This window comes from Streptomyces sp. NPDC037083, from assembly GCF_055606485.1.
The window spans coordinates 627,323-845,857 of the sequence record NZ_JBVJSQ010000003.1; the positions used below are offsets into that span (position 1 = coordinate 627,323).

Below are 218,535 nucleotides of genomic sequence, written 5' to 3' on the forward strand. Positions count from 1 at the left end.
TCGGCAAGGCGGCCCTGGAACGCCGCAGGGCCGACGTGCGGCGCAAGCTGACCTGCCTCACCGTCGAGGACCCGCGGTCGGTGGTGATGGGCAAGGAGCCCGTGTACGACGGCGAGCGCGCCGTCGGCTACGTCACCAGCGCGGCCTACGGCTACACGATCGGCAAGGGCATCGCCTACGCCTGGCTGCCGGCCGAGCTCGCCGCGCCCGGCACCACCCTGCACATCGGCTATTTCGACCGACGCGTCGAGGCGGTCGTGGCCGAGGAGCCCCTGTTCGACCCGACGATGTCCCGTCTGCGTGGCTAGGGCCTCTCCTACAGGCCGCGAGAGGAACGCGAACTCCGTATGAACGCGCTGAACACCCCCCTGGCGGAGCTGGACCCCGAGGTCCACGCAGCCCTCCGCGCCGAACTGCACCGTCAGCAGTCCACCCTCGAGATGATCGCCTCCGAGAACTTCGCGCCGTCCGCCGTGCTGGAGGCCCAGGGCTCGGTCCTCACCAACAAGTACGCCGAGGGCTACCCCGGCCGTCGCTACTACGGCGGCTGTGAACACGTCGACGTCACCGAACGCCTCGCCATCGAGCGGGCGAAGGCCCTGTTCGGGGCCGGCTTCGCCAACGTCCAGCCGCACTCGGGCGCCCAGGCCAACACCGCCGTCTTCTTCGCGCTGCTCCAGCCGGGGGACACGGTCCTCGGCCTCGACCTCGCGCACGGCGGACACCTCACCCACGGCATGCGCATCAACTACAGCGGCAGGATGCTGAACGTCGTGCCCTACCACGTGTCCGAGGCGGACAACCTCGTCGACATGGACGAGGTCGAGCGGCTCGCCAAGGAACACCGCCCCAAGATGATCATCGCGGGCTGGTCGGCGTACCCGAGGCAGCTGGACTTCGCCGCCTTCCGCCGCATCGCCGACGACGTCGGCGCGCTGCTCATGGTCGACATGGCGCACTTCGCGGGCCTGGTCGCGGCCGGCCTGCACCCCAACCCCGTCCCGCACGCCCACGTCACGACCACGACGACCCACAAGACGCTCGGCGGCCCGCGCGGCGGAGTCGTCCTCACCAACGAGGCCGACCTCGCCAAGAAGATCAACTCGGCGGTGTTCCCTGGCATGCAGGGCGGCCCGCTGGAGCACGTCATCGCCGCGAAGGCGGTGGCGTTCAAGGTGGCGGCCTCACCGGAGTTCGCGGAACGCCAGGCCCGTACGCTGGCCGGCTCCCGCATCCTCGCCGAACGCCTCGTACGGCCCGACGCGGCCGCGGCCGGAGTGAAGGTGCTGACCGGCGGCACGGACGTCCACCTCGTCCTGGTCGACCTGCGCCACTCGGAGCTGGACGGCCGGCAGGCCGAGGACCTGCTGCACGGGATCGGCATCACCGTCAACCGCAACGCCGTCCCCTTCGACCCGCGCCCGCCCATGGTCACCTCGGGCCTGCGCATCGGCACCCCGGCCCTGGCCACCCGGGGCTTCACCGAGGAGGACTTCACCGAGGTCGCCGACGTCATCGCGCTGTCGCTCCAGCCGGAGCCCGACGTCGCCGCCCTGCGCGCCCGCACGGAGGCGCTGGCCGCGAAGCACCCGCTCTACCCGCACCTGTCACAGGCAGAAGCAGAAGCCGGAGACGCCCGATGAGCCCCCGCACCCCCGGCGCCGAGCTCCCCGAACACCCCGACTGGCTGTGGCGCACCCCGGAGCCGAAGCGCAGTTACGACGTCGTCATCGTCGGCGGCGGCGGACACGGCCTCGCGACCGCCCACTACCTGGCCAAGAACCACGGCATCACCAACGTGGCCGTGCTGGAGAAGGGCTGGCTGGCGGGCGGCAACATGGCCCGCAACACCACGATCATCCGCTCGAACTACCTGTGGGACGAGAGCGCCGGCATCTACGAACACGCCCTCAAGCTGTGGGAGGGGCTGGCCGACGAGCTCGACTATCCGATCCTCTTCTCCCAGCGGGGCGTGCTGAACCTCGCCCACAGCCTCCAGGACGTCCGCGACAGCGTCCGCCGCGTGGAGGCGAACCGCCTGAACGGCGTGGACGCCGAGTGGCTCGACGCCGAGCAGGTGAAAGAAGTCTGCCCCATCGTCAACATCTCCCCGGACGTGCGGTATCCGGTCCTCGGCGCCACCTACCAGCCGCGCGCCGGCATCGCCAAGCACGACCACGTGGCCTGGGGCCTGGCCCGCTCCGCCGACGCGGCGGGCATCGACATCATCCAGAACTGCGAGGTCACGGGTCTCGACGTGGTCGGCGGCCGGGTGGTGGGGGTGCGTACCAGCCTCGGCCCGATCGCCGCGGGCCGGGTGGCGCTGTGCTCGGCGGGCCACACCTCGGTCCTCGCCGCCATGGCGGGCATCGAACTCCCGCTGCAGAGCCACCCGTTGCAGGCACTGGTCTCCGAACTGCTGGAGCCCGTGCACCCCACCGTGGTGATGTCCAACGCGGTCCACGTGTACGTCAGCCAGGCGCACAAGGGCGAGCTGGTGATGGGCGCGGGCATCGACGCCTACAACTCCTACACCCAGCGCGGCGCGTTCCACATCATCGAAGAGCAGATGGCGGCCGCCCTGGAGCTCTTCCCCGTCTTCGCCCGTGCCCACGTACTGCGCACCTGGGGCGGCATCGTCGACGTCAGCCCCGACGCCTCGCCGATCATCGGACTCACCCCGGTGGACAACCTCTACCTCAACTGCGGCTGGGGCACGGGCGGTTTCAAGGCCACCCCGGGCGTCGGCTGGGTCTACGCCCACACGATCGCCCACGACACCCCGCACGCCCTCAACGCCCCCTTCTCGCTCGACCGTTTCACCACCGGCGCGCTCGTCGACGAGCACGGCGCGGCCGCGGTGGCCCACTAGGGAGCCGAACCATGCTGCTCATCCCCTGCCCGTGGTGCGGGCCCCGCGACGAGGCCGAGTTCCGCTACGGCGGCCAGGCACACGTGCCCCACCCGGAGAACTCCGCGGCTCTGACCGACGAGGAGTGGGCCCGCTACCTGTTCTTCCGCGACAACCCCAAGGGCCCGTTCGCCGAACGCTGGAGCCACGCGGCGGGCTGCCGCCGCTGGTTCAACGCCGTGCGGGACACCTCGACGAACGAGATCCTGGCCGTGTACCGGGCGGGGGAGGAGCGTCCGGCCACGACGGGGCTGAGCGCCGCCGCCGCGGAGCGTCCGGCCGCCTCCCAGCCGCGCTCGGCGTCCACGGCCCGTCCGGCGTTCGAGGACGGGGCCCTTCGGACCGACGGCGGGTCCGGGGGCGCGGCACCCGGGAGCGGGGGCGCAGGGGCGGCAGCCCCTGGCGAGGGGACGGGCAGGCGCGGCGGGAGCGAGACCCAGCCGTTCCGCCACCCCACCCGCGGCCGAATCCACCGCGACACCCCCCTCACCTTCACCTTCGACGGCACCGAATACGAGGGCTACCGAGGCGACACCCTGGCCTCCGCCCTCCTCGCCAACGGCGTCGTCCAGGCCGGCACCAGCATCAAACTGGGCCGCCCGCGCGGCATCTTCTCCGCCGGCGTGGAGGAGCCCAACGCGGTCGTGCAGATCGAGGCCCCCTTCCCCGAACCGATGCTCCCCGCGACGACCGTGGAGCTGTACGACGGCCTGGTCGCCACCAGCCTCCCCGGCCAGGGCCGCCTCGCCACCGCACCGGACCCCGCCCGTTACGACGCCGTACACGCCCACTGCGACCTGCTGATCGTCGGCGCGGGCCCGGCCGGACTCGCGGCAGCGGCGGCGGCCGCACGCACCGGCGCACGCGTCATCGTGGCCGACGACCAGCCGGAGCCCGGCGGCAGCCTGCTCGGCACGGGCGAACACCTCGCCTGGGTCCAGGAGGTGACCGCGTGCCTCGAAGCCGCCCCCGAGGTACGCGTCCTGCGCCGCACCACCGTCTTCGGCTATTACGACGACAACCATCTCCTGGCCGTCGAGCGCCGCACCAACCACCTCGGCGCCGAGGCCCCGGCCCACGTCTCCCGCGAACGCGTCTGGCGCGTCCGAGCCCGCCGCGTCGTCCTCGCCACCGGCGCCCACGAACGTTCGCTGGCCTTCGCCGACAACGACCGCCCCGGGGTGATGCTGGCCGCCTCCGCCCGCTCCTACGTCAACCGCCACGGCGTCCTGCCCGGCCGCCGCGCGGTGGTCTTCACCACCAACGACAGCGCGTACGCCGCCGCCCTCGACCTCGACGCGGCAGGCGTGGACGTGACGGCGATCGTCGACACCCGTCCGGAGCCGGGGGAGTGGGCGGACCGCGCCCGTGCCGCCGGCATCGACGTGCTGCCCGGCCACGCCGTCACCGGCACGCGGGGCGAGGCGCGCCTGACCGCCGTGAGCGTCGCCCCGTACGGCGAGACCGTGGGACGGCGCGAGTTCACCGCCGATCTGCTGCTGGTCTCCGGCGGCTGGAACCCCGTGGCGCACCTGTTCAGCCAGGCGGGCGGCAGGCTCCGCCACGACGAGGCACTGGGCACCTTCGTCCCCGACTCCTGCCGTCAGGCCGTCGAGGTCGCGGGCGGCGCGAACGGCGTGTTCGACCTGCCCCAGGTCCTCGCCCAGGGCGCGGCCGCCGGAGCGGTCGCGACAGAGGGCGAGGGGTGCACCGGCGAGGCGCCCCGCCTCCCGCGGACGACGGCGCAGCCGCGACCGACGCCGCCCATGCAGGTCTTCACCGTCCCCGGAAGGGAAGGCGCGCCCCGGTTCGTCGACCTCCAACGGGACGTCACCGTCGACGACCTGGCCCGGGCGGCCGGCGCCGGCATGCGCTCGGTGGAGCACACCAAGCGGTACACCACGGCCGGCACGGCCAACGACCAGGGCAAGACCTCCGGCGTCCTGGCGAGCGGTGTGGTCGCCGAGCTGCTCGGCGTGGACGTCTCCGCCCTCGGCACCACCACCTTCCGTCCCCCCTACACCCCAGTCTCCTTCGCCGCTCTCGCCGGCCGCCACCGAGGCGCCCTGCACGACCCCGTGCGCACGACGGCCCTGCACGACTGGCATGTCGCGCACGGCGCCCTGTTCGAGAACGTGGGCCAGTGGAAGCGCCCCTGGTACTACCCGCGAAGCGGCGAGGACATGGAGGCGGCCGTGCTGCGCGAGTGCGCCGCGGCCCGCGAGGGCGTCGCCTTCATGGACGCCTCCACCCTCGGCAAGATCGACGTACAGGGCCCGGACGCGGCCGTCTTCCTCGACCTGCTCTACACCAACATGATGAGCACCCTGAAGGTCGGCATGATCCGCTACGGCGTGATGTGCCGCCCGGACGGCATGATCTTCGACGACGGCACGGTCATCCGCCTCGACCGGGACCGGTTCCTGGTCACCACCACCACGGGCAACGCGGCCGCCGTGCTGGACTGGATGGAGGAGTGGCTCCAGACGGAGTGGCCCGACCTGCGCGTCCACTGCACGTCCGTGACCGAACAGTGGGCCACCGTCGCCCTCGTCGGTCCGAGGTCCCGCGAGGTCCTCGGCCCGCTCGCCCCCCGACTGGCCGTGTCCAACGACGACTTCCCCTTCATGGCCTGGCGCGAGACGACCGTCGCCGGCGTCGACGCCCGCGTCTGCCGGATCAGCTTCTCCGGCGAACTCGCCTACGAGATCAACGTGTCGCCGTGGCAGGCGCTCACCCTCTGGGAGGCGCTGAACGAGGCCGGCGCCCCCTACGGCATCACCCCGTACGGCACCGAGACGATGCACGTCCTGCGCGCCGAGAAGGGCTATCCGATCATCGGCCAGGACACCGACGGCACCGTCACCCCCCAGGACCTCGGCATGAGCTGGGCCGTGTCGAAGAAGAAGCCCGACTTCATCGGCAAACGCTCCTTCGCCCGTGCCGACACGGTCCGTCCCGACCGCAAGCACCTGGTGGGCCTGGTCCCGGAGGACCCGGGCGCACTCCTCCCGGAGGGCGCCCACCTGGTCGCCGACAGTGTGCTGCCCGCCCCTCCCGTGCCGATGCTCGGACATGTCACCTCCAGCTACCGCAGCGCGGTCCTCGGCCGGACCTTCGCCCTCGCACTGGTCAAGGGCGGCCGCGAACGCATCGGGGAACGGCTGTACGCCCCCGTCGGCGACCGGATGGTCCCGGTGACCGTCGCCAGCCCCGTCCTCTACGACCCCGAGGGAGCCCGCCGCGATGGCTGACACCGCCCCCAGCGCTCCGCTTCGCAGCCCCCTGGCCCATGCCGCCGACCGCCTGGCCGCCGCCACCCGCTCCTCCCGGGGCGCGGTCCGCCTGGCCGAACTGCCCTTCCTGGCCCACATCGGCGTCCGCCTCGACCCCAAGGGCGCGGCGGCGGACGAGGTCGGGCTCGCACTGGGGCTGCAACTGCCTCTCGAGCCCAACACCGTCGTACGCGCCGGGGAGTTGTTCGCGCTGTGGCTCGGCCCGGACGAATGGCTCGTCGTGGGACCGCCCGGCCGCCAGGGAGACCTGGAGAACCGGATCCGGTCCGTGGGCGGCGACGACCACGTGTCCGTCACCGACGTCTCCGCGCAGCGCACCACCCTGCTGGTGTCCGGCCCCCGTGCCCGCGATCTGCTGGCCCACGGATGCCCGCTCGATCTCCACCCGTACGCCTTCGGCGCCGGACGCTGCGCCCAGACGACGCTGGCCCGCACCCAGGTCGTCCTGGTCGCCCGGGAGGCTCCCGGGTCGGGCTTCTGGGTGCTGGTCCGCTCGTCCTTCGCCGGGTACTTGACGGACTGGCTGCTGGACGCGGCGACCGAATACACGTGAGCGCCCGCGCCCTCCCCTCGGCCCTCGCCCAAGCGGGCGGACGGCCCTCTCGAAGGCCACCGGGGCCGCAGGCAGGCGGGCGGGCGCGGGGGCGCCGTTCCCGCCGGGATCCGGTGCGTCGACGTCCGCCGGGGTCAGGCCCCGCTTCCCCGGAGGCCGACGCGCACCAGATCGACCACCTCGTCCTCGGCGAGCCCGAGGGCGTGTGCCTCGGCCACGAGTGAGCGCACCCGTTCCAGGAGCCGGGCGCGGGCCGGGGTGCCGGCGAGCACCACGGCGCCGCGCCCGCGCCGCAGCTCGATCAGCCCTTCGTCACGCAGCCGCTGGTAGCCGCGCAGCACGGTGTGCAGGTTGACGCCGAGGGATTCCGCGAGCGCGCGGGCGGGGGGCAGCCGCTCGCCCGGGGCCACCTCGCCGTCGGCGATGGCTCGCCGTACCCGTGCGGCGATCTGGTCGCCGAGGGGCACGTGCGAGCCGGGATCGACGCGGATCAGCACGTCAGCGCCCCTTTCGCCGGGCGATCAGGGTGTTGAGCAGGGCGGCCGCGGTGGCCGCGTCGTCCACCGTCACGGCGAACTCCCGTCCGCTCGCCCGGCGCACGACGAGTGCCGGTCCGGAGCGCAGGATCACCCCCGAGGCGCCGGGGCGGATGCGGTATCCCCATCCGCCGAAGTCGCCGAGGGCGTCGATCTGCCGGTGCGTGGCGCCGGTCATGGTCTCCAGCGGCACACGGATCCGGGGCCAGGGAAGCCGCCCCGGCGTCACCGTCAGTCCCCGCCGGCCGACGGTGACGTACAGACGGGTGAAGCAGAGGCAGGGCACGCCGCCCACCAGGAGCGCGGCGGCGGATGCGGGTCCGGTGAACGGGAGCAGCGCGAGGGCGGCGGCGGTCAGCAGCAGGCCCAGCGCACCGAGGGGCCAGGAACCGGTGGCGTGCGCCCAGGCGGCGAGTTCGCCCTCGGCGAGACCGAGGCGCGGGTCGTGCGCGGCCGAAGTGACCGGGTCGCGGGACGGAAGGGCGCGGGCGATCAGCAGTCCCGCCCCGGCGCACGCCGACGCCACCAGCAGCGCGACCGCCAGGTGCCACGGCGGGAGCCGGACGGTGGAGGCGTCGTCGTGTGCGCCGACGTTGACCAGTTGCACCGAGACGAACAGCGCGCCCAGGAGCCCGGCGACCGCGTACGCGGCTGCGGCCGCGACGAGCCGGAAGCTCCGGTTGGCCGCCCGCGTCAGCAGGACGGCCGTGATCCCTGCGAACCCGGTGAGCAGCGCCGTGACCGTCGCGACGAAGACGCCCTGCCCGGTGAATCCGTCGGCTTGTCCGGTGAGCGTGAAGTGGGTCGCCATCCGGTCGGGCAGGTGGGGGCGCACCACCGCGTACAGGCCGGTGTCGACGGTCAGAGCGACGAGGCACGGGAGGACGGCGAGGAGCGGGCCGTGGGCGGAGCGCTTCATCCGAACTCCCGCCAGTTGGGATTGTTTGCGTCATAGTAGAACAATGGCGGGGTCCCGGTCGACGGCCCGTGAGCGGAAGGTGCGGCGGTATGCGTCCGGAGGCACGCCGACCGTGCGGCCGAAGTGCCGGCGCAGCGTCGTCGCGGTGCCCATTCCGGTGGCCGTCGCGATGGCGTCGACGGTGTCGTCGGTGGTCTCCAGCAACTCCTGTGCGTGGCGGATCCGTTGGGTGAGCAGCCACTGCAGCGGGGTGGTGCCGGTCACCGACCTGAAGTGGCGGCCCAGGTGCCGCGAGCTCATCCGGGCCCGGCGGGCCATGTCCTCCACGGTGAGCGGTTGGTCCAGCCGCCGGAGCACCCAGGGGAAGAGCTCGGCCAGCGGATGGTTGTCCGGGGCGGGGACCGGGGTGTTCACGAACTGGGCCTGGCCGCCGTCCCGGTGCGGCGGGACGACCAGACGCCGGGCGAGCGTGTTGGCGACGGACGAACCGTGGTCGAGGCGGACGAGATGCAGGCACAGGTCCATGGCGGCGGCCTTGCCCGCGGAGGTGAGCACGCTGCCGTCGTCCACGTAGAGGACGTCCGGGTCCACCGTCACCGCGGTGTGACGCGCGGCCAGTTCCTCGGCGTGCGCCCAGTGCGTGGTCGCGCGCCGGCCGTCCAGCAGACCGGCGGCGGCCAGGACGAAGGCGCCCGTGCACAGGGAGGCCACGCGTGCGCCCGCCTCGTGGGCGGCGCGGACCGCGTCGACCAGCTCGCCCGGCGGCTCCCGGTCGACGTCGGCCCAGCCCGGCACGATCACGGTGTCGGCGCGCGCGAGCCGCTCGAGCCCGTGGTCGGGCTCCAGCCGGAAGCGGCCGAGCCGCACGGCGCGCGGTCCGCAGAGCGAGAAGCGGTACCAGGGATCCGCCACGCCGCTCATGTCGGCGCCGAACACCTCGCAGGCCAGGGTCAGTTCGAAGGGCAGCATGCCGTCGGTGACGGCCAGCGCGACGGTGGTCATGTCCGGAATTGTATGGGGCATGGCGTTCCCGACCGTCGCGGCGGAGCGCGGCCCTTGGCCAGGATGTCCGTGACGGATCACGGCGCAGCATGCGAGGGCGGGGGAGAACCCATGGGATCGGGCCAGACGGTGGCGGTGTTCGGCGCGTACGGGCACACCGGGCGGTTCGTGGTGGCGGAGCTGGAGGCGCGGGGGTTCGTCCCGGTCCTCACCGGCCGGGACGCCGCCAAGCTGAAGCAACTGGCCCACGAGACCGAGCGGGAGGCGCGGACGGCGTCGGTGGACGACCCCGCCTCGCTGGACCGCGCGCTGGCCGGCGCGGGGGCCGTGATCAACTGCGCCGGGCCCTTCGCCACGACGGCCGCCCCCGTGATCGAGGCGGCCCTGCGGGCGGGGATCCCGTATCTGGACGTGGCGGCCGAGATCGAGGCCAACCTCGACACCTTCGCGCACTTCGCCGACCGGGCCCGGGAGGCGGGAGCACTGATCGTCCCGGCGATGGCCTTCTTCGGCGGGTTCGGCGATCTGCTGGTGACCGCGGCGATGGGTGGGTGGACCACGGCCGACGAGGCGCACATCGCCTACGGACTGAGCGGCTGGCATCCCACCGCCGGTACGCGCACGGCGGGCGCGGTCTCCCGCCGCCGGCGCGACGGCCGGCGCATCCGCTTCACCGGCGGGCGGCTGGAACACCGGCACGATGCCGCACCGACCCTTCAGTGGCCCTTCCCCGACCCGATGGGGCCCCGTCCCGTCATCGCGGAGTTCACGATGGCCGACGTCGTGACCGTGCCCAGCCACCTGCCCATCCCCGAGGTGCGCACCTACATGACGCTGGAGGCCGCCCGGGACATCTCCGCCCCGGACACCCCGACGCCGGTCGCGGTCGACGAGCGCGGGCGCTCCGATCAGACCTTCCTCGTCGACGTCGTCGTGCGCTCGGGCGACGACGAGCGGCGCGCCGTGGCCCGCGGCCGGGACATCTACGCCGTCACCGCGCCCCTCGTGGTGGAAGCGCTCGAGCGTGTCCTCACCGGACGCACCCACGCGGTCGGCGTCGCCTCCGCGGGAAGCGTCTTCGACGCGCCGGACTTCCTGCGCGCTCTGTCCCCGCACATCACCGTGGAACTGCGTCCGTAGCCGCGACGCGGCAGGGGCCGTCCCGGGCGAGCACGGCCATGCCCGTCAGGAGGTCGGCGCCGGCGCCTTTGCGAAGACCTGGCCCGGCTCCGACGCGGCCACTTCGGCTCCGACCCGGGCGGCGGTCTCGCGCAGCCAGATGTGGGCCGCGTCGTGGGTGTGGACCGGGTGCCACCACAGTGCTTCCTGGACCGGCACCACCTCGTAGGGCGGCCGCATCATCCGTACGGCGGCCACCCCGTGCAGCCGCTCGGCGAGACGCTGCTGCACCAGGGCGATCCGGCGGGTGCCGGCGACCAGGAAGGGCAGGGCCTGGAAGCTGTTGACGGAGACCTCGACGCGGGGCTCGATGCCGAGCATGCTCAGCTGGCGGGCGGCCGGGGCGTCGTAGGTGCGCTGGTAGGTGACCCACGGCAGGCGCGCCAGGTCGTCCATCTCCAGCCGGTCGCCGACCTCGTCGTTGGTCTCGGCGACGAGAAAGACCCAGCGGTCGGTGAACAGCTCGACGGTGGGGAAGCCGCCGATGATGCCGTGCGGCATCAGCAGCCCGTCGACGGTGCTGAGCAGCGTCGCGGTGTCCTCCGTGACGTCGGCCGAGGTCCCCTGGAAGCGCAGCCGCACGCCCGGCGCCTCGGCGTGCACGGTCCGGGCGAGTTCGGCGCCGAACACGGTGACGGCATAGTCCGACGCGAGCAGGGTGAACTCGTGCTCCTCGCTGCCCGCGATGAAGTCGGCTCTGCTGCTGAAGACGCGTTCCAGCAGGTCACAGGCGGTAGCGGTGCGGTCGAGCAGAGCCCGGCCGAGGGCTGTCAACTCGTACTGGCCGCCGACGCGGGCGAGCAGGTCGTCGTCGAAGTGACGGCGCAGGCGGCCCAGGGCAGCGCTCATCGCGGGCTGGCTGAGCCCGACCCGCTGTCCCGCGCGGGTCACGTTGCGTTCCTCCAGCAGGGCCCGCAGGGACAGGACGAGATTGAGATCGAGGCCGGACAGGTGCACAACGCCTCCAGGAGAGGGGCCGCCTCGCCTACTGGTATTCACGAGGCTGATGATCGACATCCGAAGAATCTATTTCCCAGATTGAGCGGGGGAGGCCAGATTAGTCGCACCGCAATCTGGAGGACATTCCCGTGAAACCCGCAGACCTTGCCACGTCCTTCTCCGGACCCTTCGCCCTCGCCACCCTCTCCGCGCCTGACCAGGCTTCTTTCCCCGCACTCGTGACTCCCGAGGAACGTGCGTTGGATCTTCGCACGGCACTCGGCGACCCGGCCCTGACCACTCGGGGGATCTTCGAGCGGTGGGACGCGGTCCTGCCCCGCCTTCGAGAGCTCGCGGTGAGCGCGGACGCCGACTGGCAGCCGCTCGCGCCACTGCGCGTGCACGCTCCCGTCGAGCCGCGTCAGGTCTTCCAGTCCGGCGCCAACTACCGGCAGCACGTGATCGATCTCGAAATGGCCCACCGCGCGCCGGACGATCCGCGTCCGGCCGAGGAGGCCCGGGCCGAGATCGCCGCGATCATGGACCGCAGGGCGGCCGAGGACCTGCCGTACGTGTTCATCGGCCTGCCGAGCGCCGTCACCGGCCCGTACGACGACGTCGTCCTTCCCGCCTGGGCGCAACAGCCAGACTGGGAGCTGGAGTTGGCCGCAGTGATCTCCAGGCCCGCGCACCGGGTCTCCGTGGAGCAGGCCCTGGACCACATCGCCGGCTACACGATCGCCAACGACCTCACCGACCGCGCCACCGTCTTCCGCCGGGACATGAAGGCCATCGGCACCGACTGGCTGCGCAGCAAGAACGCCCCCGGCTTCACACCGCTCGGCCCGTGGATCGTGCCCGCCGACTCGATCGCCGACCCGGGCGACCTGCGGGTCACGCTGAAACTGAACGGCGAGACCATGCAGGACGAGTCCACCAAGGACATGCTCTTCGGCCTCGCCCGACTGGTGTCGTACGCCTCGCAGACCGCCCGACTGCTCCCCGGCGACCTGGTGTTGACGGGCTCCCCGGCCGGCAACGGCATGCACTGGGGGCGACTGCTGCGGGACGGCGACGTCATGGACGGGTCGATCACCGGCCTCGGCGCGCAGCGCACCCGATGTGTCGGGGAGGCGCCCCGATGACCCTCGACCGCACCGACCCCGAGGGCGCGATCGCCGAGGCCGCCAAGTCCTGCTCCAACTGGGGGCGTTGGGGCCAGGACGACGTGCTCGGCACACTGAACTTCCTCGACGAGGCCAAGCGTCGCGAGGGCGCCGCACTCGTACGGCGCGGCGCCGGGTTCTCGCTGTCGCAGCGATTCGACATGGAAGGCCCGCAGAAGGGCTGGCGGCGCCGCACCAACCCCGTCCACACCATGCTCGACACCGGTACGGACGCGGTGCTGGGCAACCAGGGCTTCCCGCACGGCTTCGGCGGCGCCGACGACGTGATCGCGATGCCCCTGCAGTGCTCGACGCAGTGGGACGGACTCGGGCACATCTTCGACCACGGCAGGGCGTGGAACGGACGGCCCGCCGAGAAGGTCGTCACCTCCGAGGGCGACCTCGTCACCGGCATCGAGCACATGGCCCCGTACGTCGCCGGGCGCGGAGTCCTCCTCGACGTCGGCCGCGTGATCGGTGACGAAGGCGAGCTGCCGGACGGCTTCGCGATCACCGAGGAACACCTGGCCGCGACCGCCCGGGCGCACCAGGTCGTCGTCGGCCGCGGCGACATCGTCGTCGTACGCACCGGACGACTTACGCGCACCCGCCGCGAGGGCTGGGGCGGCTACGCGGGCGGCGACTCGCCCGGGCTGTCGTTCACCACGGCCGGCTGGCTGCACCGCACCGAGATCGCCGCGATCGCCACCGACACCTGGGGCTTCGAGGTGCGGCCGAACGAGTTCGACGGCGCCTTCCAGCCGCTCCACCAGGTCGCCATCCCCAACATGGGCCTGCTCATCGGCGAGATGTGGGACCCCGACGCGCTCGCCGCCGACTGCGCGGCGGACGGCGTGTACGACTTCTGGCTCACCGCCGCGCCCCTGCCCATCACCGGGGCCGTCGGCTCCCCGGTCAACCCGATCGCCGTCAAGTGACCGGCGGAACAAAGGAGTTCCCCATGACCCCAGCACCGCGAAGAGCCCTCGTCGTCGGCGGCGGCGCCTCCGGCAACGCCGTGACGATCCTGCTGTGCCGGGCCGGCGTCGACGTGGACCTGATCGAGGCCAAGCCCGACTGGAACGCCACCACCGGCTCCGGCATCACCCTCCAGGGCAACGCGCTGCGCGTCCTGCGCGAACTCGGCGTCTGGGAAAAGGTGGAGGCCTCCGGGTTCGCCTTCGGGGAACTGGGCGTGACGACCCCCGACGGGACCGTCCTGCACGTCCAGCACGACACGCGCACCGGCGGCGACGACCTCCCGGCCACCATCGGCATGCAGCGCCCCCGGCTCCAGCAGATCCTCATCGACGCGGTGCGCGCCTCGGGGGCCACGGTCCGCCTGGGCACCACCGCCGAGGCGCTGGACCAGGACCCAGACGGCGTCTCGGTACGCTTCAGCGACGGCACGACAGGCCGCTACGACCTGGTGATAGGCGCCGACGGCCTCAACTCCGCCACCCGCGCCGCGATCGGCGTCGCCGACAAACCCGAGCCCACCGGCATGGCCATCTGGCGCACCCCCGCGCCGCGCCCCGCGGCCGTCACGCGCACGGACCTCGCCTACGGCGGCCCGTCGTACATCGCCGGATACTGCCCGACCAGTGAGAGCACCATCTACGCCTATCTGGTCGAGGCCTGCCGCGACCGGGCCTCCATCCCGCGGGAGTCGTACGCGGACGAGATGCGCGGCCTGGCGCGGGCGTACGGAGGCGTCTGGCCCGAGATCGCCGAGCACATCACCGATCCGGCGAAGGTCAACTACACCTGGTTCGACAGGCTGCTGGTCGAGGGCTCCTGGCACCGCGGCCGGATCGTGCTGATCGGCGACGCCGCGCACTGCTGCCCGCCCACCCTCGCCCAGGGCGCGGCGATGTCCCTGGAGGACGCCTCCGTGCTGGCCGGTATGCTCACCACGGCCCGCGCCGAAGGTCGGGACTGGGACGGCGAGCTGCTCCAGGCCTTCTACGAGCGCCGCATCCCGCGGGTGCGCTCCGTCGTCGAGGCGTCGGTGCAGCTCGGGCAGTGGCAGATGGACGGCATGCGCGACGCCGACGTCCCCGGGCTGATCGCCCGCACCCTGAACCCTCTGCGGGACCTGCCGTGACCGCCCCGACGATCGACGTCCACGCGCACGTCCTGCTCCCCGAGGTCGACGCCCTGGTGGCCGGCCACCCCGGCCTGGCCGAGGCCCGGGCGCTGGACGCCCGCCGCAACGGACCCGCGGCCCTGGCCGTCAACGGCCCCATGGTGCGCGAGCGCATCCCGAGGCTGACCGACGTCGCCGTACGGCTGGCCGCGATGGACGCGCAGGGCGTGGACGTCCAGCTGGTCAGCCCGTCCCCCTCGCACTACCACTACTGGGCGGACGAGGAGACGGCCGAGAAGGCCCACCGACTGGCCAACGAGGCGACGGCCGCACACTGCGCGCAGGCGCCCGACCGGCTGCGCGGTCTCGGACTCGTCCCGCTGCAACACCCGCGGCAGGCGGTACGCGCCCTCGAACACGCCCTGGGACAGGGCCTGTCGGGCGTCGAGATCTCCAGTCACGCACCCGGCAGGGAACTGTCCGACCCGGACTACGAGCCCTTCTGGGCCCGCGCCGAGGAGACCGGCGCGATCCTCTTCCTGCACCCGTTCGGCTGCACCCTCGACGAGCGCCTGGACCGGTGGTACCTGTCCAACACCGTCGGCCAGCCCACCGAGAACGCCGTCGCACTGTCCCATCTGATCTTCTCCGGGGTGCTGGACCGCCATCCGGAGCTGAGGATCGTCGCCGCGCACGGCGGCGGCTACCTCCCCACCCACATCGGCCGTTCCGACCATGCCTGGCAGACCCGCTCCGACGCGGGCGCCGGCTGCGCGCACCTGCCCAGCAGCTATCTCCGACGGATCTGGTTCGACTCGCTCGTCCACGACCCCCACGTCCTGCGGGAGCTGGTCCGCACGGTCGGTCCCGGCCGGGTGCTGCTCGGTTCCGACTACCCCTTCGACATGGGCGCCGAGGACCCCGTCGGGGCGCTGCGCGCAGCCCGGCTGCCCGAATCGGACTTCCACGCCGTACGAGGCGGCAATGCCGCCGCCCTCCTGCTGAAGGACTGAGATCATGCGTCTGCTCACCCATCTGCGGCACGTCGACCTCGCCGTGCCCGACTACGACAAGCAGCTCGACTTCTATGCGGGCGTCTGGGGCCTGACCAAGGTCGCCGAAGACTCCGGCGTCTCCTTCCTGGCAGCCGAGGGAAGCCCCGAACAGTACGTCGTCCGGCTGCGCAAGTCCGACGAGAAGCGGCTGGACCTCGTGTCGTACGGCGCCGCCTGCGCCGCGGACGTGGACACGCTCGCCGAGCAACTCCTCGCCGGGGGAGTGCGGCTGGTCTCCCAGCCGGGCAAGGTGGAGACACCCGGCGGGGGTTACGGCTTCCGCTTCTTCGACGTCGACGGACGCACCGTCGAGGTCTCCGCCGACGTCGAGGCACGCCGGCACCGCAGGATCGAGGAGAAGGAGTCGATCCCGGTCAAGCTGTCGCACGTCGTCCTCAACTCGCCGGATCTGAACCGGACCCGGGAGTGGTACGAGCGCCACCTCGGCTTCCGCCTCTCCGACACGCTCATGCATCCGCGCATGGGCGAGGCGATGCACTTCATGCGGATCAGCAACCAGCACCACTCCATGGCCATAGCCCAGGGCCCGCACACCTCCCTGCACCACGTCTCCTTCGAGATGCGCGGCCTCGACGAGTACATGCGCGGCTCCGGCCGGGTCATCAGGGCGGGCTACACGAAGCTCTGGGGCCCGGGCCGGCACACGGCGGGCGACAACACCTTCACCTACTTCCTGGACCCGCACGGCAACACGGTCGAGTACACGACCGAGTTGGAGCTGCTGGACGAGGACACCTGGCACCCCCACGTCTACGACTTCTCGCAGCCCGAGATCGCCGACCAGTGGGGCACGGCCAACCCGATGAACGAGCTGGTCGCCAAGGAGTCGTTCAACGACGTCGACCGCGGCTGTTTCGTGGCCCCGCCGGTCTGATCCCCAGCACTCCGGGGGCGCGGCGGCCCGGTCACCGCCCTGACTCCCCTCGCCGCGTCCCCGGACCCTTCACCGTCCCCGACCCTCGTCGGAGCCTGGAGCAGCGCATGCGTCTCGCCGCCTACGAACATCAGCAACAACGCCGTGTGGCCGTCGTCGAGGAGGACGGCACCCTGTATCCGCTTCCGGGCCTGCGCTCGCTCACGGAGCTGATCCGCTCCGGCGGCGGCCTCGCGGCACTGCTCGACGCCGGCGCCGCCGCCCTCGACGTCCCGGCCGGCCCCCACGCGTCCGAGGTGCGGCTGCTGCCGCCGCTGGAGCCGCCCACCGTGCGGGACTTCGTCACCTTCGAGGAACACGTCGAGGGTGTACGCCGGTCCGTGGACGGCGCCGGCGGGGTGCCCGAAGCCTGGTACGACGCCCCGACCTTCTACTTCACCAACCCCTACGCGGTCATCGGCGCCCACGACGTCGTCCCCGTGCCACCGGGCAGTGGCGTCCTCGACTTCGAGCTGGAGGTCGCCGCCGTCATCGGCGCCGAGGGCCGCGACCTCACCCCCGAGCGGGCCCGGGAGCACATCCTCGGCTACACGATCTTCAACGACTGGTCCGCGCGTGATCTCCAGTCCCGTGAGATGCAGGTCCGCCTCGGCCCGTGCAAGGGCAAGGACACGGCCGCCACCCTGGGCCCCCACCTGGTGACCGCCGACGAACTGGAGAAGTACCGCGACGCGGACGGCTTCCTGCGGCTCGCCCTCACCGCGTCGGTGAACGGCGAGGTCGTCGGCGAGGACCTGCTGTCCAACATGAGCTGGACCTTCGAGGAGATGGTCGCCTATGCCTCGCGCGGCACGCTCGTCCGCCCCGGTGACGTCCTCGGCTCGGGCACCTGCGGCAACGGCGGCTGCCTCGCCGAACTGTGGGGCGTGCGGGGCCGCCAGGACCCGCCGCCGCTGAAGCCGGGCGACACCGTGACCCTCACGGTCGAAGGCATCGGAACCGTCTCCAACACCGTGGTGGCCGGGGCCGATCCGGTCCCGGTGCCGCCGGCCCGCCGACGCACCCGGGAGCGCCCGTGACCGGCCTGCACCCCAAGAGGCTGCTCGGCAGGGTCGTCGTGGTCACCGGCGCCGCCCGCGGCCAGGGCGCCGCCGAGGCCGAGGCCCTGACCCGCGAGGGCGCCCGCGTCATCGCCACCGACGTGGAACCCCGGGGCGGCTGCCGGCTCCTCGACGTCACCAGCGACCAGGAGTGGGCCGAACTCGCCGCGGAATTGCGGGAGTCGTACGGCGCGGTCCACGGCCTGGTCAACAACGCGGGCGTCACCTGGCGCGCCCGTGTCGGCGACGTACGCCCCGACGACTTCGCCCGCGTCCACGCCGTCAACGTCACGGGCCCGCTGCTCGGCATCCAGCACCTCGCCCCGCTGATGCCGCCCGGTTCCTCCATCGTCAACGTCGGCTCCACCGCCGCGCTCACCGGGCACTATCCGGTCGCGTACACGGCCAGCAAATGGGCGCTGCGCGGTGTGTCGAAGGCGGCGGCCACGGAGCTCGGCCCGTGTGGCATCCGCGTGAACACCGTCCACCCCGGCTTCATCGAGACCGGGATGACGGCCTCCGCGGCGTCCGCCTTCCGCGAGGCGAACATCCGCGAGACCCCGCTCGGCCGCACCGGCACGGTCGACGAGATCGCCCCCCTGGTGGTCTTTCTCCTCTCCGACGACGCCTCCTTCATCACCGGCGCCGAGATCCCCGTGGACGGCGGCCTCACCGCGCACGGCGGGGTCAAGTCCGTCTCGGACGCGCTGCGCGCGCAGAGCGCGTGAGCGGCCCGGCAGGGGAGAACCCGATGCGCATGAACTCCGGCTGGAAGGAACCTTCGTGAACAAAGTCAGCGCGAGCGCCGAGGACGCGGTCGCCGACGTCTTCGACGGCGCGTCGCTCGCCGTCGGCGGCTTCGGTCTCAGCGGCGTGCCGGAGACCCTGATCCGGGCCCTGTACGACCAGGGCGCGAGCGGCCTGAAGGTCGTGTCGAACAACTGCGGGGTGGACGGACGGGGCCTCGGCGTGCTGCTGGCCGCCGGGCGCATCGCCCGGGTGACCGGCTCGTACGTCGGGGAGAACAAGGAGTTCGCCCGTCAGTACCTGTCCGGCGAACTGGAGGTGGAGCTGGTCCCGCAGGGCACGCTCGCCGAACGTCTGCGCGCGGGCGGCGCCGGCATTCCCGCGTTCTTCACGCCGGCGGGCGTGGGGACGCAGGTGGCCAGCGGCGGCCTGCCCTGGCGGTACGCCTCCGGGGGGCCGCAGGGCGGGGGAGACTCGGTCGTCGTCGCCTCGCCGCCCAAGGAGATCCGGGAGTTCGCCGGCCGCCCGCACGTCCTGGAGCACGGCATCACCACCGACTTCGCCCTGGTACGGGCCTGGCGCGGCGACCGCCACGGCAATCTGGTGTTCCGCCGGGCCGCCGCCAACTTCAACCCGCCGGCCGCGACAGCCGGCCGGATCACCGTCGCCGAGGTCGAAGAGCTCGTGGAACCAGGCGAGTTGAGGCCGGAAGAGGTCCATCTGCCCGGCGTCTTCGTCCAGCGGATCGTGGCACTCACCTCGGCCCAGGCCGCCGACAAGCCGATCGAGAAGAGGACCGTACGCGTATGAGCACCGCGATCCCCACGCGGGTCGGCTGGACCCGTGACCAGATGGCCGCCCGGGCCGCCGCCGAGCTCACCGACGGCTCCTACGTCAACCTCGGCATCGGCCTGCCCACCCTGATCCCCGGCCACCTCCCGCCGGGCGTGCACGTCGTCCTGCACTCGGAGAACGGCATCCTCGGCACCGGCCCCTACCCCACCGAGGACGAGGTGGACCCCGACCTGATCAACGCCGGAAAGGAGACCGTCACCGTGCTGCCGGGGGCGTCCTTCTTCGACTCGGCCCTGTCCTTCGGCATGATCCGCGGCGGTCACATCGACACGGCGGTGCTCGGCGCCCTGCAGGTCTCGGAGAACGGCGACCTGGCCAACTGGATGGTCCCCGGCAGGATGGTCAAGGGAATGGGCGGCGCGATGGACCTGGTCCACGGCGCCCGCCGGGTGATCGTGCTGATGGAGCACACGGCCAGGGACGGGACCCCGAAGATCCTGCGGGAGTGCACCCTGCCGCTCACCGGCGAACGGTGCGTCCACCGCGTCGTCACCGACCTCGGCGTCCTCGACGTGACGCCCGAAGGGCTCGTCCTGCTGGAGACCGCGCCGGGCGTCACCCTCGATGAGATCACGGCGAGGACCGCCGCCCCACTGCGCGACGGCACCCGAAAATAGTAGCCATGTACATAGTAGCCATGTAATGTATGTGGGGTGAGTCGAACAGCGGCCCGAAACGAGAAGGAGCAGCCATGACCACCCTCGCACCCACGGTGAACGGCCGGGTCATCGCTCTGGCGCACTACGCCGCGCGTGCCCTCCTGGAGGGCGTGCTGACCCGCCACGGCGTCACGTTCCACCAGAGCGTGGCGCTGCGGGCCGTCACGCTCGCGGGCGGCTCCGTCGACCGCGACGCACTCGTCGTCGACGTCACCGGCTCTCTGAAGATCGACCCGTCGGCCGTGCGCGCCGTCGTCCAGGAGCTGACGTCCGCGCACCTGCTGGAGGAGGACCCCGCGCAGGCGTCCCGGCTGCGATTCACGGACGCCGGACGGGAGTTGGTCGAGACCACCGGCGCCGAGAGCGCCCGGATCTCCGCCCGGCTGTACGCCGGCGTCCCGGCCGAGGACCTGGAGGCCGCGGGCCGTGTGCTGACCCTGGTCACGGAGCGGGCGAACGCCGAGCTGGCCCGCGCCTGAGGCTCCGCCGCGCCCCGTCGCGCCGCGTACGGCCCTCTCAGACGGGGTACGCGTGGGTCTGCGTCGCCTTCACCGCCGCCCAGACCTCCGCGCCCGGGTGCAGATCGAGTTCGGCGGCGGCCACCGTCGTCAGGTCCGCCGCGAGAGGGAGCTCCCCGGCGAGGTCGGCGCGGACCTGGTCGCCATGGGTCTCCAGACCCGCGACCTCGCAGCGCCACAGATTGCGGGCGCTGACGCCCGTCGGACGGTACCGGTGGAGCGTGACCGCACTCGGCGCGAACGCCACGAAGACCGGGCCGGACAGGACTTCGGTGGTGGTGATGGACGGGCCCGCGTCCAGGCGGACCCGGTGCCCGTCGGCCTCGCCCCGGTACAGGTTCAGCCCGACCAACTGGGCGATGTAGTCCGTACGGGGACGGCGGGCGATGTCGGCCGGGGCGCCCTCCTGGACCACCCGGCCGTGCTCGACGACGACCAGACGGTCGGCCAGTACCATCGCGTCCAGCGGGTCGTGCGTGACCAGGACGGCGACGGCCTCGAACTCGGCCAGATGGCGGCGGAGTTGGGCGCGCACGTCCAGACGGGTGCGGGCGTCCAGCGCCGCGAGGGGCTCGTCGAGCAGGAGCAGCCGGGGGCGCGTGGCCAGCGCCCGGGCCAGCGCGACGCGCTGCGCCTGCCCGCCGGACAGCTTGCGCGGCTTGGCGCCGGCGTGATCCGCCAGACCCAGGCGTTCCAGCCACTCGGCGGCCCGCGCCCGGGCCTGCGCCTTCGTCGCACCCTGGCAGCGCGGCCCGAAGGCCACGTTGTCCAGGGCGGTCAGGTGCGGGAAGAGCAGATAGTCCTGGAAGACGACGCCGACCGGGCGGGCCTCCGGGGCAGTGCCCTCCAGCGCCCTGCCGTCCAGCCGCAGACGGCCGCCGGTGAGCGGTGTCAGCCCGGCGAGCGCCCGCAGCGCGGTGGTCTTCCCGGCGCCGTTCGGGCCGAGCAGGGCGACGACCTCGCCCGGCGCGACGCGAAGCGGCACGTCGAGACGGAAGGCACCGCGCTCGACCACCAGATGGGCGTCGAGGCCCTCCGCGAGGGCCTCGCGGCGGCTGTCGGAGCCGGCGGCACGGGGCGCGATCGTCCTGCGGTCCTCCACCTGCTGTCATCCCCCTGCTGTCATCCAACGGTCGCGCAGACCGGCCAGCACCGCGACGGACACGGCCAGCAGGACCAGGCTCAGGGCCATGGCCGCCTCCGGGTCGCTCTGCAGGGCCAGGTACACGGCCAGCGGCATGGTCTGGGTACGGCCCGGGAAGTTGCCCGCGAAGGTGATCGTGGCGCCGAACTCCCCGAGCGCCCGGGCCCACGCCAGTACCGCGCCGGCCGCGATGCCCGGTGCGATCAGCGGAAGGGTGATCCGGCGGAACGCGGTGAAGCGGGAGGCGCCGAGCGTGGCGGCGGCCTCTTCGTAGCGCGGGTCGGCCGCGCGCAGCGTGCCCTCGACGCTGATGACGAGGAACGGCATGGCGACGAACGCCTCGGCGACCACGACCCCGGCGGTGGTGAAGGGGAGTGTGATCCCGAACCAGGAGTCCAGCCATCTGCCCACCACGCCGTTGCGGCCGAGCGCCATCAGCAGGGCCACACCCCCGACGACCGGCGGCAGCACCAGCGGCAGGGTGACGAGGGCCCGCACGAGACCGCGTCCGGGGAACTCGACCCGGGCCAGCAGCCAGGCCAGGGGCACGCCCACGACCAGACTCACCGCGGTCGCCGCGGTGGCGCAGACCAGGGACAGCTGGAGCGCCTGCCACACCTCGGCGCTGGTCAACTGCTCGGGCAGGCTGCGCCACGGGGCCCGGACGAGCAGGGCGACGAGCGGCACGATCAAGAACGCCAGGCCGATCAGCGCGGGCAGCAGCAGGGGCAGCGGCGCGCCTCGGCCCCCGCCGCCCGTCCGGGCGCGCCGACGACGCGGCGCGCTCCGATCGGTGTCGGTGGCGGCGGCGGACTTGTCGAGTGGGGTCACGGCTCGAGGAACCCGGCCTCGGTCAGGACCTTCCGGCCCTCGGGCGACCGCACCAGCGCGATGAACGCCTCGGCGGCCTCGGCGTTGTCGGTGTCCTTGAGCCGGACGATCGGGTACTCGTTGACGGCGTCGGCGGACTCGGGGAACTCCACGCCCTCCACCTTGTCACCCGCGGCCCGCACATCGGTCCTGTAGACGACGGCCGCGTCGGCCTCCTTCAGCTCGACCTTCGTCAGGGCCGCCTTGACGTCCTGCTCGTAGGAGACGGGCGTGAGCTTGAGCGCGCCGGCGTCGAGCGCCTTCTGCGCGGCGGCGCCGCACGGCACCTGCTGGTCGCACAGGACCACCTTCAGGCCGGACTTGGCGAGGTCCTCGAGAGAGGCGATCTTGTGGGGGTTGCCCGGCAGGGTGGCGATCTCGAGCTGGTTGCGGACGAAGGTGGCGGGCGTGCCGGAGGCGTCGCCGGCGTCGGTGACGATCTTCATCGTCTTGGGGCTGGCCGAGGCGAACACGTCCGCCGGCGCACCGCCGGTGATGCTCGCGGCGAGCGAGTCGCTGCCGCCGAAGCTGAACGTGATCCTGGTGCCGGGGTGGGCCTTCTCGAACTCCTTGCCCAGCGTCGTGAAGCTCTCCTTGAGGGAGGCCGCGGCGAACACGGTCACCGTGCCGGACAGCTTGCCCGACGACGAGGCGGACGCGGACGAGGAGGAGTCCGACGCCTTCGGCGAGGAGCCGTCCGACGACGAGCAGGCGCCCAGGGCCAGCAGCGCGGCAACTCCCGCACCGGCTGCCCGCAGGGTCCGCCGGGTCCGGCGGGTCCGGCGGGTCCCGGGGGTCCGGCACGCGGTACGGGTCATCACTGGTCCACTCCCTCTTCGGTCCTGACGGACACGGCGCCTGTGGTCCTGGCGGACCCTCTGCGGTCTCTCGGCGACCACGTGGGTCGACATGGGCACGGCAATCACCGTGCGCCGCGACGATGATACTGCCGCACATGCGAGGGAAAATCTCCAGTCGCATCGCACAAGCCCGCAAGATGATCGATCTGCATGGCATGTGCGTTCGCACGGGGCGTCGGGTGCCGGCGCGAGATCGGCTCAAGCTCGGTGCGACTGCGACTGCGACTGCGACTGCGACTGCGACTGCGAGGACGAGGGCGAAGGCGAGGGTGAGGACGAGGGCGAGGGCGATGGGGGTGCGGGGGCGAGTGGCGTGCGGGGGCAGCCGGCGGCCGTGCGACCGGTGCCGGCCGCCGCTCCCCTCGCGCTCTCAGGCCCGGTCGATGTGCACGTTCGTCGCCTTCACCCGCGCCGTGGCCTCCACGCCCACCTCCAGGCCCAGCTCCTCCACCGCCTCCCGCGTCAGCAGCGACACCAGCCGGTGCGGGCCCGCCTGGATCTCCACCTGGGCCGCGACATCGCCGAGCTTGACGGCCGTCACGATGCCGGGGAAGGCGTTGCGGACGGAGGTGTGGGGGGCGTCCTCGCCGGCGGCGTCGCTCGCGGCCAGCTCCACGGAGAAGGCGGCCAGATCCCGGCCGTCGATGAGGCGCCGTCCGCCCTCGTCCCGATGAGTGGCCACCCGGCCGGCGTCGGCCCACCGCCGTGCGGTGTCGGGGCTCACGCCGAGGAGCCGCGCCGCCTGGCCGATCGTGTAGGACTGCATGGGCGCCAAGATAGTGCGATCGACGCCGGGCCGCGGCACCGGGCGTTGTCAGTGGTGGCAGGCAGGATGTCGGACATGACGACACCAGGTGCAGTGATTGCGGACGCCGTTGCCTACGCGCAGGCGGTCGAGGACGCGGTGAAGGCGTCGGCCGCCTACTACGAGTCCGGCACGTCGGTGCTGGACGACGACTCCTACGACCGGCTGGTCCGCGCCATCGCCGCATGGGAGGCCGACCACCCCGACCACGTACTGGCCGACTCCCCGACCGGGAAGGTGGCGGGCGGCGCGGTGGAGGGCGACGTCCCGCACACGGCGGCGATGCTCAGCCTGGACAACGTGTTCTCACCGGAGGAGTTCACGGCCTGGACCGTCTCGCTGGCCCGCCGCACAGGCCGGGAGACGGAGCGCTACAGCGTGGAACCGAAGCTGGACGGTCTGGCGATCGCGGCCCGCTACACCCGCGGCCGCCTGACACGCCTGATCACCCGGGGCGACGGGACGGCCGGGGAGGACGTCTCGCACGCGATCGGCACGATCGAGGGCCTGCCGGACGAGCTGGCGGAGCCGGTCACCGTGGAGGTGCGCGGCGAAGTCCTCATGACGACCGGCCAGTTCGAGCACGCCAACGAGGTGCGCACCGCACACGGCGGAGCGCCGTTCGCGAACCCGCGCAACGCCGCGGCGGGCACCCTGCGGGCGAAGGAACGCGCCTACACCGTGCCCATGACGTTCTTCGGCTACGGGCTGCTGCCGCTGGCCGACACCGAGCCCGCGCTGGCCGAGGCGCTGGGGGAGTGCGCGCACAGCGACCTGATGACCCGGGCGGCCGCCTACGGCGTGAACACCACGGCCACCACCGCGGTGCCCGGCATCACCGCCGGCACCGTCGAGGAGGTCCTGGACCGCGTGGCGCAGATCGCCGCCCTGCGCCCTTCGCTGCCCTTCGGGATCGACGGGATCGTCGTCAAGGCGGACCTGGCCGCGGACCAGCGGGCCGCCGGATCGGGTTCGCGGGCCCCGCGCTGGGCGATCGCCTTCAAGCTGCGTGCCGTGGAGAAGATCACCCGGCTGCTGGCGGTGGAGTGGAACGTCGGCCGCACCGGCATCATCGCCCCCCGGGCCGTCCTGGAGCCGGTGGAGATCGACGGCTCCACCATCACCTACGCGACGCTCCACAACCCGGCCGACATCACCCGCCGTGACCTGCGCCTGGGCGACCGGGTCATGGTGTACCGCGCCGGCGACGTCATCCCCCGCGTCGAGGCCCCCGTGGCCCACCTGCGCACCGGCGACGAGCAGCCGATCGTCTTCCCCGAGACGTGCCCGCGCTGCGGGTCGGGCATAGACACCGGCGAACAGCGCTGGAGATGCGAGAGCGGCCGCAACTGCCACCTCGTCGCCTCCCTCTCCTATGCCGCCGGACGGGACCAGCTCGACATCGAAGGCCTCGGCCACACCCGCGTCGTGCAGCTCGTCGAAGCCGGTCTGGTCGCGGACCTCGCCGACCTGTTCACCCTCACCCGCGACCAGCTCCTGGGCCTCGAGCGGATGGGGGAGACCAGCACCGACAAACTGCTCGCCGCGCTCGCCACGGCGAAGGAACAGCCGCTGTCGAGAGTGCTCTGCGCGCTCGGCGTCCGGGGCACGGGACGGTCCATGTCCCGCCGGATCGCCCGCCACTTCGCCACGATGGACCAGCTGCGCGCCGCCGACGCCGAGGCGATCCGGCAGGTCGAGGGCATCGGCACCGAGAAGGCTCGCTCCATCGTCGCCGAACTCGCCGAGCTCGCCCCGCTGATCGACAAACTGGCCGCGGCCGGAGTGAACATGACCGAGCCCGGCGCCACTGCGCCCAGCCCGCGCGCGGCCGCCGCGGACGGCGACGCCGAGGCGGCGGGCGACGGTCCGGAAGCCGGGGACGGCGTGGGCGGCCCGCTGGCCGGGATGACCGTGGTCGTCACCGGCGCGATGACCGGGGCGCTGGAGAAGCTCAGCCGCAACCAGATGAACGAGCTCATCGAGCGCGCCGGCGGCCGTTCCTCGTCGAGCGTGTCGAAGAAGACGACCCTGGTCGTGGCCGGAGAGGGGGCCGGTGCCAAGCGCGCCAAGGCCGAGACCCTCGGCATCCGCCTCGCCGCCCCCGACGAGTTCGCCGCCCTGGTCGCCGACCACCTCCCCACGGAAGCCGCCGTCCAGCAGTAGGACGGGGGCAGGGGGCAGTGGGCAGGGGCAGGGGGATCTACCCCCGCCGCCGCCCTCGTGGCCCCCTGGCCCGGTGACCGAGGCCCGGTGACCGGATCATCGGCTCAGGGGGCCCACCGCGTCAGCGGCTCACCGGGTCACCGGGTCAGCGACAGGGCGGCGGCGGTGACCGAGGTGAGGCACGCGACGACGGCCAGGGCGCACCCCACACAGCGCAGACGCAGTTCTCGGTAGCGCTGCTCGTACTCGGCACGCAGTGAACGACACCGGGCCGCGATCCTTTCCAGGTCCTGCTGGGCGTGGTGGAGGCTGTCGGTGACGTATCGCTGTTCGACGTCGGCGCGTTGGGAACTGGTCAGCCAGTCCATGGGCTGGACGAAGGTGCGCGCACGTTCCTCGGCCACCGCGATGGTGGCCTGCCACAGGAGATACCCCTCCACTTCGTCACCGAGACCGGCTGTCGTGGCTCCCTGCCTCGCCACCTCGCTCATCGCTGCCTCCGTCGCGTCTTCAGCGGATCCCGTGGGCCTCGGCCTCTGCCATGGCGATGTCGGGGTGGTGCAGGTCGAACGCCGGGGATTCGGAACGGATGCGCGGCAGGGTGGTGAAGTTGTGGCGCGGCGGCGGGCAGGAGGTGGCCCACTCCAGGGAGCGGCCGAAGCCCCACGGGTCGTCGACGCCGACCGGCTTGCCGTACCTGCCCGTCCGCCACACGTTGTAGAGGAACGGCAGCATCGACAGGCCGAGGAGGAACGAGCTGATCGTCGAGATCATGTTCAGGCCGGTGAACCCGTCGGCGGCCAGGTAGTCGGCGTACCGACGCGGCATGCCCTCGGCGCCCAGCCAGTGCTGGACCAGGAAGGTGCCGTGGAAACCCACGAACAACGTCCAGAAGGTGACCTTGCCCAGGCGCTCGTCCAGCATCCGGCCGGTGAATTTGGGCCACCAGAAGTGGAAGCCGGCGAACATCGCGAACACCACGGTGCCGAACACGACGTAGTGGAAGTGCGCCACCACGAAGTACGAGTCCGACACGTGGAAGTCCATCGGCGGCGAGGCCAGGATGATGCCGGTCAGACCACCGAAGAGGAACGTGACGAGAAACCCCGTCGCCCACAGCATCGGCGTCTCGAAGGACAGCGAGCCCTTCCACATCGTTCCGATCCAGTTGAAGAACTTCACGCCGGTCGGGACGGCGATGAGGAACGTCATGAAGGAGAAGAACGGCAGCAGCACCCCGCCGGTGACGAACATGTGGTGGGCCCACACCGTCACGGACAGACCGGCGATGGAGATCGTCGCGGCCACGAGACCCATGTATCCGAAGATCGGCTTGCGCGAGAAGACCGGGATGACCTCGGTGACGATGCCGAAGAACGGCAGGGCGATGATGTACACCTCTGGATGGCCGAAGAACCAGAAGAGGTGCTGCCACAGCAGTGCGCCGCCGTTCGCGGGATCGAAGATGTGGGCGCCGAACTTGCGGTCCGCCTCCAGGGCGAACAGCGCGGCGGCCAGGACCGGGAAGGCGAAGAGGACGAGCACCGCCGTCAGCAGCACGTTCCAGGTGAAGATCGGCATGCGGAACATCGTCATGCCGGGTGCGCGCATGCAGATGATCGTGGTGATGAAGTTGACCGCGCCGAGGATGGTGCCGAAACCGGAGAAGGCCAGACCCATGATCCACAGATCGCCGCCCAGGCCAGGGCTGTGGATGGCGTCCGACAGCGGGGTGTAGGCGAACCAGCCGAAGTCGGCCGCCCCCTGCGGGGTGAGGAAGCCGCCGACGGCGATCGACGAGCCGAACAGGTACAGCCAGTAGGCGAACATGTTCAGGCGGGGGAAGGCCACGTCCGGAGCGCCGATCTGCAGCGGCATGATCCAGTTCGTGAAGCCGGCGAACAACGGCGTCGCGAACATCAGCAGCATGACCGTGCCGTGCATCGTGAACGCCTGGTTGTACTGCTCGGGCGAGACGATCTGCAGACCGGGCCGGGCCAGCTCGGCGCGCATGAGCAGCGCCATGACGCCGCCGATCAGGAAGAACACGAAGGACGTGGTCAGGTACAACGTGCCGATGGTCTTGTGGTCGGTGGTGGTCAGCCACGTCACCACGACTTTGCCGGGCTGTCTGCCCCTGACCGGCACCTCGCTGTCATAGGCGGCGGCAGCAGATCGCTCCGGGTCGTTCAGAATCGTCACAGCCGTTTTTCTCCCGATGTTCGCGGTCCGTCCGCCGCCCGTGTGTGCATCACGGTCATCCTCGCGACCGCCGGTGGTCCGTGTGGCCCAGCGCGGCCGACACACGCCCGAACGGGCGGTTGTCGCACACGAGTGGAGTAGCCGGCCACGGCATGTCGTCCGTTCCCGGCCGTCGATGCCCTGTGCCGGAGCGGGTCGGCGACGCCGACGCGGATCCGGCCGGTGGCCGTTCTCGCGGGTTCACGGCCGCGCGGGGTCGCCCCGTTGATCCACATCAGGAATGGGTAGACGGGGCGACATGGCTGACGTCGTACAGGCTGGACTGTGGGGGCTGGTGGCGGGCTCGGCGCTGCTGTTCGGAGCCGCGCTGGGGTACGGGCTGCGGGTGCCGCAGAAGGTGATAGCCACGGTGATGGCCTTCGGCGCCGGTGTGCTGCTCTCGGCGGTGTCCTTCGAGCTGGTCGGGGAGGCGTACGAGGAGGCGGGCCTGACTCCCGCGGCCGTCGGCACACTCGTCGGGGCGCTGGCCTACACCGGGGGCAATGTGTGGCTGGCCCGGCACGGCGCCCGGCACCGCAAGCGCTCGGGGCACGAGCGGTCGGCGGCGCAGCCCTCGGAGGCCGAGCAGGGCGGCTCCGGGACGGCGCTCGCGCTCGGCGCTCTGCTCGACGGGGTGCCGGAGTCCGCGGTCATCGGCGTCAGCCTGTTGAACGGCGGCGCGGTCAGCCTGGTGACGGTGGCCGCGGTCTTCATCAGCAACGTCCCCGAAGGGCTGTCCAGCTCGGCGGGGATGAAGAGGGCCGGCCGCACCAAGGGGTACGTCTTCGGCGTCTGGGCGGCGATCGCCGCGGCCGGCACGGTTTCGGCCGTCCTCGGTTACACGGTGGTCGGTTCGTTCTCGCCCGCCGTGATCGCCGCGGTGACCGCGGTGGCGGCCGGGGCGATCCTCGCCATGATCGCCGACACGATGATCCCCGAAGCGTTCAACGACGCCCACCTGGCGATCGGGCTGATCACGGTGTGCGGCTTCCTCGTCTCATTCGCCCTCTCCCACGCGTGAACCAACACGTCGGGGTGGGCGCGTCGTCTGCCGCTCGGCTCGCGCCGGCGCCGCTTCAGGGGGTGCCCTGCTCCCCCTTGAGGGAATCCCGGAGCCGCCGCAGCTCGTCCGCCGGCCGTCCCAGGCCGTTCAGCTGCAGCCGGGCCGCCTCGGTGCGGGCGTCGCGATGGACCCGGTACGCCAGGTCCGCCGACTGACGCACCATCCACTGGTCGTAGGCGAGCAGCCGCCCCGCGTACGCCTGGGCCTCCATGAGGCCGACGTCGGTGAGCGGCAGCTCCAGCAGCCGGGCCCGCAGACGCAGGAGGGCCGAGCTCGCCTCGCCGCAGGCCCGTGCGGTCGGGCCCGGCACCGGGCCGGGCTCACCACACGCGGCCACCGCCGCGTCGGCGAGTGGCTGGGCGGCCACCGCCTCCTCCAGCACCGTGAGCAGTGCCTGCAGCTGGGCGGGGCGCGGCGGACGGGCCGGAGCGGGGCGCCGACCGAGCAGGCGCTCGAGGAGACGGACGCCGCGCTGCCGTTGGCCCCGGCCGGAAGGGGCCAACGACGGGGCGGGGGCGGCGCGGGGTGAGGTCATCACTCCTCCTGGTGGCACCGCTGCGGGTCAGGGGCGGCGAGCACCTGCGCGTTTTCGGGGAGCCCGTCACCGGGCCACCTGACGAAGCAGGGTGTGCGCTCCTCCAGTGTGCCCCGCTCCGCGGCCGACAGGCGTGGCGCGGCTACGGCCTTTCCCGTGCGGCCGCGCTGCGACGGCGGCCACCGGGCTCAGGACGTCCGGCCGTCAGGTCGCCCCAGGACTCGTCGCACCCTCCGGGGACGTCCGGTCGAAACGGATCTCCAGACCGGGCCAGAACGAGCGCCACGCCTCCGCGTCGCGCGGACTCGGCAGCCCCGGCGCGCCGAGGGACGCGACCGGCAGGAACCTGACCAGCGTTCCGGTCGTTCCGTCCGCTTCGACAGGGGTCAGGCCGGTCACGGGCACGCCGTGTTCATAGCGCTGGGTCCAGGCGCCGTTGAGGCGGCGGTTGGTGTGGATCAGCCACGCACTGAGTGCCGCCACGACCGACATCCCGCGGCGCGGGTGGCCGTCCGGCAGCAGCTCGGTGCCCGGGGAGTCGAAGAAGCGCAGGTCCTTCGTCGCCATGACCGGCTTCTTCACGACCTTGCCGCGCTCGTCCACGCGGGTGTCGGTGCCTCGCCCGTCGTCGGCGACGGTCACCGAGCCGTCGGGGTGCTCGGTGACCACGCAGTGTCCCCCGCCCCGGGCCGCGGCCTCGTCCGCGGCGTAGGCGACGACCTCGAGCACGAGGTGCAGCGGACCGCCGGCAGCGAACGTCGCCGGATCCCGGCGAATGCGGGAGAGGTGGTCCAGGTCCACGGCGCCGGCCCAGTCGTGGGTGGTGTTGCGCCAGGTGGCCTTCGATCCGTCCACCGGTCCTCCGTCTCTCCGCCGTGTCGCCGTCCCATTCTGTCCGACGCCCTCGGCACGGTCGCGAGCCGGTGCGCCCGCCACGTCGGCCACCTCGGATGGCGCTGGGGAACGGCGCCACCCCCTGCCGGCCTGGCACCGCTGACACGGCCGGGCGCGGTCAACCGGACGTCGCCGTCCCCCCGGGAGCCGTCGTCCCGGCGGGAGTCGGCTCGTAGGCGCTGATCGTGTACAGGGCTTCGTCGTCGATGGAGTTCTCGTCCCAGTCCAGGGTGATCCGCACGGGGCGCCCGTCGGCGGCGTAGTCCGCTGCGGCCGTGTGCGCGTCCTCGCTGCGGGCCTGCTCCAGTGTCTTCAACAGCTTTCCGATGGTGGGCACTTCGCCGTGCAGATCCCGCGCCTGCCGCCGGCTGTCCACGTCGAGTCCCGTCACCCTCGCCACCTTGCCGTCGCGGACCTCCACCCGGAACGTCCCGGCCAGGACCTGAGTGGTCGACGTCAACGTGTAGGAGTACGAGGCGGGTTCCTCCCAGGTGCTCTTGGACCCGCCTGCTCCCACGGTCTCCGCGGATCCCGCGGACGGCGAGGAGCCGCAGGCCGCGGTCGCGGACACAACGGCGCACAGCAGCGTGGCCGTGGCCACGCGTCGGGAACGGGAAGGGCCGGCGGTCATGGTGACTCCCTCGGGTCGGTTGCCACTGTGACGCCGGGCGACTCGCGAACGTTCACGGCAGCACGCGGTTCGGCCCCTTCGGCGGGCGCCTCGCGTCGGCGCCTCGGGGGGGCAGGAGCCGCCCCGAGGCACCGACGTCGGGCGTCAGTTCCCGCCGGAGGAGGCGGCAGCCCGTCGCTTGACCAGCCACCATGCCCCGCCGCCGAGCACGAGCAGGGCGACGACGATCACACCGGCCAGGGCGCCGGAGGACATGCCGTCGTCCTCGTCGGCCGCCGTGTCACCGGCGGCAGGTGCGGCGTCCGACTCGCTCGCGGCGGCGGAAGGAGTGGGCGCGGCCGAACCGGGCGTCGCACTGTTCGTCGCCGTCGGGCTCGGGCTGACCGGCTTGGCGCCCGGGGCCGCGGCCTTCAGCTTCAGAAGCGGCGCGGGCTGCTCGGGCTCCTTGCCGTCGGTGGGCAGTTCGATCCAGCGGGAGACCTCTCCGTCGCTGTAGGTCTCGACGGTCTTGAACGCGACTTCCTTCGCGTCCGGCAGCTGCCGGACCCTGATCCTGTGCTCGGCGTCGACCCCGGCCTTCAGAGCCGGGCCGGCGAGGGTGTAGCCGTCCGCGGCAGCCGTCAGTTTCCAGCCCTTGGGGGCGTCTTCGAGCGTGATGTCGGCGGCGGTGATGCCCTCGGGCAGGACGACGCGCAGCGCGGTGAAGCCCGCGGTGTCGGACTCGGCCTCGGAGACGAAGCTCAGGGTGACGTTCTCGGCCAGGGCCTGGGGCTTGTCGGCCTCGACCTCCGCGTGCGCGGCGGCGGGGGCGGCCAGGGCGAGCGTGGCCGTCACCGCGACGGCGCAGGCGACGACGAGACGACGGCCGGCGCGCGCCGTCGGTCGGGTGGATGCGGGCGTCGGTCGGGTGGACGCGGGCAGGGGCGTGGACACAGGGGAACTCCTTGTTGACGGGGGAAGAAGACGGCCCCGCGCACACCGGGGCCGGTGAAGGGCTGGAGGTGCTCCCGTCGCGGTGGGCCCCTGCGCACCACCGCGTGCTCCAGTACTCCTTCCCGTCCCCGGGCCGCCACCCCATCGGTGACGCCGGCCCGACGGCGCGGCGACCGGGGCGGCGCCCCGTCCGCGTCGGCGACCGCCCGTGGCAGCACATGGGCCAGAGCGGCCGCGGCGGCCCCGGCGAGAGTGCGGAGCGTGCCGAGCGCCGCCGCCATCCGGACGTCCGCCCGGTGCAGCAGCCAGCCCACCGCCAGAGCGGCGGCGGTGTGGACCGTGATCATCGCCGCTCCGGCGTGATGCCAGGAGTGGCCGTCCCCGGTGGCGGCGGCCGGCTGCCCGGCGTGCCCCGGGTGCCCGGCCAGGGCCGTCGAGGCGTCGCCGTCCGCATACGACAGCGCGAGGTGCAGCACCCCTTGCATCGCCAGGGTGACCCCGGGGGTCGTGACCGGCGCGTAGCCGCGGCGCGCGAGCGGCCAGACCGTCGAGAACTGGGCCACGAGCAACACGGCCAGCAGCCGCCACGGCACCTGGCCCTCGGCGACCGTGAGGTGCCCGAAGGCCGCGAGCACGGTGCCGGCCACTGCGAACAGACCGGCCCGCGCGCATGCTCCCGCGTGGCCGGCCGGGCCCCCTCCGGCACGCGTCTCGCGCCTGTTCACGTGATCAGGTGGCACGGTCGCCCATCGTCCTGTTTCCGCCCTCAAGGCTGTGTCGCGACCTGCCACGGAACTGGGATCACTGAAGAATGCGGGTCGGGGTAGTCGGATCCGGCAAGGTTCCCTCGTACGAAAGTGATGCCTTTCCCATGGCTGAGACACGAGACGTCGTTGAACTCATTCTCCAGGATCACCGGAGAATGGAGGATCTCTTTCGTCTGATGCGCAGTGTGGAGGCCGACCGGGCAGCCGCGCTGCGGGAGTTCGCCGATCTGCTGATCGCGCACGCTCTGGCGGAGGAGGCGAAGGTGTACCCCGCCCTCAAGCGCTACAAGAAGATCGAGGACGAAGAGGTCGAGCACGGTGAGGAGGAGCACGAGGAGGGCAACAAGGCGCTCCTCGAGCTTCTGGAGGTCGACGACGTCGGCTCCGAGGAGTGGGACGAGAAGCTGGAAGAGCTCGTGCAGGCCGTCAGCCATCATGCCGACGAGGAGGAGCGCACCATCCTCAACGGGGCGCGCGAGAACGTCGCCATGGAGCGTCGGGAGGAGCTGGGCGGGGAGTTCCTGGCGGAGCGGGAGCGTCAGCTGAAGGAAGGGTGCGGGGCCGTGGAGAACGTGCGCCGGATCGTCCGCTCCTGACCGCCTTCGCGACGGAAGCCCGCCTCCCGACGCGTGGGACGGGCTTTTGCCGTGGGGCGCGGGTCAGCTCCGGGTGGGCGTCCGCAGGGCGAGGAGGGCGACGTCGTCGTCATTGGCGGCGGGCCGGACCCGGCGCAGCAGCTGGTCGGTGAAGGAAGCCAGACGGCGGTGGGCGAGGGCGGCGGCGTGCCGGCGCAGTCGGTGCAGGCCCTCGTCGAGGGAGTGGCCGAGTTCCTCGATCAGACCGTCGGTGTACAGCAGGAGCGTGGATCCGGGCGGCAGCAGGACGGTGGCGTCGGTGCGGGGCCTGCGGGCTCCCGTGCCCAGGAGGATGCCGTGGCCGCCGGTGAGGTACTCGGCCAGTCCGTCGTGGCTGATCAACAGCGGCGGCGGGTGACCTGCGTTGGTCCACGACAGCTTCCAGTGCCCGTCGTCGACCTCTTCGATCCGGGCGAGGATCAGGGTGGCCATGGCGACGTCGGTGATGTGCGTGACCGCCTCGTCGAGGAGGTCGACGATCCGGCTGGGCGGCTCGTGCAGGGCCCAGGCGTAGGCACGGAGCATGTTGCGCACCTGTGCCATGCCGGCCGCGGCCTCCAGGTCGTGGCCGACGACGTCGCCGACGGCCAGCGCGGTGGCGCCGTCGGACAGGGAGAAGGCGTCGTACCAGTCGCCTCCCACCTGCGAGGCATCGGGCGCGGGCAGGTAGCGGACGGCCATCTGCAGGCCGGGCACGCGCGGCATCTGGGGCAGCAGGTGGTTCTGCATGGTCTCGGCGACCTTGCGCTGGCGCTGGTAGAGGCGCGCGTTGTCCAGCGCGAGTCCGGCGCGACGGGCGATGTCCTCGATCAGCGGGAGATCGACGGTGCTGTAGTCGCCCGGCTGCTTCGCGCGGCCCAGGGTCAGGGCCCCGAGGACCGCCCGGGTGCTGCGGATGGGGGCGATGGCCGCGGAGTGGATGCCCGTGGCGTCGAACAGGCGGCGCTGTTCGACCGCGATGCCGGAGTCCGGCGGACCCTGGTAGGTCTGCGGGCCGGCCAGTGTCGAAGCGACCCCGCGCAGGGCCCTGGACAGGGGCATCGGGGATTCCTCCGGAATCGGCGGCATCGGCCCCTGGAGTTCGTCGTGATGCACCAGGGCGCCGCCGTCCGCTTCGACGACGACGGTCCGCCACACCTCGTCGCGTTCGGTGATCAGGTCGACGACGGCCCAGTCCGCGAGCCGGGGCACGACCAGGCCCACCAGCCTGCGCAGTGCTTCCTCGACGTCGAGGGTGGCGGTCAGCTGGGTGGTGGTCGCGGCCAGCAGCGCGAGCCGTTCGAGTTCCGGCAGCAGCGTCGCCGACGGTTCCCGTCGCAGGTCGGCTTCCGGCGGGCGTCGCGCGTGGAAGAGGACGAGCGTGCCGCGTTCCCCGTCACCCGCGTCGAAGGGGGTTATGAGCCACGAGATGTGCAGCAGGGAACCGTCCCGGCGTGCGAAGTAGTCCTCCTCGGCCTGAGCGGTGCGTCCGGCGTGGAACGCCTGCCGCATGCGGCACTGGGTCCTCGGCAGGGGCTGGCCGTGGGAGTCCCGGTGCAGCAGGTCGTGCGCGTCATGGCCGAGGAGATCCCCGGCGGCCCGGTCCAGGGACTGTTCGGCACGGGAGTTGACGGCGATGAGGCGGCCCTGCTCGTCGACGACATAGGCGCCGGTCTTGATGGCTTCCAATGCCGCGGTGAGCGCCGGAACGGGGCCTGCCGGGGGCCGTTTGCCGTGGGTGTCCGAATGCTCCGTTCCTTCCATGCCCTGATCTCCCTGGTCGGCTGGAGGCACGCCGCTGAGCGGTGCCCGCTTTCCCGACTGCCCCAGCGCCCGGAAACGAAGCGCCGGGGTGGGACGAGCCCGTACCGGTCGGGCCGGGACCTGCCACGGGCCCGGGGCCGGGCGTGACATTGCACGTTCAACTGTCCTGCCGAGCGTCGGTTCGGGTTCCCGTGCCATCGGCTCGGGGGCCCGAGTCGTCCCCGGTTCACCGAGCCGGTCCTGCGCGGCGGTCCTGCGCCCCCGCCGGCGACGCGGGTGATCACACCGGGTCGGTAGAACCTCCCCCGCCTGGGCAGACGCAACTTGATCTTCGTTGATGTCCCAGGGGAGGAATCATCACCATGGCCGTACCCGCACGTGTCCCACGCACCGCGCGCCGCTCCCGCCGGTTCGAACTCCGGTCGACGGCCCTGTACTTCGCCCTGCTCGCGGTGCTCCTCACGGTGGTGGGGACGGCAGCCCGTACCGCGACGGCCGCTGCCGTGCACCGTCCCGCCTGGGCCGTCGCGCTCGTCCTCGTGGGCGCCGGCGTCGTCGTGGCGGGCCGTCGCGGAAGGCGGCGGACATCGGCGGCGAAGATCGCCCGCCGCGCCGCAGAAGCTCTGGACGAGGCCACCCGGACGGCGGTCGAAGCGCTCGACACGCCGACCCCCGCTCCGGCCGCCGCCCCGGTCGCGGCGGGGACCTGGCCCGGCGACGGTCACCTCGGCACACCGGGCACGGAGCGCACCGTCGCCCTCCTCGACCCCGTGGACGACGTGTCCGCGGACACCGAGGAGATCGCCTACGAGGCGCTGGACCCGGACGAGTTCGAGCAGGCGATAGCCGAGCTGTGCCGTCGGGACGGCTGCCTCGACGTGGACGTCGTGGGCGGGGCCGGCGACCTGGGCGCCGACGTCGTGGCGCGGACGCCGGACGGGCGCTCGGTCGTCATCCAGTGCAAGCGGTACTGCGACGCCAACCGAGTCGGCTCCCAGGACATGCAGCGGTTCGGCGGCACGTGCTTCACCGTGCACGAGGCCGACGTCGCCGTCGTCGTCACCACCAGCGACTTCACCGCTCCCGCGGTCGAGTACGCCGAGCAGTGCGGCATCGTGTGCGTCGACGGCCAGGACCTCCTGCGCTGGCAGCACGGCGTGGGGCCGCGGCCTTGGGAGCCGGAGTTCGTCGCCGGCTGAGCCGGGTGAGCAGCGCGTGGGCGGTGTCGGATCCGCGTCGGGCACCCGGCGTCACGAGCTGCCCACGGCCAGCCCCGAGCCCGCGAGCCGGACCCGGATGCCGTCCTTCTCCACACGGACGGACCGCAGCCGCACGTCGCCCTGTTTCGGCTCCGGCAGCTCGAAGGCCAGCGACAGCCGGTCGGCGAGGGCCGGGCGGGTGACCCGGGACAGGGCGTCGAGGAGCTCCGGGTCCAGGCCCAGGCGGCGGAGCACCTCGGGATGGTCCAGGGCCAGGTCGACGAGGTTGAGGCTCTGGGCCTGGCGGGCGAAGCGCGGGGAGCCGCTCAGCTCGGCCAGCTTGCCGTCGTCGCTCAGGGCCTCCCGCACGGCCGTCTCGGGCACCCCCATGCGCCGCACGATCGCCGGGACCGAGAGCAGCGCCTTGGCCTTGCGGGTCTCCCGGGCGAGGTCGGCGGACGCCTTCGGCGTCAGGTGCAGGCCCTCCGAGGCGCGCGTGCCGGGTCGGTAGGTGGCCAGCTCCCCGATGTCCAGGCGTATGCCGCCGATCTCCGTGGCGACGCCCCGCTCGCCCTGGCGGTGGATCGTGGCCTCGGCGCGCAGGCGCAGGTCGTGTCCGGCGACCGGCAGGGTGCCGCGGGCCCGGACCCGGTCACGGCCCTCACCCGTGAACACCACCTGGGAGGCGCCGAGTTCGCGGTTGAGGTCGGCGAAGGACAGCAGGACGTCGCCGTCGAGCCGGGGGACACGGGCTCCGCGCACGGAGGTGAGCCCGTCGGCGTCCAGCCGGATGTCGTGCGCGGTGGCCGACACCTTCGCCAGCGACACCCGGTCGGCCGCGACGTCCGGCACGGTCACCCGCACCGAGTCCAGCCGCTTGCCGGCGAGTTGGGTGAGGAAGGGGAAGCCGCCGATCTCCACCTCGGGAGCGGCGGCAAGGCCCAGCTGGTCCTTGAGGGCGTCCGCGGACCTGTGTTCGGCGTACAGCAGCGCCCAGCGGTCGCCGAGGGCGACGAAGGCGGCGAGAACGGCCAGGCCCACCACGGCCTTCACCGCGAGCGGCAGTCCGGCGAAACGGCCCTTCCGGCGCCGGCCGCCGCGGCGATGGACGGGCGGGGTCCACTCCGGTTCCTGTTCCCGCTCGGTCCACTGCTCGCCGGCGCCGTCGCCGGGGAACTCCTCCAGGGGGCCGTCGTCCAGCGGGCCGTCGTCCAGGGCGCCGAGCTCCTCGTACGGGTTGCGGGACGTCATGGAGCTGTCGTGGGAACGGAGATGCGGGTCTGTGCGGTGGGGGGTGCGCATCGACTCATCCGAACACGCGCACCACCCCCGCCCGCAACTCGAACCCCAGGTGTGCGACCTACTTCACGATCGTGATCAGTTCGCCCACCGGCGACGCGATCGGAGACGGGATCCGTGACGCGAGCGGAGACGAGATCCGTTACGGGCCGAGGAGTTGGCCGTCACGTCATTGAATTGGTGGCCTCAGGGGCGCTCGAAAAGAGGTCGTACGCGGCCTCGGTGGCGCCCTGGACACCCGAGGGAGACGGTTCGCGGTCCCTGGGCCGATGCCCTCCCGGCAGGCCTCCACCCGCCCGCTCGCGCCCTCGACGAAACCCCTCTGACCTGGTGTTTTAGTGGATTCCTCGTAGGCTGTGGAGATCTGTTGGACGCCTGTGGGAGGGGTCTTCATGAAGGGGCGGGGCATGCAGTACGACGCTGCCGACATCGAGGTGCTGGAGGGCCTGGAAGCCGTTCGGAAACGGCCCGGGATGTGGGTCGGATCGACCAGTGAACGCGGCCCGCTGCACATGGTGTTCGCGGTCGTCGCCCGGGCGGTGAACGCGGTTCTGGCGGCGGGCGGCGGCTGCGTCGACGTCACACTCACGCGCGACGGCGGCGTACGAGTGGCGGACGACGGGCCGGGGATTCCCTTCGAGGGTGCCGAGGACTCCGTTCGCCCGGGCCTCGAAGCGCTGTTGACGAGCCTCTACGGGGGCGTGCCGGGACCCGCCGGCCGGCATGTCGCGGCCGTGAGCCAGTTCGACGTGACACTCGCCGTCGTGAACGCCCTGTCGAGCCGGCTGACGGCCGAGACGCGGTGCGAGGGGGAGCGCCGGGTCCAGGAGCATGCCCGAGGGGTCGCTCTCGCCCCGCCCGTCGCCGTGGGGCCCGCGGCGGGGAGCGGGACGACCGTCGCCTTCCTGCCCGACGCCGAGATCTTCGAGACGACGCGGTGTTCGTTCTCCGCGTTGGCGGAGCGCTGCCGGCAACTGGCCTTCCTCAACCGGGGGCTGGCGATCTCGGTGACCGAGGAACGCCCCGCCGGAGGAGCCCGGGAGGTGCGGTACCGGTTCCCGGACGGCGTACGGGACTTCGTGGCGGCCCTCGACGCGGAGGCCGGGTCGCTCCTGAGCCCGGAGGTCATCGGCTTCGAGCGGGACGACGCGCGGATGTCGGGGACGATGGAGGTGGCCCTGCTGTGGGGCGGCTGCCGCGGGGAGGGCGTGCGGGGCTTCGCCAACGGCCTCCGCACTCCCCAGGGCGGCACGCACGTGGACGGCTTCCGTGACGGGGTGGCGGCCGCGGTCACCGCGTACGCGCGCGGGCGGGGGCTGTTGACGGCGGCCGACCCCGGTCCCGGAGCCGACCGGATCGACGAGGCCCTCACGGCGGTCGTCTCGGTGAAACTCGACCGTCCCGAGTTCCTCGGCCCCATCCGCGGGCTGCTCGGCGGCGCCGACGTGCGCGCCTGCGTCGGAGAGGCCGTCCGGGAACATCTCGGCGACTGGTTCGAGGCGCAGCCGGAAAGGGCCGCGCAGGCCGTCGACGAGCTCGTCCGGGACCCTCACCGGGACTGAACGGAAGCGAACGCCCGGGTGCGGGCCGGCCTCCGGAAGCTGCCCCGCACCAGGTTGCGAGCCGTGTGTCGCGCCCCGCTTCCCGCGGCCGGACGTGGGAGCGGCGGCGTGTCCGCGGTCACTGCGTGAGTGATGAGAAAGCGGGCAGCAGAGTCCTTACGCACAGAAAGCACCTAGCGCCTCACTCTGCGCGCAGGTCACTCCACGCAAGACGGGTAAGGAACAGCAGTGGCTGACGTACTGACCGACGGGCAGCCCGAACCGCCGCGGTCCGGGCCGATCGAGATCGCCGGTCTGCCGGCACAGGTCCGTCAGGACCTGGCGCGCAGGCTGAGGCGCACCAAGCGTCCCTTCCGCGACGAGGACGTGCAGGTCGTCGAGCCGCCACTGCTCCGGCGCGCGGTCGGCGCCTCGGCGCTCGGCAACTGCATGGAGTGGTTCGACTTCGGCGTCTACAGCTACCTCGCCGCCACCATCGGGAAAGTGTTCTTCCCCGGAGCGTCGCCCGCCGCGCAGGTGATCTCGTCCTTCGCCACCTTCGCGGCCGCGTTCGTCGTACGCCCGCTCGGCGGCCTTGTCTTCGGGCCGCTCGGCGACCGCCTCGGCCGGCAGAAGGTACTCGCCACCACCATGATCATGATGGCGGTCGGCACCTTCGCCATCGGTCTCATCCCCAGTTACGCCACGATCGGCATCGCCGCGCCGATCCTGCTGCTGCTCGCCCGCATGGTGCAGGGTTTCTCCACCGGCGGCGAGTACGGCGGCGCCACGACCTTCGTCGCCGAGTACTCGCCCGACCGTCGCCGGGGGTTCCTCTCCAGCTGGCTCGACTTCGGCACCTTCGTCGGCTACGCGCTGGGCTCCGCCCTCGTCACCACGTTGAACCTCGCCCTCAGCGACGCGCAGATGTTGTCGTGGGGCTGGCGCATCCCGTTCCTGATCGCCGGACCGCTCGGAGTCATCGGTCTCTACATGCGTCTCAAGCTCGAGGAGTCGCCGGCCTTCCAGCAGCAGCTCGACGAGCACGAGCAGAGCCTCGCCAAGGAGTCGGCGGGCACCGAGTTCAGGACCATCGTCAAGGACCACTGGCGCGCCCTGCTCATCTGCATGGGACTGGTCCTGCTCTACAACGTCACCAACTACATGGTCACGGGCTTCCTGCCGACCTATCAGACCGAGACCCTCGGACGCTCCAGCAGTTCCGCGGACGTGCTCGTGCTCGTGGGCATGGTGTGGATCGTGCTGCTGATCACCTTCCTCGGCCGGCTCAGCGACCACGTCGGCCGGCGCCCCCTCTACGGATACGCGGCGGCGGGCATGATCCTGCTCGCCGTGCCCTCCTTCCTGCTGATCAAGATGGACGGCACCTGGCCGCCGATCCTCGGCGTGCTGATCCTGTCCACCCTGCTCGCGTGCTTCGCCGCGCCGAGCGCCGCGACGCTGCCCGCGCTGTTCCCCACGGCCGTCCGCTACGCCGCCATGGGCATCGGCTTCAACTTCGCGGTGGCCGCGTTCGGCGGTACCACCCCGCTGGTCACGGAGGCGCTGGTCAGCGTCACCGGAAACGACATGGTGCCCGCGTTCTACCTCATGGCGGCCGGCGCCATCGGGCTGCTCACCGTCCGCTTCCTGCCCGAGAGCGCCCAGGTGTCCCTCAACGGCTCCCAGCCGATGGTGGGATCGAAGAAGGAGCGACGCGAACTGATCGCCACCTCACAGGAGTTGTACCGGGTCGGCCGGGAGACGTCCGGCCGCCGCTGATCCCGGCGCGGGAAGGCGCAGCCCCCTCCCGCGCAGGAGCTCAGGGCCGCAGGGCGTCGCACCGCAGGACGTCGAGGTCGGCGGTGCGGACGACCGACCAGCCCGCGGTGAGGATTTCGGCTTCGGCGGCGGTGATGCCCAGCCCCTTGAGGGTGTCGCCGTCCCCGCGCCGGCCGGCGATCTCGGCGACGACCCAGAAGCACCCGCCGGGCGCCAGGAGCCGGCGCACACGGTCGAGGAAGGCGGGCTTGTCGTCCATCCACCGGTAGACCAGGCGGCAGGTGACGGCCGCGTACGACGGGTCCGGCAAGGCGTCGAGGTCGGTGGTGGTGATGTCCGCGCATCGCCAGGTCGGTCCGGCGCCGGGGGCGATGTCCTGGGCGGCGGCGAGGGCGACGGCGCTGGGCGCGCAGTCGAGGCCGGTCGTGCGGTAGCCGAGCCCGTGGTGCAGGTGGCGGGCCAGGGCGCCGTCACCGCTGCCGATGTCGAGAGCGGGGCGCCCCTCGCCGGGGCCGAGGTGCTCGGCCAGCAGTGCGAACTCGGCGTCGGCGAGCCGACGGTAGCGGCGGCCGCCCGACCACAGCGGCTCCCAGTAGGTCTGCGGAGAGCTGGTCACGGGCGTCCTTCCCGGGGCGGCGTCGCGGTCCTGTCGCGGGCGCCAACGGTACGCGGGCGAGCTCAGGGCGTGCTCGAGGTCGTCAACAGCGTCGGAGCCGTTCTCCACGGACGGGCCCCTCGAGCCGTCCGGGCCACGTCGGGCCGTGCGCGGGCGGGGCGAGGGCCGGCCGAGGGCCGACGTGGGCCGCCCAGGCGCGCCGAACGGACCGCGGCGCCTCGCCGGCAGGCGGCCTGCCTTCGACTTCGACGTCACGGAGCCCGCGGAACTCGTCGACCACCTGCGTGAGCCGGCGGGCCGCTACGCCCGCTCGACTCCGCCCGCCCGCGGTCCGGGCTGCCTGACGGTCATCTGGTCGCTCAACTTGATCGATGGACTAAGTCGATATAATCCCTTCATGGCTCACGTTTCCGCGGCTGAACGCCGCCCCCAGCTGATCAAAGCGGCCATCGACCTCATGACCAGGGAGGGTGTCGCCGCCGGAAGCACCCGGGCCATCGCGGCCGAGCTCGGCGTGGCCCAGGCCACCGTGCACTACACCTTCGGCACGAAGGAGGGGCTGTACCGCGCCGTCATGGAGAAGCTCACCGCGGAGCTGATCTCGCAGGTCGAGCAGGCGACTCCCGAGACGGGGGGATTCGAGGCGACCGTCGAGACCCTGGCGGGCGCGCTGTGGCACACCGTGCGCGAGCAGCCGGCGAGCCACCAGTTGCTGACGGAACTGACGATGTTCGCCTTGCGCACCCCTTCTCTCACCGAGGCACTGCAAGGTCACTACCGTGACGTGACCGAGGTCGCGGCGAGGGTGGTGTCCGAGGCGGCCGAGCGAACGGGACAGACGCTCGCCCAGCCCCCGAAGACCCTTGCCCGCCACTTCCTCGCCGGATTCGACGGACTCGTGGTGCAGCACCTGTCGCTGCCCGACGAAGAGGCCGAGCAGATCTGCCTGCGAGCCCTCGTCTCCGCCGTGGTGGCGCTCGCCGACGGCCGGCTCGACCCCACCGCTGTCGGCGTCAAGGCGGGCTGAGCGCGAGGCCGGCCCGCCTTGACGTCGACAGGAGCCGGAGTGATTCCGCCGCCCGCCCCGGCCGGCGTCCCGGCAGAGGCCGGTGGCCCGGCGGAGCCGGGCGGGACGGCGGAGGCGGTGGGACGGCGGTGGTGGCGGGGCGGCGGCGCTCACCGCTGCCGGGGCGCGGTGGGCCGCCGGTGTGTCACACGGCGAGGATCTGCCACTGCTGCCGGGTCGCCCGGCTGTACGTCAGCTGCTGGACGGCGGCGCCCTTGGCGGTCGAGGCTCCGGCGACGTCGAGCGACAGTCCGCTGAGGCGGTTGGTGAGGCAGTAGTGGCCGTCACCGGTGGGCGTCACGGCCCAGTGCTGCTGGAAAACGCTGTCGTCCGACCAGATGCCCACCTTTCCGCCGTCTGCGCGCGAGAGGCCGGCCACCTCCAGGAGTTTGCCGCTGCTGACGCTCTTGATCTTGTAGTAGCCGTCGCCGGTGGCGGTGAACGTCCACTTCTGGTTGGCCTGGTTCTGCCAGGGCCACTGGATGACGTCGGTGCCGTTGGCGGTGTCGTTCCGGCTCACGTCGGCCACCTGGCCGCTGTTGCGGTTGACCAGTCGGTAGACGGTTCCGTTGCCCGGCAGGACCTGCGACACCAGCACGGGCCTGGCGGACCTGCCGCCGATCCGGACGTTGCCCACGTTGGCGTATCCGCCGGTGGCGGCGGTGGCCTGGATCCGCACGAACCCGACGTTCCTCGCGCTCCACTCGGCGACCTTGGTGACATGGCCGCCGGCCCAGGTACCGGCGGCGACCTGGGTGAAGACCGTGCCGTCGGTGCTGGTCGAGACGGTGTACGAAGTGATGTCGCCGTCGGTGGAGTTGTTGCGGTTCCACTGCTTGGGCAGGTACTCGAGGGTGGAGACGTTGCTCCACACCCCGCCCAGGTCGATCGTGATCGAGTGCGGCAGGGACGGGGACAGTCCCCAGGTCGACCAGCAGGTCTCGAAGCCCTTGTCGCTCAGCCCGTCGATCGCGTTCATCGGGCCCTCGCCGGTATGGAATCCGGTGGCGTAAGCACTGACGGGGGTCACGGGGTGCTCGGCCCGTGGCATCTGCGTCGGCAGCGGCGCCCGGGAACCGTCGGGGCTCCACGCCGCCCCGACTTCGGCGAGCCGCGCCACGACGTTGGCGTCCAGCCTGCCGTTGCGGTTGGGCGGGCAGTTGAGGATGAAGGAGGTGTACTTCGGTTCCAGATCCGCCAGGTGGGACAGGACCGACGCCTTGCTCATCAGGCTCTCGGTCGGTGTGGACGGATGCCAGAACCAGCCGTTGCTGATCGTCTGCCCCTGCATGGAGGCGTAGGTGTTCCCGGCCGGCGAGGTGATGCCCAGCGGCTCCTCGAAATAGATCGCGTCGCCGAGGAACGGTACCGACAGCCCGCCGTGGTCGATCATGACGATGTCCGGCTGGAGCGACTTCACGTGCTCGCGGATCCGCTGGTAGGAGACGGCCTGCTGGCCCATCTGCCACGCGTAGCCGTCGGTGACGAACATGTCGATCGTGCCGTAGCCGGTGAGCAGTTCGGTGATCTGGTTCAGCATGTAGGTCAGGTCGCGGGGCTCGATCACCTGGTCGGCTGCGACGCCGTGCCGGGTGTCGTACGCCTGCACGCTGTAGCTGCGGTCCCATATCGAGAAGTACAGGCCCACCTTCAGGCCCCTGGCCCGGAAGGCGTCGACGTACTGGGCGACGATGTCCTGCCGATAGGGGCTGTTGGCGACGTTGTAGTCGTTGTACGCGGTGGGCCAGAGGCAGAAGCCGTCGTGGTGCTTGGTCGTCAGCACGCCATAGCTCATCTTCGCCGCCGCGGCGGCGGCCGCCCATTGAGCGCAGTCCACGGCCGTGGGGGCGAACAGGGCGGGGTTCTGGTTCGGGGCGGCCCACTCCTCGTTGGTGAACGTCCCCATGTTGAAGTGGTTGAACATGCCGAACCGCATGTTCACCAGGTTGCTCAGACCGGTCTGGGAGTCGGCCGCCGCCTCGGACGCCAGGCCCGAGAAGGGGGGCGCGACGGGCAGCACCGTCGCGGCGGCAGCGGCGCCGGCGGCCCCGAGCAGCGTGCGGCGGGACAGGTTTCCTGACGGCATGCACTCACTCCCAGCTCGGTGGTCTCGGCGCCGCGGGCCCGCTTCCAGGGAGCCGGATGTTTCCGGCCGGGTGGAACGTGACAGGGCATGCCCGCCGAGTGCACAGGACACGGCCCCCGCACTCACGGGTCTGGGGCGCCAGATGTTACGCACGAAGTTCCGGTATGCAACACCGGGATGTCAACAGTGTGGAGGGATGAAATGCCAAGTACGGACGGCCCTTTGACCGATATAGGGGGTATCACGCCTCGGATTTCTGGTCAGACATGGCATGTCTGCTTTCGCCGTCGTGTCCGAAGGCCGGTCGGTAGCGGTCGCCCCGGCACATTGGGCCCTGCGCCGGCGGAGGCCGTGGCGCGCGGCCGCTGAGGTCCGGTCCGTGGCCGCGCGGGTCAGTTCCCGCCGCGCCGCGGGTGCATACGTTTCCTCCAACGCCCGTGAAACGGGACGAACGAGGAGGCAGGCCCGTGAAGGAAAGCCAGTTGGACACGTGTGTGGTCGGGGCGGGCCCCGCCGGGCTGGCGGTCGCCAGGGCCCTGGTGGAGCGGGGCCTGCCGTACACACACCTGGAGCGGCACACCGGTCCCGGCGGCATCTGGGACATCGACAATCCCGGCAGCCCCATGTACGAGTCGGCCCACTTCATCTCGAGCCGGACCCTGTCGGGATTCGGCGGATTCCCGATGCCCGACCACTACGCGGACTACCCGCCCCACCGGCAGATCCTGTCGTACCTGCGGTCCTTCGCCGACGCCTACGGGCTGACCGGGCGCATCGAGTTCGGCGTCGAGGTCGAGGACGTCGAGAAGAACGCGGACGGCACCTGGACGGTCACCCGGGCCGACGGGCGAAGGAGCGTGCACGGGCAGGTCGTCGTGTGCACAGGCTCGCAGTGGCACCCCAACATCCCCGAACTGCCGGGTGAGTTCAGCGGGGAGGTCCGGCACACCGTCGGCTACCGCAGCGCGGAGGAACTGCGGGGCAGGCGGGTCCTGGTCGTGGGCGCGGGCAACTCGGGCTGCGACATCGCGTGCGACGCGGCCCGCAGCGCGGACCACGCGGTGATCAGCATGCGACGCGGCTACTGGTTCATTCCCAAGCATCTGTTCGGCCGGCCGGTGGACACCCTCGCCGACAGCGGGCCGCACCTGCCGATGTGGCTGGCGCAGAGGATCTTCGGCGCCCTCCTGCGGGTGGTCAACGGCGACCCCGCGCGGCTGGGCCTGCCGAAGCCGGACCACAGACTGTTCGAGACCCACCCGGCCGTCAACTCGCTGCTCATCCACCACCTCCAGCACGGCGACATCACCGCCAGGCCCGGGATCGCCCGCACCGAGGGCAGGACCGTGCACTTCACCGACGGCACGAGCGACGACTTCGATCTCGTCCTGCTGGCCACGGGCTATGTGCACAGGGTGCCGGTCGCCCAGCGGTACTTCGGCGAGGAGCAGCACCCGGACCTGTACCTGTCGGCTTTCTCACGCGAGCACGAGGGCTTGTTCGGCATCGGCTTCGTGGAGACCAACTCCGGCGCCTACCAGCTCTTCGACATGCAGGCGCAGCTGATCGCCGGGTACCTCTCCGACACACGGCACCGACTGCCGAACGCGGAGCGGTTCGCCCGGATGATCCGCGCCGACCGGCCCGACCTCTCCGGCGGGCTGAAGTTCGTCGACTCTCCCCGGCACACCGGCTACGTCGACAGCGCGGCCTTCGTGAGGTACCTGGGCAAGGTCGCGGCGGCGATGGGCTGGCGGACCGAGGGCCGGCCTCCGCAGGCACGGTCCCTGGGCCGGACGGGGGCGGCGGTATGAAGGGGTTCGACTTCACCGGCAAGATCATGCTGGTCACCGGCGGCGCGGGCGGCATCGGCAGCGCGCTGTGCCGTCGCTTCGCCTCCGGCGGCGCGCGTTGCGTCGTGGTCGACATCGACGGGACGCGCGCCGAGAAGGTGGCCGCGGACCTTCCGGGCGCCGGGCACACCGGCGTCGGCTGCGACCTGACGGACCGTGCCCAGGTGGAGCGGCTGTTCGAGGCGGTCGCGGAGGAACACGGCCGTCTCGACGTGCTCGTCAACAACGTGGGCATGACCAGCGCGGAACGCTTCGACGTCCGCAGCGTCGAGAGCATCGAGCGGGAGATCGCCCTGAACCTGACCTCACCGCTGGTCGCGACCCGGATCGCTGTGCCCCTTCTCCGGGCCTCCGGGGACGCGAGAGTGGTCACCACGGTCTCCCTCGGCGGGATCTTCCCGCTGGGCGAGACCCCGATCTACACCGCCTCCAAGTTCGGGTTGCGGGGCGCGATGCTGGCCATCGGGCTCGACCTGAGGAGCAAGGGCATTCTGGCCGGGTCGGTGCTGCCGTCGGCGACCGACACCCGGATGCTGCGTCAGGAGGCCGTGGACGGGGGAAACTCCCTGCAGTTCCAGGATCCGCCCCAGCAGCCCGAAGACGTCGTCGCGGCCGTGGTGAGCCTGCTGGACAGGCCTCGGCTGGAGGCCTACCCCAAGCCGGGCGAGTCCCGTCTGGTGCGCTTGGCGATGCTCACGCCGAACCTGCTGCCCCGTGCCTTCCCGCTGTTCCGCAAGCGCGGTGAGCGCGGCATGGCGCGCTATCTGCAGGAGCTCCGCCGACGCGGACTGGCCCGCCGGACCGACGGGCGCTGGGAACTGGTGGAGGACGCGTGACCGCGAACGGGATGCTGCACGTCGTCAACCCCGCCACCGGCGAGGCGATCACCACCCTGCCCGCCGCGAGCGCCGAGGACGTCGCCAAGGCCGCCGAGCGGGCCCGGCAGGTCCACGACACCGGCGTGTGGTCGCGGCTGCCGCCCCGGGAGCGCGGCGCGGTGCTGCTGCGGCTGGCCGGCCTGATGGAACGCGACGCCGAGATCCTCGCCCGGCTGGACAGCGAGGACGCGGGCAAGCCGATCACGGAGTGCCGTACGGGCGACGTACCGGGCGCCATCGAGTCGGTCCGCTGGTTCGCGGAGGCGGCCGACAAGGTCTTCGGCCGGGTCGCGCCGGGCGGCCCGGACGGTCTCGGGCTCATGAGCCGCGAACCGGTCGGGGTCGGCGCGGCGATCCTGCCGTGGAACTACCCGCTGGCCATGACCGCGTGGAAGGTCGGGCCGGCCCTGGCCGCGGGCAACTGTCTGCTGGTCAAACCGGCGGAGGCGACCCCGCGCTCGGCCCTCCACCTGGCCGCGCTCGCCGCGGAGGCCGGCCTGCCCGACGGGGTGCTCACGGTGCTGCCCGGGTACGGCGCGGAGGCCGGGGCGGCCCTGGCCAGCGACCCCCTGGTGGGGGCGCTCTCCTTCACCGGGTCCACCACGACGGGCCGCCGCATCCTCAAGGACGCGGCCGAGAGCAACTTCAAGCGCGTGTCGCTGGAGATGGGCGGCAAGAGCCCGCAGGTGCTGATGGCCGACGCGCTCTCCTTCGGCGACGAGCTCATCGGCGACATGATCGAGGCCGCGTTCCTGACCATGGGACAGAACTGCACGGCCGGCTCCCGGATCCTCGCGCACCGCAGTATCGCGGAGGAGGTCCTCGAGCGGTTCACGGCCGCGGCGCGAGACCTCGTCATCGGTGACCCGGCGGACCCGCGCACCCGGATGGGGCCGCTCATCGACCGCGCAGCCTTCGACCGGGTGTCCGGAGCCGTGGAGGCCGCGCGGTCCGGCGGAGCGCAGATCCACACCGGGGGACTGCCCCATGGGCTGCCTCCGCGGGGCGCCTACTACCCGCCCACCGTGATCACCCGGGCCCCCGACGGCAGCGACGTCCTCACCAGGGAGCTGTTCGGCCCGGTCGTCACCGTCCAGACCTTCGCCTCCGAGGACGAGGCGATACGCCGGGCGAACGCCACCGAGTACGGGCTCGCCGCCTCGGTCTGGACCCGCGACCTCGACACCGCGCTGCGGCTGGCCCACGGCATCGAGGCAGGCGTGGTCTCCGTCAACGCCTACAGCGAGGGTGACATCACCACGCCGTTCGGCGGCTGGAAGCAGTCGGGATTCGGCGGCGTGGAGAAGTCCACCGACGCCTTCGGACAGTGGACCCGGGAGAAGACGATCTGGATCCGCACCCGCTGACCCGGGCCGGCGACCGGCCGGCGCGACGTCCGGCAGATCACGGCGTGCGCCCCGCCGCCCGCAGCATCCGCGCCCGCAGCTGCACGGGGGAGGCGCCGTGCCAGCGGCGCACCGCGCGGCGCAGTGCTCGCTCGTCGGAGAACCCTGCCCGGCGGGCGATGTCGCGCAGTGTCAGTTCCGGGCGGAGCAACAGCTGTTCGACGCGTTCCCGGCGCACTCCCTCGACGAGTGCCTCGTAGGTCGTGCCGCAGTCGGCCAGCCGACGGCGCAGCGTCCGCTCGCTCGTCGCGTGCCGCCGCGCCTGCTCACTGAACGACGGCACCGCCGGCAGGCCCTGCGCGACGGAGATCTCCAGCACCTCCAGCAGATCCTGCTGGTCCCGGCGGGAAGCCATCTGCGCGTCGAGCGTCTCCAGCGTCGACGCGTAGCTCACCGGATCACGTCCGGGCATCCGGGTGCGGGCCCACTCGGGGTCGATGACCATGCGGTTGGCGGGGGCGGAGAAGCGGACCGGACAGCGGAACAGGTCTTCGTACGAGCCGTCGTGCGCGCCCCGGTACGGGCCTTCGGCCGGACCGGGCCGGCGGGGCGGGGGGAAGGAGAACTCCACCGCCCTCGGCGCGAAACCGGGACCGACGGCCAGCCGGGAGAGGGTGACCACGGCGGCGAACGCCTCCTCGCCCAGGAAGGATGCCACGGCCGGGTCGATGGCGGGATCGGGAAGATCGGCGCGCAGCTCGAAGGCGTCGTCCTCCTCGCTCGCCCCGGCCGACCACACCACCATCGTCCCGGACAGGTTCTGGTACTTCACCCCGGTCTCGATGGCGTGCCGCAGTGTGTCACCGGCCATCAGGGCGAAGCCGACCAGTCCCCATGCGGTCAGGTGCTGCGCCGCGCCGACCCGCAGCCCCAGGCGCTCGTCGCCGGTGAGCTCCAGCGCACGGCGGATCACCGCGCTGCCCTGCCGGTACGACACCCGCAGGGCGGCGGAGCGCATGACCGTCTCGTCGAGTCCCATCTGCCGCAGCAGGGGGCGCAGATCGACACCGAGGTCGTCGGCGACCACGACGAGATAGCGCAGGATGTTCGGCTGAATCGTCGCCGACGTGCTGCGGCTGGTCCCGGAAGGCTCTGCCGCGCCGGGGGCAGGGGACATCGCACTCACCTTCTCCTCGGACGGACACCGTGTGCACTGTCCGTCGCCGCTCACCTGCAACTGCCGCCCGGCCAGGGCGAATCCGGGTTCGCCCGTCAGCGGGCGGTGGTCGAGTTCTCCGAGCGGAGCAACCGGTCGAGGTTGGTCATGGAGGCGCGCATCGCGGCCCGCATCCCCGGCTCCTGGACGCGGTTCAGCAGGTCGCCCAGTGGCCCCAGCCCGATGGCGTACTCGACCTGGTAGACCATCTCCGTGGTCTCCCGGCCGTCCTCGCTCTGCGACGGCCGGAACTCGAAGACGCTGGTCACGTTCTGGAGCGGGGCGAATCCGGTGCCGGTGTCGACGCGGCGCTTGAAGGGCTCGATCTCCCTGACCGTCCAGACCGAGTCGGTCTTCAGGGGGCCGAGCGTGCGGTTGCGTTCGGCGTAGGTCCTGCCCACGGTGGCGACGCCGTGGTGGTCGGTGACCTCGATCGCTCCGGCGACCCACTCGGCGTACCGGTCGGTGCGGGAGACGACGTCCCAGACGCGTCCGACGGGTGCGTTGACGACGGCCTGCTCGGTGACCACGTACGTGTTCATCGCGGTGTTGCCTTTCTCGGAGTCTGTTGTCGGTGTCTTCGTCTGTCGGTGTCTTCGGCGGTGCTCGTGGTGGTCAGTCCCGGCCCAGGACTTCGGCGGCGGTGTGCCGGCCGGAGCGGACGGCGCCGTCCATGAAGCCGTTCCAGTACGGGGAGAACTCGGCGCCCGCCCAGTGCACACGGGCGAAGGGCCGGCCCATCCACGGTCCGAAGTCGCCGAGCACGCCGGGGGCGGCGACGGAGGTGGGGCCGCCCTGGGTCCACTGCTCGGCGGTCCAGTCCTGCTCGACGTAGTCGACGGTGTCGAAGGCCCGGTCCCCGACGACCTGGGCGAAGGAGCGCAGCACCGCCCCGCGGCGCTCGGCGGCCGGGCGGTGGGCCCACTTGCGCCATTCCCGGCCGCCGAGGAAGCCCATGAGGACGCCCGGCCCGCCGTCGGGCGGGGTGTTGTCGAACATCTCGCGGATGGGGGAGCCGCCGCGCAGCAGGCCCATGCCGGACAGGCCGTCCTCGCGCCAGAACGGCTTGTCGTAGACGGCGACGCACTTCATGAGGGTGCCGAACGGCAGCCGCTGGTAGAGCTGGTCCTGCTGGGGCGGCAGCAGCGGATCCCACACGATCCGCGCGGCGAGCAGCGGCGGGACGGCGACGATCACGCGGTCGGCCCGCCAGTCCCCGGTGTCGGAGACGACGGTGACGCCGGTGGAGTCCTGGCTGATGCGCCGTACCGGGGCGGACAGGTGGACACGGCCGTCGAGTTCCTCGGCCAGCCGCTGGGCGACGAGCTGCGAGCCTCCGACGAACCGGCTGTCCTGGGCGCCGCCGGTGGTGCGGGTGCCGCGTTCCATGGTGCCGGGGTGGGTCTCGTCGCCGAAGGTGGCGACGTACCAGAGGCTGAACAGTGCGGACGCGTCGCGCGCCTCGCCGCCGTAGGCCGAGTTGAGGAAGAGGCTGATCATGTCGACGGCGTCGCCGGTGATCTCGGCCTTGCGCAGCCAGGTCTCGTAGGTCATGGCGTCGAGTTCACGGGCGCGCGGGGCCCGCCACGGGGCCGTCGGGTCCACGGTGGCGGCCTCCTTGGCGATGCGCGCCAGGGCGATGCCCATGTCCGGCAGGGCGAGCAGGTCCGGCGGGGTGTGGCCGGAGAAGCGCTTGGCCTTGCCGTCGCGGACGTAGACGGTCTCGCCGGGGACGGCCGCCCGGTAGGTGTCCACACCGACCTCCTTGGCCAGCGCCAGGATGTGGTCCTGCGTGGGGCCGACGAACTGCCCCCCGATCTCGGTGACCTGGCCGTCGCCGAGATCGTGGTTCAGCAGCCGGCCGCCGACCCGGTCACGGGCCTCCAGGACGGCCACGGACTTGCCCGCCGCGACGAGCTCCCGTGCCGCGGTCAGACCGGCCAGCCCCGCCCCGATCACCACGGCGTCCGCCCTGCGGCTCTGACGTGCCGTGATGACGTCCGCGGTCCGCGTGCTGCTCATGATCACTCCTGCCCTCGGTGGTGTTGCGTGCTCCTCACCCTACAGATGACATTGTCAGTCGACAAGGTCGATAGGTCGGGTCGATTGATCTGGTCGATTGACTTGAATGAAACCCCTGATCAGGGCAGATATGTAGGGCGGAGTGAGCCAAGTAATAGGCCCGACGAGTTCACTTGACTTGAGCACCTGATAAAGTCAGATGACCGCAGCGGCTCCGACAGCCGCTGCGGCTTTCGACCGCGGCGTCGGGCCACCCCCCGTGCCCGCAACCGCTCGGCCGCGCGAGTCGCCCGATCCCGGTGCGCCCGTGTCGCCCGCGTCCGCGTCCGCGTCGAGACGACCGCGAATCCCCTCACCCACTTCTGGGAGTCAGTCATGGCTGTCCTGCTCCATCGGCTGGGCCGCGGCGCCTACCGTCACCGCAAGCTGGTGCTCGGCATCTGGCTCGTGGTGCTGGCCGCGCTCGTCACGTGCGTCGGCGTCTTCGGCGGCAAGCTCGACGACCGCTTCACCGTGCCGGGGACCGAGTCGCAGCGGGCGCTCGACACGCTCGGCAGGACACTGCCCGAGGCGTCCGGAGCCGGGGCCCAGATCGTCTTCGTCGCCCCCGAGGGCCATCGCGTCACCGAGCGGCCCTACCGGGCGGTCATCGCCGAAGCCGAGTCGGCGGCCGCGAAGGCGCCCCAGGTCAGTACCGTCATCGGCCCGGACGCCTCCGGCGCCGTCTCGGCCGACCGGACCACCGCGATCGTGCAGGTGCAGTACGACGCGCAGCGCGCCGAGGTGCGCGCCTCGTCGCTGGACGCGATCGAGCAGGCTGCCGAAGCGGCACAGCGCAGCGGGCTCAGGACCCATGTGGGCGGCAGCGTCTTCGGCGGCAACGGCGTCCACATCGGCCCGTCGGAGATCATCGGCGTCGCCGTCGCCCTGCTCGTCCTCGTCGTCACCTTCGGCTCGCTGCTCGCCGCCGGCATGTCGCTCCTGCCCGCGCTGATCGGGGTGGCCGTGGGGCTGACCGGGCTGCTGGCCCTCGCCCCGGCGGTCAGCGTCTCCTCCACGGCCGTCACTCTCGCACTGATGCTGGGTCTGGCCGTCGGCATCGACTACGTGCTGTTCATCCTCTCGCGCCACCGTCGGCAGCTCGCTCGCGGCATGGACCCGCAGGAGTCCGTGGCGCTGGCCAACGGCACGGCCGGCAGTGCGGTGGTCTTCGCCGGCAGCACCGTGATCATCGCCCTGGCCGCGCTCGGAGTCATCGGCATCCCGTTCCTGACCACGATGGGCCTCGGGGCCGCCGGGGCCGTCCTCGTCGCCGTCCTGGCCGCGATCACCCTGCTCCCGGCCGTCGCCGGATTCGCCGGGGCCCGGCTGGCCCCCAGGCCCGGCAGCAAGGCGGCCCGGCGAGCCGTCGACCCCGACGGATCCACCGCGAAGCCCACTCTGGGCGCGCGCTGGGTGAAGGCGGCCGTCGCCAAGCCGTTGCTGACCGTCCTGGCCGTCGTGGGCCTCCTCACCGTGCTCGCCCTGCCGGCGGCAGATCTGCGTCTCGCCCTGCCGGACAACGGCTCGGCGCCGGTCGCCTCCACCGAGCGCAAGGCGTACGACGTGGTCGGCGACAAGTTCGGCGCCGGCTTCAACGGCCCGCTCCTGGTGCTGACCGAGACCGGCCGCGGATCCGGCGCACAGGCGGGTGCTCGGGCGGCACAAAAGCTGCGGGACCTGAAGGGAGTCAAGGCGGTGCTGCCGCCCCAGCCCACCCGCGACCCCGCACGGACCGTCATCCAGGTCGTCCCCGAGACCGGTCCCGACAGTCCCCGCACCGACAGGCTCGTCCGCGACATCCGTGCCGCGGCGCCGGGCATCCGCGAGACCACCGGAGCCTCCGTCGCGGTCACCGGCACCACCGCCGTCAACATCGACGTCTCCAACCGGCTCAGCGACTCCCTGCTGCCGTTCATGGCCATCGTCGTCGGCCTCAGCCTGATCCTGCTCACCATGGTGTTCCGCTCGCTGGTCATCCCCCTCAAGGCCGCGTTCGGCTTCCTGCTGTCGGTGGCCGCCTCGCTCGGCACGGTCGTCGCCCTGTTCCAGTGGGGCTGGCTGGCGGACGCCTTCGGCCTGGCCCACACCGGTCCCGTGGTGAGTTTCCTTCCGGTGATCCTGATCGGCGTGCTGTTCGGGCTCGCCATGGACTACGAGGTGTTCCTGGTCTCGGGGATGCGGGAGGAATGGGTCCACACCGGCAGGGCGCGCCGGTCCGTGATCGAGGGCGCGCGGCACAGCGTGCGGGTCGTCACCGCGGCGGCACTGATCATGTTCACCGTCTTCGCCGGGTTCTTCCCCCTCGACGACGCCCTGATCAAGCCCATCGCCTTCGCACTGGCCGCCGGTGTGGCCATCGACGCCTTCGCCGTGCGCATGACCCTCGTGCCGGCGGTCCTCGCCCTGGCCGGCCGGCACGCGTGGTGGCTCCCCGCCTGGCTGGGCCGTGTCCTGCCCGATCTCGACGTCGAGGGCACCGGTCTCCGGAAAGCCCACGCGGCGGAGGCGACCTGCGAGGCCGAGGGCACGCGTGCCCAGGAGGCCCATGAGAGGGAGTCCAGGGGGACCGAACGGGTCCGCTGACCGGCGCGCACCCCGCGGGACCTCCCGTCGGGCCCCGGCTCGAGGGCACTGCCTCCGGCCGGGGCTCCGGTTCGTCCCGCCGTCGGAGGACCGCCACGGCGCTCGACCCGGTGCTCGGCCCGGTTCTCGACCCGTTCTCGGCCCGGCGCCGGCCGCGGCGGACGCCGTGTTCGCCGTCGCCGCCCTCAACCGGACCGCAATATACCTCCGAGGTCTCCTCGCGCCCTATGGAGCCGCAGGGGCGTGAACGGGGACTTTCGGAATTCTCCACTCCGGCGCTGGACACGAGGTGCCCCTGTGGCTGTTAATACATCCGATGTCCGTGGGAGCGTGAGCTCGGCCGGACACGAGCCGCCGTATTCCGCCGTTGCGCGGTGTCGCGAACAAGCAGTCACCGACACCTTGTGTCCTTCACCTTCCAGGAGCCGCACGATGTCCTCCGCTCCCCTCAGCAGGCGTTCCCTCATCAAGGCCGCAGCTCTCGCCGGCGGTACCGTGGCGTTCGGTCTGCCGCAGGCCCTGTGGCCCACCACGGCCGAGGCCTACACCGTCGACGCGAAGCTGGACTGGTGGTACCAGGCCCGGTTCGGGATGTTCATCCACTTCGGGTCCTACTCCTACTACGGCAAGGGCGAGTGGGAGTTCAGCCAGAACAACTGGACCAAGTCCGACTGGCAGAACAATGTGAGCAAGCCGTTCAACCCGTCGACCTTCAACGCCGCCCAGATCGCCGAACTGGCCAAGAACGCCGGCATGAAGTACCTCGTGATCACGGCCAAGCACCACGAGGGCTACGCGATGTGGGACTCCGACGTCGCGGGCTTCAAGGACACCACCGGGACCAAGCAGTACAACCTCCACGACTACGGCAACTTCCAGCCCGACCTGCTGGCCCAGTTGAAGACCGAGTGCACCAACCGGGGCATCAAGTTCGGGCTCTACTACTCGATCATGGACTGGAACCACCCCTCGCAGACCTGTCGTCCCGGCAACTGGGACTCGACCATCGACCCGGCGGCCCGCGCCGGCTACATCAACGACATGAAGGGCCAACTGCAGGAACTGCTGGACCGCTACGACCCGGCCATCCTGTGGTTCGACGGCGACTGGTGCGACTGGTGGGCCAAGTCCGACGGTCAGGACTTGTACAACTGGCTGATGCAGAAGAAGCCCGGTCTTGTCATCAACGAGCGTGTCAAGCGTGATCAGGGCCTCGGTGACTTCATCACCCCGGAGCAGACCGTTCCCGCCGAGCCGATGGACCGGCCGTGGGAGACCTGCGCCACCATGAACGGCAACTGGGGCTACACCGACTGGGCGGAGGGCCTCTACCGCCCCGTCAAGGACATCATCCGGGAGATGGTCACCGTCATCTCCCGGGACGGCAACTACCTGCTCAACATCGGCCCCAAGGGCGACGGCTCCATGACGCCCGGATCCGTGACCGTCCTGAACGGCCTGGCCTCGTGGATGGCCACCCACAGCGACAGCGTCCACGGCACCAGCGGCAGCCCCTTCGCCACCGAGCCGTCCTGGGGCAAGATCACCAAGAAGAACGGCAAGCTCTTCGCCCACGTGTTCAACTGGCCCACGGGCGGCACCCTGCAGATCCCGGCGGTGTACAACACGATCAACCGCGTGTACCTGATGAACAACCCCGGCACCAACCTCAACTACTGGGTCAGTGGCGGGCAGATCAACGTCAGCGTGCCGGGCACGGCGCCCAACGCGAACGACTCCGTGGTCTGTGTGGAGGTCAACGGCATGCCGGCCGTCCTGGCAGGCGGCGTCTACCGGCTGATCTGCGCCCAGAGCGGCAAGGCTCTCGACAACGCCAACATCGGCAACGAGGGCAGCCCGATCATCCAGTGGACCGCCAACGGCGGCTCGCCGCAGCAGTGGACGGTCACCGACCTGGGCCACGGCTACTACAAGCTGGTCTGCGTCCGCAGTGGCAAGGCCCTCGACGACAACAACAGCACCTCCGACAGCGCAGTGATGGTGCAGCGGTCCGACAACGGCAGTCGTCAGCAGCAGTGGGCCGTCACCGCGCTGGGCAACGGCGCGTTCCGGCTCATCAACCGACACAGCGGAAAGGCGCTGGACAACGCCAACAACAGCGCGGACAACACCCAGGTCATCCAGTGGACCCCCAACGGCGGCTCCCCGCAGCAGTGGAACATGACCAAGATCGGCTGAGCGGCCCCCGGGGCGGCGGGCCCATGCCCCGCCGCCCCGGCCCGTGCCGCCCGGCGAGGGGGCGCGGACGTGGCCGCGCCCCCGGCCGGCGCCCCCATCCGGCTGCGGACGTCCCGGGATCCGACCCACAGGAAAATACGCGGCAACCTTTTCGCCTCCGGCGGCCACTGAGCAGTGCAAGACCGACACGCTCTTCCGAACGGATGGACATGCAAGAAACACGCCAGGCCGCGCGGCGTCGCAGGCGCAGACGCGGGCTGATGGTGGGCACCACTGCGGGGCTGGCCGTCACCGGTCTTCTCGTCTGCCTGGCCATGACGATGCAACCCGACCGCAAGGAGGACGCGGGGCAGGCTCCGGCCACGGCCGTGGCCAACTCCCAGGAGACGCTCCCGCCGGCGTCGCCGCCCAGGAAGCCCTCCTCGGCCTCCCCGTCTGCCGCCTCCGCGACCCCGTCGGCCACCGCCACGACCTCCAAGGCCTCGGCGACACCGTCGGCGTCGCCGTCGTCGTCGCCGGCCTCCCCGAAGAAGGCTCCCGCCACGGCGTCCCTGGCCGTCCGCGTCCGGCCCAAGGTCACCTACCAGGGGGTCGCCACGGTCTATCAGGCCGGGGTGGGGGACGGCGCCTGCTCGTACGGACCGAGCAGCGACATGATGATCGCGGCGATGAACACCACCGACTACGAGACGTCCAAGGCCTGCGGAGCGTACGTGTTCGTCCGCGCGGCGAACGGAGCGACCGTGACGGTGCGGATCACCAACGAATGCCCGCTGCCCTGTGCGCCCGGGCAACTCGACCTCAGCGAACAGGCCTTCGCCAAACTGGCCCCCACCTCGACCGGCCGGCTCGCGATCACCTGGCGTCTGCTGAGCCCCAGCACGTCCGACACGATCTCGATCCGCTACAAGACCGGCTCCAACCCCTACTGGTGCGCGATCCAGGCCATCGGCCACCGCAACCCGCTCGCCCGGCTGGAGGTCCGCACCGGCAGCGGCTGGCGCCAACTCACCCGCACCGCCTACAACTACTTCCTCTCTCCCGACGGCGGCGGGTGCGGCGGCGCGATCAGGCTCACCGACATCTACGGAGAACGGCTCACCGTCAACGGGACGGCCCTGCGTCCGGAAGCGGTGCAGCCGACGCGGGTCCAGTTCGCACGGCACTGACCCCGCCACCGGCAGCGGCCCCCTCCGCACCAGCCGTCGACCGGGCTCGACCGGGAACGAAGCCCGGTTCGAGCCCGGCGTCGGCTTCGACGAAGGGGGGCAACGCTGTGGAGCGGGGGAGCAGCCGTGCGGCCTCCGGGGGCTCGCCGGCCGGCGCGAGTCGTCGGCGCGAGTGGCCGGGCGAGCCCCCGGAGGGTGACCATGCGTCACGCGGTGCTGCAGGCCGTGCCGTTCAGGCTGAAGCCGGAGGGCTTGGCGAAGGCGCCGCTCAAGGAGCCCTGGAACCCGAAGGACACCTGGCCGCCGGCCGCGATCTCACCGTTGTGGGACACATTGCTCGCCGTCACGGCCCCGGACGACGCGGACAGGTTCGCGTTCCAGGCATTGGTGATCTGCTGCCCGGACGGCAGGGTGAACGCGAGCTTCCAGCCGCTGACGGAGGAGGAGCCGGTGTTGGCGACGGTGACGTCGGCGGTGAAGCCGCCCTGCCAGACGTTCGTCCCGTAGGTCACCTTGCAGGCCGTGGAGCCGCCGGGGTTGCCGGGGTTGCCCGGGTCACTGGAGGAGCCCTTGTTGACGGTGGAGGAGAACGAGTTCACGGCGAGGCCGGCGCCGTTCTGCCAGGGCTCGAAACCCGCCTGCACACTCGTCAGGTACCAGCTGTTCTGCGCCAGTCCGCGGGAGACGGCCTGCCGGGCGAAGTCCATGACGTCGAAGTTCCAGCTGCTGATCGCCGACGGCGCCACGAACGACAGCACGTCGTTCTGGCCGTTGTTGCCGGACCACACCTGCCAGTCGCGCCCGGCCACACTGGCGTTGCCCACCGGGGACCCCACGGGCTGCACCGAACCGACCTTGTTGAACCAGATCATGATCTCGGTCCGGTTCACGCCGTCGGTGCGGGGCGTGGGGTCGAGCCAGATGTCGTACGCGGCGTCGTACGCCCCGTCGTTCACGTAGCCGTACGAGATGCCCGTGGGCGCGGAGGAGATGCTCCGGAGCTGGGCGGGGAGGTTCGTGCCGGGCGAACAGTTGGTGTAGTGGCAGCCGTTGTACACGGACGGGTAGGACTTCGGGGCGCCGTTGGTGGGCACGGACCCGTCGGCCTGGGTGATCCTGAATCCCGAGTCGGTGACGGCGATGCACTGGGTGGCGCTGGTGCCCCAACGGTTGTTCTGGACGACGTAGCGGCCCTGGATGGTCGTCGAACCGAAGGGCTGGCAGATCGTGGTGTCGGCCTGCGCCGCCGACGCCGTGGTCAAGAGCGCGGCGAGTGAGACGAGCGAGGTGAGCAGCGCGCCGAGCAGGCCACGCGCACGGTGGGCATGGTGGGGTGATGGACGCATGCGGATCCTCTTCAGAGGGTGGGGGGGAAACGGAAGGTTCCCGCAACCTTGTGAATGGGAGCGCTCCCAAAAGTGGGTTCGGCAGGGACTGTAGGGACGGTTCAACTCCCTGACAAGACTGCGGACATGAAGCCGCCCCACCGATTTCGCGGACGCAGGTCGGACGCAGGCCGGACGCAGGGCCGGACGAGGGCGACGAGGCATGGCGCGCCGGTTCGGGGCAGCGCTCCCCCGGGCGGGTCGGTCGGCCCGGTCAGGTCGACTCGCGCACCACCAGCTCCGTACGGAGGATGACGTGACGCCAGGCGACGGCCCCCTCCTCCATCTCCTCCAGGAGCAGCCGGACCATGGCGCGCCCGATGTCCTCGATCGGCTGCCGCACCGTGGTCAGTCGCGGTTCGGTCCGCTGAGCCAGCGGAAAGTCGTCGAAGCCGATCACGGCGACGTCCTCGGGCACCCGGCGCCCGGCGGCGCGCAGCGCTTCCAGGGCTCCCGCGGCCGTGGTGTCCGAGGCGGCGAGGACGCCGTCGATGTCCGGGTACCGTTCGAGGAGTTCGGCCATCGCGTGGCGTCCGCTCTCCGCCGTGAAGTCGCTCTCGGCGACCCGGGTCGGCTCGTGGTCCAGGCCCGCCAGCGCCAGGGCCTCCTCGTAGCCGCGCAAACGGCACTGGGCCGCGTACAGGTCGAGCGGCCCGGTGATGGTCGCTATCACTCTGCGGCCCTGGCGCAGAAGGTGGGAGACGGCACTGCGGGCCCCGCCGATGTTGTCCGCGTCGACATAGCTGACGTACTCCTCGCCCGAGCGGCGCCCGAGCAGCACGGTCGGCAGCCGGGCGTCGGCGAGCATGTCCGGCAGCGGATCGCCGGCGTGCACGGACATCAGCAGGACTCCGTCGACCCGGCCACCGCGCGCGTACTCGAGGAAGCGCTGCCGCTCGGCGTCCGAGCGGACCAGGGTCAGCATCAGCTGGATCCCGGTGTCCGTCAGGGCGTCACCGAGCGAGCGGACGATCTCGGAGAAGAAGGGCTCGGCGAACAGCCGCCAGTCCGGCTCCGTCATGACCAGCGCGACGGCGTCGGCGCGCCGCCCGGCCAGCGAGCGGGCCGCGAGGTTGGGCACGTAACCCAGTTCCTCGATGGCTCGCTGTACAGCGCGACGGGTCGACTCCTTCACGCCCGCCGCGTTGTTGATGACGCGGGAGACCGTGCCCCTTCCCACCCGCGCGTGGGCGGCCACCTCCTCCAGCGTCGGTGTCTCCGGGCGTCGTCTGCCCATGGCCACCTCCCCCACGAGATCACCGATCTTACCGGCCGGAGGCGGGAGAGCACATGCCTTCACCAGGGGCACAGGATCGGGGGAGCGCTCTGAGCGCACTGATTTGGGAGCGCTCCCGTCCCGAGTAGGGGGGTATGGGTGTCCGTCGCCGATGGTCGAGGGTGGAAAACGCTTGCCCCGGTTGTGGCGCCTCCTGTTTGCGTAGGGGAATCGCGTGCGAGGACCGGGCGGCCCCCGTGGGAGTGGGGGCCGCCCGGCTGGGTGGCCCCGTCGTCAGGTGACGGGGCCGCGTACACGGAGCGCCGGCGGGGACTATTCGAGGAGTTCCGCGTACGAGCCCATGGCCAGGGCGATGTCCGCCTGGGCCCAGAACCGGTGGTACGTGAAGACGGGCGCGGCGCCGCCCTTCAGGTAGGCCTCGATCTTCGACCAGGCCGGGTCGTTCTTGTAGAAGGACCGGATCGAGGAGAACGTCGAGGACGAGTTGATGGTGTCGCCGTTCGGCATCTTGCCGCTCCAGCCGCTCGGCACGTAGACCGTGTCGTTGAACCGGCTGTAGTCGGTGCGGGTCTCCGGAACAGCGACACCGAGGCTGTCCTGGTAGTTGCCCCACATGCCGTCCAGCAGCGCCTTCGCCGTCGACTTCGCCTTCGCGTCACCGGACTTGGCGGCGTAGTACGTCAGGGTCTTGGCGTACGCGGCGGCCACGCCGACGTCGTTGGTGTAGTCGGCCACGGTCACGTGGAGTCCGCTGTTGGCGCCGGGACTCGACGCGTTCCAGGTGTCGGGCTGGCCCGACCACTGGAGCGTGGAGGGGATCTGGTAGCTGCCGTCCGGGTTGATCGTGGTCTTGGACAGCGCCCACTTGACCCACTTGTCGAGGATCGCCTTCGCGGAAGCGTTCCCCGTCTGCTGGTAGTACTCGGCGACCCGCTCCATCGACCACGCCTGGAAGCCGAACCACTGGTTGGACGGCGGGTCGTGGTAGACGGGCTGCTGGTCGTAGTACATGCCGTAGAACGTCGACTTCCCGGCCGGCGGGGTCGCGTAGCGGCCCGCCCAGCTGTTGGTCGAGCCGCCGGCGATGGCGCCCTCGTCCGCCTGCAGCCAGCGGTAGAACTCCAGCTGCCGCTGGAGCGACTTGCCCCAGTCGGCGGCACCGGTCGACGACTTGGGCTTCAGGTCGGCGTCGGCGCTGAGCGCGTACGCGGCGAGCGGGTTCTGGTAGCCGCTGTGGGCGTAGCTGGAGCCGATGCGCCAGGCCCAGCCCCCGCTGGTGTCGTTGGAGCCGCCCCAGGCGTAGTACCAGGACAACAGGTAGTGCGAGGAGTCCTTGCCGGTGCCGGCCGCGCAGGCGGTCGGACCGACGCAGTTGCCGATCTTCTTGAAGTACTTGTCGTACATGGCGTAGCGCAGGTAGTCGCCCATCTTGGCGGCCTTGGCGATCGTGCCCGAGACGGCCGAGCCCTTGCCCTGCTGCTTCGCCCATGTCTCGGCCCAGTAGGCGGCCTGCACCGCACGCGCGTCGGCGTCCGGGGCGGTGGTGTACTTCCACTGCTTGGCGTACGACTTGTCCCCGGTGAACAGGTCCAGGTAGCCGTTCTTGCCGCCGTACTTGAAGGCGTCGCAGGTCGGCTGCGGAACCGTCTCCCACACCGATTCCTGCGGGCCGCGCTGGAAGGTGTTGAGGTACGACGGACCGGTGGCCGTCGGTCCGGCCTCGCACTTGCCGCCCGGCGTGTTGCCGAAGCCGTAGGTGTTGTCGACGTCCTGGATCCAGTGCATGCCGTACACGTCGTCCGTGTTGTACGTCGACTTCAACTCACCGGCGAGCGGGTCCGAACCGACGGGCACGGACGAGTCGAGCGCGGTCGGATACTGGTCCGGCGTGTCCTCCTCGGGCCCGTAGGTGGCCGGCTTGGACGCGTTGTAGAACGAGTTGGTCGGCTGGTCGGCGTGGGTGGGGATCATGTACTTCTCCATGATGTCCCAGGCGCCGTTGAACTTGTTCCAGTCGCCGGTGATCTTCCCGTACATGGCCTGGAGCCAGAGGAGGTAGCTGTACGCCTCCGACGTGGTCTCGTGGCCGTGGTCCGGGGCCTCGACGATCAGTGTCTCGACCGAGTGGTAGGGGATGCCCTCGGGGGAGAAGTAGCCGTTCGCGGGGTTGGTGATCTTGCCGTAGAGCTCGAGGAACCGGGCGTCGTACCCCTTGGCCGCGGCGATCTGGGTGACCGTCACCGTCGCCTTGCCGTGCCCGGCGGCCGTCGACTCGAAGGTCGCCGCCCCCGTGCCGGAGGAGTCCGCCGTGACGGTCACCTTCTGCGGGTTGCTCCAGTTCGACGGGGTGAAGAGGAGCGACGCCCCGCCGGTCACGGACAGCCCCGTGTTGCCGCCGGTCCGGGCGGTCGTCACCGTCACGTCGGCCGACGGCTGGGTCGAGAGCTTCACGTCGTACGTCGCCGACTTGCCCTGCTGGACGGCGAGTTGGCTGGTCGAGGCCACCACGGCGGGACCGGCGGCGACCGTGATGCCGACCGGGGTGGACTCCGCCGACGCGCCCAGGCTGTCGTACGCCTTGGCCAGCAGGGAATGACTGCCCACGGTCAAACCAGAGGCGGAGAGCGTGTAGGGCGCGCTCGTGTCCGTGCCCAGCAGCGTGGTGTCGTCGTAGAACTCCACCTTGCTGACGCTCGCGCCGTCCGCGGCCGCGGCGGTCGCCGCGAGCGGCACCGCGTCACCCCGCGAGTAGACCGCGCCGGCGGCCGGGCTGGTCAGTACGGTGATCGGCGGCTGGTGGGCGCCGACGCAGCTGGTGCCGTTGACCGCGAAGCCGGTCGGGGCGGCGTTGCTGCCGCTGTAGCTGAACTGCGCTCCCGCCGAGACGGCGCCGCCGGGGGCGATGGTTGCGTTGTACGGGGCGTTCTTGACGGTGATGGCCTGACCGGCCTGGGACCAGACGCCGTTCCACCCGTTCGAGAGCTTCTGGTTGCCGGTGTAGCCGTAGGTCAGGGTCCAGCCGTCGATCGCGGCGGTGCCGCGGTTGGTGATGGTGAGGTCGGCGGTGAAGCCGGAACCCCAGTCGTTGGTCTTGTAGTCGACGCTGCACTGCACGGTCGCCGCGTTCGCGGTGGTCGTGCCGGTGGCGAGCATCGACAGCGGTAGGGCGAACGCGGCGGCGACGGCGGTCCACACCCGCCGTACGGTCCTGCGTTTGCGTCCGGGATCCATGTGCTGTTCCTCCTTGCGTCACGCGACTCACGGAGAGATGCCAAGGCCTGAATCCAGTGGGAGCGCTCCCATCGTGGGGATGAAGGCGTGCGCGGTCAAGATGTTCGGAGTTCAAAGTTCGAACTGGGCCGACGGGAGCGAAAATTTCGCAAGGGCACTATGAAACCCCGGCAGTTGGCGCTAACTTCCTCCTCACCAGTGGGAGCGGTTCCATCAGTCGACGCGTCCGTAGCGACGCGCCAAACTGCAAGGACTCGCTCATGCGACACCCCCCGCATTCAGTACTTTTAGTCAGCGACGGTCCGGACGCGCTCGTCCCGAGCGCGGCCCTGTCGGTGTTCTCGGCCCGGGGAACCACGGCCGCGTGCACCGTGGGACACACCGTCACCAGCCAGTGGCACAGCGGCTTCCAGGGCTTCGAGCCGGTCGACGACCGTGACGCCGACGAGCAATTCCGCACCATCGACATCCGGACCCCACGGGACGGCGTGCACCGTGGACGCGCCTCTGGCGGTCGCGCCCGTCGGCACGGGCAGGGAGCACGCCCCGTCCAGCTGCGCTTCGGCGGCCGGCGTTGCGAGACACCACCAGGCTCCCGTGAGTACCCGCTCGCGGAGCACCCGGACCGGGCGACCTCCAGCGCCACGGAGCTCGTGACGTGCCGACCCGGCTGCGGCGCCTCGGGCCGGACCCCGTACGAGGGCGCTGGTGAGCGCGCTCGCGCCGACGCCGTACGCGGCGCCGTGAGTCGTGCCGTACGCGCCATCGTGAGCCGTGCCGTACGCGGCGGCGTGCCGAAGAGGGGGGCGCACCCTGTCGTCGGCCGCGGCGTGAAGCGGTTCGAGGACCGCGAGCCGTCCTGTCCGGCCGGCCCGGGATCGCGCGGCACCGCTCCTCCGGTCCGTCCCTGAACTCAGCCTGCGGCGGCCCAGCCACCGCTCAGTGCGTCGGGCTGCGCGACTTCCGCGCGCCCTCCGTTCGCAAGGCCCCATCGAGAGAAGGAAACCCGCACTCATGAGTTACACCAGGACATCGCTGCTCACCGCCCTGGCGCTGGTCGCCGGGACGACGGGGACGGCACTGCTCGTCGGCCAGGCCGGCGCCGCCACCTCGGCCATCCCCTGCGCCGTCGACTACAAGGTGCAGAGCCAGTGGGACACCGGCTTCACCGCCGCGGTGACCATCACCAACAACGGTGCCGCCAAGTCCGGTTGGACGCTGAAGTGGTCGTATGGCGGCAACCAGAAGGTCACCAATCTCTGGAACGGGAAGGTCACCCAGAACGGCGCCGACGTCAGCGTCGCCAACGAGAGCTACAACGGCGGTCTCGGCAGCGGCGGCTCGGTCAGCTTCGGCTTCAACGGCTCCTACAGCGGCACGAACGGCGTGCCCGCCACGTTCACGCTCGACGGCGTCACCTGCAACGTCGACAGCGGTGGCAGCACCGGCGGGAGTACGGGTGGCAGCACCGGCGGGAGTACGGGCGGTAGCACCGGCGGGAGTACGGGTGGCGGCACCGGAGGAAGCACGGGTGGCAATGACGGCGGTGGCAACGGAAACCGCGCCAACAACCCCTACACCGGCGCCAAGGTGTACGTGAACCCCGAGTGGTCCGCCAAGGCCGCCGCCGAGCCGGGCGGCAGCGCCATCGCCAACCAGCCCACCGCCGTCTGGCTCGACCGGATCGTCGCCATCAACGGCGTCAACGGCGGCATGGGACTGCGCGCCCACCTCGACGAGGCGCTGAAGCAGAAGGGCTCCGGCGACCTCGTCGTCCAGATCGTCATCTACGACCTGCCCGGCCGTGACTGCGCCGCCCTCGCCTCCAACGGCGAGCTGGGGCCCAACGACCTCGACAAGTACAAGTCCCAGTACATCGACCCCATCGCATCGATCCTGTCCGAGTCCAAGTACGCGGGCCTGCGGATCGCCACCGTCATCGAGCCCGACTCGCTGCCCAACCTGGTCACCAACGCCGGCGGCACCGCCACGACCACCGACGCCTGTGTCGCCATGAAGGCCAACGGCAACTACGAGAAGGGCGTCTCCTACGCCCTGGACAAGCTGGGCGCCATCCCGAACGTCTACAACTACATCGACGCCGGCCACCACGGCTGGCTCGGCTGGGACAGCAACCTCGGTCCCGCGGTGCAGGAGTTCGCCAAGGTCGCGACGTCGAACGGCGCGAGCGTGAGCGACGTGGCCGGCTTCATCGTCAACACCGCGAACTACAGCCCCACCAAGGAGCCGTACCTCAAGGTCACCGACACGGTGAACGGTCAGACCGTACGTCAGTCGAAGTGGGTGGACTGGAACCAGTACGTGGACGAGCAGTCCTTCGCCCAGGCTATGCGTGACAAGCTCGTCGCGGCCGGATTCGAGTCCGGACTCGGCATGCTGATCGACACCTCGCGCAACGGCTGGGGCGGCTCCGCCCGGCCCACCGGTCCCGGAGCGCAGACCACCGTGGACGGCTACGTCGACGCCAGCCGTATCGACCGGCGGATCCACGCCGGCAACTGGTGCAACCAGAGCGGCGCGGGCATCGGCGAACGGCCGACCGCGGCTCCGGCCGCCGGCATCGACGCCTACGTGTGGGTCAAGCCGCCGGGGGAGTCGGACGGCAACAGCGCCGCCATTCCCAACGACGAGGGCAAGGGCTTCGACCGGATGTGCGACCCGACGTACGGCGGCAACCCCCGCAACGGCAACAACCCCACGGGCGCGCTGCCGAACTCGCCGCTGGCCGGACGCTGGTTCTCGGCCCAGTTCCAGCAGTTGGTGAAGAACGCGTACCCGCCGCTGTCATGACCTGTCGACTCGGTGGATGACCGCCGGGATCCGTCCCTCGGCACTGCCGAGGGACGGATCCCGGCGGATCCCGCACTCCATGTCGGGTGCGGCCCCGGGGCGGCCTGGGCTGTCACGCCTGATTCCCATCGGATCCCCACTGGTCCCCACTGGTTCCCACTGGTCCTCATCGGTTCTCTCGTGTGATGTGAGCGACTTTATCGGGCAACGAAATCGGCTGACATTGTCAAGTGACAACGTCGGTCGTATGGTTGAACCGATAACAGTCGGAGCGGAATGGGAAGGCACGCTCATGACCGATGCGACCCTGCGGGGAACGGAGCCGATCCCCCAGCGCCCGGGCCCGCCCCTGGTGGGCCATGCACTGCACGTCGCACTGGAGGACACGACCGATCCGGTCATCGGCGGCCCCGCCGAACGACACGGCTTACAGCCCATGAAGGTGCTCGACTCCTACGAACTGGTCGACCTGGAGCAAGAGTTCGCCCGGTCCAGGCGCTTCCTCAGACTGCGCCTCCCCGCGGGCGTCACCTACCGCACCGGCGACTGCCTCGCCGTGCTCCCGAGCAACCCGGACGACCTCGTCCGGCGCGTGGCCGACCGCTTCGGCCTCGGCCTGGACCGCGCCGTCCGGCTGCACGACCCCCGCCGCCACGCCCTGCCGGCCGACAGTCCACCGACCCTGCGCCGCCTGCTGACCGACTTCGTGGAGCTGCAGGATCCGGCCACCCGCGAACAGGTCGCGGTGCTCGCCGAGCACACCGTCAGCCTGCCCGAGAAGCGTCCCCTGGCGGAACTCGCCTCGGCCGACCCGGAGACGTTCCGCGAGCAGGTGACCGCCGTCGGACACAGCGTCCTGGACCTGCTGGAGCGCCACCGGGCCTGCGAGCTGCCGTTCGAGGCATTCCTGGAACTGCTGCCGGTGCTGCGCCCGCGCCAGTACTCGATCTCCTCGTCCGCCGAGGCCGCCCCCGGTGAGGTCGACCTGATGGTGGCGCTGCTCGCCGCGCCCCACCGCTCCGGCAGGGGTCTGTTCCGCGGCATCGGCTCGCACCACCTGCGGACCAGGACGGCCGGCGACACCGTCCAGGCACGGGTGCTGCCCTGCCGCGAGGTCTTCCGTCTGCCGGCGGACGACTCCGCGCCGGTGATCCTGGTCGGCGTGGGCACCGGCCTGGCCCCCTTCCGCGGGGCCGTCCTCGACCGCCACCACGCCAAGTCGACCGGCACCCTGCTGTGTTACTTCGGTTGCGAGCATCCCGACGTCGACTACCTGCACCGCGAGGAGTTGGAGGCGGCCGAGGCCGCAGGAGCCGTCAGCATGCGGCCCGCGTTCTCCCGCGCGCCCCAGGACGGTGTCCGTTACGTCCAGGACCGCATCGCCAAGGAGAGCGACGAGATCTGGGCCGCGCTGGAAGCCGGCGGGCGCGTCTACATCTGCGACGACGGGCGCCGCATGGCTCCCGCCGTGCGGGAAGCGTTCATGGCCGTCTACCGCAGGTACACGGGCGCCGAGGACGACGAGGCCGGTGCCTGGCTGAACGCCCTGAACGAGTCCGGCTACTACGTCGAGAACGTCTGGCCCGGCTGACCACCCTCCTCGACGGCGCCGGAGCCCGGGCGGGGGCGGGCGCGGTGCGTGTGCGGGGCATGTACGGGCGGCGCGGGGCTGTGCGGGTGGCGCGGGTGGGATCAGCCCGCGACGACCGCCATCCGGTCGCTGATCTCGCCGGCCGTGGCCAGGACCTTCTGGGCGATCTCCGTCTCCGCCTCCGGGTACACCCGGGAGGCGAGAGCGGCCACGCTCACCGCCGCGACCACCCGCTTGTTCTCGTCCCGGATCGGCGCGGCGATGCCCACCACGTCGGGGTCGAGTTCGCCGCGGGTGACCGAGTAACCGATGCGGCGGATCCGCCCGAGGCGTTCCATCAGGGCGTCGACGTCGGTGAGGGTGGCCGGTGTGAACCGGCGCAGCTCGGCGGCTTCCAGCAGTCCGCGGCTCTCGTCCTCCGGGCTCCAGGCGAGCAGGACCAGGGCGGAGGCGCCGGCGTTGATCGGCAGGGCGCTGCCCCGCTCGTAGGAGATGCGTACCGCTCGGGCGCTCTCCGCGCGGTCCACGCACACCACCAGGTCCCCGGCCCGCCGGGTCAGCAGCACGGTCTCGTGGACGTCCTCGGCGAGCGCCCCCATCGACGGCAGCGCCACCTCGGAGAGGCCGTAGCTGCGGCGGGCCAGACGGGCCACCTCCAGCACACGCAGGCCGAGCCGGAAGCCTCCGCCCGGGGCCTCTTCGAGGAAGCGGCCGGCCACGAGGCTCTGCAGGTAGCGGTAGGCGGTGGAGCGCGCGACGCCGAGACGCTCGGCCACGGCGGTTCCCGAGACGACGAGCTGGGTGTCGTCGAACATCGTCAGAATGTCCAGTGCCCGGTCGGCCGTGGAGTTGCGGTCGCGGTAGCTGGAGGACGTGTTTCCTGACACGCGAGACACTCTAGCGGGTGGGCGCGAGCCGGTGGAGGCCGCCGGTCGTCACGTGCGCCGTCACTCGGAGTCGAGGGCGAAACGGTCCGTGCCCAGCACCGTGAGCAGGGCGAGTTTCTCGTGGCTCACCGTGCCCGGGGTGGCGGTGAAGACGAGGAGTGACTGCCTCTGGTCCGGCTCGAGCAGGAGTTGACAGCACAGGTCCAGGCGTCCGACCTGCGGATGGACGAACCGTTTGGTCTCGCTCCACCGCAGGCCCACCTCGTGACGCTCCCACAGCCGGGCGAACTCGCCGCTGACGCGCAGCAGGAGGTCCGCCAGGTTCGCCGCGGGGGAGCCGGGGCCCGTCCCGGGTGACAGCCGCGCGCAGCAGCGCGGCGTCGGTCCGGATGTTGTCGTCGTGGTCCTCGGGGTGGGAGGGCTCACGGGCGGCCGGATCGGTGAACCACCGGTACGTCGCGCTGCGGGCGTTGCCGCTGTAGCGGGTCTGTTCGCCGAGCAGTGTCACCGCGGACGGCGTCTGCAGCAACGTCTCGCCCAGGGGGCCCCTCACCCGCGCGGTGGTTCCGGCCAGGCCGTCCATGACCCGCGTCAGCCCGGGGCTCACGTGCTGGAGCCACAGTCCACGGCAGGCCGTGCGGTGGCCGGCGAGCAGGAACAGGTGATCGCGCTCGTCCGAACGTCGTCAACCGGTTGACGTTCCTCACCAACGACCCGGAGCGCGGAGCGCTCTCGCTAGCTCTACGCCGCGACCCAGGACGTCCCCGGCGACTCCTATGTCGGGCCGGACGGCCTGGGCGGCTTCCGGGGCTTTCCGGCCGTCCGCCGACAGGGCAGGGCGGGCCTGGACGCGGCCCTGGCCGGCCGGCTGTGGGACAGGACCGCCGACCTCGTCGGTCCGTCCTTCGCCGTTCGTGACGCGCCCGCGGACATGAGGCCGCGGCGAACTCCAAAGCACGGCGGCGCCCGATCCCGGAGCCGTCGTCACACGGCGGACTCGGCGCGCATCCGGGCGCGGGCGGCGCCGTCGTAGCCCAGTTCCTCCAGGACGGCGTCCGTGTGTTCCCCGAGGGCGGGGACGGGGCCCATCCGCGGAGGACGACCGGGGAGGCCGATGGCCGGCAGGACGGCTGTCAGCGGGCCGACGGGGGAGTCCACCTCGGTCAGCCGGTCCCGGGCGACGAGCTGGGGGTGCACGCCGATCTCTCCGACCCCGCGTTGCCGGGCGTGAGCGATCCTTCCCTCGGTGAGGCGTTGCTCGACCTGTTCGCCCGTCAGGCCCAAGAAGACCTCGGCGATGCAGTCCTCCAGTACCTGACGGTTGGCGACGCGCCGGCTGCCCCTGTCGAATCGCTCGTCGGAAGCCAGCTCCTCGCGGCCGAGCACGGTACGGCAGAAGGAGACCCACTCGCGTTCGTTCTGCACGGAGAGGACGATCTCGGTCCCGTCGCCGGCGGTGAACGTCCCGTACGGTGCGATCGCGGCATGGCTGGTGCCGGTGCGGGGCGGGGGAGTTCCGCCGTAGGCGGCGTAGTAGAAGGGGTAGCCCATCCAGTCCACGAGCGAGTCGAGCAGGCTGACGTCCACGATGCCGCCGGCCCCGGTGCGCTCGCGCTCGTACAGGGCGGCGAGGATTCCGGAGAAGGCGTGCATGCCGGCGCTGATGTCGGCCACGGGGATTCCGCTTTTGGCCGGTGTCTCCTCGCTCCCGGTCACCGACAGCAGACCGGCCTCGGCCTGGATGAGGAGGTCGTAGGCCTTGGCGTCACGGTAGGGCCCGTCGGGGCCGTACCCGGTGATGGAGCAGACGACGAGGCGGGGATGGCGCGCGCGCAGCTCGTCGGCGCCGAGGCCGAGACGTTCCGCGGCGCCCGGCGCGAAGTTCTGGATGAACACGTCGGCCCCCTCGATGAGACGGTGCAGGGCGTCCTGGGCGTCGGGGTGCTTGAGGTCGAGGGTGATGCTCTCCTTCGAGCGGTTGAGCCACACGAAGTGGCTCGACATGCCGCGGACGGTTTCGTCGTAGTCGCGGGCGAAGTCCCCGGTCCCGGGTCGCTCGACCTTGATGACCCTGGCTCCGAGGTCGGCGAGCTGGCGGGTCGCCAGCGGGGCGGCGACGGCCTGTTCGCACGCGACCACGGTGACGCCGGTGAGAGGCAGGGTGTTCATCGCACTCCGATCGCGACGGTTTGGTCCGGGTGTGGCCCGGCAGACGTACCTGAAGGCCCACCCGTTCACCGCGCGGGGCCGGCGACGGCACCGCTGCTGCGCGGGGTCCGGCGAGGCATCGTCAGGATACGCATCCGGCTTCCGGTGATCAGGCGGGGACACCTCGCGGAGCCCTGGTGGCGCCTCCGACCGGGATCGCGAGACCCCTCGTTCCGAGGTGCGAACCCAGTCGCGGGAGCGCACCATGTGAAGCAGGGGGACTACGAGTTGTAGGGGCGGGAGCAGCCGTAGGGGCGGGGCTCACGGCAGCCGTTGGGCGGGGTTACGGCCACGGCAATCTGCGGGGTTACGGCCACCGCAATCTGCAGACATTCACCGTTGATTCCGCGGAGGAGTCGCCATGCCCATGCTGATCATCAAGGGCTTCTACGACGTCAGGGGCTCGCAGCCGGACGGGGACACGGTCCACTTCACGGCCGACGACCCCGCGCAGTGGGACCTCGTCGGCGGCGGGCTGGGCCGCGCCGTCGATCACAGCGCGACGGGCCGCGCGAAACTGCGGCTGGACGCGATCGACGCTCTCGAGACGCACTACGGCGCGAACCGTGTCCACCAGCCGCTGCAGTACGCCCACGCCGCACGTGACGAACTCTTGAGCTGGCTGGGCTTCACCGAGGTCCAGGGTGGCCCGGACGAGACCGTGACCGCCACCACCCCGGACACGGTTCCCGGCTTCGTGCTCACCCGCGGCACCGATGTGCACGGCCGCTGCATCGCCCTGGCAGGGCGGGGAACGCCCCCCGGGACCAGTGGCCTGGAGATCGACGTGGACGCCGCCGTGCTGAGGACGACGGTCAATCACCACCTGCTCACCGCGGGACTGGTGTTCCCGATGTTCTACCGCAGCCTGTTCACCAGCCTGCGGGCGGAGATGGCCACCGTGGCCAAGGAGGCCCGGGAGGCAGGACGGGGTCTGTGGCCGAGTGACGTCACCACGACGGGCGCGAAGATCAGTGGCCTGTCCTCGTTGACGGACGACCTGGTGCTGCTCCCGAAGCTGTTCCGCCGTCTGGTGGACTACCTCCAGCTCGGCAGCATGCCGATATCGTGCTTCCCGGCGTTCCTGGCCGGCGTCGCGGACCGCTTCTCCATCCTGTCCACGGGCGAGCGGTGTGTGGGCCTGCACCATGTCGTCGAGGCCACGAACGGCCAGACCGTGAGGATGACGCATCCCCCCGAGGACCTGCTCTTCGAGGACGCCTGACACCAGCCGCCTCCAGCTGTCCTCAGCTGCCCCCGCCGTTGCGGGTGTCTGCCCCTGGTCGGTCGACCAGGGGCAGACACCCGCAACGGCGAGGCGTCTGGGCCGTGGAGTTCAGCAGATGGTGTGGGGGTTGAGGAGCCTGCGCAGGAATTCCTCGGGGTCGGGGATGAGGTCCGCGGCGGTGCCGAGGTCCAGGCCCGGGACCAGTTCGATGGGGAGCGCCAGGGGACCGAACACCACCGGCGCCAGGAACTGCCAGTTGTCCATGTGCTGGATCGAGCGCAGCAGTTCGCGCAGCGTCTCGCGCCAGTCCACGGCGGGCACCTGCGCGGGGACGGGGAAGTTCACCAGGTGTCCGGTCTTGCCGCCCGAGTTCGGCATGCGTGCGAGACCCGCCAGCGCGTCCTCGTGCAGGGACGGGTCCTCGTTGAGGTGCTCTCCCCAGATCTGGGTGCGCAGCTCGCGGACGGACCTGCCGACCGGGTGCGGGGCGCCGCCGATCGTCCCGTCGACCAGCTCCGTGTCGAAGACGCCGAGCTGCAGTTCCGAATCCGTGGAGTGGGAGCGGAAGTTCAGGTTGGCGCTGCCCGCCGCGACGTACTGGTCGTCGACGATCATGAGCTTGGCGTGCACGTAGATCTGCTGAGACGTCGCCGCCTGCTCCAGGTGGAAGCAGTGGACGTTCCCGGGGGCGGCGGAGGCGATGCGCTGGAGGGCCTCGGCCCGCAGCGCCTGGTGGACGTCGCGCAGCCCCGGCACGTCGAAGTCGCGTGCGGTGACCAGGATGACCTGGACGCCTCGGGCCGCGGCGTCCCGCAGGTCGTCGACGACGGGCGAGGGCCACAGGTACTGGTCCTCGATGTAGATGTAGTGCTGTGCGCGGCCCATGGCCTTGCGGTAGGCGGCCACCACGGTGAACTCGCCGCCGGGCAGGAAGGAGTAGACGCCCTTGCAGGTGAGGGTGCGCAGCACCTGCACGGCCTGGGTGCCGGAGGCGACCGGCTGTCCCGGCGCCTCCGACGCGGGGATCGGCACGGGGGCGGCGTCGATGCGGCTGGGCCGTGTGGGATCGTTCCAGCGCTGCACCAGGTTCTGCCAGATCTGGCCGACGGCGGGACCGAACACCGCGCACTGCACGTCGTGCCAGCCGGGCAGGGAGGCCTTGAACCCCAGGAAGTCCGGCTCCCGTTGACGAACGGGCGGATCGACGTGGGCGGCGTTGTCCCAGCGGTCGAGGCAGACGTCGATCCCGCCGACGAACGCACACGGGCCCTCCGCGGCGCCCTGCACCACCGCGCACTTCTGGTGGTGGGAGCCGAAGTCGCCCACCCGTGCGTCGAGGACGGCCTCGGCCCCCGAGTCGACCAGCCCGGTCCGGAAATCGAAGTTGTCCTTGGACGGCAGGGTCGGCACCCTGGGCCTGCGCACGGGGAGCGTGGAGAAGTGCGAGCCGTACAGCAGCGCGCGTACGACGATCCCGTCGGCGCGGAGCTTGAGGAGCCGGTCGAGGATTCCCGGTGTGCCCGCGACCGTCGGGAGCAGCAGTTGCTCGGGCGAGAACCGCCAGCCGGCGAACAGCACCCGGTCCCCGGCGGTCAGGCCGTCCAGCCGCGCGGCCAGGGTGGCGTAGTAGGCCTCGGCGTCCACGAAGAACAGCACCAGGTTGTCGAGGGTGAACGCGGGCGTGCGGAACGGGCCCATCTCGGCGGCGCTCAGCAGCCAGTCCTCGGGCGCCACGCCCTGCGGCGCGGGCGGCCGTTCCGCCTGCGCCCGCATCTCGTCCAGCTTCAGGACCGTCAGGGGACCGACGTCGTCGATCACTTCGGACGGAGCGACCCCGAGCACCTCGACCTTGAACCGGGCCACCGCGCCGGCGGTCTCGTCGCCGTAGTCGCCGTCGGCTCCGAATCCCGGCAGGCAGTCGGGATCCCAGCCCAGCAGGGCGATCTGCACCTTCTGCACGGCGGGATCGTTTCGGTGCCGGGTCCGGGAGATACGGTCCTGGTCCTGCGCGATCGCCTCCAGCAGCGGATCGCCGGAGAAGAGCGCTGAGGTGAGCATCCGGGATCTCCTTCACGCTCGGTCGGCCGCACGGTGGTGTCACGGCGATTCGCGGAGTCCCCGGGGCGCGTCGGTCGGCGTCGTCGGCCCGGAGGCCGCCGGCGGCATGGGCGGCAGGCCCGCCGCGAGGTCCGGCAGCAGCACCGGCTCCAGCCGCACCCGGTCCTGACCGGTGAGGTACCGCTCCAGCCCCGGCGGCCGGTAGTCGGGGTCCCGGTCGCGGCGTTCCTTGGTGGGAACGGCCAGGAACTCGTTGCCGTCGGGCTCGCCCTTGTCGTTCACCGCCTGTCCCAGCGGCCGGTGCAGCGGCTTGGCCAGCAGGTACATGCCCGTACGCGAGGAGTGCAGCGTGCCGGCGCCGTCCGATCGCACCTGGAACTCGATGCTGTCCTGAGGCTTCATCACCTCGGGTCCGGCCTCGCCGAGGGCCCCGGCGTCGAACTCCAGCCCGTGCCTGCGGGCCTGATCGACCATCCACAGCAAGGCGACGTCGGACAGGCCCGTTTCCTTGTAGCCGCCACCGACATCGCAGTGGACCCCGGCGAACCACACCTGCTTCAGTTCCTGGCCCTGCTTGTCGGCGCCCGGCTGCTGGTGCCACAGCGTCGGCTCGAACGCCGAGCGCTCCTCGTCGACGGCCAGCGCGTGGAAGGCGGCCCTGACCCAAGTGCTCAGGTCCGTGTTGTGGAACGCCCATTGGCGGTTGAAGCGCTTCACCCCCGGCTGGAGCCAGGGGGCGTCCGGAACCGGGATGCCGAGGGCGCCCACCGTGTCCCACACCCCGATGAAGCGGATGTCCGTCTCGCGCGCGTACGAGCGCCGGAACAGCGTGGCCGCAGTGCCGTTGGGATGCTCGATGCGGTTGCGGTACAGGGACCAGGCCTCCGGGAGCCGGTCGGCGTGGTCCCGCCGCAGGATGCCGCAGTTGCGCACGAGTCCCGCCAGACTGCGGGCGGTGAACGCGCCCCGGCTGAAGCCGAAGAGGAACAGTTCGTCGTCGGGCTCGTACGTCTCGACGAGGAACCGGTAGGCGTCGACGATGTTGCGGGACAGACCCACGCCGAACGCACCGCCGCGCAGCCGGTCCCGCCGCTGGGTGCCGACGCCGCTGTGGTAGTAGACGCGTTGCTCCTTGCCGCCCGCGGACCCCTGGCGCACGGACAGGGCCACCTTGGCGACGTTGGTCTTGCTCGGCTGATCGGCGAAGTTCCAGGTGCCGTCGCAGCAGACGACGAGACGCTTGGACATGGCCGCCTCCTGGCGAGAGGAGAGGGGGGGAGTGGTGTCCAGCACCACTTCCATGGTGGCACCACTCGGCGGGCCTCGCCATGCGTCATGTGCTCGTCGCCGACGCCGACCGCCGGCCGTGCTCGCTCCGCACGAGTGGCGAGCCCCGACATCCCGACTACGCTGGTGAGTTGCAGCGCATGCAGACATCGGAGATGCGCTGCGGCGGCGGACGCGACATGCGAACGGTCGGCGACGCGAACCCATCCGTCCCCGCGCGGGGCGAGTACCCGCAGTGCATCGCGCCGACGCCCGGGCGGACGCACGCCCGTGTCCTGCCGCACCGGCCCGAGGACCGCGCAACCCGCTTGCCGGCTCCCGGGCGTGCCGTCCGGCCATGCGCTCCCCGACACGTCCGTGACCGCCTCCGCCGGTCGGCCGCGGCCTGTCGGCGACCGCACCGGGCACGGCCCGCGGAGGCGGCGCGCGCCCCCGACGTCCCATCGCCGATCGGTCAGCCACAGGGAGGAGCCGGTCATGAGTGAGCGGGGCACCGTGGCACGCACCGTCGAGCATCAGGGCGACGTCCAGGCGATCGCCTTCAGCCCGGACAGCACCCGCTTCGCGAGCGGCGGCAGCGACTCCCTGCTCCGGGTGGTGCCGATCGGCATCGGCACCCCGCTCGACGTGAGCGTCGACGGGTCCGTGACCGGCATCGCCTTCAGCCCCGACGGCAGCAGGCTCGCCGTGGCCGACTTCGAGCAGGTGTTCCTGCGGGACAGCGTGAGCGGCACGGCCGTCTGGGAAGGGCCGCTCGACCCGGGCAACTCGGTGAACACCGTGCGGTTCGGGCCGAACGGCTGGCTGATCGCGGTCACCGACACACTGGCCGCCGTGCTCGACCAGGCCACCGGGACCATCACCCGCCGGATCACCGTCGACCGGCCGCTGATCGCCGACGTGGACCTGAGCCGGGACGGCACCCGGCTCGCGCTCGCCGTCGACGAACGCCACGGCGGCGACCACCACAACGCCGGGTCGGCGCGCGTGGCGGACCTGGCCACCGGCGCCGAACTCGGCCGGCTGACGCCGGGCAACGCCGTCCACGCGGTCGCGTTCAGCCCCGACGGGTCCCTGGTGCTGTGCTGCGCCGCCGACGACACCACCCGGATGTTCGAGGCGCAGGGCGGAGCACAGGTGTGGCCGACCCCCGACGATGTCGACGACCAGGTCACCGCCCCGAACTGTGTGGCGTACGACCCGAAGGGCCGATGGACCGTGGTCGGCGGCTCCGACGGGTTCGCCCGCGTCCTGGACGCGGAGACCGGGGTGGAGAAGTGCCGGGCGCCGAAGCTGAAGCCCGGCGCGGCGGACCCGGGATTCGGGGCCGTCACCCATGTGGCGTTCAGCCCGAACGGCAAGCTGGCGGCCAGCGCCTCCATCGACAACGTCGTGCGGCTGTTCAACCTCGACGGCAAGGACCTGTACGAGGTGAACACCGATCAGGACGAGGTGCTGACGATGACGTTCAGCCCGAACGGCCGCTGGCTGGGCGTCGGTTGCTTCAACCGCGCGCTGGTCGTCGACAACGGCGAATCCACCCAGGGGTGAGCCATGGACCCGCATGAACTCCTGCACCAGGTCGCCGACCGACTGCGCGAACTGACCCGGGACGCGGCGGACGGCCTGGTCCGCTCACTGCCCGAACCCGGCGAGGATCCGTCCGCCGCCGGCACCGTGCTCGCCGGACGGCTGCTCGCCGTGCACGACCGGCTGCCCGCGGGGAACTCGCTGGTGGAACTGGTGCGGGAGATGGTCGGCGACCTGGCCGCCGACTCGCCGACGCCCCTGCGACTGCACGGCTGGCGACGGGCGCCCGGCGCGCCCCTGGGAGTGGCGCTGGTGCTGACGGACCCCTCCGGGCCGGCGGGCGGCCGCGCCGTGCTCGGAGTGACCCCGGACGGGCCCGTGTTCGACGTGGTGGTCACCGCGGGGGCGACGCTGTCCCTGCCGCCGACGACCGCGCAGTCGTGGAGCGCGGAGGCGGCCGTCGCCGCTCCGCAGGGCTGGGACGCCGCCTTCGGCCCCGGTCAGCCGCCGGCGCCGCCCGGAGGCACCGCGACGGTCGAGCTCCGGCGCGCCGGCCGGCTCGCCGCCGGGATGACCGACGGGCCGGGGATCGCCGTCGAGGGAATCGCCCTCACCGTGACGGCGGCCCCCGGGGCGCCCACGGGCGTCGGGATCGAGCTGCGCCGGCTCACCGCCGCCGTCCTGCCGGCCGCCCTGGCCAAGCTCGTCGGCGTCGGCGGGGCGAGCCCGATGGCCGGCGGGTCCGAACCCGTCGACGTCACCCTCAGGGCGGACCGGGTCGACGGTCTGTGCTTCGCCGGCGGCGCCCTGCGCATCCCCCTGCCGCTGCGGCTGAACGCGCCGGGCGTGTCCACCCGGGGCGCCGCCCTGCACCTGACCTCGGACGGGGGCGAGCCACGACTGGGACTGTCCGTGTCGCTCACCGCCGGGCTGCCCGGGCTGCCGCTGCGGGTGTTCCTGGACGACGCCGGAATCGCTCTGCCCGTGACGTTCTCCCCGGCGGCCCGCCCCGGCCTCGACCCGCGGCCGCGCGAGCTGTTCCCGGAGAGCATCGGCACCGACCTCAAGCTGCCGCCGGTGTCCGGCGGCGGCGTGGTCCGGCGTACCGCCGACCAGGGATACGCGGGGCTGATCTCGATCGACCTGGGTGTGCTGCGCCTGCAGGCCGTAGCCCTGTTCCGGCCACCGGACGGGAACACCCCCACCAGCTTCCTGGTGCTGCTGTCCGCCCAGTTCCCGCCCCCCGGCATCCAAGTGGGGCTGGGACTCGCCCTGGACGCGGTCGGCGGGCTGGTCGGCGTCAACCGGCGCGCCGACATCACCGCACTCCAGCAGCTGGTCGGCGCCGGCAACGCCGACCACGTGCTGTTCCCGGACCGCGCGGTGGAACGCGCCAAGGAGATCATCGGAGCCCTCGGCTCCGCGTTCCCGGTGGCCGCCGGACGGTACCTGGTCGGACCGATGGTCCGCCTCACCTGGAGCGGAAGGATGGTGTCGCTGTCCGGCGCGCTGATCCTCGAACTCCCCGCACCGGCCCGCGCGGTCCTGCTGGGACGGCTGCTCGTCGGCCTGCCCGACCCGCAGGCGCCGCTCATCCGTCTCCAGGCCGGCGTGCTCGGCCGGCTCGAGCCGGCGGTGCCCCTGGTCGAACTGCTCGTGTCGCTGTCCGGTTCGTGGATCGTGGGACTGGCCGTACGCGGCGAGTTGTACCTGCTGGTACGGGGCGGCCGGAAGCCGGAGTTCGTCCTGTCCGCCGGCGGCTTCCACCCTCGGTACACCCGCCCCGCGAGAGTGCCCGCACTCAACCGGCTCCAGGTCGACCTGGCCCCGGGCAACGGCTTCGGCCTGCGCATGGAGGCCTACTTCGCCGTCACCTCCAACGCGGTGATGTTCGGCGGCCAGGTGCAGTTGGACGCGACCGTCGCCGGCTGCGGCCTGCAGGGCCATCTGGGCCTGGACGCGCTGTTCGTCTTCGACCCGGTGTTCGCGTTCTCGGTGCATGTACGGGCCGGCGTCGCGGTGCGCGCGTTCGGCCGCCGACTGGCCGGCATCGGCCTGGACTTCACCTTGGAAGGTCCGGCCCCCTGGCACGCCTTCGGCACCGGCAGCATCTCGGTGCTGTTCTGGGACGTCGAGCTGGACTTCGACGTCCGCTGGGGCTCGCCGCCGGCGGTCGCGCAGCAGCCCGGACGCAATCCGATCGAGGCGCTGACCACCGAGCTGGCGCAGACGAAGGCCTGGGCCGCGGAGCGTCCCGCCGCCGAACGCACCGCGTTGGTGTTCACCGCCGCGGCGAACGAGAAGCTGAACCAGGGGAGTCTGGTGCACCCCGACGCCGTCCTGCGCGTCACCCAGCGGGCGGTCCCGCTCGGAGTGCCGATCACCCGGTTCGAGCGCCGGCCGGTACCGGCGCAGACATGGACGATCAAGGAGGTCACGCTCGGCACGCCGCGGCCCACCGCCGAACTCGCCTCACTGCCCGAGCGGTTCGTGCCCGGCGAGTATTTCGACCTCACCGAGGACGAACAGCTCACCAGGCCCGCGTTCGTCAGTCACGCAGGCGGGGTGCAGGCCCGCACCGACGGCATCCGGCTCGGCACCGGTCATCGGGTCGACGACGGCTACGAGACCGGTTACGAACCCCCTTTGGGCGAACGGCAGTTCTCCGACTGGCCCGGGCTCTTCCGCCGTGAGGCGGTCTACGCGGTCAGCGCCGCCGAGCGGCTGCAACGGTGGCGCACGGCCGAAGCGCTCGTCAGGGTGCGACCGGCCACCCAGAGCGTGGCGGCCGCGGGCACCCTGGAACCGCTGCTCGACGACGTCACCCTGGTCAACGCCACGGCGGACGCCTGGGAGGCGGTACGCGGACAGCTCGCGCAACCGCAGGCCGCGCTGCAGCTCGTCGAGCGCTGGGAGCTGCGCCCATGAACGCCCCGGGCGGGCGCCGCGCGTCACGGTCCCTCGATCCCGTCGGGAGTCGCACATGAGCACGCGATGGTTCTTCTCCTCGGCGCGGGTCGGCGCCGCCGCCTCGGCCACCGGTCAGGCGCTGCCCACGGCGGTGCGGTTCACCCGTGACGTCGCCGGACGCCGCGAGGAGCCGTCGGTGGCGGGGCCGACGCTGTCCCTGGTCGGTCCGGGAGACGTGTTCGGCTTCGACCGCACCATGGTGCTGCGCGAGGAACCGCCGCCCGGCACGTCCGACGTGGCGGAGAACGTGCTGGCCAGTGTCGAACTCGCACACGCCGACCTGCCCTGGCTGCTGTCCCCGGGACCGGCGCCCACGATGGCCACCCCGCAGCCCTGGATCGCGCTGATCGTGCTGGCCGAGGACGAAGCGGCCCCGCCGCGCAACGCGCGCCCGCTGCCGGTGCTCACCGCTCCGGTCGCCGCGCTGCCCCCGCCGGACGAGCGGTGGGCGTGGGCCCATGTCGAGGCGCGCCTGCCCGACGGAGTCGGCGACTTCGCCACCGTGCAACGGCTCGTGGAGCAGGGGGTGCGCGAGCACTCGGCCGATGTGGTGGCACGGCTGGTGTGCCCGCGCCGGCTGACGCCGGACCGTGGATGGATCGCCGCCGTGGTGCCCGCGACCGCAGCCGGGCGCGACGCGGGCCTGAACGCGTCGCCCGGGGGAGCGGCCACGGCGGACGCCTGGCCCGTGGCCGGCAGGGACACCGTCGACCTGCCCGTCTACCACTGGTGGACCTTCCGCACCGGCAAGGCGGGCACCTTCGAGGAACTGGCCCGCCGGCTGCGCTTCCGGCCCGCCGCCGAGGCCGGACTGGGCACCCGCACGATCGACGTCGGGCGCCCCTGGCCCGCCGAGGACCCCGCCGGGCCGGCCACCGTGGCCATGGACGGCGCGCTGCGGGCGCCCGGTACCGCCGCTCCCGAGACCTGGACCGACCCCGCCGCCCAGGACCGGTTCCGCGCCCTCGTCCGTGAGCGCCTGGACGCCCCGGCGCGGCGCCGCGCCGAGGTGGTGCCACCGGGCGACGGGCAGGAGGAGGGGGCGCCCGGCGAGGAGGCGGTCGAGGACCGGGACGTCGTGGCCGTCGCCCCGCCGCTCTACGGCAGTCACCACACCGGCCGGCAGACCGTGCCCGCCGAGCCGGACAGCTGGATGAGCACGCTCAACCTGGAGGTCCGCCGCAGGGTGGCCGCCGCGCTCGGCACCCGCTACGTGCAGCTGGAGCAGGAGTTCCTGATGGCCCGGGCCTGGGAGCAGGTCGGGGAGATCAGGGAGGCGAACCGGCTGCTGGCGGCCGGCGAGCTGGCCGCCGCCGCGGCCGAGCAGGCCAAGCACAAGCACCTCGACCGGCTGCCGGTGGCCGACCTGGTCACCGTCATGGCTCCGGTGAGCGGACGGGTGAAGGTCACCGCCGCGCAGGCGGAAGCGCCCGCGGCCACCCTGGCCGGCCTGCTGGCCTCGGCCGGAGGCGCGGTGCCGATCGGCACGGCCGACACCTCGTTCGTCCGGCTGGCCCGCCGCAACGGCGCACTGGCGCGCCGTGCCCACCGCGGCGTGAACGGCGAAGCGCCCGACGGCCAAGGGCCCGAGCCGGTCCTCGTGCAGGGGCTCAGACAGATGGGCGTGATCGACGACGCAGCGCCCGACGGCGGCCTGCCGGCCGAGCTGCGCGCCCGGATCAGCCCCACGCGGCTGCAACTGCGGCGGATGGCCGACCGCATTCCCGCCGACTTCTGGGCGGAGCGCGCCGAGACCGACGACCGGCCGCTGCGGCCCGTCATGGCCCACCCGAGGTTCACCGTGCCCATCGCCGAGGAACTCCTGGCCCGCTGGCCGGAGTGGGCGCTGCCGGGCATCAGCACGCTGCCGCCCGACTCGGTGACCCTGCTGGAGACGAACCCCGAGTTCGTCGCCGCGCTGCTCGTCGGGCTCAACCACGAGTTCAACCGGGAGCTGCTGTGGCGGGAGTTCCCCACCGACCAGCGCGGCACGCCGTTCGCGCGGTTCTGGCCCGGCGACGACCCGGACGTGGAGGAGATCGCGCTGTGGCCGCCGGAGGCCCCGCTGGGCAGCCGGTTGGGCACCGGCGGCGCGGGAAGCCTGGTGATGCTCGTGCACGGGGAGCTGCTGCGCCGCTTCCCCGGCACCGCACTGCTCGCCGTTCGCGGGGTGGGCGGCAGGCTGCCCGCCGCGTTCGACGGCGTGCCGGCCACGCCGCTCGCGCTGGACGAGTCCACCGTGCTCTACCTGTTCGCCGGCCTGGACGAGGAGCGGGCCCGCGCCGAGGACTGGTTCTTCGTGTTCCGTGAACCGATGCGCGGCACCCAGTTCGGCTTCGACTCCGGTGCGCAGCCCGCGGTGATGGAGTCCTGGGCGGACCTCACCTGGGAAGGCGTCGGAGTGGCCGCGGGCGGGTGCGTCCACCTGGGCCAGGCGCCTCCCGCACCGACCCCGCCCGCGAACGGGCAACCGCCGCCCGATCCTGCTGTGTGGGGCCGCGACGCGGCCGACATGGCCCGCATCGCCTTCCAGCAGCCGTTCCAACTGGCTTTCAGGGCCACCACGTTGCTGGGCGGCTGACCACCGTGGCGACGACCGGCGTGGCGACTGCCACCGTGCCGAGGACAGGAGCACCGGGGACATGACCGACACGTTCGCCGCCCGTGCGCAGCTGGCGCGGGCACGCAAAGAGGCCGATGCCGCACAGGCCCTCGCCGACGAGCAACTGGCCGTGGTGCGACGCCTGCAGGAGCACATCCGGGCCGGTCTGCCGGACCCCGTCCAGATCGGCCAGCGCCCCAGCCCCGAACTGCTCGTCGAGGCCGAGGCCGCCCACGCGGAACTGCAGCGCACAGCAGACGGGTTGAACACCCTGGTGCCCGAGGCGGAAGAAGAACTCACCCGTGCCATGGAGCAAGCCGCGCCCCTGTTCGCCGCCGACAACACCGCCCCGATCGCCTTCGTGCCGGTGCGGGTGGAGACCATCTGGTGGGAACCGAGCACGCTGCGGGTGCGCATCTACCCGGACGACATCCTGCTCTCGTCGTTCGACCCCCAACTGACCCCCGCCGAGGCGGCCGCGGCCGCCGAGTACTGGCGGGACCCCGGCCCGGACGCCTGGCAGAAGCTGCTCACCGAGCTGCGCCCCGCCCGCGCGTCCTGGGCGGTGCGCGCCAGCCGCCCCGGCTCCGCGCCGCCCGGCCTGCGCCCCGACGACCCGCGGCAACACCGGCCGCAGACGGTGGCCATGCCGAAACGCTGGCGCTTCCTCGGTCTGCTGGACGGCCAGGTGGTGGTGGACAAGCCCGGCCGCCCCGTGCCCGACCCGCTGCCGATCGGCCTCCTGCGGGACGAGGAGGAGGGCTGGGAGACCGACTGGTTCGAAGCGGTCAAGGCGGGCATGGGCGTCGAGCTCGTCTTTCCGCCCGACGGCACCGAGCACCTGGACGAGCTGCTGGTCGTCGGCGTGCGCGAGGACTCGGCCGCGGACGGCGCGGCCCGGCTGCGCGATCTGCTCCACGGCCACCGGTTCGGCGGCGGGCTCGGCATGCTGCCGTCCGGCACCCCGACGAACAACACCCCGCGCGCTCGCTCCGGCTGGTCCTCGGCTCCCGCGTATCCGGGGCCGGATCCCGACCCGCAGGAGGGCGAGCGACCGGTGGCCGACGCTCTGGCGGCCGCCCTCGGTCTGCCGGACGCCGGCTTCCTGCGCGGCTGCTCCGGCACCGCCGACAGCGATCCCTCGGCCGTCGCCGCGCTGACCCTGCTCACCTGGCCCACGCTCGGCCAGGGGTTCGCCGAGGCCGCGATGAGCGCGGTGGACCTGGCCACCCGGCAGGAACACGTCGTCGCGCCCGAACGGCCGTGGCGGGCGGTCCGCGACCACCTCGCCGAGCACGTCCGCAGCCGTGGACCGCTGCCGATGCTGCGGATCGGCCGCCAGCCGTACGGAGTTCTCCCCGTCACCGCGCTGGACGACTGGCGCGCCGAGCGCATCGGTGACGTCGACGCCCTGATCGCGCCCTGGCTGCAGCGACTGCGGGAACGCTGGCGGGCGGCGGTGAACGACGAGGAGGCCATCGACCCCATCCCCAGGGTGCGGCCGGGCGAGCCGGTGGACCAGGTCGCGGTGGACGCGCTGCAGCGGCTGCCCGTGGCGACCGGGCTGGCCATGCGCCGACTGGACGGCCCGGACTTCGCCGTGCCGAAGACCTCCCGTGACGAGCCCCCTTCCCGGCCGGGCCTGCCCGGTCTGCCTCCCGACGGCCTGCTGCGGTGGACCACGTCCGGCGACGGGTGGACGTCCCTCGGCTGGGTCATGGACGAAGAGACCGGCATCCCGGAGTTCGTCACCCGGCTCACCCCGGACCCCGAGGCCTTCCCGGCCCGGGCGGCGGCCACCGCGGACTATCTCGCCGCGGCGCGCGCCTTCCTGGCGGGCGAGCTGGACGCCGAGGGCTACGACCGGGCCTGGCCCGTGGAGCTGTCCTCGGGCCGGGAGACCCCGCCCCGGCGCAGCACGTTCTTCGACCTCCCGGCGACCGAGGGCGAGACGCCGGACGAGGAGGGGACCCCGGGCGATGACGGGACACCGCCCGGCGATGACGGGACACCGCCCGGGGACGACGGGACACCGCCCGGGGACGACGGGACACCGCCCGGGGACGACGGGACACCGCCCGGGGACGACGGGACACCGCCCGGCGATGACGAGACACCGCCGGAAGACCCACCCGACGCCGGTGGGCTGCTCGACGCGCTGCTGTTCCTGCCCAACTGGTCCGCCTTCCCCGGCGACGACGGCGGCGAGGGCACGGACGACCCCCTGCGTCAGGCGCTGGCCGTCCCCGCCGAGGTGGACGCGCTGGTGGCGGAGGTGCTGGAAGGCCTGGGCGAGCAGGAGCGCGCGCAACGCGTCGCGGCCGCCGCCCGCGCCGCGGCCGCACTGCCCCGACTGGAACAGGCCTTGCGGACCCTGGCCGGCGTCCCGGTGACCCGGCTGCCCGCACTGCTGCTGGAGGTCATCGACGTCCACTCGCACCGCCTGGACGCCTGGGTCACCTCACTGGCGTCCAAGCGGCTGGCCGCCCTGCGGGCGTCAGGCGTCGAAGGCGTCCGGTTCGGCTGCTACGGCTGGGTGGAGAACCTGCTCCCGCCACAGGAGAGGGAGCAGCTCGACATCGTGCTGGACGACGTGGACACCACCGTCGAGATCTCCCGGGAGGACGGCTACGTGCACGCGCCGTCGCTGCAGCACGCGGCCACCGCGGCCGTCCTGCGGTCGGGCTTCCTCAGCGACCCCGACGAGCAGACCTACGCGGTCAACCTCACCTCCCGCCGCGCCCGTGTCGCCCGCTGGCTGCTCGGCGGCGTACGGCAGGGCCAGAACCTGGGCTCCCTGCTGGGCTACCGGTTCGAACGAGCCCTGCACGACGCGAAACTGGACCACCTCGTCGAACGGTTCCGCCGCCAGTTCCCCCTCCCGGTCGTGCCCGAACCACCGGGGGAGGCGCCCGCGACGGACCTGTGGGCGCGCAGCGCGGAGGCGGTCTCCGCGCGCAACGTCGTCGACGGGATGGCCCTCGCGCGGGCCGGTGCCGGCGCTCCCGGCCTGCCCAGTGCCATCGACGGGGCACCCGTGGTCCCCGAACACGACCTGGCGGCGGTCACACCGCTGCTGGAGGACATCGCCGACGCCCTGGACGCGGTGGGAGACGTGGTGCTCGCCGAGAGCGTGCACCAGCTCGTGGGAGGCAACCCCATCCGCGCCGGCCTGACCGCCGACACCCTCGGCCGCGGCGAGGACGTCCCGGACACCTTCCGGGTCCTGCGCACACCGCATCGCGCCCGCGCGCTGACCCACCGGGTGGCCGCGCTCATGCCGGACGAACCCTCCGCCGCGACCGGCTGGCCCGGCGATCCGCTCGCCGCGCTGCAACCCGCCCTGGAGGCATGGACCGCCCATCTGCTGGGCCCGGCGGCGGGCTGGACGCTGACGGGGGTGCTGAGCCGGCCGCCCGGCGGGCACGAGGACGGCCCCGGCCCGGAGGACGACGGGCAGAGCGACCGTCCGTTCGAACTCACCGCCGACCGACTGGGGCTGGGCGCGCTGCGCACCGTCCTGGAGGCCGCCGCCACCGAACCGGCCGGGCTGCGCGGGGCGGTGCAGAACGCGCTGGGGGCCACTCCGGACACGGCGGTGGCCTTCACCGGACCCGGCTGGAGCGCTCTGCACGGCCGAGCGGTCCGGATCCGGTCGCTGCTGTCCACCGCCCAGCCACTGCTGCCCGCACACCTGCCCGAGGAACCGGGCGGCCGCACGGTCGACACGGCAGGGCTGCGGACCCGCCTCGCCGCCTTCGCCGCAAGCCCCCTGGTCGCCGGACAGCCCGTCGAGGCCGTGCTGCGCGACCTGGCCGCACAGCCCGTCGCGCAGGACTCGGCCGAAGCCTGGCTGTCCCGGGCCCGCACGGCGCTGGCCGAGCTGCTCGGCGCGGACGTCCCCCTCCTGCCGGCGCTCGTCGCACCGGCGCCGCCGCCGGCCGGCCGCAGCGACCTGCCGGGCGCCGACCTCGAGGACTGGCTGCGGCGCAACGCGGCCGTACGGCCGGTGGTGCGCACCCTGCACGAGACGCTGCTGCTGGCCGGAACCAGGGCCGGGCGGGCCGAACCGCTGCGGGCGGCACAGCATCCCGTGCGTGAGGGCGATGCCTGGATCGGCGGCGTCTTCCCCGCGGGACCGCGCCCGCCCGCCACCGCCCACCTCGTCTGGCACGCCCCGGCCGACACCGCCGCGGGCGCCGCCGTCACCGGCGTCGTCCTCGACGAATGGATCGAACTGCTGCCCGGATCGGATCAGCCGTCCCCGCCGCCCGAGCCTGTCCCGCCCGCCGGGGCCGCGCCGCAGAGCGAACTGACCGGAGTCGCCTTCCACTACGACCGGCCGGACGCCAAGGCACCGCACAGCCTGCTCGTCGCGGTGCCTGCGAACCTCGAGCGCGGCTGGACGGCCGACGGTCTGGTGCAGGTGTTGCGCGAGACGTTCGAACTGGCCAAGCTGCGCGCCGTCGACCGCACCGATCTGCCGATGCTGGACGACCTGATCCCCGGCATCCGCATCTCGCCGCACGGAGCCACCGGCCGCGCCCTGTCCGCGATCGAGACCCGCCGCCCGAACACCGACCCGGACGGACCCTTCCGGCTGGAGCCGACTCACCGGACCGCCGACGTGGAGTCCGGACTGGCGGCCCGGGTGCACGACCCGCTGTGGCTGCTCACCCGGCAGTGGCAGTTCGGGGAGTTCGCCGCCCAGGACGCCGGTTCCCCTGCGGTGGTCCGGATGACCGGCAGCAGTGCGCCCATCGACGCCTGGCGGCCGGGCGGCGGCACGGACTGGGTGCCCTACGACCTGCGCTCCGGGCCCCTGGACAGCCAGGTCGAGGACGAGCCGGTCCACGTCGACGAGTGGCTGCGTGCCGAGGGAGGCGCCGCGCTGCTGCGGATGTTCGACGACGCCGGGCTGCTGGGCGCCGGCCTCACGGCGGTGGCCCCCCACCGGCTCCAGGCCGGCGAGGCCGACGCGAGCCTGGTCGCTCTGCTCGACGGCCGGGTGCCGGACGCGGTGGCGGTGGCCGCGGCGCTGGACACGAGCGGCTTCGACGGCGGCCCCGACCCGCGCGTCGGCGAGGTGGCTGCCCGGTGGCGGACCTGGTGGGCCGGACGGCTCGCCGAGCGCGGCCCGGACTGCTTCGACCCGCACCGCTTCGAGTACGCGGCCGAACTGTCCACCGGCGGGACGGTGCTGCGCGCAGAGGAGTACCAGGGCGACGGCCTGGACTGGTACAGCCTGGACGTGGATCCCGACCCGGAGTCCGGAGCGGCGCCGCCGGGGGAGCGGCACACGTTCACCGAGGAGGGCCTGCCCTCGACGGTGCGTTACGGCGGGCTGCCGGCCGACCGGTTCTGGGAGATGGAGGACGCGCGCGTCGACCTCGGGGCGGCGGACGTGTCCACGCTGGACACCGGCCGGCTGCTGCTGATCTCGTTCGCCACGGTCTTCGGCAACGACTGGTTCCTCGTGCCGCTGGAAGTGCCGACCGCTTCGCTGACCGTCCTGGACCAGCTCCTGGTCCGCGACGTCTTCGGCCGCCACCACCTGGTCCGGCGCTCCGGTCAGGACGACCCCGCCTGGTCGATGTTCACCCTGTACAGCCCCGAGCCGGACCATCCTGCGGCGTCCGGACTTCTGGTGCTGCCCACCGAGCGCGGCCAGGCGGGGCAGCCGGTGGAGCGCGTGATGCTGGCCCGCGACGAACTGGCGAACCTGGCCTGGGCCGTGCAGCACCACTACACCGACGACCGGGGCGAACCGGTCGACCGGCGGGACCGCTGGGCGCGCGGCACACCGCCGGAGCAGGCCGTGGCCGGGGAACTGCCCGTGTACGCGGTGCAGACCATCGTGCCGGACTACTGGTTCCCGCTCGTCCCGGAGGCGGTCCGCCCCGCGGAGATCCGCTTCCGGCTGGCCGACCTCACCGCGCCCGGTCTGGACTCACACCCCGAGGGCCGCCTGATCACCCCCGAGCTGTGGGTGCACGAGGAGGAGGTGCCGCGGGACGGCGTGTACGTCACCCGCCGCCCGGTGCTGGCCCGATGGTTCGACGGCTCCTGGCACAGCTGGGTGCGCAGGGAGAAGGCCCCCGGCACGGGGGAGGGCTCCAGCGGCCTCGCCTTCGACACGGTGCGTCCCACGGAACCCTGGCCGTGACGCCCGGCCGCGACGAAACAGTTGTGGGCGGCGGCGAGGACCCGGGCGTTCTCGTTCCGTAAGGCCCTTGACTCCCTGGGGGAAATAAGCTGACAAACAGGGCTTCCGGACATCGGAGGCACCTCACAGCGGCCCGGCGAAGGAGTGGTCATGACGGATTTCGAAACCCCGCAGGCGGTGTCCGACGCCGCCCGGCAGGAGGCTTTCGCCGGCGAGGTCGCCGACGTGCTGAACAAGGCGGCGCTGGCGCTCCTGCTCGGCGTCGGTCACCAGTGCGGCCTGTTCGACACGATGGCCGGGCTGCCCCCCTCGACCAGCGCCGACATCGCCAAGGCGGCGGACCTGGACGAGCGGTACGTGCGCGAGTGGCTGGGCGGCATGGTCGTCGGCGGCATCGTCGTCTACGAGCCGGAGCGGCAGACGTTCACGCTGCCGCCCGAGCACGCCGCGTCCCTGACCACCGCGGCCGGCCCGGACAACCTGGCCGGGATGATGCCCTACATCGCCCTCATGGGCGAGGTGGAGCAGCAGGTCGTGCGCTGCTTCCGGGAGGGTGGCGGGGTGCCGCACTCGGCGTATCCGCGGTTCCAGGCCCTGCAGGCCGAGGAGAGCGCCCGGGTCTACGACCTGGCCCTGGTGGACGTCATCGTGCCCCTCGTGCCGGGGCTCGCCCAGCGGCTGCGCGCCGGCGTCGACGTCCTCGACGTGGGCACGGGGCAGGGGCATGCCCCGCTCGTCCTGGCGAAGGCGTTCCCGCGCAGCTCCTTCCACGGCCTGGACCGGTCGGAGGAGGGCATCGGGGCGGCGCGCGCCGCAGCGGCCCGGGCCGGTCTCGACAACGTTCACTACACCGTGGCGGACTCGACGGAGATCACCGGCGAGTACGACCTGATCACCGCCTTCGACGTGATCCACGACCTCGCACGGCCGGCCGAGACGCTCGCGGCGATCCACGGTGCCCTGCGTGCCGACGGCACGTTCCTCATGGGCGACATCGCGGCCTCCAGCAGCGTGGAGAAGAACATCGGGCATCCGTTCGGGCCCGCGCTGTACGGGTTCTCCGTCTTCTACTGCATGACGACCTCCCTCAGCACCGGCGGAGTCGGCCTCGGCACGGTGTGGGGTCAGGAGACGGCGACACGGATGCTCGAGGCGGCCGGGTTCACGAACATCGACGTCAAGTCCATCGAGGGCGACCCGGTCAACGTCTACTACGCCGCGACCAAGGGCTGACCGACCGGCGGGTGGCCGGCGCCGCGTCCCGCCGCCCCGGCACGACGTCAGCGTTTCGTCATGGGTCGCGCAGCCTCTGCCGGGGGTGATCGCGCCTACCGTCGGGACATGCCCGCCCCGACCCTTCCCACCGCACCCGGCTTCTGGCGCAGCCCCCTGCGCGGCCCCCGGTTCACCGCGGTGCTCGGCCTCGTCCTGCTCGTCGGCATCACCGTGCTGTTCGTGACGGGACTCCTCTCGTACGCCGCCTACAACCCGGACCTGTCGCCGGTGAACGACAAGACGCCGGACAAGGGCGTCCTCGGCTTCTACCTCTTCGCCTGGCCGACGAACCCGCACTGGCTGTACCGGCTCACCCAGGGCGTCCACGTCACCCTAGGCGTCACCCTGATCCCCGTCCTGCTGGCCAAGCTGTGGTCGGTCCTGCCGAAGCTGTTCGTGCTGCCGCCGGCCCGGTCCCTCGCCCACGCGCTGGAGCGGCTCTCCTTGGTGTTGCTCGTCGGCGGCGGGCTGTTCGAGTTCGTGACCGGTGTCCTCAACGTTCAGCTCGACTACGTTTTCCCCGGCTCCTTCTACCCGCTGCACTTCTACGGCGCGTGGGTGTTCTTCGCGGCGTTCGTCGCCCACGCCCTCCTGAAGACCCCCGCCGCGGTGCGCAACCTGCGCCGTCTGCGCGGCGAGGAGGCCGACGACCTGGTCTCCCCGGACCCGGACCCCCCGACCGTCTCGCGGCGCGGCGCCCTGTGGTTCGTCGGGGGCGGCTCGCTGCTGCTGTTCGCCACGACCGTGGGACAGGGCTTCGACGGCCCGCTGCGGCGCACGGCCCTTCTCGCGCCGCACGGCGGGGCCGACCCCGGCAGCGGCCCGAACGGTTTCCAGATCAACAAGACGGCCGCGTACGCCGGCATCGACGCGGCCGAGACCGGCGAGGACGCCTGGCATCTCGTCGTCACGGGACGCACCGGCTCCGTCCGGCTCAGCCGTGCCCAGCTCCTTCGGCTCCCTCTGCACAGCGCGGCGCTGCCCATCGCCTGCGTGGAGGGCTGGTCCACGTCCGACCAGTGGTGGCGGGGCGTACGGCTGCGTGACCTCGCCGCGCTCGTCGGCCACGACGGCGACCCCCCGGACGTGTTCGTCGAGTCGCTCCAGCGCCACGGAGCCTTCCGCCGCGCGGCCCTGCGCGCCAACCAGGTCGCCGACCCGCGCTCCCTGCTCGCCCTCCACGTCAACGGCGAGCCCCTGACCCCCGACCACGGCTACCCGGCGCGCATCATCGTTCCTGCCGCGCCCGGCGTGCTCAACACCAAATGGGTGGCCCGGATGACGTTCGGAGACCTGTGATGCCGCGACGGCCCGCCCTCGGGAGCCCCCTGCAACTCCTTGTCCTGGCCGCCTCGTTCGCCCTCGCCGCCTACGCCGGCGTGCGTCTCCTCGCCGACGACTGGTTCGGCGTGGCGCTGTGGCTGGTGGGTGCGGCGCTGCTGCACGACCTGGTCCTGCTGCCGCTGTACGCGGCGGTGGACCGCGCGGTCGTAGGAGGCCTCGGCGCGGCGGGCCGCCGGGAGTGGGCGATGTACGTACGCGTACCGGCCGCCTTCTCCGCCCTGCTCCTGCTCGTGTGGTTCCCGCTGATCAGCGGGATGACGGACCGGCGCTACCGGTCGGCCACCGGACTGTCGCCGGACGGGTTCCTCGCCCGGTGGCTGCTGATCACAGCCGTGTTGTTCGGCGTCTCGGCGCTGCTGCTGGCGCTACGGCTGCACCGGGCGCCGAAGCGGCGGCCACCTGCCGCCCACTGACTGCCCCGGGACCTGCTTCCCGCGACCCGAGCGGTCGCGGGAAGCAGGTCCCGGGCCAGGGCCGTTCATCAGCCGCGCAGTCCGGCTCGGGCGAATTCCCGCATGCCGTCCTCGAAGCCGACCTGCGGCTTCCAGCCCAGCTCGGCCCGCAGCCGCGAGGAGTCCGCGGTGATGTGGCGGACGTCGCCGAGCCGGTACGCGCCCGTGACGACGGGCTGGGGGCCGCCGTACGCGCCGGCCAGCGCACGCGCCATCTCGCCGACGGTGTGGGGCTCGCCGCTGCCGGTGTTGTACGCCGTCAGGGCCCCGCCCGGCGCGTCACCCTCCAGCGCGGCCACGTTCGCGGCGGCGACGTCGCGCACGTGCACGAAGTCCCGACGCTGCCGTCCGTCCTCGAAGACGCACGGTGCCTCGCCCCGGGCGAGCGCCGAGCGGAAGAAGGAGGCCACCCCCGCGTACGGGGTGTCGCGGGGCATCCGGGGCCCGTACACGTTGTGGTAGCGCAGCGACACCGCCGATCCGCCCGTCGACCGGGCCCAGGCGGCGGCCAGGTGCTCCTGCGCCAGCTTGGTCGCGGCGTACACGTTGCGGGGGTCGGCGGGCGCGTCCTCGGCGACCGGCCCGGGGGCGAGGTCCTGCCCGCAGACCGGGCACGGCGGCTCGAAGCGCCCGGCGTCCAGGTCGTCGACGGCCCGCGGCCCCGGCCGCACCACCCCGTGCCGCGGGCACGCGTAGCGCCCCTCCCCGTACACGACCATCGACCCGGCCAGCACGAGACGCCGCACGTCCGCCCCGGCCATCGCGGCGAGCAGCACGGCCGTGCCGAGGTCGTTGCGGGAGACGTACTCCGCCGCGTCCGCGACTCCGTCGCCGAGCCCGACCATCGCCGCCTGATGGCAGACCGCGTCGACGCCCGCGAGCGCGCGGGCGACCGCGGCGGGGTCGCGCACGTCGTCGGCCGGGTTCTCCCGGACGTCGTACACGAGCGGCTCGTGGCCGTGTGCCCGCAGGGCGTCGACCACATGGGACCCGATGAACCCGGCACCGCCGGTGACCAGTACACGCATACGGCCACGCTAGGCCCGCGGCCGAGCGGGAGACCGTGACCCGCCGGGCATGTCACCACTCCGTAAGACCCCGCAGGCGCGTCGTACCGGGACAAACCGCCACCCGCGCGAGACGCTGCCGCGCATGGACGCTTCCCCCTCCTACCGCTTCGACGACCTCACCGCGCTCTACATCAACTGCACCCTCAAACCGTCCCCTCAGCTCAGTCACACCCAGGGGCTGGTCGACAGGAGCCGGGCCATCATGGACCGGTGCGGAGTGAGCACGTCCGAGGTCCGGGCCGTCGACCACGACATCGCTCCCGGCGTCTACCCCGACATGACCGAGCACGGCTTCGCCACGGACGCCTGGCCGGCGCTGCACGAGAGGGTGATGGCCGCCGACATCCTGGTACTGGCCGGACCCATCTGGCTGGGCGACAACAGCTCGGTGACGAAGAAGGTGATCGAGCGGCTCTACAGCGGCTCCGGTCTGCTCAACTCCCAGGGCCAGTACGCCTATTACGGCCGTGTGGGCGGCTGTCTGATCACCGGCAACGAGGACGGCGTCAAACACTGCGCGATGAACATCCTCTACAGCCTGCAGCACCTCGGCTACACGATCCCGCCCCAGGCCGACGCGGGCTGGATCGGCCCGGCCGGCCCCGGGCCGTCCTACCTGGACCCCGGCTCCGGCGGCCCGGAGAACGACTTCACCAACCGCAACACCACTTTCATGACCTGGAACCTCATGCACCTCGGGGCGCTCCTCAAGCGCTCAGGCGGCGTGCCCGCCCACGGCAACCAGCGCTCGGAGTGGGACGCGGGCTGCCGCCTCGACGCACCCAACCCGGACTACCGCTGACGCGGCCCTGCGGCCGTCGGCGAATGGCCGTCGACGGCACGGTGGTCTACAGAGTGATCCAGTAACGCCGCTTGGGGCCCGTGTCGGTGGAGCGGACGTCCTCCAGCACCCCGCCGTTGCGCTCGATGGTGCGCGCCGACCCGACGTTGTCGTCGTCGCAGGTGACCAGGACCCTGTCCAGGCCGAGCGCGCGGGCCTCGGGCAGGACCGCGCCGAGGGCCCACGTGGCCAGGCCGCGTTTGCGCGCCGAGGGCCGGACGCTGTAGCCGATGTGCCCGCCGGCCTCGAGCAGGAAGTCGTTCAGCCGGTGCCGCAGGTCGATGGCTCCCAGATAGGTGTCGCCCTCGACGATCCACCAGTGGGTGGCGTGCACGCGCCCCTCTCCCACCGCGACCGAGGTGTCCGACTGCTGCCGCAGTCGCTCGACCCATGCCGAGAAGGCCTCGGGATCGGTCAGGTCGGCTCCGGGCGCGAGACGCAGGCCGGTCCCGTCCTGGTGAGCGCCTGAGGGCCACTCCTCGTACGCCGCGAGCCATGAGGACCGGAGCCGAGCGGTGGGGGTGACCAGTGCGGGCATGCGGGTGACGGTAACACTCAACCACCGCTGCTGATCGGGCCTTTGGGCCTGACCCCGCCCGGTGGGCCGCACGGTTCGCGAGGCGGGGCGGGCCGTTGCCCGCGACGCGGGCAACGGGAAATCCCCGGGAAACACCTGGTCGTCCTCCGCCTCGGACGACAACCTGAGCACCGTCGATCCCCGCAGGGCCGTCGCACCGTGCGTCGGTCGCCGGGCAGGTCCCGTCGACCCCGACCCGAGGTTCCACGACTCCCGTCCGACCACCGACATCCGTGACACACCCCTGGAGATCCGAGTGAACACGCCTCGCACCGCATTCGCACTCGCTTCGGCCGCCTGCCTCCTGGCCGTGGGCAGCCCGGCGCTCGCCACGTCGGGCGCCGTCGGCGGCACGTCCGCCACGACGGCCCACTGCGTCCTCGTCCTCGACGAGGTGAAGGCCGGCGAGAGCGTCTCCCACGTCAGCCTTCACCAGTGCTTCAACGGTCCGGACGCCTCCGCCAGGGCCGCGGCGGCCGTGCCGCGGGCGGCGGCGCAGACGGAGCTGATGACCTGGGCCGAGCACGCCGACTGGGGCGGCGCGTACACCAAGGTGTACGGCAACGCCGGGCCCTGCGACGCGGCGGGCTACAGCTTCAGCCCGAACAGCTACTGGTCCACGCACCTGTCGTCGCTCCTCGTCGACGGCGGATGCACCAAGGCCTTCCTGAGCGGCCCGAGGGGCAACGGCACCTTCGGCCGCTCTGTGCCCTACGTCGGCGACACGCTCAACGACGCGGTGACGTACGTCAAGGTCTGGCGCGGCTGAGCCCCTCGGGCCAGGCGTTTCCCGGCGTTCGCCTCGAGAGGCAACGGGAAACCCCTGGCCCCCGCCGCCCGCCGGGGCCACGGTGGGCCTGTTCCCCCTGAGCCGTACGAGCACCCCCTGAGGCCCACACGGGCGCGCTCGAAGCGTGGGCCCACCGGTCTCGCCGGTCGGCCCTCCGGTCGCGCCGCTCCGGTACCGGACCCCACGACCCTCGGTACCGGAGCGGCGTCACGAGCGGGCCGTGGCGCGTCGTGCATCGGACAGACATACGGCCGCCAATGTGACGCTGGTCACTTTCCCTCGTGCCGACATGCCCTGCCCCCGTGCCGTGCTTACCATCCCCCAGACGCACGGTCGCCGACCTGACCACTCGGCGTCAGAAGACGGCGCTCCGCGCGCCGTTGGCCTCGGGGGCACAGCACTCATGGACCACAAGGACGGCGGGTCGGCGCACCCGTCGGCCGCCGCTCGACGGCGGCCGCAGCACTCGTCTTTCGGCCCGGCGCTGCGCGAACTGCGCCTGGCGCGCGGCCTGTCGCTCGCGGACCTGGCGAGGATCACGCATTACAGCAAGGGCTACCTGAGCAAGATCGAGACAGGTAGAAAGCCGGTCAACGGCGACGTCGCACGGCTGTGCGACGAAGCGCTGGAGGCCGACGGCGCGCTGCTCGCCCTGCTGCCACCGGCCCTGCGGGACGGCCCGTCGGCGCAGGGCGACGCCGAGGACTGTCCCTATCCCGGGCTGTCCGCCTTCGGTCCGGGTGACGTCGGACGGTTCTTCGGCCGGGAGCATGCGGTCGCCGCGCTCGTCAAGCGCCTCGCCCAGCGGCTGGGCAGAGGACCGGTGGCCGTCGTCGCGCTCTCCGGGGCGGGCAAGTCCTCCCTGCTGGGAGCGGGCCTCGTCCCCGCCCTCGCCGACGGCGCCCTTCCGCTCGACGCCGACGGCGCCCTGCCCTTCGACCCCGACGGCACGCCCGGCGCCGAGCCCGACGGCGTGATCGTCATGTGCACCCCCACGGCGCGCCCCCTCTCCGCCCTCCGGCAGGCGCTGCGCACCGCCCTGCCCGCCGGCCTGCTGGACCACCTGCACGACGACGGCCCGCCCGGCGAACGAGCGCACCGACTGGTGGCGGTCCTGCATGCGTGGGCCGCCCCCCGCGACGCCGCCCTCCGTACGGGCCCCGCCGGGCAGCCGCGGCACGGCTGCGTCCTCATCGTCGACCAGTTCGAGGAGGTCTTCACCCTCTGCGACGACGAGGCGGAACGCCGGTCCTACATCGAGGTGCTCACGACCCTGGCCGGCGGTGGCGGCGACGACGAACCGGACGCGTCCCAGGGGGCGTTCGCCGTGGTGCTGGGGGTGCGCGCCGACGTCACGGGACGATGTCTGGAGTACCCGCCCCTGGTGCCGGTCGTCAGCGACGGGCTGTTCGCGCTGGGCGCGATGACCACCGACGAGCTGCGCGAGTGCATCGTCCGTCCGGCCAGGGCGACGGGGACCTCCCTGGAACCGGGGCTGGTCGAACTGCTGTTGCGCGACCTGGGAGCGGCCGACACCCCCGCCGCCACCGGGAGCGGCCCGGACCCGGCCGCCCCCGCCGGCCGCCCCGGGGTGCTTCCGCTGCTCGGGCACGCCCTGCGGGAGACCTGGCAGCGGCGCGCCGACTCCACCATGACCGTGGCCGGATACCTGGCGACGGGCGGGATACACGGCTCCGTCGCCACCGCCGCCGAGAACCTGTTCGCCGCACTGTCACCGGCCCGGCAGGACGCGGCCCGCAGACTGCTGCTGCGGCTGGTGCGCGTCGGTGAGGACAACGAGGCCTCCCGCCGTCCGCGCACCACGTCCGAACTGCTCGACGGGCTGCCGGACCCGGCGGCCGCACGGGCCACTCTCGACGCACTGGTGACGGCCCGTCTGCTGACGGTGGACGCCGATCGCGTCGAGCTCGTGCACGAGGCGCTGCTGCGGGCGTGGCCCCGACTGCGCACCTGGATCCGCACGACGCGCGCCGATCTGCTCCTGCACCAGCAACTGGGCGCCGCCGCCCGGGAATGGGACCGCGACAACCGCGACCCGGGTCTGCTCTACCGCGGGGCCCGGCTGACCGCCGCCCGCGAATGGGCGACCGGTCCCAGCGGCAGGGACAGCGTGCCGACGCCCGTGGAGGCCGCGTTCCTGCGCGCCTCCGAGCACGAGGAGGAGCTGCGCAGACGCCTGACGCGGCGCCGGGTGCGTCAGCAGCGCGCGGGAGTGGGCGTCCTCACCGTCCTGCTCGCCCTGGCCCTCCTCGCCGGCGGGACCATCCTCGAACAGCGCATCTCCGCCGACGAACAGCGCCGGACGGCTCTGTCGCAGGCGCTGGCGGCACGCTCGGCCCAACTGGCCTTCGGCCGGCCGGAGGCCTCGATGCTGCTGGCCGAGTCCGCCTACCGCACCGCGCCCACCACCGAGGCACGCAGTGCGCTGCTCAGCACCCAGGCCAACGCCTTCGCCGGGCGGCTCACCGGCCACCGCGGACCGGTCAACAGCGTGGTCTTCGACCCCGGCCGACACCTGCTGGCCTCGGCGAGCTCCGACGGCACCGTACGGCTGTGGGACGTCGCCACCCGGCGCGGCGCGGGCACCCTCACCGGCCACCGCGGGCCCGTCCGGTCCGTGGTCTTCTCGCCGGACGGGCGCACCCTGGCCTCGGCGAGCACCGACGCGACGATCCGGCTCTGGTCGGTGTCGGGCCGGCGCCAGACCGCCGTCCTGACGGGACATCGGGGACCGGTCCGCGCCGTGGCCTTCTCGCCCGACGGGCGCACCCTGGCCTCCGCCGGCAAGGACGGCAGCGTACGCCTCTGGGACACGCGCACCGGCCGTCAGACCGAGGAACTGAAGGGCCATTCCGGCGAAGTCCTCGCGCTGGCGTACGCCCCCGACGGCTCCCGGCTGGCCAGCGCGGGCGTCGACCGCAGAGTGCTGCTGTGGAACCCGCGGACCCGACGGACCACCGCCGTCCTCGGCGGGCACCTCGGCGACGTCCTCGCCCTCGCGTTCAGTCCCGACGGCCGGGTGCTCGCGTCCGGCGGCGCGGACCGCACCGTACGGCTGTGGAACCCGGCCTCCCGCCGCCGGACCGCCGTTCTCGCGGGGCACGACGACGACGTGAACGGTCTCGCCTTCGGACCCGACGGCCACACGGTCGTCTCTGCCGGGGGCGACGGCACGATCGTCCGCTGGGACGTCCACACCCACCGTGCCGTCGACTCCCTCTCCGGGCACACCGACTACGTGATGGCCGTCGCCGTCGCGGCGAACGGGCGCCTGCTGGCCACCGCGGGCTTCGACGGGACCGTGGCCCTGTGGGATCTCACCGGGCACACGCTCGGCTCCTACCCGGTCAGCGAGCTGTGGAAGGCCGCCTTCAGCCCCGACGGACGGTTGCTCGCCTCAGCGGCGGCCGACGGAACCGTCCAACTCTGGGACGTGGCACGCCGCGCCCGCGTCCGTTCCCTGACCGGCCACAGCGGCGCCGCCTACGCCGTCGCGTTCAGCCCGGACGGCCGATGGCTGGCCTCGGCGGGCGCCGACCGCACCGTGCGACTGTGGTCCGTCGCGGCACCGGGCGGCGCTCCCGTGGTGCTCGAGGGACACACCCGGGCCGTGTTCGACGTGGAGTTCAGTCCGGACGGCCGATGGCTCGCCTCCGCCGGCGCCGACCGCACCGTACGGCTGTGGCGGGTGTCGTCGGCCACCGGCCGTCCGGCCAAGAGCCCTGCCCGGGTGCTCACCGGGCACACCGACTTCGTCAACTGCCTTGCCTTCAGCGCCGACAGCGCCAGCGTCGTCAGCGGCAGCGACGACCTCACCCTGCGGCTGTGGAACGTCGCGGGCACCCGCCCCACCGTCGTCCTCACCGCCAACGGCGGCTCGGTACGCGCCGTGGCCTTCGCTCCCGACGGCCGCACCCTCGCCAGCTCGGGCAACGACGGGATCGTCCGGGTGTGGGACGTGGCGCGCGCCCAGGTGACGGGGCTGCTCGCCCGGCACGCCGGGTCGGTGCGCGGTCTGGCCTACAGCCCCGACGGCCGCTCCCTCGCCAGCAGCGGCAACGACCGCACCGTCCGGCTGTGGGATCCCCTGCGCAGACGGCTCGTCGCCACCCTGACCGGGCACACCCGTGCGGTGTGGAGCGTCGCCTACGGCCCGGACGGCAGGACGATCGCCAGCGCCGGCAACGACGGCACCGTCCGGCTGTGGGACACCGTCATCCCCGACCGCGTGGCCGCCCTGTGCCGGGTGGTGGGCCCCGTCGACCGCCGACGGTGGCAACGGCTGCTGCCCGGACACGCCTACACGAGGACCTGCGCGACCTGACCACGGGAGGCGGCCGCACCGGCCGGACACGCCTCGCCGTTCGAGCGTGCCCGTCGGCCGGCCGAAGCCGTTCTCGCGCGGACGCCCGGCAGCACCCGTCCCGGCGCCGGCGCCGGACTCAGGCCTGCTGCGGTGCCCGGGCCGGGAGTTCGCCCGAGCCCCGGACGATCAGGCGGGTGGGGACGGTGATGGTGCGGGCCCGGGTGCGGTCGCCGTCCAGTCGGGTCAGGGCGGTGGTCGCCGCCGCCCTGCCGAGCTCTTCCGCGTCCTGGGCGACGACGGTCAGCGCAGGCTCGAGCGCCTCGGCGAGCGCCACGTCGTCGAAGGCGACGACGGCGACGTCCTTGCGTCCGCTGCGGGCCAGTTCGGCGACTGTGCCCAGCGCCATGATGTTGTTGCCGGCGAACAGGGCGGTGGGCGGGTCGGCCAGACCCAGGAGCCGGGCGGTCGCGGCCTCGGCGCCCTGCTGGTCGTGGGCGTTGGTGAGGAGTGAGCGGTCGTGCGCGATGCCGGCCTCCTCCAGCGCCGAGCGGTAGCCGGCCAGACGTTCGCGCCGGGTGTACAGCTTCGGGGGCAGGTCGCCGACGAAGCCGATGCGCCGGTGTCCGTGGGCGATGAGGTGGGCGACGCCGTCGTGGGCTCCGGCACGGTTGGAGCTGACGATGCTGTCCGTGGCGAGCCCGACGCCCGGCCGGTCGAGGAAGATCACCGGCAGTCCCGCCGTGCGGTGGGGCTTGAGGTGGGAGTGGTCGGCGCCGACGGACGGAACGACGATCAGGATGCTGACGCGGCGGGCGAGGAACTTGTCCGTCAGGGCGCGTTCCCGGTCGGGGTCGTCCGCGGAGGAGCCCATCAGCAGGGTCAGTCCGCGTTCGCGGACGGTGTCCTCGATGGAGCGCGCGACGGCTCCGAAGAAGGGGTTGGCGAGGTCGGGGATGACCAGGCCGATGGTGGTGTCGGGGCCGCCGACGCGGATGTTGCGGGCCATGAGGTTCGGCTGGAAGCCGAGCTTGGCCACTGCGGCCAGCACCTGTTCCCTGGTCTGCGCGGAGGCGGGTCCGTCCTCGTTGAGGACTCGGGAGACCGTCTTGGCGCTGACGCCCACTTCGCGGGCGACGTCGGCCAGGGTGGGGCGGCGGTTCGCTGCCATGGAGGAAACCGTCTCCTGAGGGCTCTCGGTTCCGGCCGCGGCCTCGGCCGGAAACTGCGAGAGCGTGGTTGTGCTGTCAGGTGGCCTGGACTCCGGCGGCCTTGGCGGCCTCGGAATCCGCTACGACAGTATCTCCGGCCGCGTCGACGGTGAGAGCACCGGTCATGATGGCGACGACCTCGGCCATGGAGTACTCGGAGGGCTTGATCACGGCGGCTCGCCGTCCCAGCCGGTGCACGTGGATGCGGTCGGCGATCTCGAAGACGTGGGGCATGTTGTGGCTGATCAGGACGACCGGCATGCCCTTGTCGCGGACTCGGCGGATGAGGTCCAGGACCTGTCCCGACTCCTTGACGCCGAGGGCGGCGGTGGGTTCGTCCATGACGACGACGCTGCGGGCCCAGGCGACGGAACGGGCCACCGCGACGGCCTGGCGCTGTCCGCCGGAGAGGGTCTCGACCGACTGGGTCAGCGAGCGCAGGCCGATCTTCAGGTCGGCCATGTGCTCGGCGGCCTCCTGGCGCATGCGCTTCTTGTCGAGCATGCGGAAGACATTGCCGAGGACGCCCGGGCGGCGCAGTTCGCGCCCGAGGAACATGTTCGAGGCGATGTCCATGGAGGCGGCGACGGCGAGGTCCTGATACACCGTCTCGATGCCGTGGGCGCGGGCGCTCTGGGGGCCGGAGAAGGTGATGGGTTCGCCGTTGAGGCGTATCTCCCCCGCGTCGGGGGTCACCGCTCCGGTGAGGGCCTTGATGAGGCTGGTCTTGCCGGCGCCGTTGTCGCCGATGACGGCGAGGACCTCACCGGGCAGCAGGTCGAAGTCGGCGCCGTCGATGGCGGTGACGTGGCCGTAGCGCTTGACCAGACCGCGCGCCTGCAGGACGGGCGTGGGGGAGGAGGTGGCGGTCATCGGGCCTTCTTCCGGGAGATCTGGTCGACGGTCACCGCGAGGATCACCAGGACGCCGGTGATCAGGGTCTGGTAGATGGAGGCGACGCCCATCAGCTGGAGGCCGTTGCGGAACACGCCGACGATGAGGACGCCGATGAAGGTGCCCAGGACCGAGCCGCGTCCGCCGAAGAGGCTGGTACCGCCGAGGACCACGGCGGTGATGCTGTCGAGGTTGTCGGTCTGCCCGGCCTGCGGGTCGCCGACGCCGGTGCGGGAGATGAGGAGCAGGGCGGCGATGCCGTAGAGGACGCCGGCCACGGTGTAGATGCCGATGGTGAGGCGGGAGGTGCGGATGCCGTTCAGCCGGGCGGCCTCGGCGCTGTTGCCCAGGGCGTAGACGTGGCGGCCCCAGCCGGTGCTGCTCAGCGTGTAGGCGAGGAGGAGGAAGAGGGCGATGGTGACCAGGGACCCGTAGGTGATGTCCGTGTGGCCCAGCGGGAAGGTCTCCCCGAGCGCCGTGAGCGGGCCGGGCAGGCTGGTGACCGTCTGCTCCTCGGAGTAGATGTGGGTCAGCGCGAACGCCACGTTGAGCATGCCGAGGGTCACGATGAACGGCGGCAGCGGGATCTTCTGCACCAGCAGTCCGTTGAGCAGCCCGAAGCCGCCGCAGACGGCCAGGCCCAGCGCGATCGCGACGAGCGGCGGGACCGAGCCCTCGGCCGCCATCTTGGCGATCACGATGCTGCCGAAGGCCATCACCGCCCCGCACGACAGGTCGATCCCCGCCGTGAGGATGATCAGGGTCTGCCCGATGGCGAGCGTGCCCACGACCATGACCTGCTGCACGATCAGCGAGAAGTTCCCGCCGGTCAGGAACTGGTCGGTCGAGAAGGAGAAGAAGGCGCAGGCCAGGAGGAGGGCGGCCAGGGGGCCGGTGGTCGGCGCCGTGAGCAGTCTGCGGGCCGTGGTCGGTGCCTTGAGCTCCGAGTACGGCGTGGTCGTGGCTGTCATGCGAAGTCCTTGTCGGAAGACAGATGTCCTTGTCGGCGGACGAGGGCCTAAGCCCCCGCCCGCCGGGACAAGGGGGGCGGTCGCCCCCGGTCGGGGAGGCGGGCCGACCGCCCCGCTGAGAGGAGTGGCGGTGTCGTGGCGGTCCTACGGGACGGCTCAGCCCCAGCAGTTCTCCAGGCCGTAGCCGGTGTCCTTGGACGTGACCCCGTCCTGCGCCTTGTCGGTGATCAGCGTGACGCCCGTGTCGGTGTAGCCGGACGCCTTCTTGCCGTCCTTGGCGTACGTCACGACGGCCTTGACGCCCTCGGCGGCCATCTTCAGCGGGTACTGCTGCGAGGTCGCGGCGATCTTGCCGTCCTTGACGGCCTGGGTACCGGTGCAGCCGCCGTCGACGGAGACGATCAGCACGTCCTTCTCCCGGCCCTTGGCCTTCAGCGCGGTGTACGCGCCCAGCGCCGCCGGCTCGTTGATGGTGTAGACGACGTTGATGTCGGGCGACTTCTGCAGACAGTTCTCCATGGCGGTCTGGCCCTTGGCCTGGTCGCCACCGGTGTCCTGGGCGCACACGACGTCCTTCTCGGTGGCGCCGAAGCCCTTGAGGAAGCCGTTGTGCCGCTGGACGCCGACGGAGACGCCCGGCGCCAGGTCGAGGGCGGCTATCTTCGCCGTCTTGCCCTTCATGACGGCCTTGGCGTACTCGCCGATCAGCTCGCCGGCCTTGAGGTTGTCGGTGGCGAAGAGGGCGTCGACCGCGCTTTCCGGCTCGGTCGGCGTGTCCAGGGCGATGACCAGGACGCCCTTGGCGCGGGCCTTCTCGATCGCGGGCACGATCGCCTTGGAGTCGCTCGGGGTGATCAGGATGCCCTTCACACCGGCGGCGACCATGTTCTCCATGGCTGTGACCTGCCCGGCGTTGTCCCCGTCGAACTTGCCCGCCGCGGTGGACAGTTCGGCGCCGCTCTCCTTGGCGGCCTTCTCCGCGCCCTCCTTCATCTTCACGAAGAACGGGTTGGTGTCGGTCTTGGTGATCAGACCGACCTTGACGGTGCCCGAGCCGGAGCTCGAGGAGCCGGAGCCGGAGCCGGACCCGCAGGCCGTCAGGGTGAGGGCCGCGACGCCCGTGACCGCGGCGACTCTGAGGAGGGAGGAGGACAGGCGAGTGGTGCGAGACATGATCGACTCCTGTGGGATAGCGGGCGGCACGGGGTTGGGATCAGAGCATGCCGCTCGGGGGTGTCATCGTTGACTTATGTCATCGTTGACACTGCCTGGCGAGGATGATGGACTCCGCATCCCGGCAACGTCAATGCCTTCCACTCGTCACAAATCGGCAACGTCCGCAGTCGTCGTCTCCGCGCGGCCGGTCAGTGGCTGTGTCGCCGTGCCGCCCCTGCCCGGTCTTTCCGAGCCTTTCCGAGAGAGAGCAGCCCATGAGCCCGCGTCAGATCACCGTTCTGGGAGAGTGCGTCGCGGACGCCTTCACCGAACCGGCGAACGCCTCGAACGAACTCGCCCTGCGGGTGCTGCCCGGCGGCGGACCTGCGAATACGGCGGTGGCCCTGGCCCGCCTCGGCACCTCGGCCCGCTTCCTCGCCCGGCTGTCGGGCGACGTGTTCGGCCGCCTGTTCCGGGCCCACCTGGAGGCGTCCGGCGTCGACCTGTCGTACGCGGTCGCCGCGGCCGAGCCCAGCACGCTGGCCGTGGCGGAGCTGGACGCCACCGGGCAGGCCGCGTTCTCGTTCCACGCGCAGAACACGGCCGACTGGCAGTGGACTCCGGACGAGCTGGCAAGGGTCGACATATCCGAAACGTCCTGTCTGCACACCGGGTCGCTCGCGCTGGTCCGTGAGCCCGGCGGTGCGGTGGTCGAGCAGTTCCTGGCGGCGGCGGCCTCGCGGGCCACCATCAGCATCGACCCCAACGTCCGGCCGCTGCTGGTGCGGCCCGAGGTCTACCGCGAGCGGCTGGCGCACTGGTGTGCTCTGACCGACGTCCTGCGCCTGAGCGGGGACGACCTGGAGCTCCTGCTGCCGGGCACCCCGCCCGAGCAGGCGTGCGACATCTGGCACGCCGCGGGGGCCAGGCTCGTCGTGATCACGCTGGGCTCCGACGGCGCCCTCGCCTCACTCGACGGCGAGCGGCTGCGGGTGCCCGCGGTGGCCGCGCAGGTCGTCGACACCGTCGGCGCGGGGGACTCCTTCACCGCCGGCCTGCTGCACCATCTCGGCGCCCGCGGACTGCTCGGCGGCCGGCTGGACGGCCTCGCTCTCGACGACGTCGCGGAGGCCTGCCGGTTCGGCGCCCGGGTCGCGGCCCTGACCTGCTCGGTCGCCGGTCCCAATCCGCCGTGGCGGCACCAGCTGACCGAGCTGACGGCTGCCGGCGGCGTGTGACGGACGGTTGGGCCGTGCCGGATGGTCGCGTTCCGGCCGTTGACGCGTCGGCCGGATCTCCCCCATCATCGGGCGACGCGATGTCATCGATGACATAAGTCAACGATGACATCTCCGGTCGACGGTGTGGACGACGACGCCGACCGGTGCTTCCCGACCGCGCCGGCCCGGGAGTGCGGGGTCACGGCCGTGAACGGCTTCACCAGCAGAAGCAGCGGCAAGCAGCAGCAGAAGCAGCAGAATCAAGACGCCGGAAGCAGACGCAGACGTCGGCGTCGACGACCGACAAGGACACGAGACCGTGAAGAAGACCCTGCTCGCCGAATTCACCGCCCGCGAGGGCACACAGGACGAGGTCGCGCGTCTGATCGGCGACTACGCCGCGAAGGTGCGCGAGGAAGAGGGCAACATCGCCTTCGACGTCTACACCAGGGCGGCCGAACCGCGCGCCTTCTGGATCTTCGAGGTGTACCGGGACGAGGAGGCCTTCCAGGCGCACCTGAAGGCTCCGTACGGCGGCCCGTTCAACGCCGCTCTCGTCCCGCTCATCGAGGAGGACGCCTCCGTGCTGACGTTCCTGGATCCGCTGGCCGTGCGTTCCTGACGAGCCGCCGACGCGGACGCTCGCCCGGACCTTCACGGGGGCGCGGTCGCGTCGGGCGCCGGCTGTCCTGCCCGCCGGCGGCACGGGATCGGTCGCCCCGCCGTCCCGGCTCTGACCCCGGAACGGCGAGCGCCACCGATACTGGCGGCCGCGTCACCGGCCGCCGGCACGGTCTGCCAGGACCGTGCCCAGTGAGATCGAGGAACCAGGCGGAATCGAGAACCCGGCGCCTCGCGACGCCGAGCATAGCCGCCCGCGCCGCGGCGGCGCCCGTCGTCGGGTGGGGCGGCCGTGGGCCGCCCCCGTCCGGCCCGGCCGCACCACGCGGTCAGGCCCCCGGTGTGAGCCGGGGGCCTGTGCCGGTCAGCAGCCGGTCAGCAGGTGGAGTTGGTCTGGGTGAGCAGTCCGAGCCGCCACGGCAGGGTGTTGTAGTCGCCGCTCGCGTTGGGGTTCAGGCCCTGGTACAGGTACTGGAGACGGCAGCCGGGGATGGTCAGCGTCTGGTCGTACCCGGCACGGATCATCTCGCCGTGGCTGATGTCCCTGGTCCAGGCTCCCGAGGGGAAGGACACCTTGTTGGACCGCGCGAAGGGGTTGTTCTCGGACGCGGCGAGGGGTGTCCAGGAGCCTGCGAGGCTGGTCGCGGTCCAGGACCGGAAGTAGCGCCTGCCGTCCGATCCGACCGCTTCGACGATCAGGAGATATTGGTTGGAGCCCTGGACCTTGTAGACGTTGCTCGCTTCGAACAGGGCGTATTTGCTGTCCTGTGCCGCGATGACGGTGTTGGTGAACCCGTTCGGGAACTGACCGACGGTCGTCTGCGAGCGGTACAGGTGTCCGTTGTCGTCGGAGGAGAACAGGTAGCAGTTGGCGCTGTCGCAGATCACCCACATGTCGACCCAGTAGCCGTTGCCGATGTTCCGCTTGATGATGTCGGGCATCGACGAGTAGAAGTTGCGCGGTGCGCTCCACCCGTTCGGATTGCTGATGTCGGAGTTGGTGGAGTAGGACGCGTTGCCGGTCTGGTAGACGAGGTACCACAGCCGCTGGGGTGCGTTGTAGAAGACCTGGGGCGCGGCCCGGTACCCGGCGCCGATGGCGGTGCGGTCCAGGTAGTGGTGCGTGGCCGAGCCCGCCTGCGACCAGTCGGAGAAGCTCAGGTACACGAGGTTGTACCCGGCGGCGGTCGCCGTGCTCGCGAACACGTGGTACTTGCCGTTGTAGTGGACGACCGTCGGGTCCTTGATCCCCGCGATGTTGTGGGTCGAGTCCGGCTTCGGCGCGATCAGGGCGCCGCTGGAGCTCCACGAGAAACTGGAGGGCAGCGCGGCGGCGGACCGGGGCGCGACCGCGGTGCGTGCGGCGGGCGTTCCGCCCATCGCGGTCAGCGCCGAGCGGTAGGCGGCCTTCTTGTTGCCGTTGCGGTCGAACAGCAGCGGGTTCTCACCCGAGCGCCAGGAGTCGCTGTCGCGGATGCCCCAGACGGTGATGCCGTTGCAGCGCGCGACGTTCAGGCAGGCCCGCACGGTGTTGGCGTACGCGGTGGCCGGCGCCTGCGCGATGTCCAGTTCGGTGATCTGCACGTCCACGCCGAGGGCGGCGAAGTTCGACAGCGTCGTCTGGAAGCTGCCGGGAGGCCCGCCGGCGCCGAAGTGGGACTGGAAGCCGACGCAGTCGATGGGCACGCCGCGCGCCTTGAAGTCGCGGACCATGCGGTAGACGCCCTGGGTCTTCGCGGAGTTCCAGTCCTCGATGCTGTAGTCGTTGTAGCAGAGCTTGGCCGCCGGGTCGGCCGAGCGGGCGGTGCGGAAGGCCTGCTCGATGAAGCCGTCGCCCAGGAGGTTCTGGAACACCGAGGGGCGGTGCTGGCCGCTGCCGTTGTCGGCGAAGGCCTCGTTCACCACGTCCCAGGAGTGGATCCGCCCCTTGTAGTGGTTCGCCACCGTGGTGATGTGGTTGTTCATCACGCTGCGGAGGGTGTTCGCGTCCCCGATGGAGCTGACCCAGCTGGGCAGTTGGGAGTGCCACACCAGGGTGTGCCCGCGCACGCGCTGGCCCCGTGAGGCCGCGCGGTTGGCGATCTGGTCGCCGGGGCCGAAGTTGAACGAGCCGCGGGACCGCTCGACGGTGTCCCACTTCATCTCGTTCTCGGGTGTGACCTGGTTGAACTCGCGGTCCAGGATCGAGGTGTACGCGCCGTCGCCGAGCCTCCCGGCGGCCACCGCGGTCCCGAAGTACCGCCCCGACTGGGCGGCTTGGGCGCCGAGGGTGGAGGCCCGGACGGCGTCGGGGGCGGCGGTCGCGGCCACTGGCGTGACCAGGGCGGTCACGGCCAGCAGGGATAACACCGAGGCTCGGCGGCGGCCGAGCCGTTTCAGCGGGTTCATGTGTCTCCTCGTACGGTTGCGGGGGGTTGGGTGGTGCGGTCGTGGGAGCGGGTCAGGGCGTGGACAGCTCGAACCGCGGGACGCGGACCGCGCCGCCGAGCGCCTGGGTGGCGTGGTTGAAGAGGGCGAACCGGTAGCCCATGAAGAACCGCCAGTCGTTGCCCAGGGAGAAGGAGGGGCCGAGGCGGGTGAAGTTGGCGCCGTCGGTGCTGTAGGAGAAGGTTCCGGGGCGTGCCGATCCGGGACGGATGTCCGCGGCCGCCCGTAGCCGGACGCGGCTGCCGGAGACGGTCACGCTGGCGACCTCGGTGCCGGTGCCGGTGGTGTTCCAGTTGCCGTCCATGGTCAGCCCGTTGACCAACACCAGCCGCGTCACGCCCGCGTCGCGTTTGACGCCGATCCAGGCGGAGGAGTCGCGCAGCAGCGCCAGTCCGGCCCGGTCGCCGTCCCTCATCGAGGAGAAGTCGAGGTCGACCGTGGCCGTGGAGGTGGGGCCCTGGATGCGGTGGGTGAGCGTGTTGCGGGCCCAGTACAGGTCGTTGGTGACGGTCGCGGTCCGCAGGGTCAGCCCGTCGCCGACCGACCACTTGGTGTTGTCCGGGTTGTGGTTCCACTCCCACCTCGGTTTGAGGGTCGTCCCGTCGAAGGTGTCGACGCCGGTCATGGGGGTGACCTGGCGGGGTGGAGCGGGCACGGCCGGGCTGGGATACGAGGCGCCCCAGGCGCCGTTGACCAGCTGGACGACGGGCCAGCCGTCCGAGGTCCAGGTCACCGGCGCGAGGGCGGGGACCCGGCCGCCGGGATAGGCGTCGACGAAGGCCAGGTAGTACCAGGCCCCGTTCTGGGTCTGCACCAGGCCGCCCTGGTGCGGGACGCCGCCGCCGGCGATCGGCCCGCGCAGGTCGAGGAGGACCTGCCGCATGGTGTAAGGACCGAAGGGGCCGCCGGACGACTTCAGGATGTACTGCCCGTTGGCGGGCCGGGTCAGGAAGATGTAGTACTGCCCGTTGATCTTGTAGAAGCGTGAGCCCTCGAGGGTGCCGACGTTCGACGGAGTGGTGAACACCTGCTGGCTGCGGACCTGGGTGCGGCCGTCGGGTGAGAGCTGGGCCACGCTGATGGTGGTGTTCCCGTACGCCACGTACAGGGTGTCGTCGGTGTCGACGAGCAGTCCGGCGTCGTAGTACGGCGTGCTGATCGTCGTGAGCCGGCTCCACGGTCCTTCGGCCGCGGTGGCGGTGTAGACGTACGTCCGGGCGAAGTCGATCTGGCCGAGCCAGTAGAAGGTCCTGTTGCTCGGCCGGTAGGCCAGTGACGACGCCCAGATGCCCCGGACGTAGCCACGGCCGCCGTTCAGGTCGTACTTGGCGCCGAAGTCGAGGGTGGGCACCGAGTGGCCGGCGATCTCCCAGTTCACCAGGTCGTACGAGCGCAGGACGGGTGCTCCCGGCGAGTAGTGCATCGTCGACGCCGAGGCGTAGTAGGTGGCGCCGACGCGGATGACGTCGATGTCCGCGAAGTCCTGCCAGATCACCGGGTTCGTGAACGTCGCGGCGGTGGCGCGGGCCGGGACGGAGGGCAGCAGAGCGGCGGCGGCCAGGCCGGTCGCGGTGGCCAGCACGCGGCGACGACCCAGGGGTTGATCAGGGCATGACATAGCCATGTGTCGATCTCTCTGCGAGGAGGCGCGCTGTCGGCGGGTTGGTCACGCGAGGTTCGGTATTACGAACGCAAATCGACTTGTCGAGCAACCTGGATGATACGAGGCCGACAGCTCCCGTCAATATCTCTCGCATGATTCGGCGTGAGCACCGAAATGTTTCGGCGACCCGAGCCCTCAGGAGCCTGGTCGGGTGGGGGACTTTTTCACATCCGGGTCGCCCGAAGTCGCCAGGGGTGGAACGGCTGACCGGCCGAGAGGTGTTGACATGCTCGGGAGCCTCTCTAACATCCCTGAAATCGGCGATCCGAAAGTCGACCGAAATTTCGAACGCTTTGTCTGGCGGTAGTGCCATGAAACGGCGACTCGGTCAGGTCGTTCATCCCTTGTCTGGCAGCGCCTTTCCACCCGCACCACCCGGACCGACGCACCAGTCGCCGGCAAGCGATTCACCTGCAAAGCCCCTCCCGGCACCGTCGGCGACCAGCCCACGGCGCCCCAACCGGAAAGGAGCCCGCAGTGCCCACATCACCGGGCAGACGACTGCTGCACCTCTTCGCGGCCGCCGCGCTGACGGTCGCCGCGTTCGTCACGGCCTCTGTCCCAACCCCCGCATCGGCGGCCCCCGGCAGCCCGGCACTCACTCCGCCGCTGGGCTGGAACAGCTGGAACAGCTTCGGATGCGGGGTCACCGAGGCGCGGGTCCGCGAGGCCGCCGACGCGATGGTGTCCTCGGGCATGCGGGACGCCGGTTACCGGTACGTGGTGGTCGACGACTGCTGGTTCGACCCGCAGCGCGACGCGGCGGGCAACCTGCGGGCCGCCCCGGCCAAGTTCCCGAGCGGGATGAAGGCCCTCGGGGACTACATCCACGGCAAGGGCCTGAAGTTCGGCATCTATCAGGTGCCCGGCGATCGCACCTGCGCCCAGTCCGTGGGGAGTTACCCCGGATCCACGGGCAGCAGGGGCCACGAGGCCCAGGACGCCGCCACGTTCGCGTCCTGGGGCGTCGACTACCTCAAGTACGACTGGTGCTCCTCCAGCGGCACCCGCGACGAGCAGGTCGCGCGGTTCACGCTCATGCGCAACGCCCTGCGCGCCACCGGGCGGCCCATCGTCTACAGCATCAACCCCAACAGCCTGCACGCCATCACGGGCGCCACGTACAACTGGGGCGAGGTCGCCGACCTGTGGCGGACGACCGAGGACCTGCTCGACATCTGGCAGAACAGCAACACCAACAGCTATCCGATGGGCGTCGGCAACGTCCTGGACGTCACCGCGCCGCTGGCGGCACAGTCGGGCCCGGGCCACTGGAACGACCCCGACATGCTCGTCGTCGGCCGTCCCGGCCTGTCGCTGACCGAGTCCCGCTCCCACTTCGCCCTGTGGGCGCTGCTCGCCGCCCCGCTCATGGCCGGCAACGACATCCGCACCATGTCCGCCGACGTGAGCGCGATCCTGCGCAACCCGCGTCTGCTGGCGGTGAACCAGGATTCGCTCGGCGCGGGCGGGCGCAGGGTCCGTGACGACGGCAACACCGAGGTGTTCGCCAAACCCCTGTCCGACGGCTCGGTCGCGGTGGGGCTGTTCAACCGGGGCAGCAGCGCCGCGACAGTCAGCACGACAGCGGCCCAAGTCGGCCTGTCGGGAGGCTCGTTCACCCTCACGGACCTGTGGTCGGGCGGCACGTCGAGCACGTCCGGACAGATCTCGGCGAGCGTCCCCGCGCACGGTGTGGCCGCGTTCCGGGTGACCGGCGGCAGCCCTCTCGCCGCGACCACCTCGCGGCTGCGGGGCAATGGCTCCGGTCGCTGCGTCGACGTGGACAACGCCTCCACCGCCTCCGGGGCCACCGTACTGCTCTGGGACTGCCACACGGCCGCCAACCAGATGTGGACCACATGGGCCGGCGGCGAGATCCGGGTCTTCGGCGACAAGTGCCTCGACGCCTACAACCAGGGCACCGTCAACGGCACCCGGGTCATCACCTGGCCCTGCAACGGCCAGAACAACCAGAAGTGGACCGTCGGCTCCGACGGGTCGGTCCGCAACGCCCACTCCGGACTGTGTCTCGACGTCGACCGGGCCGGCACCGCCAACGGCACCCCGCTGGTCCTGTGGGCCTGCGACGGCCGGGCCGGCCAGAAGTGGAGCCGGTCGTGAGGGAGTCGCGCCCGCTCCTCGACCACCGGCGATCACCGGCCGGCCACCACCACCCGGGGACGACGATGATCACGGCCCGGGCGGCCCGCACCGGCGCGGGGCTCACCCGGTCGGTCGTCGGGCTAGTGGCCCTGGTGCTGGCGCTGGCCGTCGTCCCCGCCGCCGTGCGGCCCACGCCGGCCAGAGCCGACAACCCGATCGTCCAGCACGTCTACACCGCCGACCCCGCCCCGCTGGTGCACAACGGGCGGGTCTACCTCTACACCGGGCACGACGAGGACGGCTCCACCTACTTCACCATGAAGGACTGGCGGGTGTGGTCCTCCGCCGACATGGTCAACTGGACCGACCACGGCTCGCCGCTCAGCCTGGCCACCTTCAGCTGGGCGTCCGCCGACGCGTGGGCGGGCCAAGTGGTCGACCGCAACGGCCGGTTCTACTGGTACGTGCCGGTGAAGACCCGGGCGACCGGGCGGATGGCCATCGGTGTGGCGGTGTCGGACAGCCCCACCGGACCGTTCCGGGACGCCCTCGGGCACCCGCTGGTGGAGAACGGCGAGATCGACCCGACCGTCTTCGTCGACGACGACGGCCAGGCCTACCTGTACTGGGGCAACCCGAACCTGTGGTACGTCAGGCTGAACTCCGACATGACCTCCTACTCGGGCAGCCCGACCAGGATTCCGCTCACCGCCGCGGGATTCGGCGCCCGCACCGGTGACGCCAACCGCCCCACGCTGTTCGAAGAGGCGCCCTGGGTCTACAAACGGGGCGGCCTCTACTACCTGGTGTTCGCGGCCAAGTGCTGTTCGGAGTTCATCGCCTACTCCACGGCGCCCGGCCCGACCGGCCCGTGGACCTACCGGGGAACGGTCATGCCCACCCAGGGCGGCAGCTTCACCAACCACCCGGGAATCGTCGACTACAAGGGCAACTCGTACTTCTTCTACCACAACGGCGCACTGCCGGGCGGCGGCGGCTTCACCCGCTCGGTCGCGGTGGAGAAGTTCCTCTACCGAGCGGACGGCACCATCCCCACGATCACCATGACGAGCGCGGGCGCCCCGCAGGCCGGCCCGCTCGACCCATACGTCCGCCAGGAGGCCGAGACGATCGCCTGGGGGTCCGGCATCGAGACCGAACCGTCCACCGAAGGAGGGATGAACGTCGGCTGGATCGACAACGGGGACTCCATCAAGGTCAAGGGCGTGGCCTTCGGGGCCGGAGCGTCCTCGTTCACCGCGCGCGTGGCCTCGGCCAACGGCGGCGGCGCCGTCGAACTGCGGCTGGGCGGCCCGAACGGAACGCTCGTGGGCAGGTGCACCGTGCCGAACACCGGCGGCTGGCAGGCCTGGACGACGGTGACCTGCCCGGTCAGCGGAGCGACGGGAACCCAGGACCTCCACCTCCGGTTCACCGGCGGCAGCGGCTACCTGCTCAACATGAACTGGTGGCGGTTCACCCCAGGCGCCGCCGCGACCGCACGGCGGTGACCCCGCCCCCCTGTCTGCACATGGCGAAGACCCCACAGAGAAAGGGGAGTTGCATGAAGACGACGACAAGGACCCGGACCAGGACGGGGGCGGGGGCGAGCACAAGGCCCGGGCCGAGCTTCCACTTATGGGGCGCCGTGATGGCGGTGCTGCTCGTCCTGACCACGGCAGGCACGGCGCTGGGCAGCACCGCCCACGGCGCGAACACCTCGCCCGCGGCCGCCCACACGGCCGCCGCGCGCGCCGGCGCCGCTGCCCCGACCGCGGGGTGCGGCAAGGCCCCCACCCTGACGAGCGGGACGTACACGATCCAGAGCAACGGCAAGAACCGGACCTTCATCCTGAAGGTCCCGGACGGCTACGACCGCAACCACGCGTACCGGCTGGTCCTCGGGTTCCACTGGCTGGGCGGCACCGCCACCGACGTCGCGACGGGCCGGACCGTGGAGACGGGCACCTGGGCCTACTACGGGCTCCAGCGGCTGGCGAACAACAGCGCCGTCTTCGTCGCGCCCCAGGGCCTCAACAACGGCTGGGCCAACAGCGGCGGCGAGGACGTCACCCTCGTCGACGACATCATCAGGCGCATCGAGGCGGACCTGTGCGTCGACACGACACAGCGCTTCGCCCTGGGCTTCAGCTACGGCGCCGCGATGTCGTACTCGCTCGCCTGTTCCCGGGCGTCCGTCTTCCGCGCGGTCGCGGTGCAGAGCGGCGGACAGCTCAGCGGCTGCAGCGGCGGCACGCAGCCCATCGCCTACCTCGGGGTGCACGGCATCAGGGACAGCGTCCTCGGCATCGCCGGCGGACGGGCCCTGCGGGACACGTTCGTCAGGAACAACGGGTGCACCCCCCAGAACCCGCCCGAGCCGTCGCAGGGCAGCCGCACGCACCGGATCACCACCTACTCGGGGTGCTCGGCCGGGCATCCGGTCGCCTGGGCCGCGTTCGACGAGGGACACATCGCCGCCCCGCAGGACGGCGCCGCCGGTGACAGCGGCTCCAGGACCTGGCTGCCGGCGGAGGTGTGGAAGTTCTTCACGCAGTTCCAGAGCTCCACCCCGCCGCCCGGCACCGCGACCTGCCGGGTCACCGACAACGTCAGCGCCTGGAACTCCGGTCTGACCGAGAACATCACCCTCACCAACACCGGCGCCACCGCCATCGACGGCTGGTCCCTGGTCTTCACCCTGCCCGGCGGTCAGACCATCACCGGCGGCTGGAACGCGGCCTACTCGCCCGCCTCCGGCCGGGTGACGGCCACGAACGTGCCCCACAACGCGACCATCGCCCCCGGCGCGTCCGTCGACGTCGGCTTCCAGGCCACGCACACCGGCAACACCGCCTCGCCGGACGCGTACACCCTCAACGGCACGGAGTGTGCCGTCACATGAGCCGCCGAGGGGAACGCAAGGACGGTAGCCGAGCCTGACGGCGTCTGTGCGACACGGCGTCTGCGCTGCACGACGTCACCGCCGTAGGGCATCCCCGCCCTACGGCATCACGGCGACACGGCATCACCGCGTGACGGTGCCGGGCGGAGCGCGGCCGCCCGGCACCCGTCGCCCTCGACGACGTCCCGATCCCGACCGGCGAACGACGGGACGTGCACCCGGACCGGTCACGGACCCGTGCCGGGGGGATACCCCCCGGCACGATCCTGGGGTGCGCCGGATCGTCCCCGTCCCGGCGGCGAACCTAGCGTGTGGCCATGTCCTCGACTCCGCGCACGCGCCTCGCCGTGGCACTGGCCGCTGCCATGCTGCTCGTCGCCGGGGCGGCGGCCACCGCCGTCGCCCGGCCCGCGGGTTCGCCCGCCGCGGACCGACTGCGCCGGAACACCGAGGCGATCCACGCCCTCGGCGTCAGCGGTGTGCAGGCCCGCGTGGTCGCACCCGACGGCCGGCAGTCGGTCGCCACCAGCGGCACGGCCGACCTGCGCACCGGCCGCCCGATCCCTCCCGACGGCCGCTTCCGCATGGCCAGCACGGCCAAGACCCTGGTCGCCACGGTGGTTCTCCAACTGGAGGCCGAGGGCACCCTGTCCCTCGACGACACCGTCGACCACTGGCTGCCCGCAGTGGTGCGGGGCAACGGCAACGACGGCAGCAGGATCACCGTGCGCCAACTGCTCCAGCACACCAGCGGCATCCACAACACCCTGCCCGGGTACACCACCCCGGAGGAGTACCACCGGCAGCGCCACGACGTCCACAGCCCCGAGCAGTTGGTGGCCGGCGCCATGGCCCACGCACCGGACTTCCCGCCCGGCCGGGGCTGGGCGTACTCCAACCCCGGCTACGTGGTGCTCGGCCTGATCATCCAGAAGGCCACCGGCCACCCCGCCCACCAGGAGATCGAGGAGCGCGTCCTGCGGCCGCTCGGCCTCGACCAGACCCGGTGGACCGGCACCGCCTCCACCCTGCCCCGGCCGCACGCCAGGGCCTACCAGCTCTTCGGCCCCGACTCCCGGGTGGACGTCACCGACCAGGTCGCGGTGGACCACGAGACCTCGTTCGCCACGACCACACGGGACGAGAACCGCTTCCTGCGCGCGCTCCTCGCGGGCCGGCTGCTGCCGCCGCGGCAGCTTGCCGAGATGAAGCAGACCGTGCCCGTCAGCGAGGAAGTCCAGCAGATGTGGCCCGGCGGCCGTTACGGGCTCGGCCTGGTCGAGCGCCCCCTGACCTGCGGAGGGACCTACTGGAGCCACGAGGGCGGGGACGGCGGCTACATCACCCTCAACGGCGTCACCGACGACGGCCGTCGCAGCGCCGTGGTCTCGATGTCCGAGGCGCGCGGTGACACCCTGGAGCACATACTGGCCCAGGAGAAGGCGGCCGGCACGCTGATCGACGACGCCCTGTGCGCCGGGGAGCGCGGCTCCTCGTGAGCGCAGGCCACCGAGCGGGGTGCGACACCCCGGGAGGTGTCACCAGCCGGTCAGCAGCAGGTGATTGACGAGCAGGGCGAGTGCGGCCTGTGCGGCGAGCCAGACACGGGGTCGGGTCAGGAAGGCACACGAGGCCAGGAGCCACATCGCGAACGGCAGCCAGATGCGCTCGGTCTCCGCCTTGCTCATGCCGGAAAGGTCGGCGACGAGCAGTGCGGCGAGCGCGGCGGCGGTGAGCAGGGCGAGGCGCAGGTCGGGGGAGGCGCCCGGCTCACCCGGCCCGGGCACCGCCCGCCGGCGCAGGGCTGAGACGGCGCGCACGGCAGCGCCCCGGCGGTCGGGCGGCGTGCCGAGCTGCGCCGCGACGTCGGCGTGGGCGCCTGTCCGACGTCGTGCGGTGGTCCCGAGGAGCACGGTCGTGCGCCGCAGGCCCGCCACCGTCGCCGGGCCCACGATCAGGACCGTGCACGCGAGGTTGGCCCACGCCCAGTAGCCGTAGGGCCGGATGCCGCCGGCCCCCTGGTAGTAGCGCTCGACCAGGAGGCGGTACGCCTCCCACCAGTTGAAGCCCGCGAGGGTGAAGGCGGCCGGGACGACGGCGACCCCGGCGAGGACGTAGGGGAGGGGACGGGCCCGTCGTGGGCCGCCGAGCAGGAGGGCGACGCCGGCGATCACGGCGAAGAGGGTGAGCCCGTAGGAGAGGTAACAGGTGAGGCCGAACAGGAGCCCGGCGACGAACCCGGTGAGCCGTGGCCGGTGTCCGGTGACGGCGAGCGCGAGGAAGGCGACCGTCCAGGCCGCGACCGCCGCGAAGTACCCGTCCGCGGACGTGCCCGTCCAGATCGCGGCGGGCGCCATCGCCAGGAACGGCGCCGCCCTGCGTGCGAGCGCCTCGTCCGCGAGCGCCCGCACGGCGACCAGCACCGCCGCACACGCCGACGCCCCGACGGTGATGCAGAAGACTCCCGCCCAGCCTCCGCCGCCGAGCCCAGCCCGGTCGAGCAGGACGAACGTGACCGTCGCCGCGGGCGGATGACCCGCCACGTGGGCGGGCCAGTTGTCGGGGGAGTGGAGCAGGATGTGGTGGTCGAAGTCCCGCAGAGCCGCGGGGATGTCCTGGAAGCGGCCGATGACCTGCAGGTACTCATACCTGGTGGTGAGCCGGACGGCGATCCCGCGCTGCCAGCCGTCGATCAGCGCCAGCGACCCTGTCCAGGCCGTCGCCGTGGCCCAGGCGGCGGCCGGCAGTGCGCGCCACGGCAGTCGGGCGGCCAGTCGCGGGCCGTACGCCACGACGGCGATGGCGACGGCCACGGCTGCCGGTGTGCCGGGGCCGACGTGCGGGTCCCAGCGGGCGTACAGGGGAGGCCACCCCACGTGCAGGGTGCCGTACTCCCGCTCGATCGCGGTGCCGACCAGCGCGGCCGTCGCGACGAGCAGTGCTGCGGCCGCGGTCGCGTACACGTCTCGGAGAAGATCACGGGTCACGGGCGAACGCTAGGCCGCCGGGGCCGCGCGGAGGCCGCTGTGTGCCCGGACGTCAGCGTTTCGTCATGAGTCGCCCGGGTCTGCTGCCGACCCCAGACACACGACGGCAGACACACGACGGCAGACACACGGCTGCAGACATACGACTGCAGACACACGACGGCAGGCCGCCCGCCGGCAGATGCCCGGCGGGCGACGTGCGGGCGCAGAGGTGCGGCGACCGACTCACCGGCCGTCCGCGGACGGCTGCTCCGCCCGCGGCCGGCCGATCACCGCCGGCCTGTCCGGTGGTTGCGCGCGGTGGACGGCGCGGCGGCTGCGCAGGGTGACGAAGCAACGGCCGCCGGCCGACCACTGGTCGACGGTTCGCCACCCCAGCGGGAGGGCGTACCGCAGCAGGGCCGGGGTGCCGACCCGGGCCCAGGGGAACGGGGGCCCGGCGGGTCCGGCGGCGCCACCGGGGCCGGTGCCGCGCACCATGCGGACGTCGGCGCGTTCGTCCACGTCCCCCTGGACGGTTTCGGCGACCAACAGGCCCCCGGGCAACAGCAGTTGGGCCACCCGGTGCAGGAGGGCGCGCGGGTCGCCGCCGATGCCCAGGTTCTCGTCCAGGAGCAGCGCGGTGTTCCAGCGGCCCTCGCCCGGCAGCGGTGCGAACACCGAGCGCCACAGGGCGGGGCCGCCGAGCCCCCGGGTGTGGGCGACGGCCGCCTCGCTGACGTCGACGCCGAGCGCGGTCCGGCCCCGGGCGGCGAGTTCCGTGACCAGTCGTCCCGGACCGCATCCGACGTCGAGCACGGCGCCCTCGCAGCGGTCCAGGACCTGCCGGTCCACGGCGTCGGCCCGCGCGCACCAGCGCTCGACGTCCAGCGGCAGCAGCCGGCCGTCGCCCCGGCGCAGGAAGAGCGGCCCCCGGCCGGCGCGCAGGGCGTCGGCGTAGGGGTCGGCCGACCAGCAGAGCTCGGAGGCGTCCCGCGCCCTCACCGCGCCGACCGTAGAGGGCTCCTGGGCTGTGCTCATCGGCGGCCGGCCGTCCGCAGCCGGGCCAGTTCCGTGGCGAAGCAGCCCAGCGGGGCCAGGGCGGCGACGGCCTCGGCGTCGGCGGACGTGTCCACGTCCCGCAGGCTCGGCATGTCGCGCACGCGCAGGCCCGCGGCGAGCAGCCGGTCGCGCTGGACGGCGCCGGTGGTGGGCGTCGACATCGGAACCCCGCGCAGCAGTTCCGGGTCCGGCTTCGCCAGTCCGAGCGCCCAGAAGCCGCCGTCCTCGGCCGCGCCGAGGCAGGCGCCGTACCCGTCGAAGTCGACGGCGAGCAGGTCCGGGGTGACCTGCGGGGTGTCCATCCCGATCAGCAGGGCCGGCCCGTCGCAGTCGGCGAAGGCCGCGGCCAGCCGCTGGTCGAGGCCGCCCGCGCACTGCGGCAGGACGTCGAAGCCGGGCGGCAGCCATGGCCCGGCCGCCCCGTCGAGGACCAGGACCCGCCGCCGGACGGGGGCCGCGGCCACCGCACGCAGGGTGTCGGTGAGGGCCGCCTCGGCGAGCAACGCCGCTTCCTCGGGGGTGAACGGCGGTGTCAGCCGGGTCTTCACCCGTCCTGGCCTGGGTTCCTTGGCGATGACGAGCAGGGTGGTCATCGAGGGGTTCCTCCGTGCGTCCGCGCGTCGTCCGCCGCCACTCCGAGGGGCGGTTCCGCCAGGACGCGGCCCATGTCCCGTACCGCCTGCCAGGTGCCGCGCCAGGTTCCGGTCACCTTCGAGACGCCGGAGCGCGGCAGGTAGGGGACGTCGTGTTCGGTGACGCACCACCCCGCGTCGGCCGCCCGCACGACCATCTGCAGGGGGTACCCACTGCGCCGGTCGCTCAGATCCAGGCCGAGCAGGGCCTCGCGGCGCGCGGCCCGCAGGGGACCGAGGTCGTGCAGCCGCAGGCCGGTGCGACGGTGGAGCATCAGGGTCAGCGCGAGGTTGCCGGCACGGGCGTGGGCGGGCCAGGCGCCCCGGCCCTGCGGACGTCGCCGTCCGAGCACCAAGTCGGCGCCGCCGTCCTGGACTTCGCGCACGAAAGGCACGAGCTGGGCGGGGTCGAGCGAGGCGTCGCAGTCGCTGAAGCACACGATTGCGGCCGTCGCGGCGGTCAGTCCCGCATGGCAGGCGGCGCCGAAGCCGCGGCGGGGCTCGTGGACGACGGTGGCGCCGAGGTCCCGGGCGATGCCGGCCGAGCCGTCGGTGGAACCGTTGTCCACGACGAGGGCGCGCCAGCCCGGAGGGATGCGGTCGATCACCCAGGGCAGGGCTTCGGCCTCGTTCAGACAGGGGAGGACGACGTCGACGTCCTCGGGTGCGGAAGAGGTCATCACGGCTTTCACCCTACGAACGCGAAACGCGCATACCGGACTCCTGCTTCTTACGAAACGCGGACGTCGCCGCCTGCGGACGCGCGCAGGACGGCGAGGACGAGCCCAGGGTGCGAGGCTGGCCGTATGGAACAGCAGCCTTACGAGCCGGCGGTGGACGCATCCGCCCGCCGCGGGGGCGGGGACGCCCGCGTCCTCGTCGTCGACGACGATCCCACGGTCGCGGAGGTCGTCTCGGGGTACCTCGAGCGTGCCGGGTACGTCGTGGACCGAGCCGGGGACGGCCCGGCCGCGCTGGCCGGAGCGGCCGCGCACTGGCCGGACCTGGTAGTGCTCGATCTGATGCTGCCCGGCATGGACGGCCTCGAGGTGTGCCGCCGGATGCGCGAACGCGGCCCCGTGCCGGTCATCATGCTCACCGCCCGCGGTGACGAGGACGACCGCGTCATGGGCCTGGAGGTGGGCGCGGACGACTACGTCACCAAGCCGTTCAGTCCCCGGGAGCTGGTGCTGCGCGTGGAGTCGGTGCTGCGCCGCACGCGGCCCCTCGCGGGCGCGCGAACCGCGAGCGCGGCCGGACTCACCGTCGACGGGGTCGCCCGCCGCGCCGCCAAGAACGGCGCCGAACTGGCCCTCACACTGCGCGAGTTCGACCTGCTCGCGTTCTTCCTGCGCCATCCGGGCCGCGCGTACAGCCGCGAGGACCTGATGCGGGAGGTGTGGGGCTGGGACTTCGGCGACCTGTCGACCGTCACGGTCCACGTCCGGCGGCTGCGCAACAAGGTCGAGGACGATCCCGCCCGCCCCCGGTTGATCCAGACGGTGTGGGGCGTCGGTTACCGCTTCGATCCGGCGGGCTCCGCCGGCCGGGACGAGGAGTGATCATGCGCGACACCCTCCTCATCGCCCTGTTCGCCTTCCTCGGCGCCGGCACGACCGGCCTGCTGGGCGCGGCAGCGCTGTGGCTGCTGCGCCGCCGCTCCCTGACCGCCTCGCTCACCGTGGTGGCCGCCGTCGCCGTGACCGCGATGCTCGCGGGCACCCTGGCCGTGGCGCAGGCGATGTTCCTGTCCCGTCACGACCTGTCCGTCGTGACGACGGTGGCCGCGATGGCGGCCGCCGTCTCGCTCGCCACCGCGCTGTTGCTGGGGCGCTGGGTGGTCGCCCGCAGCCGCGAACTCACCCTGGCCGCCCGCTCCTTCGGCGACGGCGGCGACTTCCGGGCTCCCCACGGTCCGGCCACCGCCGAACTCGCCGCGCTCAGCCGTGAGTTGGAGGCCACCAGCGCGAAGCTCGCCGAGTCCCGCGCGCGTGAGCGTGCCCTGGAGTCCTCGCGCCGCGAACTCGTGGCCTGGATCTCCCACGACCTGCGCACCCCGCTCGCGGGCCTGCGCGCGATGTCCGAGGCGCTGGAGGACGGCGTCGCCACCGACCCCGGCCGCTACCTGCGCCAGATCCGCACCGAGGTCGAACGACTCAACGACATGGTCGGCGACCTCTTCGAGCTCTCCCGCATCCATGCCGGCGCGCTCGCCCTGTCGCCCTCCCGGATGTCCGTCTACGACCTGGTCGGCGACGCCCTCGCCGGGGTGTCTCCGCTGGCCCACGAGCACGGGGTGCGACTCGTCGGCGGCCGTGTCGAGCCCCTGCCGGTGGAGGTGGACGGCAAGGAGATGAGCCGCGTCCTGGGAAACCTCCTGGTCAACGCGATCCGGCGGACACCCGCCGACGGGACCGTGATGGTGGCCGCCGAACGCTCGCCGGACGGCGTGGTGCTGTCCGTCTCGGACAGCTGCGGCGGCATCCCCGACGAGGACCTGCCCCGCGTCTTCGACACCGGCTGGAGAGGCACCCACGCCCGCACGCCTCCGGCGGGCGCCGGGCTCGGTCTCGCCATCGTCCGCGGCATCGTGGAGGCCCATCAGGGCCGGGCCACCGTGCGCAACATCCCCGGCGGCTGCCGCTTCGAGGTGGTGCTGCCCGCGGCCGCGTCATGAATGCGGGCGACACCGGCAGGAGGATCCCGGCACCCCGGTGCGGGGTCCGCCCGGCCGGCCCTGCCGATCCAGGGCCGGCCGAGCGGACCCGGCCTTACGGAGGGCTACCGCTGCTGTCTCCTTTCGGGGTCCAATGGGAGGAGTCCAGCCTTTCGTGCCGCACCGGTCGGAAGAGGCGTGCAATGGATATATGGCTGATCTGGTTGATCGTCGCGGCCGTGCTGGCCGTGGCGGAGATCTTCACCCTGACCGCTGCCCTCGGAATGCTGAGCGCGGCCGCGCTGGTCACGGCGGTTTCGGCAGCGCTCGGGCTGCCGCTGCCCTTGCAGTTCCTGGTCTTCACCGCGGTCGCCGTGGTCACCGTGCTGTTCCTGCGCCCCATTGCGCTGCGCCACGTCCTCCAGCCCCAGGCCGCACGGTTCGGCGTGGACGCCCTGGTCGGCAGGGGCGCCTACGTCGTCTCGGAGGTGACGGGACTGGGCGGCCGGGTCCGTATCGACGGCGAGGAATGGACGGCCCGTGCCTACGACGAGTCGTTGGTGATCCCGGCCGGACGAACCGTCGACGTCATGGAGATCAGCGGCGCCACCGCGATCGTCTACCCCAGGGACTGAAACCATGGAAACCTCGGCGTTCTTGATCGCCGGCCTGATCGTCGCTCTGTTCGCGGTCTTCACCGTGATGCGGGCGGTCCGCATCGTGCCCCAGGCGCGCGCCCGCAACGTGGAGCGACTCGGCCGCTACCACCGGACTCTGAGTCCTGGCCTCAGTCTCGTCATCCCGTACATCGACCGGGTGCATCCGGTGATCGACCTGCGCGAACAGGTCGTCTCCTTCAAGCCGCAGCCGGTCATCACCGAGGACAATCTGGTCGTCGAGATCGACACCGTGCTCTATTTCCAGGTGACCGATCCGCGAGCGGCCTTCTACGAGATCGCCAACTTCCTCCAGGCCGTCGAGCAGCTCACCGTCACGACCCTGCGCAACGTCGTGGGATCCATGGACCTGGAGAAGACCCTCACGTCACGGGACACCATCAACAGCCAGCTGCGCGGCGTGCTGGACGAGGCCACGGGGAAGTGGGGGCTGAGGGTCAACCGGGTGGAGATCAAGGCCATCGACCCTCCCCAGACCATCAAGGACGCGATGCAGAAGCAGATGCGGGCCGAACGGGACAAGCGGGCCGCGATCCTCGGGGCCGAGGGCCAGCGGCAGTCGCAGATACTCACCGCCGAAGGCGACAAACAGGCCGCCGTTCTGCGCGCGGAGGGCAACCGCACCGCCGCCATCCTCCAGGCCGAGGGCCAGTCCCGGGCCATCGACGAGGTTTTCCAGGCCGTGCACCGCAACGACCCCGACCCCAAGCTGCTCGCCTACCAGTACCTCCAGACGCTGCCTCAGCTGGCGCAGGGCCCGGGCAACAACTTCTGGGTGATCCCCAGTGAGATCACCTCCGCGCTCCAGGGCGTGTCCCGCGCCTTCAGCGAGGTGCTGCCCCAGTCTCCGGCCACCCGCGAAAAGCCCACGGACGACATGGACGCCCAGGCCGCCGACGACACGGCGCAGGCCGCGGAGGCCGCTGCCCAGGCCCTCGCCGACGCGGCCAGGGCCGATCGCACCGTCCCCGACCCCCCGCCGTCCTGAATTCCGGCGCCCCGGACCGCGACGGCGGGCCGGCCGTCAGGGGATGGAATTGTTCGAGCCCCGCACGCGCTGTAAGGCACGAAGGCTGAGACGCCGACGGTACGCGCGAGCAGCGCAGGGTGGCCGAGGCCACAGACAGGAATGGAGTCGACATGGCAGCGCAGACGCAGAGGGCCGTGCTTGCGGGAGGATGCTTCTGGGGGATGCAGGACCTGATTCGCCGGCTCCCGGGCGTGACGGCGACCCGGGTCGGATACACCGGCGGCGACGTCCCGAACGCCACGTACCGTAACCACGGCACCCACGCGGAGGCCATCGAGATCCTCTTCGATCCCGAGAAGACCGACTTCCGCGCGATCCTGGAGTTCTTCTTCCAGATCCACGACCCGAGCACGAAGAACCGCCAGGGCAACGACATCGGCCTCAGCTACCGCTCGGCGATCTACTACGTGGACGACGAGCAGAAGCGCGTCGCCGAGGACACCATCGCGGACGTGGACGCCTCCGGACTGTGGCCGGGCAAGGTCGTCACCGAGGTCGAGCCGGTCGGCCCCTTCTGGGAGGCCGAGCCCGAGCACCAGGACTACCTGGAGCGCTACCCCGAGGGCTACACCTGCCACTTCCCGCGACCGGGATGGCGGCTTCCCGCCCGCACGCAGGGCTGACCCCACACTTGCCGACGGAGCCTGCCTGGCGGACCGCCCGGGCAGGCTCCGGGCGCTCCGGCGGGTCTCCCGCTTCGCCGCGGGACGGACCAGGGCGTGGCCGACGGCGCAGCGATGATCCGTGGCGGGGCGGTGGGGGCCGACCGGCGCCGGCTCGGCCGTCGTGACCGAGGGTGGAGAACCGGCGTCAACCGGACGTCAACACGTGGTCGTCGCGGCCTGCTCGTGGACGCGGCGGATGGCCGAGACCCTTGGACGACCAGCGCCTTCGCCCCTGTGGACCTCGTCCGGCGGGGAGTTGCAGAGGGCAGACGCGGCACTGAGACTGGGGAGGGCGGGCCTGCTCGGACCGGACCTGCCGAGCCGCTCCGCGACGGACGGCCCGTGCCCCGTCCACGCCCTCACCCGCACCGCATCCGGTGTCTTGGCAGGCCTCCAGGAACGACCGCGTGACCGACGGTCACGCCCGACGGAGGACGGCGCCATGCACCAGAGCGTTCGCGAGTACTGGATCACTTTCAACGACCCGCTCGAAGGGCGGGTCCCTTTCATGTACCTGGACACGAAGGGGTACGTGAGCACGGGCATCGGCAACAAGATCGACGAAACGGGACGGGACAACTCCCCGCCGACCGCGGAGGAACGGGCCTCCTCCCTGGCCGCGGCCGGCAGACTGCGCTGGCTCGGCAACGGCACCGACGTCGACGCCACGCCCGACGAGGTCGCCGCCGAGTGGGACACGGTCAAGTCGCACCTGGAGCTCGCGGCTTCCGGACACCTCAGCTTCCGGCCGCCTCTGACGAGCCTTCATGTCGACGACGACGAGATCGACCGCCATGTCTTCGAGAAACTGGACGAGATGGAGAGCGTGCTCACGGGGCGCTCGGAGTTCACCGACTTCGGGTCGTGGCCCGCCAACGCCCAACTGGCCACGCTGAGCATGTGCTGGGCCATGGGCCCCAGGTTCCGCTTCCCCAAGTTCCAGGGACACGTGGCCCGGCGGAACTGGCCCGGCGCCGCGGACGAGTGCCACTTCACCCCCGACGTCGGCACGATCGTCATCCGCAACAAGCTCGACCGCGCGCACTTCCTGCTGGCCGACACGGTGGAGACCCAGGGGCTGCCCGCGGAGCAGATCGCCCTGGACCTCTCCGACGTGTTCGGCGCCCAAGGAGCGCTCCTCGCCCTCGGGTTCAAGCCCCTGACCCAGGACGGCGTGGACGGCCCGCGGACCCAGGGCAAGGTGAAGGAGTTCCAGTCGGCCAACAGCCTGCCCGAGAACGGGGCCTTCGACGACCCGGACACGGTGAGCGCCCTGGCCGCCCAGCTCTCGGGTCTCGGCTTCACCGTGCTGGGTGCCTGACGGGCCGGGAGGCGTTCGACGGCTGAACCGGCCGCGTGCCGTCACGGGGGTGGAGCGCGTGCCGTCACGGGGGCGGAGGCGGGGCACCTGGGTCGAGGCGGGTCACCGCGGTTGAGGCGGGAAGGGAACGTGCTCCGACCACTGCTCGGGGTCGTCCGGTTCGGCGCCGCCCATGTCGAGCCGGAACGGCGGATAGACGTCCGTCATCAGGGTGGCGTAGGCGACCACGCGCAGCACCCAGCGGTTCAGGCCCGTGATCAGGTCGAACAGGCTCGGGGGGTATTTCTCGGTGAACGCCAGGATCACGGCGGCGATGATGGTCAGCACGGCCACCAGGCCGCCGCTCCACCAGGCGACGTGCCAGCCGCCCAGGAAGAAGCCGATGACGATGTAGTGGGGGATGGCCAGCAGCCACCACTTCACCAGGACCAGCCCCCGGGAGAGCCGTTCCGGGTAGGCGACGTCGAGCCGGGCCGGGTAGCCGGGTTCCTCACCCAGGCTGAACGGCGGGTAGCGGTCGGTGGCCAGGGCGCCGTACGAGTAGTAGGCGACCCGCCAACTCCAGCGCAGCACACCCAGATTGAAGTCGAACAGCGCGCGTGGGTAGCGCTCGGTGAAGAGGATGGCGAAGAACGCGATCACACAGACGACGGTGAAGGCGATCCAGAGGAAGAACAGCACCACGTAGTGCGGGATGACCAGGATCCACTTCACGAGCCACAGCCAGCGGGACAGCGGTGCGTCGAGCCGGGCCGTGACCCGGACCGGACGGTCGGACATGGCATTCATCGAGCTCATGGCGATCGACTCCCGTCCCGTTCAGATGGCCAGGCCGGCGCGGCGCGACGCAGCGGCCTCCGCTGCCGCCGAGGTGTCGTCCACCCGGTGGGCCAGCTCGGCGGTGACGTCGACCACCCCGTCCACGCCCTGGCACAGACGTACGACGACCGGGACGAGGGACTTGCGTTCGAGGGTGCCCTTCAGCGACACCCGACCGTCGACGACGTGCACGGTGACCGAGTCGGGTGCGACGCCCAGGGTGCGCACCAGGATCTCCCCGGAGATCTCCTCCCGGATGGCGCTGTCCCCGCGCAGGAAGACCCGGAGCAGGTCGGCCCTGCTGATGAGCCCGACCAGCCTGTCGGCTTCGTCCACCACCGGCAGCCGCTTGACGTGATGCCGTTCCATGACCTGGGCGGCCTCCACTGCCGTCCACTGGGGTCTGGCGGTCACCGCCGGGCTGTTCATCAGCCCTTCGGCGCTCGTGGCCTTCGCCTTCGCGAGGGCGGAGCGGCCGGGACGCAGGACCGGCAACAGGCCCGCCGGATCCAGCTGTGCGGCCTCCTTGCGGAGCAGGTCCGCTTCGGAGACCACGCCCACGACGCGTTCCTCGTCGTCCACCACCGGTACGGCGGTGATGCCGTGCTCGGCGAGCAGCTTGGCGATCTCCTTGAAGCCGGTGTCCCTGCCCACCCGGACGACCGATGGGGTCATGAGGTCGCTCACCATCCGGTGCAACATGCCTTTCGCCTCCTGATGTCGTGTGCGTTCCTGCTTCCACTCTCCGCTCGGCGGACAGGACCCGCATGGGCTGACCGGTCCCGACCGGGACGGGTCCTTGGGCCGGACGGCCTTGCCACCGCGTGGCGGGGCCGCCGCCGTCCGCGACCCGGCGGTCTGCCACGACGATGGCGACGGGCGTCGGGAACTTTGCCCTCAGACCCGATGAGGGACGACGGCCACCGGGCACACGGAGTGGTGCAGCAGGGCGTGGGCGACCCTGCCGAGCTGCAGACCGAAGTGACCGTGCCTGCGCAGGGCGCCGACGACGATCAGGTCGGCGTCGGCCGATTCCTGCAGCAGGACGCGATGGGCGGGGCCCTCGGCGGTGTGGCTGCCGACCGTGACGCCGGGATGCTCCCGGACGGCCTCGCGCAGCGCGTCGTCCAGGGTGGCCGAGGCCGCCTCGGGGGTTCCGGCGGCGTCCGCCGCGTGCCGGGGATCCCCGGGGAGGGACTCCACGGGAGGGGAGCCCGGCTCGTGCAGCGGGCTGCGCCAGGCCCGTACGGCGGTCAGGGCGCAACCGCGCGCCTCGGCCTCCCGGGCGGCGAACCGTACGGCGCCCGCGCCGCCGGTGGAGTCACCGACTCCCACCACGACCCGGCCGAAGGAGCCCCGGAGGTTGCGCTCGGCGCCACGGACGACGAAGACCGGACACATGGCACGAGCGGCCACCGTGAGGCTGACCGACCCCAGCAGCATCCCGGCGATCTCGCCGCGCCCACGGACACCCGTGACCACGGCGAACGACTCGGCCCCGGTGCGCAGCAGAGCGGCCACCGCGTCGGCGGGCAGGATCTCGCCCGACACCTTCACCTCCGGGTCGCGGAGCCGGGCGCGTTCCACACAGGTGGCGACGATGTGCTGCGCCATGACCTCACCGGAGGGGCGATCGGTTCCGAAGGCAGGACGTGCCCCCTCGTAGCGCTCCCACAGGGAGGCGTGGACCAGCCTCAGCGCAAGTCCGTGGCGTGCGGCCTCGTCGGCGGCCCAGTCGACCGCCAGCAGACTGGAGTCCGATCCGTCGACGCCGACGACCAGCGGGAGTTCCATCGCGGGCCACCGCCTTCCGTCCGGTAGGAGACAGGCCCCCGTGAATACCGTCGCACCGCTCGCGCACCGCCGCGACATACGGACTCGCGCTCCCGGCCGGAGCCCGTCCGCCGGGTTGCGGTGCAGCGTGCCGCGACGATGCTGAAGGGGTACGGTCCCCTCGCGCCGCCGGCGCGGCTCCGCAAGGACCAGCAGCATGCCTGACACCCCGCACACCGTGAGCGACGTGATGACCATCCCGGTGGTGGCCGTCCGGCGCGACGCGCCCTTCAAGAAGATCGTGCGGGCCCTGGCCCAGGTCGACGTCAGCGCCGTGCCGGTCGTGGACGGCGACGAACGGGTCGTCGGCGTGGTCTCCGAGGCCGACCTGCTGCTCAAGGAGGAGTACCGGGACCGCGACCTCACCCGCGCCGAGCAGCTCGAGCACCTGTCCGAACTCGCCAAGGCGGGGGCGGCGACCGCCGAGGAGCTCATGACCGCACCCGCGGTGACCGTCCGCCCGGACGCCACCCTGGCCCAGGCGGCCAGGATCATGGCCGTCCGGCGCGTCAAGCGGCTGCCCGTGGTCGACGACGAGGACCGGCTGCGGGCCGTTGTCAGCCGCGGCGACCTGCTGAAGGTCTTCCTGCGGTCGGACGAGGCCATCGAGGAGGAGGTCCGCCGCACGGTGGTGGCCTACCTGTTCCCCGCGCTCGGTCACACCATCCAGGTGTCCGTGCACGACGGGGTCGTCACACTGCGGGGGCGCGTCCACGACTCCACGCTCGTCCGGGTCGCCGAGCGCCTCGTCCGCGCGGTGGAGGGCGTGGTGGGCGTGCGGTCCCGGCTCAGCGGCGGGGAGGCCGCGCCGGACGGGCCGGTGCCGGACGGGTCCGCGTCGGACGCATCGGACGGACCCGTGCACCGCCGTTGACCGGCGCCGGCGGCGGCGTGGCACGGGCGCGGGCCGTGTACGGCTCAGGCTCACGGTTCGACGGCGGCCAGGCTCAGGGTTCGACGGCGGCTCAGGCTCAGGGTTCGATGTCGAGCACCGCCGACACCGGGCGACGCGGCGCGCCGGGCCCGTCGGGGCCGTACCCCAGGCGCAGCATGACCTGAGTGAAGCCCGTCGCGGTCATCGGGTCGCGCAAGGGCCAGCGCAGGTCCGTCCACTCGAGAGGCTGGGTCACGAAGGAGCTGGAGAGGCCCTCGAGGGTGGCCAGCAGCAGGACGCGCTCCATCGCCTGGCCCGCTCGGAGCCAGTCCTCCGGTCGGTCGTGCTCCGTGCTGACGAGAGCGACCTGGGGGTTCCGCTCGAAGTCCGCCGCGTCACGTCCCGCCACCCGCCGCGGGCCCGCGAAGTCCCGCATGGGCGCCCTGCCCCCGCGCTTTCGCGGCCCGAACGCGTAGTGGGGGACGCCGTCGTCGGCGGTGCCCGCCGACCGGGTTTCGACACGCGTCCACCGGGCCAGGTCCTGGTCGCGGCCGAGGTCGGCGGCGTTGCGGGCCTCGGCTTCCTCCACCAGTTCCAGCACGTGCCACAGATGCCATGAAGCGGGGAACGCCAGCGTCGCTCCCTCGACGCGAGCGGCCGCGCCCAGAGCCTCCCGCAGCGCTTTCGGGATGTCCCTCTCCTCGAACGGACGGCGGCTGCTGTGGCGTCGTTGGATCGCGGGCCACAGCGCGCCGAGGGCGCTGTCCTCGTCGGTGCGGTCGGCCAGACTCACGCTCGCGAGGAGGGCCCGGTCGCCGAGGTCGGGCAGCAGCCGGGTCTGTGGGTGCAGGCCCTCGTGGACGACGGCGGCCCTCAGGTTCAACAGGGCGGCGCCGCAGCCGAGATGAAGACCTCGGGTGTCGGGGTCGGAGTGCGGCATCGCGCGATCGAAGTCGGCCCACACCTCGAAAGCGCGGCTGCGCCGGAGATAGCGGAAACGCCAGGGCTGCGCGTTGTGCATCGACGGGGCGGCCACCGCGGCACGCACCACGGCGGCCACCCACGCGTCGGTCGGTGCCGGCCGGGTCATCGAAACCCCCTTCGTGAGTCGTCGAGCCGGGGCCGCTCAGCCCGAGCGCCGGCCAGCGCGGTCACCCGTCGGCCGGAGTGATGCGGCGGCCGGTGAGCTCCGCGGGGCGGATCGACACCCACATCTCGCGGTCACCGCCCGGCCACGGCCTGGTGTGGGCGCGTTCGGTGAGCCTGCGCACGGCGTCGGGCTCGGTCACGACGTTCGCGGGGCCGACGGCGAGGACGCTCCATCCCTGGCTCAGGGCCTCGTCCATGTGATCGACCTCGAAGGCGACCTCCGTTCCGACGGCCGCCGCGGGCGTGGAGTTCGGCGCGGTACGGAAGACGATCGCGTCGTCGACGACCTCGTAGTTGACCGGGACGACCGCGGGGCGGCCGTCGTGCGCCCGCACCGCGATACGCCCCACGCCTCGCGTGGACAGCAGGGTGCGGCATTCGTCCGGGCCGAGGTCGCGCATCTGCGGATGGAGCAGCGCCCGGCCCTGACCCGGTGGCAGATCCATCCCTCCGCCGTGCAGCGTGGTCACGGTGACGCCCAGCGCGTCGGCCAGTCTGATGAGGGTCGACATGCTCGGGTCGGCGGGGCGTTCCTCCAGGTACGCCAGGTAGCCGGGAGCCATGCGGGCGCGGCGGGCGGCCTCCTCGCGACTGAGACCCCGTCTGCGGCGTTCGACGGCCACGCGCCGGCCGACGTCACCTGGGCTGGGCGGCCCGCTCCGCGTGTCCTCCACCGCTGCCGGACCCGACTCCGGGGAGGTGTGTTCGAGGTGGTGGATGTGCGCGTCGGGCCCGGGGAACACGAGGGTCACCTCGTCCGTGTCCGACCAGCGCACGTCGTAGGGCGGGGTTCCGTCCTCGTGGTGGAGTCCGACGATCTCGCCGTCGCGCCTGACGGCGCTGGTCTTCGTGCTCTCGATGACGAGCTGATCGCCGAGGTGCGCTCTCATGTCGCCGCCCTCTCCTTCGGAGTGCCGCTGTATCCAACGTGCCATGTGAGACGGGCGGCCGCACGGGGCGGGCGACCCGGCAGGCTGGTCATCCCTCCCGGCCGGCCTCGGCGTCGCCGTGGCCGTCGTCGGTGGCGTCGCGTCACGTGAGCCAGCCGGTGGCCTGGGGGCCGTGCAGCGTCGGTGCGCCCATGCCCTCGATGTCGCGCTGGGCGATCCGCAGCAGCTGCCGGGCCAGGTCGTTCAGGGCGCGGCCGGTGGCCAGCTCGTCGCCGATCTCCGGCACGTCCGCGTCTGCCGGACTGCAGTGCGCGGTCCCGTGACCGGAGAGTTCCGTGGTGCCGGTGTTCAAGATCAGATGTGCTTTCGTCGTTCCCTCGTCGTCCTCGAACAGTTGAAGACGAACCGTCCATTGCGGCGTGTGCGGCATCGTTCTCCTCCTCACCTCGTTGCGGACCGGCGCGATCCGGATGGGCTGCGCTCCGATGTCAGGGGTCGTCGTGCTGAGGCGGCCGACAGCTGTTGCTCGAGATGGCGCCGGACGCGGGCGGTGAGCGCGCCGAGCGACTCGGAAGCCGTCGGGCACGGCGCGGTCGGCCGCCGGATCCGGCGGGCGTCCCGGGGCAGTCCGTCCAGGTCCGCGGCGAATCGCCCCCGGCAGACGTCGAGCGTGGGCCGATCGCCGACGCGCCGCCCGTCGCGCATGACCGTCTCCAGCAGCGGAACGCCGTCGTCGGGGGGCCGTTCGTCGGCCAGACCGATCACGTCGGCGCAGCCGGGACGGCGGAAGACCTGCTTGCGACCGGGCGCCGTCACCTTCGCCGACGAGAGCTTCATCACCGGGCGGCCGTCGAACTCCACCAGCTTGTAGGCGGAATCCAGGTACGGCGCGTCGGCCGACACGCCCACGCGGGTGCCCACGGCGTACGTGTCGATCGGCGCCCCGGAGCGGACGAGGTCGTCGACGGCGTATTCGTCGAGTCCGCCGCTGGCGATGATCCGCACGTCCGGCAGGCCCGCGTCGTCGAGGACGGAGCGGGCGCGTACCGCCAGGGCTGCGAGGTCGCCGCTGTCGAGCCGCACGGCGCAACCGGGTCCGCGGTCGAGGTCGCGCAGAACGCGGGCGGCGACGCGGACGCCCTCCTCGGTGTCGTAGGTGTCCACCAGCAGGGTCACCGGGCCGGGGTGGGACCGGGCGAAGGCACGGAACGCGTCCTCCTCCGAGGCGAACGCCTCCACGAAGGAGTGGGCCATCGTGCCGACGGCGGGTATGCCGTCGGCGACGGCCGCCGCCACGTTGCTGGTGCCGGCGAAGCCGACCATCGCACCCAGACGAGCGGAGTGAAGGCCCGCCTGTGGCCCGTGGGTTCGCCGCAGGGAGAAGTCGACGACCGGGCGACCGGCCGCGGCGAGGACACAGCGCGCCGCCTTCGAGGCGATCGTCGTCTGATGGCTGACCTGGTTGAGCACATACGTCTCGGCCAACTGCGCCAGCGGAAGCGGTGCGGTCACTTCCAGCAGCGGCTCGCCGACGAACACGATCCGTCCTTCCGGCACCGCCCGCACCTGGCCGGTGAACGTCAGGCCGAGCAGAGGCTCCAGGTCCTCGGGCGGCCGGTGCAGCGCGCGAGCGAAGGCGTCGACGTCCTCGGGGCCGACGTGAAGGCCGGCCAGGTAGTCGAGTGCGGACTCGAGCCCCGCCGCCACCAGGAAGCCGCGATCAGCGGGCAGGTCGCGGACGAAGAGGCTGAACGTCGCCGGGCCGGTCTTCCCCTCCCGCAGGTAGGACATGACCATCGTGACTTCGTACAGATCGGTGGTCGTCGCGTCCGACATCGGTGTCGCCTCCCGGGCTGTTGGCCGGTGCTGTCCGTCACCGGTGGAACCGAGCGGACCATTGCGGTTCCACCAGGTCCCACTCCGCGTCCCACCGCGCGTACCTTCGCCGGTCCAGGACGAAGCGCATGCCCGCCCAGGCCGCACCGGACGCGGCGGCCACGCCGAACGCCGCCATACCGCCCACCATCCAGCCACTGGCCGTCGCGTTGAGCGTGCTCGTCGGCGCGGTGGTGACGGTTCCGTCCCGGTCCACCCACACCCGCACGGCGGTGCCCTTGGACGTTCCCGGCTTCACGAGGACCGCTCCCGTGCGCACCACGCCGTCCGCGCCGGTCCAGCGGACCTGCGCCGGTCGCTTCGCCCAGTCGCCGCCCTTGACGGTCGACGTCAGCCGGGCGGTGACCTGATGCCGTTCCGCCGTCTGGGTGCGCACGGTGCGCAGGGACGCCTCGTACACCGCCAGCCCCGCACTGACCGCGGCGGCCGGCAGCCCGAGGACGAGGACGACCGTCAGGAAGCGGCGGAACCAGCATTCGAACCGGTCGGACCTCCGTCTCAGGGTGTTCGCGCCCCTGCCCGCGTGATCTCCGCGTCCTGAAGGCGGACCGGATGTGTACGGCGAACCTTGTGCGCTCATGACTGGGCCTCCAGCGACTCGCCGGCCGTCCCTCACCTTCTGTTCCCACCGTCGAACGGCGACGGGCCGGGGGCATGGGGCCGAAGGTCCCTGCCGGCCGGCTTCCGGCCCCGGTCCACCGGTCGCCGGCCTGGTCCCTCTGCGCCGACTGCGGTGCCGTCGGTCGTGCGGGGACGTCCGCGACGGGACACGGCCGAGCGGTTTCTCGCGGCGGATGCCCGTGCCCGGTGCCGTCACGGCTCCACATGCGCCGAGGAGGGGATTGGGGTACTCCTCGAAGGAGGGAAGTACCGCGCTCGGCTTTGTCGACGACGTCCGGAGCACGCACGGCATCGGACCCGTTCACCGTCATCCACCGTCGTATCCAGCTTCGTACGAGACGGAGGCCGCCGCCATGCAGCCAGTCGTCACCGTGGGCCTCGACGGCTCACCCGAGAGCCTCGCCGCCGCCCACTGGGCCGCCGACGAGGCCGAGAAGCGCAGGCTCACCCTGCGCCTGCTGCACGCGTGGCCGCTGCTCACGCCGGAACCGGCCCACGCCTCCTCCGAAGTCGACCAGAACTACTGGGCGAAACGTCTCGTCCACACCGCGCGGGCGGAGCTCCAGGCCCGCCATCCGGGCCTGACCATCGTCGGGAGCCTGGTGGCCGACGACGCCCAGAACGCCCTGCTCCAGGCGGCCTCGGAATCCGAGGTGATCGTGCTCGGCTCACGCGGGCTGGAGTCCGTCGAGAGCTACTTCATGGGTGACGTCAGCATGCCGGTCGTGGCCCGGGCGCAGCGGCCCGTGGTGCTGGTCCGCGCCGAAACCGGCGACGAGGGAGCGCGGTCGGCGGCCGGGAGCCGTGTGGTGGTGGCCCTGAAACTCCACGAATCCAGCGACGACCTGCTCGACTTCGCCTTCCACAGCGCCGCGGCCAGGGAGTTTCCGCTCCTGGCCGTTCACGGGCGAAGGGTGCCGCTCCACGCGCGCGTGCCCTGGGGAGTGGACCACGGCGCCGCCGAAGAGCTGACGCGGGACGCGCAGAAGGAGCTGAGCAAGGCGCTCCGCCCGTGGCGCGAGAAGTACCCGCAGGTGGACGTGGCCGACGCCATCCGTCTCGGGAGCCCCGCCGAGGCGGTCGTGCACGCTGCCGAGGGCGCCGCGCTGCTGGTCGTCGGCCGGCGTGCGCAGCGCCACGGTGTGGCACCGCACCTGGGTGCCGTCGCCCACGCCGCGATCCACCACGGCCGCTGCCCGGTCGCCGTCGTCCCCCATGGCTGAGCCCGGCCATCACAGGAGACAGCCGCCCCGCGCGGAGGTACGCGAGACCCACACCGCGATCGTGTTCTTCGCCGGGGACCGCGCCTACAAGGTCAAGAAGCCGGTGGACCTGGGCTTCCTCGACTACACGACGCGGGCCGGGCGCCGGGCCGCGTGCGAACGCGAAGTCGCTCTCAACCGCCGCTTCGCCCCCGACGTCTATCTGGGCCTGGGCGAGTTCCGCGGCCCCGACGCCGAGGCCTCCGAACCCCTGGTCGTGATGCGCCGCATGCCGGCGGACCGGCGCCTGTCCCGCCTGGTGCGAGAGGGCGCCGCCCTGGACGACGTGCTGCGGTCCGTGGCCCGCCACCTCGCCACATGGCACGCAGACGCGCCCCGCAGCGCGGACGCGGACCGGCAGGGCACGCGCGACGCCCTGGCGTCGCGGTGGGAGGACGGCTTCGCGCAGGTGCACGCGCTGGCCGAGGACGGTCCGCTGCCGGACGGGGTGACGGAGGTGGAACGGCTGGTGCGCGACTATCTCACCGGCCGCGAGCCGCTGTTCGCGTCCCGTATCGAACAGGGGCGGGTGGTCGACGGCCACGGAGACCTGCTCGCCGAGGACGTCTTCTGCCTCGACGACGGCCCCCGCGTCCTGGACTGCCTCGAGTTCGACGACCGGCTGCGCTACGTCGACGGCCTGGACGACGCCGCCTTCCTGGCCATGGACCTGGAACAGCTCGGCGCCCCGGAGGCCGCCGGATACTTTCTCGCCCAGTACAGCGAGTACTCCGGCGACCCGGCGCCCGCGTCGCTGTGGCATCACTATGTCGCCTACCGGGCGTTCGTCCGCGCCAAGGTCTCCCTGATCCAGGCCCGCCAGGGCGCGCCCGGCGCGCAGGCGACGTCCCGTCGGCTGGTCTCGGCGACGCTGCGTCACCTGCGCACCTCCGCCGTCGGGCTGACCCTCGTGGGCGGCCCGCCGGGCAGCGGGAAGTCCACCCTCTCGGCCGCGCTGGCCGACCGGCTGGGGGTCACCCTGCTCAGCAGCGACCGCGTCCGCAAGGAACTCGCGGGAATCCCCCCGGAGCAGTCCGCGGCGGCCCGTTACGGCGAGGGCCTGTACACGGCCGAGTGGACGGCGCGGACCTACGCGGCCCTCCTCGACCGGGCGGCGGCACTGCTGGCCGCCGGCGAGTCCGTCGTGCTGGACGCCACCTGGTCGGACGGGGCGCAGCGCGAGGCGGCCCGGCAGCTGGCCGAACGCGCCTGCACCGGCCTGGTGGCCCTGCGCTGCCACGTCCCGGACGACGTGACGGCGGCCCGCCTGACGGCCCGCACCTCCGGTCCGTCCGACGCCGACCTCGACATCGCCGCCGCCCTGGCGGCCCGTGAACCCGCGTGGCCCGAGGCCGTCGCCATCGACACCGGCGGCCCGCTGGAGTCCGCGGTGGCCCGGGCGCTGGCAGCCGTACGGCCCTGGGGCACAGGACAGGCGCCCGTCTTCCGGCGCCCCTACATGGAGCCGGACTGACAGGACGTACCCGACGGGCGGTGCTCCGTGTTGCCGGGGTGTTCCGCCGGGGCGACCGTGGAGGTGGGGGAGCGAGGGAGTGAGACCGTGCGAGCGCTCGTCCACCACGGCCCGGGACGCGTCTCCTGGGACACCGTCCCGGACCCCGCGATGGCTGAGACGACCGACGCGATCGTGCGCGTCGACGCCACCACCGTCTGCGGCAGTGATCTGCACATCCTGCGCGGGGACCTGCCCGAGGTGAAGCCGGGGACGGTCCTCGGCCACGAGGCCGTCGGCGAGGTCGTGGAGGTCGGCCGCGACGTCCACGGTCTGCGCCCGGGGCACCAGGTGATCGTGTCGTCCGTGTCGTCCTGCGGCCGCTGTCAGGCGTGCCGGGACACCAGGCGGAGCCAATGCCAGGGGGGCGGTGGCTGGATCCTGGGAAACCAGGTCAACGGCACCCAGGCCGAGTTCGTGCGGGTCCCCTTCGCCGAGCACTCGACCTGCCGGCGGCCTTCCGCGATCCCGCTCGACGATGCGCTCCTGCTCGCCGAGGTCCTCCCCACCGCCTACGAGATCGGGGTGCGCAACGGTCATGTCGGCCCGGGCGACACCGTCGTCGTGGTGGGCGCGGGGCCCGTCGGTCTCGCCACGGTCGCCGTCGCGCGGCTCTACTCACCCCGCAGGGTCATCGTGGTGGACCTGTCCGAGGCCCGGCTGGAGGCCGCCGCTAGCATGGGGGCCGACGTCGCCGAGCTGCCGGGGAAGATGATCGCCACGCTGTCCGAGGGACCGGGCGCGGACGTCGCCGTCGAGGCGTCGGGCGAGCCGGACGGCTTCGTTCTGTGCACCCAGGCCGTCCGCGCCGGAGGGCACATCGCCAACATCGGGACCCACGGCCGACCGGCCACGCTGCACCTCGAGTCGCTGTGGCGCAAGAGTGTGACGATCAGCACCGGCCAGGTGGACACGTCCTCCACCCCGTGGCTGCTGGAGCTGCTGAGATTCGGACGCCTGCCCGTCTCCGGGCTGGTCACCCACACCCTCGGCCTCGACCGGATGGAGGAGGCCTACGAGGTGTTCGCCCACGGCACCAGCACGGGCGCCCTCAAGGTCGCACTGCACCGGGAGTGAGGCAGGCCCGGAGACGGCGGCAGCCCCGACGGGACCGCCCGGTCCCTCGCACGCAACGCCGTGACCGATCGGCGCCCTCACACACAGTGCCGTGACCGATCGCCGAACGACTGCTCCCCGCCGCCCTGGGGCCCGACGACCCGTTCCGTGACGCGCTGGAGAGGTCTCCCCGGCATGTGTCAGGCGCGCCGGGCCATCAGGTAGGCGCGGCGGGTCTCGACCTCGTGGGCGTAGTGCGTGCGCTCCATGTGCATCTCCACCGTGAACCCGGCCGCTTCGAGCAGTCCGGTGATGCGCCGGGGCTGGAGGAAGCGGAAGTCGATGTCCACGTCATGCCCCCACCATTCGTCCAGGTGCCGGGTCTGTTCACCGATGTGGAAGGAGACGAGGAGAACCCCGGAGGGGCGCAGCACCCGTCGTGCCTCCTCGAAGGCGCGGTGCAGGTCATCGGGGTCGAGGTGGATGATGGTGTAGAGGGCGACGGCGGCACCGAACTCGCCGTCTTCGGCGGGGAGTTCCAGCAGGTCGCCTTCGCGGAACTCCACCTGGGGGAAGCGGCGGCGGCCGGCCTCGACCATGCCCGCGGACAGGTCGACGCCGACCGTACGCGCGCCCTTGCCGGCGAGCCAGGCCGCCACGTGTCCGGGCCCACAACCGAGGTCGACGATCGCGCTTCCTGGTGCGGCCTGTTCCAGAAGACAGGCGAGGAGCGCCCGGTCGAGCGGCTTGCCGGCGAGCTCGTCGTGCAATCGGGCCGCGTACTCCTCGGCCACGGTGTCGTAGCTGCGGCGCACAGACGTGTGATGTGCACGATCAACCATGGGGCCAGCATGTCACGGGGCCACGGGTCGGCCTGCAACCGGACGTTCGGGGCCGGCGTCCTCGCTTGTGATCGAACCCGATGCGGACCGCCGGCGTGACAGCGCCATCGAGCGGCGCCGTGGGCGGCAAAGGAAGGGCTGCGCATGAATCCAGGTCAGCAGGTGGAGTTCCGTGCCTCGTGCGGGCACATGATCTCGGCTCCGGCCGACCGTGCCGGGCAGGACGTGCGCTGCCCCCACTGCCACCAGGTGGTCCGGGTTCCGCCCTCCGACGTCCCCTACGCTTCGCCCGTCACCGTGCCGGCCGGAGCTGCCGAGCCGATCGCGCTGACAGCCCTCTACCTGACCGCACTGATCGGCGGCATCACGGGCGCCGGGCTCATCTACCTGGTGATGTTCGACGAGTTCTCGGAGTCCGAGCTGGTCACGGTCACACCGATGTGGTTCTTCCCGGTGGTCTTCGGCGTGTACGGGTTCGTCTCCCAGCGGCTGCTTCGCCGTATCGCCGCCGGACGCGCGGAAACCCTGAGCGAGGCCGCCCGCATGTCGATCGACGTCGCCGGTCACTGGGCGGCCCTGGTGCTGTTCCCGTTCCTGGTGCTGAAGTGGCGCAGCTCCCTGCTCGTCTCGCTGGTCGCGGCAGCGTTCTGGGCCGTGCTGCTGTGGCTTTTCTTCAGCCTGATCTTCCCGACCCTCTGAGTACGGCCGGTGCCGACCTCTGAGTACGGCCCGGCCTGTCCCTCAGGCCGGGCCGGACGGCGTACGGGGAATCAGGAACAGGCGCTCACGAGACGAAGCCCACGACGCCGAAGTCGGTGCGCGCTTCCGCCTGGCGGAGCCAGCCGATGACGTCCATGACGGCGTCGACCACCTCGGTCTCCAGCGGCGGGGCGTGGCCGTCCCGCTTGGTCTGCTCGAACTGCTCCAGCGCCTGAAGACACCGATCGTGCGACCACTCACCGCTGCGCGGCAGGTCGTAGGTCGGGACGGAATCGGGGAAGCCGCCGTACCGGCCGAACTCCGCCACCGAGACCGCGGTGATGCGCAGAGCCCGCAGCCCCTCGTCGACGACCTCCAGCCAGTCGCCCCGGAACGGGCTGAAGCACGAGTTGTCGAGGAAGGAACCCGTCAGGGAACACAGGCGCTTGTAGGCGTAGCCGTACTGGAAGGCGTACTGCCGGTTCTCGTGGAAAGGCCCCCCGTGCACCACGGCCTGCAGCGCCTCGTACGCGGTGGGGGCACCGTCCGCGATGTCGGAGGAGAACCAACTGTCGTCCGAGGCGAGGTCGTTGCCGAACCTGTCGCGGATGACCTGAAGCAACTGGTCGTCACCGGAGCCGACGAGGGATCGCGCCGCCTTGGGATCGAGCAGGTACACGCTGAGGGAAGAACTCATGAGATCACGTTAACCGTCACCACTGACAGCCGAAGGAGCACGGTCGGCTAGAAGAGACCGGCGCGCATGTGCGGCGTGAGGTCGGCGAGGATCTCGCGCAGCCATGGGCTGCGGACGGCCGGAAGTCGGACCAGTGTGTGGTGGAACGTTCCGGAGTCGGCCCGGAACAGGTGATGCGGTCGCGGTGCGGGCGGGTCGTCGCGAAGGACGCCCTCGGGCATGCCGCCCGACGCGGGGGCGGACAGGTGCGGTTCGGGGAAGGCCAGCCACAGCCACACTCCGAACGGCAGCGGCACGGAGTGTGCCGGGGCGGCCGGGCGACCCGGGGTCCATGTCAGCCCGGTCTGCGGATGCGTCGGCACCAGGAGGATGTCGGCGTCCTCGTCGGGGGCGGGCAGTCCTGGTCCGGCAAGGACGGCGCGCCGCGCCGGCTGTCCGGAGGGCAGCAGCGCGCCGAGGGCGCGTTGGAACACTTCCTCGGTCAGGCCGTCCGGGACGGTCACGGGCCGTCCTTCCGAAGCCGCCAAGAGGTGGGCGAGCGCCCGGCCTGCTGCCGCCTCCCACTGCGGACTCCACGACCACCAGGAGTGCAGCCCCAGCCGCGACCCCCATGCGCCGATCGGCTCGAAGGGGGGCGTGCCCTTCGTCTGCGCCATGAGCTCCGCCCAGGAAAGGGGTGCGACATCGTCGACGAGGCGTCGGCGCACTGCGCTCGGGGCCAGCCACACCGCCTGCCACAGGGAGCAGTCGTCGATTCTGCTCGCCACCGGCAGGCCGCACGCCTCGCAGGCCATGTTGGGGCCGTCGCCCCCGTCGAGGCCGCAGCAGTAGCCGCCGCTCGTCTCCGGAATCAGCAGGGTGCCGCGGGAGTCTCCGGGAGCGATGACGATCGCGCCGGGCTCGCCGTCGGACAGGGCGTACACCGGTGCGTAAATGCCTCGCGCCGCCGCCTCCTCCGGGTCGATCTCGTCCCACTGCCGCCACGGCGGCCCCCAGGGTTCGGGGTCCACGGCGAACGTGCCCGGCTCCATGAGTACCGGAAGCTGAATCCCGTTCCCGTACTTCTGATGGGCGTGGACCGGCAGGGCGACCTGGGACAGCGACGTGGTCAGTCTGGCGCCGCACCCCGCGCACACGAAAACGAACAAACGTCCTCCGTTGGGTAAGCGGGGGCATCGTCGCAGCCAGGCGGCCAACCGGCCAACGTGTTTTTCGTGGTGGCGTGGCTCTCCGCCCACCGTGGAACGGTCCGCGCGGACGGGAATTCGGGTTTCGTTGAGACGAGTTCACTCGTCCGAGTTGTACTTTCCACTGATTTACTGGCATTTGCATGCCGAAGTCATATGCGGAGCAGCATCCGCGTATGGAGAATCCTGCATTCGACGGCACACCGTCGGCAGAGGCGATCGACTCGGAAGCCGAGATCGTCTTCACCGCGGACTTCGCGTCCACCCGTCAATGGGTGGCGGGGCGTTCGTGGGCGTATCCGAACGGCGGACCGGTCAACCCCGGAGACAACAAACTGGATTACCTGACGGCGGATCCCGAGTACAGCCGCTCGGGCGTCTTCCGGGCCACCCGCCGCAAGGACGGCCGGTGGGACACGGGCCTGCTCACCACCGAGGGCAGTGAGGAGGACTTCACCGTCAGGACGGGTGACGTCCTCGAGGCGCGGGTCGCACTGCCGTCCGAGATGGGGGCCTGGCCCGCCATCTGGACCTGGCGGGACGGCGGTCAGGAGATCGACGTCTTCGAGTACCACCCCGACAACGCCGACCTCCTGGAGCTCACCAACCACGTCCGCGGCGGCAACCTCTACTATCGGGACCCAGCTGTCGGCCCGGGTGCGTGGGTCGACCTGCGCGTCGAGTTCGGCCGGCGGTCCGTGGTCTGGTGGGTGAACGGCCAACGGGTGTTCGCCGACCGCCGGGGCGTGGGCCGGTCCTGGCACGCCTATCTCATCGTCAACCTGTCGGTGTGCGCCGGCCGTTACCATCCGGCGCCGGAGCCCCACGTCAAGGAGATGGCGTACGAGGTCCAGCGTCTCGTGGTGCGGCGTCCGGCCACGCTCGTCGAGGAGCTCTCCGACGAACCCGAGGCGGTGGCCGACGGCGAAGGAGTGTGAGCGGGCACAACACAGGGGACGGCGGGCCGGCCGGGCATACGGGGACGGCGGAGACGGCGGGGATCGTGCCTCAGCCGGCGACGAGTCGGAAATCGCTCCTCAGCCGGTCGACGAGTCGTTGATCGCGCCTCCGTCGGCGCCAGGTTCACTGCCGGACGTAAACGCGTTGTGGGCCCAGGGGCGCCGCCATAAGGTCACCGGCATGTCTGTACGTGTTCGAATGCGTCAAGCACTGCCGGAAGCGATGCGCGCCCGTGACAGGGCCGCGGTGAGCGCCCTGCGCTCGACACTCGCCGCGCTGGACAACGCCGAGGCGGTGCCCGTGGGCGAAACCGAGCTGCGCGGCCTGGCCCTCGAGCAGTCGCCGGTCGGTGTCGGCGCCACCGAAGCGGCACGGCATGAGCTGAGCGAGGACAGGGCGGTGGACGTCGTGCGGGCCGAGGCGGCCGAGCGACTGGAGGTGGCGGCGCAGTTGACCGCGCCCGCGCACGCCGACCGGGCCGCGCGACTTCGCGCGGAAGCCGCCGTGCTGCTCCGCTTCGTCGACGACGCCGGTACCGCATAGGCGGCGACTGCTAGCGTCCAGGCACGTGAACGACAGCGTGTACGTGGGAAATGCGGGCGAGGACGCGGCACTGGAACGGGGATGGCTTCTCGGGCACTTCAAGGACGTGGGCGATCCGCGGCACAGCGAGGCCGTGGAGATCAAATGGGGCGTCCATCCGCGTGGCGACGAGCGTGCGCAGTGGGTGAAGGGCGAGGAGCGCACAGCGCTGCTGGTCCTCGTCAGCGGTCGCTTTCGTGTTGAACTGCCGGGCCGCAGCGTCCTGTTGGAAAACCAGGGTGACTACGTCGTGTGGGGGCGCGGAGTCGACCACTCATGGCGTGCGGAGGAAGAGTCGGTGGTGCTGACCGTCCGATGGCCGTCCGTGCCCGGCTACGGGGTGCCGGACGGGGATCGGGCGGAACCAGGGGCCTGAGCTCGGTACAACGACGGTTGCGGGACGCGTCGTTCGGACCGTCGCGGACGAGGCCCGGGGGCCAGGTCCGGGTCCGAGGCCGAGGACGGCGGCTACGGAGCCGCCGTCCTCCTTCAGCGCGCCGCCACCGCGGCGGGCGCTTCTCGAAGCCGGACGCTGCGACGGAAGCGGCGCAGCAGGAGCAGCGCGGTGGTGGCGAGGCCGGTGAGCAGGCCGAGCCAGATGCCGACGGTCTCCCAGCCGGCGGCGAAGCCGAGCAGCAGGGTGGCGGGCAGGCCGACGAGCCAGTAGCCGACCAGGGTGATGCGGAAGCCGCCCTTGGTGTCCTCCAGCCCCCGCAGGAGGCCGACGCCGATGTTCTGGGCGCAGTCGAAGAACTGCAGCACCGCGGCGATCAGCAGGAGGTTCGTCGCGAGGTCGGTGGCGGTCCGGCTGTCGCCCTCGAAGAACGGCGCCAGCACCAGGCCCGGCAGAGCGACGTAGGCGACCGCCACGACCGCCATGACGGCGGCGGCGCAGGCCAGGGCCGTCGACTTCAGCCGCTGTGCGGCCGCCGTGTTGCCGAGGGCGAGTTGGCGGCTGACACCGAGGGAGGCGGCGTGGGACAGGCCGACGGCGATCTGGAAGACGATGTAGACGAGCTGGTTGACGGCGGTGTGCGCGGCCAGCGCAGCCGTGCCGAAGCTGCCCACCAGCAGGGCCACGACGGAGAAGAAGCCCGCCTCGGAGCCGTAGGTGGCGGCGATCGGCGCGCCCAGGGCGGTCAGCCGGCGCAGGGTGGCCGGGCGGGTCTTCCAGACGCGCAGCGACAACAGCGGGGCCAGACGCGGGTCGCGGCGGGCGGACCGGTACAGCGCGAGGAAGGACAGTGCGTACACCGAGGTCGTGGCCAGGCCGATGCCCGGCAGGCCCAGCTCGGGCAGGCTCCAGGTGCCGTGGATGAACACCCAGTTGAGGCCCGCGTTGACGGCGATCGAGGCGATCGTGATGCGCAGCAGGGCCTGGGGGCGGCGCATGCCGACCGTGAACTGGCGGATCGCCTGGAACCACAGGCAGGGCACCAGGCCGGGAGCCATCGTGTACAGCACGGGCGTCGCCGCGTCGACGACGTCACGGTCCTGGCCGAGGAACACCACGGCGTGTCCGATCGCCACCATCAGCACCGCTCCCGCGAGCCCCGCGAGCGTGGACAGCAGCAGGCTCGCCCGGACCAGGTCCCGGACCTCCTCGTGAGCGGCTTCCGCCTGGGCGCCCGCCGTCGTGCCGTGGGACTCGGCGCGCGCGTCGGCCGCGGCGACCTGGTTGCCGACGGCGGTGACCAGGCCTACGCCCATGGTGCGCAACTGGTTGAAGATCACCATGGCGAGGCCGCCGGCGGCCAGGGCCTCGGTGCCGATCAGGCCCATCATCACCGTGTCGGTGGTGGTGAGCGCGACCTGGGCGAGCTGGGTGAGAGCGAGCGGGACGGCGAGCGTGGCCAGGGCGCGGCCGTCGGTGAGCAGTCGGGCGAGGGCGGGCGGCATCAGTGTGTTTCCTGGGGGGATTCGGGAGCCGCTGGGCGGCGGAGTTTGGTCAGCAACTCGTCGACCTCGCGCTCCACTTGAGGGGAGAGGAGGCCACGGGCGGTCATCCAGTCGTCGTCGAAGACGGTGTCCATGTACTTCTCCCCGCCGTCATTGACCAATGCGACCATGGTCGTGGCGGGCGGCAGTGAGGACAGTCGGGTCAGCGCCGCGTACACGACCCCGCCCGCCGAGCCGCCGATGAGCAGTCCGGTGCGCCGGGCCACGGCCCGTGCGGTGGCGAACGCCTCGACGTCGCCGACCTTCACGCCTTCGTCCAGCAGCGAGTAGTCGACCATCGCCCCGATCGTCGCACCCTCGGGTGTACCGGTGCCCGACTGGTGGTAGTCGTGGGCGGGCGGCCCGAACGCGATCGAGCCCTTCGGCTCCACGCCGACGATGCGCATCCCCGGCACCGACTTCCGCAGCGGGCCCCCGGTCCCGAACAGCCCGCCGCCGGTGCCCACGGCGCCGATGAGGACGTCGACACGACCGTCCAGGGCGGCGTGCAGTTCCCGGGCCACCGGGTGGTAGCCCACGCCGTTCGCCAGGTTGTTGTGCTGCTCGGTGAAGTAGGCGTTGTCGCAGTCCGCGGCCATCTTCTCCGCCAGTTCCTCGCGGGCGGCGGTGGCCAGTTCCTCGTCCCCGTCCTCGGCGACGTACACCAGCTCCGCGCCGAGGGCCTTCATCGCGCGCAGCTTGTCGGCGGCCGCGTGGCGGTCGACGACGGCGGTGAAGGTGTAGCCGCGCTCGGCGGCCACGACGGCCAGGCCGAGCCCGGTGTTGCCGGAGGTCGACTCGATGATCCGGCCGCCGGGGCGCAGCAGTCCGCGCTCCTCGGCGTCGATGACCATGCGCCGGGCCATGCGTATCTTGGCCGTGCCGGTCGGGTTGAACTGCTCCAGCTTCAGCAGCAGGCGGGCGTTGCTTTCCGTCCGGCACAGCTCGAACAGCGGTGTGGCGCCGATGAGTTCGGAGACCTGCCGCACGATGGGCGGGCGGTACAGGGGGTCGTCCATGAGGGGGCTCCTGTGGTTCCTCAGTGGGGGTGGCGGTCGAGGCGCCAGCGCGGGCGGGAAGCCGAGGGCTCGACGACGACCTTCGGCGGCAGGGGGAGCTCGTGGAACGGTGATTCGTTGGAGTCCATCTGGTAGCCCGCCGTGTTGAGGTACGCGAGCAGGTCGCCGGGCGCCGGGCGGATGGGGAAGGGGATCTTGCGCCAGGTCAGCATGTCCGACTCCAGGCAGGTCGCGGCTCCCACGCACGCCGGGTACGGCCCCGCGTCGGCCACCGGCTTCGTCCGGTCCGGCAGGAGCACCGGATCCGGCAGGAACTCGCTGTCGAACCATTGCTCCGACAGGCTGAGGCTGCTGCCGTCGACGGTGAGGACCGCGTACCCGTCGCGTTCCTTGACGCCCTGCACGCGGAACACCGTGAACCCGGCCTGGTCCAGCAGCGCGCGGCCCGGTTCGACGAGGAGGGCCACGCCCGCCCTCCGCAGCAGCCCGGCCACAGTGGTGTCCTCCCCGGTGGGGGTGGCCGCCAGGATCGCGCGCAGGGCGTCGGCGCCCGCGACGGGGGAGTGGTACGGGTAGAAGCCCCCGAAGGTCCTGTCCGCGTGGAAGTGCTCGGGACGCCGGCTCTGCTCGAACCGCCGCCAGTCGTCCCGGTCCACGTAGTCGACGGCGAAGCCGCCGCCGATGCTGATCCGGTCGGCGCGCAGGCCGAGTTCCCTGGCGCGCTCGCAGTGGTGGATCAACCCGGCCGCGAAGTCGATGCGTTGACGCAGGTCGTAGCCGGAGAGGTGGAAGCTGAAGCCTTCCATGTCGACCGGCCCTTCGGCGCACCGGTGCAGGGCGTCGCCCAGTTCGTCGGCGTCCAGGCCGAAGCGGCTGTGGGGCTGCTCCGGGGGCAGACAGCGCAGCAACACCCTGGCGGTGCGGCTCAGTTCACGGCCGAGCGTCTGGAGGCGGTCGAGTTCGTCGAGTGCGTCCACGGCGATGAGCGCTCGGTGGAGCAGGGCGACGCGCAGCAGCTGGTCCGCTTTGGCGGGGCCGGTCACCATCAGGTCCTCGCCGCGCACCCCGGCGGCCAGGGCCTCGCGCAGCTCGCCGTGGCTCGCCACGTCCACGCCCAGGCCGGCCAGGGCTGCCCGTTCGGCGTAGACGGCCGCCTTGTTGGCCTTCTTGGCGTAGTACACCCGGCCGTCGACGTCCGCCTCGGTGAACACCTCACGGAATGCCGCGGCGTTGGCGTCGAAGCACCGCGGGAACAACACGTGGTAGGGGCCGCCCAGGCCGTGGCTCAACTCGTGCAGCAGCCTGTCGGCGAGCAGTGCGCGCACCTCACCGGTGGTGTGCGAGGCGAGCGGCGTCGTCACTTCCACAGCGGCACCGCCGTGCCCAGCCCCTGGGCGAGGGCGAGTTGGGCGAACCGGTGCCCGAGGGCGATGTCGGTGACGACGAGCCCGCTGTTGTACGCGAAGACGCGCTGCCCCGGGTCCGTGCGCCCCGCGGCCCGCCCGGCGAGCACGTCCGGGAACTCGGCGTCCACGTCGCGCAGCCGGCCGTCCGCGTCGGCCATGTCGGTGCCGGTGACCCGCATCTGCGCGGCGCTGGTGGCGATCACGCGGTCGGCCCGGTGCAGGGTGGAGGGCGCGATGCCGTAGCCGACGAGGACGGACAGCGCCGCGGGTTTGAGCCACTCCGCGTCCACGGACGCCGGTGTGTTGGGGCCAGCCGTGGCCAGCACGATGTCGGCGTTCCCCGCTGCCGCCCGCAGGTCGGTCACGACTTCCAGCTCGCGTTCGGGGAAGTGGGCCGCCAACTGCTCGCGCACCGCTCGGATGCCGTCGGGATGCGTGCCGAACAGCGTCAGCCGCTCCAGGTCGGGCAGTGCGGTCAGCAGGAACGGCAGCGCGAGCCGACCTTGCGTGCCGGTGCCGATGACGAGCGCGGTGCGGGCGCCGGGCGGGGCCAGTTCGCGGGCCAGCAGCGCCGAGACCGCCGGGGTGCGCAGCGCGCCCACCCGGCCGCAGTCCAGCATGGCGACCGGCAGCCCGCTCTCGTCGTCGTACAGGGTGAGCGTGGTGTAGTAGTGCTGTTTGTCGCGGTCCTCGTGCAGTCCGTGCTTGTACGACGTCTTCACCGCGACCACGCCTCGCGCCCCGTCGCGGCCGAGCATCGCGTAGGCGACGGAGTGGCCGTCCTGCGGTGCGACGGTGAGCTTGCGCGGGTTGTCGGACCTGCCCTCGGCCAGTGTGCGGTATGCCTGCTCCACCACGGAGACGACGTCGGGCAGCGTGATGTCGATGCCGGCCATGTCGCTGGTGCTGAGGATGCGCAGGGTCGTGTCGTCGGACGGCATGGTGCTCCCCGGGTCTCGGCTGTGGTCGTTGTCGGTGCCGGTCATGCGAACGCCTCCACGGCCGCCTGGCCGTAGCCGTGCTCGGACCGCTCGGACTGCGGACGGGTGCGTCGGCCCGGAACCCGCACGGAGGAACGCTTCAGCCAGCGGTCCGTGCCGTCGTAGCGGGCCCGGAAGGGGACCCGGCCGTGCACGACGAGGTCGTTGTCCACGACCAGGACGTCCCCTGGCGTGAGGGCCACGGCGACGGAGACGCGGGCGAGTTCGGCCTCGAGCCGGGCGTAGGCCGCGCGGTGTTCGTCGGAGGCCTCGTCCAGGGGCGTGTAGGCCGGGTCGAAGCGCAGCGTCGGGCCGGTCGGCGACTGCCAGAGGGTCGGTACGGGCAGCGGGGCGCCGTCGTAGTCCTGTGCCTGGGCGTAGGCGTCGTCGGGGAGGATCGGCAGCACCGGTTTGCTGAGCAAGTCCACGTCGTCGGGGTGGAGTCGGACCTGCCGGATGCTCGCGGCCGTCGTCGCGACGGCATCGTGGTTGCGCAGGCAGCCGAGGACGAGCAGATGGGCGCGGCCGGGGTGGAAGGCGTCCTCGGTGTGCGGGCTGAGCAGCACGTTGCTGCTGGCGCCGGTCTGCTCCGCCTCGTGCCCCGGCGAGGGCACGATGTTGTGCACGAACCGGCCGTCCTGCTGGCCCTCCCACGCCAGGGGCGTTCCCATCACCGTGGAGAGCAGGAGCAGGACCACGTCGTGGAGCGCGCCGCCGTTCCCGGCGGCCGACCAGTGGGCGGGGGTGGGGCCGATGGCCTCGTCGTCGACCGGGAGGCCGCGCAGGACGAACAGTCCCTCCGGGGTGTCGACGGGGCGGCAGGCGTGCCGGACCGATTCGCTCAAAGAAGCCGCGGCAGCGGGGATCCGAGCGAGCAGTGCCGGGTCGGTGGAGTCGCTGTCGAAGGCGACGAGCAGGGTGCGGGCCGTGGACGTCAGTTCCGTCACGACGTCGGGGTGAAGGGGACGTGCGGTGGTGGCTGCCGTCGGCATGGTGAACCGTCCGTTCCGGTGCGGTCGAGGGCGGGCGGTGGCCCCGTGGCGGCGGGGCCTGGTAGCCGATCGGAAACATAGCCAGCACACAGGGAGTAGGCAAGGCTTACCTAAGTTGATCAAAATCACGCTGCACACCCTCTTGTGTGCGGTGTGTAATTCAGGGTAGGCAAACCTAAGCAATTGAGCCGCCCTGTGAAATCGAGGACGACGTGGACCTGACCAGACGTCACATCCTGTGGGCCGGTGGCGCCATGGGCGCGACCGCCCTGCTGGCCGCCTGCGGCGGCGCCGACGCCGAACCCGCCGGGTCCGCCACCGGCGGCTCCGCGAAACCCCGCAAGGGAGGCACCCTGCGCGTCGGCGCCCTCGGCCGGGCCGGAGCCGTCACGCGCGATCCGCACGGCACGCAGTCCAACGAGAGCGACTACCTCATCCTCAGCCTCGTATACGACACGCTGACCGTGCCCGGCGCCAGACCCAACACCGCACCCCGGCTCGCGGCGAGCTGGGAGCCGTCCGCCGACCTCAAGACCTGGAAGTTCAGGATCGCCGAGGGCGCGAAGTTCCACGACGGCTCCCCGGTCACCGCCGAGGACGTGGTCTTCTCCCTCAAGCGACTGCGCGCCACCCCCTCCGGCGCCTCCCGTCTGCCGGGCATCCAGGCGCAGAACATCACCGCCGAGGGCACCGGCACGGTCGTCCTGGTCTCCGACTACGCCAACGCCGAACTTCCGCTGCTCACCCGCCTGACGACCTTCGTCGTCCCCAAGGGCACCGCCGACAAGGACATCGCGAAGGCCCCCGGAACCGGCCCCTTCAAACTGGACTGGTTCCGCTCCGGCAACGCCCGCCTGGTACGCAACGAGGGCTGGTACGGCGGCGAGGTGCACCTCGACGCCATCGAGGTGAAGATCTTCGAGAGCCCGCAGGCCATGGCCAACGCGCTGCTGGCCGGACAGATCGACCTGGCCTCCGACGTCGGCGCCGTCGCCGCCCGAACCGCTGCCTCCCGCAAGGACGTTCAGACCGTCCGCCGCCCCAACGACATGGCGATGCCGATCGTCATGCGCACCGCCGACGGCCCCTTCGCCGACCCCAGGGTCCGCGAGGCGCTGCGCCTCGCCGTCGACCGCGAAGCCATGGTCGACCAGGTCCTCTCCGGCTACGGCACCGTCGCCAACGACATCCTCGGCACCGGCGACCCCGCCTACGACAAGAGCATCCCGCAGCGCACCCGCGACCTCGCCAAGGCCCGACAACTTCTGAAGGAGGCGAAGTTCGACGCCTCCAAGACGTACGAACTGCTCACCACCGAGGACATCTCCGGCCTGGCCGAGTCGGCCACCCTGTTCGTCTCCCAGGTCCGCGAGGCCGGGGTGAAGATCAAGGTCGTCAAGCAGGAGTCGGCCGTCTTCTGGGAGAAGACCTGGCTCAAGGGCGACCTCTACACCACCTACTGGGGCACCAACGACTCCGTGGTCTTCTTCGCCAGCAAGACCATGGTCTCCGACAGCGGGCAGAACGAGGCCGGCTGGAAGTCCCCCGCGTTCGACTCCGCCTACCAGAAGGCCATCGGCAGCGCCGACGCCGCCCGGCGCACCCAACTGCTCAAGCAGCTCCAGCAGATCGAGTACGACGGGTCGGGCTACCTCCTGTGGGGCATGGCCGACGGCATCGACCTCGCCGGGGCGAACGTGCGCGGACTGCCGACGCTGCCCGGATACGGAAGGGTTCAACTCGAGGGCGCATGGCTGGCCCGTTGACCCGCGCGAGCACCGCGCCGGCCTCCTCCGCGCCCACTCGGCGGAGCAGGCCGGCTCACGGCGCAGCCCTGCTCCTGGCGCGCGTCGGCGTCACGCTGCTGAAGCGACTCGCCCTGCTGGCACTGCTGCTCGCACTGGTCTTCGGCACCGTCGAACTGCTGCCGGGCGATGCCGCCAACGCGACCTCCGAGCGCGGTGAGAGCGCCGCCGACCTCGCCGCGCGCCGCGAGCTGCTCGGCCTGAACCGGCCGGTCCTGGAACGCTTCGGGGCCTGGATGACCGGACTGGCCACCGGCGACCTCGGCACGTCCGCCCGCGGGGAGAAGGTCACCGACCTGCTCTCCACCGCGTTCCCCAACACCCTCCTCCTGGGCGGGATCGCCCTGCTGCTCACCGCCGTCCTCTCCCTCGCGCTCGGCTGCTGGGCCGCCCTGAGGCCGGGCGGGCGCCTCGACGGGGCCGTGTCGGGCGCCGCGACCGCGATCCTCGCCCTGCCCGAGTTCGTCGTGGCCGTCGCCCTGGTCCTCACGTTGTCCCTGTGGACCGGCTGGCTGCCCGCGGTCACCCTCACCGACGCCGACGGCGCCCCGGCCTCCTGGGACATGCTCGTCCTGCCCGTTCTCGCCCTGACCGTCCCGCAGGTCGGGTGGAACACCCGGATCGTGCGCGCCGCCCTCGCCGACGAGGCCCGCGCCCCGCACGTGGAGACCGCCGTACTCGACGGACTCCCGCCCCGACGCGTCCTCACCCACCATGTCCTGCCCGGCGCGCTGCCCGCCGTCGCCGCGGGCCTGGCCACCTCCACCGGCATGCTCCTGGGCGGCGCGGTCGTCGTGGAGACCATCTTCAACTACCCCGGCATCGGCTCGGTGCTCGCCTCGGCGGTCACCGACCGCGACAGCCCGGTCATCGCCGGGGTCACGGCCCTGTCCGGAGTCGTCATCACCGTTGTCCTGCTCCTTGCCGACCTGGTCCGCGACGCGGCGACGGGAGTCCGCCGATGAACGAGAAGACCGCCCGTGGGGGCGCCGCCCCACGCTTCCGCAAGGGCGTCGCTCTGCGCGTCCTGCCCGCCCTCGTGCTGACGGGGCTCGCCCTGATCGGCCCCTGGATCGCCCCGCACGCCCTGGACGCCCCGGTGACCGCCCCCTACGCGGAGGCCGGCGCCCACGGTGCCCTGCTCGGCGGAGACCAGCTCGGCCGGGACGTGTTCAGCCGCCTGCTCGCGGGCGGACGGGACCTCGTCCTGTCGTCGCTGCTCGTCGCGGTGCTCGTCACGGGCTCGGCCGCGGTCCTGGGCGCGATCGGCGCCGTACGGCCGCTCGTCGGACGGCTCGTGGAGCGCGCCTGCGACGTGCTGATGCTGCTGCCGGCCGTGCTGGGCATCCTGCTCGTCACCCTGTCCTGGCCCGGCGGAGGCCGTCTCGCCGTCATCGCCGCGGCCGTCGTGCTCGGGGTGCCGTACGCCGTCCGGCTCGCGGCGAGCGCGGCGGCCGCGGTCGCCGGAGCGGGGTACGTCGAAGCGGCGACGGCCGGCGGCGAACGGCTCTGGTACCTCGTCGTCCGCGAGATCCTGCCCAACCTGCGCGCCACCCTGCTGGCCCTGTTCGGCCTGCGGTTCGTCGCCGCCGTGTACCTCGTCGCGACCGCCGGATTCCTCCAGGTCGGCCCCCACCCCCCCGCCGCCGACTGGGCGTTGATGATCCGCGAGAACTCCTCCGGCATCCTCCTCAACCCCTGGTCCGTCGTCGCCCCCAGCATCGCCGTCGGCCTGCTCGCCCTCAGCGTCAACCTCGCGGCGGCCTCCCTCGCCCCCCAGACCGGCCGGAAGGCGGTGACCGTCCTGTGAGCCATGCGCGTGATCGGTACGCGAAATCCGGGGGGCTGCCGGGTGACACGCCTGCCGTCAGCGTCACCGGTCTCACCGTCAGCGCCGCGGACGGCCGACTCCTGCTGCGGGACGCCTCGCTCAGCCTGCGCCCCGGCCGTCTGGTCGCCCTGACCGGCCCCTCGGGCGCGGGCAAGACGACGCTGCTGCGGGCGATCACCGGCCTCCTGCCGCCGGGCACGGCCCGCACGGCCGGGCACGTCGACGTCCTCGGCCACGACATCCTCGCCCTGCCCGAACGCGAGCTGCGCGCCCTGCGCCGCACCCGCCTCGCCCACGTCGGCCAGGACCCCGGCTCGCACCTGAATCCGCGGATGCGAGTCCGCACCCTCGTCGGCGAACTCGCCACGGACCGGAGCCCGGACGCCGTCGCCGCCCTGCTGGCCGAGGTACGCCTCCCGGACGACGGCCGCCTCGCTGCCCGCCGCCCCGGCGCCCTCTCCGGCGGACAGCAACGCCGCGTCGCACTCGCCCGGGCCCTGGCCCGTCGCCCCGACATCCTGCTCCTGGACGAGCCGACAGCCGGGCTGCATCCTGAACTCCGCGACGAAATAGCCGAGTTGCTGCGGCACCTCGCCCGCGAACACCACCTCGCCGTGACCTTCTCCTGCCACGACCCGCAGGTCGTCGAGCGGTTCGCCGACGACGTCGTGGACCTCACGCCCCCCGGCGCCCACCTGCCCGCCCCGCGCCCGGCGGCGTCCACCTCCCGCGCTGCCGCAGGGATCAGCGCCCACCCACGGCCGCAGACCTCCAACCCCCCTTCCGTCGGGGCGACTTCACCTGCCCTCGACGTGCGTGGCCTGCACGTCTCCTTCCGCGGAACACCGGCGCTCACCGACGTCGGCCTCACCGTCGCCCCCGGCTCGGCTGCCGGCATCGTCGGCGTCTCCGGCTCCGGCAAGACCACCCTCGTCCGGGCCGTCGTGGGACTGCAACGTGCGGCCTCCGGAACGGTCCACCTGGCCGGCGCCGCACTGAGCACGGGCCTGCGCGGCCGGACGCGTGAACAACAGCGCGGCATCCAGCTCGTCACACAGAACCCGCTCGGTGCGCTCAACCCCAGCCGTACGGTCGGCGCCGCCGTCGGCCGTCCCCTGCGCCTGCACTGCCGCTGCGCGGCCCGTGACGTCGGGGAGCGGGTCGCCGGCCTTCTCGAACAGGTCGGGCTGCCGCCGGCGTTCGCCGACCGCTACCCGCACGAGCTGTCCGGGGGGCAGCGTCAGCGGGTCGCCGTCGCGCGAGCACTCGCCGCCGACCCCGAGGTCCTGATCTGCGACGAGATCACCTCCGCGCTGGACACGGCCACAGGGCGGGCGATCATGGACCTGCTGGCGGACCTGCGGGAGCGGCACGGCACGACCCTGGTCCTCATCAGTCACGACCTGCCCCTCGTCGCCGATCGCACGGACACCGTCACCGTGCTGGAAGGGGGCCGCGTCGTGGAGTCCGGCCCCACCGTCGAGGTGTTCACCGCCCCCCGACACCAGGCGACGCGAGCGCTCCTGGCCACGTCCGTTCCGGCCGAGCGGGCCTGAGTCCGGCCGACGAGAACCGACCCGGCGCGAGAAGCCGTCCTCGGGTGGGCTCACCTCGAGCATTCACCTCAGTTCATTGCAACGGCAACGTGAGGCGTGCGTTGCGTTACCTCGTAGGATCGTTGCAACGATATTATGCCTCCCAAGTGCATGTTCTCCACTCAAGTGCAATAAATAGCTTGTACGCTCCTTGAACGCAACGTAGCGTTTCCGAAGTTGGAAATCACGAGCCGACGGTCTCACCGTCCGGGGGCGCGTGTGTCGCAGACGAAGCGTCAAAGGGGTGGGGACCGTGGAGACAGTGCAGAGCCGGCCGCAGACGGCACCGGGAGCCTTCGCCGCCTTCGCCCGCTTCGTGCTCTGTGGCGGCGGAGTCGGGCTCGCCTCGAGCTTCGCCGTGGCCGCCCTCGCTTCCTGGATGCCGTGGGCTCTGGCCAACGCCCTGGTCACCGCTGCCTGCACGCTCCTCGCCACCGAACTGCACGCCCGTTTCACCTTCGGCGCGGGTGGGCGCGCGACCTGGCGTCAGCACGCGCAGTCGGCCGGATCCGCGGCGGCCGCGTACGCGGTCACCTGCGTGGCGATGCTGGCCCTGCAGCAGCTGGTGGCGGCGCCCGGCGCGGTGCTCGAGCAGGTCGTCTACCTGTCCGCTTCCGCACTTGCGGGCGTCGCGCGGTTCGTGGTGCTGCGGCTGGTCGTCTTCACGCGCAACCGCGCGCAGGACGCGGCCGCCGTCGGCACCGCCCGTCCCGTGCTGGTGACCGCGACTGGCGACCCGGCGCCGACCGCCCGGCCCGCACTCTGCCGCGCCGCCTGACCGCTCCGTCGGGCGGCGCGCCCTCGGCGGGGGCGCGGCCCGTTCAGCGTGCCCGTACCACACCGTCGGCGTCCGGCATGACGGCGGTGAGGACAGGCATGTCCTCACCGGCACATCCCGAGAGGAGTGCGGCAGCGGCGGCGCCGGACATCCGCGACACGAGCTCCGGGTACGCTTCCTCCTCGCACGTGACGCTCTGAATGCGGCCCTCCTCGTCCTGCCAGACACCTTCGACGAGTCCCTCGGCGGGGAACGAGCCGAGGACCGCATCGAGGTCGGAGGACAGGGGCGGCCACACGGCCAGACGAGCGCGGGGAGCCAGGCCGGCGCGCACCGCGTCGATGGTTTCGCAGGTGAGCCGGTGCCAGCGCGTGGCGCCCATGACATGCGTCTCTTCCAGGACCCCGGCGCGGCCGGTGGCCACCGCCCGGCGCAGGCCGTTCCAGAAGTCGTCGTCACCGGGCCGTGGAAGGTCTTCCTCCGCCGGCTCCGTGTCGACGTCGTAGGGAGAGGAAGCCAGGCGCTCGGCGAACAGCCCGAGCGTACGGGTGCGGGCGAGCGCAGCCTCGCACGGTCTGCTGCTGCCGATGTAGAGGTACTGGTCCCAGCCCACGTGCACCGCGAACACACCCTCGGCTTCCAGCCGGCACCAGGCCCCGCTGTCGCGCAGCATGACCCGGACCAGTTCGAGCCCGGCGCGCAGCGGTACCAGCGCGCCGTCGTGGAAACCGGGCGCAACAGCCGCCTCGACGGAGGCGCCGGGACCGGGCGGGAAGAGTCCCCTCAGCCCGTTGGCGTCCACCGGTGTCTCGAGCCCGAAGTGCGCGAGCGAGGCGACCGCCGGCTCGCGTATGGCCAGGTGGGCAACGCCGGTTTCGTCGGCGAACGCCTCGACCGCCTGGAGGTAGGCCGCCTCGACCTCGCCGTGGTCGCTGGTGGTGTCCGCGGAGCCGGTGTAGTGCCCGTGTTCGTCACGGTCGGCGGGGTCGTACTTCGTCACACGGTGGACGTAGGCCGGCATGGCCCCCATCCTTCATCAGCTGTCCTGCCGCACGCCCGGCATTTTCCGGGTCAGGAGTCACGCAGGCAGACGGAGCCGACCCGTCCGGAGCAACACCACACCCACATGTTTCAGTCACCGGGTTCGGGCCTCCACTCCGGAGGAGGCCGCAGGATTCGGCCGCGACCGCTGATCGCCGTCGGCCAAGCCGGTGCGGTCGGAGCCACCTTGACGGCGGATCAAGGCCGTTGCTCTCTGGTGGTGGCCGCTTTCGCCGTGTAGCGTCGGTGTCAGATGTCGTGGTTCGCAGTTCCTGCCCGCGCGATGGCGCGGGCGTTTTGCTGTGTAGGGCTGGACCAGGGCGATCACCTCCGGGGCCGCGCGGTGCGGTTCCCGACAGCGACTGGGAGGCACCAGCATGGCCAGCGGAACTGTGAAGTGGTTCAACGCCGAGAAGGGCTTCGGCTTCATCGCGCAGGACGGCGGGGGACCGGACGTCTTCGCGCACTACTCCAACATCAACGCCTCCGGCTTCCGTGAGCTCCAGGAAGGCCAGGCGGTCACCTTCGACATCACCCAGGGTCAGAAGGGCCCGCAGGCGGAGAACATCACGCCTGCCTGACGTCGGATGAAGACCGGCCCCAGAGCGTCTCCACCTGCTCTGGGGCCGGTCGGCTCGTGTAGGGACCTGTACAGCCGTACAGGTGCCTACAGCCGCCCTCTGACCGCGAGGCCGGTAGCTGACGGCCGGCGGCGTGACTGCGCTCCGGCGGGACGCCCGGCCCTGGCTTCGGACTGCCGACCGCCGAGGTCGTCTCGGGCTTGACACACCTCAGGCAACTCCGCGAGGTGTGTGGCACCGGCGATGCGAAGGGCTGAGTACTCCATCGCGTCGTACGAGATCGCGTCGGTGGGCGCGTCGCGTGCTGCGACATCGCCCACCGGGTTCGGCTGACAACTAGACGCGGTCCTGGAAGACGCAGCTCCACGCGTAGGTGCCCGCGACGCTGCCGTCGGCGCGCAGCGCCTCCAGCGTGTAGAAGTGCGTGGTCCCCCGTGCGGCCGTGGTGTCCGTGTAGGCGCGGGTCTCCGCCGGCAGGAGCCCGGCGTGCAACGGCTCGTACGTCATCGTCGCCGTGTTCCACCGGCTGATCCGGTAGCCCGCGACGCTTTCGCACTCGGCCGCGTTGTCGCACCGCCAGCTGATGGACGGCCCGTTCTCGGCGGGGCCGCCGATCACCGAGCCGTGCCCCAGGCCGCCGAGCTCCCAGTCCCGGGTGACCGTCACGGGCGGCCGCACGTCCAGCTCGGTGGCGTCGACGGCCGTCACCTGCGGGTCGCTCGGCGGCAGTGCGTTGTCCCAGCGGTCCCTGGCGACGACGGCGTACACATGCGTCTCACCGTCCGGCAGGTCGCCGCACAGGACCGCGAGCGGGTCGCTCGTGCCCTCCCGGCAGGAGGTGGACGTGAGCCACTTGACCGTGCCGTCGGCCTGCCGGACGCCGGTCCAGGCCACATAGCGTTCGACGTCGTCCTCGGGCGATGCCGCCCAGCTCAGCAGCACGCCGTCGGCGCGCGGGGTGGCCTTGAGTCCGGTGACCGGTCCGGGTGCGACGACGTCACCGGTGCGGACCACGAGCGGGGCGGACAGCGCCGACTCGTTGCCGGCCGGGTCCACCGCCGCGACCGCGTACGTGACATACGTGCCCGCCGGCATGTCGACGTCGTGGCACATGCCGCCGTTGCTGGCCTCGTCGCTCTCCTCGGTGCAGGTGACGCGGGTGAGCGCGGTCGGATCGAGGGTCCTGCCGAGCGAGCGGTAGACGTGGTAGGTCCCGCCGTTGTCGAAGTCCTCGTAGAAGCCGTCGGGCTGGCTCCACTCGACTTCGGTGTAGTCGGCCCGGACGAGGGAGCTGAGCGAGGTCGGGGACATCCGCGGCGGCGTCCGGTCGACGCCGTCGCCGGTGACGGCGGCGTACGCCGAGGGGTTGCCGAGCGCGTCGAGCGCACGGACCCGGTAGTACCGGGCGGTGTTCATGGGGGCGTCGGTGCGGTACGACGTCGTGGTGACCGTGTTCAGCAACTCGAACGGCCCGGTGGCCGCGGGGGCGGCGTACACCTCGTACGCCGTGGCGTCGGCGACCCCCTGCCAGGCCAGCGTGGCCCACCACGCGTCGCCGACGACCGTGAGACCGGCCGGCGCCGCGGGGCCCGTGCGGTCCACGGTCACGGCGGTGACGTCGAGGCTGCCGAGGGACTCGCGGCCCGCCTTGTCGACGGCGCGGACCTCGTACAGGAAGGTCTGGCCCGTGGCGGGCGTGGCGTCCACGAAGGACGGTGTGGTGAGCAGCGACGAGCCGCTGACCTTCGCCCACTGGGTGGTGCTCAGCCGGCGGTACACGCGGTAGCCGGCGAGGTCCATCTCCTTGTTCGCCGCCCAGCGCAGGGTCGTCTTCGTGGTGTCCGGCCGGTACGCCGCGGTGAGGCCGGTCGGGGCCAGGGGCCTCACCGTGTCGACGGCGGCCTCGGTGCGCGGGGCGTACGTGAACGAGGCCTGGGCGACTCCGGTCCAGGCGACGTAGTCCACGCGGATCGTGTGCTTGCCGGCCGGGATGGTGAGGTCGACGCTCTTGCGGGCGGTGGTGGAGACGTTCTTCCACAGGTCGATCTTCCGCACACCGTCGACGTAGACGCGCATGCCGTCCTGCGTGGCGGCGGAGAGCCGGAAGGGGCCGCCGGAGCCGAAGTCCCGGGTGAGGGACCAGCGGACGGAGAAGTTGTCCTTGGGCAGCGTGACGCCGGCCGGGTCGCCGTACCCGTAGTTCTCGGCGATGGCGGAGTCGCAGGCGGTCAGCTTCGGCGTGCCGCTGAATGCGGAGTTGGCGAAGTACTGCGCCTTCCAGACGGGAGAGGCGCAGGTGACCGCCGCGGAGGCCGGGACGGCGGCGATCAGGTCGCCGGTGGCGGCGAGGGCGGCCGTCGCGGCCAGCGCGGTCAGCCGGGTACGAGTCATCACGGAAAGTGGGGCCCCTTCAGGACCAGTGGAACACAGGTCGAACAGATGAAACACATGTAAACAGATGGAACGGGTGACGCATGTGTGACCCATGAGGCGGGGAGAGGGTTGCCCCGTCCCTCACCCTTCCTCACGGACGTCCGTCGGCAGGCCCGAGCACCTGCGCATCGAGCCTGGGAGACCGGTCGCTCACGCGGACACGGTGGACAGCGCCCGGCGCTTGTCCGCCACGTAGCGCGCCACGGTCTTTCTGTCGCTTGCCGTCAACAGGCGCTTCTCGACTGCCTGTTGCACATCCCGTACGACTTCGGACAGTCCCGTGCCGGCCTGGCAGTCCGCATCGGCGCGCGCCGTGCCGATCTCGTCGCGGCCGAGTGCGCGCAGGGCCTGCTCGTTCGACGCGGCCTGCCCGAGGCGGGAGTCGACGGCCTTCCGCGGGGCCTGAAGATCCTTCGCCGGATGTCCCGCCTTCGTCATGCACGAGGACCAGCGCCGGACGACGTCTCGGTAGCGGGAGTCCGCCTCGACGGCGCCCATCACACGGTTCGCCAGCCCCACGGTGACGGGCTCGACGGTGTTCCAGTCCGCCCCGTACAGCGCGGCGCGAGCCCGGGCGACGCAGCCGTCGGTGGAGTACTGCAGGCTGACGCCGTCGGGCAGCCGCAGACTCACCCGGTGCGCGGGTGTGCCGGTCAGAGCCTCCTGCCAGGCGGCCTCGCGGGGTTCGTCGGCCGGAACAGGGGCGGACCGCCGGTACAGGTACTCGCCGACGATCCCGTACCCGTCCTGGGCCGCCTTCTTTGGGGTGAGCAGCCCGTAGGGGTTGGTCTCCTCGCTGCGCGCGGACGCGGTCCGGCGCTGCGCCGTGTACTGCTGGCCGCGGGAGCTCATGCATGCGGCGACGGCGCGTTCCTCACGGTCGTGCAGGCGTACGGCGTCGGCGTGGCTGAACGCCGTGGCACCCGACAGCGGACGGACGTCGAGTGCCACGGGCCCGCGGCCGGACTCCCCCTCGAGGGAGCAGCCGGCCGCGGTCAGCGCAAGGAGCACCGTGAGGAGCGTCCGCCGCGCCTTGGATGTGATCACACGCACCAGTCGTTCGAGGCGACGTTGTGCCACCACACGGTGTTCGCCAGGGAGCCGTTGAAGTAGCCCCGGGCGAGCACGTAGCTGGAGCCCGTGTAGCCCGTGCCCGAGTAGAGGCGGACGTTGCAGCTGTTGCCGTTGTTGTAGAGCGACTCGGCGTTGTTGAACTTGTTGTACTGCAGGAGGTTTCTGTTGTCGCCGTAGACCACGCCGGGGTCGCCGGAGCCGTTGACGCCGAGGTAGGCGCACAGGCCGCCGGACGGACAGTCCGACCACGCGGCGTTCGCGGGGGCGGCGGTGATGAGGGCGCCGGAGGTGGCCAGAGCCACGGTGCCCAGGGCGATGCCGGCCTTGGCCAGGATCCGCTTCATACTCGGTGTTCCTCCATCATTCGGGGCGCCGCCCACGGGACGGAAGTCGTCCGTGGTGCGGTTGGTGCCGTGCACACGGTGGCGGGGGGAGGTGGCCGGGAAGCTTGCCTGAACCTTGCCTCGCAGGTGGCCAGGTGGTTGGGTGACGCCCGGCGGCGACGGGCGACGCGCGCAGGGTGGGGCAGGGGTGACGGCGTGACGGGATTTCAGCTGCTCGGGCCCGTGGAGTTATGGGTGTCGGGCCGGCCGGTGGACCTGGGGCCCGCCAAACGGCGTACGGTCCTGGCCGCGCTGCTGGTGGACGCGGGCCGCTGGGTGGCGGCCGACACGCTCATCGACCGGGTCTGGGGCGAGGACCCTCCCGCGCAGGTGCGCGCCACCCTGTACGCCCACATCGCCCGTATCCGCCGTGTCCTCGTGGACACGGCCCCGCATCTCTCCGGCGGCGACGACGGCCGGCCCACCGCGCCGTCCTTACTGCGCGGCTCGGGAGGCTACCGCCTCGACATCCCGTCGGACCTGGTCGACGCGCACCGCTTCCGCGGTCTCGTCACGCGGGCCCGTCAGGCCGACTGCTCCGACGCGGCGCGGGTGACGACGCTGCGGGAGGCGATGAGCCTGTGGCAGGGCAAGCCGCTGGCCGGACTGCCCGGCGACTGGGCGGCACGCACCAGGGAGAGCTGGCTGCACCAGCGCATCGGCGCCGTCCTGGCCTGGGCGGACGCCGAACTGCGCGTCGGCGGCCATGTCGTGGTGGTCGACACGCTGTCGGTCCTCGTCGCCGAGCACCCGCTGGTCGAGCCGCTGGCGGTCGCGCTGATGCGGGCGCTGCACGCCGCCGGGCGCGACCCGGAGGCGCTCGCCTGCTACGCCGCCCTGCAGAAGCGGCTGGCCGAAGAGCTCGGCGCCGACCCGGGAGCCGAGGCCCGCCGCGAACACCAGGCGATCCTGCGCGGTACAGGCACCGCGCCGGCGGTCCCTCGCACTCCGCCCGGCGCCTTCGCCGGGGCCGGGCGGGCCAGAGTGACGCCCGCGCAACTCCCCATGGACGCAGTGGGGTTCACCGGCCGGGAGGAGGAACTGGCCCGACTGGAGAAGATCCTGGTCCCCCCTGCGCAGCGGCCTGCCGCGGTGGTCGTCTCGGCGGTGTCCGGGACGGCGGGCGTCGGCAAGACGGCCCTGGCGGTGCACTGGGCGCACCGGGCGCGGGACCGTTTCCCGGACGGCCAGTTGTACGTGAACCTGCGCGGCTACGACCCCGACCGGCCCATGACGGCCCCCGACGCCCTGGTGCGGTTCCTGACCGCACTCGGGGTGTCCGGGCAGGACATCCCGCTGGAGGCGGACGACCGGGCGGCGCGCTACCGCACCGAGGTCGCGGGCCGGCGCATGCTGATCGTGCTCGACAACGCCGCCACCGTCGAGCAGGTGCGTCCGCTGCTGCCCGGCACCGGCTCCTGCGCGGTGCTGGTGACCAGCCGCGACAGCCTGGCCGGGCTGGTCGCGCGGGAGGGCGCCCACCGCCTCGACCTCGACCTGCTGCCCGCCGACGCCGCCCGCACCCTGCTGCGCCGGCTGATCGGCCCCCGCGCCGAAGCCGAGCCCGACGCCGTCGACGCCCTCGCCGCGCACTGCGCCCGACTGCCCCTGGCGCTGCGGGTCGCCGCGGAACTCGCCGCTGCCCGCCCCGCCACGCCGCTGACCGACCTCGTCACCGAACTCGCCGACCGGCAGCGGAGACTGGACGTGCTCGACGCGGACGGCGACCCCCGGACCGCCGTGGCCGCGGTGTTCTCCTGGTCGCTGCGGCAGCTGCCGGCGGCCACGGCGCGTACCTTCCGGCTGCTCGGCCTGCACCCCGGCCCCGACCTCGACGCTCATGCGGCCGCCGCGCTGACCGGCAGCGGCCTGGCGGACACCAGGCGTGCACTCGACGTCCTCGCCCGCGCCCACCTGGTCCAGCGCGTGGACGCCGCCCGCTTCGGCATGCACGACCTGCTGCGTGCCTACGCCACCGGCCTCGCCACCGCCGAGGACGGGCCGAAGGCCCGCGAAGCGGCGCTCGACCGGCTCTTCGACCACTACCTCGTCACCGCGGCCGCCGCCATGAACTGCCTCCACCCGGCCGAGGCCCACTTACGGCCCGCCGTTCCCGAACCCGCCACCCCTGTACCCGACCTGTCCGATCCCGAGGCCGCGCGCGCCTGGCTGAACACCGAGCGACCGTGTCTGACGGCGATGTCCGCCCACACCGCCGGCCACGGCCGGCCGACCCACGCCATCCGGCTCTCCCTCACCCTGTACCGCCACCTCATCAGCGGCCACCACACCGACGGCCTCACGATGCACGGTCACGCCCGGGACGCGGCGCGCCGCATCGGCGACCGGGGGAGCGAGGCGCGGGCCCTGCTCGGCCTCGGCACCGCCTTCTACCAGCTGGCCCGGCACGAACCGGCCCGCCGGCGCCTTCAGGAGGCGCTGACGCTGTTCCGGCAGACCGGTGATCCGACGGGGCAGGCCCGCGCCCTGGTCAACCTCGGTCTCGTCGAGGAACGACTGGGCCGCTTCCTGCCGGCCGTCGAGTACCTCGAACAGGCCCTGTCGCTGTACCGGGGAGCCGGCGACCGGTCGGGGGAGGCGATCGCCCTCAAGGACCTCGCCAGCGTGGAGGGGCAGCTGGGCCGCTACGGACAGGCCGCCGACCATCTCCGGCAGGCCCTGACCCTGCTCCGCGAGACCGGCAACCATTACCTGCAAGCCCATGCGCTCAACGACCTCGGCACGGTCGAAACGCGCCTGGGCGCTCTCGGTGCGGCCGCCGGCCATCAGGAGCAAGCCCTGGCCCTGTTCCGGGAGGTCGGCGACGGTTACGGCGAAGCCGGGGCGCTGCACAGCCTCGGCGTCATCCACACCCGGCGCGACCAGCACGCACAGGCCGTCGAGTGCCACCGGCAGGCGCTCGCCCTGTACCGCCGGAACGGCGACCGGGACGGCGAGGCGAGGGCGCTCAACGGGCTCGGCGAGGCCGCCCGTGCCGCCGGCCGGTCCGCCGACGCCCTCGCCCACCACACCGACGCCCTCGTCATCGCCGAGGACATCGAGAACCCGGGTCAGCAGGCCCGCGCCCACGGCGGCCTCGGCGACGCCCACCACGCGCTCGGCGACACCGCCGCCGCCGTCCGCAGGTACGAGCGTGCGCTCGCCCTCTACACCGAATGCGGCATGCCCGAGGCCGACGCCGTCGGAACGAAGCTGGCCACGCTGACACGACCCCGCCCGTAGCCCCGTCGCCGGTCCCAGCAGGTCGGGGGCCCGTAGCCCGTGCGGGAACCCACGACGTCGTCATCGCGCGCAAGGGCGGGTCGCGGGCCCGAGCCGCGCAACCGGCGACCCCTCTCACGCGTCGCACCACACATGGAACGTGAATGGCTCTTCTCGCTCATCCCGCTCGTGATCGGCGCGGCCTTCCTCGGGATCGGCGTGTACGGACTCCGTCGCGCCGGCGCGCTGCGGCGCACAGGTGTCACCGCCGAGGGACGGATCGTCCGCCACGACGTCATGCGTGACAGCGAAGGAGTCACCCTCCGCTTCCCGGTCGCGGCCTGGACGACCCGGGACGGCCGCGCGTGCGAGTACGCGTCCAGGTTCGGCCGCGGTTCCATCGCGGGCGCCTTCGGCGTGGGCGCCCGCGTCGTGGTCCGCTACGACACGGACAACCCCCGGCGGTTCGAGATCCAGGGCTGGGACGTCACGACGGTCGACCTGCTGTTCACCGTCCTGGGCGCGCTGCTCACGGCGGGCACGTTGCTGGTGCTGCTCCTCCTGCTGATCGCTCTCTGACCGCGGCCGGGGCGTCAGGGCGTCCGTAGGGAACGCCCCGCGCCGCGGCGGTGCCCGCTTCCCGGCCCGCGAGCATCCAGTCGACGCTTCGCCCACCCGCGCCCTCGCCGGGGAAAACAGCAGGTCAAAGGCGTTCGGGCCAGATGATCAGCTGCACTTGTGCAACGCCTTTGGTGAGGACTAATCCCATTTGTGCGATTAGTCCATGATCCCCCTATGCTGTTGTACGGGAGAGCTCGAGCATTCGATGTGCCGGCTCCGTGCCGGCGGGAAGCGGGCTTCCATGGCTGAGCGATTCAAAAGGTCCGGGTTGGTCGGCGAAGTGTCGGCCGAGTTCGCCGGCACCATGATTCTCATCCTCTTCGGCTGTGGCGTGGTGGCCCAGGTGGTCGCCGGTGGAGCGCTCACGACGCCACCGGGAGGACTCGGAAACCACGACAGCATCGCCTGGGCCTGGGGCCTGGGCGTCACCCTGGGCGTCTACGTCGCGGCCCGACTGAGCGGCGCCCACCTCAATCCGGCGGTGACGGTCGCCCTGGCCACGTTCAAGGGCTTCCCGTGGCGCAAGGTGGCCCCCTATGTGGTGGCCCAGACAGCCGGCGCCTTCGTGGCGGCCCTCATCGTGCGGTGGAACTACACCGAGGCGCTGGCGAAGGCCGACCCCGGACACACCATCAAGACACAGGGCGTGTTCTCCACGCTCCCCGCCAACGGCAATCCGAACCTGCCGGTCCACGAGTGGGGCGCGTTCCGTGACCAGATCATCGGCACCGCGATCCTGCTCCTGCTGATCCTGGCCGTCACGGACCTGCTGAACACTCCGCCGGGCGCCAACCTGGCCCCGTTCATCGTCGGTCTGATCGTCGTGGCCATCGGCATGGCGTGGGGCACCAACGCGGGATACGCGATCAACCCGGCACGTGACTTCGGACCCCGACTGGCCAGCTTCTTCACGGGCTACGGCACAGCATGGCGAGATCAGTACGGGAATCTCTACTTCTGGGTGCCGATCGTCGGTCCGCTGATCGGCGGACTGCTCGGCGCCGGCCTCTACAAGGCCTTCATCGGTCGGTTCCTGCCGACGGCGGAGCCGGAGCCTCCCGGCCGTGTTCCGGCTCCCGAGGAATGACACCCACAGCAGAGGCGGCAACCCATGGCTGACTTCGTGGGCGCGGTGGACCAAGGCACCACCAGCACCCGATTCATGATCTTCGACCACTCCGGGAACGAGGTGGCGAAGCACCAGCTGGAGCACGCCCAGATCCTTCCGCGCTCGGGGTGGGTCGAGCACGACCCGGTGGAGATCTGGGAGCGCACCAACTCGGTGATGCAGAACGCGTTGCGGCACGGCAACCTCGCTCCCGAGGACCTGGCCGCGATCGGCATCACCAACCAGCGGGAGACCACCGTCGTGTGGGACCCGCGCAACGGACGTCCCTACTACAACGCCATCGTCTGGCAGGACACCCGCACCGACTCCATCGCGGCGGCACTGGAGCGCTCGGGCCAGGGCGACGTCATCCGCCGCAAGGCGGGCCTGCCGCCGGCGACCTACTTCTCCGGCGGCAAGATCCAGTGGATCCTGGAGAACGTCGACGGCGTCCGCGAGGCGGCGGAACAAGGTCACGCCCTCTTCGGCAACACGGACGCCTGGGTTCTGTGGAACCTGACCGGCGGCCCCGACGGCGGCGTCCACGCCACCGACGTGACCAACGCCAGCCGCACCATGCTGATGGACCTGGAGACCCTCGACTGGGACGACGAGCTGCTGGGCTTCTTCAACATCCCCCGGCAGATGCTGCCCACCATCAGCCCGTCCTCCCACCGGGAGGCGTTCGGCGTGACCCGCACCTCCCGGCCGCTGCGCGCCGCCATCCCGATCGCCGGTGTGCTCGGCGACCAGCAGGCGGCCACGGTCGGACAGGTCTGCTACGCGCCGGGCGAGGCCAAGAACACCTACGGCACGGGCAACTTCCTGGTCCTCAACACCGGTACGGAGCTGGTCCGCTCGCAGCACGGTCTGCTCACCACCGTGGCGTACCAGTTCGGCGACAGCCCGGCGATCTACGCCCTGGAGGGCTCCATCGCCGTCACCGGGTCGGCGGTCCAGTGGCTGCGCGACCAGATGAAGGTCATCAAGGACGCGGCGGAGAGCGAGGCGCTGGCGCGCACGGTCGAGGACAACGGCGGGATGTACTTCGTTCCCGCCTTCTCCGGCCTGTTCGCTCCGTACTGGCGCTCCGACGCCCGCGGCGCGATCGTCGGCCTGGCCCGCTACAACGACAACGGTCACCTGGCCCGGGCGACCCTGGAGTCCATCTGCTACCAGAGCCGCGACGTCGTCGAGGCCATGGAGCAGGACTCCGGTGTCCACCTCGACGTGCTGAAGGTCGACGGCGGCGTGACGGCCAACGACCTGTGCATGCAGATCCAGGCCGACGTCCTGGGCGTACCGGTGAGCCGTCCGGTCGTCGCCGAGACCACCGCGCTCGGCGCCGCCTACGCGGCGGGTCTGGCCACCGGCTTCTGGCGCGACACCGACGAACTGCGCACCCACTGGCAGGAGTCCAAGCGCTGGGAGCCCCAGTGGTCCGAGGACCAGCGGGCCGAGGGGTACGCGGGCTGGAAGAAGGCGGTGGAGCGCACGCTCGACTGGGCCAAGGTCGAGTAGCCCGCCCGACGCAGGCAGGCGCCGCCCGTGCCGTCGGGCGGCGCCTGCCCGCGTCGCACGGTCGCCGAGCCCCGCTCGCCGCCGTCGGCGGATGCGGGACTTCTCCTGAACAGGACGCAGTCCGTGGACGCGCCGAGGGGCGCTGCCGGCAGCGCAGGAGTCCGCACTGCCGGGAGCGGCCTCGCGGCGGGTGGTCAGCCTCGGAGTTCGGTGAGGAACTCCACGAGCGCCGCGTTCACCTCCGCCGGCCGCTCCTGCTGCGTCCAGTGTCCGCACCCCTCCAGCCTGACCGGCGCGCGCCGCAGCGACGGCATCAACTCCGGCAGCGACGCGATGAGTTCGGGCGTCCCCGGGAACGCGGGCACCGCGTCGCGGTCCCCGTAGACGTACAGCGCGGGCACACTCACGACCGCCCCCTGCCAGGCCGCCGTCAACTCCCAGTTCCGGTCGAGATTGCGGTACCAGTTGAGCGCGCCGGTGAAGCCCTCGGCGAAGCTGTCGGTGAGGACGTCCAGGTCCGTCTCGGTGAACCACTCCGGCAGAACCTCGGGATCGGGCATCGTCTCCAGCCAACCCCGCCCGGGCTCGATCAGCGGCTGCTTCCCCTCGCCCGCGTCGGGCGTGTCGCCGGAGGCCATGTAGAAGAACTTCCGCAGAGTCGTGCGGGTGTCCTTCGCGAACTCCGCGTCCGCAACGCCGGGTTGGTTGAAGTAGTTCCAGTAGAACCGGCCGTCGAACATCTTCTCCATGGCGGCGAGCGGAGGCTTCGCACCCCGGAACGGCGGCGGCACGCTCAGCCCCGCCACCCCCAGGACGACATCCGGCCGAAGCAGCGCGGTGTGCCAGGCCACCGGCGCGCCCCAGTCGTGACCGACGACGTACGCCTGCTCCTCGCCCAGCGCATGGATCAGCCCGACGACGTCACCCACCAGGTGGAGGATGCTGTACGCGTTCACGTCCCCGGGGTGATCGCTACGCCCGTACCCACGCTGGTCGGGGGCGACCACGCGGAAGCCCGCGGCGGCCAGCGGGCCGAACTGGTGGTGCCAGGAATGCCAACACTCCGGAAAGCCGTGAAGAAGGACGACCAGAGGACCTTCGCCCTCCTCCGCGATGTGCAGCCGGATCCCGTTCACGTCGATCATTCGATGCTCAACCATATGCAAAAGCGTATGCCCCTCGATCTTCGGGACGAGTGGCGGCCCACCGAGGGCGCCGGCGAGACTCGGCGGATTGACGGCCCGATACCGCGGATGAGAGGCACACCCCGAGGCGTCGGCGGCCGTGGGCGAGTCGTGGACGGTCCGCGGGCGAGTCGTGGGCGTTGGACTACCTACCCGTTGCACGATGCGCTGTTGTGAACGGGCGGAACGGTGCCGCCGGGGTCAGCGGGCGAGGGAGACGGCGAAGCACCCTTCCCGACGCGGTCACCCGCGCGGCCCGGGAACAACTCGGCCTGGTCGCCCTGCCCCTGCCGCTCCCGATGCCCGCCGTCCCGCTGTACCTGCTGTGGCGCCAGCGCTACGACGACGACCGCGCCCACGGTTGGCTGCGCGACCTGGTCACCGAAACCGTCCAGGCGCTGTTCGCGGCACCGACCGCGCCCCAACAGGCCGTGGGCGTCGTCGGCTTGTCGGACGCGCGCGACAGCGAGGGGCCAGGCCATGCCGGTTCAGGGACGGCTTCACGGACGGCGGAGCGCTGACCGGGCGTGTGCATACGGGCGACGTCTCCTCGTCGATGAGGAGGTCTGCCCTGGTGGCCACCACGTGGGGCGTGTCAGGGCGGAAGGGGGGCGCGGCCGCCGGGGCGGGCGTTCACCGGTCCGACGCGGTTCAGCCGGCACGGCCGCGCGATACGGGCCTCAGGGGGTGAAGACCTCGTCGAGGCGGTCGATGGCCCCGTCGGCGCCGAGGTGGTAGGTGAACACCAGCCCCGAGTTCGGGTGCGCCTCGAGCCAGTCGAGGAACTCCTGGACGCCGATGTGCTGGTTCTCGGTGCTTTCCACAATGGGGTTGGTCACCGTGACGTACGCGGCCTGATCCATCGGGATGAAGGTCTCCTTGCCGACCGTCTCGAACGGTGCGCCGTCGGAGTCGGGGGAGCCGCATCCCCAGTTGCCGTGCTTGACGATCAGGCTCAGGGATCCCCCTTCCGGGGTGTAGCGGTAGACCGCGATCTCGTCGGGGGAGATGGGCATCTTGTGGTCGCAGGCGTCACCGTCGCCCTCGGCGCTCACCGAGGCCGTCGCCGTGGGCGCGGGAGCCGGGGGCTTCGAGGCGACGGGGACGACCGTGGGGGACGTGACGCCGCCGCCCGCGCTCGGGGAAGCCGTCGCGGCAGGCTTCTTGCTCGCCGTGCCGGCGTCCGCGCCCTTGGACGCGCCGGTGCCGCTCGACGTCGTCGCGCTCGGTTTCGCGTCACCGCCGGCGCTGCCCGTGCCGCCGCCGGAGCAGCCCGTGAGGCCCAGCGCCGCCGCGGCGCAGACGCTCAGCGCGACCGCTCGGACGGCGCTCGGTCTGTGGCGGTTCTTCTGCGGCGTCAGGTTCATGGTTCGTCCCCCATCTTGCTCGTACGAGATCTCCGCGAGCCTAGTCGGCTCAGGAGCAATGGACGAGTTTCGGCCGTCACCGGTTGCGCGGTGGCCGGATCTTGATGCAGCCCGCTGCCGCCGCTTGATGGGCTATGTAGAGTACGAGTATGGGTGTACCGCGTATGACCCTGCAGACCCAACTGGTCTTGCGGGCTTTCCTGGAGGACCCCGCCCGGCGGCGCTACGGCCTCGAACTGTGCGAGCTGGCGGGACTGCCGTCCGGCACGATCTATCCGATCCTGGCCCGCCTGGAACAGACCGGCTGGGTCGACAGCACCTGGGAGGACCCGGCCGTCCACGAGGAAGAAGGCCGTCCACGCCGACGTTTCTACCGGATCACCGCGGAGGGCGCCGAGCAGGCCCGTGACGCCCTCGTACGTGTGTACCGATCGAGGAAACTGCCGCCGCCGAGTTGGGCGACGACCGACGCCGTGCCCGACACTGCCGCTCGACCCAGCCGATCGGATCGACGGGGCCGGCCGGACTGACCCGGTCGAACGGACTGACCCGGCCGATCGGACGGGTTCGGTCCTGGGCCGACGCGGACCGGACCCTCGACAGGGGAGGGCCTGCCGACAGTGCGCTCATACGCCAGGGGGTGCGCCAGTCGGCGTAGGTGCGCGGCAGGTGGTGTGCGGAGACGGCGGCGCGTGGGAATTCGCCGTATCAGTCGCCCTCGGCGGAAGAAATAGTCCATCTGCGCGCTTCGGCTGTCGATTGACCTGACCCCCGTCGACCGACCGGCCCCCGTCCCGTCGACCGACCGGCCCCCGTCCCGTCGGCCCCCCGTCCCGGCTCAGTCCGCCAGGTGCAGGCTGAATGCCCTTGCGGGGAAGCCCGATCCGGCCTTCGGCCGGGGCCAGGCCGCCACGATCAGGGCGCCCGCCTCGGGCACCCGGTGGAGGCCGGCCATCAGCTCGATCTGCCAGCGGTCGTGCTCCAGGACGTACCGTTCCAGGCCGAAGTCGCCCGCGGAGGCTGCGACACCGGGGTCGGTGTCGGCCTGCTCGTGGCCGATCGCGGTGACGTGCGCCTCCTCGACCAGGTGACGCAGCACCTCGGCCGACCAGCCCGGGCAGTGGCTCACGCCGTCGGCGTCCTTGTTCGCCATCGCCGCCGCGTCCGGCCAGCGGCTGCTCCAGTCCGTGCGCAGCGCGACGAACGCCCCGTCGGGGACACGGCCGTTGCGCGCTTCCCACGCCCTCACGTCGTCGAGGGTGGGTACGGCGTCGGGGTCGGCGGCCACCCGGTCGCTGATGTCGAGGACGACCAGCGGCAGGATCATCTCGTCGACGGGTATCTCGTCGAGCGTGCGGGCCCCGTTCACGAAGTGGGAGGGCGGGTCGACATGGGTGCCCCACTGACCGACGAGCGTGTAGACGTGCAGGTCGCAGGCGTCGCCGCGGGCCGTGGCCAAGAGCGTCTCGCGACGTTCGTCGGGGAAGGCGGCGGCGTGCGGCTGGCCGGGGTGGAAGGCGTGGGTGAGGTCGGTGCGGATCGCGGAGCCGAGCAGTTCGCGGTGCAGCGCCCACAGCGGCGGTTCGGTCGTGGGCTCGGTCGCCGTGCCGTCGGTGAAGTGGGGGGTCATCGGTGCGCAGGCCTCTCTCGTGGGTGAACCTCGGTGCGAGGGGCGGCTCGCGGTACGGCGCCGGACCGGTCCGGCACCGGGCTGCGAGCCGGGACTTCGTCAGAGGCGGGAAGGCCCGGGCACGCGGGCCAGACGCTCCGCCGGATCGCTGCAGCCACGCGGCGGTAGCGGCGACTGCAGCCGCGGCAGCCGGTTGAAGGGCAGATTGGGGCTGAGGTACGCGTCCTCGCCGCCGGCCCTGATCTCCCTGGCCGCCCGCCGCAGCGTCGCCCGTGCGGCCTCGACCGCCCCCGCGTCGTACTGGGCGTGCGCCAGCAGGCCGAGGTGCAGCGGCAGTCGGATGCGCAGCTGCCGGGCGCCCAGATCGGTCACCGCCGCCTTGAGGGCGTCGAGCGCGCCCGGCGTCCCGAGCCGGTGCTGCGCCCAGCCGCGGCACACCTTGAGCAGGGCCGCCCAGTGCTGCAGGCCGTGCGTGTCGGCGATCCGCAGGCCCTCGGCGGCGGAGGCGGCGGTGGCGTCGGCGTCCTCGGCGAGGGCGGCGACCAGCGCGTGGGAGTAGTGGGCGCTGGCCCGGTCGACCGGGGTGCCCTCGCAGCCGGTGAGCGCCAGCAGCTCCTGGGCCAGGGCGAGCGCCTCGTCCTGGGCGCCGAGCAGCGACAGGGCGAGGACTCGGTGGTTCATGGCCAGGAAGCGGGGGTCGTGCTGAGTGTGGTGGGCGAGCTGCCCGAGCCGGGCGGGGGAGAGGTTCCCGGCCGTCTGCTCCGCCTCCGTCAGGGCGGTCAACGCTTCGGAGGTGCGGCTGGGCAGGTGCAGGATGCCGTGGGCGAGCCGTTCGTGCAGGTGGGCCTCCGGGGCGTCGGCGTGCTGCGCCATGACGCGCAGCTGCCGGGCGCGGCGGGCGCTCTCCTGCCGGTGGCCGGTCACCAGTTGGGCCATGCACTGGGAGAACACCAGCGCGGGCTCCTGCACCATGCCGGACGACATGCTGAGCATCCGCTGGGACTCGGCCACGACCTCCCGGTCGCCGTACCCGCGAGTGACGGTGGCGATCTGGAGGATGCGCTTGCGCAGATGCAGTGCCTGCGCCGTCGAACCGCCTGCCGAGGGGGCGGAGGTGAGCAGCGCGTACGCGCGCCGGAACCAGGTCTGCGCGCGGTCGTATCCGCTCTCCAGGGCGGCCTGTTCGCCGGCCCGCACGAGGTGCGGCAGCACCTGGTCCGGGGGCAGTGTCAGCGCGGCCTGCCAGGCGTGGTGGGCCAGGCGCGAGGCCGCCGCGGGATGGCCGTCGTCCTGGGCGCCGAGCACGCCCACCGCCCGTGCGTGCAGGTCGGAACGCTCCTGGTCGCTCATCTCGTCGAGCAGTACGTCCCGCACCAGGCCGTAGCGGAACACCAGCTTGCGGGCGTGGTCGCGGTCGCGGTGCAGCAGGCCGGTGCGCAGCGCCTCCTCCACGGCGCGGGTGCCCGGGGCGGTGTCGCCCAGCACGCTGGTCAGCAGGGACAGACCGGCCTCGGGTCCGAGCACCGCGCATCCCCTGAGCGCCCGCAGGACCTCGGGCGCCAGTCCGGCCAGGCGGCGGCGCAGCATGCTGGACACGCCGGTGGGAATTTCGGTGAGGACCTGGCGCGCCGCGCGCGCCCCGTGCAGGGAGCGTGCGCCGCCCGCGTGCGCCAGTAACTGGCCGAGGAGGTAGGGATTGCCGCCGCTGCGCTCGTAGAGCCCGCGCACCACGGCCGTGGCCGGGCCCGGCCCGCCCTGGGCCGCGACCAGGCTCTGGACCTGTTCCTCGGACAGGTCGTCGAGGTGGACGACGTCCGTACGGGAATCGGCCAGCAGTTCCTGCAACGGCCCGTCGGGTTCGGCGCCGGCTCCCACACCGGATTCCCGGACGCTGATCACCACGCTCACCGCGCGGCCCTGCGTGCGGTCGCTGAGCAGCGCGAGGACGTCGAGCGTGGGGCGGTCCGCCCGGTGCACGTTCTCCAGGACGAGCAGGAGGGGAGCGTCGCCGGCGTGGCGCAGAATCGTTTCACTCAACGCGTCGTGGGCCAGGAAGCGTTGCTGCGTCATCTCGCGGCGGTCGGCGTTCGCCCTCTCCTGCGGGTTGGACAGCGTTGTCATCGCATTGTCGGGACACAGCTGTGGCAGGTTGTCGCCCGCCGGCGTGTCCGGGCCGGCGAGCATGCGCAGCACCTGGTGCCACACCCAGCAGGCCGGCATGCCCTCGGCGGTGCGGCAGCTCACCCGGACCACCCGGGTACCGGCGACCCACCGCGTGGCGTGCGCCGTGGCCCGGGCCAGCAACTCGGTCTTGCCCACCCCCGCCTGGCCGACGACCGCGGTGAGGTGTCCGCTGCCCTCCAGCGCGGCGGTGACGGAGCGGCGCAGCGAGGCCAGGGCGTTTTCCCGCCCTTCGAAGAGGGGGAGCGGCGACGCGGGGTCCGGGGCCCGACCGGGCGCGGCGGCGGTGTCCGTCGGCCGCACGGTGGTGTGTTCGCCGGGTCCGGAGCCGGGCGTCGCGGGGCCGACGGCCCGGCCGTGCACGCCGTCGGTTTCCGGACGCTTCTCCTCGCGCGGGGTCTCGCGCTCCGGCCTGGTCCGCACCTCGATCCGCTGCCCGGCCGGTGGGGTGCTGCCGAGTTCGTGCCGCAGGATGGCCAGGTGGACGCGTCGCAGGTCGTCTCCCGGCGCCACGCCGAGCTCTTCCGACAACTGCGTGCGCGTACGGTCGTACAGCCGAAGCGCCTCGGTCTGCTGGCCGAGCCGGTACAGACCCGTCATCAGGGCGGCCACGATGCGTTCGTCCGAGGGGAAGCGGATCACCTCCCGCCGTAGGGACTCCACCGTGGTGCTCGCCTCGCCGAGGGCCAGCAGGGCCTCGGCGCGGGCCGTGACGGCCGCCGTGCGCAGATGCTGGAGCCGTGCGCTCTCCTCCGCCAGCGGCTCGTACGATGTGAGATCCAGGAAGGGATCGGCCCGCCACAGGCGCAACGCGGAGTCGAGCACCTCGCGCGCGTCACCGAACCGGCCCTCGACGGCGTGCTGTTGTCCGCGGGACACCATCTCGTCGAACCGGCACAGGTCGATGGCCTCCGCGTCCAGCGCGAGGACGTAGCCGGGCGCTCGGTAGTGCAGCGGGGCCGGCCCCCCTTCCTTGCCGTGACCCGACGTCAAGGCCCGGCGCAGATGGGACATGTAGGTCTGGAGTGTGGCGTGGGGCCGGCGGGGCGGTTTGTTGCCCCATAACTCGTCGACGAGTTGATCCACGCGGACCACCTGCCCCAGACGCAGCATCAGCAGCCCGAGGACCGCCCGGTGCCGCGGCGGCCCGAGATGCACCTGCTCGCCGCCGCGCCGTGCCGTCATCACGCCAAATGCTTCGAGTGAGAGGTTCGCCGTCGCGGGCCGGGGCCGTTGTACTTCCGTTGCGTACGTCATACCAGGTGCATATGCCTTTCACTCGCTCCGTACGTGCGGCGAGCAGAGTACACATGCCCCTGTGCGGAAAGAGTGACGATGCACTGACGGTGAGAACAAGCCATGGAACGCCTCCCTCCGCTCGGCGGCGACGGCCCGCCGCACACGCTGCCACATACACTCTGATCAGCGCATTTTCGTTTCGCCGGCCGCAGGGCCGGGCTTCTGGGAAGACATGGATCAACACATCGCCTTCGGGGTCCTGGGCCCCATCAAGATCTGGCGGGACGGTGCGGAACTGCCCCCGGGGCCGCCCAAGCAGCGGGCGGTGCTGGCCCTGCTCCTGCTGCAGGCCGGACAGCCCGTGAGCCTGTCCAGGATCGTGGACGCCCTGTGGCCCGGCGGCCCGCCCGACAGTGCGGTGAACATCGTCCACCGGCATGTCGGTAATCTGCGGAAGCTGTTGGAACCACAGCTTCCGCCACGCGCTCCCGGCAGGCTGCTGGTGCGCCGCGTCGGCGGCTACGCCATCGACGTCGACGCCGACGCCCTCGATCTGCTGCGGTTCCGCGAGCTGGCACAGCGCGCCCGCACCGCCCAGGCCGGCGGCGACCCCGACCGCGCCGTCGAACTGTTCACCGAGGCACTGTCGTTGTGGCGCGGGGAGGCCGCGGCGGGCGTCCCGCAGGAGATGCGCAGCCACCCGGCGTTCTTCGCCGTCGACAGCGAGCACCTGGCCGTGCTGCGCGAGGGAGCCGACCTCATGCTCGCCTCGGGCGCGCCCGAACCGGTGCTGCCGCTGCTGCAGAGCGCCGTCGCGCTGCACCCCCTGGACGAGTCCCTGCACGTCCGTCTGGTCCAGGCGCTGGCCGCCACCGGCCGGCAGGCCGAGGCGCTCGCCCTGTACGACACGGTGCGCGCCCGGCTCGCCGCCCAGGTCGGCGTCGAACCCGGGCCGGAACTCGGCGCCGTCCGCGCCCGTCTGCTGCGTCAGGTGCAGGCGCCCACCGCAGGCGCAGGCGCAGGCACCGGCGCCGGCGGCGACCGCCGGCCGGCGGCCGACGCCGCGGAGCCGCGCCGGCGGAACGCGCCGGAGAGCAAACCGCCGGCCGTGCGCCCCACCCAACTGCCGCCCGATCTGCGCACCTTCGTGGGCCGCCGGAACGAACTCGCCCGCCTCTCCGAGCTCCTGGACGAGCTCGACGGCGGCCGCCCGGCAACCGCCTCCGTGGTGATCAGCGCCATCGACGGGATGGCCGGCGTCGGCAAGACCACCCTCGCCGTGCATGTGGCACACCGGCTCGCCCACCGGTTTCCGGACGGCCAGTTGTACGTCAACCTGCGCGGGTTCGACGTGAGCGAGTCCGCCGTGCCCGCGGCCGAGGTGCTGCGTTCGTTCCTGACCGCCCTCGGCGTCCCCGCCAGGGACCTGCCCCCGGACACCGACTCGCGGGTCGCCCTCTACCGCAGCCTCCTGGCCGGTCAGCGGATCCTGATCCTCCTGGACAACGCCCTCGACTCCGAGCATGTGCGGCCCCTGATGCCGGGCAGTTCCTCCTGCCTGGTCGTCATCACCAGCCGCACCCAGCTGCGCGGCCTGGTCGCCACCCACGGGGCGCGACCGCTCACCCTGGGCCTGCTCAGCCGCGAGGAGTCCCGCGAGGTGCTCGCCGGCCACGTGGGCCAGGACCGCACCGCCGCGGAGCCCGCGGCCGTCGACGAGATCATCGACCTGTGCGGACGGCTGCCCCTGGCCCTGGCCATCGTCGCAGCCCACGCCGCGACCCAGCCCGACCTGCCCCTGGCCTCCGTCGCCGCAGCGCTCCGCGACGACCGCGACAGCCTCGACGGCTTCGCCGGCGAAGACCGCTACACCGACCTGCGCACCGTCTTCTCCTGGTCCTGCCGCAGTGTGGGTCCGCACGCGGCACGGCTGCTGAGGCTGCTCGCACTGCACCCGGGCCCGGACATCTCCGCCGCGGCCGCGGCCAGCCTCGCCGCTGTGCCCGAGCGCCGGGTCAGGTCGCTGCTGGCCGCACTGAACGGCGCCCACCTGCTGACCCGGTCGGCCTCCAACCGGTACGCCTTCCACGACCTGCTGAAGGTCCACGCCCTCGAACAGGTTCGCGACCTGGAAGACGAGGACACCCGGCACCTCGCCCTACGACGGCTGCTCGACCACTGCCTGCACACCGCGTACGCGGCTGCCGAGGCACTCATGCCGAACCGTATCGAGGCCCCGCTCGAACCCGACGCCGCGCCGGGCGTCGTACCCGAACCGGTCGAGGGACGACAGGAGGCGATGGCGTGGCTCGACCGCGAGCTGCCGGTCCTGCTGTCCGCCGTCCCGTACGCGCAGCGCATGGGCTTCCCGCAGCACGCCTGGCTGCTGGCCCAGGCGCTGGAACTCCACCTCGACCGGCAGGGCCGATGGCAGGACCAGATCGCCGTCCAGGAGACGGCCCTGGACGCGGCCGTCTCGCTGAAGGACCCGCTCCGGGAGGCGCAGGCGTGCCGGGCGCTGGGCTTCGCCTGCGGGCGGCTCTCCGAGGACGACCGGGCGGACGCCCTGCTCCGGCGGGCCCTGACCCTGTTCACCGGAGTCGGCGACGCCCCAGGGCAGGCCCGCACCCACCGCCAGATGGCCTTCCTGGCCAACGGCCAGGGCCTGCACGCCGACGCCCTGCGCCACTACGACCAGGCCCTGGAGCTCTACCGGGGCATCCGGCACCTGAGCGGTCAGGCCGTCGTCCTCAACGAGGTCGGCTGGACCCACATCCTCCTCGGCGACCACGAACGCGCGATCACCTGGTGCGACCGGGCTGTCTCGCTGCACCGGGCCATCGGCGACGTCAACGGCGAGGCTGCGGCGTGGGACAGCCTCGGGCTCGCCCACCACCACCTGGGCCGCCACCTGGAGGCCCTGGACTGCTACCGGCGGGCGCTCACCCTGTACCGGCACATGAACGACCGTTACCTCCAGGCCGACACCCTCCTGCACCTGGGAGACACCCACGAGGCGCTGGGCGCACACATCACCGCCGTCTTCGTGTGGCGCCAGGCCGTGCGGATCCTCGACGACATGGGACACCCGGAGGCGGAGCAGGCACGCCTGCGTCTGGAGGGCGCCCCGCACCATCCGGAGTGACGCCCCGGGCGCGAGCTGCAAGGGGAACCGCAAGGACCCCCGCAAGGACACGGCCAGCGGTCGGGCGAGAGATCGGCAAGGCACCCGGCGCAGACTCGGGATCACCACCGGGCGACCGCCGGTGGCGCCCCGTCCCCGCGGCCCACGGGCAGCGCGCCGGGGCCCCGACTCCAGCGAGGCGACCGTGATACGAGCCAGCGCCCAGGTGGTCACCCACGCGGAACCACATGTGCACCACACCGGACTCCATCTGATCGACCCCGAGGACCTGCGCCGGCTCAACGCCGAACCACCGGCCATGAGCGAGTTCATCCGCGCGGTGAAAGAGGCCCCGGAGTTCGACAAGCACTACCGGCTCTGGCTCATGACGGTGTATCAGGACGGCCGGTACACGCCGAAGGCCGAGAAGCTTCCCCCGGCCTGGTCCGAACTGGTCGGCGAGGTGGTGCAGGACTCCTTCCGCACCTGGCTGTCCTCCCGCACCGGCGTGGACCTGGAGGGCGCCGCGCTGGAGGTGAACGTGTCGCTCCGCGACCCCGGTGACTACCGGAACGTGCACCGCGGCAAACCCGACCGGGCGATGAACGCCGTACTCGTCCTGAGCGAGCACTGGCCCGAGAACGGCGGAGGCGCCTACGACCTGTGGGAGTCGCCCGGGGCGGACGCCCCGGCCCGCTCCGTGCGGCCTGTGCCGGGAAGCCTCTACACCGTCGTCCCCTCGGACGCCTCCTGGCACTCGGTCTCGCCCGTCGCCCAGGACGCCCCCGGCTCTCTGCTCACCCTCGCACTGGGCTACTCGAAGCCCGAAAGAAGGAGCTGACCTCATGCTTCGGAAGGACTCGCCGGTCCTGCACGTCGACGCCCCGTTCACCCTGCACCTCGCCCAGGGGCTGCTCACCAAGGACATGGTGACCGAACTGTACGCGACCGCGCCCGTCAACAGGACGGCCGCGATCTCCCGCGTCGATCCGGCACACGAGAAGCAGTACCGGATGAACCTCTTCTACCTCATGGTCAACAACCAGCGGAGCAAGGCATCCGGCGAGCTGCCGGCCGTCTGGCGCTCCCTGCTGGACGACCTGTCAGGCGCGGAGTTCACTGCCTGGCTCTCCAAGAGCACGGGCATCGACCTGCACGGACTCTCACAGGACATCGGCGTCTACACCCACGTGGACGGGGACTTCATCTCGGTCCACAAGGACAAGGCGGACAAGGCCATCACCGCCATCCTCTACCTCAACCCCGAGTGGCCCACGACCGCCGGCGGCGAGTTCGAGGTCCACTTCAGCGGCGACCCCGACGACGACCACGTCTTCCGGCTCCCCCCGCGCCCCGGACAGCTGCTGGCCTTCCCGCCCACGGACAAGTCCTGGCACGCCGTGTCCCGCGTCGACTCCGGAGGGGAGATCACCCGGCTCACCGTGCAGCTGGAGTACTGGTTCGAGCATGTCGACCGCTACAGCACCGACTGAGCGCCCGCCGCAGGAGAACTTATGGACGACATGAGCCCGGTGTTCGCCGAGGTCAACCGTTTACGGCGGCAGATCGGCGACCGTACGTCCTTCCGGGACCCGGAATTCCTCAAGGACCTGGCCGACCGGCTGGAGCGGTCACCCGCCCTGCGCCACCGCCCGATAGCCCAGGCGCTCGCCTCCGACCTGCGCGCCTTCCGGCCCGGACAGGTGCTCCGGGCCACGAAGGAACACATCAACAGCCGACGGGACAACGAGGTCTTCTCCCTCTTCGACGCCTCCTACTTCCCGTCGCTCTCGCTGGACTACCTCACGTACGAGACCCTGCCGACCGACCCGCACCTCGCCGAGCGGTACGCCAGCAACACCCTGCCGGTCAACATCACCGGCGCCACCGAGGGGTTCGGGTCGCGGGTGGTCGTCGCGCTGTTCCCGGAGAACCAGCTCGACGGCCACCAGGGCCCGGACGACATGATCTTCTACTTCATCGACAAGTTCGTCGAGCGCCACCTGCGCATCACCCGGCGCATGATCGAGGCCGTGACGGCGCCGGACAGCTTCCCGCTGCTGCACGGCATCACCGACGAACAGGTCGAGCAGGCGTCCTCGTGGTGGGTGAGGCTCCACGAGTACCACCACCGGCAGGGCGACATGCCCGTCCCGCAGTACCTGCCCGCCAAGAAGAAGAAACCGCTGGCCGGCCTCGAAGAACTCCGGGTCGACGTCTCCGGCGTCCTCGCCTGCGAGGACGACGAGAAGCTGCCCCGGCAACAGGCGCGGCTGGCGGCCCAGTTCATCCTCGCCGAACGCCTGCTGCGGTACGCCGTGGAGGGCATCCCCCGGCCCAACTACGACGCCGTCGCCTCGCAGTTGCTGTTCAACTACTGCGAGAGCCACGGCGGCCTGAAGGTGAAGGACGGCGTCATCCACGTCGCCTCCGACATCGTCGCCGTCCTGCGGGAGTTCCTCGGCGAGATCCAGCGCATGGAGAGCCGGATCCACGAGGAGCCCGTCACCTCCGTGACCGCCCGCATGCTCGCCTTCACCAACTCGTACACCGACTACGACGCGCAGGCGCGCGACTACCGGCACATCGCCTTCTTCGCCGACGTCAAGGAGCGGCTGGGCGTGTGACCGGCGGGCACCGGCCCGCTCAGCCCGCCCCGGCCCCATCCCTTTGGAGTGTGTGATCGTGAACGCTTTGGCCCTGTCCGCCGCGGAACAACAAGACCTGGACGCGCGCGTCGGGAAGGAGATCGACGCCGCACGGCTGCGGCGGGCCGACAACTCCTTCTTCGGCGAGGCCCGCAGGGCCGAGCGGGTCACCCCCGAAGCCGCGCTCGCCATCGCCCACCGGTGGCGTGCCATGACCAAGGCGTTCATGTTCACCACGCTCTCCGGCCTGGGCGTGATGGCACGCCGCTTCCAGAGCCAGGACGCGCCCGCCCACGACCTGCTGGCCGCCTTCCAGACGGTCTACCAGGTCATCGGCGACGACCTGGACAACGCGGCGCCCGCCTTCCGCGAGGTGGCCCCCCGCGGCCCTGCCGGCATCCACTACATCTGGTGGGAGGACACGGTCCTGAAGCCCGTCGCCGCCCATGTCGCCGAGGAGGCGAGGCACACGGCGGCGGCGCTGCCCCAGGCGGTCACCGACCTGCTGGGCAACATGGACCGCCTGGCCGCCCACCCCCTGGGCGCGGCGGTGCAGTTGCGGGTGGTGGAGGACATCGCCCTGGACATCGCCGTCGGCTTCCGGCGCCTGTACGCCAAGGTCGAGGTGCCCGGGACGGCCCTGTTCGGCGGCCGCGACGACCTCGCCTGGGTGGACTCCCACATCAAGGCCGAGACCATGCACGCCGCCCAGGTCAGCGACGAGGACACCGGCATGACACGGCTGGTGGCCGACCACGAGCAGGCCGAGGAGTTCCTCACCGCGGTCCGTGAGTACGCCGCGAACTGGTCCCGGGCCCTGGAGACGTACGCACAGGCGCTGCGCGACGGCCGCGCCTGAAGCGGTCCGCGCCCGGCGAAAGGAACTTCCCGTGTTTCTCGTCCTGAACAACAAGCCGATCCTGCACCGCGTGCCGGAATGGTTCCCGCAGGCCCGGCAGGAACTGATCGTGGTCAGCACGCGCAGCGGACTGGGTGCCAGCGCCTTCCCCGACCTCGCGCGCAGCTTCCGCCACCTGCACCTCGTGAGCAGCCTCGAACGGCCCGGCCTGGAGGAGGACCTGGTCGCGCTGTGTCGACGCTTCGGCGTCCAGCGCATCCTGTCCACCGGGGAACGCGACGTCCTGCGGGCCGCCGCACTGCGCGAGCGCCTCGGCCTGCCCGGCCAGGACGTCGCCTGCGCCACCGCCTACCGCGACAAGTACACGATGAAGAGCCTGCTCACCGCCGCAGGCATCCCCGTGGCCCCGATGCGCCGTCTGACCTCGCCCGCCGACCTGACCGGCTTCGCGACCGAGGCCGGGTTCCCGCTGGTCGTCAAACGCCGTCTGTCGGGCGGCTCCAACGGCACCCGGGTGCTGTGGGACGGCGACGCGCTGACGGCGTTCACCGCCGACTGGGCAGCCGGCCGCACCGACCCGCCCGACCTCGCCGAGGCCTGGGTGGAGGGCGACTTCTACCACGTCAACGGCCTGATGCGGGACGGGCGGATCGTCCTGGCACAGCCGTCCTACCAGCCGTACTCCGACTGGTTCTCCGTGGCGTACGACGCCCCCGGGATGAGCGGCATGATGCCGGACGAGGACCCGATGTCCCCGCGCCTGCGCGACACCGCGGCCCGAGTGGTGGCCACCATGCCGGCCGTACCGGGCGTCTGCGCCTTCCAGGTCGAGTTCTTCCACACCCCGGACGACCGGCTCGTCGTGTGCGAGACCGCCTGCCGGGCCGGCGGATCCCGCATGGTCGAGACGCACGAGGACACCCTCGGCGTGCACCTGCACGGCGCCAGCCTGCTCGGCCAGGCCGGGCGCAGTGACCAGGTGACGATCCGCGCGACCGGACGACGTCAGGGCTACGCGCGTTTCCCGCCCGCCCACGGGACGCTGCGCCACCTGCCGCGGCAGTGCCCCCTGCCGCAGACCCTCGAATACACCGCCACCGGCGAGGAGGGGCGCCACTACGACCCCGCCACCGCCCTCGGTTCCTCCGTCGCCGACATCGTCGTCTCGCTGACCGGACCCGACACAGCGGCCGAACTCCTCGCCGTCGAGACGTGGTGGGAGTCCGCCGTCGTCTGGCAGGACAGGCGCAACCCCGTGCCGGACCGCTTCAAGTCCGTCCACCGTGTCCGCCCGGACACACGCGAAAGGGCCCTCCATGTCTGAGCACGTCACGCCCGCCGGCCGAGCGGCCTCACTCGCACCGGGGTCGCGCATCCTGGTCGTGTGGCCCCCGCAGGTCCTCAGCTACTTCAACGCGGGCCACCACCTCGCCCTCTACCAGGTGGCCGGCCACCTGCGCACCGCCCTGCCGGACAGCGAGGTCACCGTCCTCGACGCCACCGTGCTGCGCAGGACCTGGAAGGACATCGGCAACGACCTCTTCCAGCGGTGCTACGACGCGATCGCCGTCATGAACGACTTCGACGGCATCGACGGCCTGCGGCGCTTCGTCAGCTACGCCCGAGCGCTGAGCCCCGACACCCCCATCGTCACCTTCGGCCGGCTCAGCGGCGTCAACCCGCTGTTCTTCCAGCAGCTCGACATCGACGCCGTCGCCGAGAACGGCGACTTCGAGGCGGCGGTGCTGGCGGCCCTGCGGGTCTTCGGCGGAGACGCCGGCACCGCGGCGGGCGTGCACCTGCGGCACACCGACGGCACCTGGCACGCACCGGCCGCGCCGGGCGCCGTCCTGCCCGCGGAGGACTGGTACCTGCCGACCCCGGACGAGATCCCCTACCAGCGCTACGACGAGCTCTACCACGACGACGCCAACAAGTTCTGCGGCATCCCGCAGCGCCGCGAACTCGTCGTCCCGGCCGCCCGCGGCTGCCCCATCGGCTGCTCCTACTGCGAGGTCCACCCCATCTTCGGCCGCAAGGAACGCCGGCTCACCGTGGACCGGACCGTCGACTACATCGAACAGTCCTTCCGCGCGGCCTCCTTCGAGTACGTCGCCTTCTACGCGCCCACGTTCACCCTGGACCGCCGCTGGACCATGGAACTGTGCGAACGGCTCACCGCCGACGGCGCACGGTTCCCGTGGAAGTGCGCGACGACGATGCACCACCTGGACGAGGAACTCGTGCGGGCCATGGGACGGGCGGGGTGCGTCCGCATCAGCGTCGGTCTGGAGACCCTCGACCCGGACGGGCACGGCGCCCTGCCCCGGTCCAAGCACAAGTCGCGACAGGACCTGGAGGACCTGGCCGCCTGGTGCGCGGCCGCGGGCGTCGAACTGAACTGCTTCGTCATCGTGGGGCTGCCGGGCACCAGCGTGGAGGGGGTACGGCACACCATCGCGACCGTCCAGGCCCTCGGCGGCCGGGCCCGCCCCACCGTCTACGCGCCCTGGGAGGCGTCCCGTCCCGATCTGACGGACGAGGAGATGGCCGCCTTCAACCGGCAGCTGTTCGTCCCCGGCACGCACGACCTGGACCCGGCGCAACTGCGGGACGCCTACGAACTGGTCTTCGGCCCCCAGCCCGACGTGACCGCCGTCTTCGAGAAGATCCCCGCCCGCGCGGCCGGGGCGGACGGCGACCCGGTGCTGCTGGGGGCCTCGTGAACCCGGACCGGCCGCGCGACGAGGAACCCGGGGGGACGACACCGCGGTCGCCGTTCCTGCTGCCGAGCACCGGCCGCTACCGCAGCCGCCGCACCCGCCGGCCCGGCGAGGTCAACCTCAAGAGCTGCGGCCTGCTCGACGCGCGGGCCGCGGCCCTGCACCGGCGCACACTCGCCGGCCTGGACCCCCTCGAAGTGCTCACCTACCCGGTGCTGCGCGACGTCTACGCCGAGCTCGCCGACCGGCTGGACGCGGACCCGGACGGACTGGTGCTGACCGCGGGCAGCGATCCGGGCCTGGGGATGCTGGTGAGGGCCTTCCCCGCGGCCCGGCGCATCGTCCTGCACCATCCCAACTACGAGGGCTGGCAGAAGTTCGCACGGATCGCGGGGTGTGAGCTCGACACGGTTCCGCCCGACCCCGACACCGGCCGGTTCTCCCTCGCCGACCTGGCCGGACGGCTGCGCGGCGGCCCGCCCGCCTTCGTCGTGGTCACCCAGCCGCACAGCTTCACCGGCCAGGTCCACGCCCGGGCGGAACTGGAGTCCCTCGCCCGCGCCGTCGCCGACCACGGCAGTCTGCTCGTCCTCGACACCGCCTACCTCGCCTTCACCGAAGGAGGGGAGAAGGAGGTCGAGACGGTGACCGGCCGCCCCCACCTGCCCCATGTGGTGCGGGTGAACACCTTCTCCAAGTGCTTCGGCCTGTCCGGCGCCCGCATCGCCGTGCTCAGCTCCCACCCGGACACCGTCCGGCCCCTTCTCGACCTCGACCCGGAAGGACCGGTGTCCGGCATCGCGGTCGCCCTCCTGCGTGCCTGTCTGCGGGAGCAGCCCCTGTTCGAGGAGATCTGGGCGGGCGTCAGGGAGGTCCGGGAACACTTCTTACGCGGTGTCGAACAGGCGCTGCCCGGCTGGCGCGCCCTCGCCGGCGGCGGCAACTTCGCCACCTGGCAGGTCGCCTCGCCCCGTGAGGCGGCGGACACGGCCGCCCACCTCCTCGAACACGGATTCGTGGTGCGCGCCGTGCCCAGCACCCCCGACAGCCCGGCCGCGGTGCGCATCGCGGTCACCGACCGGTCCACCGCGGACCGCGTCACCGACCTGCTGGTGCGACGGCACGGAACGGCGGTGTCACGGTGACCACCGGAGCCCGCCCGCGCCCGCCCGGCCAGCCCCCCGCGGCGGCCGCCCGTCCCACCGGAGGCTCGCGCACCGTCGCGCTGCCCGGCCTGCCCAACGTCCGCGACAGCGCCGGACTGCCCGGCCCGGACGGAGCCCGGCTGCGGCCCGGCGTGCTCTACCGGGGCCCGGCCCCCTCACCCCGCACGGCGCCCGCACTGGACGACCTGGGCATCCGCACCGTGGTCGATCTGCGCACCTCCTTCGAGCAGGGCATCGAGGACGGGCCGGCCGGCATGCGCGCCCGACTCCTGCGCCGGCCCGTGGGCGGGAACATGTCCCGTATCCGCGGCGTGCACCGCCCGCCGCCCAGCGCCTACCTGTTCAACTACCGCTCCATGCTGACCCTCGCGGCCCCGGTGGCCGTGGAGATCATCGGCCTGCTGGCCGAACAGGACCAGGACCCCGTCTACGTCTGCTGCACGGTCGGCAAGGACCGCACCGGGGTGGTCAGCGCGCTGACCCTGCGCGGCCTCGGGGTGCGGCTGGCGGCGGTGGTGGGCGACTACGCGCTCACCGGCCGCGCCTACCGGGCGCTGAGGCCGGGGGACCCGCGGCCCCAGTGGTCCTACGACGGATCCCTGGAAGAGCTCCAGGTCCGCACCGCGTCCCCGGCCTGGACGATGCGCAGCCTGATCACCGGGATCGAGGACGAACACGAGAGCGTCGCCCGCTACCTGGAACGGCAGCACGGGCTGTCCCCGAAGACCCGGCTGCGCGCGGTGCGGCGGGTCTTCGAGCAACACGCCCCGAGGAGAGAACGACATGACGCTGATTGACCTTCAGGCCCTGCGGAACGCGCAGCTCCAGCAGGACCCGTACCGCTACGCCGTCGTCCAGCGGTCCTTCCACGACGACGGGACGGCGCGCGCCCTGAAGGACGGGTTCGCCGCCGACGGGTTCGTGCGCAGCGAACGGCGGCCCGGAAACGGCCGGGGCAAGCACTACCTCATGCACAACCGGACCCTGGTGAGCGGCGGCCGGCAGCACCGCGAGGCCGTGGTCACCCTGCCGGACGTGTGGCGCCGGCTGGTCGACGAGGTGACCTCCGACGGCTACCGGGCCGCCCTGGTCGAACTGACCGGCGCCGACCTGGCCGGCTGCACCGTCGAGGCCCGTATGACGCGGTACTCCAGCGGCTGCTGGATCCAACCGCACACCGACCGCCCCGACAAGGCCGTCACGCATCTCTTCTACTTCAACGACACCTGGCGCAGCGAGTGGCAGGGCGACCTGCACGTGCTGCGCGGACCGGACATGAACGACGTCGCACAGCGCGTCCTGCCGCTGCTCGGGACGTCGGTGGTGCTGGTCCGCTCCGACGACTCCTGGCACGGCGTCCCCCCGGTGTCCGAGGGCTGCCCCGACGACCGGCGGGCGCTGCTCGTCCACTTCGCACGCCCCTGACCAACCCTCAGCCCGCAACGGCACAGCCCGCAACGGCACAGCCCGCCTCACGGCGGCAGAAAGGAACCTCCCGTGCTCACCCGACCCACGGCCGCCCTCTCCAGCCCGGCCGACATCACCGGCGACCTCGTCCGCACCGGCTTCTCCCTGATCCCCGGCAGCGACATGCGGGTTCCGGCGGCCCTCCAGGACAGCCTCAAGACCCTCATGGCCTCCTACGACGACCTGCCGGCCGACCCGTACCTGCCGGACGGCGGCCACTACCGCTACCGGCGGCACACCCGCTACACCTACCGCCCCGCCACCGGTGAGCTGCTGGTCGCCGACAACCCGGGCTACTTCCAGACCGTGGAGAACAACGCCTTCGCCGGGGGACAGTGGCGCAAGTACGAGGAACTGACCGACGAGGTCCGCGAGGGTGCCTTCCTGGCCGCGCTCATCGACTTCAACGTCGGCCGCCTGCCGCTGCCCGAGGTCGAGCAGTGGGCCGTGCAGGTGCACTGCGTGCGCATCGTCGCCCGCGACGACGTCCTGGGCCGGCCCACCCCCGAGGGCGTCCACCGCGACGGCTGCACCTACGTCAGCCTGCACATGCTCAACCGGCACAACATCAGCGGCGGCAAGACCAGCGTGTACACGCCGGACCACGAGCTGATCACCGAGAAGGTCTTCACCGAGTGCCTCGACTCCTTCTTCGGCGACGACCCCCGGGTGCGGCACGGCGTCGCGGATGTGTCCGTGGCCGATCCCTCGCTGGGCGAGGGCACCCGCGACATGCTGCTGATGAGCTACGACCCCATGTGACATGCCGTCACCCGGCGCCAGGGCACCGCACAGAAGACGATTGCATGAGGTGGGGCACGTGAGCAGTCAGGAACTCGGGACCGTCGTGGTCTCCGGGGCGTCGTCGGGCTTCGGCCGCCGCACCGCGCAGCGGCTCGCCGAACAAGGGCACACGGTGATCGCGGTGGCCCGCCGCGCGGATCGGCTGGAGGAACTCGCGGACCGGGGCGGGGCGGGCCGGGTGCTGCCCGCGGTGGCGGACGTGACGGACCTGGACGCGCTGGAACGCGCGCTGGACGAGCATCTGCCCCACTGCCCCCCGGTGGTGGGCCTGGTCAACAACGCGGGGCTGTCCCGCGGCTTCGGCCCGGTGCAGTCCGCGAAGGTGGACGACTGGCGCCAGATGGTCGACACCAACGTCGGCGGACTGCTGCACACCACCGCGCTGCTGCTGCCCCGGCTCATCGGCAGCGGACGCGGTCACATCGTCAACATCGGTTCCATCGCCGCCAGTTACCCCTACGCCGGCGGCAACGTGTACGCGGCGACCAAGGCGTTCGTGCACCAGCTCAGCCTGAGCATGCGCACCGACCTGGAGGGGACCGGCGTCCGGGTCAGCTGTGTCGCGCCCGGCATGGCCCGCACGGAATTCGCCCTCGTGCGCTACGACGGCGACCAGGAGCGGGCCGACCGCCTCTACGACGGAGTGAGCCCGCTGTCCCCGGACGACATCGCCGACGCCGTCCTGTGGTGTCTGTCGCGGCCCCCGCACGTCAACGTCAACATGATCGAGATCATGCCCACCGACCAGCCGTTCGGGCTCGGCTTCGCCCGGCGCCATGCGTGAGGACGTCGTCGTCCGCCCGGCCCTGGCCGCGGACGCCCCCGGCATCGCCCGCCTCTCCGAGCCCTTCGTCGCCGACGACCTGCTCGTCGCCCGCAGCGGTGCGCAGTTCCGCAGCCGGATCGGCGACTACCTGACCGCCGTGCACGAGTCACGCGTCATCGGATGCGTCGGCCTGACCCGGCTGGGGGAGGACCTGCTGCTGTACAACCTCTGCGTCGCCGCCGACCTCCAGGGACACGGCATCGGCGGCCGGATGGTGGAGCGCGCGGACGCCCTGGCCGCCCTCGGCGGCTGCCGCTTCCTCCTCGCGGCCTCCAAACACAGCGGCCGGTGGTTCGTCCGGCACGGTTTCACCCGGGCCGAGCCGCAGCACATGCCCGCCGTATGGGCCGACCTGCTCCCACCGGGCCGCGGATCGCACCTGTACCGGCGCCCCGTCGCCCCGCGCCCCGCACCCCCCGCCTTCACCCCGACTCGGCAAGGAGCTGAACGCTCATGATCACGTGTGGCCTGAAACTGACTCACGACGGTGCTGTCGCGCTGGTCGACGACCGACGCCTCGTGCTGAGCGTGGAGATGGAGAAACTCGCCAACAACCCGCGCTACAGCGCCATCGGCGACCTGGGCATCGTGCCCGCGATCCTCGCCGAGCACGGATACCGCATGGAGGACGTCGACGCATGGGTCGTCGACGGCTGGGACGGCGACGAGACGGGGACGGTGGACACGGCCGACCGCGGACAGCCGCTGGAACTGGTCGTCGGCCCCTACCGGGAATCGCGGACCTCGCCCGACCTGCTGCGCCCCTCGGTCTCCGGCACCTTCACCGTCGACGGCGTGCCCCACCCCTACACCAGCCACACGCACGCCGCCGGCCACGTGCTGAGCACCTACTGCACCAGCGCGTTCGCCCGGCGCGGCGAACCCGCCTTCGTGCTCGTCTGGGACGGGGGCATGTTCCCTCGCCTGTACTGGGTGGACCCGGACGCCGGCGTGGAGAACGGCGGATCCCTCTTCCCCCTGATCGGTCACACCTACGCGACCGCGGGCCATCACTTCGGCCCGTTCCGCCGCGACCGTCAGTCCGCCAACGTCGACGACCTGTCGGTCGCCGGGAAACTGATGGCGTACATCGCCCTGGGCAAGCCCAGCGAAGCGGTCCTCGAGGTACTGGGCTCGGTCTTCCACGACCACTACGAGAACGAGGCGTCCCCGGCGGCCGCGGCGCACGCCCGAGCCGTCGGAGGCTTCGGCAGCCTCTTCGAGCCCTCCATGCCGCCGCTGCACGAGTTCTTCCGCACCGTGCGCGAACAGGTGCAGCCCTTCGCCGTGTCCGACGAGGACGTACTGGCCAGCGTGCACGAGTTCCTCCAGAACCTGCTCCTCGAACGGCTGGACGCCAGGATCCGGGCCTGGAAGGGCGACGGCCCGTGGAACCTGTGCTTCGCGGGCGGATGCGCACTGAACATCAAATGGAACAGCGCACTGCGCGCCATGCCACGGGTGCGGCAGATGTGGGTCCCGCCCTTCCCCAACGACGCGGGATCCGCCATCGGCGCGGCCGTGCTCGGCGCGATCGGCGGCGGGGACACCATCCCCGCCCTGGAGTGGCACACCCGGCTGGGACCGGCGCTGACCCCGACCACCGAGACGCCGCGGGGCTGGACCGCCTACCCCTGCTCGCCCGACGAACTCGCCCGGGTGCTGCACACCAGCGGAGAACCCGTGGTGGTGCTGCACGGGCGGGCCGAACTCGGCCCCCGCGCGCTGGGCGGGCGCAGCATCCTCGCCGCGGCCACCGACGCCGCCATGAAGGAGACCCTCAACCGCGTCAAGGGCCGTGAGTACTACCGTCCCGTCGCCCCCATCTGCCTCGTCGAGGAGGCGCCGGAGATCTTCGACCCGGGCACGCCGGACCCCCACATGCTGTACGACCACGCCGTACGGCCCGGCTGGACCTCACGGATCCCCGCGGTCGTGCACCTGGACGGCACCGCGCGTCTGCAGACCGTGAGTCCGGACGACGACGGGCTGCTGGCGGGCATCCTCGCCGCCTACCACCGGCTGAGCGGTGTGCCGGTGCTGTGCAACACCAGCGCCAACCTCAACGGCAGCGGCTTCTTCCCCGACGCCGCCTCGGCCATGGCCTGGGGCAAGGTCGACCGGGTCTGGAGCGAGGGCGTGCTCTACCACCGCGGCGGCGCGGCCACCGGGTGAGCACGGACCCGGCAGCACCCGCGCAGCCGCTCGCGGGCCGGACCGTGCTGATCAAATGCGGCGGCTCCGTCCTCGACGCGGGCGACGCCGGCCGCTCCTTCGCCGAGGACGTGGCCCTGCTCGGCGACGCCGGCGCGCGGGTCGTCGTCGTACACGGCGGCGGCCCGCAGATAGACACCCACCTGAAGAGACTGGGCATCCAGCCGGTCTTCCGCCACGGACTGCGGGTCACCACCCCGCCCACCATGGAAGTCGTCCGGATGGTCCTGGCCGGCCAGGTGCAACGCCGACTGGTCGGCCTGCTCAACCGGCAGCGCCGGCTGGCGGTCGGCCTGACCGGCGAGGACGCCCACACCTTCACGGCGGCCGACCGGCCGGTGTTCCACGACGGGCAGCGGGTGGACCTCGGCCTGGTCGGCGACATCGTCCACGTGGACGACCGGTTGCTGCGGACGCTGCTGGACGCCGGTCTGGTCCCGGTCGTCTCCAGCATCGCCCGCTCCGCCGACGGCAGCGGCGTCCGCAACGTCAACGCCGACCTCGCCGCGGCGGTGCTCGCGGCCGCCCTGCGCGCGGACACCCTGCTGCTGCTCACCGACGTGGAGGGCCTCTACCCCGGGCGGCCGGGACAGGGCGAGGTGCTCGGCCGGCTGACCGCGGCGGAGGCCGACGCGCTGCTGCCCCGGCTGGCCGGCGGAATGATCCCCAAGGTCCAGGCCTGCAGCCGGGCCGTGCGGGCCGGGGTGGCGACGGCGCGGATCGTCGACGGCCGCGTCCCGCACGCGGTGCGCGAGCACCTGCTGACCGGACGGCGCACCGGCACCACCGTGAGCCCATGACGCGCCGCCGTCCCCGGACCGCGTCCGCGTCGTCCCGCCCGGCTCGCGACGAACCCGGCCCGGCCGGCGCCGAACCCCGCGGACGCCACCCCCTCCGCGCCGGCCACCGGTCGGCTCCACCACCGACCCCCTGGACGCCCCATGCACCTCGCCTCCACCCGGCCGGGACACCGCCCGCCCGTACACCGCCCCCGCGCCCAACGGTGGTACCTGGCCGCGCTGTTCGCCGACGCCGTCGGCAACGGACTCTGGACGCCCCTGGCGCTGATCTTCTTCACCCGGGCACAGCACATGCCGCTGGACGCGACGGGCGCGGCACTCACCGCGGGCGGCCTCATCGGCCTGCTGACCGGCCCCCTCGGCGGCGCCCTGGTCGACCGCTGGGGGGCTCTCCCGCTCGTCCAGCTCAGCAACGTGCTGCGCGGCGCGGTCTTCCTGACCTACCCGCTGATCACCTCCGTGTGGCAGCTCGTCGCCCTGGCCGCCGTGCTCGCGGCGTGCGAGCGCCTGTTCTGGACGGCGAACACCCCGGCGCTCGAACGCGTGGTCGGCAAGGGCGAGCTCCTGCCCGTGCTGGGCACGCAGAACATGCTGCGCACCGTCGGCTGGATGGCGGGCGCCGGCCTCGCCGTGATCCTGAGCGCCGCGCTCCTGCGACACCCCGACCGGCTCCACCTGATCGCCTGGCTGAACGGAGCGACCTTCCTCGCCGCCGCCCTGCTGATGCTGGGCGTCCGGCTGCCCGGCCGCACCGCCGCCCCGGCCGGACCGGGGCAGACACCCGCGACCCCGGGACCGGCCTGGCGCCGCACCCTCACCGACCGCCCCTTTCTGCTGCTGTGCCTGACACAGCTGGCGTTCGCGCTGATGACGGACAGCCTGACGGTGATGCTGCCCCTGGTGGCGCTCGACGTCCTGCACGGGCCGCCCTGGCTTCCGGCAGCCGCGCTGATCGCCGGCTCCGCGGCGCTGCTGCTCGCACAGAAGCCGTCCGTGCGCTACTACGGACGGCTCGGTTCCGCGCTGCGCCCGCTGCGGCTCGCCTGCCTCGTGTTCGCGGTCGCCTTCCTGCTCCTGGCGCCCGCCGACCGGCTCACGCCGGGATGGGCCGTTCCCGTGGTCCTGGGGGCCTCCGTGGCCGGAGCGGTGGCCGACGCCCTGTTCGCACCCGTGATGACCGTCCTGGCCAACGAGGCGGCGCCCGCGGAGCACAAGGGCCGCTACAGCGCCACCTTCCAACTGGCCTGGGGGACAGCCGCCGTACTCGCTCCCGCCGTGGGCGCCTTCCTGCTCACCGCGGGCAACGCCGTCCTGTGGCTGACGCTCGTCGCGCTCGGCGGCGTGACAGCCGTACTGACCGCCCTGATCCCGCGACGCGGCGAAGGAGACACCCCCGCATGACCGAGCCCGCAGACCCGCGCAGGATCGTGATCGCCGGGATCTCCGGCGCCGGAAAGACCTCGCTCGCCGTAGCCCTCTCACGCCGACTCGGCATACCCCACATCGAGATGGACGCCCTCTACCACGGCCCGCACTGGACGCGCAGAGCGGAGTTCACCGACGACGTGGCCCGGTTCACCGCCTCGGAGGCCTGGGTGTGCGACGCCCAGTACCACTGGATCGTCGGCGATCTGCTGGCGGCGAGGACGCATCTGTTCGTCTGGCTGGACCTGCCCCGGCACACGGTGATGCACCGGGTGGTCCGCAGGTCGCTCTCGCGCGTGCTGTTCCGGCGCCCCCTGTGGCACGGCAACACCGAGACCTGGCGCGCGCTGCTGTTCTCCCCCCGCCACCCCGTGCGCTGGGCGTGGTCCCAGCACGGGACACGACGGGCGGAGACCGCCGCCTATTTCGCCCGGCACCCCGAGGTGCCCGTGGTCCGTCTGCGGACCACCGCACAGGCCAGGCGATGGCTGCGCTCGATGCCGCCGGCGGGCCACACCCGTGAGGGCTCCCGCACCTGACGGCGCGCGTCGCAGTTCCCGTGAACGGGCCTGCCACGCGCGCCTGGCGACGGTGTATCAGCCGACGCCGACCGAGGCGGACGCCGGGGCGACGTCCGCGCCCAGCGCCTGCAGGTCACCCACGATGTCGCGGTACCCGCGGTCGAGGTGGTGCGTGTTGCGCAGCACGGTCCGTCCCGGCACCGCCAGCGCGGCCAGCAACAGCACCGCGGCCGCCCGCAGATCGGTCGCCGTCAGGTCCTGTCCGGCGCGGTGCGGCGTCCGGACCCCGTCGACCCTCAGGGCGTAGTCGTCCTGGACGGCCTCCATGCCGAGCGCGGTCAGACCCGGGACGTAGCCGTACCGGTGCTCCCACACGGCCTCGCTGATGAGCGTCGCCCCCTCGGCGTAGCCGGCCATCAGCGCGAAGAAGGGCTGGCTGTCGCTGAACACGCCCCGGGAGGCGGCGAGGACCTCCACGGGACTGAGCGGCCGTTCGGCCGGGTGTGCCGTGACCATGTCCGCCTCGTGGTCGGTCACCACGCCCATGCGCCGCAGCACGTCGAACTCGGGCGCCAGGGCCGCCACCGCCCGGTCCATGCCCGGACCCGTGATGTGCACCGCCCCCTCGCCGACGGTCACGGCCGCGCAGATCCAGGTGATGACCTCGATCAGGTCCGGCGGCAGGGTGTAGCGGACGTCCCTGCGCAGCGCGCCGGCGCCGGTCCCGCGTATGACCAGGGTCTCCGGGCCGGTCCGCGTCATGTCGGTGCCCAGCTCCCGCAGGACGTCGATGAGGGCGACGACGTCCGGCTTGGGGTAGAGGTGGTGCAGGGTGGTGACGCCTTCGGCCGCCGCCGCGGTCAGCAGGGCCGTCTTCGTGGCGCCCCCGTAGAGCGGACCGCTCATGAGCGCCCTGTTGCGGGTGTAGTCGAGCAGGTCGATCTCACAGCCCGTCAGCCGGGCGGCCCTGACCTTCAGTCCGCCGTCCGCGGTGACCTCGCCGGTCGCGCCGAAGCGTTCCATGACGTCCAGGACGTGGCGCACCGGACGGCCCTTCGGGCCCTCACCGATGCGGCAGCCGCCGCTGGCGGGCAGATGTACGGATCCCATGCGGGCCACCAGGCCGGGTACGAGGTAGAGGGACCCGTGGATCGAGCTGACCAGGTCGGCCGGGAGCACGTTGTGCTCGATGCCCGAGCCGTTGAGCGTCAGCGTTCCCTCGGCGAACCGCGCGCGGCCGCCGAGTGTCGTGAAGACGCGTGCCAGCACGTCCGTCTCCACGATGTCGGGGCAGTTGTCGAGGACCACGTCGGCGTCCGCTGCGACCGCCGCGGCTGCCGACGTGACCAGGGAGTGCTTGAAACCGGAGGTGCGGACCGATCCGGCGATCCGCTTGCCACCGTTGACTTCGAGCACAAAGTCCTCCAGGAGGGGACGGGGACCGGCAGGTCCGGCCCCCAGGGGAAGGGGACGAGGCCGCGTCACGGGCTGACGCGACCGAAGGCGGTGAACGCCTCGTGGGTGACCGGCATGAGCTTCGCCCAGGCCGTCTCCATCTGTTCCGCGACCATCTCGATCTCCCGCTGCGGGTGGGAGACATAGGCCGCGTCGGGCCGGTGGGTGCGCAGGCTGAGGAAGTGCATCAGCGCTCGCGCGTTGCAGGTGGCGTACAGCACGCTGTACGTGGAGACGGGCAGGACCAGACGCGCGATCTCACGCGCGATGCCGCTGTCCAGCAGACGCTGGTACTCCTCGAAGGCGACCTCGTAGGCCCGCGTGGTGGACCGGAGCACCTGCTGGTGGTCGTCCGTGCTGCCGTTGACATAGCGGTAGTCACCCGGCTTGCCCTCCTGCCGCAGCAGGCGGGTCGCGTCGGGCACGTAGAAGGAGGGCCCGACCTCGCGGTACCGGGCGCTCTCCTCGTTGAAGGACCACGTCCGGTGACGCATCAGATGACGCACGGTGAAGATCGGAGCGCGTATCAGGAACGTCATGGAGTTGTGCTCGAAGGGGCTGCCGTGACGGCTGCGCATGAGGTAGCGGATCAACCCGCGGGTCGAACCGCCGTCGTAGAGCTCGTCGTTGGCGTCTTCACCGGCGGTGGACACCCGCGCCGCCTTCACGACGGCGAGATCGCTCGCGCTGCTGTCGACGAGTTCGACGGTGATGTCGCTGCGCAGCTCGATCCGGGGTGACTCCATGACCCCGACGCGGCCGGCGTCCGCGGTAGCAGCGGCCACGGGGAACTCCGTCATGTCCTACCCACTCTCCGCCGGCCCCGCACACCGAAGCCGACCATTGCTGATGATGCTGATGCCGATGCCGACGAGTCTGGGGCCGCCTCCCTGCCGGGACCTTGCCTGCACCCTGTTGCCCCACTCGCCGTAGACCTTGCAAAGGGACTCTTCCGCCCCTGCGCGGGCCGGTGCCGGCCCCTGGTCGTGCAGGGTCACAGGACCTTCGGCTCTTCCGCGTCGCCGCCGTCTCGCCTCGGGCGGTCGCCGAATCCGAAGAGCACCGAGTCGGCCAAGTCGAGGTGTGATCGACCGGCCGGGACGGGGCGGGGAATGGCCGGAACATGGTGCGACCGAAGCCACTGGGTCCCCGGTGACGTGGGTGCGGCCCCCGGACCTGCTGGTTCGGCCGCTCGTGCCTGCCCCTGACCGGTCAAAACCGTTGCGCCGGAACCCCGTTGACGGCATCTCGGCCTGTTCACCGGCCGCCGCCGGCCCTAGACTCATGACGCCGCGGCCGTCTTCGACCGGTCCGCTCGACTCCCGAACCGGAGTTGACCAGCGGATGTCCCTGCTCAGGCGACGACAGGGCCCGATCCGGAGCACCGGAGCCCGGCCCCTTTCCCGATGTGACACGGGACGACGGCCTGCCCGTCGTCGGCCGTGAACAGGAAATGGCCAGCCGATTCCGTGACCTGACCATGACGCGAAATCGAGGTTAACGCGAACGTGGTCGACGGCGTATTTCTGGCGCGCGGCCCGGTTGGCCGGGAAGCGATCCCGACGTTGTCGAATCCCGGACGATCTGCTTAGCATCGTCGCCGACCGAGGAATCCGGGGAATTCGCATCTATTCTCGGTCCCCAAGAATCCTTCGAAAGGAACAATGTGAAGATCCTTGGCATCACCAACAACGACCTTGCCGGCGCATGTCTCGTCCGGGACGGAGAAATCGTCGCAGCGGTGAGCGAGGAGCGGTTCACCAGGGTGAAGGACCACAAGACCTGGCCGACCCGTTCCATCGAGTACGTCTTACGGGAGGCCGGCACCTCCTTGGAGGAAATCGACCGCGTCGCCTACGGATGGGCCGCTGGATTCAACGCGGACAAGCACCTTCTCCTGTACATCGACCGGGTTTCGGAGGAGGCGCAGAAGCGGCCCGAGGGCATCGTCCATCTGCGCAAGCGGGTGTCCGACGAAATACGAAACGACAAGGCGAAGCGCGCCGAGTTCGACGAGTTCGTCGACAAGAACGGGCTGCGCGGCAAGACGGTCTACGTGGACCACCACGAGTCCCACGGCCTCGCCGCCTTCCTCTGCTCGCCCTTCGACGAGGCGCTGGTCCTGACCTGCGACGGGCGGGGCGACTTCCAGTCCCTCACCGTGACGCACTGCTCCCCGGGGGGCGAGGAGGTGCTCCAGCGGGAGACCTCCGTCGACAGCCTCGGCTACTTCTACGGTCGCATCACCAAGCTGCTGGGATTCAAGCCGAACCGCCACGAGGGAAAGATCACCGGGCTGGCCGCCAACGGCGATCCCCAGAAGCTCCTTCCCCTGATGCAGAGCATGATCGACATCACTGAGGACGGCGTTATCAGGGCGCGGACGGGAGATTACTACCAGCCCTCCTACGAGGGATACTCCGAAGAACTTCTGGAGGAGATCTCGAAGCACGAACCGGCCGACGTCGCCGCCGCCGCACAAACGCACGTGGAAAACCTGCTGAGCGCGGTGGTGGCCCGGCACATCGCAAAGGTGCCGAGCGGAAACGTCTGCCTGGCGGGCGGTGTCTTCGCGAACGTCAAGCTGAATCAGCGCATCTTCGAGACCCCGGGCGTCCGCAACGTCTACGTTCTGCCCCCGATGGGTGACGGAGGACTTCCCCTGCAGTCGGCATCAGTTGTTTCCTACCGTGAAAGCGGCAAGCGGCACAGGGTTCCGTCCATGGCGCTGGGCCCGGACGCCGCCATTTCAGAGGGGCATTTGGAGCAACTTCTCCAGGACTATCCCGAGCTCCGTTTCCGCCGAGTCGACGATGGTCTGCAGGAGTTGCTGGTGCAGGCGCTGGAAAAGGAGAAAGTGATCGGTGTGCACCGCGGCCGCATGGAGTTCGGCCCGCGCGCGCTGGGCCGGCGCAGCGTCATCTACCGCACCGACGACCCCTCGATGAACGACTGGCTGAACAAGCGTCTCAACCGGACCGAATTCATGCCGTTCGCCCCCATCACCGCTGAGGAACTGGCTCCGGACTGCTACCGGGGCTGGGCGCCCGACCAGCCCTCGGCCCTCTTCATGACCATCACCTACGACTGCCACGAGAACTTCGCCAAGGCGTGCCCCGCCGTGGTGCACGTAGACAACACCGCTCGTCCGCAGATCGTGCGCAGGGCGGACGACCCCTTCCTGCACGGCCTGCTGTTGGCTTGGTTTGAACGCAGCGGACAGGCAGCGCTCGTCAACACGTCGTTCAACAAGCACGAAGAACCTATCGTGGGGTCGCATCGCGACGCCCTGGACCCGCTGCGGGACGAGATCGTCGACCTGTTGCTCGTCGACGACGTGTACCTGGTGTGGAAGGACGGTGCGAACGACCTCATGGACGACATGACGTTCTGACGACCCATCGCCGACCGGACACCGCGACAGGCGGGTGAGGAGAGCAATGCAGCTGGCAGCCGGTGAACCGTACGAGGTCGATGCCGTCGTCTTCGACATGGACGGGGTCCTGATCGACTCCAAACCCGTGATCGAGAACGCCTGGCGTGACGTCGCACGGCGGCACGGCAGGACACTGACGTCCGCCGACCTCGAACGGCATGTGCACGGACGAACCGGATCCGAGACCGTTCGGCTGCTGTTCCCCGACCACTCCGACAGCGACCGGTCGGCGATCTGGGCGGAGGTCGACAAGCTGGAGGAGGAGGCCCCCTACCCGGCTGTGCCCGGCGCCGACGCACTGGCGACCGGGCTGGCCGGCAGGAGCGTTCCCCTGGCACTGGCCACCAGCAGCTGGGCGCGCAAGATCGAGCACGCCCTCGGCCGGCTGGACCTCCTCGAGGTGTTCGCCGTCCAGGTCACCCGGGACGACGTCACCCGAGGGAAACCGCATCCCGACCCCTACCTGGCGGCCTGCCGGCGACTGGGCGTCCGGCCGCAGCGCACCCTCGTCTTCGAGGACTCGGTCAGCGGGGTGCGTTCGGCCGTGTCGGCGGGCGCCGTCTGCGTCGGCATCGGCGGGGACGAACTGATCGAGGCGGGCGCCGTGGCCGTGGTCCCGGACTTCACCGGTCTGCGCGTCGGAGTCGCCCGCGGCGGAGGGGGGCTGACGCTCACTGGGCTCGACGCCTCGATCGTCATCGCCGCGGCCGGGGCGGGCGCCCATGCCTGAACCGGCCATCGGGTCACAGGCCGCGTCGGCCGCCGTTCCCGAGTCTCCCGCCGGCGCGACAGAGCCCGTGCCGCACCTCGCGAGGGCCACGGTCGTCTCGGCGTTCTGTGTGTTCTTCGTCCTCGGCGCGCTCACCGCGTCCTTGGGGGCGTCACTGCCCTACCTGAAGAACGAGTTCGGCTCCGGGCACGCGGTCGGACGCATCGTCTCCTGCTACAACCTCGGGGCGCTCGCGGCGACCGCCGCGATAGGCCTGCTCGGCCGCAGGGCCAGGCCCCGACCGACGATCACCGTCCTGCTGGCCGTGTTCGCCGCCGCGACCGCCGGCATGGCACTCAGCCCCAACTGGGCCTCCTACCTGTGCGCCGCCACCGTCGCCGGGGTCGGCTACGGCGGCATGGTGCTCACCCTGAACACGGCTTTCGCCAAAGGCTTCGGCGACAACAGCATCGTCATGGTCAACCGCCTCAACGCCGTGTTCGGCATCGGTGCGATCCTCGGCCCCCTGGCCACCGGCCCCGTCGGCCGGACGGACATCCGTCTGCTGGCCCTGGCGGCCTGTCTGGCGGCCCTTCCCTGCATCCTCGTACGGCGCGTGGGCGTCGTGCTCGAACAGCCGGCCGCGGCACCGACGAACGAGGGCCGGCTCCGGCTCAGCCGGCCGAGCAGCGTCATGATCCTCTTCCTCGTCACCGGTCTGCTCTACGCGGGCCTGGAGACCAGCATCGGCGCCTGGCAGTCCACCCAGCTGCAAAGAAGCGGCTGGAGCCTTGCGTCGGCGACCATGGCGGCGTCCGGATTCTGGGCGGGCATGGCACTGGGCCGCCTGGTGGTCCCCCAGCTCACCGCACGCCTGTCGGCCGGCACCGCGGTACCGCTCTACCTCGTCAGCGCACTGGGGGCACTGCTGCTCGCCGCCGTGCCCCACCTCGCCATCGCCGCCTACCCGCTGGCAGGACTCTGTCTCGCCCCCGTGCTGCCCACCGTCATCGCATGGATCTCGGGCGTGGCCGACGTCCCCCAGCGCGCGACCTCCGTCCTCACCCTGTGCTGCATGCTCGGCAACGCCACCGTCCCGGCGGCGGTGGAGGCCCTCACGGACACCCGGCCCCCCACGGCCATCCCCCTCACCCTCGCGGGCTTCTGCGCCCTGTGCCTCCTCTTCGCCACCCTCGCCCGCCGGGCACGCCACGCAGGGCGACTGTGACCACGTGCGGGACAGGATCGAACAGGACACGGCCGCCGGGCCCGGCCCTTCCGGCAGTCGCCGTGTGATCTTCGCGTCGCGGGAAGGGACGTCTTGCCGCTGCCGTTCTGGGCAGGCGTACCGGAGCCCCCGGTCCCCAGGGGGAGTCCCAGCGAGGAGATGACGCAGTGACCGACACACTTCCTGGCGCCGATCCGGACGGCACCGCGGGCTCGGACAGCACGCGGTGCGACGGCGACGGCGAGGACAGCGGGCAGCGTGCGGTCGAGGCGCGCAACCGGCGACTGGCGCGCGCCGGAGTGGCCCGTGCCGAAGACCTGCTGCTGTCGCGCTACCGGCTCGGCTCCCGCCAGGAGGCGTTCGAACTGCTGCGAGGGACGTCGCAGCGTTTCAACGTCAAGCTGCGCACTCTCGCGGACGCCACGAGACGCCTGCCGGCACCCGCCCCCGACCCCGCCACCGGTCGCCGGCTCGCCCGCCGGCCCCGCAGCGGGCCGCCGCCGCTGCCGGGCCTGTCCCTGAGCGAGGGAGCGGATCCGGCCAGCGACAGCGCGGTCCTCAAGGCCGCGATGCGCCGCGTCCTGCACATCACCGACACGGCCATGGGCAACGTACAGCTGGCCGAGAACGGCATGCTCCGCATCGAGAAGCACACCGGGCTGAACCAGCGCTTCACCGACTACTTCGCCTTCATCCAGTCCAGCACTACCTCGTGTGCTCAGGCCGCCGAACAGGGCCGTCAGGTCACCGTCCACGACGTCGCGACCTGTGAAACCTTCGACGAAGGTTCCCGGGCGGCGATCCTGCAGGCCGGCAGCCGCGCCTGCCACAGCGTCCCCCTGACCAGCCCCCGAGGGAACGTGCTGGGCATGATCTCCTCGCACCACGAGCGACCTCTGACCGAACCCACCGAGGCTCAGCTCGCCGCGCTGCACCAGGTCGGCTCCCAGGTCGGACGATGGCTCGTCTGGCACCGCAACACCGTCGTCCTGGACGCGCTCGAGGAACTGCACGCCACCGCCACGGACCGACAGGGCTGACGGGAGCCGAACCGTCCGTCCCCCTCCCCGAACACCGTCGGCAGCGGCGCGGGCCCGACCGGGTGGCGGAGAACCGGACGCTTCCCTCCTCCGCGCGACCGTTCAGGCCGTGACGGCCGCGAGTACGCCCCGCGCCGCGGTTCCGTCCGGCCAGGTCCACCCGGCGACAAGGCCCGCGATCGGCCCCTGGCCGGTCGGCGCCGGCCGCAGGACACGGTTGACCTGAACGTGACGCCCGGCGGCAGGGCCACTTCCGTGCACGACGACGGTCGGGTCGGCGGTGTCGCTCTCGTCCTGGTCCTGCGGCGTCGCCTCGCCGCGCAGGAGCGCGCCCAACTGCGCCGTCACCACCGGGTCGTGGACGCCGTCGTAGATCCACCGGGTGCCGAGCAGGCCGTGCTCGGACGTGCCGATCAACGCCTCGCCGGGAGCGCCCTCCAGGGCCGCACCCCGGTAGCCCAGCGGCACCAGGTACGCCACCGGCTCCGGTGCGGCGGCGTCGACCACGACCATGATCTCGATCCCGACCGCACCCTCCGGATCGTCAAGCCGGAACCCGCCGGCCCTGAGCAGTTCCGGCGCTTGTGCGCCGCCCACGTACCAACTCTGCTTCGGCAGCCAGGCGGTGAGCAGCTCCAGCTTGGTGGGCGTCATGGTGGTGTGGTGGATGGTCGCCATGCGGTTCCCTCGCGCCTAGGTCTCAACTCCCGTCCTCCAACGGGGCTCCCGTCCTCCAACGGGATGTGATCGAACCTATAGGACACGGTCGTGGTCCCCGGCTGGTGGCGAGGGGCCGTGCAGGTCTGCCCGTCGTCCGAAGGGACTCAGGGGGCTTTCGGGGCGGACCGCTTCACGCTTTTGCTCCGACCGGTGCCCGTCCTGCTCCGACCGGTCTTGGCGGGCACGCTCTTCCGCGCCGTGGGCTTCTCCGTGTCCGTGTCCGTGTCCGCGTCCGCCTGCGACGGCGCCGCCTTGCTCGATGCGGTCGGCCACTTGAACTCGATCTCCAGCTCGATCTGCCCGTCACCGATCTCGACCTCCATCTCGCTGCGAAGGTCGTCGGGCACGCGCAGGCTCAGCGTCCCGCCGCCGAGTTTCAGTTCGGCGTCTCCGCCTTCCCGCAGCGCGGCGGCGAGCGCCGTGAGCTGGTCGGCCGCCTCATGGCGGGACAGCGAACGCTTCTGCTCAAACTTGAGGTCCTTCATACAGGTCTCCGATCCGGCATGAGCGGCAGATAGTGACAATTCTGCGGCCAACCACGTGATCGGACATCCCCGTGGCCGGCCGGGGGCGGGCCCCCGCGGCCCCCGCACCGACACGGGCGGGCTTCCCCGGCCCCGGCCCGGCCCTGGCCCTGCCCCGGCCTCTGCCCCAGCCCCGGCCCCGTCCCCGTCCCCGTTCCTGTCCCCGGCCTCCGGCCGCCCGCGCCGCGATCCGGGTCACGGCCTCCGCCCGGCTTGGTAGCGCGATCGGCGGGGGCGGAGTCCCGTAACGGTGGACATTGCCGATGCGGCGGCTTGTCCCGGCGTCGATCATTGAGGGCATCGGAACGGTCCCGTCGCCGAGCGGAGACGAGGATCAGCCGTGTGCGTCCGGGGACGACGAGGAGGAGTCGCACCCCAGACCTGCCTTGTCGCACTCGGAATCCCTGAGGCCGCGGAGCCGGGCGCGGACCCCGTCCGCCTCGGGGCGGCCCAGTGCCTCCAGGGTGATCAGGGCGTGCTGCCACGCGGTACGGGCCTTGCCGACCTCGCCGGTCGCGTGGAGTGCGTCACCGAGGCGGGCGAGGGTGCCTGCTTCGTTGGGGGTGTCCTGGAGGCTGCGGAAGAGTCCGATGGCGTTCTGGTAGCAGGTGATGGCCGTCTCGTCGTCCCCCAGCCCGTGGTGGGCGAAGCCCAGGGTGTTCCAGGTGGCCGCCTGCCACCTGAGGTTGCCCAGCTCCCGGTGCAGGGGGAGTGCCTGCCGGCACAGGGCGATGGCCCGGGTGTGATCCCCGAGGACGGCGTTGTACCAGCCGATCGCGGAGATGCTCTGGGCTGCCCCGGCGCGATGTCCCGCCGCCCGGTGCAGAGCCAGGGCTCGCTGGGCGTGTTCGCGTGCCCTGCGGTTCTCGCCACGGCGGTGGAGCGAAGCGGCGAGCAGGAGACAGACACCGGCCTGGGCGGCGGTGTCCCCTACCTCGCCGTACAGGGCGAAGGCACGGTCGATGTGGGAGCGGGCGGCATCGTGGCCGAGCTGGGAGTACGCGGCGCCGAGGCCCTCGTGTCCCCTGGCCTGGCTGGCGAGGTCGGACCGCCGTTCGGCGGCGGTCAGCGCGGTGTGCTGCACGGTGACCTGGTCGTGCCAGTACCCCCGCCGCTCGAGGTAGGGCTGGAGCAGCCAGGCCAGCTGCCAGGCGTGGGAGTCGAAGCCGGTCTCGGCGGCCAGCACGACGACGGCCATCAGCACCTTGTGCTCGGTGCTGAACCAGTCCATGGCGCGCCGGTGGTCGACGGGCTCCTCCGGCACGACCCCCTCGCCCACGGGGCCGGGGTCGATGTCCGCCCCGTGCGGGGCGATCAGCCGGGCGGCGGCACGCGCGGAGTGCAGATAGTGCTCGCACATCCGGCGCAGCGCGTTGTGCCGCTCCCCGGCCGAGGTGTCGGCGTCCAGCAACTCGGTGGCGTAGGCGCGCAGGAGGTCGTGCAGGACGTAGCGGCAGGGTTCGTGTTCGGTGAGCAGGTGGGCCGTGGTGAGCTCGGTGAGCAGGTGCAGGGTCTCGCGGGCGGCGAGACCGGCGAGGCCGGCCGCGACGGGCGCGGACAGGTCGGGGCCCGGGTGCAGGGCGAGCAGCCTGAAGAGGCGGGCGGCCGGCGGTGTGAGCACCCGGTAGGACCACGAGAACACCGTCCGTGCGTCGCTGAACGCGTCCGTGTCCTGGAAGCCGTCGAGACTGCCGTGTGTGTGGCGCAGGACGGCGGCGATGGAGGCGAGGCTGAACGTGGGGTGCGCGGCGGCCCGCGCGGAGACCACGGCCAGGGCCAGGGGCAGCTTCGCGCACAGGGCGACGATCTCCTCCACCGCGTCCGGCTCCGCGTCGACGCGGTCGGCGCCGAGGCGACGGGCCAGGGCCTCGCGTGCCTCTGCGGCCGTGAGCGGTCCCAGGGCGAGCGGGCCCGCCCCGCTGGCCGCGACCAGACCGCGGAGCTGATCGCGGCTGGTGATGATCACCAGACAGTTCGGCGCGCCGGGCAACAGCGGACGGACCTGCTCCGTGTCCCGGGCGTTGTCCAGCACGATCAGCATCCGTTTGTCAGCGATGAGGCTGCGGTACAGGGCGGCCTGGGCGTCGAGTCCGGCCGGGATCCGCTGGGGGGCGACCCCGAGTGCGTCGAGGAAGCCCCGTACCGCTTCGGTGGGGCTCATGGCGGAGTCCTCGGGGCCGAAGCCGCGCAGGTTGACGAAGAGCTGACCGTCGGGGAAGCGGTGGGCGATGCGGTGGGCCCAGTGGATGGCGAGGGTGGTCTTGCCGACGCCGCCCATACCGTTGATGGCACTGATCACCACGGTGGACACGGGTGCGGGTTCGTGTTCGGGGAGCAGGGCGAGCGCGCGGTCGAGTTCGGCGCGGCGTCCGACGAACGTGGGGAGGTCGGCGGGGAGTTGGGCGGGGCGGGTCACGGTGAGCGGGGAGGCGGCGGCGCCGGTCGTCGGCGGTGCGTCCTCGTGGCGGTGCGGGGTGGCGGGGGCGTCCGCTCCCTGTTCGCCGTGCCGGTGATCGGGTCCGGCCGGTTCCGGGGTGCGGAAGCCGTCGGTGGTGCCGGCGCTTTTCGCTCCGGTCGCCCGGGGAAGGGTTCCCGGGCCCTCGCTGCGCGGCCGGGGGAGGGGCGCCGGGGCGGACTTCGGGCAGATCGCGGAGGTGTCATGGCGCAGGACGGCCAGCTGGATCTCCCGAAGAGCGGGACCCGGCTCCAGGCCGAAGTCGTCTGCGAGGAGTTGACGTACCGCCTCGTAGCGCTGGAGCGCCTCCGCGGTCCGGCCGGACAGGTACAGCGCGCGGATCAGCAGGCTCCACGCCGTCTCGCGCAGGGGGTTGGCGGCGGTCAGCTCCTCCGCGGCGAGGACGGCCTGTTCGAGTTCGCCCGCCCGCGCCATCGCCGTGGCGCGTATCTCCTGGGCCGCGAGCCGCACTTCGTGGAGCCGGGTGATCTCCGCCAGGGCGAACGCGTGATCGTCGGCGTCGGTCAACGGTGCTCCGCGCCACAGCGCCAGGGCCGTCTCGGTCTCCTGGCGGGCGCGCCGGACCTCTCCCTCGTCCAGTAATCGCCGTCCCTCTGCCACGGCCTGCTCGAAGCGGACGCTGTCGCGAGCCTTGAGGGGAAGGTGCAGGGCGTACCCCGCCGGGTTGCTGACCAGGATCCGGGACCGGGCGCGCCGACGGCGGTCCGGTTCGAGAGCGGCCCGCAGTCTGCTGATGTGGGCGTGAACCGAGGAGACGGCGCCGGCCGGCGGACGGCCCTCCCAGAGGTCCTCGCACAGGCGGTCCATGGCCACGGAGCGCCCCTCCTCCAGGAGCAGACGGATCATCAGCACACGGCGCATCCGAGGCCCGAGGTCCAGCGGCGCCCCGGCCCGGGTGACGGTCAGCGGGCCGAGAAGTCCTATCGCGTACGCGTCCCCGTGCTCGGACTCTTTTTGGCCTTCTGCAGAATTGTTTCTCGCCATGACCACTCAGGGCCGGTGCCTTTACGGCGCCGGCATCCTCCATTCTCCCTGTCTTTGCACGCGAGACAGGCGGCGCACAAAGCGTGTTTACGCGGTCTCGATTGCCCGTGGGTCGTCGTCCCGTCCTGGTCGCCCACACGACTTCGCATACCGGCGCCGGATCCGGGCGGTGCCCTCTTGCAGCGTGACTGCAAGAGGAGAGCAAGACTTGGCCAAGGGCTCACATGCAGCATACGAGGCGAGAGCTCAGCACGAAGTGCCTGGTGAAGGAGATTCTTGAATGATTGGCGCTGAATCGCCCTTGTCTTCTTGTGATGCGTGCGGTAAGCGGATTCGCAGGGACGACACAGACGGTACGGGGACCGGAAAAGCGCCTCCCAGATATTGCTCGAATGCCTGCCGGCAGCGCGCCTACCGTCGGCGGCTGAAAACCGACGCGGTGGGCGCCATGAATTCGCCGGGGACACCGGCCCGACTGAGCAGCTTCATCGGTCGCTCGGACGAACTGGTGGAGCTGAGACGCCTGGTGCGCACCACCCGGATACTGACCCTGACAGGTCCCGCGGGCGTCGGCAAAACACGCCTGGCGCTCGAACTGGCCGGCCTGGAGCAGCGCGCCGGGCGCTGTGAGGTGGAACTGGTGGAACTGGGGTCGGCGAACACGGGCGAGGAGGTCCGACAGCGCATCGCCGCGGCGCTCGCCGGGACCTCGGAAGGGCGCGTGTCGATCGCGGGGGCCCGCGGCGCAGCGGACGCCGACCGGGAACGGCTGCTGGTACTGGACAACTGCGAGCATGTGCTCGACGACTGCGGACCGGTCCTCGGCGCGTTGCTGCCCCGCCATCCGGGCCTGCGCGTTCTGGCCACCAGCCGGGAATCGCTGCGGCTGCCCGGCGAGACCGTGTACGCGGTGACCGGACTCGGTCTGCCGGACCCCGAGGGCGGGGCAACGCTCACCGGCATGCTCGGCTCGGACGCCGTGCGGCTCTTCGTCGACCGGGCGCGGGCCGTGTCCTGCGAGTTCGAACTCACCGAGGACAACGCCGCGCACGTGGCCGCCCTGTGCGCCGGGCTCGACGGGCTGCCGCTGGCGCTGGAACTGGCGGCCGGGCTCGTACGGGCCTTCCCGCCGGCCGTGCTCCACGACCGGCTGGACGACCGCCTTTCCCTGCTGACCTGCGGATGGCGTACGGCGGACCCACGTCATCACAGCCTTCGGTCGGCGATCGAATGGAGCTACGACCTGCTGACGCCGGTGCAGCGGTCACTGCTGCGGTCGCTCTCGCTGCTCCCGGACGGCTTCGGGCCGGACGCCGCCACGGCCCTCGCCGTGGGCGGGGACGTCCCCGCGTCGGCCGTACCGGAACTGCTGGCCGCCCTGGAAGCGAAATCCCTCATCATCCCCTGTGCCGACAGGGGGAGTTCCGCCCGGTTCCGGATGCTCGGATCGATCCGGTGCTACGGCAAGGAACGGCTCCGCGCCGAGAACGAGGAGACAGCGGTGTACGACCGGCTCGTGGACTGGCTGGCGGACCTGGCGCGTCCGCTCCGGGAGACGGCCCTCACGCCCGCGGGCCCCCGCAGACGGTTGGCCGAGGAACGCGACACCCTCGCCCGCCTGCTGGAGGAGTGGGACGCCGACGGCGACCCGCGCCGACTCCTCCTCACCGGCGCGCTGGCCGTCGTGGACGTCCACCAGGGACGGCCGACGGAGAAGGCGCGGGCGCTGCTGGCCGAAGCGCTGGACGGTACGGACCCGGGAGCGGACGACCGCAGCATCGCCCTTGGCGCGGCGTCGTGGCTCGCGGTGCAGGAGGGGGACCACGACGACGCGATCCGGCTGGCGAACGAAGCCGTGAGGCTCGAACGCCGACGCCCGCGCCGCGACGACACGTTGCTCTGCCGCGCGCTGCTGGCGCTGTGCGTCGCCCGGACGCACCGCGGCGACCAGGGCTCACGGTCCGATCTCCACGAGTGCCTGGAGCTGAGCGACCGGGTCGGCGACCCGGTCGCGACCGCGTTCTGTCTGACCCTCCTCGCCTGGCAGTCGCTGCCGGCCGGCGACATGGCCCGGGCCGGACGGCTGGTCGCCGAGGCCCTTCCGGTCCTGAGGGCGCAGGAGTGCCCGTCCCCGCTGCGCATGACCCTGGTGACCGCCGGGGTGCTGGCCCTGGAACGGGACGATCCCGCACATGCGGAGGCGTTCTTCGCCGAGGCCCTGGGTGGCACGGACCACCCGGGCGGAGCGAGCCTCGCACTCTGGGGCCTGGCCCTCGCCGCGGTCCGCGACGGCCGCTTCGAACGGGGGCTGCGGTTGTGCGCGACCGCCGAGACGCAAGGCGCTTTCGCGGCCTCCGCTCTGCCCTCCTGGTTCCGGGCGCGGGTGGAGGCGGCGGCGGACACGGCGCTCAGGGCGCTGCCGAAGGCGCGGGCAGAGGGGGCGCTCGTGGCCGGACGGAAGCTGCAGCCACGGCAGATCGTGGACTACGCGCTGCACGGACGGCTCGGAGTGCCGCCCCGGCCGGAGGGCATCGTGGACGGCGCGGGCGGAGGAACCGGCGGCGACGACCCGCTCAGCCCGCGCGAGTGGGATGTGATCACCCTGGTCACCACAGGCCTGACCAATCGTCAGATCGCTGCCCGCCTGCACCTGTCGGTGCGCACCGTCGAGACGCACGTCCGCAACATCCGAACCACGCTCGGCCTGCGCTCGCGGACCCACGTCGCGGCGTGGGCGGCCCGGCAGGCCGGGTGATGCCCGTGAACGCCGGCGTTCCGCCTCCCCTGCGCGAGGAGCGGACACCGGACCTATCGCCTGCACCTGCGCACAGGCCGAAGCGGCTGCCGGGCAGATCCCGGAGCGGCCGGACGGCGGAGGCGCGCGGCGTCACGCACGTGGCTCGCGTGACGTAACGGTGGAGATTGCGGATGTGGTCGCGCCGTCCGGCGCAGATGCTTGGTAACGCACGACGTTCCATGGTTCGACCGGAGGAAACAGCCCGCCATGAACCCTTTTGACAACGCAGGCGGCGTGTTCGTGGTCCTGGTGAACGGCGAGGGGCAGTACTCGCTGTGGCCCTCTTCCAGTGAAGTACCCCACGGGTGGCGGACGGTGTACGGGCAGGACACACGGGACGCGTGTCTGGCCTACGTCGAGGAGAACTGGGCGGACATGCGGCCCGCGAGCCTCATCGCCGCGATGGCCGATTGACGGTCACAACGCCTTTCCCCTTTTCTTGCCCCCTTTCCCCTTGTCTCTCTTCCCTCGTGTCCCTCTTCCTGTCCTTTCCCCGGTGACCCGCGCTGTTTTCAGCCGTGTGTCACACACGTTCGCTGGGCGGGGCGGGGGCGGGAGTGTTCGGAGCGGTTTCGCCGTGGCCGGGAAGCGCCGGTCGGGAAAGCGAGTCCGGCTCTTCCCGGCCCGGCGGTTCGGCCGGACGGCAAGCCCCCCTCGCTTTCTCACCGGTGAATTCACCAACGGTTCCACCTGCCTTGCCGTCCGGCGGGCGCTGTGAAGATTGGATGAGTAGTGTCCGGTACTCTGCACCGCAGTTGGCCCCTGTCGTCGGCGCAGCGCGGTATCTGGTTCGCGCAGCAGCTCGATCCGCAGAGCCCGAGTTACAACACCGCGGAGTACCTGGAGATCGACGGCCCTGTCGACGTCCCGCTGCTCGAGGCCGCGGCGCGGCGGGCGGTGGCGGAGACCGACACGCTGAACGTGGGCTTCGTCCAGGACGACCAGGGCCTGCGCCAGGTGTACGCGCCGGCGGGCGACTGGCCGTTCGCCGTACTGGACGTCAGCGCCGAGCCCGACCCGCGAGCCGCCGCCGAGGCCTGGATGAGGGCCGAGACGGCCGGCCCGGTGAGCCTCGAGGCCGGCCGGACGTTCACCCTGGCGCTGCTGCGGGCCGGGACCGACCGCCACTTCCTCTACCTTCGCGGACACCACCTGGTCACCGACGGGTTCATGTGCGCGCTGTTCGCCCACCGTGTCGCCGAGGTCTACACGGCCCTGGTGAACGGGACTCCCGAGCGGGAGGACGACAGCGGCTCGCTGGACCTGCTCCTCGCCGACGACGCCGCATACCGCGCCTCGGAGCGCTTCGCGCGCGACCGGGAGCACTGGCAGAGCAAGCTGGCGGACCGCCCCGAGGCGGTCGCCCTGGCGGGACGGACGGGCGAACCCTCGCGGAGCTTCCTGCGGCAGACCGCCCAGTTGCCGACGGCGACCTCGGACGCCCTGCGGGCGCTGGCCCGCCGGTCGGGGGTCGGCCTGCCCGTGCCGCTGATCGCCGCCACGGCCGTGTACCTCAGCCGGATGACCGGCGCCGAGGACGTGTCCCTCGGCCTCCCCGTCACCGCGCGCAGCGGCGGCGGCCGGGGCATCCGCGGACCGATGTCCAACGAGCTGCCGCTCCGGCTGCACGTACGGCCGGACATGACCGGCCGCGAACTCATGCGGCAGGTGTCCGCCGAGACCCGGCAGTTGCTCAGGCACCAGCGCTACCGGTACGAGGACATCAGCCGAGACCTGAACACGCTGGGCAGCGGCCGCCGTCTCGTCGGCCCGGTGATCAACATCATGTCGTTCGCCTACGACCTGGTCTTCGGCGCATCCCGAGCCACCATCCGCAACCTGGCGATCGGGCCCGTTCACGACCTGTCCATCTGCGTCGACGCCCGGTCCGGCGACGGCACACTGCGCGTCGACCTCGACGCCAACCCCGCCGTCTACGACCCCGCGGAGCATGCCGCGCATCAGCACCGCTTCCTGCGTCTCCTGGAGGGGCTTGCGAGGGCCGACCACGGACAGCCGGTCGGCCGGCTCGATCTCCTGCTCCCGGGCGAACGCGCACGTGTGCTGCCCGCGCCCGCCCCGGTCGCCACCCGCCCCGACGCCCCGGCGCGGGCGCTGCCGCGGTTGTTCGAGGAACAGGCGGCCCGCACCCCGGACGCCGTGGCCGTGGTGGCCGAGGACATGAAGCTCTCGTACGCGCAGCTCAACGAGCGTGCGAACAGGCTGGCGCGTCTGCTGGTGCAACGGGGCGCCGCGCCGGAGCGGCTGGTGGCTGTGGCGCTGCCGCGTTCCGCCGAACTCGTGGTGACCCTGCTGGCGGTGGTGAAGGCGGGCGCCGCGTACCTGCCGATCGATCCCGGCTATCCGCCCGGCCGGATCGCGCGCATGTTCGCCGACGCCGACCCGGTGTGCCTGGTCACCACGGGCGATCTGGCGTCCCGGATGCCGCATGACGTGGACGCGCCGGTACTGCTCGACGAGGACAGCACTGCCCGAGCCCTGGCCGGCGAACGGGACGGTGATCTGGACGACGGTGAGCGGGCCGGAGTGCTGGATCCCTCGCATCCGGCGTATGTGATCTACACGTCGGGGTCGACCGGCACACCCAAGGGCGTGCTCGTCCCGCACCGCAACGTGGCCCGGTTGTTCACCGCGACCCGGCCATGGTTCCACTTCGGCGCGGACGACGTGTGGACGCTGTTCCACTCCTTCGCCTTCGACTTCTCCGTCTGGGAGTTGTGGGGACCGCTCCTGCACGGCGGCCGACTGGTGGTGGTCCCGCAGGAGGCGAGCCGTTCCCCCGCCGACTTCCTGGACCTGCTGGTGCGTCACCGGGTGACCGTGCTCAACCAGACACCGTCGGCGTTCTACCAGCTGATACGGGCCGACCGGGACGCCCCGGACCTGTCGGCGGCGTTGGCGCTGCGCACGGTGATCCTCGGTGGCGAGGCCCTGGAGCCCGGGAAGCTGCGGGACTGGTACGAGCGGCATCCGGCCGACGCGACGCGGCTGGTGAACATGTACGGCATCACCGAGACCACGGTGCACGTCACCCACGCACCCCTCGACGAGCGGGACGCGACGGCGGAGTCACACCGGAGTGGGATCGGCGAGCCGATCCCCGATCTGCGCGCCCATGTGCTCGACGCCGGCCTGCAGCCGATGCCGCCGGGTGCCGTCGGCGAGCTGTATGTCGCGGGCGCCGGGCTGGCACGGGGATATCTGAACCGGCCGGGCCTGACCGCGGAGCGGTTCGTGGCGCATCCCTTCGGCCGGCCCGGGGAGCGGATGTACCGGACCGGGGACCTGGCTCGCCGGTCGACGGACGGCCGGCTCGAATACGTCGGCCGCGCGGACGGCCAGGTGAAGCTGCGCGGCTACCGCATCGAGCCGGGGGAGATCGAGACGGTCCTGGCCCGGCACGAGGACGTGGCCCAGGCCGCGGCCGTGGTGCGGGAGGACAGGCCGGGCGACAAGCGGCTCGTGGCCTACGTGGTCCCCGGCGCCGCTGTCCGGCCCGACGCGGGGGCGCTGCGGGCGTTCGCCGGCCGGAGCCTGCCCGACCACATGATCCCGGCGGCCGTGGTCGTGGTGGACCGACTGCCCCTGACGGTCAACGGCAAGCTCGACCGGGCCGCCCTGCCGGCCCCGGTGTTCACCTCGCGGGAGGCGGGGCGCCCGGCGCGCGACGCCACCGAGCACCTGCTGTGCGACCTGTTCGCGGAGGTCCTCGGCGCGGACCGGGTGGGGGTCGACGACAGCTTCTTCGACCTCGGCGGCGACTCGCTGCTGGTGACCCGGCTGCTGAGCCGGATCCGGGCCGCCCTGGGCGCCGAACTCCCCATCCGTGCCGTCTTCGAGGCGCCGACGGTCGCGGGCCTCGCCGCCGCCCTGGAGCGGGAAGACGGCCGCGCCCGCCCGCCGGTACGGCCCACGGAGCGCACGCAGACGCTGCCGCTGTCCTTCGCCCAGCGCCGCCTGTGGTTCCTGAACCGGCTGGAGGGCCCCGAGGCCGGCGCCGCCTACAACATGCCGTTCGTGCTCCGGCTGGAGGGAGCGCTCGACCATGCGGCCCTCCGGGCCGCCCTCACCGACGTGGTGACGCGCCACGAGAGCCTGCGCACCGTGTTCCCCGAGACCGACGGGGCACCGCGACAGGTGGTGCTCGACCCCGCGGCGAGCGCCGTCGACCTTCCCGTACGCCGCGTCGGCCGGGCCGCACTGGACGAGGCACTGGCAACCGGAGCCGCCACCGGCTTCGACCTGACCACCGAGACGCCCCTGCGCGCCGAACTGTTCACGACGGGCCCGGACCGGCACGTCCTGCTGGTGGTGGTGCACCACATCGCGGGTGACGCGTGGTCCATGGTGCCCCTGGCCCGCGACCTGTCCACCGCCTACGCCGCGCGCCGCGCCGACGAGGCGCCGCAGTGGCCGCCGCTGCCGGTCCAGTACGCCGACTACGCGCTGTGGCAGCGGGACCTGCTGGGCGACGAGAGCGACGACGGCAGCCTCGTCTCCCGACAGGTGGCGTACTGGGCGCGGGCGCTGGCCGGGCTCCCCGCCGAGCTGGACCTGCCCGGCGACCGTCCGCGCCCGGCCGTGTCCGGGCACCGCGGCGGAACCGTGCCGCTGCGCGTCGACGCCGACCTGCACCAGCAGCTGGCGGCGCTGGCCGACGCCCACGGGGTGACGTTGTTCATGGTGCTGCAGGCCGGCCTGGCCGCGCTGCTCACCCGGCACGGAGCGGGCACCGACATCCCGATCGGATCGCCGGTCGCGGGACGCACCGACGACGCCCTGGACGACCTGGTCGGCTTCTTCGTCAACACCCTGGTCCTGCGCACCGACACCTCGGGAGACCCGGACTTCGGCGAACTGCTCGCCCGGGTACGGGAGACGGACCTGGCCGCCTACGCACACCAGGACGTGCCCTTCGAGCACCTGGTGGAGGTGCTCAACCCCGCCAGGTCGCTGAGCCGGCACCCGCTGTTCCAGGTGATGCTGACCTTCACGAACGGACTCGACGCGCGAGTCGACCTGCCCGGCCTGAACGCCGCGGCCGAACAGGTCGAGTCGGGCACGTCGAAGTTCGACCTGGCACTCAACCTGACCGAGTCCTCCACCCCCCACGGCGCCCCGGGCGGCATCACCGGATACGCCGCCTACAGCAGCGACCTGTTCGACCACGACACCGTCGACGCCCTGATGGCCCGCTTCCTGCGGCTGCTGGAGGCGGCCGCCGCGGAACCGGGCCGGCGGATCGGCGCCCTGGAGATCCTCGGCGACGCCGAGCAGCACCGACTGCTGGCGGACTGGAACGACACCGGCACGGCGGCAGCGTCCCCCGTGCTGCTGCCGTCGCTGTTCGAGCAGCAGGCCGCGGCCACCCCGCAGGCCCCTGCCGTGGCCGCGCCGGACGCCGAGTTGTCCTACACGGAGGCCGACGCACGGGCGAACCGCCTCGCCCACCTGCTGATCTCCCGCGGAGTCGGCCCCGAGCAGATGGTCGCCGTCGCGCTGCCCGGCTCCGCCGAACTGGTCGTGACCCTGCTCGCGGTGCTCAAGAGCGGGGCCGCCTACCTGCCCGTCGACCTCGCGCACCCCGGCGCCCGGATCTCCCATCTGCTCGGCGACGCCGCCCCCGTCCTGCTCGTGACGACCAGCGAGGCGGCGGCCGCACTCCCGCAGACCCCCGGCACCGCCCGCCTGCTCCTCGACGACCCGGCCGTCGCGACGGAGCTTCAGCAACAGGCCACGACCCGCCCCACCGACGCCGACCGCGTCACCGCCCTGCTGCCGGACCATCCGGCGTACGTGATCTACACCTCGGGCTCCACGGGCCGGCCGAAGGGCGTGGTGGTCGCACACCGCGGCCTGGCCGGCTACGTGGCCCGCGCCAGGCGCGCCTACACCGGCCTGAACGGGACGGTCCTGGTCCCCACACCGCTGTCCTACGACCTGTCCGTCACCGGCCTGTACGGTGCGCTGACCTCCGGCGGGTGCGCGGTCGTGGCCGAACTCGACGACGCCCCCTGGGTGACGGCACAGCTGGCCCGCAGCCCGGCGACGTTCATGAAGGCGACCCCGAGCCACCTGGGAATCCTCGCCGCCCTGCCCGCCGGGTTCGCGCCGTCGAAGCAGCTGATGCTCGGCGGCGAGGCACTGCCCGCCGGACCGCTGCGGGCATGGCGCGAACAGCACCCCGGGGTGGCCGTGGTCAACCACTACGGTCCCACGGAGACCACCGTCGGCTGCCTCGACTTCCACCTCGCCCCCGGTGAGGAGCCGGGCGCCGCCGTGGTCCCGGTCGGCCGCCCGATGACGGCCATGCGGGCCTACGTGCTCGACGCCGCGCTCCGGCCAGTGCCGCCGGCAGTGCTCGGGGAGCTGTACATCGCCGGGCCGCAGCTGGCGCGCGGCTACCTGAACCGGCCCGGCCCGACCGCCGAGCGGTTCCTGGCGAACCCCTTCGGCCCCGCGGGCTCCCGGATGTACCGGACCGGCGACCTGGCGCGATGGACCGTAGACGGCGTGCTGGTGTTCGCGGGCCGCGCCGACGAGCAGGTCAAGGTCCGCGGCCACCGCGTCGAACCCGGTGAGATCGAGGCCGCACTGTCCGGCCACCCGTCGGTGGCACAGGCGGCGGTCGTCGTGCGGGAGGACCGGCCGGGGGACCAGCGGCTGGTGGCGTACGTCGTGCCGGCCGACCCTGCCGGTGCGGACCCGGCGGCCCTGCGCGAGCACCTGGCCGCACGGCTGCCCGAGGTCATGGTCCCGACCCTGTTCAGCACCCTCGGCGCGCTGCCGCTGACCAGGAACGGCAAGGTGGACCGGCGTGCCCTGCCCGCACCCGGCCCGGCGCGGGCGAACCCGGGCCGATCGCCGCGTACCCCGGAGGAGGAGATCCTCTGCGGGCTGTTCGCCGAAGTGCTGGGCGTCCCCAGCGCCGGCATCGACGACGGGTTCTTCACCCTCGGCGGCCACTCCCTCCTCGCCACCCGACTGGTCAGCCGTATCCGGACCGTGCTCGGGGCGGAGCTGCCCATCCGCGCCGTGTTCGAGACGCCCACGGTGGCCGGACTCGCCGCCCGGCTGGACGGCCGCCACGGCCGCAGGCGCCCCCCGGTCCGTCCGTTCACGCGACGCCCGCAGGCGGTTCCGCTGTCGTTCGCGCAGCGCCGGCTGTGGTTCCTGCACAAGCTCGAAGGGGCGAGCCCGAACTACAACCTGCCCTTCGTCGTGCGACTGGACGGCGACCTCGACCGCGACGCACTCCTCGCGGCGCTCGGCGACGTCGTGGCCCGGCACGAGAGTCTGCGCACCGTGTTCCCGGACTCCGACGGGGAGCCGCGCCAAGCCGTCATCGAGGCCTCGGTGGCCACCGCCGCCCTGGAACTGCCGGTGCACGAGATCGTGGGCACCGGCCCGGCGGCCGAGGCGGAACTCGCCGCGGCTGTGGCCGCCGCCGCGGCCCACCGGTTCGAGCTGACCGCCGAACCGCCGCTGCGGGCAGAACTGTTCGCGCTCGGCCAGGACGTGCACGTGCTCGTCGTGGTCATCCACCACATCGCCGGTGACGGCTGGTCCAACGGCCCCCTCGCGCGGGATCTCTCCGAGGCCTACGCGGCCCGCCGCGCCGGCCGGGCCCCGGCGTGGGCGCCCCTGCCCGTCCAGTATGCGGACTACACCCTGTGGCAGCGGGAACTGCTGGGCCGCGACAACGACCCGGACAGTGTGATCGCCCGTCAGACCGCCCACTGGGCGAACGTGCTCGACGGGCTGCCCGAGGAACTGAACCTCCCCGCCGACCGGCCCCGCCCGACGGTGGCCGGTTACACCGGCGGAGTCGTGCCGATCGCGATCGACGCCCCACTGCACGCCCGCCTGGACGGGCTGGCCCGCGAGTCCGGCGCGAGCCTGTTCATGGTCCTGCAGGCCGGACTCGCGGCGCTGTTCACCCGCCTCGGCGCGGGCACCGACATACCCCTCGGCAGCGCGATCGCGGGCCGCACGGACGACGCGCTCGACGACGTCGTCGGTCTGTTCCTCAACACCCTGGTCCTGCGCCTGGACACCTCCGGAGACCCGGCCTTCACCGACCTGGTGGCCCGTGTCCGCGAGACCGCGCTGCTCGCCTACGCCCACCAGGACGTGCCCTTCGAGCACCTGGTGGAAGCGCTCAACCCGCCGAGGTCGGCGGCCAGGCACCCGCTGTTCCAGACCATGCTGACCCTGCACAACAACGCCGAGCCCCGGCTCGTCCTGCCGGGACTGCGGGTGAGCCCGGACATGGCCGAGGCCGGCGCGGCGAAGTTCGACCTCACGATCGACCTCGTCGAGGCTCGTGGTCCGGCCGGCGAACCCCAGGGACTCGGCGGTCGCCTCGAGTACAGCACCGACCTGTTCGACCACGGCACGGCAGAGAACCTGCTGGCCCGCTTTGTGCGGTTGCTGGAGGCGGTGGCGGCTGATCCGGCTCGGCGTGTCGGGGAGTTGGAGATTCTCGACGACGCCGAGTGTGAGCGGGTGTTGGTGGGGTGGAACGACACTTCGCGTGTGGTGGCGCCGGCGACGTTGCCGGGGTTGTTCGAGGCGCAGGTGGTGCGGACGCCGGATGCGGTGGCCGTGACGGCTGAGGGCGTCGTGTTGTCGTATGCGGAGTTGAACGCGCGGGCGAACCGGTTGGCGCACGCTTTGCTGGCGCGGGGGGCTGGTCCGGAGCGGGTGGTTGCGGTGGCGTTGCCGCGGTCTGCTGATCTCGTGGTGGCGCTGCTGGCTGTGCTCAAGTCGGGTGCGGCTTATCTGCCGGTGGATGCGGGGTATCCGGCGGAGCGGGTCCGTTTGATGCTGGATGAGGTCGGGCCGGTCTGTGTTCTCGACGACCCGGCTCAGGTGCGGAACACGGCTGGGTGGCCGGAGGGCAATCCCGGGGACGACGGACGGATCACGCCGCTGACGCCCTCGCATCCGGCGTATGTGATCTATACGTCGGGTTCGACGGGTCGTCCCAAGGGTGTGGTGGTGCCGCACGCGGGGATCGTGAACCGGCTGTTGTGGATGCAGGCGGAGTACGGGTTGGAGTCGGGTGAGGGTGTGCTGCAGAAGACGCCGTTCGGGTTCGACGTGTC

General features: G+C 72.1%; 170 protein-coding genes and 1 pseudogene (1 of these 171 running past the window's edge). 99 read left to right on the forward strand and 72 right to left on the reverse strand.

From position 1 onward, the window contains the following. The 5 genes in view from ACZ7DE_RS11330 to ACZ7DE_RS11350 are tightly spaced (at most 39 nt apart) and all read left to right on the forward strand, a layout consistent with a single transcriptional unit that may run on beyond the window. Positions 1-308: the final stretch of a GcvT family protein gene (locus ACZ7DE_RS11330; RefSeq protein WP_470759743.1), read on the forward strand. The gene continues 2,131 nt to the left of window position 1, outside the view; only the last 308 of its 2,439 coding nucleotides appear in the window; the start codon falls outside the window, past its left edge; it ends in the stop codon at positions 306-308. A gap of 39 nt (positions 309-347) precedes the next feature. Then, positions 348-1,643, forward strand: coding sequence for a serine hydroxymethyltransferase (glyA, locus tag ACZ7DE_RS11335; protein WP_470759745.1), 1,296 nt, complete (start codon positions 348-350; stop codon positions 1,641-1,643). Continuing rightward, entirely contained in the window at positions 1,640-2,872 is a 1,233-nt protein-coding gene (locus tag ACZ7DE_RS11340; protein ID WP_470759747.1) for a sarcosine oxidase subunit beta family protein, read from the forward strand. Before glyA ends, ACZ7DE_RS11340 begins: the two co-directional genes overlap by 4 nt. Before the next feature lie 11 nt (positions 2,873-2,883). Next, entirely contained in the window at positions 2,884-6,165 is a 3,282-nt protein-coding gene (locus ACZ7DE_RS11345) for a sarcosine oxidase subunit alpha family protein (protein ID WP_470759748.1), read from the forward strand. Continuing rightward, positions 6,158-6,760, forward strand: coding sequence for a sarcosine oxidase subunit gamma (locus ACZ7DE_RS11350; RefSeq protein WP_470759750.1), 603 nt, complete (start codon positions 6,158-6,160; stop codon positions 6,758-6,760). Before ACZ7DE_RS11345 ends, ACZ7DE_RS11350 begins: the two co-directional genes overlap by 8 nt. 134 nt (positions 6,761-6,894) lie before the next feature. Here ACZ7DE_RS11350 and ACZ7DE_RS11355 read toward each other — a convergent pair whose 3' ends face one another. From ACZ7DE_RS11355 to ACZ7DE_RS11365, 3 genes are read right to left on the reverse strand one after another with little or no spacing between them, the layout of a single operon-like run. Then, positions 6,895-7,257: a GntR family transcriptional regulator gene (locus ACZ7DE_RS11355; RefSeq protein ID WP_470759751.1), complete on the reverse strand. Its 363-nt coding sequence runs from the start codon at positions 7,255-7,257 to the stop codon at positions 6,895-6,897. A gap of 1 nt (position 7,258) precedes the next feature. Next, a complete protein-coding gene (locus tag ACZ7DE_RS11360) occupies positions 7,259-8,215 on the reverse strand; it encodes a DUF1648 domain-containing protein (RefSeq protein ID WP_470759752.1) in 957 nt (318 codons plus the stop codon). A 30-nt stretch (positions 8,216-8,245) separates the two neighbouring features. Further along, the gene (locus ACZ7DE_RS11365) at positions 8,246-9,217 is read right to left on the reverse strand and encodes a helix-turn-helix domain-containing protein (protein ID WP_470759753.1); all 972 of its coding nucleotides are present in this window, start codon (positions 9,215-9,217) and stop codon (positions 8,246-8,248) included. A 111-nt stretch (positions 9,218-9,328) separates the two neighbouring features. Here ACZ7DE_RS11365 and ACZ7DE_RS11370 point away from each other — a divergent pair, with 111 nt between their 5' ends. Further along, positions 9,329-10,357 (forward strand): saccharopine dehydrogenase family protein, encoded by a 1,029-nt coding sequence (locus ACZ7DE_RS11370; RefSeq protein ID WP_470759754.1) that lies wholly within the window; start codon positions 9,329-9,331, stop codon positions 10,355-10,357. Between the two features lie 45 nt (positions 10,358-10,402). Here the strand turns inward: ACZ7DE_RS11370 and ACZ7DE_RS11375 are convergent, their stop codons facing one another. Then, positions 10,403-11,353, reverse strand: coding sequence for a LysR family transcriptional regulator (locus ACZ7DE_RS11375; protein ID WP_470759756.1), 951 nt, complete (start codon positions 11,351-11,353; stop codon positions 10,403-10,405). Between the two features lie 131 nt (positions 11,354-11,484). Between ACZ7DE_RS11375 and ACZ7DE_RS11380 the strand changes: the two genes are divergently transcribed. The 10 genes from ACZ7DE_RS11380 to ACZ7DE_RS11425 all read left to right on the forward strand — a co-directional run bounded on the left by ACZ7DE_RS11380 (position 11,485) and on the right by ACZ7DE_RS11425 (position 20,380). Next, complete coding sequence (locus tag ACZ7DE_RS11380; RefSeq protein ID WP_470759758.1) at positions 11,485-12,480, forward strand: fumarylacetoacetate hydrolase family protein; 996 nt, start codon at positions 11,485-11,487, stop codon at positions 12,478-12,480. Further along, complete coding sequence (locus tag ACZ7DE_RS11385; RefSeq protein WP_470759759.1) at positions 12,477-13,439, forward strand: cyclase family protein; 963 nt, start codon at positions 12,477-12,479, stop codon at positions 13,437-13,439. The genes ACZ7DE_RS11380 and ACZ7DE_RS11385 overlap by 4 nt, the downstream gene beginning before the upstream one ends. Before the next feature lie 23 nt (positions 13,440-13,462). Next, positions 13,463-14,608 carry an FAD-dependent oxidoreductase gene (locus tag ACZ7DE_RS11390; RefSeq protein ID WP_470759761.1) on the forward strand — a complete coding sequence of 382 codons (1,146 nt, stop codon included), beginning with the start codon at positions 13,463-13,465 and terminating at the stop codon, positions 14,606-14,608. Next, entirely contained in the window at positions 14,605-15,603 is a 999-nt protein-coding gene (locus tag ACZ7DE_RS11395; protein ID WP_470759763.1) for an amidohydrolase family protein, read from the forward strand. The genes ACZ7DE_RS11390 and ACZ7DE_RS11395 overlap by 4 nt, the downstream gene beginning before the upstream one ends. A 4-nt stretch (positions 15,604-15,607) precedes the next feature. Continuing rightward, entirely contained in the window at positions 15,608-16,540 is a 933-nt protein-coding gene (locus ACZ7DE_RS11400; protein ID WP_470759765.1) for a VOC family protein, read from the forward strand. A 107-nt stretch (positions 16,541-16,647) separates the two neighbouring features. Continuing rightward, positions 16,648-17,619 (forward strand): fumarylacetoacetate hydrolase family protein, encoded by a 972-nt coding sequence (locus ACZ7DE_RS11405; protein WP_470759767.1) that lies wholly within the window; start codon positions 16,648-16,650, stop codon positions 17,617-17,619. Beyond that, positions 17,616-18,368, forward strand: a complete 753-nt coding sequence (locus ACZ7DE_RS11410; RefSeq protein WP_470759769.1) for an SDR family NAD(P)-dependent oxidoreductase — start codon at positions 17,616-17,618, stop codon at positions 18,366-18,368. The genes ACZ7DE_RS11405 and ACZ7DE_RS11410 overlap by 4 nt, the downstream gene beginning before the upstream one ends. Before the next feature lie 55 nt (positions 18,369-18,423). After that, complete coding sequence (locus tag ACZ7DE_RS11415) at positions 18,424-19,197, forward strand: CoA transferase subunit A (protein ID WP_470759771.1); 774 nt, start codon at positions 18,424-18,426, stop codon at positions 19,195-19,197. Beyond that, positions 19,194-19,859 carry a CoA transferase subunit B gene (locus tag ACZ7DE_RS11420; protein WP_470759773.1) on the forward strand — a complete coding sequence of 222 codons (666 nt, stop codon included), beginning with the start codon at positions 19,194-19,196 and terminating at the stop codon, positions 19,857-19,859. The genes ACZ7DE_RS11415 and ACZ7DE_RS11420 overlap by 4 nt, the downstream gene beginning before the upstream one ends. A 74-nt stretch (positions 19,860-19,933) precedes the next feature. Beyond that, on the forward strand, positions 19,934-20,380 hold the full coding sequence (locus ACZ7DE_RS11425) for a MarR family transcriptional regulator (protein ID WP_470759775.1): 447 nt from the start codon (positions 19,934-19,936) through the stop codon (positions 20,378-20,380). Between the two features lie 37 nt (positions 20,381-20,417). Here the strand turns inward: ACZ7DE_RS11425 and ACZ7DE_RS11430 are convergent, their stop codons facing one another. From ACZ7DE_RS11430 to ACZ7DE_RS11445, 4 genes are all read right to left on the reverse strand, one after another. Then, a complete protein-coding gene (locus tag ACZ7DE_RS11430; protein WP_470760102.1) occupies positions 20,418-21,503 on the reverse strand; it encodes an ABC transporter ATP-binding protein in 1,086 nt (361 codons plus the stop codon). A gap of 24 nt (positions 21,504-21,527) precedes the next feature. After that, positions 21,528-22,394: a molybdate ABC transporter permease subunit gene (gene modB / locus ACZ7DE_RS11435; RefSeq protein WP_470759777.1), complete on the reverse strand. Its 867-nt coding sequence runs from the start codon at positions 22,392-22,394 to the stop codon at positions 21,528-21,530. Next, a complete protein-coding gene (modA, locus tag ACZ7DE_RS11440) occupies positions 22,391-23,251 on the reverse strand; it encodes a molybdate ABC transporter substrate-binding protein (RefSeq protein ID WP_470759779.1) in 861 nt (286 codons plus the stop codon). The genes modB and modA overlap by 4 nt, the downstream gene beginning before the upstream one ends. A gap of 412 nt (positions 23,252-23,663) precedes the next feature. After that, the gene (locus ACZ7DE_RS11445) at positions 23,664-24,059 is read right to left on the reverse strand and encodes a TOBE domain-containing protein (protein WP_470759781.1); all 396 of its coding nucleotides are present in this window, start codon (positions 24,057-24,059) and stop codon (positions 23,664-23,666) included. 75 nt (positions 24,060-24,134) lie between these two features. Here ACZ7DE_RS11445 and ligA point away from each other — a divergent pair, with 75 nt between their 5' ends. Continuing rightward, positions 24,135-26,264, forward strand: a complete 2,130-nt coding sequence (gene ligA / locus ACZ7DE_RS11450) for an NAD-dependent DNA ligase LigA (protein WP_470759783.1) — start codon at positions 24,135-24,137, stop codon at positions 26,262-26,264. Between the two features lie 137 nt (positions 26,265-26,401). Here ligA and ACZ7DE_RS11455 read toward each other — a convergent pair whose 3' ends face one another. Both ACZ7DE_RS11455 and ctaD read right to left on the reverse strand, forming a co-directional pair. Then, positions 26,402-26,755, reverse strand: a complete 354-nt coding sequence (locus ACZ7DE_RS11455) for a cytochrome C oxidase subunit I (protein WP_470759785.1) — start codon at positions 26,753-26,755, stop codon at positions 26,402-26,404. Between the two features lie 19 nt (positions 26,756-26,774). After that, on the reverse strand, positions 26,775-28,466 hold the full coding sequence (gene ctaD / locus ACZ7DE_RS11460; RefSeq protein ID WP_470759786.1) for an aa3-type cytochrome oxidase subunit I: 1,692 nt from the start codon (positions 28,464-28,466) through the stop codon (positions 26,775-26,777). A gap of 298 nt (positions 28,467-28,764) precedes the next feature. Here ctaD and ACZ7DE_RS11465 point away from each other — a divergent pair, with 298 nt between their 5' ends. Beyond that, positions 28,765-29,526: a ZIP family metal transporter gene (locus ACZ7DE_RS11465; protein WP_470759788.1), complete on the forward strand. Its 762-nt coding sequence runs from the start codon at positions 28,765-28,767 to the stop codon at positions 29,524-29,526. A gap of 55 nt (positions 29,527-29,581) precedes the next feature. Here ACZ7DE_RS11465 and ACZ7DE_RS11470 read toward each other — a convergent pair whose 3' ends face one another. From ACZ7DE_RS11470 to ACZ7DE_RS11490, 5 genes are all read right to left on the reverse strand, one after another. Next, positions 29,582-30,103, reverse strand: a complete 522-nt coding sequence (locus tag ACZ7DE_RS11470; protein WP_470759790.1) for a hypothetical protein — start codon at positions 30,101-30,103, stop codon at positions 29,582-29,584. A 204-nt stretch (positions 30,104-30,307) separates the two neighbouring features. Beyond that, positions 30,308-30,958: an ATP-binding protein gene (locus tag ACZ7DE_RS11475; protein WP_470759791.1), complete on the reverse strand. Its 651-nt coding sequence runs from the start codon at positions 30,956-30,958 to the stop codon at positions 30,308-30,310. Between the two features lie 157 nt (positions 30,959-31,115). Beyond that, positions 31,116-31,628 (reverse strand): DUF6174 domain-containing protein, encoded by a 513-nt coding sequence (locus ACZ7DE_RS11480; protein ID WP_470759793.1) that lies wholly within the window; start codon positions 31,626-31,628, stop codon positions 31,116-31,118. Between the two features lie 144 nt (positions 31,629-31,772). After that, positions 31,773-32,462: a DUF1775 domain-containing protein gene (locus tag ACZ7DE_RS11485; RefSeq protein ID WP_470759795.1), complete on the reverse strand. Its 690-nt coding sequence runs from the start codon at positions 32,460-32,462 to the stop codon at positions 31,773-31,775. Then, complete coding sequence (locus tag ACZ7DE_RS11490; protein WP_470759797.1) at positions 32,459-33,208, reverse strand: hypothetical protein; 750 nt, start codon at positions 33,206-33,208, stop codon at positions 32,459-32,461. The genes ACZ7DE_RS11485 and ACZ7DE_RS11490 overlap by 4 nt, the downstream gene beginning before the upstream one ends. A gap of 224 nt (positions 33,209-33,432) precedes the next feature. On the opposite strand from ACZ7DE_RS11490, the gene ACZ7DE_RS11495 reads away from it, so the two are divergent. Then, positions 33,433-33,924, forward strand: a complete 492-nt coding sequence (locus ACZ7DE_RS11495; RefSeq protein ID WP_470759799.1) for a hemerythrin domain-containing protein — start codon at positions 33,433-33,435, stop codon at positions 33,922-33,924. Between the two features lie 63 nt (positions 33,925-33,987). Here the strand turns inward: ACZ7DE_RS11495 and ACZ7DE_RS11500 are convergent, their stop codons facing one another. Next, positions 33,988-35,706 carry a PP2C family protein-serine/threonine phosphatase gene (locus tag ACZ7DE_RS11500; RefSeq protein ID WP_470759801.1) on the reverse strand — a complete coding sequence of 573 codons (1,719 nt, stop codon included), beginning with the start codon at positions 35,704-35,706 and terminating at the stop codon, positions 33,988-33,990. Between the two features lie 362 nt (positions 35,707-36,068). Between ACZ7DE_RS11500 and ACZ7DE_RS11505 the strand changes: the two genes are divergently transcribed. After that, complete coding sequence (locus ACZ7DE_RS11505; RefSeq protein ID WP_470759803.1) at positions 36,069-36,905, forward strand: restriction endonuclease; 837 nt, start codon at positions 36,069-36,071, stop codon at positions 36,903-36,905. Between the two features lie 51 nt (positions 36,906-36,956). Here the strand turns inward: ACZ7DE_RS11505 and ACZ7DE_RS11510 are convergent, their stop codons facing one another. Further along, a complete protein-coding gene (locus ACZ7DE_RS11510) occupies positions 36,957-38,207 on the reverse strand; it encodes an LmeA family phospholipid-binding protein (RefSeq protein ID WP_470759805.1) in 1,251 nt (416 codons plus the stop codon). Positions 38,208-38,611: 404 nt separating this feature from the next. Here ACZ7DE_RS11510 and ACZ7DE_RS11515 point away from each other — a divergent pair, with 404 nt between their 5' ends. Together ACZ7DE_RS11515 and ACZ7DE_RS11520 are read left to right on the forward strand one after the other, a co-directional pair. Continuing rightward, positions 38,612-39,766, forward strand: a complete 1,155-nt coding sequence (locus ACZ7DE_RS11515; protein WP_470759807.1) for a DNA gyrase subunit B — start codon at positions 38,612-38,614, stop codon at positions 39,764-39,766. A gap of 228 nt (positions 39,767-39,994) precedes the next feature. Beyond that, positions 39,995-41,527: an MFS transporter gene (locus ACZ7DE_RS11520; RefSeq protein WP_470759810.1), complete on the forward strand. Its 1,533-nt coding sequence runs from the start codon at positions 39,995-39,997 to the stop codon at positions 41,525-41,527. 40 nt (positions 41,528-41,567) lie between these two features. Here ACZ7DE_RS11520 and ACZ7DE_RS11525 read toward each other — a convergent pair whose 3' ends face one another. After that, positions 41,568-42,143 carry a class I SAM-dependent methyltransferase gene (locus tag ACZ7DE_RS11525; protein ID WP_470759812.1) on the reverse strand — a complete coding sequence of 192 codons (576 nt, stop codon included), beginning with the start codon at positions 42,141-42,143 and terminating at the stop codon, positions 41,568-41,570. A 397-nt stretch (positions 42,144-42,540) separates the two neighbouring features. On the opposite strand from ACZ7DE_RS11525, the gene ACZ7DE_RS11530 reads away from it, so the two are divergent. Next, positions 42,541-43,170, forward strand: coding sequence for a TetR/AcrR family transcriptional regulator (locus tag ACZ7DE_RS11530; RefSeq protein ID WP_470759814.1), 630 nt, complete (start codon positions 42,541-42,543; stop codon positions 43,168-43,170). A 184-nt stretch (positions 43,171-43,354) separates the two neighbouring features. Here the strand turns inward: ACZ7DE_RS11530 and ACZ7DE_RS11535 are convergent, their stop codons facing one another. Beyond that, positions 43,355-45,295 carry an alpha-L-fucosidase gene (locus ACZ7DE_RS11535; RefSeq protein ID WP_470759816.1) on the reverse strand — a complete coding sequence of 647 codons (1,941 nt, stop codon included), beginning with the start codon at positions 45,293-45,295 and terminating at the stop codon, positions 43,355-43,357. 467 nt (positions 45,296-45,762) lie between these two features. Between ACZ7DE_RS11535 and ACZ7DE_RS11540 the strand changes: the two genes are divergently transcribed. Genes ACZ7DE_RS11540 through ACZ7DE_RS11550 form a run of 3 tightly spaced genes read left to right on the forward strand, consistent with a single transcriptional unit; the run spans position 45,763 to position 49,393 of the window. After that, complete coding sequence (locus ACZ7DE_RS11540) at positions 45,763-47,109, forward strand: flavin-containing monooxygenase (protein WP_470759818.1); 1,347 nt, start codon at positions 45,763-45,765, stop codon at positions 47,107-47,109. Next, positions 47,106-47,984, forward strand: coding sequence for an SDR family NAD(P)-dependent oxidoreductase (locus ACZ7DE_RS11545; protein ID WP_470759819.1), 879 nt, complete (start codon positions 47,106-47,108; stop codon positions 47,982-47,984). The genes ACZ7DE_RS11540 and ACZ7DE_RS11545 overlap by 4 nt, the downstream gene beginning before the upstream one ends. A gap of 11 nt (positions 47,985-47,995) precedes the next feature. Further along, positions 47,996-49,393: an aldehyde dehydrogenase family protein gene (locus ACZ7DE_RS11550; RefSeq protein ID WP_470760104.1), complete on the forward strand. Its 1,398-nt coding sequence runs from the start codon at positions 47,996-47,998 to the stop codon at positions 49,391-49,393. A 37-nt stretch (positions 49,394-49,430) separates the two neighbouring features. Here the strand turns inward: ACZ7DE_RS11550 and ACZ7DE_RS11555 are convergent, their stop codons facing one another. The 3 genes from ACZ7DE_RS11555 to ACZ7DE_RS11565 all read right to left on the reverse strand — a co-directional run bounded on the left by ACZ7DE_RS11555 (position 49,431) and on the right by ACZ7DE_RS11565 (position 52,610). Beyond that, positions 49,431-50,549: an AraC family transcriptional regulator gene (locus ACZ7DE_RS11555; protein WP_470759821.1), complete on the reverse strand. Its 1,119-nt coding sequence runs from the start codon at positions 50,547-50,549 to the stop codon at positions 49,431-49,433. Positions 50,550-50,644: 95 nt separating this feature from the next. Beyond that, a complete protein-coding gene (locus ACZ7DE_RS11560) occupies positions 50,645-51,130 on the reverse strand; it encodes an SRPBCC family protein (protein WP_470759823.1) in 486 nt (161 codons plus the stop codon). Between the two features lie 73 nt (positions 51,131-51,203). Continuing rightward, on the reverse strand, positions 51,204-52,610 hold the full coding sequence (locus ACZ7DE_RS11565; protein ID WP_470759825.1) for a flavin monoamine oxidase family protein: 1,407 nt from the start codon (positions 52,608-52,610) through the stop codon (positions 51,204-51,206). A gap of 375 nt (positions 52,611-52,985) precedes the next feature. Between ACZ7DE_RS11565 and ACZ7DE_RS11570 the strand changes: the two genes are divergently transcribed. From ACZ7DE_RS11570 to ACZ7DE_RS11580, 3 genes are all read left to right on the forward strand, one after another. Further along, positions 52,986-55,235: an MMPL family transporter gene (locus tag ACZ7DE_RS11570; RefSeq protein WP_470759827.1), complete on the forward strand. Its 2,250-nt coding sequence runs from the start codon at positions 52,986-52,988 to the stop codon at positions 55,233-55,235. Between the two features lie 432 nt (positions 55,236-55,667). Then, the gene (locus tag ACZ7DE_RS11575; RefSeq protein ID WP_470759829.1) at positions 55,668-57,434 is read left to right on the forward strand and encodes an alpha-L-fucosidase; all 1,767 of its coding nucleotides are present in this window, start codon (positions 55,668-55,670) and stop codon (positions 57,432-57,434) included. 260 nt (positions 57,435-57,694) lie between these two features. After that, positions 57,695-58,603: an expansin EXLX1 family cellulose-binding protein gene (locus tag ACZ7DE_RS11580; protein ID WP_470759831.1), complete on the forward strand. Its 909-nt coding sequence runs from the start codon at positions 57,695-57,697 to the stop codon at positions 58,601-58,603. A gap of 206 nt (positions 58,604-58,809) precedes the next feature. Here ACZ7DE_RS11580 and ACZ7DE_RS11585 read toward each other — a convergent pair whose 3' ends face one another. From ACZ7DE_RS11585 to ACZ7DE_RS11595, 3 genes are all read right to left on the reverse strand, one after another. After that, on the reverse strand, positions 58,810-59,949 hold the full coding sequence (locus tag ACZ7DE_RS11585) for a glycoside hydrolase family 12 protein (protein WP_470759833.1): 1,140 nt from the start codon (positions 59,947-59,949) through the stop codon (positions 58,810-58,812). Between the two features lie 253 nt (positions 59,950-60,202). Continuing rightward, positions 60,203-61,225 carry a LacI family DNA-binding transcriptional regulator gene (locus ACZ7DE_RS11590; protein WP_470759835.1) on the reverse strand — a complete coding sequence of 341 codons (1,023 nt, stop codon included), beginning with the start codon at positions 61,223-61,225 and terminating at the stop codon, positions 60,203-60,205. A 312-nt stretch (positions 61,226-61,537) separates the two neighbouring features. Next, positions 61,538-64,456 carry a glycoside hydrolase family 48 protein gene (locus tag ACZ7DE_RS11595; protein WP_470759837.1) on the reverse strand — a complete coding sequence of 973 codons (2,919 nt, stop codon included), beginning with the start codon at positions 64,454-64,456 and terminating at the stop codon, positions 61,538-61,540. A 371-nt stretch (positions 64,457-64,827) separates the two neighbouring features. Here ACZ7DE_RS11595 and ACZ7DE_RS11600 point away from each other — a divergent pair, with 371 nt between their 5' ends. The 3 genes from ACZ7DE_RS11600 to ACZ7DE_RS11610 all read left to right on the forward strand — a co-directional run bounded on the left by ACZ7DE_RS11600 (position 64,828) and on the right by ACZ7DE_RS11610 (position 68,858). Beyond that, positions 64,828-65,367, forward strand: coding sequence for a hypothetical protein (locus ACZ7DE_RS11600; RefSeq protein WP_470759839.1), 540 nt, complete (start codon positions 64,828-64,830; stop codon positions 65,365-65,367). Between the two features lie 103 nt (positions 65,368-65,470). Further along, positions 65,471-67,267 (forward strand): glycoside hydrolase family 6 protein, encoded by a 1,797-nt coding sequence (locus ACZ7DE_RS11605; protein WP_470759841.1) that lies wholly within the window; start codon positions 65,471-65,473, stop codon positions 67,265-67,267. Between the two features lie 292 nt (positions 67,268-67,559). After that, on the forward strand, positions 67,560-68,858 hold the full coding sequence (locus tag ACZ7DE_RS11610) for a ferredoxin reductase domain-containing protein (RefSeq protein ID WP_470759843.1): 1,299 nt from the start codon (positions 67,560-67,562) through the stop codon (positions 68,856-68,858). Positions 68,859-68,959: 101 nt separating this feature from the next. Here the strand turns inward: ACZ7DE_RS11610 and ACZ7DE_RS11615 are convergent, their stop codons facing one another. The 4 genes and pseudogenes from ACZ7DE_RS11615 to ACZ7DE_RS11630 all read right to left on the reverse strand — a co-directional run bounded on the left by ACZ7DE_RS11615 (position 68,960) and on the right by ACZ7DE_RS11630 (position 71,914). Beyond that, the gene (locus ACZ7DE_RS11615) at positions 68,960-69,745 is read right to left on the reverse strand and encodes an IclR family transcriptional regulator (protein WP_470759845.1); all 786 of its coding nucleotides are present in this window, start codon (positions 69,743-69,745) and stop codon (positions 68,960-68,962) included. A 60-nt stretch (positions 69,746-69,805) separates the two neighbouring features. Next, entirely contained in the window at positions 69,806-70,171 is a 366-nt protein-coding gene (locus tag ACZ7DE_RS11620) for an MmyB family transcriptional regulator (protein WP_470759847.1), read from the reverse strand. After that, positions 70,152-70,328, reverse strand: a pseudogene (locus ACZ7DE_RS11625) (transcriptional regulator); the annotation flags it as partial. The pseudogene ACZ7DE_RS11625 and the gene ACZ7DE_RS11620, both read right to left, overlap by 20 nt. A 401-nt stretch (positions 70,329-70,729) precedes the next feature. Next, a complete protein-coding gene (locus ACZ7DE_RS11630; protein ID WP_470759849.1) occupies positions 70,730-71,914 on the reverse strand; it encodes a CaiB/BaiF CoA transferase family protein in 1,185 nt (394 codons plus the stop codon). Between the two features lie 400 nt (positions 71,915-72,314). Between ACZ7DE_RS11630 and ACZ7DE_RS11635 the strand changes: the two genes are divergently transcribed. After that, entirely contained in the window at positions 72,315-73,178 is an 864-nt protein-coding gene (locus ACZ7DE_RS11635; RefSeq protein ID WP_470759851.1) for a thermonuclease family protein, read from the forward strand. A gap of 111 nt (positions 73,179-73,289) precedes the next feature. Here the strand turns inward: ACZ7DE_RS11635 and ACZ7DE_RS11640 are convergent, their stop codons facing one another. Next, on the reverse strand, positions 73,290-75,239 hold the full coding sequence (locus ACZ7DE_RS11640; RefSeq protein WP_470759853.1) for a phospholipase D family protein: 1,950 nt from the start codon (positions 75,237-75,239) through the stop codon (positions 73,290-73,292). 39 nt (positions 75,240-75,278) lie between these two features. Beyond that, positions 75,279-76,487, reverse strand: coding sequence for a DUF2235 domain-containing protein (locus ACZ7DE_RS11645; RefSeq protein ID WP_470759855.1), 1,209 nt, complete (start codon positions 76,485-76,487; stop codon positions 75,279-75,281). A gap of 516 nt (positions 76,488-77,003) precedes the next feature. Here ACZ7DE_RS11645 and ACZ7DE_RS11650 point away from each other — a divergent pair. The 7 genes from ACZ7DE_RS11650 to ACZ7DE_RS11680 all read left to right on the forward strand — a co-directional run bounded on the left by ACZ7DE_RS11650 (position 77,004) and on the right by ACZ7DE_RS11680 (position 92,826). Beyond that, a complete protein-coding gene (locus ACZ7DE_RS11650) occupies positions 77,004-78,077 on the forward strand; it encodes a WD40 repeat domain-containing protein (protein WP_470759857.1) in 1,074 nt (357 codons plus the stop codon). 3 nt (positions 78,078-78,080) lie between these two features. Continuing rightward, positions 78,081-80,984 carry a DUF6603 domain-containing protein gene (locus ACZ7DE_RS11655; RefSeq protein WP_470759859.1) on the forward strand — a complete coding sequence of 968 codons (2,904 nt, stop codon included), beginning with the start codon at positions 78,081-78,083 and terminating at the stop codon, positions 80,982-80,984. A gap of 55 nt (positions 80,985-81,039) precedes the next feature. Then, positions 81,040-83,607, forward strand: a complete 2,568-nt coding sequence (locus ACZ7DE_RS11660) for a hypothetical protein (RefSeq protein WP_470759861.1) — start codon at positions 81,040-81,042, stop codon at positions 83,605-83,607. 61 nt (positions 83,608-83,668) lie between these two features. Further along, positions 83,669-89,794: a hypothetical protein gene (locus ACZ7DE_RS11665; RefSeq protein ID WP_470759863.1), complete on the forward strand. Its 6,126-nt coding sequence runs from the start codon at positions 83,669-83,671 to the stop codon at positions 89,792-89,794. A 150-nt stretch (positions 89,795-89,944) separates the two neighbouring features. Beyond that, the gene (locus ACZ7DE_RS11670; protein WP_470759865.1) at positions 89,945-91,027 is read left to right on the forward strand and encodes a class I SAM-dependent methyltransferase; all 1,083 of its coding nucleotides are present in this window, start codon (positions 89,945-89,947) and stop codon (positions 91,025-91,027) included. A gap of 108 nt (positions 91,028-91,135) precedes the next feature. Further along, the gene (locus ACZ7DE_RS11675; RefSeq protein ID WP_470759867.1) at positions 91,136-92,368 is read left to right on the forward strand and encodes a molybdopterin-dependent oxidoreductase; all 1,233 of its coding nucleotides are present in this window, start codon (positions 91,136-91,138) and stop codon (positions 92,366-92,368) included. Further along, on the forward strand, positions 92,368-92,826 hold the full coding sequence (locus ACZ7DE_RS11680) for a hypothetical protein (protein ID WP_470759869.1): 459 nt from the start codon (positions 92,368-92,370) through the stop codon (positions 92,824-92,826). The genes ACZ7DE_RS11675 and ACZ7DE_RS11680 overlap by 1 nt, the downstream gene beginning before the upstream one ends. A gap of 68 nt (positions 92,827-92,894) precedes the next feature. Here ACZ7DE_RS11680 and ACZ7DE_RS11685 read toward each other — a convergent pair whose 3' ends face one another. Further along, positions 92,895-93,893 carry an NAD-dependent epimerase/dehydratase family protein gene (locus tag ACZ7DE_RS11685; protein WP_470759871.1) on the reverse strand — a complete coding sequence of 333 codons (999 nt, stop codon included), beginning with the start codon at positions 93,891-93,893 and terminating at the stop codon, positions 92,895-92,897. A 124-nt stretch (positions 93,894-94,017) separates the two neighbouring features. Here ACZ7DE_RS11685 and ACZ7DE_RS11690 point away from each other — a divergent pair, with 124 nt between their 5' ends. Beyond that, complete coding sequence (locus ACZ7DE_RS11690; protein ID WP_470759873.1) at positions 94,018-94,737, forward strand: flavodoxin family protein; 720 nt, start codon at positions 94,018-94,020, stop codon at positions 94,735-94,737. Positions 94,738-94,783: 46 nt separating this feature from the next. On the opposite strand, the gene ACZ7DE_RS11695 is transcribed toward ACZ7DE_RS11690, so the two are convergent. Then, positions 94,784-95,314: a GNAT family N-acetyltransferase gene (locus ACZ7DE_RS11695; RefSeq protein ID WP_470759875.1), complete on the reverse strand. Its 531-nt coding sequence runs from the start codon at positions 95,312-95,314 to the stop codon at positions 94,784-94,786. Between the two features lie 295 nt (positions 95,315-95,609). On the opposite strand from ACZ7DE_RS11695, the gene ACZ7DE_RS11700 reads away from it, so the two are divergent. Together ACZ7DE_RS11700 and ACZ7DE_RS11705 are read left to right on the forward strand one after the other, a co-directional pair. After that, a complete protein-coding gene (locus tag ACZ7DE_RS11700) occupies positions 95,610-96,122 on the forward strand; it encodes a hypothetical protein (protein ID WP_470759877.1) in 513 nt (170 codons plus the stop codon). Positions 96,123-96,546: 424 nt separating this feature from the next. Continuing rightward, positions 96,547-100,488, forward strand: a complete 3,942-nt coding sequence (locus tag ACZ7DE_RS11705; protein WP_470759879.1) for an nSTAND1 domain-containing NTPase — start codon at positions 96,547-96,549, stop codon at positions 100,486-100,488. Positions 100,489-100,606: 118 nt separating this feature from the next. Here the strand turns inward: ACZ7DE_RS11705 and ACZ7DE_RS11710 are convergent, their stop codons facing one another. The 4 genes from ACZ7DE_RS11710 to ACZ7DE_RS11725 all read right to left on the reverse strand — a co-directional run bounded on the left by ACZ7DE_RS11710 (position 100,607) and on the right by ACZ7DE_RS11725 (position 104,716). Then, entirely contained in the window at positions 100,607-101,638 is a 1,032-nt protein-coding gene (locus ACZ7DE_RS11710; RefSeq protein WP_470759881.1) for a LacI family DNA-binding transcriptional regulator, read from the reverse strand. Positions 101,639-101,714: 76 nt separating this feature from the next. Further along, positions 101,715-102,551, reverse strand: a complete 837-nt coding sequence (locus tag ACZ7DE_RS11715; RefSeq protein ID WP_470759883.1) for an ATP-binding cassette domain-containing protein — start codon at positions 102,549-102,551, stop codon at positions 101,715-101,717. Then, on the reverse strand, positions 102,548-103,543 hold the full coding sequence (locus tag ACZ7DE_RS11720; protein WP_470759885.1) for an ABC transporter permease: 996 nt from the start codon (positions 103,541-103,543) through the stop codon (positions 102,548-102,550). The genes ACZ7DE_RS11715 and ACZ7DE_RS11720 overlap by 4 nt, the downstream gene beginning before the upstream one ends. A 156-nt stretch (positions 103,544-103,699) precedes the next feature. Then, complete coding sequence (locus ACZ7DE_RS11725) at positions 103,700-104,716, reverse strand: substrate-binding domain-containing protein (RefSeq protein WP_470759886.1); 1,017 nt, start codon at positions 104,714-104,716, stop codon at positions 103,700-103,702. 257 nt (positions 104,717-104,973) lie between these two features. On the opposite strand from ACZ7DE_RS11725, the gene ACZ7DE_RS11730 reads away from it, so the two are divergent. Continuing rightward, entirely contained in the window at positions 104,974-105,936 is a 963-nt protein-coding gene (locus ACZ7DE_RS11730; protein ID WP_470759888.1) for a carbohydrate kinase family protein, read from the forward strand. A 301-nt stretch (positions 105,937-106,237) separates the two neighbouring features. Beyond that, positions 106,238-106,540 carry a putative quinol monooxygenase gene (locus ACZ7DE_RS11735; RefSeq protein ID WP_470759890.1) on the forward strand — a complete coding sequence of 101 codons (303 nt, stop codon included), beginning with the start codon at positions 106,238-106,240 and terminating at the stop codon, positions 106,538-106,540. Positions 106,541-106,914: 374 nt separating this feature from the next. Here ACZ7DE_RS11735 and ACZ7DE_RS11740 read toward each other — a convergent pair whose 3' ends face one another. Both ACZ7DE_RS11740 and ACZ7DE_RS11745 read right to left on the reverse strand, forming a co-directional pair. Continuing rightward, on the reverse strand, positions 106,915-108,927 hold the full coding sequence (locus ACZ7DE_RS11740) for a glycoside hydrolase (protein ID WP_470759894.1): 2,013 nt from the start codon (positions 108,925-108,927) through the stop codon (positions 106,915-106,917). Between the two features lie 52 nt (positions 108,928-108,979). Further along, complete coding sequence (locus ACZ7DE_RS11745; protein ID WP_470760106.1) at positions 108,980-110,584, reverse strand: glycoside hydrolase family 43 protein; 1,605 nt, start codon at positions 110,582-110,584, stop codon at positions 108,980-108,982. 522 nt (positions 110,585-111,106) lie between these two features. On the opposite strand from ACZ7DE_RS11745, the gene ACZ7DE_RS11750 reads away from it, so the two are divergent. The 4 genes from ACZ7DE_RS11750 to ACZ7DE_RS11765 all read left to right on the forward strand — a co-directional run bounded on the left by ACZ7DE_RS11750 (position 111,107) and on the right by ACZ7DE_RS11765 (position 117,139). Further along, complete coding sequence (locus ACZ7DE_RS11750; RefSeq protein ID WP_470759896.1) at positions 111,107-112,753, forward strand: glycoside hydrolase family 27 protein; 1,647 nt, start codon at positions 111,107-111,109, stop codon at positions 112,751-112,753. Between the two features lie 65 nt (positions 112,754-112,818). Next, entirely contained in the window at positions 112,819-114,246 is a 1,428-nt protein-coding gene (locus ACZ7DE_RS11755) for a glycoside hydrolase family 43 protein (RefSeq protein ID WP_470760108.1), read from the forward strand. A 140-nt stretch (positions 114,247-114,386) separates the two neighbouring features. Further along, entirely contained in the window at positions 114,387-115,640 is a 1,254-nt protein-coding gene (locus ACZ7DE_RS11760) for a CE1 family esterase (RefSeq protein ID WP_470760110.1), read from the forward strand. A 317-nt stretch (positions 115,641-115,957) separates the two neighbouring features. Then, on the forward strand, positions 115,958-117,139 hold the full coding sequence (locus ACZ7DE_RS11765; RefSeq protein ID WP_470759897.1) for a serine hydrolase domain-containing protein: 1,182 nt from the start codon (positions 115,958-115,960) through the stop codon (positions 117,137-117,139). A gap of 39 nt (positions 117,140-117,178) precedes the next feature. Here the strand turns inward: ACZ7DE_RS11765 and ACZ7DE_RS11770 are convergent, their stop codons facing one another. From ACZ7DE_RS11770 to ACZ7DE_RS11785, 4 genes are all read right to left on the reverse strand, one after another. Next, complete coding sequence (locus ACZ7DE_RS11770) at positions 117,179-118,627, reverse strand: hypothetical protein (RefSeq protein WP_470759899.1); 1,449 nt, start codon at positions 118,625-118,627, stop codon at positions 117,179-117,181. Positions 118,628-118,852: 225 nt separating this feature from the next. Then, the gene (locus ACZ7DE_RS11775) at positions 118,853-119,647 is read right to left on the reverse strand and encodes a class I SAM-dependent methyltransferase (RefSeq protein ID WP_470759900.1); all 795 of its coding nucleotides are present in this window, start codon (positions 119,645-119,647) and stop codon (positions 118,853-118,855) included. Beyond that, positions 119,644-120,261, reverse strand: a complete 618-nt coding sequence (locus ACZ7DE_RS11780) for a TIGR04282 family arsenosugar biosynthesis glycosyltransferase (protein ID WP_470759902.1) — start codon at positions 120,259-120,261, stop codon at positions 119,644-119,646. The genes ACZ7DE_RS11775 and ACZ7DE_RS11780 overlap by 4 nt, the downstream gene beginning before the upstream one ends. Continuing rightward, the gene (locus ACZ7DE_RS11785) at positions 120,258-120,980 is read right to left on the reverse strand and encodes a glycosyltransferase family 2 protein (RefSeq protein ID WP_470759905.1); all 723 of its coding nucleotides are present in this window, start codon (positions 120,978-120,980) and stop codon (positions 120,258-120,260) included. Before ACZ7DE_RS11785 ends, ACZ7DE_RS11780 begins: the two co-directional genes overlap by 4 nt. A 126-nt stretch (positions 120,981-121,106) precedes the next feature. Here ACZ7DE_RS11785 and ACZ7DE_RS11790 point away from each other — a divergent pair, with 126 nt between their 5' ends. From ACZ7DE_RS11790 to ACZ7DE_RS11815, 6 genes are all read left to right on the forward strand, one after another. Beyond that, complete coding sequence (locus tag ACZ7DE_RS11790; RefSeq protein ID WP_470759907.1) at positions 121,107-121,862, forward strand: response regulator transcription factor; 756 nt, start codon at positions 121,107-121,109, stop codon at positions 121,860-121,862. Positions 121,863-121,864: 2 nt separating this feature from the next. After that, complete coding sequence (locus ACZ7DE_RS11795) at positions 121,865-122,977, forward strand: sensor histidine kinase (RefSeq protein WP_470759910.1); 1,113 nt, start codon at positions 121,865-121,867, stop codon at positions 122,975-122,977. Positions 122,978-123,159: 182 nt separating this feature from the next. Continuing rightward, a complete protein-coding gene (locus ACZ7DE_RS11800; RefSeq protein ID WP_470759912.1) occupies positions 123,160-123,591 on the forward strand; it encodes an NfeD family protein in 432 nt (143 codons plus the stop codon). A gap of 4 nt (positions 123,592-123,595) precedes the next feature. Then, positions 123,596-124,621, forward strand: a complete 1,026-nt coding sequence (locus ACZ7DE_RS11805) for an SPFH domain-containing protein (protein ID WP_470759914.1) — start codon at positions 123,596-123,598, stop codon at positions 124,619-124,621. A 152-nt stretch (positions 124,622-124,773) separates the two neighbouring features. Beyond that, positions 124,774-125,286, forward strand: a complete 513-nt coding sequence (gene msrA, locus ACZ7DE_RS11810) for a peptide-methionine (S)-S-oxide reductase MsrA (protein WP_470759915.1) — start codon at positions 124,774-124,776, stop codon at positions 125,284-125,286. A 484-nt stretch (positions 125,287-125,770) separates the two neighbouring features. Then, positions 125,771-126,649 (forward strand): peptidoglycan-binding protein, encoded by an 879-nt coding sequence (locus ACZ7DE_RS11815; protein ID WP_470759917.1) that lies wholly within the window; start codon positions 125,771-125,773, stop codon positions 126,647-126,649. Between the two features lie 102 nt (positions 126,650-126,751). Here ACZ7DE_RS11815 and ACZ7DE_RS11820 read toward each other — a convergent pair whose 3' ends face one another. From ACZ7DE_RS11820 to ACZ7DE_RS11830, 3 genes are all read right to left on the reverse strand, one after another. Beyond that, a complete protein-coding gene (locus ACZ7DE_RS11820) occupies positions 126,752-127,447 on the reverse strand; it encodes a DUF4389 domain-containing protein (RefSeq protein ID WP_470759920.1) in 696 nt (231 codons plus the stop codon). A gap of 21 nt (positions 127,448-127,468) precedes the next feature. Beyond that, a complete protein-coding gene (locus ACZ7DE_RS11825) occupies positions 127,469-128,170 on the reverse strand; it encodes a CBS domain-containing protein (RefSeq protein WP_470759922.1) in 702 nt (233 codons plus the stop codon). 195 nt (positions 128,171-128,365) lie between these two features. Then, positions 128,366-129,262 (reverse strand): universal stress protein, encoded by an 897-nt coding sequence (locus ACZ7DE_RS11830; protein ID WP_470759924.1) that lies wholly within the window; start codon positions 129,260-129,262, stop codon positions 128,366-128,368. Positions 129,263-129,458: 196 nt separating this feature from the next. Between ACZ7DE_RS11830 and ACZ7DE_RS11835 the strand changes: the two genes are divergently transcribed. Beyond that, positions 129,459-130,175: a CBS domain-containing protein gene (locus ACZ7DE_RS11835; RefSeq protein WP_470759927.1), complete on the forward strand. Its 717-nt coding sequence runs from the start codon at positions 129,459-129,461 to the stop codon at positions 130,173-130,175. 97 nt (positions 130,176-130,272) lie between these two features. Here the strand turns inward: ACZ7DE_RS11835 and ACZ7DE_RS11840 are convergent, their stop codons facing one another. The 5 genes from ACZ7DE_RS11840 to ACZ7DE_RS11860 all read right to left on the reverse strand — a co-directional run bounded on the left by ACZ7DE_RS11840 (position 130,273) and on the right by ACZ7DE_RS11860 (position 134,690). Continuing rightward, positions 130,273-131,265, reverse strand: a complete 993-nt coding sequence (locus tag ACZ7DE_RS11840; RefSeq protein WP_470759929.1) for an Acg family FMN-binding oxidoreductase — start codon at positions 131,263-131,265, stop codon at positions 130,273-130,275. A gap of 61 nt (positions 131,266-131,326) precedes the next feature. Next, positions 131,327-132,214 (reverse strand): pyridoxamine 5'-phosphate oxidase family protein, encoded by an 888-nt coding sequence (locus ACZ7DE_RS11845; RefSeq protein WP_470759932.1) that lies wholly within the window; start codon positions 132,212-132,214, stop codon positions 131,327-131,329. Between the two features lie 142 nt (positions 132,215-132,356). After that, a complete protein-coding gene (locus ACZ7DE_RS11850) occupies positions 132,357-132,644 on the reverse strand; it encodes a DUF1876 domain-containing protein (RefSeq protein ID WP_470759934.1) in 288 nt (95 codons plus the stop codon). An 11-nt stretch (positions 132,645-132,655) separates the two neighbouring features. Beyond that, positions 132,656-134,050 (reverse strand): nicotinate phosphoribosyltransferase, encoded by a 1,395-nt coding sequence (locus ACZ7DE_RS11855; protein WP_470759935.1) that lies wholly within the window; start codon positions 134,048-134,050, stop codon positions 132,656-132,658. Positions 134,051-134,087: 37 nt separating this feature from the next. After that, entirely contained in the window at positions 134,088-134,690 is a 603-nt protein-coding gene (locus ACZ7DE_RS11860) for an Rv1733c family protein (RefSeq protein ID WP_470759937.1), read from the reverse strand. Between the two features lie 394 nt (positions 134,691-135,084). Between ACZ7DE_RS11860 and ACZ7DE_RS11865 the strand changes: the two genes are divergently transcribed. The 3 genes from ACZ7DE_RS11865 (at position 135,085) to ACZ7DE_RS11875 (ending at position 138,583) form a co-directional block, all read left to right on the forward strand. After that, a complete protein-coding gene (locus ACZ7DE_RS11865) occupies positions 135,085-135,954 on the forward strand; it encodes a universal stress protein (RefSeq protein ID WP_470759939.1) in 870 nt (289 codons plus the stop codon). Then, on the forward strand, positions 135,947-137,467 hold the full coding sequence (locus ACZ7DE_RS11870; RefSeq protein ID WP_470759941.1) for a bifunctional aminoglycoside phosphotransferase/ATP-binding protein: 1,521 nt from the start codon (positions 135,947-135,949) through the stop codon (positions 137,465-137,467). Before ACZ7DE_RS11865 ends, ACZ7DE_RS11870 begins: the two co-directional genes overlap by 8 nt. A gap of 87 nt (positions 137,468-137,554) precedes the next feature. Then, positions 137,555-138,583: an alcohol dehydrogenase catalytic domain-containing protein gene (locus tag ACZ7DE_RS11875; protein ID WP_470759943.1), complete on the forward strand. Its 1,029-nt coding sequence runs from the start codon at positions 137,555-137,557 to the stop codon at positions 138,581-138,583. Positions 138,584-138,762: 179 nt separating this feature from the next. On the opposite strand, the gene ACZ7DE_RS11880 is transcribed toward ACZ7DE_RS11875, so the two are convergent. Further along, on the reverse strand, positions 138,763-139,404 hold the full coding sequence (locus tag ACZ7DE_RS11880) for a class I SAM-dependent methyltransferase (protein WP_470759945.1): 642 nt from the start codon (positions 139,402-139,404) through the stop codon (positions 138,763-138,765). 144 nt (positions 139,405-139,548) lie between these two features. On the opposite strand from ACZ7DE_RS11880, the gene ACZ7DE_RS11885 reads away from it, so the two are divergent. After that, complete coding sequence (locus ACZ7DE_RS11885) at positions 139,549-140,103, forward strand: hypothetical protein (protein WP_470759947.1); 555 nt, start codon at positions 139,549-139,551, stop codon at positions 140,101-140,103. A gap of 85 nt (positions 140,104-140,188) precedes the next feature. Here ACZ7DE_RS11885 and ACZ7DE_RS11890 read toward each other — a convergent pair whose 3' ends face one another. Both ACZ7DE_RS11890 and ACZ7DE_RS11895 read right to left on the reverse strand, forming a co-directional pair. After that, the gene (locus tag ACZ7DE_RS11890) at positions 140,189-140,800 is read right to left on the reverse strand and encodes a DUF7691 family protein (RefSeq protein WP_470759949.1); all 612 of its coding nucleotides are present in this window, start codon (positions 140,798-140,800) and stop codon (positions 140,189-140,191) included. A gap of 47 nt (positions 140,801-140,847) precedes the next feature. Then, a complete protein-coding gene (locus tag ACZ7DE_RS11895; RefSeq protein WP_470759951.1) occupies positions 140,848-141,948 on the reverse strand; it encodes a hypothetical protein in 1,101 nt (366 codons plus the stop codon). Positions 141,949-142,163: 215 nt separating this feature from the next. Here ACZ7DE_RS11895 and ACZ7DE_RS11900 point away from each other — a divergent pair, with 215 nt between their 5' ends. From ACZ7DE_RS11900 to ACZ7DE_RS11910, 3 genes are all read left to right on the forward strand, one after another. Next, on the forward strand, positions 142,164-142,925 hold the full coding sequence (locus tag ACZ7DE_RS11900; RefSeq protein WP_470759952.1) for a LamG domain-containing protein: 762 nt from the start codon (positions 142,164-142,166) through the stop codon (positions 142,923-142,925). A 244-nt stretch (positions 142,926-143,169) separates the two neighbouring features. Then, positions 143,170-143,490 carry a hypothetical protein gene (locus ACZ7DE_RS11905; protein WP_470760112.1) on the forward strand — a complete coding sequence of 107 codons (321 nt, stop codon included), beginning with the start codon at positions 143,170-143,172 and terminating at the stop codon, positions 143,488-143,490. Between the two features lie 25 nt (positions 143,491-143,515). Next, the gene (locus ACZ7DE_RS11910) at positions 143,516-143,905 is read left to right on the forward strand and encodes a cupin domain-containing protein (protein ID WP_470759954.1); all 390 of its coding nucleotides are present in this window, start codon (positions 143,516-143,518) and stop codon (positions 143,903-143,905) included. Positions 143,906-144,018: 113 nt separating this feature from the next. On the opposite strand, the gene ACZ7DE_RS11915 is transcribed toward ACZ7DE_RS11910, so the two are convergent. The 5 genes from ACZ7DE_RS11915 to ACZ7DE_RS11935 are packed head-to-tail and all read right to left on the reverse strand — an operon-like array spanning position 144,019 to position 149,819. Beyond that, positions 144,019-145,428 carry an MATE family efflux transporter gene (locus ACZ7DE_RS11915; protein ID WP_470759956.1) on the reverse strand — a complete coding sequence of 470 codons (1,410 nt, stop codon included), beginning with the start codon at positions 145,426-145,428 and terminating at the stop codon, positions 144,019-144,021. Continuing rightward, complete coding sequence (locus ACZ7DE_RS11920) at positions 145,428-146,486, reverse strand: cysteine synthase family protein (RefSeq protein ID WP_470759958.1); 1,059 nt, start codon at positions 146,484-146,486, stop codon at positions 145,428-145,430. The genes ACZ7DE_RS11915 and ACZ7DE_RS11920 overlap by 1 nt, the downstream gene beginning before the upstream one ends. A 20-nt stretch (positions 146,487-146,506) precedes the next feature. Beyond that, positions 146,507-147,847, reverse strand: coding sequence for a Y4yA family PLP-dependent enzyme (locus ACZ7DE_RS11925; protein WP_470760114.1), 1,341 nt, complete (start codon positions 147,845-147,847; stop codon positions 146,507-146,509). Then, positions 147,844-148,878, reverse strand: coding sequence for an ornithine cyclodeaminase family protein (locus ACZ7DE_RS11930; RefSeq protein ID WP_470759960.1), 1,035 nt, complete (start codon positions 148,876-148,878; stop codon positions 147,844-147,846). Before ACZ7DE_RS11930 ends, ACZ7DE_RS11925 begins: the two co-directional genes overlap by 4 nt. Beyond that, entirely contained in the window at positions 148,875-149,819 is a 945-nt protein-coding gene (locus ACZ7DE_RS11935; RefSeq protein WP_470759961.1) for a TauD/TfdA family dioxygenase, read from the reverse strand. Before ACZ7DE_RS11935 ends, ACZ7DE_RS11930 begins: the two co-directional genes overlap by 4 nt. Before the next feature lie 299 nt (positions 149,820-150,118). Here ACZ7DE_RS11935 and ACZ7DE_RS11940 point away from each other — a divergent pair, with 299 nt between their 5' ends. The 5 genes from ACZ7DE_RS11940 to ACZ7DE_RS11960 all read left to right on the forward strand — a co-directional run bounded on the left by ACZ7DE_RS11940 (position 150,119) and on the right by ACZ7DE_RS11960 (position 155,873). Further along, on the forward strand, positions 150,119-151,630 hold the full coding sequence (locus ACZ7DE_RS11940; protein ID WP_470760116.1) for an ABC transporter substrate-binding protein: 1,512 nt from the start codon (positions 150,119-150,121) through the stop codon (positions 151,628-151,630). Then, positions 151,615-152,634 (forward strand): ABC transporter permease, encoded by a 1,020-nt coding sequence (locus ACZ7DE_RS11945; protein WP_470759963.1) that lies wholly within the window; start codon positions 151,615-151,617, stop codon positions 152,632-152,634. The genes ACZ7DE_RS11940 and ACZ7DE_RS11945 overlap by 16 nt, the downstream gene beginning before the upstream one ends. Next, positions 152,631-153,479, forward strand: a complete 849-nt coding sequence (locus ACZ7DE_RS11950) for an ABC transporter permease (protein ID WP_470759966.1) — start codon at positions 152,631-152,633, stop codon at positions 153,477-153,479. Before ACZ7DE_RS11945 ends, ACZ7DE_RS11950 begins: the two co-directional genes overlap by 4 nt. Next, positions 153,476-155,056: an ABC transporter ATP-binding protein gene (locus ACZ7DE_RS11955; protein ID WP_470759968.1), complete on the forward strand. Its 1,581-nt coding sequence runs from the start codon at positions 153,476-153,478 to the stop codon at positions 155,054-155,056. The genes ACZ7DE_RS11950 and ACZ7DE_RS11955 overlap by 4 nt, the downstream gene beginning before the upstream one ends. A 292-nt stretch (positions 155,057-155,348) precedes the next feature. Continuing rightward, positions 155,349-155,873, forward strand: coding sequence for a GtrA domain-containing protein (locus tag ACZ7DE_RS11960; protein WP_470759970.1), 525 nt, complete (start codon positions 155,349-155,351; stop codon positions 155,871-155,873). A 43-nt stretch (positions 155,874-155,916) separates the two neighbouring features. Here ACZ7DE_RS11960 and ACZ7DE_RS11965 read toward each other — a convergent pair whose 3' ends face one another. Continuing rightward, the gene (locus ACZ7DE_RS11965; protein WP_470759972.1) at positions 155,917-156,894 is read right to left on the reverse strand and encodes an RNA-binding protein; all 978 of its coding nucleotides are present in this window, start codon (positions 156,892-156,894) and stop codon (positions 155,917-155,919) included. Positions 156,895-157,291: 397 nt separating this feature from the next. On the opposite strand from ACZ7DE_RS11965, the gene ACZ7DE_RS11970 reads away from it, so the two are divergent. After that, entirely contained in the window at positions 157,292-157,495 is a 204-nt protein-coding gene (locus ACZ7DE_RS11970; protein WP_037751662.1) for a cold-shock protein, read from the forward strand. 336 nt (positions 157,496-157,831) lie between these two features. On the opposite strand, the gene ACZ7DE_RS11975 is transcribed toward ACZ7DE_RS11970, so the two are convergent. The 3 genes from ACZ7DE_RS11975 to ACZ7DE_RS11985 all read right to left on the reverse strand — a co-directional run bounded on the left by ACZ7DE_RS11975 (position 157,832) and on the right by ACZ7DE_RS11985 (position 161,346). Then, on the reverse strand, positions 157,832-159,886 hold the full coding sequence (locus ACZ7DE_RS11975; RefSeq protein ID WP_470760118.1) for a PA14 domain-containing protein: 2,055 nt from the start codon (positions 159,884-159,886) through the stop codon (positions 157,832-157,834). A gap of 192 nt (positions 159,887-160,078) precedes the next feature. Beyond that, complete coding sequence (locus tag ACZ7DE_RS11980; protein ID WP_470759974.1) at positions 160,079-160,975, reverse strand: hypothetical protein; 897 nt, start codon at positions 160,973-160,975, stop codon at positions 160,079-160,081. Next, complete coding sequence (locus ACZ7DE_RS11985) at positions 160,972-161,346, reverse strand: peptidase inhibitor family I36 protein (protein WP_470759975.1); 375 nt, start codon at positions 161,344-161,346, stop codon at positions 160,972-160,974. Before ACZ7DE_RS11985 ends, ACZ7DE_RS11980 begins: the two co-directional genes overlap by 4 nt. 195 nt (positions 161,347-161,541) lie before the next feature. Here ACZ7DE_RS11985 and ACZ7DE_RS11990 point away from each other — a divergent pair, with 195 nt between their 5' ends. The 4 genes from ACZ7DE_RS11990 to glpK all read left to right on the forward strand — a co-directional run bounded on the left by ACZ7DE_RS11990 (position 161,542) and on the right by glpK (position 167,857). Further along, positions 161,542-164,628, forward strand: coding sequence for an AfsR/SARP family transcriptional regulator (locus ACZ7DE_RS11990; RefSeq protein WP_470759976.1), 3,087 nt, complete (start codon positions 161,542-161,544; stop codon positions 164,626-164,628). 132 nt (positions 164,629-164,760) lie between these two features. Further along, complete coding sequence (locus tag ACZ7DE_RS11995; protein WP_470759978.1) at positions 164,761-165,186, forward strand: DUF3592 domain-containing protein; 426 nt, start codon at positions 164,761-164,763, stop codon at positions 165,184-165,186. A 283-nt stretch (positions 165,187-165,469) separates the two neighbouring features. Continuing rightward, on the forward strand, positions 165,470-166,315 hold the full coding sequence (locus ACZ7DE_RS12000; protein ID WP_470759980.1) for an MIP/aquaporin family protein: 846 nt from the start codon (positions 165,470-165,472) through the stop codon (positions 166,313-166,315). A gap of 24 nt (positions 166,316-166,339) precedes the next feature. Beyond that, positions 166,340-167,857, forward strand: a complete 1,518-nt coding sequence (gene glpK / locus ACZ7DE_RS12005) for a glycerol kinase GlpK (protein WP_470759982.1) — start codon at positions 166,340-166,342, stop codon at positions 167,855-167,857. Between the two features lie 194 nt (positions 167,858-168,051). Here the strand turns inward: glpK and ACZ7DE_RS12010 are convergent, their stop codons facing one another. Then, entirely contained in the window at positions 168,052-169,002 is a 951-nt protein-coding gene (locus tag ACZ7DE_RS12010) for an alpha/beta fold hydrolase (RefSeq protein ID WP_470760119.1), read from the reverse strand. 212 nt (positions 169,003-169,214) lie between these two features. Here ACZ7DE_RS12010 and ACZ7DE_RS12015 point away from each other — a divergent pair, with 212 nt between their 5' ends. Beyond that, positions 169,215-169,562, forward strand: coding sequence for a hypothetical protein (locus ACZ7DE_RS12015; protein ID WP_470759985.1), 348 nt, complete (start codon positions 169,215-169,217; stop codon positions 169,560-169,562). Between the two features lie 159 nt (positions 169,563-169,721). Here ACZ7DE_RS12015 and ACZ7DE_RS12020 read toward each other — a convergent pair whose 3' ends face one another. Then, positions 169,722-170,408: a hypothetical protein gene (locus ACZ7DE_RS12020; protein ID WP_470759987.1), complete on the reverse strand. Its 687-nt coding sequence runs from the start codon at positions 170,406-170,408 to the stop codon at positions 169,722-169,724. A gap of 149 nt (positions 170,409-170,557) precedes the next feature. Here ACZ7DE_RS12020 and ACZ7DE_RS12025 point away from each other — a divergent pair, with 149 nt between their 5' ends. Beyond that, positions 170,558-170,938, forward strand: a complete 381-nt coding sequence (locus ACZ7DE_RS12025) for a PadR family transcriptional regulator (RefSeq protein WP_470759989.1) — start codon at positions 170,558-170,560, stop codon at positions 170,936-170,938. Positions 170,939-171,246: 308 nt separating this feature from the next. On the opposite strand, the gene ACZ7DE_RS12030 is transcribed toward ACZ7DE_RS12025, so the two are convergent. Both ACZ7DE_RS12030 and ACZ7DE_RS12035 read right to left on the reverse strand, forming a co-directional pair. Then, a complete protein-coding gene (locus ACZ7DE_RS12030) occupies positions 171,247-172,038 on the reverse strand; it encodes a cyclase family protein (protein WP_470759992.1) in 792 nt (263 codons plus the stop codon). A gap of 99 nt (positions 172,039-172,137) precedes the next feature. Next, the gene (locus ACZ7DE_RS12035; protein WP_470759994.1) at positions 172,138-175,476 is read right to left on the reverse strand and encodes a BTAD domain-containing putative transcriptional regulator; all 3,339 of its coding nucleotides are present in this window, start codon (positions 175,474-175,476) and stop codon (positions 172,138-172,140) included. 214 nt (positions 175,477-175,690) lie between these two features. Between ACZ7DE_RS12035 and ACZ7DE_RS12040 the strand changes: the two genes are divergently transcribed. From ACZ7DE_RS12040 to ACZ7DE_RS12120, 17 genes are all read left to right on the forward strand, one after another. Continuing rightward, positions 175,691-178,603: an AfsR/SARP family transcriptional regulator gene (locus tag ACZ7DE_RS12040; RefSeq protein ID WP_470759996.1), complete on the forward strand. Its 2,913-nt coding sequence runs from the start codon at positions 175,691-175,693 to the stop codon at positions 178,601-178,603. Between the two features lie 184 nt (positions 178,604-178,787). Next, on the forward strand, positions 178,788-179,423 hold the full coding sequence (locus ACZ7DE_RS12045) for a 2OG-Fe(II) oxygenase (RefSeq protein ID WP_470759998.1): 636 nt from the start codon (positions 178,788-178,790) through the stop codon (positions 179,421-179,423). A 4-nt stretch (positions 179,424-179,427) separates the two neighbouring features. Continuing rightward, positions 179,428-180,075: a 2OG-Fe(II) oxygenase family protein gene (locus ACZ7DE_RS12050; protein ID WP_470759999.1), complete on the forward strand. Its 648-nt coding sequence runs from the start codon at positions 179,428-179,430 to the stop codon at positions 180,073-180,075. A gap of 21 nt (positions 180,076-180,096) precedes the next feature. Further along, on the forward strand, positions 180,097-181,209 hold the full coding sequence (locus ACZ7DE_RS12055; protein ID WP_470760000.1) for a DUF6421 family protein: 1,113 nt from the start codon (positions 180,097-180,099) through the stop codon (positions 181,207-181,209). A 58-nt stretch (positions 181,210-181,267) separates the two neighbouring features. Further along, the gene (locus ACZ7DE_RS12060) at positions 181,268-182,089 is read left to right on the forward strand and encodes a DUF6202 family protein (RefSeq protein ID WP_470760003.1); all 822 of its coding nucleotides are present in this window, start codon (positions 181,268-181,270) and stop codon (positions 182,087-182,089) included. Between the two features lie 31 nt (positions 182,090-182,120). Then, entirely contained in the window at positions 182,121-183,413 is a 1,293-nt protein-coding gene (locus ACZ7DE_RS12065) for an ATP-grasp domain-containing protein (protein WP_470760006.1), read from the forward strand. Next, positions 183,406-184,815 carry a B12-binding domain-containing radical SAM protein gene (locus ACZ7DE_RS12070; protein WP_470760008.1) on the forward strand — a complete coding sequence of 470 codons (1,410 nt, stop codon included), beginning with the start codon at positions 183,406-183,408 and terminating at the stop codon, positions 184,813-184,815. Before ACZ7DE_RS12065 ends, ACZ7DE_RS12070 begins: the two co-directional genes overlap by 8 nt. Beyond that, positions 184,812-185,957, forward strand: a complete 1,146-nt coding sequence (locus tag ACZ7DE_RS12075) for an aminotransferase class I/II-fold pyridoxal phosphate-dependent enzyme (protein ID WP_470760010.1) — start codon at positions 184,812-184,814, stop codon at positions 185,955-185,957. The genes ACZ7DE_RS12070 and ACZ7DE_RS12075 overlap by 4 nt, the downstream gene beginning before the upstream one ends. Continuing rightward, positions 185,954-186,775, forward strand: a complete 822-nt coding sequence (locus ACZ7DE_RS12080; protein WP_470760011.1) for a tyrosine-protein phosphatase — start codon at positions 185,954-185,956, stop codon at positions 186,773-186,775. The genes ACZ7DE_RS12075 and ACZ7DE_RS12080 overlap by 4 nt, the downstream gene beginning before the upstream one ends. Continuing rightward, positions 186,762-187,403, forward strand: a complete 642-nt coding sequence (locus ACZ7DE_RS12085) for a 2OG-Fe(II) oxygenase (RefSeq protein ID WP_470760013.1) — start codon at positions 186,762-186,764, stop codon at positions 187,401-187,403. Before ACZ7DE_RS12080 ends, ACZ7DE_RS12085 begins: the two co-directional genes overlap by 14 nt. A 72-nt stretch (positions 187,404-187,475) precedes the next feature. Beyond that, complete coding sequence (locus ACZ7DE_RS12090; RefSeq protein ID WP_470760015.1) at positions 187,476-188,207, forward strand: 2OG-Fe dioxygenase family protein; 732 nt, start codon at positions 187,476-187,478, stop codon at positions 188,205-188,207. 58 nt (positions 188,208-188,265) lie between these two features. Continuing rightward, positions 188,266-189,033 (forward strand): SDR family NAD(P)-dependent oxidoreductase, encoded by a 768-nt coding sequence (locus ACZ7DE_RS12095; RefSeq protein WP_470760017.1) that lies wholly within the window; start codon positions 188,266-188,268, stop codon positions 189,031-189,033. Beyond that, the gene (locus tag ACZ7DE_RS12100) at positions 189,026-189,532 is read left to right on the forward strand and encodes a GNAT family N-acetyltransferase (protein WP_470760019.1); all 507 of its coding nucleotides are present in this window, start codon (positions 189,026-189,028) and stop codon (positions 189,530-189,532) included. The genes ACZ7DE_RS12095 and ACZ7DE_RS12100 overlap by 8 nt, the downstream gene beginning before the upstream one ends. Beyond that, the gene (locus ACZ7DE_RS12105; RefSeq protein WP_470760021.1) at positions 189,529-191,250 is read left to right on the forward strand and encodes a carbamoyltransferase N-terminal domain-containing protein; all 1,722 of its coding nucleotides are present in this window, start codon (positions 189,529-189,531) and stop codon (positions 191,248-191,250) included. Before ACZ7DE_RS12100 ends, ACZ7DE_RS12105 begins: the two co-directional genes overlap by 4 nt. After that, positions 191,247-192,089 (forward strand): acetylglutamate kinase, encoded by an 843-nt coding sequence (argB, locus tag ACZ7DE_RS12110; RefSeq protein ID WP_470760023.1) that lies wholly within the window; start codon positions 191,247-191,249, stop codon positions 192,087-192,089. The genes ACZ7DE_RS12105 and argB overlap by 4 nt, the downstream gene beginning before the upstream one ends. A gap of 141 nt (positions 192,090-192,230) precedes the next feature. Continuing rightward, positions 192,231-193,490, forward strand: coding sequence for an MFS transporter (locus ACZ7DE_RS12115; RefSeq protein WP_470760025.1), 1,260 nt, complete (start codon positions 192,231-192,233; stop codon positions 193,488-193,490). Beyond that, complete coding sequence (locus tag ACZ7DE_RS12120; RefSeq protein WP_470760027.1) at positions 193,487-194,053, forward strand: P-loop NTPase family protein; 567 nt, start codon at positions 193,487-193,489, stop codon at positions 194,051-194,053. Before ACZ7DE_RS12115 ends, ACZ7DE_RS12120 begins: the two co-directional genes overlap by 4 nt. A gap of 57 nt (positions 194,054-194,110) precedes the next feature. On the opposite strand, the gene ACZ7DE_RS12125 is transcribed toward ACZ7DE_RS12120, so the two are convergent. Then, a complete protein-coding gene (locus tag ACZ7DE_RS12125) occupies positions 194,111-195,451 on the reverse strand; it encodes a hypothetical protein (protein ID WP_470760029.1) in 1,341 nt (446 codons plus the stop codon). A gap of 65 nt (positions 195,452-195,516) precedes the next feature. Then, positions 195,517-196,236 carry an FAD-dependent thymidylate synthase gene (gene thyX / locus ACZ7DE_RS12130; protein WP_470760121.1) on the reverse strand — a complete coding sequence of 240 codons (720 nt, stop codon included), beginning with the start codon at positions 196,234-196,236 and terminating at the stop codon, positions 195,517-195,519. Between the two features lie 920 nt (positions 196,237-197,156). Here thyX and ACZ7DE_RS12135 point away from each other — a divergent pair. The 4 genes from ACZ7DE_RS12135 to ACZ7DE_RS12150 all read left to right on the forward strand — a co-directional run bounded on the left by ACZ7DE_RS12135 (position 197,157) and on the right by ACZ7DE_RS12150 (position 201,903). Then, positions 197,157-198,884 (forward strand): carbamoyltransferase family protein, encoded by a 1,728-nt coding sequence (locus ACZ7DE_RS12135; protein ID WP_470760031.1) that lies wholly within the window; start codon positions 197,157-197,159, stop codon positions 198,882-198,884. 46 nt (positions 198,885-198,930) lie between these two features. Continuing rightward, entirely contained in the window at positions 198,931-199,656 is a 726-nt protein-coding gene (locus ACZ7DE_RS12140; protein WP_470760033.1) for an HAD family hydrolase, read from the forward strand. After that, positions 199,649-200,863, forward strand: a complete 1,215-nt coding sequence (locus tag ACZ7DE_RS12145; RefSeq protein ID WP_470760035.1) for an MFS transporter — start codon at positions 199,649-199,651, stop codon at positions 200,861-200,863. The genes ACZ7DE_RS12140 and ACZ7DE_RS12145 overlap by 8 nt, the downstream gene beginning before the upstream one ends. 167 nt (positions 200,864-201,030) lie before the next feature. After that, positions 201,031-201,903: a GAF and ANTAR domain-containing protein gene (locus ACZ7DE_RS12150; protein WP_470760037.1), complete on the forward strand. Its 873-nt coding sequence runs from the start codon at positions 201,031-201,033 to the stop codon at positions 201,901-201,903. A 102-nt stretch (positions 201,904-202,005) separates the two neighbouring features. Here the strand turns inward: ACZ7DE_RS12150 and ACZ7DE_RS12155 are convergent, their stop codons facing one another. The 3 genes from ACZ7DE_RS12155 to ACZ7DE_RS12165 form a co-directional block, all read right to left on the reverse strand. After that, on the reverse strand, positions 202,006-202,581 hold the full coding sequence (locus ACZ7DE_RS12155; protein WP_470760039.1) for a maltokinase N-terminal cap-like domain-containing protein: 576 nt from the start codon (positions 202,579-202,581) through the stop codon (positions 202,006-202,008). Between the two features lie 146 nt (positions 202,582-202,727). Further along, positions 202,728-203,108, reverse strand: a complete 381-nt coding sequence (locus ACZ7DE_RS12160) for an amphi-Trp domain-containing protein (protein WP_470760040.1) — start codon at positions 203,106-203,108, stop codon at positions 202,728-202,730. 373 nt (positions 203,109-203,481) lie between these two features. Then, positions 203,482-206,607: an AfsR/SARP family transcriptional regulator gene (locus tag ACZ7DE_RS12165; RefSeq protein WP_470760042.1), complete on the reverse strand. Its 3,126-nt coding sequence runs from the start codon at positions 206,605-206,607 to the stop codon at positions 203,482-203,484. Between the two features lie 448 nt (positions 206,608-207,055). On the opposite strand from ACZ7DE_RS12165, the gene ACZ7DE_RS12170 reads away from it, so the two are divergent. The 3 genes from ACZ7DE_RS12170 to ACZ7DE_RS12180 form a co-directional block, all read left to right on the forward strand. Next, positions 207,056-209,362: an ATP-binding protein gene (locus tag ACZ7DE_RS12170; RefSeq protein WP_470760044.1), complete on the forward strand. Its 2,307-nt coding sequence runs from the start codon at positions 207,056-207,058 to the stop codon at positions 209,360-209,362. 249 nt (positions 209,363-209,611) lie between these two features. Continuing rightward, positions 209,612-209,818 (forward strand): MbtH family protein, encoded by a 207-nt coding sequence (locus ACZ7DE_RS12175; RefSeq protein WP_470760046.1) that lies wholly within the window; start codon positions 209,612-209,614, stop codon positions 209,816-209,818. Positions 209,819-210,136: 318 nt separating this feature from the next. Then, positions 210,137-218,535, forward strand: an 8,399-nt coding sequence (locus ACZ7DE_RS12180; protein WP_470760048.1) for an amino acid adenylation domain-containing protein, incomplete at its 3' end; no start/stop codon positions are given.

What these genes read in the sequence shown, in the direction of transcription:
- ACZ7DE_RS11630 (WP_470759849.1), bottom strand. Translation starts at nt 71,914, where the DNA reads ATGAACACCCTGCCTCTCACCGGCGTCACCGTGGTCGCGTGCGAACAG.
- ACZ7DE_RS11390 (WP_470759761.1), top strand. Translation starts at nt 13,463, where the DNA reads ATGACCCCAGCACCGCGAAGAGCCCTCGTCGTCGGCGGCGGCGCCTCC.
- ACZ7DE_RS11850 (WP_470759934.1), bottom strand. Translation starts at nt 132,644, where the DNA reads ATGCCGCACACGCCGCAATGGACGGTTCGTCTTCAACTGTTCGAGGAC.
- ACZ7DE_RS11360 (WP_470759752.1), bottom strand. Translation starts at nt 8,215, where the DNA reads ATGAAGCGCTCCGCCCACGGCCCGCTCCTCGCCGTCCTCCCGTGCCTC.
- ACZ7DE_RS12030 (WP_470759992.1), bottom strand. Translation starts at nt 172,038, where the DNA reads ATGACCCCCCACTTCACCGACGGCACGGCGACCGAGCCCACGACCGAA.
- ACZ7DE_RS11470 (WP_470759790.1), bottom strand. Translation starts at nt 30,103, where the DNA reads ATGACCTCACCCCGCGCCGCCCCCGCCCCGTCGTTGGCCCCTTCCGGC.
- ACZ7DE_RS12105 (WP_470760021.1), top strand. Translation starts at nt 189,529, where the DNA reads ATGATCACGTGTGGCCTGAAACTGACTCACGACGGTGCTGTCGCGCTG.
- ACZ7DE_RS11865 (WP_470759939.1), top strand. Translation starts at nt 135,085, where the DNA reads ATGCAGCCAGTCGTCACCGTGGGCCTCGACGGCTCACCCGAGAGCCTC.
- ACZ7DE_RS11715 (WP_470759883.1), bottom strand. Translation starts at nt 102,551, where the DNA reads ATGACCGCCACCTCCTCCCCCACGCCCGTCCTGCAGGCGCGCGGTCTG.
- ACZ7DE_RS11635 (WP_470759851.1), top strand. Translation starts at nt 72,315, where the DNA reads ATGCCCATGCTGATCATCAAGGGCTTCTACGACGTCAGGGGCTCGCAG.
- ACZ7DE_RS11970 (WP_037751662.1), top strand. Translation starts at nt 157,292, where the DNA reads ATGGCCAGCGGAACTGTGAAGTGGTTCAACGCCGAGAAGGGCTTCGGC.
- ACZ7DE_RS11425 (WP_470759775.1), top strand. Translation starts at nt 19,934, where the DNA reads ATGACCACCCTCGCACCCACGGTGAACGGCCGGGTCATCGCTCTGGCG.
- ACZ7DE_RS11695 (WP_470759875.1), bottom strand. Translation starts at nt 95,314, where the DNA reads ATGCCCGCACTGGTCACCCCCACCGCTCGGCTCCGGTCCTCATGGCTC.
- ACZ7DE_RS12010 (WP_470760119.1), bottom strand. Translation starts at nt 169,002, where the DNA reads ATGATCGACGTGAACGGGATCCGGCTGCACATCGCGGAGGAGGGCGAA.
- ACZ7DE_RS12050 (WP_470759999.1), top strand. Translation starts at nt 179,428, where the DNA reads ATGCTTCGGAAGGACTCGCCGGTCCTGCACGTCGACGCCCCGTTCACC.
- ACZ7DE_RS12000 (WP_470759980.1), top strand. Translation starts at nt 165,470, where the DNA reads ATGGCTGAGCGATTCAAAAGGTCCGGGTTGGTCGGCGAAGTGTCGGCC.
- ACZ7DE_RS11830 (WP_470759924.1), bottom strand. Translation starts at nt 129,262, where the DNA reads ATGGAACTCCCGCTGGTCGTCGGCGTCGACGGATCGGACTCCAGTCTG.
- ACZ7DE_RS11965 (WP_470759972.1), bottom strand. Translation starts at nt 156,894, where the DNA reads ATGCCGGCCTACGTCCACCGTGTGACGAAGTACGACCCCGCCGACCGT.
- ACZ7DE_RS12165 (WP_470760042.1), bottom strand. Translation starts at nt 206,607, where the DNA reads ATGGCGAGAAACAATTCTGCAGAAGGCCAAAAAGAGTCCGAGCACGGG.
- ACZ7DE_RS11730 (WP_470759888.1), top strand. Translation starts at nt 104,974, where the DNA reads ATGAGCCCGCGTCAGATCACCGTTCTGGGAGAGTGCGTCGCGGACGCC.
- ACZ7DE_RS11740 (WP_470759894.1), bottom strand. Translation starts at nt 108,927, where the DNA reads ATGAACCCGCTGAAACGGCTCGGCCGCCGCCGAGCCTCGGTGTTATCC.
- ACZ7DE_RS11985 (WP_470759975.1), bottom strand. Translation starts at nt 161,346, where the DNA reads ATGAAGCGGATCCTGGCCAAGGCCGGCATCGCCCTGGGCACCGTGGCT.
- ACZ7DE_RS11710 (WP_470759881.1), bottom strand. Translation starts at nt 101,638, where the DNA reads ATGGCAGCGAACCGCCGCCCCACCCTGGCCGACGTCGCCCGCGAAGTG.
- ACZ7DE_RS11480 (WP_470759793.1), bottom strand. Translation starts at nt 31,628, where the DNA reads ATGACCGCCGGCCCTTCCCGTTCCCGACGCGTGGCCACGGCCACGCTG.
- ACZ7DE_RS11805 (WP_470759914.1), top strand. Translation starts at nt 123,596, where the DNA reads ATGGAAACCTCGGCGTTCTTGATCGCCGGCCTGATCGTCGCTCTGTTC.
- ACZ7DE_RS11365 (WP_470759753.1), bottom strand. Translation starts at nt 9,217, where the DNA reads ATGACCACCGTCGCGCTGGCCGTCACCGACGGCATGCTGCCCTTCGAA.
- ACZ7DE_RS12115 (WP_470760025.1), top strand. Translation starts at nt 192,231, where the DNA reads ATGCACCTCGCCTCCACCCGGCCGGGACACCGCCCGCCCGTACACCGC.
- ACZ7DE_RS11570 (WP_470759827.1), top strand. Translation starts at nt 52,986, where the DNA reads ATGGCTGTCCTGCTCCATCGGCTGGGCCGCGGCGCCTACCGTCACCGC.
- ACZ7DE_RS11640 (WP_470759853.1), bottom strand. Translation starts at nt 75,239, where the DNA reads ATGCTCACCTCAGCGCTCTTCTCCGGCGATCCGCTGCTGGAGGCGATC.
- ACZ7DE_RS11725 (WP_470759886.1), bottom strand. Translation starts at nt 104,716, where the DNA reads ATGTCTCGCACCACTCGCCTGTCCTCCTCCCTCCTCAGAGTCGCCGCG.
- ACZ7DE_RS11800 (WP_470759912.1), top strand. Translation starts at nt 123,160, where the DNA reads ATGGATATATGGCTGATCTGGTTGATCGTCGCGGCCGTGCTGGCCGTG.
- ACZ7DE_RS11720 (WP_470759885.1), bottom strand. Translation starts at nt 103,543, where the DNA reads ATGACAGCCACGACCACGCCGTACTCGGAGCTCAAGGCACCGACCACG.
- ACZ7DE_RS11860 (WP_470759937.1), bottom strand. Translation starts at nt 134,690, where the DNA reads ATGAGCGCACAAGGTTCGCCGTACACATCCGGTCCGCCTTCAGGACGC.
- ACZ7DE_RS11840 (WP_470759929.1), bottom strand. Translation starts at nt 131,265, where the DNA reads ATGACCCGGCCGGCACCGACCGACGCGTGGGTGGCCGCCGTGGTGCGT.
- ACZ7DE_RS11585 (WP_470759833.1), bottom strand. Translation starts at nt 59,949, where the DNA reads ATGCGTCCATCACCCCACCATGCCCACCGTGCGCGTGGCCTGCTCGGC.
- ACZ7DE_RS12175 (WP_470760046.1), top strand. Translation starts at nt 209,612, where the DNA reads ATGAACCCTTTTGACAACGCAGGCGGCGTGTTCGTGGTCCTGGTGAAC.
- ACZ7DE_RS11930 (WP_470759960.1), bottom strand. Translation starts at nt 148,878, where the DNA reads ATGACCGGCACCGACAACGACCACAGCCGAGACCCGGGGAGCACCATG.
- ACZ7DE_RS11905 (WP_470760112.1), top strand. Translation starts at nt 143,170, where the DNA reads ATGCGCGCCCGTGACAGGGCCGCGGTGAGCGCCCTGCGCTCGACACTC.
- ACZ7DE_RS11665 (WP_470759863.1), top strand. Translation starts at nt 83,669, where the DNA reads ATGACCGACACGTTCGCCGCCCGTGCGCAGCTGGCGCGGGCACGCAAA.
- ACZ7DE_RS11885 (WP_470759947.1), top strand. Translation starts at nt 139,549, where the DNA reads ATGAATCCAGGTCAGCAGGTGGAGTTCCGTGCCTCGTGCGGGCACATG.
- ACZ7DE_RS11900 (WP_470759952.1), top strand. Translation starts at nt 142,164, where the DNA reads ATGGAGAATCCTGCATTCGACGGCACACCGTCGGCAGAGGCGATCGAC.
- ACZ7DE_RS11340 (WP_470759747.1), top strand. Translation starts at nt 1,640, where the DNA reads ATGAGCCCCCGCACCCCCGGCGCCGAGCTCCCCGAACACCCCGACTGG.
- ACZ7DE_RS11825 (WP_470759922.1), bottom strand. Translation starts at nt 128,170, where the DNA reads ATGTTGCACCGGATGGTGAGCGACCTCATGACCCCATCGGTCGTCCGG.
- ACZ7DE_RS11575 (WP_470759829.1), top strand. Translation starts at nt 55,668, where the DNA reads ATGTCCTCCGCTCCCCTCAGCAGGCGTTCCCTCATCAAGGCCGCAGCT.
- ACZ7DE_RS11500 (WP_470759801.1), bottom strand. Translation starts at nt 35,706, where the DNA reads ATGGAAGGAACGGAGCATTCGGACACCCACGGCAAACGGCCCCCGGCA.
- ACZ7DE_RS12020 (WP_470759987.1), bottom strand. Translation starts at nt 170,408, where the DNA reads ATGAACCTGACGCCGCAGAAGAACCGCCACAGACCGAGCGCCGTCCGA.
- ACZ7DE_RS11405 (WP_470759767.1), top strand. Translation starts at nt 16,648, where the DNA reads ATGCGTCTCGCCGCCTACGAACATCAGCAACAACGCCGTGTGGCCGTC.
- ACZ7DE_RS11535 (WP_470759816.1), bottom strand. Translation starts at nt 45,295, where the DNA reads ATGCCGTCAGGAAACCTGTCCCGCCGCACGCTGCTCGGGGCCGCCGGC.
- ACZ7DE_RS11345 (WP_470759748.1), top strand. Translation starts at nt 2,884, where the DNA reads ATGCTGCTCATCCCCTGCCCGTGGTGCGGGCCCCGCGACGAGGCCGAG.
- ACZ7DE_RS11495 (WP_470759799.1), top strand. Translation starts at nt 33,433, where the DNA reads ATGGCTGAGACACGAGACGTCGTTGAACTCATTCTCCAGGATCACCGG.
- ACZ7DE_RS11775 (WP_470759900.1), bottom strand. Translation starts at nt 119,647, where the DNA reads ATGAGCACAGCCCAGGAGCCCTCTACGGTCGGCGCGGTGAGGGCGCGG.
- ACZ7DE_RS12035 (WP_470759994.1), bottom strand. Translation starts at nt 175,476, where the DNA reads ATGACGTACGCAACGGAAGTACAACGGCCCCGGCCCGCGACGGCGAAC.
- ACZ7DE_RS11590 (WP_470759835.1), bottom strand. Translation starts at nt 61,225, where the DNA reads ATGGGCAGACGACGCCCGGAGACACCGACGCTGGAGGAGGTGGCCGCC.
- ACZ7DE_RS12170 (WP_470760044.1), top strand. Translation starts at nt 207,056, where the DNA reads ATGAATTCGCCGGGGACACCGGCCCGACTGAGCAGCTTCATCGGTCGC.
- ACZ7DE_RS11505 (WP_470759803.1), top strand. Translation starts at nt 36,069, where the DNA reads ATGGCCGTACCCGCACGTGTCCCACGCACCGCGCGCCGCTCCCGCCGG.
- ACZ7DE_RS11685 (WP_470759871.1), bottom strand. Translation starts at nt 93,893, where the DNA reads ATGCGTGTACTGGTCACCGGCGGTGCCGGGTTCATCGGGTCCCATGTG.
- ACZ7DE_RS11790 (WP_470759907.1), top strand. Translation starts at nt 121,107, where the DNA reads ATGGAACAGCAGCCTTACGAGCCGGCGGTGGACGCATCCGCCCGCCGC.
- ACZ7DE_RS11465 (WP_470759788.1), top strand. Translation starts at nt 28,765, where the DNA reads ATGGCTGACGTCGTACAGGCTGGACTGTGGGGGCTGGTGGCGGGCTCG.
- ACZ7DE_RS11455 (WP_470759785.1), bottom strand. Translation starts at nt 26,755, where the DNA reads ATGAGCGAGGTGGCGAGGCAGGGAGCCACGACAGCCGGTCTCGGTGAC.
- ACZ7DE_RS11420 (WP_470759773.1), top strand. Translation starts at nt 19,194, where the DNA reads ATGAGCACCGCGATCCCCACGCGGGTCGGCTGGACCCGTGACCAGATG.
- thyX (WP_470760121.1), bottom strand. Translation starts at nt 196,236, where the DNA reads ATGGAGTCACCCCGGATCGAGCTGCGCAGCGACATCACCGTCGAACTC.
- ACZ7DE_RS11400 (WP_470759765.1), top strand. Translation starts at nt 15,608, where the DNA reads ATGCGTCTGCTCACCCATCTGCGGCACGTCGACCTCGCCGTGCCCGAC.
- ACZ7DE_RS11785 (WP_470759905.1), bottom strand. Translation starts at nt 120,980, where the DNA reads ATGACCTCTTCCGCACCCGAGGACGTCGACGTCGTCCTCCCCTGTCTG.
- ACZ7DE_RS11515 (WP_470759807.1), top strand. Translation starts at nt 38,612, where the DNA reads ATGCAGTACGACGCTGCCGACATCGAGGTGCTGGAGGGCCTGGAAGCC.
- ACZ7DE_RS11690 (WP_470759873.1), top strand. Translation starts at nt 94,018, where the DNA reads ATGGACGCTTCCCCCTCCTACCGCTTCGACGACCTCACCGCGCTCTAC.
- ACZ7DE_RS11880 (WP_470759945.1), bottom strand. Translation starts at nt 139,404, where the DNA reads ATGGTTGATCGTGCACATCACACGTCTGTGCGCCGCAGCTACGACACC.
- ACZ7DE_RS11530 (WP_470759814.1), top strand. Translation starts at nt 42,541, where the DNA reads ATGGCTCACGTTTCCGCGGCTGAACGCCGCCCCCAGCTGATCAAAGCG.
- ACZ7DE_RS11605 (WP_470759841.1), top strand. Translation starts at nt 65,471, where the DNA reads ATGAGTTACACCAGGACATCGCTGCTCACCGCCCTGGCGCTGGTCGCC.
- ACZ7DE_RS11870 (WP_470759941.1), top strand. Translation starts at nt 135,947, where the DNA reads ATGGCTGAGCCCGGCCATCACAGGAGACAGCCGCCCCGCGCGGAGGTA.
- ACZ7DE_RS11670 (WP_470759865.1), top strand. Translation starts at nt 89,945, where the DNA reads ATGACGGATTTCGAAACCCCGCAGGCGGTGTCCGACGCCGCCCGGCAG.
- ACZ7DE_RS12025 (WP_470759989.1), top strand. Translation starts at nt 170,558, where the DNA reads ATGGGTGTACCGCGTATGACCCTGCAGACCCAACTGGTCTTGCGGGCT.
- ACZ7DE_RS11795 (WP_470759910.1), top strand. Translation starts at nt 121,865, where the DNA reads ATGCGCGACACCCTCCTCATCGCCCTGTTCGCCTTCCTCGGCGCCGGC.
- glyA (WP_470759745.1), top strand. Translation starts at nt 348, where the DNA reads ATGAACGCGCTGAACACCCCCCTGGCGGAGCTGGACCCCGAGGTCCAC.
- ACZ7DE_RS11975 (WP_470760118.1), bottom strand. Translation starts at nt 159,886, where the DNA reads ATGACTCGTACCCGGCTGACCGCGCTGGCCGCGACGGCCGCCCTCGCC.
- glpK (WP_470759982.1), top strand. Translation starts at nt 166,340, where the DNA reads ATGGCTGACTTCGTGGGCGCGGTGGACCAAGGCACCACCAGCACCCGA.
- ACZ7DE_RS12055 (WP_470760000.1), top strand. Translation starts at nt 180,097, where the DNA reads ATGGACGACATGAGCCCGGTGTTCGCCGAGGTCAACCGTTTACGGCGG.
- ACZ7DE_RS11580 (WP_470759831.1), top strand. Translation starts at nt 57,695, where the DNA reads ATGGTGGGCACCACTGCGGGGCTGGCCGTCACCGGTCTTCTCGTCTGC.
- ACZ7DE_RS11745 (WP_470760106.1), bottom strand. Translation starts at nt 110,584, where the DNA reads ATGTCATGCCCTGATCAACCCCTGGGTCGTCGCCGCGTGCTGGCCACC.
- ACZ7DE_RS11650 (WP_470759857.1), top strand. Translation starts at nt 77,004, where the DNA reads ATGAGTGAGCGGGGCACCGTGGCACGCACCGTCGAGCATCAGGGCGAC.
- ACZ7DE_RS12155 (WP_470760039.1), bottom strand. Translation starts at nt 202,581, where the DNA reads ATGGCGACCATCCACCACACCACCATGACGCCCACCAAGCTGGAGCTG.
- ACZ7DE_RS11645 (WP_470759855.1), bottom strand. Translation starts at nt 76,487, where the DNA reads ATGTCCAAGCGTCTCGTCGTCTGCTGCGACGGCACCTGGAACTTCGCC.
- ACZ7DE_RS11595 (WP_470759837.1), bottom strand. Translation starts at nt 64,456, where the DNA reads ATGGATCCCGGACGCAAACGCAGGACCGTACGGCGGGTGTGGACCGCC.
- ACZ7DE_RS11815 (WP_470759917.1), top strand. Translation starts at nt 125,771, where the DNA reads ATGCACCAGAGCGTTCGCGAGTACTGGATCACTTTCAACGACCCGCTC.
- ACZ7DE_RS11350 (WP_470759750.1), top strand. Translation starts at nt 6,158, where the DNA reads ATGGCTGACACCGCCCCCAGCGCTCCGCTTCGCAGCCCCCTGGCCCAT.
- ACZ7DE_RS12120 (WP_470760027.1), top strand. Translation starts at nt 193,487, where the DNA reads ATGACCGAGCCCGCAGACCCGCGCAGGATCGTGATCGCCGGGATCTCC.
- ligA (WP_470759783.1), top strand. Translation starts at nt 24,135, where the DNA reads ATGACGACACCAGGTGCAGTGATTGCGGACGCCGTTGCCTACGCGCAG.
- modA (WP_470759779.1), bottom strand. Translation starts at nt 23,251, where the DNA reads ATGACCCGTACCGCGTGCCGGACCCCCGGGACCCGCCGGACCCGCCGG.
- ACZ7DE_RS11995 (WP_470759978.1), top strand. Translation starts at nt 164,761, where the DNA reads ATGGAACGTGAATGGCTCTTCTCGCTCATCCCGCTCGTGATCGGCGCG.
- ACZ7DE_RS12040 (WP_470759996.1), top strand. Translation starts at nt 175,691, where the DNA reads ATGGATCAACACATCGCCTTCGGGGTCCTGGGCCCCATCAAGATCTGG.
- ACZ7DE_RS11920 (WP_470759958.1), bottom strand. Translation starts at nt 146,486, where the DNA reads ATGGACGACCCCCTGTACCGCCCGCCCATCGTGCGGCAGGTCTCCGAA.
- ACZ7DE_RS11705 (WP_470759879.1), top strand. Translation starts at nt 96,547, where the DNA reads ATGGACCACAAGGACGGCGGGTCGGCGCACCCGTCGGCCGCCGCTCGA.
- msrA (WP_470759915.1), top strand. Translation starts at nt 124,774, where the DNA reads ATGGCAGCGCAGACGCAGAGGGCCGTGCTTGCGGGAGGATGCTTCTGG.
- ACZ7DE_RS11855 (WP_470759935.1), bottom strand. Translation starts at nt 134,050, where the DNA reads ATGTCGGACGCGACGACCACCGATCTGTACGAAGTCACGATGGTCATG.
- ACZ7DE_RS11565 (WP_470759825.1), bottom strand. Translation starts at nt 52,610, where the DNA reads ATGAGCAGCACGCGGACCGCGGACGTCATCACGGCACGTCAGAGCCGC.
- ACZ7DE_RS11385 (WP_470759759.1), top strand. Translation starts at nt 12,477, where the DNA reads ATGACCCTCGACCGCACCGACCCCGAGGGCGCGATCGCCGAGGCCGCC.
- ACZ7DE_RS11890 (WP_470759949.1), bottom strand. Translation starts at nt 140,800, where the DNA reads ATGAGTTCTTCCCTCAGCGTGTACCTGCTCGATCCCAAGGCGGCGCGA.
- ACZ7DE_RS12070 (WP_470760008.1), top strand. Translation starts at nt 183,406, where the DNA reads ATGTCTGAGCACGTCACGCCCGCCGGCCGAGCGGCCTCACTCGCACCG.
- ACZ7DE_RS11680 (WP_470759869.1), top strand. Translation starts at nt 92,368, where the DNA reads ATGCCGCGACGGCCCGCCCTCGGGAGCCCCCTGCAACTCCTTGTCCTG.
- ACZ7DE_RS11555 (WP_470759821.1), bottom strand. Translation starts at nt 50,549, where the DNA reads ATGTCCCCTGCCCCCGGCGCGGCAGAGCCTTCCGGGACCAGCCGCAGC.
- ACZ7DE_RS11370 (WP_470759754.1), top strand. Translation starts at nt 9,329, where the DNA reads ATGGGATCGGGCCAGACGGTGGCGGTGTTCGGCGCGTACGGGCACACC.
- ACZ7DE_RS11610 (WP_470759843.1), top strand. Translation starts at nt 67,560, where the DNA reads ATGACCGATGCGACCCTGCGGGGAACGGAGCCGATCCCCCAGCGCCCG.
- ACZ7DE_RS11835 (WP_470759927.1), top strand. Translation starts at nt 129,459, where the DNA reads ATGCCTGACACCCCGCACACCGTGAGCGACGTGATGACCATCCCGGTG.
- ACZ7DE_RS11445 (WP_470759781.1), bottom strand. Translation starts at nt 24,059, where the DNA reads ATGCAGTCCTACACGATCGGCCAGGCGGCGCGGCTCCTCGGCGTGAGC.
- ACZ7DE_RS11545 (WP_470759819.1), top strand. Translation starts at nt 47,106, where the DNA reads ATGAAGGGGTTCGACTTCACCGGCAAGATCATGCTGGTCACCGGCGGC.
- ACZ7DE_RS12145 (WP_470760035.1), top strand. Translation starts at nt 199,649, where the DNA reads ATGCCTGAACCGGCCATCGGGTCACAGGCCGCGTCGGCCGCCGTTCCC.
- ACZ7DE_RS11820 (WP_470759920.1), bottom strand. Translation starts at nt 127,447, where the DNA reads ATGAGCTCGATGAATGCCATGTCCGACCGTCCGGTCCGGGTCACGGCC.
- ACZ7DE_RS11675 (WP_470759867.1), top strand. Translation starts at nt 91,136, where the DNA reads ATGCCCGCCCCGACCCTTCCCACCGCACCCGGCTTCTGGCGCAGCCCC.
- ACZ7DE_RS11915 (WP_470759956.1), bottom strand. Translation starts at nt 145,428, where the DNA reads ATGCCGCCCGCCCTCGCCCGACTGCTCACCGACGGCCGCGCCCTGGCC.
- ACZ7DE_RS11765 (WP_470759897.1), top strand. Translation starts at nt 115,958, where the DNA reads ATGTCCTCGACTCCGCGCACGCGCCTCGCCGTGGCACTGGCCGCTGCC.
- ACZ7DE_RS11845 (WP_470759932.1), bottom strand. Translation starts at nt 132,214, where the DNA reads ATGAGAGCGCACCTCGGCGATCAGCTCGTCATCGAGAGCACGAAGACC.
- ACZ7DE_RS12085 (WP_470760013.1), top strand. Translation starts at nt 186,762, where the DNA reads ATGACGCTGATTGACCTTCAGGCCCTGCGGAACGCGCAGCTCCAGCAG.
- ACZ7DE_RS11760 (WP_470760110.1), top strand. Translation starts at nt 114,387, where the DNA reads ATGGCGGTGCTGCTCGTCCTGACCACGGCAGGCACGGCGCTGGGCAGC.
- ACZ7DE_RS11550 (WP_470760104.1), top strand. Translation starts at nt 47,996, where the DNA reads ATGCTGCACGTCGTCAACCCCGCCACCGGCGAGGCGATCACCACCCTG.
- ACZ7DE_RS11755 (WP_470760108.1), top strand. Translation starts at nt 112,819, where the DNA reads ATGATCACGGCCCGGGCGGCCCGCACCGGCGCGGGGCTCACCCGGTCG.
- ACZ7DE_RS12100 (WP_470760019.1), top strand. Translation starts at nt 189,026, where the DNA reads ATGCGTGAGGACGTCGTCGTCCGCCCGGCCCTGGCCGCGGACGCCCCC.
- ACZ7DE_RS11950 (WP_470759966.1), top strand. Translation starts at nt 152,631, where the DNA reads ATGAACGAGAAGACCGCCCGTGGGGGCGCCGCCCCACGCTTCCGCAAG.
- ACZ7DE_RS11780 (WP_470759902.1), bottom strand. Translation starts at nt 120,261, where the DNA reads ATGACCACCCTGCTCGTCATCGCCAAGGAACCCAGGCCAGGACGGGTG.
- ACZ7DE_RS11660 (WP_470759861.1), top strand. Translation starts at nt 81,040, where the DNA reads ATGAGCACGCGATGGTTCTTCTCCTCGGCGCGGGTCGGCGCCGCCGCC.
- ACZ7DE_RS11945 (WP_470759963.1), top strand. Translation starts at nt 151,615, where the DNA reads ATGGCTGGCCCGTTGACCCGCGCGAGCACCGCGCCGGCCTCCTCCGCG.
- ACZ7DE_RS11940 (WP_470760116.1), top strand. Translation starts at nt 150,119, where the DNA reads ATGGGCGCGACCGCCCTGCTGGCCGCCTGCGGCGGCGCCGACGCCGAA.
- ACZ7DE_RS11560 (WP_470759823.1), bottom strand. Translation starts at nt 51,130, where the DNA reads ATGAACACGTACGTGGTCACCGAGCAGGCCGTCGTCAACGCACCCGTC.
- ACZ7DE_RS11655 (WP_470759859.1), top strand. Translation starts at nt 78,081, where the DNA reads ATGGACCCGCATGAACTCCTGCACCAGGTCGCCGACCGACTGCGCGAA.
- ACZ7DE_RS12140 (WP_470760033.1), top strand. Translation starts at nt 198,931, where the DNA reads ATGCAGCTGGCAGCCGGTGAACCGTACGAGGTCGATGCCGTCGTCTTC.
- ACZ7DE_RS12160 (WP_470760040.1), bottom strand. Translation starts at nt 203,108, where the DNA reads ATGAAGGACCTCAAGTTTGAGCAGAAGCGTTCGCTGTCCCGCCATGAG.
- ACZ7DE_RS11510 (WP_470759805.1), bottom strand. Translation starts at nt 38,207, where the DNA reads ATGCGCACCCCCCACCGCACAGACCCGCATCTCCGTTCCCACGACAGC.